This is a genomic window from Arthrobacter sp. StoSoilB22 (genome assembly GCF_019977315.1).
In the GTDB taxonomy this organism is placed as follows: Bacteria; Actinomycetota; Actinomycetes; order Actinomycetales; family Micrococcaceae; genus Arthrobacter.
In genome coordinates this window covers 2,804,449-3,035,134 of record NZ_AP024652.1, presented here as the reverse complement: position 1 = coordinate 3,035,134, position 230,686 = coordinate 2,804,449, and the positions used below count along the sequence as shown (strand labels likewise).

General features: G+C 61.4%; 199 protein-coding genes, 3 tRNA genes, 1 other RNA gene, 2 pseudogenes and 2 riboswitches (2 of these 207 running past the window's edge). Of the genes and pseudogenes, 132 read left to right on the top strand and 73 right to left on the bottom strand.

Features of this window, described 5'->3' with window-relative positions; translation table 11 throughout:
• From LDN70_RS14075 to LDN70_RS14060, 4 genes are all read right to left on the bottom strand, one after another.
• Positions 1–623 carry the 5' portion of a DNA-methyltransferase gene (locus tag LDN70_RS14075; RefSeq protein WP_223940576.1) on the bottom strand. Its footprint begins 292 nt before the window's first position, so the window shows 623 of its 915 coding nt (coding positions 1–623); the start codon lies at positions 621–623; its stop codon lies off the left edge, out of view.
• An 8-nt stretch (positions 624–631) separates the two neighbouring features.
• A complete protein-coding gene (locus LDN70_RS14070) occupies positions 632–2,344 on the bottom strand; it encodes a DEAD/DEAH box helicase (protein ID WP_142938493.1) in 1,713 nt (570 codons plus the stop codon).
• Positions 2,345–2,621: 277 nt separating this feature from the next.
• Positions 2,622–4,106 carry an RNB domain-containing ribonuclease gene (locus LDN70_RS14065; protein ID WP_142938494.1) on the bottom strand — a complete coding sequence of 495 codons (1,485 nt, stop codon included), beginning with the start codon at positions 4,104–4,106 and terminating at the stop codon, positions 2,622–2,624.
• Between the two features lie 115 nt (positions 4,107–4,221).
• Positions 4,222–5,181 carry a TM2 domain-containing protein gene (locus LDN70_RS14060; RefSeq protein ID WP_223940575.1) on the bottom strand — a complete coding sequence of 320 codons (960 nt, stop codon included), beginning with the start codon at positions 5,179–5,181 and terminating at the stop codon, positions 4,222–4,224.
• Between the two features lie 156 nt (positions 5,182–5,337).
• Here LDN70_RS14060 and LDN70_RS14055 point away from each other — a divergent pair, with 156 nt between their 5' ends.
• On the top strand, positions 5,338–6,006 hold the full coding sequence (locus tag LDN70_RS14055; RefSeq protein ID WP_223940574.1) for a ferritin-like fold-containing protein: 669 nt from the start codon (positions 5,338–5,340) through the stop codon (positions 6,004–6,006).
• 22 nt (positions 6,007–6,028) lie between these two features.
• Here LDN70_RS14055 and thiE read toward each other — a convergent pair whose 3' ends face one another.
• Positions 6,029–6,706, bottom strand: a complete 678-nt coding sequence (gene thiE / locus LDN70_RS14050; RefSeq protein WP_223940573.1) for a thiamine phosphate synthase — start codon at positions 6,704–6,706, stop codon at positions 6,029–6,031.
• 27 nt (positions 6,707–6,733) lie between these two features.
• Positions 6,734–6,852, top strand: a riboswitch (TPP riboswitch).
• Here thiE and thiO point away from each other — a divergent pair.
• The 3 genes from thiO to LDN70_RS14035 all read left to right on the top strand — a co-directional run bounded on the left by thiO (position 6,845) and on the right by LDN70_RS14035 (position 9,150).
• The gene (thiO, locus tag LDN70_RS14045; protein ID WP_223940572.1) at positions 6,845–8,113 is read left to right on the top strand and encodes a glycine oxidase ThiO; all 1,269 of its coding nucleotides are present in this window, start codon (positions 6,845–6,847) and stop codon (positions 8,111–8,113) included. It overlaps the preceding riboswitch by 8 nt.
• Positions 8,110–8,346: a sulfur carrier protein ThiS gene (gene thiS, locus LDN70_RS14040; RefSeq protein WP_011775416.1), complete on the top strand. Its 237-nt coding sequence runs from the start codon at positions 8,110–8,112 to the stop codon at positions 8,344–8,346. Before thiO ends, thiS begins: the two co-directional genes overlap by 4 nt.
• Positions 8,347–8,349: 3 nt before the next feature.
• Entirely contained in the window at positions 8,350–9,150 is an 801-nt protein-coding gene (locus LDN70_RS14035; protein WP_142938499.1) for a thiazole synthase, read from the top strand.
• Between the two features lie 153 nt (positions 9,151–9,303).
• Here LDN70_RS14035 and LDN70_RS14030 read toward each other — a convergent pair whose 3' ends face one another.
• From LDN70_RS14030 to LDN70_RS14020, 3 genes are read right to left on the bottom strand one after another with little or no spacing between them, the layout of a single operon-like run.
• Positions 9,304–9,606, bottom strand: a complete 303-nt coding sequence (locus LDN70_RS14030) for a hypothetical protein (RefSeq protein WP_011775413.1) — start codon at positions 9,604–9,606, stop codon at positions 9,304–9,306.
• A 37-nt stretch (positions 9,607–9,643) separates the two neighbouring features.
• Entirely contained in the window at positions 9,644–9,868 is a 225-nt protein-coding gene (locus LDN70_RS14025; RefSeq protein WP_142938500.1) for a DUF3107 domain-containing protein, read from the bottom strand.
• Positions 9,869–9,918: 50 nt separating this feature from the next.
• On the bottom strand, positions 9,919–10,653 hold the full coding sequence (locus tag LDN70_RS14020) for a TetR/AcrR family transcriptional regulator (protein WP_166840884.1): 735 nt from the start codon (positions 10,651–10,653) through the stop codon (positions 9,919–9,921).
• A gap of 6 nt (positions 10,654–10,659) precedes the next feature.
• Here LDN70_RS14020 and moeB point away from each other — a divergent pair, with 6 nt between their 5' ends.
• Together moeB and LDN70_RS14010 are read left to right on the top strand one after the other, a co-directional pair.
• A complete protein-coding gene (moeB, locus tag LDN70_RS14015; protein WP_223940571.1) occupies positions 10,660–11,862 on the top strand; it encodes a molybdopterin-synthase adenylyltransferase MoeB in 1,203 nt (400 codons plus the stop codon).
• Between the two features lie 38 nt (positions 11,863–11,900).
• Positions 11,901–12,890 carry an SDR family NAD(P)-dependent oxidoreductase gene (locus tag LDN70_RS14010; RefSeq protein ID WP_223940570.1) on the top strand — a complete coding sequence of 330 codons (990 nt, stop codon included), beginning with the start codon at positions 11,901–11,903 and terminating at the stop codon, positions 12,888–12,890.
• Positions 12,891–12,904: 14 nt separating this feature from the next.
• On the opposite strand, the gene LDN70_RS14005 is transcribed toward LDN70_RS14010, so the two are convergent.
• Entirely contained in the window at positions 12,905–14,224 is a 1,320-nt protein-coding gene (locus LDN70_RS14005; RefSeq protein ID WP_223940569.1) for a glutamyl-tRNA reductase, read from the bottom strand.
• A gap of 158 nt (positions 14,225–14,382) precedes the next feature.
• Between LDN70_RS14005 and hemE the strand changes: the two genes are divergently transcribed.
• From hemE to LDN70_RS13955, 10 genes are all read left to right on the top strand, one after another.
• Positions 14,383–15,498: a uroporphyrinogen decarboxylase gene (hemE, locus tag LDN70_RS14000; protein ID WP_223940568.1), complete on the top strand. Its 1,116-nt coding sequence runs from the start codon at positions 14,383–14,385 to the stop codon at positions 15,496–15,498.
• Between the two features lie 5 nt (positions 15,499–15,503).
• On the top strand, positions 15,504–16,991 hold the full coding sequence (hemG, locus tag LDN70_RS13995) for a protoporphyrinogen oxidase (RefSeq protein ID WP_223940567.1): 1,488 nt from the start codon (positions 15,504–15,506) through the stop codon (positions 16,989–16,991).
• 87 nt (positions 16,992–17,078) lie between these two features.
• A complete protein-coding gene (gene hemQ / locus LDN70_RS13990; protein ID WP_142938507.1) occupies positions 17,079–17,780 on the top strand; it encodes a hydrogen peroxide-dependent heme synthase in 702 nt (233 codons plus the stop codon).
• A complete protein-coding gene (locus LDN70_RS13985; RefSeq protein WP_142938508.1) occupies positions 17,777–19,000 on the top strand; it encodes a ferrochelatase in 1,224 nt (407 codons plus the stop codon). The genes hemQ and LDN70_RS13985 overlap by 4 nt, the downstream gene beginning before the upstream one ends.
• Positions 18,997–19,995 carry a hydroxymethylbilane synthase gene (gene hemC / locus LDN70_RS13980; RefSeq protein WP_142938509.1) on the top strand — a complete coding sequence of 333 codons (999 nt, stop codon included), beginning with the start codon at positions 18,997–18,999 and terminating at the stop codon, positions 19,993–19,995. Before LDN70_RS13985 ends, hemC begins: the two co-directional genes overlap by 4 nt.
• Positions 19,982–20,860: a uroporphyrinogen-III synthase gene (locus LDN70_RS13975; RefSeq protein WP_142938510.1), complete on the top strand. Its 879-nt coding sequence runs from the start codon at positions 19,982–19,984 to the stop codon at positions 20,858–20,860. The genes hemC and LDN70_RS13975 overlap by 14 nt, the downstream gene beginning before the upstream one ends.
• Positions 20,857–21,837, top strand: a complete 981-nt coding sequence (gene hemB / locus LDN70_RS13970) for a porphobilinogen synthase (RefSeq protein ID WP_223940566.1) — start codon at positions 20,857–20,859, stop codon at positions 21,835–21,837. The genes LDN70_RS13975 and hemB overlap by 4 nt, the downstream gene beginning before the upstream one ends.
• The gene (locus LDN70_RS13965) at positions 21,837–22,970 is read left to right on the top strand and encodes an LLM class flavin-dependent oxidoreductase (RefSeq protein ID WP_223940565.1); all 1,134 of its coding nucleotides are present in this window, start codon (positions 21,837–21,839) and stop codon (positions 22,968–22,970) included. The genes hemB and LDN70_RS13965 overlap by 1 nt, the downstream gene beginning before the upstream one ends.
• 43 nt (positions 22,971–23,013) lie before the next feature.
• Positions 23,014–24,333, top strand: a complete 1,320-nt coding sequence (gene hemL, locus LDN70_RS13960) for a glutamate-1-semialdehyde 2,1-aminomutase (RefSeq protein WP_223940564.1) — start codon at positions 23,014–23,016, stop codon at positions 24,331–24,333.
• Positions 24,334–24,446: 113 nt separating this feature from the next.
• Positions 24,447–25,733 (top strand): glycoside hydrolase family 3 N-terminal domain-containing protein, encoded by a 1,287-nt coding sequence (locus LDN70_RS13955; protein WP_223940563.1) that lies wholly within the window; start codon positions 24,447–24,449, stop codon positions 25,731–25,733.
• Positions 25,734–25,828: 95 nt separating this feature from the next.
• On the opposite strand, the gene LDN70_RS13950 is transcribed toward LDN70_RS13955, so the two are convergent.
• The 4 genes from LDN70_RS13950 to LDN70_RS13935 all read right to left on the bottom strand — a co-directional run bounded on the left by LDN70_RS13950 (position 25,829) and on the right by LDN70_RS13935 (position 29,356).
• On the bottom strand, positions 25,829–26,566 hold the full coding sequence (locus tag LDN70_RS13950; RefSeq protein WP_024817418.1) for an amino acid ABC transporter ATP-binding protein: 738 nt from the start codon (positions 26,564–26,566) through the stop codon (positions 25,829–25,831).
• Positions 26,563–27,327, bottom strand: a complete 765-nt coding sequence (locus tag LDN70_RS13945) for an amino acid ABC transporter permease (protein ID WP_223940562.1) — start codon at positions 27,325–27,327, stop codon at positions 26,563–26,565. Before LDN70_RS13945 ends, LDN70_RS13950 begins: the two co-directional genes overlap by 4 nt.
• 12 nt (positions 27,328–27,339) lie before the next feature.
• On the bottom strand, positions 27,340–28,290 hold the full coding sequence (locus LDN70_RS13940) for an ABC transporter substrate-binding protein (RefSeq protein WP_202979310.1): 951 nt from the start codon (positions 28,288–28,290) through the stop codon (positions 27,340–27,342).
• 355 nt (positions 28,291–28,645) lie between these two features.
• Positions 28,646–29,356: a 3'-5' exonuclease gene (locus LDN70_RS13935; protein WP_166840086.1), complete on the bottom strand. Its 711-nt coding sequence runs from the start codon at positions 29,354–29,356 to the stop codon at positions 28,646–28,648.
• A 66-nt stretch (positions 29,357–29,422) separates the two neighbouring features.
• Here LDN70_RS13935 and LDN70_RS13930 point away from each other — a divergent pair, with 66 nt between their 5' ends.
• Genes LDN70_RS13930 through LDN70_RS13920 form a run of 3 tightly spaced genes read left to right on the top strand, consistent with a single transcriptional unit; the run spans position 29,423 to position 36,677 of the window.
• A complete protein-coding gene (locus tag LDN70_RS13930; RefSeq protein ID WP_142938515.1) occupies positions 29,423–29,839 on the top strand; it encodes an MGMT family protein in 417 nt (138 codons plus the stop codon).
• Positions 29,836–33,177 carry an ATP-dependent helicase gene (locus tag LDN70_RS13925; protein WP_223940561.1) on the top strand — a complete coding sequence of 1,114 codons (3,342 nt, stop codon included), beginning with the start codon at positions 29,836–29,838 and terminating at the stop codon, positions 33,175–33,177. The genes LDN70_RS13930 and LDN70_RS13925 overlap by 4 nt, the downstream gene beginning before the upstream one ends.
• A complete protein-coding gene (locus LDN70_RS13920; RefSeq protein WP_223940560.1) occupies positions 33,174–36,677 on the top strand; it encodes an ATP-dependent helicase in 3,504 nt (1,167 codons plus the stop codon). The genes LDN70_RS13925 and LDN70_RS13920 overlap by 4 nt, the downstream gene beginning before the upstream one ends.
• Positions 36,678–36,695: 18 nt before the next feature.
• Here the strand turns inward: LDN70_RS13920 and LDN70_RS13915 are convergent, their stop codons facing one another.
• Positions 36,696–37,841: a macrolide 2'-phosphotransferase gene (locus LDN70_RS13915; protein ID WP_223940559.1), complete on the bottom strand. Its 1,146-nt coding sequence runs from the start codon at positions 37,839–37,841 to the stop codon at positions 36,696–36,698.
• Between the two features lie 193 nt (positions 37,842–38,034).
• On the opposite strand from LDN70_RS13915, the gene nudC reads away from it, so the two are divergent.
• Genes nudC through LDN70_RS13900 form a run of 3 tightly spaced genes read left to right on the top strand, consistent with a single transcriptional unit; the run spans position 38,035 to position 41,779 of the window.
• A complete protein-coding gene (gene nudC / locus LDN70_RS13910; RefSeq protein WP_142938519.1) occupies positions 38,035–39,024 on the top strand; it encodes an NAD(+) diphosphatase in 990 nt (329 codons plus the stop codon).
• A complete protein-coding gene (locus LDN70_RS13905; protein WP_166840092.1) occupies positions 39,021–41,153 on the top strand; it encodes an ATP-dependent DNA helicase UvrD2 in 2,133 nt (710 codons plus the stop codon). The genes nudC and LDN70_RS13905 overlap by 4 nt, the downstream gene beginning before the upstream one ends.
• Positions 41,153–41,779 (top strand): M48 metallopeptidase family protein, encoded by a 627-nt coding sequence (locus LDN70_RS13900; RefSeq protein ID WP_142938521.1) that lies wholly within the window; start codon positions 41,153–41,155, stop codon positions 41,777–41,779. Before LDN70_RS13905 ends, LDN70_RS13900 begins: the two co-directional genes overlap by 1 nt.
• A 99-nt stretch (positions 41,780–41,878) precedes the next feature.
• Here the strand turns inward: LDN70_RS13900 and LDN70_RS13895 are convergent, their stop codons facing one another.
• Positions 41,879–43,336, bottom strand: coding sequence for a zinc-dependent metalloprotease (locus LDN70_RS13895; protein ID WP_142938522.1), 1,458 nt, complete (start codon positions 43,334–43,336; stop codon positions 41,879–41,881).
• 210 nt (positions 43,337–43,546) lie between these two features.
• Between LDN70_RS13895 and LDN70_RS13890 the strand changes: the two genes are divergently transcribed.
• The 5 genes from LDN70_RS13890 to LDN70_RS13870 all read left to right on the top strand — a co-directional run bounded on the left by LDN70_RS13890 (position 43,547) and on the right by LDN70_RS13870 (position 49,298).
• Positions 43,547–44,683: a YlbL family protein gene (locus tag LDN70_RS13890; RefSeq protein WP_142938523.1), complete on the top strand. Its 1,137-nt coding sequence runs from the start codon at positions 43,547–43,549 to the stop codon at positions 44,681–44,683.
• Between the two features lie 125 nt (positions 44,684–44,808).
• Positions 44,809–47,805, top strand: a complete 2,997-nt coding sequence (locus tag LDN70_RS13885; protein WP_142938524.1) for a UPF0182 family membrane protein — start codon at positions 44,809–44,811, stop codon at positions 47,803–47,805.
• 133 nt (positions 47,806–47,938) lie between these two features.
• Positions 47,939–48,012 (top strand) — tRNA-Met (locus tag LDN70_RS13880).
• Positions 48,013–48,301: 289 nt separating this feature from the next.
• Positions 48,302–48,375: transfer RNA gene (locus LDN70_RS13875), tRNA-Met, on the top strand.
• Positions 48,376–48,482: 107 nt separating this feature from the next.
• Positions 48,483–49,298: a GntR family transcriptional regulator gene (locus LDN70_RS13870; protein ID WP_223940558.1), complete on the top strand. Its 816-nt coding sequence runs from the start codon at positions 48,483–48,485 to the stop codon at positions 49,296–49,298.
• 101 nt (positions 49,299–49,399) lie between these two features.
• Here the strand turns inward: LDN70_RS13870 and LDN70_RS13865 are convergent, their stop codons facing one another.
• Positions 49,400–50,188 carry a PspA/IM30 family protein gene (locus LDN70_RS13865; protein ID WP_142938525.1) on the bottom strand — a complete coding sequence of 263 codons (789 nt, stop codon included), beginning with the start codon at positions 50,186–50,188 and terminating at the stop codon, positions 49,400–49,402.
• Between the two features lie 99 nt (positions 50,189–50,287).
• Positions 50,288–52,339: a TPM domain-containing protein gene (locus LDN70_RS13860; protein WP_187697141.1), complete on the bottom strand. Its 2,052-nt coding sequence runs from the start codon at positions 52,337–52,339 to the stop codon at positions 50,288–50,290.
• Between the two features lie 321 nt (positions 52,340–52,660).
• On the opposite strand from LDN70_RS13860, the gene LDN70_RS13855 reads away from it, so the two are divergent.
• From LDN70_RS13855 to LDN70_RS13830, 6 genes are all read left to right on the top strand, one after another.
• Positions 52,661–54,283 (top strand): trypsin-like peptidase domain-containing protein, encoded by a 1,623-nt coding sequence (locus tag LDN70_RS13855; RefSeq protein ID WP_166840098.1) that lies wholly within the window; start codon positions 52,661–52,663, stop codon positions 54,281–54,283.
• 277 nt (positions 54,284–54,560) lie between these two features.
• The gene (locus LDN70_RS13850) at positions 54,561–55,364 is read left to right on the top strand and encodes an electron transfer flavoprotein subunit beta/FixA family protein (RefSeq protein WP_142938528.1); all 804 of its coding nucleotides are present in this window, start codon (positions 54,561–54,563) and stop codon (positions 55,362–55,364) included.
• 14 nt (positions 55,365–55,378) lie between these two features.
• The gene (locus LDN70_RS13845) at positions 55,379–56,332 is read left to right on the top strand and encodes an electron transfer flavoprotein subunit alpha/FixB family protein (RefSeq protein WP_142938529.1); all 954 of its coding nucleotides are present in this window, start codon (positions 55,379–55,381) and stop codon (positions 56,330–56,332) included.
• A 5-nt stretch (positions 56,333–56,337) separates the two neighbouring features.
• A complete protein-coding gene (locus LDN70_RS13840; RefSeq protein WP_223940557.1) occupies positions 56,338–57,117 on the top strand; it encodes a PIG-L deacetylase family protein in 780 nt (259 codons plus the stop codon).
• 74 nt (positions 57,118–57,191) lie between these two features.
• Entirely contained in the window at positions 57,192–57,737 is a 546-nt protein-coding gene (locus LDN70_RS13835) for a gluconokinase (RefSeq protein ID WP_142938531.1), read from the top strand.
• Positions 57,734–59,137: a GntT/GntP/DsdX family permease gene (locus tag LDN70_RS13830; RefSeq protein WP_223940556.1), complete on the top strand. Its 1,404-nt coding sequence runs from the start codon at positions 57,734–57,736 to the stop codon at positions 59,135–59,137. Before LDN70_RS13835 ends, LDN70_RS13830 begins: the two co-directional genes overlap by 4 nt.
• Positions 59,138–59,218: 81 nt before the next feature.
• Here LDN70_RS13830 and LDN70_RS13825 read toward each other — a convergent pair whose 3' ends face one another.
• The 4 genes from LDN70_RS13825 to LDN70_RS13810 form a co-directional block, all read right to left on the bottom strand.
• Entirely contained in the window at positions 59,219–60,052 is an 834-nt protein-coding gene (locus tag LDN70_RS13825) for an anti-sigma factor (protein WP_223940555.1), read from the bottom strand.
• A 1-nt stretch (position 60,053) separates the two neighbouring features.
• The gene (gene sigK / locus LDN70_RS13820; protein ID WP_165450183.1) at positions 60,054–60,659 is read right to left on the bottom strand and encodes an ECF RNA polymerase sigma factor SigK; all 606 of its coding nucleotides are present in this window, start codon (positions 60,657–60,659) and stop codon (positions 60,054–60,056) included.
• A 188-nt stretch (positions 60,660–60,847) separates the two neighbouring features.
• Positions 60,848–61,315 carry a tRNA (cytidine(34)-2'-O)-methyltransferase gene (locus tag LDN70_RS13815; RefSeq protein ID WP_223940554.1) on the bottom strand — a complete coding sequence of 156 codons (468 nt, stop codon included), beginning with the start codon at positions 61,313–61,315 and terminating at the stop codon, positions 60,848–60,850.
• A 59-nt stretch (positions 61,316–61,374) separates the two neighbouring features.
• Positions 61,375–62,319: a J domain-containing protein gene (locus LDN70_RS13810; RefSeq protein ID WP_223940553.1), complete on the bottom strand. Its 945-nt coding sequence runs from the start codon at positions 62,317–62,319 to the stop codon at positions 61,375–61,377.
• 123 nt (positions 62,320–62,442) lie between these two features.
• Between LDN70_RS13810 and LDN70_RS13805 the strand changes: the two genes are divergently transcribed.
• From LDN70_RS13805 to LDN70_RS13790, 4 genes are all read left to right on the top strand, one after another.
• Positions 62,443–63,369, top strand: coding sequence for a diacylglycerol/lipid kinase family protein (locus LDN70_RS13805; RefSeq protein WP_223940552.1), 927 nt, complete (start codon positions 62,443–62,445; stop codon positions 63,367–63,369).
• Between the two features lie 147 nt (positions 63,370–63,516).
• Positions 63,517–64,188: a hypothetical protein gene (locus LDN70_RS13800; RefSeq protein ID WP_223940551.1), complete on the top strand. Its 672-nt coding sequence runs from the start codon at positions 63,517–63,519 to the stop codon at positions 64,186–64,188.
• 63 nt (positions 64,189–64,251) lie between these two features.
• Entirely contained in the window at positions 64,252–64,935 is a 684-nt protein-coding gene (locus LDN70_RS13795) for a helix-turn-helix transcriptional regulator (RefSeq protein WP_223940550.1), read from the top strand.
• Positions 64,936–64,961: 26 nt separating this feature from the next.
• Positions 64,962–66,194 carry a cysteine desulfurase family protein gene (locus tag LDN70_RS13790; RefSeq protein ID WP_223940549.1) on the top strand — a complete coding sequence of 411 codons (1,233 nt, stop codon included), beginning with the start codon at positions 64,962–64,964 and terminating at the stop codon, positions 66,192–66,194.
• Positions 66,195–66,197: 3 nt separating this feature from the next.
• Here LDN70_RS13790 and LDN70_RS13785 read toward each other — a convergent pair whose 3' ends face one another.
• Entirely contained in the window at positions 66,198–67,439 is a 1,242-nt protein-coding gene (locus LDN70_RS13785; protein WP_142938539.1) for an NAD(P)/FAD-dependent oxidoreductase, read from the bottom strand.
• Between the two features lie 178 nt (positions 67,440–67,617).
• Here LDN70_RS13785 and mnmA point away from each other — a divergent pair, with 178 nt between their 5' ends.
• The 7 genes from mnmA (at position 67,618) to LDN70_RS13750 (ending at position 76,026) form a co-directional block, all read left to right on the top strand.
• Positions 67,618–68,739, top strand: coding sequence for a tRNA 2-thiouridine(34) synthase MnmA (gene mnmA, locus LDN70_RS13780; protein ID WP_243753114.1), 1,122 nt, complete (start codon positions 67,618–67,620; stop codon positions 68,737–68,739).
• A gap of 168 nt (positions 68,740–68,907) precedes the next feature.
• Positions 68,908–70,536: an ABC transporter substrate-binding protein gene (locus LDN70_RS13775; protein WP_166840115.1), complete on the top strand. Its 1,629-nt coding sequence runs from the start codon at positions 68,908–68,910 to the stop codon at positions 70,534–70,536.
• Between the two features lie 129 nt (positions 70,537–70,665).
• Entirely contained in the window at positions 70,666–71,757 is a 1,092-nt protein-coding gene (locus LDN70_RS13770; RefSeq protein WP_142938542.1) for an ABC transporter permease, read from the top strand.
• A gap of 2 nt (positions 71,758–71,759) precedes the next feature.
• Entirely contained in the window at positions 71,760–72,773 is a 1,014-nt protein-coding gene (locus LDN70_RS13765; protein WP_142938543.1) for an ABC transporter permease, read from the top strand.
• Positions 72,770–74,476, top strand: a complete 1,707-nt coding sequence (locus LDN70_RS13760; protein ID WP_142938544.1) for an ABC transporter ATP-binding protein — start codon at positions 72,770–72,772, stop codon at positions 74,474–74,476. The genes LDN70_RS13765 and LDN70_RS13760 overlap by 4 nt, the downstream gene beginning before the upstream one ends.
• 122 nt (positions 74,477–74,598) lie before the next feature.
• A complete protein-coding gene (locus tag LDN70_RS13755) occupies positions 74,599–74,988 on the top strand; it encodes a chorismate mutase (RefSeq protein WP_142938545.1) in 390 nt (129 codons plus the stop codon).
• A gap of 3 nt (positions 74,989–74,991) precedes the next feature.
• Positions 74,992–76,026, top strand: a complete 1,035-nt coding sequence (locus LDN70_RS13750) for a uroporphyrinogen decarboxylase/cobalamine-independent methonine synthase family protein (RefSeq protein ID WP_142938546.1) — start codon at positions 74,992–74,994, stop codon at positions 76,024–76,026.
• An 11-nt stretch (positions 76,027–76,037) separates the two neighbouring features.
• Here the strand turns inward: LDN70_RS13750 and LDN70_RS13745 are convergent, their stop codons facing one another.
• The 6 genes from LDN70_RS13745 to LDN70_RS13720 are packed head-to-tail and all read right to left on the bottom strand — an operon-like array spanning position 76,038 to position 82,390.
• Complete coding sequence (locus LDN70_RS13745; protein ID WP_142938547.1) at positions 76,038–76,751, bottom strand: DUF4166 domain-containing protein; 714 nt, start codon at positions 76,749–76,751, stop codon at positions 76,038–76,040.
• A gap of 54 nt (positions 76,752–76,805) precedes the next feature.
• Complete coding sequence (locus tag LDN70_RS13740; RefSeq protein ID WP_142938548.1) at positions 76,806–78,098, bottom strand: DUF58 domain-containing protein; 1,293 nt, start codon at positions 78,096–78,098, stop codon at positions 76,806–76,808.
• Between the two features lie 32 nt (positions 78,099–78,130).
• Positions 78,131–79,204: an AAA family ATPase gene (locus LDN70_RS13735; protein ID WP_223940548.1), complete on the bottom strand. Its 1,074-nt coding sequence runs from the start codon at positions 79,202–79,204 to the stop codon at positions 78,131–78,133.
• Positions 79,201–80,394, bottom strand: coding sequence for a DUF4350 domain-containing protein (locus LDN70_RS13730; protein ID WP_223940547.1), 1,194 nt, complete (start codon positions 80,392–80,394; stop codon positions 79,201–79,203). Before LDN70_RS13730 ends, LDN70_RS13735 begins: the two co-directional genes overlap by 4 nt.
• Complete coding sequence (locus LDN70_RS13725; RefSeq protein ID WP_142938550.1) at positions 80,391–81,080, bottom strand: DUF4129 domain-containing protein; 690 nt, start codon at positions 81,078–81,080, stop codon at positions 80,391–80,393. The genes LDN70_RS13730 and LDN70_RS13725 overlap by 4 nt, the downstream gene beginning before the upstream one ends.
• Positions 81,077–82,390, bottom strand: a complete 1,314-nt coding sequence (locus tag LDN70_RS13720; protein ID WP_223940546.1) for a DUF7847 domain-containing protein — start codon at positions 82,388–82,390, stop codon at positions 81,077–81,079. The genes LDN70_RS13725 and LDN70_RS13720 overlap by 4 nt, the downstream gene beginning before the upstream one ends.
• A gap of 223 nt (positions 82,391–82,613) precedes the next feature.
• Between LDN70_RS13720 and mtrA the strand changes: the two genes are divergently transcribed.
• The 3 genes from mtrA to LDN70_RS13705 are packed head-to-tail and all read left to right on the top strand — an operon-like array spanning position 82,614 to position 86,963.
• A complete protein-coding gene (gene mtrA, locus LDN70_RS13715; protein WP_090818324.1) occupies positions 82,614–83,288 on the top strand; it encodes an MtrAB system response regulator MtrA in 675 nt (224 codons plus the stop codon).
• Complete coding sequence (gene mtrB, locus LDN70_RS13710) at positions 83,260–85,248, top strand: MtrAB system histidine kinase MtrB (RefSeq protein WP_286198859.1); 1,989 nt, start codon at positions 83,260–83,262, stop codon at positions 85,246–85,248. Before mtrA ends, mtrB begins: the two co-directional genes overlap by 29 nt.
• Complete coding sequence (locus LDN70_RS13705) at positions 85,245–86,963, top strand: LpqB family beta-propeller domain-containing protein (protein WP_223940545.1); 1,719 nt, start codon at positions 85,245–85,247, stop codon at positions 86,961–86,963. The genes mtrB and LDN70_RS13705 overlap by 4 nt, the downstream gene beginning before the upstream one ends.
• Before the next feature lie 366 nt (positions 86,964–87,329).
• Here the strand turns inward: LDN70_RS13705 and LDN70_RS13700 are convergent, their stop codons facing one another.
• The gene (locus tag LDN70_RS13700) at positions 87,330–87,620 is read right to left on the bottom strand and encodes a hypothetical protein (RefSeq protein WP_223940544.1); all 291 of its coding nucleotides are present in this window, start codon (positions 87,618–87,620) and stop codon (positions 87,330–87,332) included.
• A gap of 186 nt (positions 87,621–87,806) precedes the next feature.
• Here LDN70_RS13700 and LDN70_RS13695 point away from each other — a divergent pair, with 186 nt between their 5' ends.
• The 4 genes from LDN70_RS13695 (at position 87,807) to secA (ending at position 93,029) form a co-directional block, all read left to right on the top strand.
• A complete protein-coding gene (locus tag LDN70_RS13695; protein WP_223940543.1) occupies positions 87,807–88,055 on the top strand; it encodes a phosphoribosyltransferase in 249 nt (82 codons plus the stop codon).
• Positions 88,056–88,197: 142 nt separating this feature from the next.
• Positions 88,198–88,926, top strand: a complete 729-nt coding sequence (gene hpf, locus LDN70_RS13690) for a ribosome hibernation-promoting factor, HPF/YfiA family (protein ID WP_142938555.1) — start codon at positions 88,198–88,200, stop codon at positions 88,924–88,926.
• Positions 88,927–88,955: 29 nt separating this feature from the next.
• Positions 88,956–90,245 (top strand): winged helix-turn-helix domain-containing protein, encoded by a 1,290-nt coding sequence (locus tag LDN70_RS13685; protein ID WP_223940542.1) that lies wholly within the window; start codon positions 88,956–88,958, stop codon positions 90,243–90,245.
• Between the two features lie 42 nt (positions 90,246–90,287).
• A complete protein-coding gene (secA, locus tag LDN70_RS13680; RefSeq protein WP_142938557.1) occupies positions 90,288–93,029 on the top strand; it encodes a preprotein translocase subunit SecA in 2,742 nt (913 codons plus the stop codon).
• Between the two features lie 96 nt (positions 93,030–93,125).
• Here the strand turns inward: secA and LDN70_RS13675 are convergent, their stop codons facing one another.
• Both LDN70_RS13675 and LDN70_RS13670 read right to left on the bottom strand, forming a co-directional pair.
• Complete coding sequence (locus LDN70_RS13675; RefSeq protein WP_223940541.1) at positions 93,126–93,548, bottom strand: Rv3235 family protein; 423 nt, start codon at positions 93,546–93,548, stop codon at positions 93,126–93,128.
• A 158-nt stretch (positions 93,549–93,706) separates the two neighbouring features.
• Complete coding sequence (locus tag LDN70_RS13670; protein WP_223940540.1) at positions 93,707–94,480, bottom strand: LysM peptidoglycan-binding domain-containing protein; 774 nt, start codon at positions 94,478–94,480, stop codon at positions 93,707–93,709.
• 149 nt (positions 94,481–94,629) lie between these two features.
• Here LDN70_RS13670 and LDN70_RS13665 point away from each other — a divergent pair, with 149 nt between their 5' ends.
• On the top strand, positions 94,630–95,217 hold the full coding sequence (locus LDN70_RS13665) for a hypothetical protein (protein WP_223940539.1): 588 nt from the start codon (positions 94,630–94,632) through the stop codon (positions 95,215–95,217).
• Here LDN70_RS13665 and LDN70_RS13660 read toward each other — a convergent pair.
• On the bottom strand, positions 95,214–95,435 hold the full coding sequence (locus tag LDN70_RS13660) for a helix-turn-helix domain-containing protein (RefSeq protein WP_142938660.1): 222 nt from the start codon (positions 95,433–95,435) through the stop codon (positions 95,214–95,216). The genes LDN70_RS13665 and LDN70_RS13660 overlap by 4 nt on opposite strands.
• A 155-nt stretch (positions 95,436–95,590) precedes the next feature.
• Between LDN70_RS13660 and LDN70_RS13655 the strand changes: the two genes are divergently transcribed.
• From LDN70_RS13655 to LDN70_RS13640, 4 genes are read left to right on the top strand one after another with little or no spacing between them, the layout of a single operon-like run.
• On the top strand, positions 95,591–96,232 hold the full coding sequence (locus LDN70_RS13655) for an SAF domain-containing protein (RefSeq protein ID WP_223940538.1): 642 nt from the start codon (positions 95,591–95,593) through the stop codon (positions 96,230–96,232).
• Positions 96,229–97,542 carry a CpaE/TadZ family protein gene (locus tag LDN70_RS13650; RefSeq protein ID WP_166840135.1) on the top strand — a complete coding sequence of 438 codons (1,314 nt, stop codon included), beginning with the start codon at positions 96,229–96,231 and terminating at the stop codon, positions 97,540–97,542. Before LDN70_RS13655 ends, LDN70_RS13650 begins: the two co-directional genes overlap by 4 nt.
• Before the next feature lie 57 nt (positions 97,543–97,599).
• A complete protein-coding gene (locus LDN70_RS13645; RefSeq protein WP_223940537.1) occupies positions 97,600–102,456 on the top strand; it encodes an NAD-glutamate dehydrogenase in 4,857 nt (1,618 codons plus the stop codon).
• Between the two features lie 31 nt (positions 102,457–102,487).
• On the top strand, positions 102,488–103,957 hold the full coding sequence (locus tag LDN70_RS13640) for a sensor histidine kinase (RefSeq protein WP_142938564.1): 1,470 nt from the start codon (positions 102,488–102,490) through the stop codon (positions 103,955–103,957).
• 110 nt (positions 103,958–104,067) lie between these two features.
• Here the strand turns inward: LDN70_RS13640 and LDN70_RS13635 are convergent, their stop codons facing one another.
• Complete coding sequence (locus LDN70_RS13635) at positions 104,068–104,316, bottom strand: WhiB family transcriptional regulator (RefSeq protein WP_003804966.1); 249 nt, start codon at positions 104,314–104,316, stop codon at positions 104,068–104,070.
• 352 nt (positions 104,317–104,668) lie between these two features.
• On the opposite strand from LDN70_RS13635, the gene LDN70_RS13630 reads away from it, so the two are divergent.
• The gene (locus LDN70_RS13630) at positions 104,669–105,055 is read left to right on the top strand and encodes a hypothetical protein (protein WP_208096048.1); all 387 of its coding nucleotides are present in this window, start codon (positions 104,669–104,671) and stop codon (positions 105,053–105,055) included.
• A gap of 38 nt (positions 105,056–105,093) precedes the next feature.
• Here the strand turns inward: LDN70_RS13630 and LDN70_RS13625 are convergent, their stop codons facing one another.
• Positions 105,094–109,230, bottom strand: coding sequence for a type VII secretion EssC family protein (locus tag LDN70_RS13625; RefSeq protein WP_223940536.1), 4,137 nt, complete (start codon positions 109,228–109,230; stop codon positions 105,094–105,096).
• 182 nt (positions 109,231–109,412) lie between these two features.
• Here LDN70_RS13625 and LDN70_RS13620 point away from each other — a divergent pair, with 182 nt between their 5' ends.
• The 7 genes from LDN70_RS13620 (at position 109,413) to LDN70_RS13590 (ending at position 117,069) form a co-directional block, all read left to right on the top strand.
• Positions 109,413–110,030 carry an acyltransferase gene (locus LDN70_RS13620; protein WP_014922230.1) on the top strand — a complete coding sequence of 206 codons (618 nt, stop codon included), beginning with the start codon at positions 109,413–109,415 and terminating at the stop codon, positions 110,028–110,030.
• Positions 110,027–111,118 carry a DegT/DnrJ/EryC1/StrS family aminotransferase gene (locus tag LDN70_RS13615; RefSeq protein WP_142938567.1) on the top strand — a complete coding sequence of 364 codons (1,092 nt, stop codon included), beginning with the start codon at positions 110,027–110,029 and terminating at the stop codon, positions 111,116–111,118. The genes LDN70_RS13620 and LDN70_RS13615 overlap by 4 nt, the downstream gene beginning before the upstream one ends.
• Positions 111,118–112,104 carry a Gfo/Idh/MocA family protein gene (locus tag LDN70_RS13610; RefSeq protein WP_142938568.1) on the top strand — a complete coding sequence of 329 codons (987 nt, stop codon included), beginning with the start codon at positions 111,118–111,120 and terminating at the stop codon, positions 112,102–112,104. The genes LDN70_RS13615 and LDN70_RS13610 overlap by 1 nt, the downstream gene beginning before the upstream one ends.
• Positions 112,105–112,289: 185 nt before the next feature.
• Positions 112,290–113,474 (top strand): UDP-galactopyranose mutase, encoded by a 1,185-nt coding sequence (gene glf, locus LDN70_RS13605; protein WP_142938569.1) that lies wholly within the window; start codon positions 112,290–112,292, stop codon positions 113,472–113,474.
• A complete protein-coding gene (locus tag LDN70_RS13600) occupies positions 113,471–115,477 on the top strand; it encodes a glycosyltransferase (RefSeq protein ID WP_142938570.1) in 2,007 nt (668 codons plus the stop codon). Before glf ends, LDN70_RS13600 begins: the two co-directional genes overlap by 4 nt.
• Positions 115,478–115,479: 2 nt before the next feature.
• The gene (locus LDN70_RS13595) at positions 115,480–116,337 is read left to right on the top strand and encodes an ABC transporter permease (protein ID WP_165450180.1); all 858 of its coding nucleotides are present in this window, start codon (positions 115,480–115,482) and stop codon (positions 116,335–116,337) included.
• Positions 116,338–117,069 carry an ABC transporter ATP-binding protein gene (locus LDN70_RS13590; RefSeq protein ID WP_142938572.1) on the top strand — a complete coding sequence of 244 codons (732 nt, stop codon included), beginning with the start codon at positions 116,338–116,340 and terminating at the stop codon, positions 117,067–117,069.
• Positions 117,070–117,306: 237 nt separating this feature from the next.
• Here LDN70_RS13590 and LDN70_RS13585 read toward each other — a convergent pair whose 3' ends face one another.
• From LDN70_RS13585 to LDN70_RS13550, 8 genes are all read right to left on the bottom strand, one after another.
• The gene (locus LDN70_RS13585; RefSeq protein WP_223940535.1) at positions 117,307–119,550 is read right to left on the bottom strand and encodes a glycosyltransferase family protein; all 2,244 of its coding nucleotides are present in this window, start codon (positions 119,548–119,550) and stop codon (positions 117,307–117,309) included.
• A gap of 65 nt (positions 119,551–119,615) precedes the next feature.
• Positions 119,616–120,644: a lysylphosphatidylglycerol synthase domain-containing protein gene (locus LDN70_RS13580; protein ID WP_142938574.1), complete on the bottom strand. Its 1,029-nt coding sequence runs from the start codon at positions 120,642–120,644 to the stop codon at positions 119,616–119,618.
• Entirely contained in the window at positions 120,641–121,396 is a 756-nt protein-coding gene (locus LDN70_RS13575) for a glycosyltransferase (protein ID WP_223940534.1), read from the bottom strand. The genes LDN70_RS13580 and LDN70_RS13575 overlap by 4 nt, the downstream gene beginning before the upstream one ends.
• Positions 121,397–121,609: 213 nt before the next feature.
• Positions 121,610–124,693 carry a chitobiase/beta-hexosaminidase C-terminal domain-containing protein gene (locus LDN70_RS13570; RefSeq protein ID WP_166840147.1) on the bottom strand — a complete coding sequence of 1,028 codons (3,084 nt, stop codon included), beginning with the start codon at positions 124,691–124,693 and terminating at the stop codon, positions 121,610–121,612.
• Positions 124,693–125,220 (bottom strand): hypothetical protein, encoded by a 528-nt coding sequence (locus LDN70_RS13565; RefSeq protein ID WP_142938662.1) that lies wholly within the window; start codon positions 125,218–125,220, stop codon positions 124,693–124,695. The genes LDN70_RS13570 and LDN70_RS13565 overlap by 1 nt, the downstream gene beginning before the upstream one ends.
• A gap of 84 nt (positions 125,221–125,304) precedes the next feature.
• Positions 125,305–126,096: a hypothetical protein gene (locus tag LDN70_RS13560; protein WP_223940533.1), complete on the bottom strand. Its 792-nt coding sequence runs from the start codon at positions 126,094–126,096 to the stop codon at positions 125,305–125,307.
• A 142-nt stretch (positions 126,097–126,238) separates the two neighbouring features.
• Positions 126,239–127,585, bottom strand: a complete 1,347-nt coding sequence (locus LDN70_RS13555; protein WP_142938577.1) for a hypothetical protein — start codon at positions 127,583–127,585, stop codon at positions 126,239–126,241.
• 286 nt (positions 127,586–127,871) lie between these two features.
• Positions 127,872–130,613, bottom strand: coding sequence for a GH25 family lysozyme (locus tag LDN70_RS13550; RefSeq protein ID WP_223940532.1), 2,742 nt, complete (start codon positions 130,611–130,613; stop codon positions 127,872–127,874).
• Positions 130,614–130,895: 282 nt separating this feature from the next.
• On the opposite strand from LDN70_RS13550, the gene LDN70_RS13545 reads away from it, so the two are divergent.
• From LDN70_RS13545 to LDN70_RS13480, 14 genes and pseudogenes are all read left to right on the top strand, one after another.
• Positions 130,896–132,119: a TadA family conjugal transfer-associated ATPase gene (locus LDN70_RS13545; protein ID WP_142938579.1), complete on the top strand. Its 1,224-nt coding sequence runs from the start codon at positions 130,896–130,898 to the stop codon at positions 132,117–132,119.
• Positions 132,119–132,973: a type II secretion system F family protein gene (locus LDN70_RS13540; RefSeq protein ID WP_142938580.1), complete on the top strand. Its 855-nt coding sequence runs from the start codon at positions 132,119–132,121 to the stop codon at positions 132,971–132,973. The genes LDN70_RS13545 and LDN70_RS13540 overlap by 1 nt, the downstream gene beginning before the upstream one ends.
• On the top strand, positions 132,970–133,911 hold the full coding sequence (locus LDN70_RS13535; RefSeq protein ID WP_223940531.1) for a type II secretion system F family protein: 942 nt from the start codon (positions 132,970–132,972) through the stop codon (positions 133,909–133,911). Before LDN70_RS13540 ends, LDN70_RS13535 begins: the two co-directional genes overlap by 4 nt.
• Positions 133,912–134,005: 94 nt before the next feature.
• Positions 134,006–134,245, top strand: coding sequence for a hypothetical protein (locus LDN70_RS13530; RefSeq protein WP_223940530.1), 240 nt, complete (start codon positions 134,006–134,008; stop codon positions 134,243–134,245).
• Between the two features lie 8 nt (positions 134,246–134,253).
• Entirely contained in the window at positions 134,254–134,679 is a 426-nt protein-coding gene (locus tag LDN70_RS13525) for a TadE family protein (protein ID WP_142938583.1), read from the top strand.
• 157 nt (positions 134,680–134,836) lie between these two features.
• Positions 134,837–135,226 (top strand): hypothetical protein, encoded by a 390-nt coding sequence (locus tag LDN70_RS13520; protein WP_308196338.1) that lies wholly within the window; start codon positions 134,837–134,839, stop codon positions 135,224–135,226.
• A gap of 2 nt (positions 135,227–135,228) precedes the next feature.
• Entirely contained in the window at positions 135,229–135,678 is a 450-nt protein-coding gene (locus tag LDN70_RS13515) for a pilus assembly protein TadG-related protein (RefSeq protein WP_353618807.1), read from the top strand.
• A gap of 92 nt (positions 135,679–135,770) precedes the next feature.
• On the top strand, positions 135,771–136,889 hold the full coding sequence (gene prfB, locus LDN70_RS13510) for a peptide chain release factor 2 (protein ID WP_142938586.1): 1,119 nt from the start codon (positions 135,771–135,773) through the stop codon (positions 136,887–136,889).
• Positions 136,890–137,086: 197 nt separating this feature from the next.
• A complete protein-coding gene (ftsE, locus tag LDN70_RS13505; RefSeq protein ID WP_017198501.1) occupies positions 137,087–137,851 on the top strand; it encodes a cell division ATP-binding protein FtsE in 765 nt (254 codons plus the stop codon).
• The gene (gene ftsX, locus LDN70_RS13500; RefSeq protein WP_142938587.1) at positions 137,848–138,762 is read left to right on the top strand and encodes a permease-like cell division protein FtsX; all 915 of its coding nucleotides are present in this window, start codon (positions 137,848–137,850) and stop codon (positions 138,760–138,762) included. The genes ftsE and ftsX overlap by 4 nt, the downstream gene beginning before the upstream one ends.
• Before the next feature lie 55 nt (positions 138,763–138,817).
• Entirely contained in the window at positions 138,818–140,233 is a 1,416-nt protein-coding gene (locus tag LDN70_RS13495; protein ID WP_223940529.1) for a M23 family metallopeptidase, read from the top strand.
• A gap of 76 nt (positions 140,234–140,309) precedes the next feature.
• Positions 140,310–140,780: an SsrA-binding protein SmpB gene (gene smpB, locus LDN70_RS13490; RefSeq protein ID WP_017198498.1), complete on the top strand. Its 471-nt coding sequence runs from the start codon at positions 140,310–140,312 to the stop codon at positions 140,778–140,780.
• Positions 140,781–140,878: 98 nt separating this feature from the next.
• Positions 140,879–141,247, top strand: a transfer-messenger RNA (tmRNA) gene (ssrA, locus tag LDN70_RS13485).
• Between the two features lie 285 nt (positions 141,248–141,532).
• Positions 141,533–142,177: pseudogene (locus tag LDN70_RS13480) on the top strand (S1C family serine protease); the annotation flags it as partial.
• A 23-nt stretch (positions 142,178–142,200) separates the two neighbouring features.
• Here the strand turns inward: LDN70_RS13480 and LDN70_RS13475 are convergent.
• The gene (locus tag LDN70_RS13475) at positions 142,201–142,575 is read right to left on the bottom strand and encodes a hypothetical protein (RefSeq protein WP_223940528.1); all 375 of its coding nucleotides are present in this window, start codon (positions 142,573–142,575) and stop codon (positions 142,201–142,203) included.
• Positions 142,576–142,606: 31 nt separating this feature from the next.
• Between LDN70_RS13475 and LDN70_RS13470 the strand changes: the two genes are divergently transcribed.
• Positions 142,607–144,061, top strand: coding sequence for an MFS transporter (locus LDN70_RS13470; protein ID WP_502773746.1), 1,455 nt, complete (start codon positions 142,607–142,609; stop codon positions 144,059–144,061).
• A 50-nt stretch (positions 144,062–144,111) separates the two neighbouring features.
• Here LDN70_RS13470 and LDN70_RS13465 read toward each other — a convergent pair whose 3' ends face one another.
• The 7 genes from LDN70_RS13465 to LDN70_RS13435 form a co-directional block, all read right to left on the bottom strand.
• On the bottom strand, positions 144,112–144,825 hold the full coding sequence (locus LDN70_RS13465) for a metal-dependent transcriptional regulator (RefSeq protein ID WP_223940526.1): 714 nt from the start codon (positions 144,823–144,825) through the stop codon (positions 144,112–144,114).
• Between the two features lie 9 nt (positions 144,826–144,834).
• Positions 144,835–145,659 (bottom strand): class I SAM-dependent methyltransferase, encoded by an 825-nt coding sequence (locus tag LDN70_RS13460; RefSeq protein ID WP_223942654.1) that lies wholly within the window; start codon positions 145,657–145,659, stop codon positions 144,835–144,837.
• Between the two features lie 120 nt (positions 145,660–145,779).
• A complete protein-coding gene (locus LDN70_RS13455; RefSeq protein ID WP_166840159.1) occupies positions 145,780–147,189 on the bottom strand; it encodes an aminotransferase class V-fold PLP-dependent enzyme in 1,410 nt (469 codons plus the stop codon).
• Between the two features lie 31 nt (positions 147,190–147,220).
• Positions 147,221–147,334: riboswitch (SAM riboswitch) on the bottom strand.
• Between the two features lie 170 nt (positions 147,335–147,504).
• Entirely contained in the window at positions 147,505–148,317 is an 813-nt protein-coding gene (gene hisN, locus LDN70_RS13450) for a histidinol-phosphatase (RefSeq protein WP_142938593.1), read from the bottom strand.
• Positions 148,318–148,372: 55 nt separating this feature from the next.
• A complete protein-coding gene (gene rsgA, locus LDN70_RS13445; RefSeq protein WP_142938594.1) occupies positions 148,373–149,488 on the bottom strand; it encodes a ribosome small subunit-dependent GTPase A in 1,116 nt (371 codons plus the stop codon).
• Positions 149,489–149,490: 2 nt separating this feature from the next.
• On the bottom strand, positions 149,491–150,873 hold the full coding sequence (gene aroA, locus LDN70_RS13440; RefSeq protein ID WP_142938595.1) for a 3-phosphoshikimate 1-carboxyvinyltransferase: 1,383 nt from the start codon (positions 150,871–150,873) through the stop codon (positions 149,491–149,493).
• Positions 150,874–150,879: 6 nt separating this feature from the next.
• Positions 150,880–151,395 carry a DoxX family membrane protein gene (locus LDN70_RS13435; RefSeq protein ID WP_142938596.1) on the bottom strand — a complete coding sequence of 172 codons (516 nt, stop codon included), beginning with the start codon at positions 151,393–151,395 and terminating at the stop codon, positions 150,880–150,882.
• A 180-nt stretch (positions 151,396–151,575) separates the two neighbouring features.
• Here LDN70_RS13435 and LDN70_RS13430 point away from each other — a divergent pair, with 180 nt between their 5' ends.
• Together LDN70_RS13430 and rsrA are read left to right on the top strand one after the other, a co-directional pair.
• Positions 151,576–152,373: a sigma-70 family RNA polymerase sigma factor gene (locus LDN70_RS13430; RefSeq protein WP_142938597.1), complete on the top strand. Its 798-nt coding sequence runs from the start codon at positions 151,576–151,578 to the stop codon at positions 152,371–152,373.
• A complete protein-coding gene (gene rsrA, locus LDN70_RS13425; protein WP_142938598.1) occupies positions 152,370–152,630 on the top strand; it encodes a mycothiol system anti-sigma-R factor in 261 nt (86 codons plus the stop codon). The genes LDN70_RS13430 and rsrA overlap by 4 nt, the downstream gene beginning before the upstream one ends.
• A 119-nt stretch (positions 152,631–152,749) precedes the next feature.
• Here rsrA and LDN70_RS21300 read toward each other — a convergent pair whose 3' ends face one another.
• From LDN70_RS21300 to LDN70_RS13400, 6 genes and pseudogenes are all read right to left on the bottom strand, one after another.
• Positions 152,750–152,824: a 50S ribosomal protein bL37 gene (locus LDN70_RS21300; RefSeq protein WP_369299106.1), complete on the bottom strand. Its 75-nt coding sequence runs from the start codon at positions 152,822–152,824 to the stop codon at positions 152,750–152,752.
• A gap of 113 nt (positions 152,825–152,937) precedes the next feature.
• Complete coding sequence (locus tag LDN70_RS13420) at positions 152,938–153,552, bottom strand: PadR family transcriptional regulator (RefSeq protein ID WP_142938599.1); 615 nt, start codon at positions 153,550–153,552, stop codon at positions 152,938–152,940.
• Positions 153,552–154,400: a DUF4097 family beta strand repeat-containing protein gene (locus LDN70_RS13415; protein WP_223942653.1), complete on the bottom strand. Its 849-nt coding sequence runs from the start codon at positions 154,398–154,400 to the stop codon at positions 153,552–153,554. The genes LDN70_RS13420 and LDN70_RS13415 overlap by 1 nt, the downstream gene beginning before the upstream one ends.
• Before the next feature lie 102 nt (positions 154,401–154,502).
• Positions 154,503–155,041 (bottom strand): annotated as a pseudogene (locus tag LDN70_RS13410) (serine hydrolase domain-containing protein).
• A 210-nt stretch (positions 155,042–155,251) separates the two neighbouring features.
• Entirely contained in the window at positions 155,252–155,851 is a 600-nt protein-coding gene (locus tag LDN70_RS13405) for a GDSL-type esterase/lipase family protein (RefSeq protein ID WP_141282482.1), read from the bottom strand.
• Positions 155,852–155,989: 138 nt separating this feature from the next.
• Positions 155,990–159,784 carry a multifunctional oxoglutarate decarboxylase/oxoglutarate dehydrogenase thiamine pyrophosphate-binding subunit/dihydrolipoyllysine-residue succinyltransferase subunit gene (locus LDN70_RS13400; RefSeq protein WP_142938600.1) on the bottom strand — a complete coding sequence of 1,265 codons (3,795 nt, stop codon included), beginning with the start codon at positions 159,782–159,784 and terminating at the stop codon, positions 155,990–155,992.
• A 486-nt stretch (positions 159,785–160,270) separates the two neighbouring features.
• Here LDN70_RS13400 and LDN70_RS13395 point away from each other — a divergent pair, with 486 nt between their 5' ends.
• The 5 genes from LDN70_RS13395 to LDN70_RS13375 all read left to right on the top strand — a co-directional run bounded on the left by LDN70_RS13395 (position 160,271) and on the right by LDN70_RS13375 (position 165,659).
• Positions 160,271–161,623 (top strand): hemolysin family protein, encoded by a 1,353-nt coding sequence (locus LDN70_RS13395; RefSeq protein ID WP_223940525.1) that lies wholly within the window; start codon positions 160,271–160,273, stop codon positions 161,621–161,623.
• The gene (locus LDN70_RS13390) at positions 161,620–162,690 is read left to right on the top strand and encodes a hemolysin family protein (RefSeq protein ID WP_166840169.1); all 1,071 of its coding nucleotides are present in this window, start codon (positions 161,620–161,622) and stop codon (positions 162,688–162,690) included. Before LDN70_RS13395 ends, LDN70_RS13390 begins: the two co-directional genes overlap by 4 nt.
• A gap of 107 nt (positions 162,691–162,797) precedes the next feature.
• Entirely contained in the window at positions 162,798–163,799 is a 1,002-nt protein-coding gene (locus LDN70_RS13385) for a metal ABC transporter solute-binding protein, Zn/Mn family (protein WP_166840171.1), read from the top strand.
• Positions 163,800–163,964: 165 nt separating this feature from the next.
• On the top strand, positions 163,965–164,768 hold the full coding sequence (locus tag LDN70_RS13380; protein ID WP_142938665.1) for a metal ABC transporter ATP-binding protein: 804 nt from the start codon (positions 163,965–163,967) through the stop codon (positions 164,766–164,768).
• On the top strand, positions 164,769–165,659 hold the full coding sequence (locus LDN70_RS13375; RefSeq protein WP_142938604.1) for a metal ABC transporter permease: 891 nt from the start codon (positions 164,769–164,771) through the stop codon (positions 165,657–165,659).
• On the opposite strand, the gene LDN70_RS13370 is transcribed toward LDN70_RS13375, so the two are convergent.
• Complete coding sequence (locus tag LDN70_RS13370; RefSeq protein ID WP_142938605.1) at positions 165,656–166,123, bottom strand: Fur family transcriptional regulator; 468 nt, start codon at positions 166,121–166,123, stop codon at positions 165,656–165,658. The two genes, LDN70_RS13375 and LDN70_RS13370, sit on opposite strands and share 4 nt — an antisense overlap.
• A 94-nt stretch (positions 166,124–166,217) precedes the next feature.
• Here LDN70_RS13370 and LDN70_RS13365 point away from each other — a divergent pair, with 94 nt between their 5' ends.
• Positions 166,218–166,871, top strand: a complete 654-nt coding sequence (locus tag LDN70_RS13365; RefSeq protein WP_223940524.1) for an MBL fold metallo-hydrolase — start codon at positions 166,218–166,220, stop codon at positions 166,869–166,871.
• On the opposite strand, the gene cds1 is transcribed toward LDN70_RS13365, so the two are convergent.
• Positions 166,868–167,950, bottom strand: coding sequence for an L-cysteine desulfhydrase Cds1 (gene cds1 / locus LDN70_RS13360; RefSeq protein ID WP_142938607.1), 1,083 nt, complete (start codon positions 167,948–167,950; stop codon positions 166,868–166,870). The genes LDN70_RS13365 and cds1 overlap by 4 nt on opposite strands.
• Before the next feature lie 71 nt (positions 167,951–168,021).
• Here cds1 and LDN70_RS13355 point away from each other — a divergent pair, with 71 nt between their 5' ends.
• The 3 genes from LDN70_RS13355 to LDN70_RS13345 are packed head-to-tail and all read left to right on the top strand — an operon-like array spanning position 168,022 to position 170,491.
• The gene (locus LDN70_RS13355) at positions 168,022–168,921 is read left to right on the top strand and encodes a sulfurtransferase (protein WP_142938608.1); all 900 of its coding nucleotides are present in this window, start codon (positions 168,022–168,024) and stop codon (positions 168,919–168,921) included.
• Entirely contained in the window at positions 168,918–170,066 is a 1,149-nt protein-coding gene (locus LDN70_RS13350; RefSeq protein ID WP_142938609.1) for an NAD(P)-dependent alcohol dehydrogenase, read from the top strand. The genes LDN70_RS13355 and LDN70_RS13350 overlap by 4 nt, the downstream gene beginning before the upstream one ends.
• Complete coding sequence (locus tag LDN70_RS13345) at positions 170,063–170,491, top strand: HIT family protein (protein ID WP_223940523.1); 429 nt, start codon at positions 170,063–170,065, stop codon at positions 170,489–170,491. Before LDN70_RS13350 ends, LDN70_RS13345 begins: the two co-directional genes overlap by 4 nt.
• 99 nt (positions 170,492–170,590) lie before the next feature.
• On the opposite strand, the gene hrpA is transcribed toward LDN70_RS13345, so the two are convergent.
• The 3 genes from hrpA to LDN70_RS13330 form a co-directional block, all read right to left on the bottom strand.
• Entirely contained in the window at positions 170,591–174,538 is a 3,948-nt protein-coding gene (gene hrpA / locus LDN70_RS13340) for an ATP-dependent RNA helicase HrpA (protein WP_223940522.1), read from the bottom strand.
• Positions 174,539–174,551: 13 nt separating this feature from the next.
• Positions 174,552–175,544, bottom strand: coding sequence for a helix-turn-helix transcriptional regulator (locus tag LDN70_RS13335; RefSeq protein WP_142938612.1), 993 nt, complete (start codon positions 175,542–175,544; stop codon positions 174,552–174,554).
• Positions 175,545–175,696: 152 nt separating this feature from the next.
• Positions 175,697–175,867: a hypothetical protein gene (locus LDN70_RS13330; protein WP_165450181.1), complete on the bottom strand. Its 171-nt coding sequence runs from the start codon at positions 175,865–175,867 to the stop codon at positions 175,697–175,699.
• An 81-nt stretch (positions 175,868–175,948) separates the two neighbouring features.
• Here LDN70_RS13330 and LDN70_RS13325 point away from each other — a divergent pair, with 81 nt between their 5' ends.
• Positions 175,949–176,917 (top strand): GlxA family transcriptional regulator, encoded by a 969-nt coding sequence (locus LDN70_RS13325; protein ID WP_223940521.1) that lies wholly within the window; start codon positions 175,949–175,951, stop codon positions 176,915–176,917.
• A 63-nt stretch (positions 176,918–176,980) separates the two neighbouring features.
• Here the strand turns inward: LDN70_RS13325 and LDN70_RS13320 are convergent, their stop codons facing one another.
• The 6 genes from LDN70_RS13320 to LDN70_RS13295 form a co-directional block, all read right to left on the bottom strand.
• Positions 176,981–177,283 carry a protealysin inhibitor emfourin gene (locus LDN70_RS13320; RefSeq protein ID WP_142938614.1) on the bottom strand — a complete coding sequence of 101 codons (303 nt, stop codon included), beginning with the start codon at positions 177,281–177,283 and terminating at the stop codon, positions 176,981–176,983.
• Between the two features lie 82 nt (positions 177,284–177,365).
• A complete protein-coding gene (locus tag LDN70_RS13315) occupies positions 177,366–178,409 on the bottom strand; it encodes a M4 family metallopeptidase (protein WP_223940520.1) in 1,044 nt (347 codons plus the stop codon).
• Between the two features lie 154 nt (positions 178,410–178,563).
• Positions 178,564–178,636: transfer RNA gene (locus tag LDN70_RS13310), tRNA-Arg, on the bottom strand.
• Positions 178,637–178,744: 108 nt separating this feature from the next.
• The gene (locus tag LDN70_RS13305) at positions 178,745–180,247 is read right to left on the bottom strand and encodes an FAD-dependent oxidoreductase (RefSeq protein WP_223940519.1); all 1,503 of its coding nucleotides are present in this window, start codon (positions 180,245–180,247) and stop codon (positions 178,745–178,747) included.
• The gene (locus LDN70_RS13300) at positions 180,244–181,116 is read right to left on the bottom strand and encodes an FAD:protein FMN transferase (protein WP_223940518.1); all 873 of its coding nucleotides are present in this window, start codon (positions 181,114–181,116) and stop codon (positions 180,244–180,246) included. Before LDN70_RS13300 ends, LDN70_RS13305 begins: the two co-directional genes overlap by 4 nt.
• A gap of 5 nt (positions 181,117–181,121) precedes the next feature.
• Entirely contained in the window at positions 181,122–181,616 is a 495-nt protein-coding gene (locus LDN70_RS13295; RefSeq protein ID WP_223940517.1) for an FMN-binding protein, read from the bottom strand.
• A 233-nt stretch (positions 181,617–181,849) separates the two neighbouring features.
• Here LDN70_RS13295 and argS point away from each other — a divergent pair, with 233 nt between their 5' ends.
• The 25 genes from argS to LDN70_RS13170 all read left to right on the top strand — a co-directional run bounded on the left by argS (position 181,850) and on the right by LDN70_RS13170 (position 209,387).
• Entirely contained in the window at positions 181,850–183,514 is a 1,665-nt protein-coding gene (gene argS, locus LDN70_RS13290; protein ID WP_166840188.1) for an arginine--tRNA ligase, read from the top strand.
• A gap of 4 nt (positions 183,515–183,518) precedes the next feature.
• Positions 183,519–184,991, top strand: coding sequence for a diaminopimelate decarboxylase (gene lysA, locus LDN70_RS13285; RefSeq protein ID WP_166840189.1), 1,473 nt, complete (start codon positions 183,519–183,521; stop codon positions 184,989–184,991).
• Positions 184,984–186,300, top strand: a complete 1,317-nt coding sequence (locus LDN70_RS13280; protein WP_142938620.1) for a homoserine dehydrogenase — start codon at positions 184,984–184,986, stop codon at positions 186,298–186,300. The genes lysA and LDN70_RS13280 overlap by 8 nt, the downstream gene beginning before the upstream one ends.
• Complete coding sequence (gene thrC / locus LDN70_RS13275) at positions 186,301–187,404, top strand: threonine synthase (RefSeq protein ID WP_223940516.1); 1,104 nt, start codon at positions 186,301–186,303, stop codon at positions 187,402–187,404.
• A gap of 2 nt (positions 187,405–187,406) precedes the next feature.
• On the top strand, positions 187,407–188,381 hold the full coding sequence (gene thrB / locus LDN70_RS13270) for a homoserine kinase (protein WP_166840193.1): 975 nt from the start codon (positions 187,407–187,409) through the stop codon (positions 188,379–188,381).
• Positions 188,382–188,685: 304 nt separating this feature from the next.
• Positions 188,686–190,824 carry a transcription termination factor Rho gene (gene rho / locus LDN70_RS13265; RefSeq protein WP_223940515.1) on the top strand — a complete coding sequence of 713 codons (2,139 nt, stop codon included), beginning with the start codon at positions 188,686–188,688 and terminating at the stop codon, positions 190,822–190,824.
• Between the two features lie 252 nt (positions 190,825–191,076).
• Positions 191,077–192,150: a peptide chain release factor 1 gene (prfA, locus tag LDN70_RS13260; RefSeq protein ID WP_166840197.1), complete on the top strand. Its 1,074-nt coding sequence runs from the start codon at positions 191,077–191,079 to the stop codon at positions 192,148–192,150.
• Between the two features lie 64 nt (positions 192,151–192,214).
• Complete coding sequence (gene prmC, locus LDN70_RS13255) at positions 192,215–193,087, top strand: peptide chain release factor N(5)-glutamine methyltransferase (protein ID WP_223940514.1); 873 nt, start codon at positions 192,215–192,217, stop codon at positions 193,085–193,087.
• Between the two features lie 12 nt (positions 193,088–193,099).
• Positions 193,100–193,951, top strand: a complete 852-nt coding sequence (locus LDN70_RS13250; protein WP_166840201.1) for an L-threonylcarbamoyladenylate synthase — start codon at positions 193,100–193,102, stop codon at positions 193,949–193,951.
• Positions 193,948–194,733 carry a WecB/TagA/CpsF family glycosyltransferase gene (locus LDN70_RS13245; protein WP_223940513.1) on the top strand — a complete coding sequence of 262 codons (786 nt, stop codon included), beginning with the start codon at positions 193,948–193,950 and terminating at the stop codon, positions 194,731–194,733. Before LDN70_RS13250 ends, LDN70_RS13245 begins: the two co-directional genes overlap by 4 nt.
• Entirely contained in the window at positions 194,734–195,690 is a 957-nt protein-coding gene (locus tag LDN70_RS13240) for a glycosyltransferase (RefSeq protein ID WP_223940512.1), read from the top strand.
• A 280-nt stretch (positions 195,691–195,970) separates the two neighbouring features.
• Entirely contained in the window at positions 195,971–197,083 is a 1,113-nt protein-coding gene (locus LDN70_RS13235; protein ID WP_142938667.1) for an MraY family glycosyltransferase, read from the top strand.
• 119 nt (positions 197,084–197,202) lie between these two features.
• The gene (locus tag LDN70_RS13230) at positions 197,203–197,694 is read left to right on the top strand and encodes a Cg1360 family ATP-synthase-associated protein (RefSeq protein WP_142938629.1); all 492 of its coding nucleotides are present in this window, start codon (positions 197,203–197,205) and stop codon (positions 197,692–197,694) included.
• Positions 197,681–198,016, top strand: a complete 336-nt coding sequence (locus LDN70_RS13225) for a hypothetical protein (protein ID WP_142938630.1) — start codon at positions 197,681–197,683, stop codon at positions 198,014–198,016. Before LDN70_RS13230 ends, LDN70_RS13225 begins: the two co-directional genes overlap by 14 nt.
• A gap of 81 nt (positions 198,017–198,097) precedes the next feature.
• Positions 198,098–198,898: a F0F1 ATP synthase subunit A gene (gene atpB / locus LDN70_RS13220; RefSeq protein WP_142938631.1), complete on the top strand. Its 801-nt coding sequence runs from the start codon at positions 198,098–198,100 to the stop codon at positions 198,896–198,898.
• A gap of 79 nt (positions 198,899–198,977) precedes the next feature.
• Entirely contained in the window at positions 198,978–199,196 is a 219-nt protein-coding gene (gene atpE, locus LDN70_RS13215) for an ATP synthase F0 subunit C (protein WP_011775261.1), read from the top strand.
• A gap of 50 nt (positions 199,197–199,246) precedes the next feature.
• On the top strand, positions 199,247–199,804 hold the full coding sequence (locus tag LDN70_RS13210) for a F0F1 ATP synthase subunit B (protein WP_011775260.1): 558 nt from the start codon (positions 199,247–199,249) through the stop codon (positions 199,802–199,804).
• On the top strand, positions 199,804–200,631 hold the full coding sequence (locus LDN70_RS13205) for a F0F1 ATP synthase subunit delta (RefSeq protein WP_142938632.1): 828 nt from the start codon (positions 199,804–199,806) through the stop codon (positions 200,629–200,631). Before LDN70_RS13210 ends, LDN70_RS13205 begins: the two co-directional genes overlap by 1 nt.
• 85 nt (positions 200,632–200,716) lie before the next feature.
• Positions 200,717–202,354 carry a F0F1 ATP synthase subunit alpha gene (atpA, locus tag LDN70_RS13200; RefSeq protein ID WP_011775259.1) on the top strand — a complete coding sequence of 546 codons (1,638 nt, stop codon included), beginning with the start codon at positions 200,717–200,719 and terminating at the stop codon, positions 202,352–202,354.
• 76 nt (positions 202,355–202,430) lie between these two features.
• Complete coding sequence (locus LDN70_RS13195) at positions 202,431–203,321, top strand: F0F1 ATP synthase subunit gamma (protein WP_011775258.1); 891 nt, start codon at positions 202,431–202,433, stop codon at positions 203,319–203,321.
• Between the two features lie 84 nt (positions 203,322–203,405).
• On the top strand, positions 203,406–204,857 hold the full coding sequence (atpD, locus tag LDN70_RS13190) for a F0F1 ATP synthase subunit beta (protein ID WP_091468394.1): 1,452 nt from the start codon (positions 203,406–203,408) through the stop codon (positions 204,855–204,857).
• Between the two features lies 1 nt (position 204,858).
• Positions 204,859–205,143: a F0F1 ATP synthase subunit epsilon gene (locus LDN70_RS13185; RefSeq protein WP_014922172.1), complete on the top strand. Its 285-nt coding sequence runs from the start codon at positions 204,859–204,861 to the stop codon at positions 205,141–205,143.
• 10 nt (positions 205,144–205,153) lie between these two features.
• Entirely contained in the window at positions 205,154–205,585 is a 432-nt protein-coding gene (locus LDN70_RS13180; RefSeq protein ID WP_142938633.1) for a DUF2550 domain-containing protein, read from the top strand.
• 5 nt (positions 205,586–205,590) lie between these two features.
• On the top strand, positions 205,591–206,889 hold the full coding sequence (locus LDN70_RS13175; protein ID WP_223940511.1) for an alpha/beta hydrolase: 1,299 nt from the start codon (positions 205,591–205,593) through the stop codon (positions 206,887–206,889).
• On the top strand, positions 206,871–209,387 hold the full coding sequence (locus LDN70_RS13170; RefSeq protein ID WP_223940510.1) for a DUF2156 domain-containing protein: 2,517 nt from the start codon (positions 206,871–206,873) through the stop codon (positions 209,385–209,387). The genes LDN70_RS13175 and LDN70_RS13170 overlap by 19 nt, the downstream gene beginning before the upstream one ends.
• Positions 209,388–209,566: 179 nt before the next feature.
• Here the strand turns inward: LDN70_RS13170 and LDN70_RS13165 are convergent, their stop codons facing one another.
• From LDN70_RS13165 to nucS, 3 genes are all read right to left on the bottom strand, one after another.
• Positions 209,567–209,770: a cold-shock protein gene (locus LDN70_RS13165; RefSeq protein WP_017199737.1), complete on the bottom strand. Its 204-nt coding sequence runs from the start codon at positions 209,768–209,770 to the stop codon at positions 209,567–209,569.
• Positions 209,771–210,076: 306 nt separating this feature from the next.
• On the bottom strand, positions 210,077–211,318 hold the full coding sequence (locus LDN70_RS13160) for an N-acetylglucosamine-6-phosphate deacetylase (RefSeq protein WP_223940509.1): 1,242 nt from the start codon (positions 211,316–211,318) through the stop codon (positions 210,077–210,079).
• A 47-nt stretch (positions 211,319–211,365) separates the two neighbouring features.
• Positions 211,366–212,061, bottom strand: coding sequence for an endonuclease NucS (gene nucS, locus LDN70_RS13155; RefSeq protein WP_014922168.1), 696 nt, complete (start codon positions 212,059–212,061; stop codon positions 211,366–211,368).
• 49 nt (positions 212,062–212,110) lie between these two features.
• Between nucS and LDN70_RS13150 the strand changes: the two genes are divergently transcribed.
• Complete coding sequence (locus tag LDN70_RS13150; protein WP_142938637.1) at positions 212,111–212,455, top strand: Rv1322 family protein; 345 nt, start codon at positions 212,111–212,113, stop codon at positions 212,453–212,455.
• A 19-nt stretch (positions 212,456–212,474) separates the two neighbouring features.
• Positions 212,475–213,269, top strand: a complete 795-nt coding sequence (locus LDN70_RS13145) for an alpha/beta hydrolase (RefSeq protein ID WP_223940508.1) — start codon at positions 212,475–212,477, stop codon at positions 213,267–213,269.
• An 86-nt stretch (positions 213,270–213,355) separates the two neighbouring features.
• Here LDN70_RS13145 and LDN70_RS13140 read toward each other — a convergent pair whose 3' ends face one another.
• On the bottom strand, positions 213,356–214,669 hold the full coding sequence (locus LDN70_RS13140; protein WP_223940507.1) for an AI-2E family transporter: 1,314 nt from the start codon (positions 214,667–214,669) through the stop codon (positions 213,356–213,358).
• Positions 214,670–214,871: 202 nt separating this feature from the next.
• Here LDN70_RS13140 and LDN70_RS13135 point away from each other — a divergent pair, with 202 nt between their 5' ends.
• From LDN70_RS13135 to LDN70_RS13100, 8 genes are all read left to right on the top strand, one after another.
• Positions 214,872–216,653, top strand: a complete 1,782-nt coding sequence (locus LDN70_RS13135) for a DUF8094 domain-containing protein (protein ID WP_223940506.1) — start codon at positions 214,872–214,874, stop codon at positions 216,651–216,653.
• A 38-nt stretch (positions 216,654–216,691) separates the two neighbouring features.
• Complete coding sequence (locus LDN70_RS13130) at positions 216,692–217,693, top strand: tetratricopeptide repeat protein (protein WP_166840214.1); 1,002 nt, start codon at positions 216,692–216,694, stop codon at positions 217,691–217,693.
• Positions 217,693–218,793 carry an NADH:flavin oxidoreductase/NADH oxidase gene (locus LDN70_RS13125; protein WP_166840216.1) on the top strand — a complete coding sequence of 367 codons (1,101 nt, stop codon included), beginning with the start codon at positions 217,693–217,695 and terminating at the stop codon, positions 218,791–218,793. Before LDN70_RS13130 ends, LDN70_RS13125 begins: the two co-directional genes overlap by 1 nt.
• 41 nt (positions 218,794–218,834) lie before the next feature.
• Positions 218,835–219,737: an ABC transporter ATP-binding protein gene (locus LDN70_RS13120; RefSeq protein WP_142938669.1), complete on the top strand. Its 903-nt coding sequence runs from the start codon at positions 218,835–218,837 to the stop codon at positions 219,735–219,737.
• Positions 219,719–221,290 carry a transporter gene (locus LDN70_RS13115; RefSeq protein ID WP_223940505.1) on the top strand — a complete coding sequence of 524 codons (1,572 nt, stop codon included), beginning with the start codon at positions 219,719–219,721 and terminating at the stop codon, positions 221,288–221,290. The genes LDN70_RS13120 and LDN70_RS13115 overlap by 19 nt, the downstream gene beginning before the upstream one ends.
• Positions 221,291–221,376: 86 nt before the next feature.
• Complete coding sequence (gene nagB, locus LDN70_RS13110) at positions 221,377–222,159, top strand: glucosamine-6-phosphate deaminase (protein WP_142938671.1); 783 nt, start codon at positions 221,377–221,379, stop codon at positions 222,157–222,159.
• 8 nt (positions 222,160–222,167) lie between these two features.
• A complete protein-coding gene (locus tag LDN70_RS13105) occupies positions 222,168–222,506 on the top strand; it encodes a DUF3039 domain-containing protein (protein ID WP_142938704.1) in 339 nt (112 codons plus the stop codon).
• Positions 222,507–222,615: 109 nt separating this feature from the next.
• Positions 222,616–224,391: a DEAD/DEAH box helicase gene (locus LDN70_RS13100; RefSeq protein WP_142938672.1), complete on the top strand. Its 1,776-nt coding sequence runs from the start codon at positions 222,616–222,618 to the stop codon at positions 224,389–224,391.
• 76 nt (positions 224,392–224,467) lie between these two features.
• Here the strand turns inward: LDN70_RS13100 and LDN70_RS13095 are convergent, their stop codons facing one another.
• Both LDN70_RS13095 and LDN70_RS13090 read right to left on the bottom strand, forming a co-directional pair.
• A complete protein-coding gene (locus LDN70_RS13095) occupies positions 224,468–225,094 on the bottom strand; it encodes an isochorismatase family protein (protein ID WP_223940504.1) in 627 nt (208 codons plus the stop codon).
• Entirely contained in the window at positions 225,094–226,383 is a 1,290-nt protein-coding gene (locus tag LDN70_RS13090; RefSeq protein WP_208096082.1) for a nicotinate phosphoribosyltransferase, read from the bottom strand. Before LDN70_RS13090 ends, LDN70_RS13095 begins: the two co-directional genes overlap by 1 nt.
• Positions 226,384–226,459: 76 nt before the next feature.
• Between LDN70_RS13090 and clpS the strand changes: the two genes are divergently transcribed.
• The 6 genes from clpS to rdgB all read left to right on the top strand — a co-directional run.
• Entirely contained in the window at positions 226,460–226,822 is a 363-nt protein-coding gene (clpS, locus tag LDN70_RS13085; RefSeq protein WP_024817261.1) for an ATP-dependent Clp protease adapter ClpS, read from the top strand.
• Complete coding sequence (locus LDN70_RS13080) at positions 226,815–227,381, top strand: DUF2017 domain-containing protein (protein ID WP_223940503.1); 567 nt, start codon at positions 226,815–226,817, stop codon at positions 227,379–227,381. The genes clpS and LDN70_RS13080 overlap by 8 nt, the downstream gene beginning before the upstream one ends.
• 64 nt (positions 227,382–227,445) lie before the next feature.
• A complete protein-coding gene (gene murI, locus LDN70_RS13075) occupies positions 227,446–228,516 on the top strand; it encodes a glutamate racemase (protein WP_223940502.1) in 1,071 nt (356 codons plus the stop codon).
• Positions 228,513–229,310 (top strand): MBL fold metallo-hydrolase, encoded by a 798-nt coding sequence (locus LDN70_RS13070; RefSeq protein ID WP_142938677.1) that lies wholly within the window; start codon positions 228,513–228,515, stop codon positions 229,308–229,310. Before murI ends, LDN70_RS13070 begins: the two co-directional genes overlap by 4 nt.
• Positions 229,311–229,375: 65 nt before the next feature.
• The gene (gene rph, locus LDN70_RS13065) at positions 229,376–230,134 is read left to right on the top strand and encodes a ribonuclease PH (RefSeq protein WP_011775233.1); all 759 of its coding nucleotides are present in this window, start codon (positions 229,376–229,378) and stop codon (positions 230,132–230,134) included.
• Positions 230,131–230,686, top strand: the 5' portion of a protein-coding gene (gene rdgB, locus LDN70_RS13060; protein WP_223940501.1) for an RdgB/HAM1 family non-canonical purine NTP pyrophosphatase. 107 nt of this gene lie beyond the right edge of the window; 556 of the gene's 663 nt are visible here — the first part of the coding sequence; it begins with the start codon at positions 230,131–230,133; the stop codon falls past the right edge of the window. Before rph ends, rdgB begins: the two co-directional genes overlap by 4 nt.

Sequence of the window (230,686 nt, the reverse complement as noted above, 5' to 3'; positions counted from 1 at the left end):
GAGACGATGGTGTGCCACCAGACATCCGTGGGCAGCTTGCCGAGCTCACGTTTGGCGGGGGTGACCAGGCCAGGTGCCATGTACGGTTCCCGGTCCACTTCGGCGTTGTCGAAGTGATACTTGGTGGGGTTCTTGACGTACACCAGAATGTTGTCGTGCTTGGTGGGCCAGCGGTTCTTGGCGCGGGCGCCGTAATCGTAGGCCCAGATGATCTCGTTAAGGAAGCATTCCCGGCCGAAGATGGAGTCCAGCATCACCTTGGCGTAGTGGACTTCCCGGTAATCCAAATGCAGATACAGGGTGCCGTCGTCGGCCAGCAGCCGCCAAGCCTCCACGAGCTTGGGCTCCAGGAAGGACCAGTAGTCGCTGAAGGCGTCGTCGTAGCTGTGCAGGGCGCCCTTGATGGTGTCGTAAGAGCGGCCTTTGAAGCCGACGCGGTCGCCGTCGCCGTCCGCGTTGCGGACCATGCGGGTTTCCTGGCGGCGTTGGACCCGGCCCGTGTTGAAGGGCGGGTCCACGTAGATGAGTGTGAAGGCGCCGTCCGGCAGCGTAGGGAGGAATTCCGCGTTGTCCGCGTGCACCACCAAGTTGCCGCCGTCCGGCGCCCAAACAGATTCAGTCATTGAGGTTTTTAGGCCTCGGTGCTACCGGACTGGGCAGCTGCGGTCTCACCGGAAACCACTTCGCCGTTGCGGCGGCGCGTGCGGGTCCGGCGCGTGCGGGCCGGCTTTTCTGCGTTGTCTGCGGTGGCAGTGCGGGTTTCCGATGCACCGGCAGCGGGGGCTGTCTCACCATCAGAGGTACGACGGCGGCGCGTACGGTTGCGGCCACCCTCGCCCTTGGATCCGCTGGACTCGGCGTCGCCGGACCTACCGGAGCGTCCACGACCGCCATCACGACCGCCGTCGCGCTTGCCGTCACGTCCGCCATCGCGGCCTGAGCCGCCGGAGCGTGCATTCTTCTTGCCGGTTTCGCCGAGGTCCTCGAGGACTTCGGCGTCAACGCCGGCGAGGACGCGCTTGTTGCGCGGCAGACGACCCTTGGTGCCCTCGGGAATGTCCAGATCCGTGTACAGGTGCGGCGATGAGGAGTAGGTTTCAACGGGCTCGGGGACACTGAGTCCCAGGGCTTTGTTGATCAGGCCCCAGCGAGGCATGTCGTCCCAGTCAACAAACGTGACGGCGGTGCCCTTGTTGCCGGCGCGGCCCGTACGTCCAACGCGGTGCAGGTAGATCTTTTCGTCCTCCACGCACTGGTAGTTGATGACGTGGGTAACGTCATCGACGTCGATGCCGCGGGCTGCGACGTCGGTGGCCACCAGGACGTCAACCTTGTTGTTGCGGAACGCGCGGAGGGCCTGTTCACGGGCGCCTTGGCCGAGGTCGCCGTGAATGGCTGCAGCCGCGAAGCCGCGGTCCACGAGTTCCTCGGCAACCTTTGCGGCGGTGCGCTTGGTCTTGGTGAAGATGATGGTTCGGCCACGTCCGCGGGCCTGCAGGATGCGGGCCACAACCTCGGTCTTGTCCATGCTGTGCGCGCGGTAGATGAGCTGGCGGATGTCGCGCTTGGTCAGGCCTTCATCATTGGGGTCGGCTGCCCGGATATGGGTGGGCTGCGTCATGTAACGGCGAGCCATCGCGATCACGGGGCCGGGCATGGTTGCCGAGAAGAGGAGGGTCTGGCGGACCGCGGGGGTGCCGGCAATCAGGGTTTCCACGTCCGGGAGGAAGCCAAGGTCCAGCATTTCGTCGGCCTCGTCAAGGATGACCATTTTGACGTTCTTGAGGCTGAGGTGCTTTTGCTTGTAAAGGTCGATCAACCGGCCGGGGGTGCCGACAACGATTTCCACGCCCTTCTGCAGGGCATCAATCTGGGGTTCGTAGGCACGGCCGCCGTAGATGGTGGCGATGCGGGCGTTGCGCTTGCGTGACGCGGCCTGGAGGTCGTTGGCTACCTGCACGGCAAGCTCACGCGTGGGGACGATGACCAGGGCCTGCGGTGCGCCCGGGACAGCGAGCTTGGCGTATCCTGCATCATCCCTCCCGGCGACGCGCTGGAGGGCGGGGATGCCGAAGCCCAGCGTTTTTCCGGTACCGGTTTTGGCTTGGCCGATGATGTCGTGGCCGCTCAAGGCGACCGGCAGGGTCATGGCCTGGATCGGGAACGGGTGTGTGATTCCGGCGTCGGCCAAAGACTCAACGATGTCGGCGCGGACGTTGAAATCAGCGAACGACTTCTCTTCGATCTCGTGGGGCGTCTCATCCGAGATGATCGTTTCCTCGGGTTCGATGGATTCGGTTCCGGTGGAGTCCGTCAGGACTTCGTGGGTATGCAATTCACTCACAGGGAGTTTCCTTATTCATTTAGGCATTGGCGCTGCATGCTCAACGGGGCGGTAGAGCCGTACCGGAGCACGAACGGGCGCGCAAGCAAATCCAGTGGAAGCCGATCGCGGGCTATCTAAGTACTGGCACTGGTGACCAGTTGGTACATCTCAAGATCGCGTAGGGGCGGGCTTGTTGAGTTCAAAAATTAACTGAATCAACGACCGGGCATCCATTACTACACGCCCAGTCTATCCTCTGAGGGCCGGAAAGCCCGGATCGCCGCATGAACGCCGGTCAGGGCAGCAGCTCGAACCTGATTTCCCGGCTGGCAATGTCGGCCTTGAGCAACCGCACCCGGACTGTGGTTCCGGACTCCATTTCTCCGTCACACCGGGCGGTAACCGCGGGGTCTGCTATCTGTATGACGCCGAAGGGCCCGTTGCCGTTGCTGCTGCCGTTGCCGTTCTTTGAGCTGGATCCGTTGGAGGGTTTGGATCCGGAAATGACGACGGCGTCGAATTCCTGGCCGATGTGATTGGCCACCAAGGCTGCTTCCACGGTGTCCAGTGCGGCGCGCTCAAGGCGTCCGGCCAATTGGTCTGAGGAGGCCATGATCTCCGGCAGCGAGGGGAGTGCTTCCCGGGCCCATTGCGGGATGTCGTGGTTGTTGCTGAGTGCTTCGCAGATCACCAAGACAAAGCGATCGATGAGCCGCCGCAGGGGTGCGGTGGTGTGCGCATACGGAGCCCCGATGGCTGCTTGGATGACCTCCGCGGGAACCTCACCGTCAAAGGGTGTGTAACCGGCGCCCCTGAACAACATGCCGGCAGAGTGCAGGATGGCCAACTGTTTGGGATCGGACGCGTCCAAGGTCCGCAAATATTCGCCATAGGATACTTGGCCGTCCCAGGGCTTTCCGAGTGCAGAAGTCTGGCGCTTGAAATGGAGCAGCGACCGATCGTCAGGTGCCGGCATGGTGCGCAGTATCCCCACTTTGCCATCAAGCATCATCTGAGCTGCGGCCATGCCGGTCATGAGGGATATCTGCGCGTTCCAGTCCTCAACCGGCAGCGACGGCGCAGCGACGATCCTGTACCCGCCGCCGTCGGTGGCTTGAACTATTTCCTGTTCCGGCATGTTCAGGCTTGCGCCCCCACGTTGCCGCTCCAGCTCAACGCGTTTGAGCCCTACTTCTTTGAGGAGCTGCAGAACGGGTGGGGCCGTACCGTCGTCGAGTTGCTGTTGAGCGCCCTTGTAGCTCAGTTTGGCCCTGCTGCGCACGGCAGCCCGGGCAACGGTGACCGTCTGAACTTCGGCTTTGGCATCCAAGTCAAAACGCCACACGAAAGCACTGCAATCCTGGTTGGCAAGCAGGCTGCCGGCGTTCTCGCTGATAACTTCCGGATGCAACGGGATCCGCCCGTCAGGAGCGTAGAAGGTTTGTCCGCGTTGACGCGTTTCTGCGTCCAACGCCCCACCCGGAGCCACGAAAGACGGAACATCGGCGATTGCGTAGAGGACCGTGTAACCGTTACCGGTGCGGTCGATGAACAGGGCCTGGTCCAAGTCGGTGGATGTCGCCGGATCGATAGTCACAAACGCTATGTCCCGCAGGTCCTGTTCCGGAAGCTCGAGGGCGTCTACGGCCTGCTGTGCTTCTTCCACAGCGTCTGCAGGGTATTCACCGGGGAGTTCCAGCTCTGTCCTGAGAGCGGCAAGGGCCGCGGCGAGCTGGTCCGATGAGTCGTCGACGTTGGGTGCTATCCGATGATGTGACACGAAAATCAGGTTAGCCCGAAATGGGCCGATAGTCTTGGACGCGCTAGCGAAGTAACCCGCCGTCCATGAGGGACGGCGGGTTCCTTCTTTGAGCGCGTAAGCCTGTCCGGGTGGGTTATTGACCGGCCGGAGGTGTCAGCGTGAAGGTTGCGGCCTCATCGCCATAGACATCAGTGACCACGATCTTGGTGGGGCCGTTCTTGATGTCGAACGCGATCACTCCCTGTTTGAACTCCCCCGTGGCGACGCTCCCCATCGGCAGGCTGCCCAGGTCCTCAGTAAGGAACAGCAACTCACCTTCTTTTCCGTCAGCGTCGAAGGCCTGGAAGTTCGTTGAGGAAGCGAAGCTTGTCCCCGTCAGTGTCTCCCAGGACACCTCCACCACGAGGAACCCCCCGTTGGCGGGTTTCATGTACGACATCGAGGGGATTTCGTTGGTGTAAAGAGAATCGACCACGCCCACCTTTACCTTGGTGCTGTCATCAACATCCACGGTGAAGGAGTTCGCCTCGTTGGCAGTGCCAGGCGAGGGCACCAGGGGCCCTTGACTGGCGGAAGGGAGCGGTGCAGCAGGTGTGGTTCGTCCCTGCTGTACTGCAGCGGCGAAGAGGGTGAAAGACAGCGCAGTGGACACAATTCCCACGATCACACCAGCGAACCAGACGACGACGGTGATGATCCACGCCTTCTTCTTGTTCTCCAGGTAGCCTGCCAGCGGCCTGCCCTCTTTGTCCCGGGCGTTTCCTGTCAAGGTGATGATGAGGTCCACAATGGACCAGATGCCGAAGCCGCCGCCAGTGAGCAGCTTCGCGATTCCGGTACCAATCTTGCCCAGATAGAAGCGGTCCACGCCCAAGCCACCCAGAAGCAGCGCCAAAATCCAGGTGGTCATGAAGGACTTGGCCGGAACCGCCCCGCCCGTAGTTCCATAAGGGCCTGAAGCCGGTCCGGGTTGGTAGCCAGGCTGTGCTCCACCTTGGAACTGGCCGCCGTAAGCATAAGGCGCGGCCGGGACCTGCGGAACTCCTGATCCGGCATCGTTTTGGGGCGCGGGCGGGTAACTCGGGTGACTCATGGAAATTCCTTCAGTGAAGTGGGTGCGAGGAGGAGGACGGGCGGTATGCAGGGCACATGGCAGTCAACTCACGTCGAGCCAGCCTAGTAGGAACGAGGCCGGAAGCAGAACGCAAACCCCGGGAATCTCATGCCCGGCCAGGGATAGGCTGGGTTCATGGGCATATCCCCGGACGCCGCAGCCTCTGCCAGGGAACTCTCAGCGGAGTTGCTTGGAGCCATGGCCTATGGCGAGCTGTCTGCTTTCGGACGGCTCTCGCTGGACTCCCGTTATGCTCCCACCCTTCATGACAGGTCAGTGCTGGCGAAGATCGCTGTGGGTGCCTACGGCAACTTCGCGCTCCTCAGCGATCGATTGGTGGAGATGGGGGTCGACCCCGAACATGCGATGCTGCCGTTCCAGCGTTCCTTCGACCATTTCCACGAGCGCACCAAACCGGGAGACTGGTTCGAATCCGTCATGAAGGCCTATGTGATCGACACTGTGTCGTCGGACTTCTACAGGGCTGTCGCGATGTTCCTTGACCCACAAACGCAGCATTTTGTTGAACGGGTGGCTTCCCCCGATCAAGCCACTGAAGTCCTTCGGGTTCTGCTGAGGAGGGCCCTGAGTGATGACCCACGCCTGGCATCGCGCCTTGCACTGTGGGGCCGCCGCCTGGTGGGAGAGGCCTTGACGCAGGTGCAACGCGTCGGCATGGAGCACCCGCGGCTGGGCCCAACGCTGAGAAGCGGAGGGGACTCGCGTGCTGAGGTGAAACGGCTGACGACGGAACTCGCCGGGAAGCATTCCCGCCGGATGACGGGCCTTGGCCTGACAGCGTAGACGCCGGCCAGCTCAGGACCGGCTAGGGCTCAACGGTGTCCAACGCCTGCAGCAGCGACTTCGCTGCCGCCGTCGGGTCTGTTGCCTCCGTGATGGCGCGCACGACGACGATGCGGCTGGCCCCCGCGGCGACCACCTGTTCAACGTTGCTGTGGTCGATGCCGCCAATGGCGAACCACGGAAGTGTCGTCACGTCGCCTGCACGTTTCTGTGCCTCTGCGGCATATGTGACCAAACCCGGACCCACAGCCGCGCGCCCGGGTTTGGTGGGCGTTGCCCAGACCGGACCCACACAGAAGTAGTCCAGTCCCAAGGGGCCTTGGGCGGTAGCAATTGCCGCGTCGATTTGTTCCGGTGTGTGGGTGGAAAGACCGATGCCGGTGACATTCGGCAGGAGTGTGCGGGCGGCCGTCAGAGGCAGGTCCTTCTGACCGATGTGGAACACGGGAGCCCCGGAAATACTGGCAACATCGGCCCGGTCGTTGACAGCCCACAGCCGTCCGTGCCGTTGTGCGACGCTCCGCAAAACGGCCAGCATTTCAAGCTCCTCGGCAGCTTCCAGCGTCTTGTCGCGGAGCTGGATGATGTCCACACCACCGGCGAAAGCGGCGTCCACAAAGTCTTCAAAATCGCCCTGCCGTTGACGGGCATCAGTGCACAAATAGAGGCGGGCAGAGGCGAGGGCGTCAGGCTGGGTCATGGAAACCAGAGTAGTTCCTCTAAACTGGGCACGTACTGCGGGAGCCGCGACATTCGTCATATGACTGTCCGGCTGAGAGGGCTTCAGCGCCGACCGCTTGACCTGATCCGGCTAGTACCGGCGTAGGGAAGGAAACCAATGGCAGATCCCCGCCATACCCCCATCCAGGCAGACGTGGCCGTCATTGGCGGCGGCATCATAGGCCTGGGCATCGCTCATGAAGCCCGGCGACTTGGCCGTTCAGTGGTGCTGATCGACCCCGCCCCGGCCTCGGGCGCAACGTTCGCCGCCGCCGGAATGCTTGCACCCGTCAGCGAACTGCATTACCAGGAGGAAGACCTTCTGGAATTGATGATTGAGTCTTCCCGGCTGTGGCCCTCCTTCGTGGACAGACTGCACTTGGGGGGAGCGGGCAGCGGATACCGCACGACGCCCACCCTCGCCGTGGGTGCCGACGCAGCCGACCGCAGGGCGCTCGCAGACCTCAGGAACGTACAGCTCGCAGCTGGCTTGGGAGTCGAACCTCTTGCCCTGCGGGACGCGAGGAACCGCGAGCCGCTCCTTAGCCCGCAGATTTCCTGCGCTTTCGACATTCCCGCCGACCACCAAGTGGATCCGCGAAAGCTCGCCGCCTGCATCCTGGCTGGATTGGCTAACCATTCGCCTGACGACGCCTCCTGGGTGCCCGGGGCCGATGACGGATTCGCCGTTCTTTCCCCGGCGCGCGGTGTGCTGCGGGATGGCGGGCGGGTCACCGGAGTGGAACTCGAATCCGGAGTCGTGGTCCTTGCCGCGGAGACTGTGGTGGCCAACGGGCTGGGGGCATCCCACGTGTCGGGGCTCCCTGAAGGACTGACCCTTCCAGTGCGGCCGGTCTATGGCGACATCCTCCGGCTTCGCGTCCCCGAAAAGCTCCGGCCCTTGGTGACGTCCACTGTTCGGGGGATGGTTCGAGGCGTTCCGGTTTACATCGTTCCCCGGGACGACGGAACCGTGGTGATCGGAGCGACGCAACGCGAAGACCGGTTGTCAGCGACTTCCAACGCAGTCTCGGCCGGCGGCGTCTATCAACTGCTGAGGGATGCCCAAACTCTGGTCCCCGCAGTGGCGGAACTGGAACTCCTTGAAGCAACTGCCCGCGCCCGCCCCGGCACTCCGGACAACGCCCCCCTGCTTGGACGGGTCAGCGGGCCCCACGGCGACGTTGACGGCTTGGTGATCGCTACAGGATTCTTCCGCCACGGTGTACTCCTGACTCCCGTAGCCGCCAGGATCGTGGGCGAACTCATCAACGGATCCAAGGACCCTCGATGGGCTCCGTTACTGCCTGATCGCTTCGCGGGCAACGCTTCAGTTCCCCAAGTACTCACACCAGCAGCACACGCTCCCACCAAGGAAACAGCATGAACATCAAACTCAACGGAACCGATCACGCAGTCTCCGATGACGCATCCGTCAGCACTCTCGTCACAGCGATCACGGGCCGCGCCTTGGACCCTCGCGGGCAAGCGGCCGACGGCGGCAAGCTGGGAGTCGCGGTCGCACGTAACTCCGAGGTGGTTCCCCGCAGCCAATGGGCCGTGACGGCGCTGGCCGACGGAGACGAACTCGAACTCGTAACAGCAGTCCAAGGAGGCTGAACCATGACAACAGCAAACATTGACGGTCGAACCACTGATGTGCTGGCGATCGACGGCGTGGAATTCGGTTCCCGACTCATCATGGGCACCGGAGGCGCGCCGAGCCTTGATGGCCTGGGATCAGCGCTCCTGGCTTCGGGGACCGAGCTCACCACCGTAGCCATGCGGCGCTACTCACCCGCCGAAACGGGATCGCTGTTCCAGCTCCTGGTGGACCACAACATCCGGGTACTTCCCAACACTGCGGGCTGCTTTACTGCCAAGGACGCCGTGATGACCGCTGAACTGGCCCGCGAAGCGCTGGAGACAGATTGGGTGAAGTTGGAAGTCATCGCCGACGAACACACGCTCCTGCCCGACGCCGTGGAACTGGTGGATGCAACGGAACAACTGGTGAACCGGGGCTTCAAGGTTTTCGCCTACACAAATGACGATCCCGTGCTCGCGCTCAGGCTCGAGAACCTGGGTGCCACCGCCGTCATGCCCTTGGGATCACCCATTGGGACCGGCCTCGGCATCCTGAACCCACACAACATTGAACTCATCGTGTCCCGGGCCTCCGTACCCGTGGTCCTCGACGCGGGAATCGGAACCGCCTCCGATGCCGCGTTGGCCATGGAGCTGGGCTGTGACGCCGTGCTGTTGGCCACCGCTGTAACCCGGGCCCAGAACCCGGTGCAGATGGGGGAGGCCTTCAAGCACGCTGTCATCGCCGGTAGGCTTGCGCGGCAGGCAGGCCGGATTCCCCGGCGGGAGCACGCGCTCGCGTCCTCGGCGATGGAAGGCCGGGCAGAGTTCCTCTGATCCGAACCCTCGGAATGTGGCAGCCGGGCTCGGCGACTCATTTCAGAACGACAACCTCGGCGCACACGCGGCGTCGTGCGGGGCTTAAGTCGTGCCGGGGCTTAAACAGTAGTGACCGCCACCATGGGGTGACGGTTACTACTGTCTAAGGTTCTAAAGCCGCAGCGCCTTGGTGAGGGCCGCAGTATCGTGCTGGGTCCTGGTCCGGCCGAGAAAGAGCACCACGGCAACCGCCGCGGCAGTGCCGAGCACAATAGGTAGGACCCACGGAATCCACGTTGCGCCAGGCTGGTAGCCCAATCCGGCGCTGATGAACGCGATCCAACTCAGCGTGCCCACAGCTGCTGAGACACCGGCCGGCAGCGCGATCCCGTACTTGCCGTGCCGCTTGTCGTTAGCCCACACAATGAAACCGGTGGCAATGGTGGCCAGAACCACCACGACGAGAGAAAGCATGAAAACTCCTTAGCGGACGACGAGACGTAGGAAGACCCTAGAGAGCGCCGAAGCCGACGCGCCGGGTTTCCTCGGCGCCGATTTCCACGTAGCCCAGCACGTTGCCGGGAACAATGACCTGTCGGCCCTTGTCATCAGTGAGGCGAAGCTCGGAGCCTTTGGTCACGGCCTCAGCCACAATCTTGGCGACGGCGTCGGCATCCAGGGAGGATTCGAGCACGATCTCACGGCCAACGTTCTGAATGCCGATCTTTACTTCCACAGCAAGGCCTCCAAGCCAATCAAGTGTTAAGTCAGTCCTCTATTTGTAGCCTAGGACTCTTTGGGGAATCGACTGATTCCGCGCCAAGCTAAACGATAGATCAGATCGCTGGCCACATCGAGGTCCAGGTTTCCGTCCGTTTCGAGCCAATATCTGGCGCTGACCTGAGCCATTCCGGCCAAACCACGGCCAAGAAGCTGCGCTTCCAGAGGGGGCAGTTTGGTGTCCTCGGCAATGACACGGGCCACGGCGTCCGCGAACGTTTTGTTGAAAGTCTCCAAACGCGAACTGACATCGGCATCATTGATCAGGTCCGATTCGAACACCAGGCGATGGGCTTGGTCGTCATCGGCAATGAACCTGTAGTAAGCGCGCATGACGGCCTTGACGCGTTCCTTGTTATCCGTGGTGGAGTTCAAGGCGTTGAGCATCAGCTGCGTCAGGGTTGCAAGGTGGCTGTCCAGGAGCGCCATGTAAAGCTCGCGCTTGGAGGGAAAGTGCTGATAGAGCACTGGTTTGCTCACGTGGGCGGCCTCCGCGATTTCGTCCATGGCTGCCCCGTGGAAGCCGTTGGCAACGAATACTTCCAGCGCCGCGTTCAGCAACTGTGCGCGGCGCTCGTCCCGCGGCAACCTTGGTGAACGCGTTGTACCTGCCCGTTCCTGCCTGGCCGGTGCCCCATCGTTTGCCCGTGTGCCGTCAGCCACAGTCTGCCGCCTTTCCTTCGCAGTTATGACTACTCTACCGGGGGGTAATATGACCGGGCGGCATCTGCAGGCATAGATTGGGGTATGGCCTCAATTGTTGCTGCCCACGCTACTGCGCCCGCTGTCCTCCCGCCCCTCGTTGAACCGGCCGCCGAACTTACGCCGGCCGAGGTGGAACGGTATTCCCGGCATCTCATCATTCCTGAAATTGGCGCCCTGGGCCAACGCAGGCTCAAGAATGCCAAAGTCCTGGTCATAGGCGCCGGTGGCCTTGGTTCCCCCGCACTGCTGTACCTGGCCGCTGCCGGAGTGGGCACCCTGGGCATACTGGACGACGACGCGGTGGACCTTAGCAACCTGCAGCGGCAGGTCATCCATGGTGTGAAGGACGTGGGTACGCCCAAGGTCGAATCCGCACGTAACGCCATCGCAGAACTCAACCCCTTGGTCAACGTTGTCCTGCACAATGTCCGCCTTGACGCTTCCAATGCGCTGGATCTGTTTGCGCAGTATGACCTCATCCTGGACGGCGCTGACAACTTTGCAACGCGGTATCTGGTGAACGACGCCGCTGCCATCCTCGGCAAGCCCTATGTCTGGGGATCCATCTTCCGCTTTGACGGCCAGGTGAGCGTCTTCTGGGCCGACCACGGGCCCACGTACAGGGATCTCTACCCGGAAGCGCCTCCCGCCGGCTCGGTGCCGTCCTGTGGCGAGGGTGGCGTGTTCGGCATGCTCTGCGCAGCGGTTGGATCGCTCATGGTCACCGAGGCCGTGAAGCTGATTACCGGCGTCGGGCGTTCATTGCTGGGCCGGGTGGCACTTTTTGATGCTTTGGGCGGAAACTGGCGCGAGATCAAGGTCTCAAAGGATCCGGAAGCCGAACCCATTACGGAATTGACCGACTACGAGGCCTTCTGTGGAGTAACGCCGCCGGCGGCCACGGACCAGGAGCACACTGTTTCCGCCAAAGACCTGGCCGCAATGCTTGCCGAACGGGAGTTGGGGGAGCGGGACTTCGAACTCGTGGATGTCCGCGAGTCGGGCGAGCACAGCATCGTGAGCATCGACGGCTCTATCCTGATTCCGCAGGGCCGCATACTCTCCGGCGAAGCGTGGGTGCAGCTGCCGCAGGACAGGGACATCGTGTTCCACTGCAAGGCCGGGACTCGATCGGCTGCTGTCCTTGAAGCGGCGCAAAAGGCCGGCTACACGCGCGTCAGCCATCTCGACGGCGGTATTCTCGCCTGGGTGCGCGATGTGGAACCGGAGAAGCCCATTTACTGATCGTTGCCCGGTCAGGCCTTTGTCTGTAAAGCTCAACCATGAGCGAAGATCTGGCAGAGACCCTGCAACACCCTCTTGGTTCCGGTTTTGGGCACGGTTCCACCGCCCGGGAGGTCATCGATGGAATCGACCTCGCCGGAAAGGCGGCTATCGTTACCGGCGGATACTCCGGGCTCGGCCTGGAGACAGTTCGGGCGCTGGTTTCAGCCGGCGCGGAAGTCACAGTCCCGGCTCGCAGGACCGAACACGCAAAGGAAGTGCTGGCTGGCGCCGGTCTCGGTGACACGGTCACGGTGGAAGAGATGGACCTGGCAGACCAGGACAGCGTTAAAGCATTCGCCCAGCGATACATGGCCGGGCACGGTTCGTTGGACATCCTCATCAACAACGCGGCCATCATGGCAAGCCCGGAAGAACGCGTGGGACCGGGCTGGGAAGCCCAGTTCGCCACCAACCACCTGGGGCACTTCACTCTGGTCAACGCTCTCTGGCCTGCCCTGTCGGCATCCGGCAACGCCCGCGTAGTTTCCTTATCCTCCACCGGCCACAAGCTGTCCCCGATCCGGTTCGAGGACATCAATTTCGCTACCGGCTACGACAAATGGCGGGCCTATGGTCAGGCCAAGACGGCCAATTCACTTTTTGCCGTGGAACTTGACCGGCGGGGACGGGAATTCGGCGTGCGGTCTTTCGCGGTGCATCCAGGGGGCATCATGACTGAGCTGCAACGGCATTTGCCCAAGGAAGAGATGGTGGCCGCAGGCTGGATGGACGGCGAGGGAAATCTCCGGGAAGGATTCAAGACGCCGGAACAGGGCGCAGCAACCTCGGTTTGGGCGGCGACGTCACCGGCTTTGGCGGGCAAAGGCGGGGTTTACTGCGAGGACTGCGACATCGCCAATCCCACCGACAAAGATTCACCCCTCGCCCGCTACCAAGGTGTGGACGCGCACGCTATCGACAAAGCAGAAGCAGGGAAACTGTGGGACCTGTCCGCCGAGCTGACAGGTATCAACGCTTTCGCGTAAGTGGCGAGGTGGCCTCAGGCGCTTTCGGAGCGGAGTTGCCCGTGATCCACCGGGCACTCCGCGGCCGGGGCGGCTTGGGGCTTCTCCACTTCGATGCCGTAGAGGGCTTCCAGAGCGGCAACATACTCTTCCTGTTGGCCGTTGGCTGCCAGTTCGCGTGCCCTGACCGTGGGAATGTGCAGGAGCTGCTTGACCATCCGGCGAAGGGCGAACTCAACCTCTTCGGCGGCGGCGGTGCAACCATGCCGTGCCCGGACTTTTTCCATTTCCGCGTCAAGGACGTTCATGGTGTGGCGGCGCAGCGCCACAATGGCAGTGTCCACGGAGCGGGCTTCGCGTTCGGACTCGAAAGAGGTGGCGGCGCCGTTGACTATTGCGCTGGCCTGGGAAAGTGACTCTGCCTGCTCCTGAGGCGCAGCCAGCCGTACGGATTCAAGCGTCAGGAGCTCAACGCCATCGAGTTCGCCCACTGCGGGGTCGAAGTCGTGGGTGAGGGCGAGGTCGATAGCGATCAAGGGTTTGCCCGAGTGGGCCCGGACGCGGGCAAGATCGGCGGCCTCCACTCTGTTGTCAGAGCCGCTGCAGCCAATCATGACGTCAGCTGCGGCAACAGCAGCGGGAAGAGTGTCGGCGTCGAGCGCTGTTCCGCCGCGGGTGGCTACAAAGCCTTCGGCGCGGCCGGAAGAAGAGTAAACGGAGACGTCTGTGCAGCCGCGCTCCCGCAGAAGCGACATGGTTGCGCCGGCGTAGGCCCCGGTTCCGAAGACCACAACCTTTTTGCGGGACCAATCGTCGTTTTCGGCGAGGTCGGTGGCAAGGTCCAATGCGACGGAAACGATCGAGAGCCCGCGCGAGCCGAGGGCTGTCTGCGCGCCGACATCCTTGGCCGTTTTGGAGGCCGCCTGGAACAAGCGCACAAGGCCGGAGCTGGCGGTGCCTTCCTGCTGTGCTGTGATCAGCGCCCGGCGAACCTGGCCTGCGATCTCGCGCTCACCTACCACGGCTGAATCCAGGCCGGCGCTCACAGCGAACAGGTGCCGTGTGACGTCCGGACCGGTGTTTGTGGCGAAGGAGCGTGAGACGAGTTGCTCGTTGAGGCCGCTGAGTTCGCTGATCTGGGAGACAAGGGCCGAACGAGCCGCCTCAAGGTCAGCTCCGTTGGCTGTTTCTCCGTAAATTTCGTAGCGGTTGCACGTGGCCAGGACAACGGCTCCGGAAACCAGGGAGGAGTCTGTCAGGGCTGCCGAGGCAAGCTCAGAGGAACCGTTGCTCAACTGAGCGACAGTTTCGAGGTCGATGTCGGCGTGTGTAGCCACCAATGAGAAAAGAACCACAGCACCCCAATCATAGCTTTTTCGTAGCCCGGTAGAACAATGCAGCACCGTGGTGATCCCCACGAAGGCCAGTGATCCCCGACACAACGGCCCGGGCCGGGCGCGACGTGACAGCTTGTCGTTATCTTTTGCCCCGGATTTTCGGCACAATCGAAGGCATGACTTCTAGCGCGGCAGCATCCAACAGTACGGCTTCCAACGCCCCGGCGGGAACCCTCGGCGCCAACCACCCGCTCAACGACGGCCGTACCTCGGACTCGCCGTTGATCACTGCCTACCGCGGTGGCACGCCGTCCCGCAGGCCTGTATGGTTCATGCGCCAGGCGGGTCGTTCCCTGCCTGAGTATCTGAAGGTCCGCCAAGGCGTTGCCATGCTGGACTCTTGCCTGCGGCCTGAACTGGCCGCCGAGATCACCCTGCAGCCGGTTCGCCGCCACGACGTTGACGCCGCCATCTTCTTCTCGGACATCGTTATTCCGTTGAAGCTCGCCGGCGTGGGAGTGGACATCGTCCCCGGCGTAGGACCCGTGTTGGACAAGCCGGTGCGAACGGCAGCTGATGTGGCCGCCCTTCCCACCCTGACGTGGGAAGCCCTCGAGCCGATCCGCGAAGCCGTCCGCCTGACGGTTGCCGAACTCGGAAAGACCCCGCTGATCGGCTTCGCCGGTGCGCCATTCACCCTGGCCGCCTACATGGTTGAAGGGAAGCCCTCCCGTGATCACCTCGGGCCCCGAACCATGATGCACGCCGATCCCGAGACGTGGGCGGCGCTGGCCAACTGGGCTGCCGATACCTCCGGAATGTTCCTTCAGGCCCAACTTGAGGCAGGCGCTTCGACGGCGCAGCTCTTCGATTCCTGGGCCGGATCCCTTGGCCTGGATGACTACACCAAGTACGTGGCGCCGGCATCCACCCGGGCGCTGGACCACGTCCGTGGACTCGGGGCGCCGTTGATCCACTTTGGAACCGGCACTTCCGAGCTTCTGGTTGCCATGCGCGACGTCGGCGTAGACGTCGTAGGTGTGGACTACCGGCTGCCCTTGGACGAAGCCAACCGACGCCTGGGTGGAACTGTGCCGCTTCAAGGCAACATCGACCCCGCTCTTCTGTCCGCCCCGTGGGAGGTCCTTGAAGCCCACGTCCGGGAGGTCATCGCTGCTGGTTCCCACGCCCCGGGCCATGTGCTGAACCTTGGTCATGGAGTTCCTCCCGAAACAGACCCCACCGTTCTGACGCGCGTGGTGGAGCTCATCCACTCCATCCCTGCGGAGTAGGCGCTATGCGCGCGGGGCATGCGACGTCCACGTCGGAGCCGATACCAGCAGCTGCACGGCCAACTGCCGTGGTAGTGGGCGGCGGCATCTCAGGCCTGATCGCTGCGCGGGAGCTTGCCGCGGCCGGGTCAACGGTTACTGTCCTCGAGGCGACCACCGCATGGGGAGGCTGCGTGGGAAGCCATGTTGTTGCCGGGCTGCGTCTGGACAGCGGGGCGGAGTCGTTTGCCACACGGTCCACGGCCGTCGCCGACCTCGCGCGTGAGTTGGGCCTGGCGGACCATATAGTTGCTCCCCACCCCGGAGGTGCCTGGGTGCAGCTTCCGGACGGCCCGCAGGAGCTTCCCAAAACCGGAGTACTCGGTATTCCCGCGAATCCCTGGGACCCTGAGGTTCGACGATCCCTGGGTCTCCTCGGAGCCATCAGAGCCTCGTTTGACCGCTGGCTCCCGGCATCTGTCGGTACGTCCGCGGAGGTCACCAGTGTTGCCGCTCTGGTTGGTACCCGTATGGGCAAAAGGGTTCTGGAGCGGCTTGTTTCGCCGGTGGTAGGCGGCGTTCATTCCGCTGACCCTGCCCTTTTGGACGTGGATATGGTGGCCCCGGGCCTGCGCGCCGGAATCCGCTCGCATGGCTCACTTGCTGCTGCTGTCGCAGCTCAACGCAAAGGGTCCAAGGACGCCCCGTCTTCATCCTCCGCGGCGTCGTCCGGAACGGCAAAAGCGGGTTCCGCCGTGGCCGGCCTGAAGGGTGGAATGAACACTCTGGTGGACGCCCTCGTCGCTGACCTGCAGGAGCGGGGGGTTCAGTTGCTCGCCGGTCGGCGTGCCGAGGACGTTGTGAAAACTGAAGAGGGTTGGCGGGTCACCGCTGAAAGTTCCACCTACGACGCCGGCCGCCTGGTGGTTGCGCTTGACGGCCCGGCCGCCGTCGGGTTGCTGGAGAAGTCCTTGCCTGTGCTGTCCGGCCTCCGTCCGGCTCCAGGACCCCTGGTAAGCCTGGTGACCTTGGTGGTGGACCTGCCGCAACTTGATGGCAGGCCCAGGGGGACCGGAATCCTGGTTGCACCCGAAACCCCGGGGATCAAGGCCAAGGCCCTCACCCATGCAACGGCGAAGTGGGATTGGTTGGCTGACGAAGCCGGTCCGGGCACCCACGTCCTGCGCCTGTCCTATGGTCGGCGTGAAGAGGCAGGCGGCGGCGCGGACGTTGTCATGGACGATGAGTCGCTCCTTACCGCCGCCGTGGCAGATGCTTCCGCGCTGCTGACGGTTCCGGTATCCAAGGCGGACATCGTGGATTGGGATGTGGTGCGCTGGGCTGGCGCCCTGCCGTTCGCCGCCGTCGGTCATAAACAGCGCGTGGCGGAGGTTCGTCAGGCGTGCGCGTCTGCCAACCGCCTTACCGTGGTGGGCGGCTGGTTGGCCGGGAACGGCCTTGCTGCAGTAGTGGCCGACACTCGTGCGCAAGTGGCCCGGGTGCATGCAGGCTGATCACCAGAATGGTGATTTGCGTCACTTCTACGCCTTGTAGAACTAATCCGTTTCGACTTAGCGGCTGGCACCGGGCAAACTTGAACCATGAGCCACACTTCTGCCGAATCTGTCACTAAAACTGCTGATACCGAAGAGCAGTTCTTCACGCTCTGGACTGTCTTCAAGCGCTCGGCCGATGTCCTGCGCAGCGGCGACGCAGCCCAGGAGTACGAGGCCCTGGTAGAGAAGCTTGCCGAAGGCGGAGTCACCGTTCGCGGCAGCTACGACGTCTCCGCTATGCGCTCCGACGCGGACATCATGGTGTGGCTCCATGGGGCCAAGCCCGAAGACCTGCAGTCCGCGGTCCGCTCCATCCGGCGCAGCAAACTCTTTGCCGGCACCGAGATCGTATGGTCCGCCATGGGCGTGCACCGCGAAGCGGAGTTCTCCAAGAGCCACATTCCGGCCTACGCTCGTGGCGTGGAGCCCAGCACCTGGCTGTGCGTGTACCCCTTCGTCCGCTCTTACGAGTGGTATATCCTCCCGGCCGAGGAACGCGGCGCCATGCTCCGCGAACACGGTCTGCTGGGCAGGGAATTCCCGCAGGTCATCTCCAACACCGTCTCCTCGTTCGCGTTGGGTGACTGGGAATGGATCCTCGGACTCGAGGCACCGGAACTGGTGGACCTTGTGGACCTGATGCGCCATCTGCGGGACAGCGAGGCCCGCAACCACGTCCGTGAAGAAATCCCGTTCTACACCGGCCGCCGCGTGTCCGCTGCCGAGATTGCCGAGGTCCTTGCATGAGCACTCCAGTCGTTTCCACGGCCGTCAACGAAGTCACCGAGCGCGGCCGCCAGGAACCCAAAAATTACGACGCCGTGCTGCTCGCGTCCTTCGGCGGGCCCGAAGGCCAGGACGACGTCATTCCCTTCCTCCGCAATGTCACCCGCGGTCGCGGCATTCCGGATGAACGTCTCGAAGAGGTCTCCCACCACTACCGCGCTTTTGGCGGCATTAGCCCCATCAACCAGCAGAACCGTGAACTGAAGGCTGCCATTGAGGCCGAGCTGGACCGCCGTGGCATCGAACTGCCGGTCCTCTGGGGTAACCGCAACTGGGACCCGTACATCGCCCCGGTACTTCAGGACGCTTACGACGCCGGACACCGCAGGCTCCTGATGCTCACCACCAGCATCTACTCCTGTTACTCAAGCTGCCGCCAGTACCGCGAGGACATCGGCGTTGCCCTGACGGAAACCGGGTTGGATGGCAAGCTCCAGGTGGACAAGATCCGCCAGTACTTCGACCACCCCGGCGTAGTCCAGCCCTTCCTGGAGGGTACATCTGCGGGCTTGGAGGAGATCCGCGGCAAGCTCGTCGCAGCCGGCGAGACTGACCCGGACTCAAAGATCCGCGTCCTGTTTGCTACGCACTCGATCCCCACCCGGGATGCCGAGGCCGCTGGAAGGTCCGAGGACGAGCCCCGCGAATTCGCGGAAGGCTCGGCTTATGCTGCCCAGCACTTGGCCAACGCCAAGGCCATCATGGATGTTGTGGCACCCAACGTTGCCTGGGACCTGGTGTACCAGTCCCGTTCCGGCGCCCCTCACATCCCGTGGCTTGAGCCGGACATCAACGACCACCTCGAGGAAATCGCCCCTGAAGGGGTCCGCGGCGTCGTCATTGTTCCCCTCGGCTTCGTCAGCGATCACATGGAAGTTGCCTGGGACCTGGACACCGAGGCTCTGGAAACCTGCAAGGACCTCGGCATCGAAGCAACCCGTGTCCCCACCCCGGGTACGCACGCAGCTTTCGTGTCCGGCCTGGTAGACCTGATCTGCGAACGCACGGTGGAGAACAACATCGCCGAGCGCCCCCACGTGACGGACCTGGGTGCTTGGTACGACGTCTGCCGTCCCAACTGCTGCGAAAACTTCCGCGGAGCGAAGCCCGTCATTTCGGAAGTTGGTACCACAGTGGGCATCGGGCACGACGCGTACCCCGCTCCGGAGGCTGCCAAGTGACCGTACGCATCGGCACCAGGGCGAGCAAGCTCGCCCTGACGCAGACGCAGCAAACTGCGGACCGGTTGGCTGCCGTTGGCGGCTTCCCTGTGGAACTCGTGCACATCAAGACCGAGGGCGACGTCAAAACCGGGTCCCTTTCCCAGATGGGCGGCACAGGCGTGTTCGTCGCGGCCCTTCGGGACGCACTTCTCGCTGAGACCTGTGACGTTGCCGTGCACTCCCTCAAGGACCTGCCCACGGGCGCCGCACTTGGCCTGAGCATCGCTGCAACACCCAAACGGGTGGATGTCCGCGACGTACTCTGTGCCCGCGATGGCATGACGCTCGCCGAACTGCCGGGCGGCGCCAAAGTCGGTACAGGCTCACCACGGCGGGCCGCGCAACTCCGGGCTGCACGTCCGGACATTGAGGTGCTCGACATCCGTGGGAACGTGGATACCCGCCTCGGCCGTGTCCCTGGTTTGCCGGGAAATGTGACCGATGTTGTTGTCCCCGGCAAGACCTGCGATCTTGACGCTGTGGTGTTGGCCGCAGCGGGCTTGGAACGCATGGATCGGTTGGACACCGTCAGCGAATTCTTCGAATCCGACGTCATGCTGCCGGCCCCCGGGCAGGGAGCGTTGGCCATCGAATGCCGGACGGATGACGCTCCGCCACTGGGCGGTTCCACCGAGGGATCAAACTCGGTGCTGGCCCAGGCCCTTGCCGCTTTGAACGACGACGACACACGCCTCGCCGTTACGGCCGAGCGTGCCGTTCTGGCCCGGCTCGAAGCCGGTTGTGCTGCCCCCGTGGGGGCTTACGCCTTCCGGAAGGGCAGCATGCTGCACCTTGAAGCAGTGGTCTGCGCCGTGGACGGCACCAAGACAGTCCGCGAAAAGAAAGCCACGGACGGTCTAACGGAAGTCGGAGCCACGTTGCTCGGCATCGAAGTGGCTGAGCTCTTGCTCGCTGCCGGCGCCGCGGAGATCGCGGACCTTGCCGCGTCCTGAGCCGTATGAAGTAAATGGGCTGACCGGCCGGCGTGTCCTGATCACCAGGAGCGCCGACCGTGCACGCCCTTTGGCGGCGCTGCTGAGTGAGTTGGGGGCCGAGCCCTTGGTGCTTCCGCTCATCGATTTTGAGAGGGCAGGGGACCAGGCTTCCCTTGATGCGGCCTTGGACAAGTTGGCGGCCGGTGACTTTGACTGGCTGGTGATCAGCAGTATCACCACCGTCCGGGTTCTCATGGAGAAGGCTGCCCAGCGCGGGATGGCACTCGCGGATCTTGTTCCATCGGGAACAAAGGTGGCCACCATTGGCTCTTCGTCCCATCAGGTTCTCGAATCCGTAGGCCTCGCCGTTGCTCTGGCGCCTGAGGATGTCCAATCGGCGGACGGCCTCCTTGCTGTGTGGGAAGCGTCCCGCGTACGCGTGTTCCTGCCCCAAGCCGATATTGCGGCGGCCAGCCTGCGCGACGGCCTGGCGGCAAGCGGTGCGGACGTGACGTCCGTGGTCGCCTACCGCACGGTTGACTACCCTGCCCGTGCCGAACTCCGCCTGACAGCGGTACTTCCCTCCGGCGTCGGGACGTCCTTCACTGACGATCCGGCAACACTTGTTCCGGAAGACGCGCGGGCAGCACTGGATGCCGGAACCGTGGACGCTGTGGTGGCTGCTTCTCCCAGCGCGACGCGCCGTATCGCTGCAACATTGATGCCCTTGGGCAGGTGCCGGCTGATCGCCATTGGACGGCCGACGGCGGCAGAGGCCTCCCGGATAGGCCTCACCGTGGCAGCCACCGCCAAAGAACCAACCCCGGACGGCATTGTGGCCGCCTTGGAATCTGTTTTCGCCAACGAAGGGAAATCGTCATGAGCTTTCCGAACCATCGTCCCCGCCGCTTGCGCACCACTCCCGCCATGCGCAGGCTCACCGCCGAAAACCGCCTGGCGCCCGCGGACCTGATCCTCCCGGCGTTCATCCGGGAAGGCCTCACCGAGCCGAGTCCCATCAGTTCCATGCCGGGAGTCGTCCAACACACCACAGAGTCCCTCAAACGGGCCGCAGCCGAAGCCGTGGAGTTGGGCGTAGGAGGCATCATGCTGTTCGGTGTGCCCGCCGAACGCGATGCGCAAGGCACCGCTGCACTGGACCCGGATGGCGTCTTGAACAAGGCCATCCGCGACGTCAAAGCCGAGGTGGGCGATGGCCTGGTGATCATGGGCGATGTTTGCCTCGACGAGTTCACCGACCACGGCCACTGCGGCGTCCTCGATTCCGAGGGCTACGTGGATAACGACGCCACGCTGGAGATCTACGGTCAGATGGCAGTTGCCCAGGCCGACGCGGGCGCCCACGTGCTGGGGCCCTCGGGAATGATGGACGGCCAGATCGCGGTCATCCGTCAAGCACTGGAGGAATCCGGACACAAAAACACAGCAGTCCTTGCCTACGCAGCTAAATACGCCTCAGCGTTCTACGGCCCGTTCCGTGAGGCCGTGGATTCCCAACTCAAGGGTGATCGCCGTACTTACCAGATGGACGCAGCCAACCGCCGGGAAGCCATCCTGGAGGTGGAACTCGACATCGAAGAAGGCGCCGACATGGTGATGGTCAAGCCCGCCATGAGCTACCTGGACATTCTCGCTGATGTGGCTGCAATGAGTCCGGTGCCTGTTTCGGCCTACCAAATCTCAGGCGAATACGCCATGATCGAAGCGGCCGCCGCCAACGGCTGGATCGACAGGCGGGGCGCCATTACTGAATCTGTCCTCGGCATCAAGCGTGCTGGAGCCGATACCGTATTGACCTACTGGGCCTCCGAACTGGCAGGCTGGTTGAAGGAGTCCTGATGTCTTCTCTCCCTGCAGAATCCGCTGTTCCCCTGGATCCCACGGCACCGTCCCGGACCGCCGTGCCTTCCGATCCCGCTGCACCAGTGGCGGCCAACCAGATCCTGCTCGGCCTGAACACCTTCGGCGACGCCGGTGTGGATGCTGACGGAAACCCCAAGGAGCATGCGCTTGTCCTGCGGGAGCTGCTGCAGGAAGCGAAACTGGCTGACGCCGTCGGAATCCATGCCTTTGGCGTGGGGGAGCACCACCGCCGCGATTTCGCTGTGTCCGCGCCTGAGGTTTTCCTTGCTGCGGCGGCCGCCGTGACATCACGGATCCGCTTGGGGTCCGCCGTTACCGTGCTCAGCTCAGATGATCCCATCCGCGTCTTCCAACGTTTCGCCACGGTTGATGCCTTGTCCAATGGCAGGGCCGAGGTCATGCTCGGCAGGGGTTCGTTCGTGGAGTCATTCCCGCTGTTTGGCTTGGAGTTGGCAGACTACGAAGTCCTCTTCGAAGAAAAACTGGAGCTGTTCGACAAAGTACGCGCCCAGAAACCCGTTCATTGGGCGGGGCGCACGCGGCCCAACGTCAATGGGTTGCAGGTATACCCCCAACTCCAGCATCACCTCCTGCCGGCCTGGATTGGTGTGGGTGGCACACCGGAGTCCGTGCTGCGCTGCGCCGAATACGGCTACCCCATCATTTTCGCCATTATTGGGGGAGAGCCCCGACGCTTCGCACCGCTGGTCAACCTGTACCGTGAGGCGATGGCAAAGTACGGCCATCCCATGCGCCAGATTGCCACGCACTCACCAGGATTCATCGCGGACACGGACGAGGCCGCCCGCGAGGAGCTGTTCCCGCATTGGCTGGAGCAGCGCAACAGGATCGGTGCCGAGCGTGGGTGGGGGCCAGGGAACCGTGGCGAGTTCGACGCCATGTGCGGCCCTGAGGGTGCCCTCTATGTTGGTTCCCCGGAAACCGTGGCGCAGAAAATCGCTCTTCTCAAGAGGAATCTCGGTGTGGACCGATTCGACCTCAAATACAGCAATGGAACGTTGCCGCATCAGTCAATGATGCGCTGCATTGAGCTCTACGGCACCGAGGTGGCCCCGCGGGTCACCGAGCTGCTGGCCGACGCCGCATAAGACTGCGCCCGGCCAAGCTGAAATCACTGAAAGAATAGGAACCATGACCTCAAATACCCCCGTGTCCGATCAACTTTACGACCGTGCCCGGTCCCTGATGCCCGGCGGCGTGAATTCGCCGGTGCGGGCCTTCGGTTCAGTGGGCGGTACCCCGAAGTTCATGGTCTCGGCCAAGGGCGCCTACCTGACGGACGCGGACGGCAAGGAATACGTGGACCTCGTCTGCTCCTGGGGGCCTGCGTTGTTGGGACACGCCCACCCCGCCGTGCTCGATGCCGTTCACGCAGCTGTGGATCGAGGCCTTTCTTTCGGAGCTTCCACACCGGACGAAGCCAACCTCGCTGAGATCGTCAAGGACCGGGTGTCCGCTGTTGAACGTCTGCGGATGGTATCCACTGGAACCGAAGCCACCATGACCGCCGTTCGTTTGGCCCGCGGTTTCACCGGCCGCAACTTGATCATCAAGTTTGCCGGGTGCTACCACGGCCACTTGGACGGGCTGTTGGCAGCGGCAGGATCCGGCGTGGCAACGTTGGCTTTGCCCGGCTCTGCCGGCGTTACGGAGGCCACTGCCGCTGAAACCCTGGTTCTGCCGTATAACGATCTCGCCGCCGTCGAGGCTGCCTTCGCTGCGCACGGCAAAAACATTGCTGCCGTCATCACCGAAGCGGCACCGGCCAACATGGGCGTCGTCACTCCGGGTGAGGGCTTCAACGCAGGCGTGTCCCGCATCACCAAGGAGCACGGTGCGCTCCTGATCGTGGACGAAGTCCTCACCGGCTTCCGTACCGGGTACGCCGGCTACTGGGGCTTGACCGGCCGCCAGGAAGGCTGGGCTCCGGACCTGCTCACCTTCGGTAAGGTCATTGGTGGTGGAATGCCGACGGCGGCACTCGGCGGCCGTGCCGACGTGATGGACTACCTTGCTCCCGTCGGTCCCGTGTACCAGGCCGGAACCCTGTCCGGAAACCCCGTGGCCATGGCTGCAGGAGTGGCAACTCTGACCCACGCAACTCCTGAGGTCTACGCCTACGTTGATGGCCGCTCGCTGGAACTCTCCGCAGCGCTTTCCTCTGCCCTTGATGCAGCAGGGGTGGACCACTCGATCCAGCGGGCGGGCAATCTGTTCTCCGTGGCGTTTGGGACCTCCGCCCATGGCGTACACAACTACGACGACGCGCAGCGGCAGGAAAGCTTCCGCTATGCCCCGTTCTTCCACTCCATGCTGGACTCAGGCGTCTACCTTCCGCCGTCGGTCTTCGAAGCCTGGTTCCTTTCCGCCGCTCACGACGACGCAGCGATGAACCGGATTATCGACGCCCTTCCGGCGGCGGCAAAGGCTGCAGCGGGCGCTACGGCTTAGCTTTTTTAGTGATGCCCCGGCCAGATGCTCGAAGCATGTGGCCGGGGCATCGTTGTTTGTCCCGGGGTAGGCTCGTAGGTGGAAACCCACCCCCAACGAATTCACGGTTTACCATGCGCAAGTTCCCGTCCATTGCATCGATTAGTGTCAGCATCGCCACCGCCGGTGTACTTCTGGTGACGGCCTCGGGTTGTTCCAGTGGCCCATCCAACTCCGGCCAAGCCACGGCGGAGGGGACGCCGTCTGTTTCTCCTTCCTCACCGACAACCACACCGGCACCCTCATCCCCGCCGGCGTCAACCACGCCGTCTGCTGTTACTTCCCCGCCTCCCTCCGCAGCGTCGGCCCCGGCACCTAGCGCCCCGTCAGCTGTAGAGAAACAACTCGCCGCGCTCAGCCTTGAGCAGCGCGTGGGACAACTGTTCATGGTGGCCTCTAAAGCCACCGGCGCCGAACCCGGAACCATGGAAGCACTGACCAAGTACCATGCCGGAAACGTTTATCTCAGCGGGCGCAGCAAGGCCGGAACTGCTCCGACGGCTGCCGTGGTGTCTTCCTTGACGGGCACTGTCTCTGCTGCCACAACGGGCGGGCTGCCTCTTTTTGTTGCTACCGACCAAGAAGGCGGATACGTTCAGGTGCTCTCCGGCCCGGGCTTCTCCACGATTCCTGCTGCCCTGGTCCAAGCATCTTCCGGGGCGGCCAAGCTCCGGGCGGATGCCGCAACGTGGGGAAAGGAACTTCGCAGAGTAGGGGTCAACGTGAACCTCGCACCGGTCCTGGATACAGTGACCAGCCCGGAATTTGCACCCTCAAATGCCCCCATCGGCCATTTCCAGCGGGAGTACGGCTATGACCCCGGCAACGTCTCGCTGCTGGGCAACGCTTTTGCCGACGGCATGAAAGACGCCGGGGTTGCTCCGGTGGTCAAACACTTCCCGGGCCTGGGCAGGGTGGTTCCCAATACGGACGTCAGCAAAAATGTCCGTGACACCACCACCACAAGGGACGATCCCGCGCTGGAGCCGTTCCACACCGCCATCGCATCGGGTACCAAGTGGGTCATGGTCTCCAACGCCTACTACGACAAGATCGACCCCGCAAACATCGCACCGTTCTCAGCGACGATCATGGACGCCATGCTGCGTGCTGACGCAGGTTTCACAGGGATTGTCCTTTCTGACGACCTCTGCAGTGCTGCGCAATTGGAAGCCTGGTCAGATGCTGATCGGGCCCTGAACTTTTTCGGCGCAGGCGGAACCATGTTGGTGTGTGCCGATCCCACCAGCATTCCGGCGATGCACCAAGCTGTAGTGCAAAAGGCCACGTCAGATCCGGCCTTCCGGGCCAAGGTGGACGCCGCCGCGCTTACTGTGTTGCAAGTCAAGGCCGGTCAATAGCGGCTCCACGTCAGGGATCAGGAACAAAGAACCCCGCCTTCCATGTGAAAGCGGGGTTCTTTGTACGTGGTGCGTGTCCTGTTGTGAACAGGTCCTTAGAGGACGTCCGAAAGGAAGCCCTGAAGGCGTTCCGTTTGCGGGTTGGTGAACAGCTGCTCCGGAGGGCCGGATTCAACCACCACACCGGCGTCCATGAAGGTCACCACGTCGGAGACATTGCGGGAGAAGCCCATTTCGTGGGTCACCACCACCATGGTCATGCCTCCTTGGGCCAGGTCCGTCATGAGGGCAAGGACGCCCTTGACGAGTTCCGGGTCCAGTGCGGAAGTGGCTTCGTCGAAGAACATCACCTCGGGCTTCATGGCCAAGGCGCGCGCTATGGCTACGCGCTGTTGCTGGCCACCGGAGAGGTTTGCCGGACGCGAGTCAGCCTTGTGCTTCAAACCCACCAGGTCCAATTGGGCCAGGGCTTCGTCGCGTGCCTGCTCCTTGGACATGCCACGGAGCTTACGCAGGGCCAGGGAGATGTTCTCTGCCACAGTCTTGTGGGGGAACAGGTTGAACTGCTGGAACACCATGCCAATACGGCGGCGCAATTCGTCCGGATTGTCCTTGAGGACCGAACGTCCGTCCAGGAGGATGTCGCCTTGGTCCGGTTCGATCAGCCGGTTCATGACGCGCAGGAGCGTGGACTTGCCCGAGCCGGACGGGCCGATCACCGAGGCCGTGGTGCCCTTCTCAACATGCAGGTCAATGCCGCGCAGTACGTGGTTGCTGCCAAAGGACAAATGGATGTTCTTGGCTGTCAGTGTGCCTGATGCAAATTCGCTCATGCCTGGGCTCCCTTTCCTACCACGGCTGCTGCCTCGTCCGGTTCTTTCTTCTCCGGCCGGCCGGAGCGCATGCGGGCGTCAATCCAGTTCACAAAGTGCGTGAGTGGAATGGTCAGCGCCAGATAGAAGATGGCAGCGGCCACGTAAGGGGACAGGTTGCCGCTGTTGGCGGCTGCGTCCTTGCCGATCTGGAAGATTTCACGCTCCGTGGCCAGAAGACCGAGCATGAACACCAGCGAGGATTCCTTGATCAGTGCGATGAACTGGTTCACCAGGGCGGGAAGAACCCGCCTTATTCCCTGGGGTACCACCACCAGGCGCATGGACGAGCCGTAGCTGAACCCGAGGGCCCGGGTTGCTTCGAGTTGTCCCTTGTCCACGCTCTGGATGCCTGAACGGAAGATCTCACCGATGTAAGCGCCCGACATCAAGGACAGTGCCGCGATGGCCATGGGGTACGGGCTGGTTGAACCCGTGAGTTCGCGAATGATGGGGCCGAAACCGAATCCGATCACGAGGATGGTCAGCACCGGTGGAAGCCCGCGGAGGATGTCGGTGTAGATGCGGGCTATCCACCGTGCCGCTGCGTTCCGGGAAATCCCCATCAGGGCGAGCAGCATCCCGAGAGCAGTCCCGATGATGCCCGAGACGACAGCCAGAACGATGGTGTTGGGCAGCCCGACGGCAAACATCTTAGGGAGAACTTCGCCTATTGCCTCCCAGTCAAAGAAGGACTCGGCTAGTTGATTGAGGATATCCATGGAACGCCCTGGTTACTTGGCGGGGAGCTGGACGGCCTTGCTGCCCGGCTTCCAGCCCTGGGGGGTCTGCTCGGCGGCAGTCGGACGGTCCTTGTACCACTCGGCCGTGAGCTTGGCCCAGGTGCCGTCAGCAATGACAGCATCCAAGCCGGAGTTCAAAGCGTCGATCAGCGGCTGGTTGTCCTTATTCACGGCGTATGCAGTGAAGTTCTGGGTGTTGACAACCTTCTCGGCGATCTTGGTGTTGTCGCCTTCCTTGACCTGGCCTTCGGCCTGCTGGGAAGGAGCAACCCACGCGTCGATCTGGCCGTTCTTCACGTTGCCGTAGACCGTGTTGTAGTCAGGGAAACGGACGGGCTCAATCTTGAGTGTGTTCGTCATGTAGTCGTCCTGGACGGTGCCCTGGACGACGCCGATGCGCAGGCCTTCCTTGACGTCGGCGAAGCCGGTGACCTTGGAGTCGTTCTTGGTCACGATAGCCATGTAGCCGAAGTCGTAGCCGTTGGTGAAGCCGACCGTCTTGCGGCGGGCGTCCGTGGTGGAGATGGAGGAGGATCCGACGTCGAACTGCTTGTTGCCCACCTGGGACAGGAGCGCCGAGAAGTCGGTGGATGCAAACTCCACCTTGAGGCCCAGCTTGTCGCCGATGGCCCGCAGGAGCTCATTGTCGTAGCCGGTGAACTTACCGGAAGGATCGATGAAGATGTTCGGCGGGGCGTCTGAGAGGGTGCCTACGCGCAGGGTGCCGTCGGTGATCAGGCCTAGCTTGGTCTTGTCGATCTTGTCCAGAGGCGTCACATCGGCGGTGGTGAAGGTATCGAGCGATTTCTGGTCGCTGCCAGCCAGCGCATCGGTGGGCGAGCCGCTGGGCTCGGAGGTTCCTCCACCGCATGCTGCCAGGGAAATCACCAGGGCTGCGGCCACGGGGGCAACAGACAGCCACTTAGGGGCTTTGAATTTCATGAAGAAATCACTTTCATCGGGTAACGGAGACGTTTCGCGGTGGGCGGGGAATGCGGCAGCAGAAAAGCAGCAGAACAAAGGTTGGCTGCCCTAGCAGACTTCAACCCGCCAAACTTAATTATGTCACCAGCCCACTAGCCCGCGGTGAATCGAAGAAGTGAATGCCAGCAATCGAATTAACCGAACAAAGTTCCCATCAGGTGCCCGATGGACTCTGGACTATTCCGGGTTCGAGGCCACGCCTGGAATCTCCGCGCGGCCAGTCCCACCTTTTGGGTTCCCGAATTCGCTGTGACATGCGTCGCAAAAAGTAATGCCTGGCGTGCTTCCTGTTCTACCTGCCGTGCTTCCTGTTCTAGAAGCCGCCCCGGCTGGCGTCCTCAGGCGGCAGCACCGGCCACTCACCCTCGATCACGGCGGTGGGCTTGCTCCGCCGCAAGTATTGCTGGAAATCAGCAGCCTGGGACGCCGCCCAGTCTACTTGCAGCTGATGCAGTGTGGACGCCGGCATCTGCAGCTTGGGAAACTTGCCGGCCATGGCATCCAAAACGCGGAGGGTAGCCAGCGCATCCGCCGCGGAGGTATGGGCGTTTGTCAGGTCCACGCCGTATTCCTCGCACAAAGCGGTGAGGGTGCGCTTTCCCTTGCGGTAGCGGTCCACTTGCTTGTTCATGACATACGGATCCAGCACGGGGAAACGGCTCAGTTGGGGAACGCCGTAGCGGGCAGACTCTGCCGCCAACACGGTGAAATCGTAACTGGCGTTGAAAGCAATGACGGGAGTGCCGTCGTCGAACAGTCCTTGGAGTACCCCTGCGACTTCGCGTGTGACTTCTGCTGCCGGGCGGCCTTCGGCGCGGGCCTTCTCCGTGGATATTCCGTGCACCTCACTTGCTTCGAGCGGGATCTCCACCCCTGGATCTGCCAACCACTCGTGCTCTGCGATGAGCTCCCCGTGAGCATCCACTACTGTGATGGAAGCGGTGACGATCCGCGCTGACCGCGAGTTTTTCCCGGTGGTCTCGAGGTCGAATGCGGCACGGGAGAGGGTATTCCAGGAACTCATGCCTTCAAGCTACCGGCTGGGTCCGACACTCTTTGGGCACGACACTCCTGCCGTTACGCTGAACACATGCGGATGGAGTATGTGACGGCGGTTCTGGCCGTTGTAGACCTTGTTCCGTCAGGCTCGGCGGTCTCCTATGGTGACGTCGCGGAGCTCCTGGGTGCTGGCGGACCGCGGCAGGTGGGCGCAGTCATGAGCCATTACGGTAGCTCTGTGGCCTGGTGGCGCGTGCTCAGGGCCAGCGGGGAGGCGCCTCCCGGTCACGAGGTTGACGCGTTGAAACATTACCTGCAGGAATCGACCCCGCTTCATGGCGCGTACGAGGCATTCCTGAGGACGGGGGAAGGCCGTTGGAGGGTCGACCTGACAGCAGCACGCTGGGCGCCTTCGGATGGCGACTTCGATCAACTTGATGTGATCTCTGACCAGTTGGAGCGTCAACTCCATAAATTGTCGGTGCCCGATGATGAAATGACTGTGTGACCGCCACTCCTGCCAAAACCCGCCAAGCACCGGCAGCCCTCCGCCTGCTCCCGCCGCGTGAGACCCACTACGCGGCACCCGTTTTGTCCCCGGATCAACGTGCAGTCGTTTCCCTCCCGCAGGGGAGCGGCCCCGTCCTGGTGCCCGGCGGGCCTGGGACGGGCAAGTCAACGGTGCTGGTGGAATCGGCAGTCCGCCGTGTTCGTGAAGACGGCCTGGACCCGGAACAGATTCTCGTTCTCGCTCCCGGGCGCCACGCCGCCGCTGCCTTGCGCGACACCTTCACAGGGCGCCTGGACCGCAGCCTTAGTACGACGCCGGCACGCACCTGGGCGTCGTACGCTTTCGACGTCATCCGGCGGGCAAAGGCTGAAGGCATCCTGCCGCTGTCGCGGCCACCGAAGCTTCTGTCAGGCCCTGAACAGGACCTCATCATCAAGGAACTGCTGGAGGGCCACTCCCGTCCCGGCTTCCATCTGCCTTGGCCGGAGGACCTCGCAGCAGCACTTCCTACCCGCGGTTTCCGTCACGAGATCAGGCAGCTATTCGACCGCATCATCGAATCGGGGCGCACCGCGGAGGACTTGGTGGGGCTTGCCTACGAGTGCGGACGCCCTGATTGGATGGCGGCGGCCCAGCTGTACAGCGAGTACCGGGACGTCCTGGACCTCCGCATGCCGGAGGCGTTTGACCCCGCCGGGATCATCACCACGGCACGGCAAATTTTCCAAGACTCGCCGGAGTTCCTCGCCGCCGAGAGGCAACGCCTCCAACTCATCCTCGTGGACGACGCCCAGGAATCAAATCCGGCAGTATTCGAACTCCTTGCCGACATTGGAGAAGGCAAGGATGTGGTGGTCACCTACTCACCGGACACGGTAGTGCAAGGTTTCCGCGGCGCACGCCCGGACTTGGTTTCAGAGTTGCCATCGCTGCTGGGCGGCACCCAGCAATCCGTCCTGGAACGACCCTTATCGGCGACCCACCGGCATACGCCGGAAGTAGCCGAGGCGTGGATGCGGGTAGCGGCCCGCATCTCGCAGCGTTCCGGTGGTCAGCTGGCCAGACAGATGGAACAACCTCAACATCCGGAAAGCCCACGTGAGGCGACCGTCGGCGATGGTCGCGTAGAAGGGCACGTGCTGCCGTCCGCAGTCCACGAGCTCCGGTACGTCGCGCAGCGCATCCTTGAAGCGCAACTGCGGGAATCGCGGGAGTTCAGCGACATCGCAGTGATCGTGCGGAACGGCGGACAGATCTCTCAGTTGCAGCGGTATCTGAGCGGCCAAGGAATCCCGGTGCGCGTTCCCGTAGCGGACTCAGCTGTCCGTGACGAAGTCGCTGTCCGCCCGCTGCTGGAGGCTTTTGCCGTTGTTCTGGACCCGGCAAAACTCACACCGGAAACTGCAGTATCCCTCCTGACATCGCGGATCGGAGGCGCCACTGCCATCGAATTGCGGAGGCTGCGGCAATCCCTACGCCGCGAGGAGCTTTTAGGAGGCGGCGGCCGCTCCAGCGACGCTCTGTTGGTCGAAGCCTTGCTCCAACCGGGGGCACTGGCATCGCTGGGAATTGAAGGCAGCTCTGCCCGCAGGCTCGCCCGTATGATCGCGGCCGGTACCACTGCTGCCGCCGAGCCGGGCGCCAACGCGGAATCTGTTCTGTGGGCCTTATGGCACGCAACGGGGTTGTCATCGCGTTGGTCGGAGATGGCACTTGAAGGGGGCAACGCGGGGGCGCGCGCAGATCGGGACCTCGACGCCATGATGGCTCTGTTCCACACAGCCGAGCGCTTTGTCGACCAGCTGCCCGGTTCCGGTCCAGAGCAATTCCTCGACTACCTGCTGAACCAGGAACTGCCCATGGACACCCTTGCCGCACGGGCACAGCTGGAGGCATGCGTGGAGATCATGACTCCGGCGAGTGCGGCGGGCCGGGAATGGCCGGTGGTAATCGTTGCAGGCCTCCAGGAAGGAGTGTGGCCCAACACGCGCCTCCGTGGAGAGCTGCTGGGCAGCACCGTCTACGCCGATGCCGTGGAGCATGGAGTGGACTACGCCCTCCGGCGTGGACCCCTCAGCAGGCTCCGGGATATCCGCTACGACGAACTCAGGAGCTTCTCAACAGCCGTGTCGCGAGCCCGTGAAGTGTTGATTTGCACTGCAGTGTCTTCCGAGGACGAACAGCCTTCTGCCTTCCTGGACTACGTGGCCCCGCTCGCATCCGGTGAGTACAAACGCGGTTATACAGCTGTTGACCGTCCCATGACCTTAAGGGCACTCGTTGCGGAACTGAGGCAGCATGCCCAGGCAGAAGACGAAGCACCCGGGGAATCCCGTTCCGCGCACGAGGCGGCACGGATACTGGCCAGGCTCGCCACTACGGACCCGCCGGTTCCGGGGGCGCACCCGGACACGTGGTGGGGTTTGGCGCCACTGAGTTCCCAGGCAGCCGTAGTGCCGGCTGGCGGTACCGTCTCCGTCTCGCCGTCCAAAGTGGAAGCTGTCCACAAATCCCCGTTGGACTGGTTTGTCCAAGCAGCCGGCGGGGAAGCGGCCACCGACTTCGCACGCAGTCTGGGCACGTTGGTCCACGCCATTGCGCAGGAGCTTCCCGAGGCCTCGGGAGCCGAGTACGTCGCCGAACTCGTCCGCCGCTGGCCAAGCTTGGGCATGAAGGATAACTGGGAGGGGAAACTTGATTTCCAGCGGGCGGAACTCATGGTCCGGAAGTTGGCCCAGTATGTGCTCATCATGCGCAACGACGGACGAAGCTTGCTGGCAGTAGAGCACGACTTTGAAGTTCAGCTTCCTGATGTCACGGTTGATGCCGTTGGCGTCAGTGGTCCTGAAGCTCTTGAAGAGGTGGCCGTACGTCATGCGGTATTACGCGGCCAGGTGGATCGCCTCGAAATAGATTCGGAGGGCAGGCTTGTGATTGTGGACCTTAAGACCGGCAAACGGCAACCCGGCAAGGCCGAGGTTGCCCGGCACCCGCAGCTGGGTGCCTACCAGGCTGCGGTCCTCAAAGGTGCTTTCCAGGACGCTGCAACGGGACAGGGGCTCACTGCTTCCGGGGCAGGAACAGGCTTCGCTCCCGGTGGCGCAGTGTTGGCCCACCTTGGGACCAAAACAAAGAGCCCCGGAGTGCAGCAGCAGGATCCATTGGATCCGGCAGAGAACTGGGCAGAGAGCCTGGTGAACGAGGCGGCCACGCTCATGGCAGGGTCAACGTTCGATGCACGGCACGACCCCGGCAAGTCAGGGCATGGCGGCCATGGATGCCGTCTGCCCGACATTTGCCCGTTGTGCGCCCGAGGAAAGCAGGTCACCGAATGACAACCGAGCTCCTGGACGGCTTCGCCTCCAGCCCCCTGGGTGTAGAGGGAGTCCCCGCGCCCAGATTTTCGCCTTCCGAACTGGCCGGTATCCTTGGCGAGAAGAACCACCCGACGCACGAGCAAGCGGCGATTATTGCCTCGCCCCTCTCACCCCGCCTGGTGATCGCAGGAGCAGGTTCCGGCAAGACGGCCACCATGGCCGACCGTGTGGTGTGGCTGGTGGCCAACGGCTGGGTGCGTCCGGAAGAGGTTCTGGGGGTAACGTTCACCCGGAAAGCTGCTGGCGAGCTGGCGAGCCGGATTCGGTCCAAGCTGGCCACACTCCAACGGATCGCGGCGGAGGACGACGGCAGCATTGGCTTCCCGGAGGGGCTCGTCGGTGCTGACGAGCTCGAACCCAAAGTGTCCACTTACCATTCCTACGCAAGCGGCATTGTGTCGGACTACGGCCTGCGGTTGGGCATCGAACGGGACGTCGTCTTGCTTGGCGGTGCACAGTCCTGGCAATTGGCCAGCGAAGTGGTGGAGGCGTACGACGGCGACTACGAACACTTCACCGCCGCAAAGTCCACCCTCGTAAATGCGGTCATCCAGCTGGCCGGAGAGTGCGCGGAGCACCTTCAGGACCCCGGGGAGGTGCGCGAGTGGGTTCTGGAACGCGTTGAGACCTTTGAGCAGCTTCCTTATGTAGCCGGGGCCAAGAAGAATCCCAGCCAGGCCGCGGGAGACCTCGCGGCTATGCTCCGGACCCGAGCCAGCGTTGCCGACATGGTGGTTCGCTATCAGGAGGCCAAACGTCAACGCGGGGTCCTCGATTTCGGCGACCTCGTGGCGCTGGCAGCGCGTATCGCCAGTGACATTCCGCTCGCTGCAACCACTGAACGTGCCCGCTACAAGGTGGTGCTCCTGGACGAGTTCCAGGACACCTCCCACGCACAGCTTGTCCTCTTTTCACGCCTTTTCGGCAAGGGTCACGCAGTTACCGCGGTGGGAGACCCCAACCAGTCGATCTATGGGTTCCGCGGCGCTTCTGCAGGGCAGCTCTTCCACTTTGTGCAGGAGTTTCCCGTGCAGCGCTTGGACCCCTCCGGAAGCGATGGTTCCTTCTCCATTGCACCCACCTCTTATCTGACCACTGCCTGGCGGAACGGCAGAAACATCCTCGAAGCCGCCAACACCATCGCAGCGCCCTTGAACAGGGCGGCAGCATCGGAGGGTCCGGCAGGGGACAGGAAGAAAGCCGGTAATGTCTCAGTCCCCGCGTTGGTACCCAGCCCTGCAGCGGTGGATGGGAGTGTAGTGATCGGTCGCTTCGGCACGGATGAGGACGAGGCCGCCGTCATAGCCCGCGATGTCCGTCGCTATCAAAGAACTGTTTTCGAGGAGGAGAAGGACGGCACCCCCGTCAAGCCCACCATGGCGGTCCTGTGTCGCCGGCGGGCGCAGATGGAGTGCCTCCGCCGGGAGTTCGAACTCCAGGGCATTCCCTACGAGATCGTTGGACTTGGCGGCTTGCTGGACACACCGGAGATCGTGGACCTGGTGGCGACGTTGCGGGTCCTCGCCGATCCGGGACGTTCCGATGCTCTGATGAGGTTGTTGGCCGGGGCACGATGGCGGATTGGTCCGGCAGATTTGATGGCGTTCAGCGACTGGTCCCGCTTCCTGGCCCGTCGCCGGTCGACCCCGGAAGCCCGCCATGACACTTTCGAAGACAACGAAGAACCCGCAGCAGTCGTGGTTGAAAGCGATATCACCGATGCCGCAAGCCTCGTGGAGGCCCTTGATTTCCTCCCCCGGCCGGACTGGACTTCAGGGCATGGGCGGAGCCTGAGCCCTGCCGCCCTGGATCGACTGACCAGCCTTGCCTCGGAGCTCCGCTCGCTCAGGAGCTACATCGGAGACGACCTCACCACACTCCTTGGAGAGGTGGAACGTGCCATGCTGCTGGACATTGAGGTTGCCGCCAAACCAGGAATCAGTATTCACCAAGCACGCCGCAACCTGGATGCATTCCAGGATGCAGCAGCAGGGTTCCTGCAGACTTCACAGCGTATTGATCTGCTGGCGTTCTTGTCGTGGCTTGAAGCCGCGGCCTCAGAGGAAGGCGGCTTGGATGTGGCCCCCGCTGAGACCAACCGGGAGGCGGTGCAATTGTTGACTGTCCATGCCTCCAAGGGCCTGGAATGGGACGTGGTTTTTGTCCCTGGACTCAATGCTGGTTCTTTTCCCAGCAGCAGGGATTCGAGGTGGAGCACCGGCGCCGCGGCCTTGCCGTGGCCATTGCGGGGCGATCGTGCTGACCTTCCCCAATGGGACCTGGAGCAGCCTGACCAAAAAGGATGGTTGGACGCCGAGAAGGACTTCAAATCCGAGGTCCAGCATCACGGCGAGGCAGAGGAGAGGAGGCTCGCGTATGTTGCCTACACCCGTGCCAAATTTGTCTTGTGGGCCTCCAGTGCTGCTTGGAACGGCTCTCGATCGGGAATGACCGGAATGTCCTCCTTCCTTTCCGAACTCGCACCGCTTGCCGGAATGGCTGCAACGGCAGAGGGCGCCAGTGTCACTCATTCGCAGGGCAGTGCTGTGGTCCATCCCCAATCGGTAGCCGAGGAGGCCTTGCCCGAGGAAAGCCCCTTGACCGCAGTGCTCGAGGTAGCCCAATTTCCCTATGACCCCTTGGAGGGGCCTTCGGACCCACGGACCGGTGCCCGCCTGAGGCTTACCCCAGGCAGAAGGCTGGCCATGGATCAGGCTGCGGCCATGGTTCGTCGATACATGGAGGAACCCGGCAAGGATCCTTCAGGCGACCTAACCGGTGCGGCCGGGAAGTGGGCACAGGAGGCAGAACTCCTGCTGGATCGCCAGCGCCAGCTGAAAACCGTTCAGGATGTCCACTTGCCCAGCCATATCTCCGCTTCACTTTTCGTAGATTTGGGGGCTGACCCGGCGGCCGTCTTGCACCAGCTTCGCAGGCCGGTGCCCCGTGAACCGGGCATTTCGGCCCGCAAAGGTACGGCCTTTCATGCCTGGGTGGAGGAGTACTTCGGGACAACGGGCATGTTGGACCTTGATGAAGCGCCGGGTTCGGACTCCCATATTGATCAGGCCTACGGGCTGGATGACATGGTGGCGGCGTTCAAGAAGTCCGAGTGGGCCCAAAGGGCTCCCGCTTTCGTCGAAGTACCTGTGGAAACCCGGATTGGCGACGTCGTAGTACGCGGGCGCATCGATGCCGTGTTCCGTGATGCCGACGGCCGTTGGCAGCTCATTGACTGGAAGACCGGACGACGCCCGGCAGGTATACAACTGGCAACCCGCGCGGTGCAGCTGGCTGTTTACCGGCTCGCATGGGCTCGACTCAAGGACGTTCCCCTGGAGGACGTCAGCGCTGCCTTCTACTACGTTGCGGATGACGCCGTCGTACGCCCACACGATCTTGGCAGTGCCGAGGAGTTGGAGCTGATAGTCGCGAGGGCGTTGAAGAGCGGCAGCTGAATGACCGAAGCCCGGAATTCAGGAACGTTCGGCCGCGCGAAGCGGCGTTACGCTGACCACGCTGATCGCGGCAGTCGAGGTCTCGTCATACTTTGGGGTAGTGCCGCTGTCTCCGTTCTGGGAGCTTTCCGACTCGCCTGCATCCGGAATCGCCGCGACACTGACAGCGGGAACGCCCGCCGGGGAATCTGAAGCCCTCAGCATGGCGGCTTCATTCTCAGCGGCTAGCGCAGCTTCTTCATCGCGGCGCATCTGCTCATCAATGTCGTCGGCGAGTGTCTGCAGCATGGATTCTGCCTCGGCCGTCATGCTCTGGTGCCCAGCCGCCATGGCCTTGACTAAATACTGGGCGAGGGCAAACTCGGCCAGCAGCGCCGCCCGGCGGAGAAGGTGGGCGTCAGGGACGTCCCGTCGGGCCTGGGTGTAGTCGTTCAGGACCGCCTCAACAAATGATGCTTCGTTGGACGCCACCAGCCAGGCGAAATCATCCGCGGGATCACCGATCCGCAGGTCTGTCCACCCCGTCAGCGCTGTCACGGTGTCGTCCTGCACCATGAGGTTGTCCTCGTGAAGGTCCCCATGGACTACTGAGGGATTGAATCGCCAAAGGGCGACGTCTTCAAGGGCATGCTCCCACCGACGCAACAGTGTGGCCGGTATCTTGCCGGTGGTTGCTGCCTGGTCCAGCTCATTGAGTTTTCGTTGCCGGAACTCATTTGCCGAGTAGCTGGGAAGATCCGCGTTGATGACCAAAGTCAATGGAAGGTCGTGAATAGCCGCCAGAGCTGTGCCCACTTCCCGTGCCAGGGCGGGGCTGCCGGCTGAAAGTTCTTCGATCGAGAGCATTGAGCCTTGCAAGTGCGTGTAAACGAACGTCGTCAGGGCACCTTGCCGGACTGTGCCGGCAATGGTGGGCACGTGAAAGGGAAGTTCGGCACGGATTGCCGGCGCGAAGGCGCGCAGCACCATGAACTCGGTTTCAAGCCGCGTGCTTGCCTCCGGATGGCGCGGTGAACGAACCCGCCAGCGTTTACCCTCCGCATCGAGCAGCAACGCTGAGTCGAAGTCAGCGTCATCGTCGGGGGAGTATGCTGCGGCCGTCGGCGCCAGGCCGGGCACCGCCGCGGTTGCTATGGCGGCCAGTTCGAGCGGTGTTCTTCTCACGTTCTCCACGGTAGATTGAGTGCGGCCTGTGGCCATGATGTGGTGCGGCGAGTCTTCAGATCCGCAGGAAATGCGCAGGAAATACGAAGCAAATCCCGGTATTGACACCCCATCGGGCAACATCACAGACAGGTGTCCACAGCGGGGGGCCTTCCAAATGTTTTTTGTCGGTGTGAGTCAGTACGGTAGATACATGAGTTATACGGAGTCGCCGGCGCTTGCCAACCACCTGATGGAGACTGTCCTTCCCATCCGCCCCGCCATGGTGGATCGCGGCTCGGGCATCCGTATGAAACCGGGAATGGTTGAGGAGCTTGTTGCCTCCGGCTCGGCGAAGGCCATGGTCATTTCGCAGCGCAAAGCTTTGGTGTCTGGTGACGGTCTCTGGTTCGGGGACGCCGCGCCGCTCTATAACGCTCTCACCGCCTCGGGCGGCGGTGCTGTTTCTGCCATCTACCTGGGCACCACCTTGACGTCGTCCTCATTGCCCGAAGGCACGTCGGTTGTGCTGTTCACTGTTGCGGAACCGCCAGCGCCGGGAACCGTTACGGTCCCGCTGGGTACGGAATGGGCAGGCTTCCGGGATGTCGCGGCGCGTCTGGACGCGAACGACACCGCTCTGTTCATTGAGGCCAGTGCAATCTCCAACTGGCATGCAACCCACACGCATTGCCCGCAGTGCGGGACGCCCACGGAAATCGAGGCAGGCGGCTGGGTTCGGCGGTGTCCCAAGGACAACTCAGAGCACTATCCGCGGACTGATCCGGCCATCATTGTCACGGTGGTGGGCCCCGATGGCCGGCTCCTTCTCGGTGGAGGCGGGCCCCTTGACGCCAGGAATTACTCAACGCTCGCTGGATTCGTTGAGCCCGGCGAGTCGCTTGAGCAAGCCGTCGTGAGAGAGATAGGGGAAGAAGTCGGCGTCCGTGTGACCGCCTGCCAGTACCTCGGTTCTCAGTCCTGGCCTTTCCCTGCCTCCCTTATGTTGGGGTTCACGGCCACGACGGACGACACCGTGGCGCGGCCCGATGGCGTCGAGGTCACCCGTGCCCGGTGGTTCAGCCGCGAGGAATTGCAGGAGGCCGTGCTGAGCGGTGAAATCACCATCTCAACGCGCTTGTCCATAGCACGTTCACTGATTGAGCATTGGTATGGCGGCGTCATCGAAGACCTCCAGCCGTGACTGAAGGAATCTTTGACGGCGGTGTCTCACTTGAGGATCGCATCCTCGGCGGCTTGGACGACGAGCAGCGCGAAGTAGCCAGTACGCTGACGGGACCCATGTGCGTCCTGGCAGGAGCAGGCACGGGTAAAACTCGCGCCATTACCCATCGAATTGCCTACGGGGTTCACTCCGGTGTGTACAGTCCGCAGAGGCTTTTGGCCGTCACATTTACTGCCAGGGCCGCGGCCGAGATGCGCAGCAGGCTCCGCGATCTCGGCGTTGCAAACGTGCAAGCCCGCACCTTCCACGCCGCCGCGCTGAGGCAGTTGCAGTTCTTTTGGCCGCAGGCAATCGGTGGCACTTTGCCCAGCCTGCTGGACCACAAAGCCAACATGATTGCCGAAGCTTCCCGCAGGCTGCGCCTGAGCACTGATCGGGCATCCATCAGGGATCTGGCGGCCGAGATCGAGTGGGCCAAAGTGTCCATGCTTACCCCGGCCAACTATCTGGAGAATGCCCAAGGACGTGGAACTCCGGGAGGCTTCGATCTCACCGCGGTCTCCAGGGTTTTCCAAGCTTATGAGGACATCAAAACCGATCGAAACGTCATCGACTTCGAAGACGTCCTGCTCATCACCGTGGGGATCCTTCAGGAGGACCCCAAAGTGGCGGCAACAGTCCGGGAACAATACCGCCACTTCGTAGTGGACGAGTACCAGGACGTTTCGCCGCTGCAACAGCGGCTCCTGGATTTGTGGCTCGGTGGTCGGAACGAGTTGTGTGTGGTGGGCGATGCCAGCCAGACCATCTATTCCTTTACCGGAGCTTCCCCCAAGCACCTTCTGGGTTTCAAATCGCAGTTCCCCGAGGCAACGGTCGTGAAGCTCATTCGCGATTATCGCTCGACCCCGCAAGTGGTGAAGTTGGCCAACGATCTCCTGGGATCCCGCCGTAGCGGCGGACCCGTTGCCGATGCCGCGTGGGCCTCGCCCCTCAAGCTCGTCGCCCAACGGCCGTCCGGTCCGGAGCCACGCTTCATGGAGTGCCCGGATGACGAGGCAGAGGCCGCGGTAGTCGCAGGCAGAATCCAGGAACTGCTCAGCACCGGGGTCAAGGCCAGCGAGATTGCCATTCTGTTCCGCACCAACGGCCAGTCCGAAGCGTACGAGCAAGCACTTGCCTCGGCTGGTATCGGCTACCAGCTCCGGGGAGGGGAACGGTTCTTTGCGCGGAAGGAAGTCCGTGATGCGATCCTCCAGTTGCGGGCGGCAACCCGTGCCGTGGCAGAAGGGCCCCAGGAAGCACTAGGCCAAATCGTTCGTGACATCGTCGCGTCACTCGGGTATACAGAGGCCGCTCCACACAACGGGGGAGCACTGCGCGAAAGGTGGGAATCCCTGGCAGCTTTGGTCGCATTGGCTGATGAGCTAGCTGTTAGCCGCGGAGAGTCCTTCACCTTGGGTGAGTTCGTGAACGAACTCCAGGAGCGATCGGTCGCGCAACACGCCCCGACCGTTCAAGGTGTAACTCTGGCTTCCCTTCACGCCGCCAAGGGCCTGGAATGGGATGCAGTGTTCCTGGTGGGCCTCAGCGAAGGCCTCATGCCTATTTCCTTTGCCGACGCCCCCGAGGATGTGGACGAAGAGCGAAGGTTGCTCTATGTCGGCATAACCCGGGCGCGAGAGCACCTGAATCTCTCATGGTCCACGGCCCGAACACCGGGCGGTCGGGCCAACCGCAAGCCGTCCCGTTTCCTCGACGGACTTCGCCCCAATTCCGTGGCTTCCGCAAACGCGCGCAGCAAAACAGGTCCCACCCGACGGAAAGCTGCCGCACCGGCGTCATGCAAGGTATGCGGAAGCATGCTGGCAAGTGGAGCCGAACGCAAGGTGGGTCGATGTAACCAGTGCCCGCCCACATATGAGGAACAAACGTTCGATGCGCTGAGGCAGTGGCGCAGGGACGAAGCCCAGACGGCCGACGTTCCGGCATATGTTGTTTTCACGGACGCCACACTCACGGCCATCGCGGAGGCCAAGCCTTCATCGTTGGAGGAACTGGCTGGCCTGGCTGGAATTGGCCCATCCAAGCTTGAACGCTACGGCGAAGCTGTTCTGGCCGTACTTGCTGAGAGTTCGGAACTCTGATGACGCGTCCACCCGCCCCCGGTGCCGGTGTTTCGCGCACCACGGACGACGGCGCTCCGGTGGTCGTGCGTCGATCAGCCAGACGCCGTCGAACTGTTGCTGCCTTTTGGGAAGACGGCAACGCCGTGATCGCAATCCCAGCCAGCTTCACCAAGTCCCAGGAACATGAGTGGGTCCAGCGTATGCTGGCCAAGCTAAAGAAGCAGGGAGAACGGCAAACAGGTGCTGGCAGGCGCCGTCCCGCCACGGATCAAGCCCTCGCCAATCATGCGGGGCACCTTTCTCGGACGTACCTCGGCGGGCGTGCGGTTCCTACGTCGGTTCGCTGGGTCTCCAATCAGAACTCCCGTTGGGGTTCGGCTACTCCTGCGGACGGCACTATCAGGTTGTCGAACAAGCTCCAGCGAATGCCGCAATGGGTCATCGACTACGTCCTGGTCCATGAGCTCGCGCACTTGCTGGTGGCGGGCCACAACGCCGAGTTTTGGAGACTAGTCGAGGCATACCCTGAGACTCATCGGGCAAAGGCCTTCCTGGAAGGCGTTGCCTTTGCTACATCCCGGGGACTCCCGGAAGAGCCAGGCTCTGGAAACTCCGACGAACCAGCTGGGGACGTGACTGACTAAGCGCCGTGTGACTGAATTTACCCGATGACGGTGCCTTAACCGAGCAACGGCCGCCATGGATATGGCGGCCGTTGCACTTTTTGTTTCCAAGAGTGGAGCCTACTTGGTGGGTGCCTCGGGGTCGGAGTCATCCGATTCCGGCTCTTGGCCGGACCCGGTCTCCGTGGCAGTGCCCTTTGAGTCTGAAGCTTCAGCTTGATCGGCGTCGGAGGTTTCGTAGCCGCCGCTCAAAAGCTTCTGCAGAGCGTCATCAACTTCGCTGTCACTTGCCTCGGCAAGGCGCCTACGTTCGGAGAACCCCTTCGGGTCGTCGAGGTCCTCGCCGGTGGGCAGGAGATCCGGGTGGTGCCAGATCGCGTCACGGCCGGCGATGCCTCGCTCTTCCTTCAAGGTCGCCCACAGCGTTGCCGCTTCACGGAGCCTGCGGGGCCGAAGTTCCAAACCGACGAGGGACGAGAACGCGTGCTCGGCCGGTCCGCCGGTGGCGCGGCGGCGCCGCACCGTTTCGCGCAGTGCAGTAGCGGACGGCAGTACCTTGTCAGTGGCTTCCGCTGTGAGCTCGTCCACCCAGCCTTCCACCAGGGCAAGCGCTGTTTCCAGCTTCTCCAGTGCGGCCGTTTGGACCGGCGTGCGTTCAGGTGTGAAGACTCCCTGGGACAGAGCTTCCTGAATTCCTTCGGGGTTGCTCGGGTCAAGGTCCCGGGCGAGGTCTTCGATGCGGGACATATCTATGTGAATACCGCGGGCGTAGGCCTCGATGGCTCCAAGCAAGTGACCTCGCAACCAAGGAACCTGGACGAACAAGCGTGCGTGGGCGGCCTCGCGTACGGCAAGGAAAAGTCGGACGTCGTTCTCCGGAAGGCTCAGTCCTTCCCCGAATTTTGCGACGTTGGCAGGCAACAGGGCCATTTCGAGGTCTGCCAAGGGGACCCCAATGTCAGTGGAACTGACAACTTCCGCTGAAAGTGCGCCGATTGCTTGTCCAAGTTGCATGCCGAAAATGGCTCCGCCCATGTTCTGCAGCATGGATGAGGCACCGCCCATCATGGACTTCATCTCTTCGGGCATTTGTTGAGTGAGTGCACTGGAAAGGGCGTTGGCGATGCTGTTGGCCACCGGCTCTGTCAGGCGCTTCCATGTGCCCAGGGTCGCTTCAACCCATTCGGCCCTTGACCAGGCCCGCCCGATCAGGCCGGTTGCCGAGAGATCAGTAACGGGGTCCAGCCAAAGCTCTGCAAGCCTGAGGGCTTCGTCAATCTCTCTGGCCTGTTGGGAATTGACCGAGGGATCGCTACCGGCGGCGGCCACGCGGCGTGCATTTTCGTGGGCGAGTTGCCAGTTCACGGGGCCATCGGAGGTGGAGCTCATCATTGCCTGGACCTGGGCGAACATCTGCTGTAGGAGGTGGGGATCGTTGGGCAAGCCAGCGGCCTTAGCCAGCTCAGCGGGATCGATGTTGCCCATGCCCTGGCCACCCATCAGGTTCTGGAGCATTTCTGCCAGCGGATCCTTGGGGGTTTCGTCGTCGTTGGACGGATTATTGGGGTTGGAAGTCATGGTGCCGCCGATCGTCGAACTGGCTGGTGATCTCTTTCACCGTACCGCGCGGCCGGAAGGCTGTCTGCCCGGAGGAGGTCCCGTTCGCTGTAGGCAAAGCAGCCCTGCAACGTCAGACCGCGTAGTGTTGATGTTTGGTATGTGCCGCCGCCGCCCTTGGCGGCAGGAACCATGGATCCGGTCACGCAATGCCGGCATAGAGAGGCCTCAATGCTTACTTCGCCCAGCCCCGAGGGCTCATTGGACCCGCGTCAGACGCCCGACGCCGATTCCACCTCCGTGCCTACGTCGCCTCCCCGGGATGGCCGGTACATGATCATGGTGATCTCCGGGCTTGTCGCGCTGGGGCTTGGCATCGGTGCGGCAGCGTTGCCTGTCCCGTATGTCATTGAGTCAGCCGGTCCCACTTTCAATACTCTGGGCAAGGACGGCGACAAACCTGTGATCAGTATTTCCGGTCGCGAGTCCTTTCCGGCGAATGGCAACCTTGACCTGACCACTGTTGTCATGACGGGTGGTCCGAAAACCCCGGCAACCATCTTCGATGTCTTCCGGGCCTGGGTGGATCCCTCCAAAGCCATATATCCGGAGGAACTCATCTATCCCAAGGGCACCACGGCCGAACAGACGGTGCAGCAAGGCGAAATTGCGATGGAAACATCGCAGGAGAACGCAGTGGCCGCAGCATTGCGTGAACTCGAAATCCCGTTTGAGCAACGGCTCAACGTCGCGGGACTGTCTGATCCTTCGCCGTCAGCTGGAAAGATCCAGGAAGGTGATCGGCTTGTTTCCATCAATGGCAAAGCGATCACGTCCATGAGCGTGGTCCAAGCAGAACTGGCCGCAGGTGCAGGATCGCCGGTCGTTGTAGGCCTGGACCGGAAGGGTATGGCAGTTTCGGAAACCATAACTCCTACCAGGAACCAGGCTGACCGTTACGTTCTGGGTGTGCTGCTCGCCAGCGACTTCACCTTCCCGTTCGATGTCAGCATTTCCCTGGACAACGTCGGCGGACCCAGCGCAGGTTTGATGTTTGCTCTGGGAATAGTGGACAACCTCACGCCGGGGGATCTCACGGGCGGCAAACACGTCGCTGGCACGGGAACCATCACAGCCGATGGTGCGGTGGGACCTATCGGTGGCATTGCCCAGAAGATGATCGGTGCCCGCCAAAAGGGTGCAACCATGTTCCTGGCGCCGGCGTCCAATTGCGCCGATGTGGTTGGCCACGTGCCGGACGGGCTTCAGGTAGTGAAAGTGGAAACCCTTGCGGACGCTACCTCCGCCGTGGAGCGCCTCGGAGCCGGCCAGGACACGGGGAGCCTCCCCACCTGCACAAACAACTAGACTGACGGTGGAACTTAGCTCCACTGCCACTCGTGGCATAGATGACGGCCTCTGCCACCTCCCAGCGGTAGAGATTGTCAGCACGCGCACACCGACTGTTCACTGACACCAATGAGGTACAGAGTTTGTCCCGTCCCGCCAGCTCCAACCCGCCCGGAAGATCACCGCTGAGACGAGGTGCCCTGACGCCGACGCTCATTGTCGTGGCCGTGGCCGTCGTCGGGTTCATTTTCTTCGCCAATGTGTGGACTGACGTCCTCTGGTACCAGCAGCTTGGCTTCTTCGAAGTTTATCTCCGCGAAAACCTCGCCAGGATCATCACATTCATCATTGGCTTCGCCATGATGTTTGCCGCTGTTTTCTTTGCCATCAGGATCGCCTACCGTTCCAGGCCCGTCTATGCTCCGGATGCTGAGGCCCGGGACAACCTCAACCGCTACCAGGCGCAGCTCGAGCCTGTTCGCCGGGTTGTCATGATCGGCCTCCCTATCCTGTTCGGGCTCTTTGCCGGCAGTGCGGCCGCTAGCCAATGGCAGAAGGCCCTGTTGTTCTTCAACCAGGAACCTTTCGGTCAGAACGACCCGTTGTTCAACATGGACATCAGCTTCTACCTGATGACGCTGCCGTTCCTCGGTTTTGTCACAGGATTCCTGATCAGCATCGCGGTTGTCGCCGGCATCGCAGGCATCCTGACCCATTACCTTTACGGCAGCATCCGCCTCATGGAACGCGGTATCTTCACCAGCCGTGCAGCGCAGATTCACATCGCCGTCACGGGCGCTCTCTTCCTTGTCCTGCTTGGTATCAACTTCTGGCTTGACAGGTACACGACTGTCCAGAGCAACTCAGGCCGCTGGGCCGGGGCCCTCTACACGGATGTTAATGCTGTTGTACCTACCAAGGCGATCCTTGCCGTGGCCGCGGGCCTCGTTGCCATCCTGTTCATCATTGCTGCAATCATTGGTCGCTGGCGCCTGCCAGTCATCGGTACTGCGATGTTGGTTATCACGGCCATACTGGCCGGTGGCGTTTACCCGTGGGTTATCCAGCAGTTCCAGGTACGTCCGTCGGAGAACACCTTGGAAAAGGAGTTCATTGATCGAAATATCAAGATGACGCGCGCTGCTTATGGTCTGGACAAGATCGATGTCTCCGCCTATAACGCCACTACCACCGCCACCACCGGTGCCTTGGCCGCGGATGCCCAAACCACTGCCAACATCCGTCTCCTTGACCCGAACCTGATTTCCTCCGCATTCGCTCAGCTGGAGCAGTATCGTCCGTACTACCAGTTCCCGCAGACCCTGAATGTCGACCGATACATGGTTGACGGTAAGGTCCAGGACACCGTTATTGCGGTTCGTGAACTGAACCCGGACGGCCTCAGCGCCAACCAGCAGACGTGGGTCAACAGGCACATCGTCTACACCCACGGCTACGGTGTGGTGGCAGCCAAGGGCAACAAGTTCACCGCCGATGGCAAGCCGGAGTTCCTGCAGTCGGGGATTCCGTCCACTGGCGTTCTCGGTAACGATACTTCTTACGAGCCCCGCATCTACTTCGGTGAGAACTCACCTGAATACTCCATTGTGGGAGCGCCGGATGGTGCCCCCAACCGCGAGCAGGACCGGCCGGCGGGCCGCGAAGGCGGCGGGGAGACCCAGTACACCTTCAGCGGTAACGGTGGACCGAACGTAGGCAACTGGCTGAACAGGATTCTCTACTCCATCAAGTTCCAATCTTCCGACCTCCTGCTCTCGGACGGCGTGAACGCGGAATCCCAGATCCTCTACGAACGCAATCCGCGCGAACGCGTTGAGAAGCTCGCCCCGTACCTGACCGTGGACGGCAACGCCTACCCGGCGGTGGTGGACGGCCGCGTCAAGTGGATTGTGGATGGTTACACCACCAGCCAGTACTTCCCGTACTCACAGCCCCAACAATTGCAGAACGCCACGGCCGATTCCCAAACCAGCGCAGGGCGCACAGTAGCCTTGCCGAACAGCTCGGTGAACTACATCCGGAACTCGGTCAAGGCCACCGTGGATGCGTACGACGGTTCGGTGAACCTCTATGCGTGGGATGATCAGGACCCCATCCTGAAGGCTTGGCAGAAGGTCTTTCCCACAGTCATTAAGCCGTACTCGGAAATGTCCGGCGACCTCATGAGCCACGTTCGCTACCCCGAAGATCTCTTCAAGGTTCAGCGTGAACTTCTGGGCCGCTACCACGTGACGGATCCGGACAGCTTCTATCAGAACAACGATGCTTGGAGCGTGCCGAACGATCCCACCGTTTCCGAGGCCGTCAAGCAGCCGCCGTTCTACATGTCCCTGCAGATGCCTGACCAGGAGAAGCCGGCCTTCCAGCTGACGTCATCGTTCATTCCGCAGACTGTCAACGGCAGTGCGAGGAACATCTTGTATGGATTCCTTGCAGCTGACTCTGATGCCGGAAACGAGAAGGGAGTCAAAGCCGATAGCTACGGAAAGCTAAGGCTCCTCGAGTTGCCAACCGACACCCAGGTGCCCGGTCCCGGCCAGGCCCAGAACAAGTTCAACTCCGATCCCACGGTGTCCCAGGCGTTGAACCTCCTGCGGCAGGGTGCATCGGATGTACTTAACGGCAACCTGTTGACCCTTCCCGTGGGTGGCGGTTTGCTCTACGTACAACCCGTCTACCTGAAGTCCACCGGCGAGACGTCCTACCCCACATTGCAGCGTGTGCTGGTTGCCTTCGGTGACAAGATCGGCTTCGCGCCCACCCTTGACGAAGCACTGAACCAATTGTTTGGCGGAGACTCCGGCGCTTCTGCCGGGGATGTCGCCAACAATGGCCAGACACCGACAGCGCCGCCCGGCACTACGACGCCGCCGGCTGGTCCCACCGATGCCAAGGCAGAACTCAAGGCGGCCCTGGACGAGGCCAACAAGGCCATCCAGGACGGCCAGGCAGCATTGGCTAAGGGAGACTTCGCCGGCTACGGTGCTCAGCAGACCAAATTGTCTGACGCGCTAAAGAAGGCGATTGACGCTCAGGCCCGTTTGGACGCCACTCCAGCTCCAACGGCGACGCCGGGGGCTACTCCCAGCGCGACGCCCGCACCTACGCCGAGCAGCTAGTCCTGTAGGCAGCTGAAAGGCCGGTGCCTGTTCCCTTCGGGGGCGGGTGCCGGCCTTTCGCGTAGGGGGAGATGCAGATCACGTCGCCAGGATTTGGTCTCTCATTCACCGGCCGGTAATGTTGTTCTTGCGACGCGGGGTGGAGCAGTTCGGTAGCTCGCTGGGCTCATAACCCAGAGGTCACAGGTTCAAATCCTGTCCCCGCAACTGGAGAAAAGGTCCGGATCAGTAATTACTGATCCGGACCTTTTGTTGTGCCCTCACCCCCGCGATGGGCGCCCCCTCAGGCCCATCGCTCTCTCACATCCCGACGGGTTGGGCTGGATCCCCTCTCACATCCCGACGGGTTGGGCTGGATCCCCTCTCACATCCCTCTGGCCGGGGTGCTGCGGCAGCTATTGTGTGGGGCTTTAGGGTGCGGGGGAGTGATCTGCGGCACCTTAGGGGCCATATGGTCAGAAGCACCTTGAGGGGTGCGGTAGAGTTGTTCTTGCGACGCGGGGTGGAGCAGTTCGGTAGCTCGCTGGGCTCATAACCCAGAGGTCACAGGTTCAAATCCTGTCCCCGCAACTGGAGAAAAGATCCGGATCAGTTATTACTGATCCGGATCTTTTGTTTAACTGTTCGTCGGGATGCGAGTGCTAGCATCAAACCGGATTCGCTGAGGTATGAAATAGATGGGACGCTCAATGGTCAACGACGACTATGGATTTGGCCTTCAGCGGGAAGTTCTTCAGAGGGATGGCCCGGTGGCCGTGTATCAGCAGGTGGCTGACGTTTTGACGGATCACGTCAGCCGGCTGGAGCCAGGATCACGGATCCCCACGGAAGAGACTCTGATGGACGCCTACGGCATTAGCCGGACCACGGTCCGGAAAGCGCTGGAAACCCTGGTTGTGAAGGGTTTGTTGGTTCGAAGGCAGGGCAAGGGAACGTTCGTGATGGCCCAGCGTCCCGTCAAGATGCTGAACCGCCTGGCGCCGTTCATGGAGACGTTCACGGCGGCCGGCATGAAGACGGTCAAGGGACTCATCGAGTATAAGTGGATGGAGAAGGACCAATCAGTGCCAGCCAAGCTGGTGTCTGACGACAATCTGGTTTTGGTGATCCGGCGTTCCTACTCAAGCGCTGGGTGGCCTTATGCCATTGCGGAGATTTTCATTCCCTCCCACATCGGGCGCCATATCAGCTTGGCGGACGCCGAACGGAACTCCATTTATCAGGTCATTCAGGACAGAACGTTGAAGCCCCTCCACCGGGCTGAAATTACCGTTACCATGCATGCCCCGCCTGAGCATTTGGCAGACGCTTTGAACGTCCGTGGGTTCCCTATGGTCCCGCGCTTGGAACGAACGACGTTGGGCGCGCATGGGGAGGTCCTCGAGTGTACGGTGACCTACTTTCATCCCAAGGGATTCGAAATCCGCGCCGAGGTGGCAACCGACGTCAGCCCCGGCCAAGACACGCTAGGTCCCTTGACGGACCAGATGTAGTGCATGAAAAAACCGGACCGGATCCACTTCAGGATCCGGCCCGGTTCTGGTTTCAGTCTCTGGGCAGCTTGACCGATCGGTAGCTGGAGCCCAACTTCTTCTTAGAGTTTGTCGAAGTCGGCTTCGTCCACAGTTGCTCCGGTTGATGCGGGGGCGCCTGCGCCAATGGCGGGCTTGGCACCGCCCGATTTCAGGGCCGCAAGGCGGGCTTCGATCTCAGTCTGCTCTCCGAGGTCTTCGAGCTGGTTGAACTGGGCGTCAAGGCTGGAGCTGGCGAGTTCCTGCTGGCCCAGGACCTTGGCCTCTTCGCGACGGATCTTCTCTTCGAAGCGACCTACCTCGCTGGTGGGATCCATGATGTCGATGCTCTTGAGTGCGTCGTGCACTTGGGATTGTGCGGCGGCGGTCTTAGAGCGTGCCACGAGTTCGTTGCGCTTGGCGGTGAGCTGGTTCAGCTTGTTCTTCATCTGGTCAAGCCCGGTTTTGAGCTTGTCCACTACTTCGGTCTGGGAGGCGATGCTCGGCTCAGCTGCCTTTGCCTCGGACTCGGCAGTCATCTGGCGCTGGATTGCCACCTTGGCAAGGTTGTCAAACTTCTGTGCGTCTACGGGATCACCGGCGGCACGGTACTCGTCGGCCTTGCGGGACGCTGCTAGAGCCTTATTGCCCCAGTCCTGTGCGTTCTTGACGTCTTCGTTGTAGTCCGCCTGCAGCATCCGGAGATTGCCGATGGTCTGGGCCACGGCTGATTCGGCCTCGGCAATGTTGTTCGTGTAGTCGCGGACCATCTGGTCCAGCATCTTCTGCGGGTCCTCAGCCTGGTCCAGCAAGGCGTTGATGTTCGCCTTGGCGAGCTGTGAGATCCGACCGAAAATGGACTGCTTAACCATGGTGTTGCCTTTCGTCCTGCTCAGTGGTGCCACTGGAAATCAGTGATCAGTTGTTGTACCGCTTCTATACGGGGCGTTGACCCCGCCTAGTTTGTCTGGCTAGAAGCTGCCGGAGTCTCCGCCGCCAAAGTCGCCGCCGCCGCCGAAGTCGCCTCCGCCGCCGGAGTCGCCGCCGAAGAATCCGCCGCCGCCTCCGCCGTCGTTGCCGCCTCCCCAGCCGCCTCCGCCGCCGTTCAGGATGGAGTTGATGAGGATACCGCCAAGGATGGCACCGCCAAGGCCGCCGCCTCCGCCGCCTCCGCCGAACATCCCACCGCGGCCGTAGCCCTGATCGGCGTAACCGAACTGATCGACGTCGGACTGGGCGAGTTGTGCAGCCTGCGCCGCGAGCGAGTGTGCCTGCTGGGCGTAGGTAAGTGCGGTGACTGGATCATTGCGTGAGATGGAGAGTGCATAGTCAAGGTTGCGCTGGGCCTCGGCCAACCTTGTCCGGGCCTCTGTGCCCACGCCCCCGCGACGTGCAGTGATGTAGTCGGACGTAGCGCTGATCTGTGCCTGCGCCGCCATGATGGTTTGCTGAAGCGAGGCCTGGGCCCGGCGGGCTTGCTCCTGCTGATCGCGGACGCCGGACAAGGACTGATCGAGCGCCTGATGAGCAGACTCCAAACGGCTAAGCGTTGCGATGGGGTCGATCTTTCCGCCCTGAATTTCGGTTTTTACCTGTGCCAAGGCCGCTTCCACCCCGGCCACTGGACCGGCCAGTTCAGGGTGTGCACCGGACTGGATCATTGCCCGCGCCTGTGCGAGGTCCTGGCTGGTTTCTGCCACAGCGCCTTCCAGGGAAGCCCGGGCCTCATCCAGGCTGCCGGCCGTCTTGGAGATGGCATCGATCAACACGTTGGTTTGGTGCAGGCTCTCTTCTGCGGCGCGTACCGCAACAGCAGCGAGGCTGTTTTCGCCGCTTGCCAGCTTCTCCTGGGCAGCAGTTGCAGCGTTCTGTACGAACGCGAGCCGCTCCTTGGCCTGCAAGATGTTGTCGGAGACCTGGGTCAAAGCAGATTCGGCATATTTGGCGCGCAAACCTTCAAGCGACTGTTCCGCGCTGGCGATCTTGGCGTCGGCTTCCCTGGCTCCGGCCGTTACCGCTGCCAAGGCTTGAGGAGCGTTCTTTTCAAGCTCGCGCAGAGAGTCGAAGTCAGCCTTCTGATCTCGCAGCGAAGCCAATGCGGCTTCTGAGCGGCGAATGATCTCGCCGAGCCAACTACGCTGCTGCTCTTCAGTGTCAGGAATGTGGTCATCCAGCTGCTGCTGCAGCTTGAACGACTCCGTCATGTGGCCCTTCGCTTCTTCCAGGGCTTTGGTGAAGTTACCAATTGCGGAATCACCATACTGAGCCTGGGCGAAGCCCAGTTCCTGCTCGCTGGACTTGATGGCGTCGTCCGCCTCGATCAACAGTGAGCCGCTCTTCTGGCGCAGTTCCGGAATGGTCAGGCCCGCCAAGGGGTCAAGCTGTTCACCTTGTGGTCCATAGCTGGCGCTGACCGCCTTGGTGCTGCCCTTCTTGCGTCGGTTACGGAGGTACAGATACGTGCCTGCACCGCCGGCCGCTACGACGCCTACGCCGACAAGGACACCGACACCTGCGTTTCCGCTCGGAACGGTACCGCTACCGCCGCCGGCAGCGTCCCCGATGGCAGCCGCTGTGTCGATGGCCGCCTGTGCGAAGTCTTTCTTGCCGCCTGCCAGATTGGCTGTCACGGCATTTTGCGTAATGGCGGACTGCTTGGAGCGGATGGAACTTCCGGAATTCAGTACGAAGGTGTACTGGCCGGAAGCGGCAATTGCCAGGATCGCGTCTGCCTTACCCATGCCCTTGTTCTTGGCTACGGCCTCCGCCCAGGCGGGGGGTTCGGAGGGATTCGTGAAGGAGTCCACAGTGACCACATACAAGTTGTATTTGTGGTCCTTGAGCGTCTTTTGGATCGCTTCCTGAACTTCGCCCTTACGGCTACCCAGAAGATTGGCGTCATCCACAATGTTCTGGCCGGACGGAATGGTCACCGGATCTGCAGCCCAAGCGGAAGTGGCCGGTAGGGCCAACATTCCAGCCAGGCCGATTACGGCGAGTACGCGTTTAACTATTGACCGCATGTGCAACCCTTCAGCACGTCTGCGACTGGAACAAGGCGTACCAATCGTCACAGAATGCTCAGCGCCCCCACGCATGGTGTAAAGCCGCAGGTCGCTGTGGCAATTCCTCTTGATTCTATGGTGCACCCCCGAACCCGTCCACAGGGTTGAATATGCCACCAGCGAAATATAGGAGAGAGCTGGATTGGTGAGCCGTTGAGGGTCTTCTTGAGGGGGCGGCTACCAGCGACGACTTCCTTTCAGCAAGCTCCCAGCGAACGTCCGCTTTTGTTCCAGTTATTGGGTACATAGTGGTTGAAGACGAGGATGAAAGGAAGACCCATGACGGAGAACCCAGCGCAGGGCACTGCACCAGAGAACCGCGAGCCGTCGGAGCCGCGGGACAGCACGGGGGAGCAGGGCGATGCCGGCACCACTCCGCAGCAGCCCGCGTGGACTTCCCGGCAGGAGGCGGGGACCGAAAACCCGGCGCAGCCCACTACTCCGCTGCCTGCCTTCCAGCCTCCCGCCGCTCCGCAGCAGCCGCAGTACTACGGCGCTCCGCAGCCGCACAATCAGTCTTACCAGCAGCATGACCCGTCTCATCGCCCAAGCTACCCGCAGCACCAGCCGTTCTACGGGGGCTCGAATCCGGGACACAATGCCGCTTCCCAGTTCCACAACCAGCAAGGTTTCCAGGAACAGCAGGGGCACAACAGTCCAGGGATGCAGCACACCCCAGGGCACTCTTCCGTCAGCACCAAGCGCAAGCCGGCTTTCGGCGTCGGCACCCTTGTAGCTAGCATGCTGGCAGCGGGTCTGATCGGTGGCGGCGTGGTGGCGGGCAGTAACGCTCTGTGGGATAACCCCGCCCCGGCTGCTTCAACCGGCGGACAATCCAGCACCGTTATCGTGAATAACAAAGATGACGTCAACGTCATTACCGCTGCGGCCGCCAAGGCTTCGCCCAGCGTGGTGACCATCAAGGCGACCAGCGGAAATGAGGGCGGTACTGGTTCCGGCATCATTTTGGATGACCAGGGCCACATCCTCACCAACACCCACGTCGTCACGCTCGATGGCGCCACCGCAAACGCCGCAATTGAGGTCCGCACCAGCGATGGCAAGGTCCTCAAGGCCACTGTGGTTGGCACTGACCCTTTGTCCGACCTTGCAGTCATCAAGGTAAGCGATGCCTCTGGCCTCGTCCCGGCAACGCTTGGTGACTCTTCCAAGATCAATGTGGGGGACACCGCCGTCGCCATCGGTTCACCGTTGGGTCTTACCGGCACGGTGACCGATGGCATCGTGTCCACGCTCAACCGAACCATCAGCGTGGCGTCCTCTGCTGTGCCGGAAGGCACGCCGGATGAGAGCCAGGGCGGAGACGAAGGCTTCCAGTTCGCGCCGCCAAATGGTGGCCAGAGCCAGAGCACAGCCAACGAGGGCTCGATTGCCATCAACGTCATCCAGACTGATGCTGCCATCAACCCCGGCAACTCCGGGGGCGCGCTCGTGAACAGCAAGGGTGAAGTAATCGGCGTCAACGTGGCCATCGCTTCGGCGGGCAGTGGAACGTCCGAATCGTCCAGCGGTAACATCGGCGTCGGTTTCAGTGTTCCCATCAACCACGCCAAGCGCGTGGCGCAGGAGATCATCGAAACCGGTAAAGCCAGCCACGGGCAGTTCGGTGTGTCAGTTCGTTCGAAGTCGTCCTCGGGCAGCGATTCAGGCTTCTCGGTGGGTGCTGAGGTTGCGTCGGTGACCTCGGGTTCTGCTGCTGCGAAGGCAGGACTCAAGGTTGGCGATGTGGTGACCAAGTTCGGCGACTACGCCGTGAGCGATCCCAACCAGCTGACTGCGGCGGTTCGGGAGCAACCTGCCGGTGCCAAGGTCAAGGTAACCATTCAGCGCGGGGGACAGACACAAGAGGTTGAGGTCACCCTCGACGCCGCTCAGCAGTAGCGCTCAGCAGTAGGCGGCCCAGCGGGAGGCAGGAGCAACCCACGACGGCGGACGGCACCTTGGCAGTGCCGCCCGCCGTTTGTGGGTGTCCCGGCACCGCACGCTGCAGCACAAGAGCATCGCGCGTAGCTGAAACAGGGCTTAACGCTGGGAGTGGTTTTCTGCGGGCAATATGCTTAGCTAGGACGAGCCCACGCGCTGGGTTATTCACGGCCACGCTGCTGCGTTTGGCCGTCCACAAGCATGGAAGGCTGCTTCGAAGACAGTGGAAGAGACATTGAAGATTGTCGTTCTGGTCAAGCACGTCCCGGACGCCCAGTTTGACCGGCACATCACCGGACCTGGCAACACGACCGACCGTGATGAGAGCATCTTGTCTGAATTGGACGAGTACGCCCTCGAGGCAGCGCTCCAATTGGCGGAGGAACGCGGCGGACCGAAGGCCGGGAATGAGGTCATTGCTTTGAGCATGGGCCCGTCCGGTGCGGTCAATGCTGTGAAGAAGTCCCTACAGATTGGCGCGTATTCCGGCGTGCACCTCAGCGACGACGCTTTGGCTGGTTCGGATGCGGCTGCCACTTCGCTGGCGCTTGCCGCTGCTATTCGCCACATCTCGGCCGATGGCCGCCCGGTGGACCTGGTCCTGACGGGCATGGCTTCCACCGATGGCGAGACTTCGCTCATCCCGGCCCAACTTGCCGAGCGCTTGCAGTTCCCGCAGGTCACGTTCGCTTCCAGCCTTGAGGTTACGGGTGGCCGGGTCAGCGCCCGCCGTGACGCCGGCGCCTTCTCGGAAACCGTTGAGGCGGAGCTCCCGGCCGTTGTTTCCGTCACGGACCAGATCAACGAGCCCCGTTACCCCAACTTCAAGGGCATCCTGGCGGCCAAGAAGAAGAAGATCGCCTCCCTGTCACTTGCTGACATTGGCGTGGACGCTTCACAGGTGGGCTCGGCTGGCTCCTGGACAGTGGTGGAGTCCGCAGAGGCCCGCCCGCCGCGGACAGCAGGAACCATCATTACCGACGACGGCGACGCCGGCATCAAGCTGGTGGACTTCCTAGCCGCACAGAAGCTGCTCTAAAGGGGACTCGAACCATGGCAAATGCACTTGTTTTCATTGACAACCCGGGATCAGCTCTCAAGAAGAGCAGCCTGGAGCTCCTGACCATCGCCCGCTCGCTGGGGGAGACCGCCGTCGCGTTCACCGGGGAGTTGAACGACGACGTCGCCGCCACTTTGGGTGCCTACGGTGCCACGACGGTTTACCAGCCGTCGGTGGACGACCTCGACAACTACTTGGTGGGCCCGAAGGCCGCCTACCTTGCCGCTGCAGTAGCAGCATCCGGCGCCACAGCAGTCCTCGTGGACAACTCGCCTGAGGGCAAGGAGATTGCGGGCAGGCTGGGCATTAAGCTCAGTGCCGGCGTCATTACCGACGTCGTGGGTGTTGACGCTGACGGCACTGCGCACAAGTCCGTCTTGGCGGGCTCTTACAACACCACGGCGAAAGCTACTACTCCTGTGACCGTCCTTTCGGTCAAGGCCAACAACGTGGAACCTGTTCCTGCCGGTGCCGCCGCTGCACCGGCAACTGCCACTGTTGAGGTTCCCGCTCATGGCTTGGCGAACTCCGCACGCATCGCAGCCCGCACCGAGAAGCCCGTCAGCGGGCGGCCTGATCTGAGCGAAGCGAGGATCGTGGTTGCCGGCGGCCGTGGCGTAGATGGTGACTTCGGCCCGCTCGAAGAGCTTGCCGACGCCCTTGGCGCTGCTGTAGGTGCTTCCCGCGCCGCTACTGATGCGGGATGGATTGGCCATGATGCGCAGGTTGGCCAGACCGGTGTCACGGTGTCTCCGCAGCTGTACATTTCAGCCGGTATTTCAGGTGCAATCCAGCAGAAAGCTGGAATGCAGACTTCCAAGGTCATTGTGGCCATCAACAAGGACGCGGAATCGCCGGTGTTTGAGATTGCCGATTACGGCATCATCGGTGACCTCTTCAAGGTCCTTCCGCAGGCCACCGCAGAGATCAAGAAGCGGAAAGGCTGATCCCTTTGACCACTGACATCACGTCAGCAAAGAGCCCGTTCGATGCCTCCACGGAGCGCGTTGAGCGGGTGCTTTGTTTTACTGCCCATCCCGACGATATCGATTTTGGCGCGGCCGGGACCATCGCGGCCTGGACGGCTGCCGGCGTCGAGGTCAGCTATTGCATCATGACCGACGGCGATGCCGGAGGATTCGATCCCGTGGACCGCGAACGGATCATCGAACTGCGGGCTGAGGAGCAGAAGCGTGCTGCTGCTCTGGTGGGCGTTACGGATATCCACTATCTTCACGAACGGGACGGGTATCTGGAGCCGACACATGACGTCATCAAGCGCGTGGTGAAGCTGATCCGGGAAGTCCGGCCGGACATCGTGTTGACCATGCACCCCGAAAGGAACTGGGACCGGCTCCAGAAGAGCCACCCGGACCACCTTGCAGCGGGGGAAGCCGTGACCCGGGCAGTCTATCCGGCAGTGGAGAATCCGTTCGCTTACCCGGAACTGGATGCGGCCGGACTAAAGGCCTACAAGCTACCGTGGCTGTGGTTCATCTCCAGCCCGGAGGCCAGGGAGAACCACTCTGTGGATGTTTCGGATCATGTCGACGCCAAGCTTGACGCCATCAGGATTCATGCGAGCCAGCACCCCGATATCGAGGGCATGGAGCGTGTGGTGAGGTCCATGATGCTCGGCAATGGCGAGCGGGCCGGGCTGCCCGAAGGAGCCAGCGCAGAGTATTTCCACGTTGTCCCAGTCAACGGTTCCACTACGATCGCCGGCTTCTGACGTTGCTGTGGTGTAACCCGTGTCATATGCTTGATCTCGGTTAAATCATATTTATTCGAGGAAGGCAGACTTTGATGGCGAAGACTGCGCAACAACCCGTACTGGTGATTATGGGAGTCTCCGGTTCCGGCAAGTCGACGGTGGCCGGCGTTCTCGCCGGGAAGCTTGGATGGGATCTTGCCGAAGGCGACGACCTGCACCCGGAGGCCAACGTGGCCAAGATGCAGTCGGGGCTGGCTCTGAGCGATGAGGACCGGTGGCCCTGGCTGAGCATCATCTCGGACTGGATCCGTGAGCGCGCGGATGCCGGAACACCGGCAATCATTACGTGCTCGGCACTCAAAAAGAAGTACCGCGACGTGCTCCGCGGCGACAACGTTGTTTTCGTCTTCCTGCAGGGGAGCAAGGACAAGATCTCCGACCGCCTGGCCTCCAGGCATGGCCACTTCATGCCGCCGTCGCTCTTGGAATCGCAGTTCGACGCACTTGAGGAACCCACCCGGGACGAGAACTACATTTCCTTGTGTGTTTCCGCGTCCCCCGCAGAGGAAGCCGACGAAGTTATTGAACGGCTCGGTCTCCGGCCTGTAGGTGCCGGTACCGAAGCGACCGCCTCGTGAAAGTCCTCGATACAGCGACGCAGATACAGGAATGGACGGCCCACGACACGCAACTCCTTGTGGTGGCTGCACTGGGCATTGCACTGATTGTGGTGCTGATCGCAAAGCTCAAACTTCACCCGTTCCTGGCGCTGGTTCTGGGCTCGGCCTTTGTGGGCCTGGCGTCCGGCGTCGAGCTTGGCAAGGTCATCTCCAACTTCGAGGACGGTGTGGGGGGTGTCCTTAAGGAAGTCGGCTTACTCATTGCGCTCGGGGCAATGCTTGGTAAATTGCTGGCCGATTCCGGTGGCGCAAACCGGGTGGTGGATACCCTGTTGGCCAAGGCCAGCGGGAACAAGCTCGTCTGGATGATGACCTTGGTGGCCGTGATCATCGGCCTGCCCATGTTCTTCGAAATTGGGCTCGTCCTGCTCCTTCCGGTGATCGTCCTGGTAACGCAGCGCTCCAAGATGAAGCTGATGCGCATCGCGATCCCGGCGCTGGCCGGCCTGTCCGTGCTTCACGGGCTGGTGCCGCCGCACCCGGGGCCATTGATTGCGATCAGCGCAGTCAAAGCCGAACTTGGCACAACGTTGGCACTTGGCATTCTTGTGGCCATTCCCACGGTGATTATCTGCGGCCCGCTGTTCTCCAGGCTTGCTGCCCGCTGGGTACCCGTCGACGCGCCCGCCGTGGCCGGCGGGATCGACACGCAGCATGCAGTGGACCTCAGCGCGGTCAAACGCCAGCCCTCGTTCCTGGTGACTTTGCTGACCATCATTTTCCCTGTGGTCCTCATGCTGTTGAAGGCCGTGGGTGGAATTATCTGGCCGGACCCGGAGACGGCACCAGCCCTCCGGACCTTCTTCGACTTCGTGGGTCAGCCCTTGGTGGCCATGACGTTGGCTGTGCTTCTGGCCATGGTGACGTTCGGATACGCTGTTGGGTTCACCGGCAGCAAGATCACAGCCAAGCTGGGTGAAAGCCTTGGACCCATTGCGGGGATCCTCCTCATTGTTGGCGCGGGCGGCGGTTTCAAGCAGACCCTGATCGGTGCCGGGGTAGGTGACTCCGTCAAGAAGTGGGCCGAGGGCACCAACATGTCAGTTCTGGTGCTGGGCTTCATCGTGGCTGTGGCGCTCCGGCTGGCCACGGGCTCGGCAACGGTGGCCACCGTAACGGCCGCCGGCATCGTGGCACCCCTTGCCAGCAGCCTGAGCCTCACACACGCGGCTTTGTTGGCCCTGGCCATCGGTGCGGGTTCCTTGTTCCTGTCCCACGTCAACGACGCTGGATTCTGGTTGGTCAAGGAGTTGTTCGGACTTACCGTGGGGCAGACCTTCAAGACATGGTCTGTCATGGAGACGCTGATCTCCGTGGTGGCCTTCGGGTTCGTCATGCTTTTATCGCTCGTGTTGTAGCTGCGGAAGCAACTGCTAAATGCCCGACGGCGGCCGTCCCCTGGGTGGGGCGGCCGCCGTCGGGCGTTGGAACGTCAAGAGTCAGGCGCTGAGCCCGACCACCAGCACCGGATCCGTGGTGGGGGCGCTGGAGCCGCCCGTGGGTTCCACCGTGATGGCTACGGACGACGCTGAGGACAAGCCCTTCACTACCGCCGGTTTGGAGAGTGTCTCAGCATCCATGGTGCCCTGCGGTACAGGGGCAGAGCCGTCCTTGGGGAGGGTCCATAACTGGTAGACCTTGCCCTCCGGTGCGGGCGAAACGCCATCCATAAGCACCACAAAGGAATCCTTGGCCGACGATGCGGAGATGGTGGCTGTACCGCCGCCGGGAACCGGTGCAGACTTCTTCTGGACGTCCTGGGCCTGGAGTACTTGGTTCACCGGGTCATTTTGTGCAGAGACGTAGGCGCCCACCCCGATGCCACCGAGTGCGATGACGGCTGCGGCGGCGGCGCCCACGATCCACCGGCGTGCGCCACCAACGCGCGTACGCTCCTCACGCCTCATCCTGGCGGCAGCGAGGTCATCGACGGCGGGGCTTTCCACTGAGGGAGCCACCGGCTGTGCGAAGGGCTGGGCGGCGGCATCCTTGGTGATGCGCTCCAGGATATCGTCGAAGAGACCTGCAGGCGGTTCTTCCTCCGGGGCAAAACTCACGGCAAGGGTCTCGCGGGCTTCGCGTACCCGCTCCAGGAATTCAGGACGTTCGGGGGCGTCCTTGATGTAATGGTCAATCATGGCCCGTTCGTCGTCACTCACGGCGTCCAGGGCGTAGAGTTCGGCGAGTTCGAGGACACGACCCTCGGCGAGGTCTGTAGCGATGTCGTTGGCAAACATTCTGCGGATAAAGCCTCCACTGGTGTTTTCACTCATTTCAACCCACCCCCAGGCACGTCTTCAGGCGCAGTAGTCCATCACGGATGCGGGACTTGATGGTGGGGACTGCGGCACCGAGATGCTCGGCGACTTCCCGATACGTCAGCCCGCCGTAGTACGCGAGCCTGACGGATTCTCGCTGCGTGTCCGTCAGGGTACCGAGGCATCGGCTGACAGCTTCAGCTTCCAAGTTGGTGTCGGCTTCCTCGGTTACCAGGTCCCGGTCCGGGTCCTGGCTCGCTGCGCCGTACTTGGCTTCCCGGTCAGTTGCCGCTTGCACGGCGCGGACACGGTCAATGGCGCGCCGATGTGCGATAGTCATGAGCCAGGCCAGCGGTGTCCCTGCAGCGCGGTCAAATTTTGCAGCTCCCTGCCAGACCTGGAGATAAACCTCCTGGGTTGCGTCCTCGCTGAGGTCAGGGTCTATCAGGACGCGCCTGGCCATGCCGAAGACACGCCTGGAGGTGAGGCGATAGAGCTCGGCGAATGCCTGCTGGTCGCCTGCTGCCACGAGTTCGAGCAAGAGGGCAAGCTGCGAATTCAGATCAGTCGAAGAGCCTGTAGCTTCGAAGACCGGGGGGCCGGGATTGTTGGGGATGTCCATCACGGTCCAGCATATGTCGTCCCGTTTGAAAGCGGCAGCATCATGGGGTCGCGTCGGCGGCGCGGCGGTGCTCTGACTTGCCGTCATCACCCTGGTCTGCAACGCGCTCACGTAGGCTCCCTCAACGAATGTCCAAGGCAGGAATTGTCCTGCACAAGGTATTCGGTGCCGGGACGCCGTTGGATGGGCTACATCTTGGCGCCGGCAAATCCGTTCTGCCGCCAGGCTTCAAACACGGCGATTGAAGCAGCGTTGGCCAGGTTGAGCGAACGCAGAGAAGGCTTCATGGGAAGGCGGACACGAGCGGTTACGTGTGGATCCTGCTTGAGCCAGTCCGGCAAGCCCACGGATTCGGGCCCGAACATCAGGACGTCACCTTCGCGGTAGCTGATGTCCGTATAGGAGGTCTCGCCGTCGGAGGTGTAAGCGAAAACCCGTTCCGGGGTGAGAGCAGCCCAGGCGGCGTCGATGTCTTTGTGGACAGTAACTACGGCCAGATCGTGGTAATCGAGACCGGCACGACGCAACTTGGCGTCGGAAAAATCAAAGCCGAGTGGCTCCACCAGGTGAAGCTCGGCCCCCGTAATGGCGGCCAAACGGATGGCGTTGCCCGTATTGCCCGGGATTTCTGGAGTATGGAAGAGGATGCGGAACACCGTCCCATCTTAGTCAGCCCGTGCGGCTAGGGCCGCGTCCAGAGACGGCACCGCTGTGACTAGTGCATTCCGCGAATCAGCCTGGCCAGGACCGGCACGACTACGGTGTTCGGCGCCGGCCCGGAGCTGAGGAACTGCTTCAGCCCCCTTACCAGCCCCGCCGCGTTGGCTACCTCCACAGCTGTGTTGCTCGATTGTCCCTTGCCATATTGGTCAATGACAGGTTCGTGAAGATTTCCGTCAGGACTGTGAAGGACCACCCATCCGGTGACATTGAGCTCCGGAAAGAGGTCCTGCATATGCCGGACGATATGGCCGAGCTGTGGAGGAGCCACCGAACGACCACCATGGCGCAGCGAATGGCCGTCCCAGGCGTATGCCCCTTTGGGCAGCAGCATGGAACCTATCAGTGCCAATCTGTAGCCGGACAGGACGGCGTGGTCGATGTGGTTGTTGTCCGACGGCGAGCGCAACCCATTGATGAGCCTGGCTGCGGGTATGGCGGGCAGGACTTGCCGGCTGATGAGCTGGACCGTGCGCATTTCGCGTTGGATGCGGGCTTCGGCGCCAAAGATGCCTCGTTTGCGGGGGAGGCCGTGAACCTGTTGGGCCGCTTCCGCCGCTGGGATGAGCGGAACCTCGTTGGGATCATCAAAGGGGGGAACATAGACTGCAGGATCGCCGGCAGTGTTGCGCTGGGCCTGGGGTCGTTTGAGGTTTGCAGTCGCGAAGGGCCCCGGTGCCGCAGCGCCTGTGTAGTCGCCCGCCCGAGGCTGGCTCACATCGGAGGCACCGCGGCCGTACCTTCGGTCGTAGTCGGCCCTGCGTTGGGGATCTATGAGAGTTTCGTATGCGAGGGTCACCCGCCGGAACATCTCCGCTTCTCCGCCGTGATCGGGGTGGGCTTTCCGGGCAGCCTTGCGGTAGGCCACTTTGATCTCCTTGTCCGTAGCGGTGACGGAAATGCGGAGAACCTGATAGTGCGAACTGCTGCCCTCGGCCAAGCACGGGCCCTTCTCTATGATGGTGGTCGCGCCTCTGGAGAGGTGCGGTACTGGCAAGTTTATCCAGCCACTCTGTGAACGTCGGTAACGTGGCGTGTGGTTCCCGCTGGCATAATTCAGGCTGTGAATCCTCCGGCAGCGAAGAACCCATCCATCGCGCCGATGAAGATCGCTGTTGCCATTAATCCTGAGGCATCTTTTGGTCGTCGGCGCAGTGCCGGGCACCAAGCCGCAGAGTACATCCGCGCCGCCGGATGGGACGTCGTCGTACTTGAAGCGGAGAACTATGACGCTTTGCGCAGATCGGTGGACCGGACGCTGGAAACCGGGGTGGAGGCGTTGGTAGTGGTGGGCGGCGATGGCATGGTCCACCTTGGCGTCAACGCGCTCGTGGGGCTGGACTTCCCTCTCGGCATCGTTCCCGCCGGGACAGGCAATGATGTGGCGCGGCTGTTGGCTTTACCGTTGAACGACACCGCGGCCGCGTGCCGTCGGCTACTGCTTGCGTTGGAGACCGGCGGACGGAGGATCGACGCCGGAAGGGTCACCGCTGGTGGTGAGACCACCTACTTCGCAGGCGTCCTGTCCGCCGGATTCGATGCAGCCGTCAACGAGCGCGCCAATTCGTGGAGCTGGCCACGCGGCAGGAGCCGCTACAACCTTGCTATGCTCCGGGAGCTGGGCTCTTTTCGCCGGATCACCTACACCGTGACTGCCGATGGCGTGTTGTGGAGCCAGCCTGCCCTGCTCATTTCAGTGGCCAACGGACAGTTCATTGGCGGGGGCATGAAGATCACCCCTGAGGCGGTGCCCGATGACGGGTGGTTGGACATGTTTGTGGTCAAGCCCCTGTCCAGGCTCCGTTTCCTGGGCGTGTTTCCCAAGGTTTTCGCCGGAAAGCACACCAACCATCCTGCCGTGGAGATCATGCGCGTCCGGAAAGTGCGCTTGGAGGCTGACGGGGTGGTGGCATATGCGGACGGGGAACGAATCGGCCCATTGCCGGTGGAGGTGGAGGTGGTTCCTGCTGGTTTGCGGGTTCTCGCCTAGTGCGTCCGTCTATGAGTGAGTCCTCAAGCGCGCTTCCGTACTGACGCAGCCTCGCTGCGACGGGCAGCTAGACTCGATCGCGGTGGCAGGCGGGTCGATCGGCGCGGTCCCCACACCATATTTGAGAGCGCACGGCAAGGAGACATAGTGGCGAGCAACGTTCGACGACGACTGGCCGGCTTGGCTGCCCTCGGAACCGCCGGTGTCCTGCTGGCAGGCTGCAGCGTCAACGTCCCTGACCCTACTGCGCCTAAGTCGTCGCCGTCGGTCTCCACGCTGGCGACGCCCACCATCACTCCAGGACACGACGCGGCCGCGGTGGCTGCGAAGGACTTGCCGCTTGCGGCAGGGAGCACGTTGGCTGCGGGGGAGCCCGTGACAGTTTCCACACGGTTGGAGGAGGTTCCCGGTTGGTCGGTGGTGCACTCCGGCCTGCAGGGCGAAAGCAGATACAAGAAGGCTGACGGTTGCACCCTCGCAGTCCGCGTGAGCGTGAATCAGGGCCCGCTGGTGGTGGCCGCTGACGACGTCGCCTCAACCAAGGAATTGTTCACCTACCTCAACGTTGGTGCGCTGGACGGCCTGAAGCCGGCGACTTTGCGTTGGGGAGAAGGATCCGATAAACCACAGCGTAGCGTGGAGTTCCTGAGCCTGGAGTCTTCGGCCGCATCCGGCGGTAAGCCTGCCTTGGTCCTGGCCAGGTTGTTCAGCGCCCCCGCGTCCTCCGTCTATGTTTCCCTGTCGTGCCCGGACGACGCAACGTTGAGCGCCGCCCGTGCGGAAACTGTGGCCCAGCTCGTTGTGGTACCGCCGTCCTGACCCTGCCTTTCTTGGCTATTCCGCTAAAGCAACGATTCTTATTTTTAGATATATCTTTGGTGTATGGGCACGTCCGAACTCCCGTGGATCCGGAAAATCACTGCTGTTGCTGCCTTGGGCGATGAAAACCGCCGCAGGCTATATGAGTACGTTCTGAGTGCAGGGGAGGCCGTCAGCCGGGATGGGGCGGCCTTGGCACTCGAGCTGCCCCGCAGTTCGGCTTCCTTCCATTTGGACCGTTTGGTCCGCGAAGGGCTCTTGCGGGTTGAGTTCAGGAAATCCCCTGAGAAGACAGGGCCTGGGTCGGGGCGGCCATCAAAGCTCTACAGGCCCGTCATGGACGAGGTGGGCGTCTCTGTTCCTGAGCGGCACTACGACCTCGCCGGTCACCTCATGGCCGCGGCGATCACGCGCTCTCAGGCCGACGGTGTGCCGGCGCTGGAAGCGATGCGCGATGTCGCTGCAGCTGCAGGGCGCGAGGTTGGACGCCCTGGCCATTTCCTGGGTGCACTCTCGGAACTCGGATACGACCCCTCGCCGGACGCTGCCGGGGGATACCGCCTGCTCAACTGTCCGTTCCATCGCTTGTCGCGGGACCACGCGGAAGTGGTGTGCGCAATGAACGGCGCGTTCCTCAGCGGTGCTGCTGCGGCCTCCGGACTCAGTGCCGGCATCATCGTGCCGGATCCGGACCATGGTCCGGGACGCTGCTGTGCGCGCATCAATGCCCTTGGTAAGGAATCCTGAACGCCAGGCGTCGGTAGAATAACAAGGTGCCTGTATACCTTGACCACGCCGCAACCACGCCCCTGTCGGCCGAAGCGCTCGCTGTGATGACGCGCGAGCTGGCGCGGACCGGTAATCCTTCGTCGCTTCACGGTGCGGGCCGCCGCGCGAGGCGAGCGGTGGAGGATGCCAGGGAGGCGCTGGCGGCGGCTGCCGGGGCACACCCATCCGAGGTCATTTTCACCTCAGGCGGGACGGAAGCGGACAACCTGGCGGTGAAGGGTCTGTTCTGGGCCAGGCGGGACGAGAATCCGCGCCGTACACGCATCCTTTGCTCCGCCGTCGAGCACCATGCGGTCATGGATACCGTCGAATGGCTTGTAAGGCATGAAGGTGCTGACGTTGTGTGGATTCCGGTAGACAGCGACGGCGCTGTTCGGCTGGAGGTCGTCCGGCAGGAAATCGAACGCGATCCCGAATCAATTGCCTTGGTCACAGTGATGTGGGCCAACAATGAAGTAGGTACCATCCAGCCGGTGACGGAGATTGTGGAGCTGGCAAAACCGCATGGAGTCCCGGTTCACTCCGATGCCGTCCAGGCTTTCGGATCGATTCCCGTGGACTTTCGTGGCTCGGGACTCTCTGCAATGTCCGTTTCGGGGCACAAGCTTGGTGGTCCGGTGGGGGTCGGCGCACTTTTCCTGGGAAGGGCCGTGAAGCTGACGCCGGTGCAGCACGGCGGCGGGCAGGAACGCGATGTGCGCTCGGGAACACTGGACACTCCCGCAATCGCCGCTTTTGCCGCAGCCGCGGAGGCTGTCACTGCAAACCTGCCCGTTGAAAAAGAACGTCTCAGTTTGTTGCGCGACCGCCTTATCAACGGAGTACACGATTCCGTGCCGGGCGCGGTGCTGAGGGGTGCTCCCGGGGACGGGCGGCTGCCGGGGAACGCCCACTTCACCTTCCCTGGTTGTGAAGGCGACTCATTGCTCTTTCTCCTGGACCTGGCAGGCGTTGAATCCTCCACGGGTTCGGCGTGCACGGCAGGGGTGCCACGGCCTTCGCACGTCCTCCTGGCAATGGGCCTGGATGAAGATACTGCACGCGGCGCCCAGCGCTTTACGCTGGGGCACAGTTCCACCGATGCGGATGTGGACGCGCTCTTGAAAGCCCTGCCCGAGGCGTGCTTAAGGGCCCGGCAGGCCGGAATGGCCGGTCATGAATCCAGCATTCAAACAGCAGCGACGGTGGCTCGGCAGGCCTCGTCGGAACCTTTCTAGCTCTTACGGCTCATCGGGCAGCAGTTCGTCCAGTGGCACCCCGAGATCCGTCAGTTTGTTGACGTTCACAGGGGTGCGGGTTGAAATCAAGGCCTTGATGGGCTTCTGAACCCGGCGCTGGTTGACGCTCATTCCGGCAACTACCACCCCCTCCCTCAACCAAAAAGCGATGAAGCTGCCGTCATCAAGCGAGCCGCGGATCATCGGTGTGATTCCGGAGGTCAAGGAGGGAAACCCCGAGTACTCCATGCTGACGGTGAACTGGTCCGTATAGAAGTACGGCACCACGTCCAGTTGGGCATCCCGGCCCATCATGGACTTTGCAGCCACCTTGCCGCCGTTGAGCGCGTTGGCCCAATGTTCGCTGCGATGGTGCTCGGCGGTAAATGGGTGGAGTGCGTTGGCTACATCTCCTGCAGCCAGCACATCCGGTGCACTGGACCTCAGCCCGGTATCCACCAGTATTCCATTGCGGATGGCAAGCCCTGCGGCTTCGCCGAGTGCGGTGTCAGGTACCACGCCGACGGCAACGATCACCACATCGGCGGGCAGCGTTTCGCCGGTATTGGTGCGGACCGCCGTCGCCCTGCCGTCCTGTCCTTCAATTCCGGCAGCGCTTGCCGGAAGGCGGAACGTCACGCCCTGATCTTCGTGGAGCCGATGAAAGAATCCACCAAGTTCAGGTCCGATGGCGGCACTCAGCGGTATGTCTTCCAGCCCCAGCAGTGTGACGTCGTTGCCATATGTGCGGGCTGCTGCCGCCAGTTCCATGCCGATCCACCCGGAGCCGATCATGACCACCTTCTTGCCTCCGTCCTTAAGGAGGTTCTGAAGCTGCACACTGTCATCGAAGGTTCGGAAGGTCATTACCCCGTCAAGGTCCGCACCTGGAAGCGGAATGGTTCGAGGCCGGGCGCCCGTGGCGAGGAGCAGCTTGGAGTAGTGAAGGCTTCGGCCGTCGGCCAGTGCCACAGCGTGCCCCCGGGGGTCGATCCGGCTGGCGAGGCTTTCGAGAAGAAGCTCGACGCCGTTTTCCCCGTACCATTTATCCGGCACCACCAGAGCAGCATCTGCCTCAGCTTTGCCAAGGAGGAATTCCTTGGAAAGGGGAGGGCGTATATAAGGTGGTCGGTTCTCTGCGGCCACCAAGGTTACGGGCCCTTCATAGCCTTCGGCGCGGAGGGTTTTGGCTGCGGTGGCGCCGGCAAGCCCGCCGCCGACGATAACTATGTGTTCGTGTGCCATGTCAGCTCGATTCTAAAACCAATTATTTTGACTTTAGAAGCACGGGTGGGGTCAGTCAAGGGTTTTAGGGTAGGCGTGGCACGGCAGGCTAGAATAGATGGGCACGCCGGCTGTTCCCAGCCGGATCAGTTGCTCCAACTCCCACAGACAGAAAGCCAGCATGCGAGTACTTGCAGCAATGAGCGGCGGAGTTGACTCCGCTGTGGCCGCAGCCCGGGCAGTCGAGGCCGGACACGACGTCGTCGGGGTCCACCTTGCGTTGTCGCGGATGCCCGGCACCCTGCGCACAGGAAGCCGGGGTTGTTGCACCATCGAGGATTCCCGCGATGCCTGGCGTGCTTGCGATGTCCTTGGAATTCCCTACTACGTGTGGGACTTCTCGGAGCGCTTCAAGGAAGACGTTGTCCAGGACTTCATTGACGAGTACGCCGCTGGCAGGACACCGAACCCGTGTATGCGGTGCAACGAGCGGATCAAGTTCGCAGCACTTCTGGAGAAGGCCATCGCCCTTGGCTTCGATGCTGTGTGCACCGGACATTACGCCAAGGTCATCGAAGACGCTGACGGTAACCGGGAACTCCACCGCGCCGCCGATTGGGCCAAGGACCAGAGCTATGTTCTGGGCGTCCTGACCCACGAGCAACTGAAGCACTCCATGTTCCCGCTGGCGGACACTCCCTCCAAGGCCGAGGTACGTGCCGAGGCAGAACGCCGGGGCTTGTCCGTGGCCAACAAGCCCGACAGCCACGACATCTGCTTTATCTCCGACGGCGACACCCGCGGCTGGCTGGCCGAGAAAATTGACATGACCACCGGGGACATCGTTGACGAAACCGGTGCCAAGGTTGGTGAACATCCAGGTGCCAACGCCTTCACGGTGGGGCAGCGACGAGGCCTGAAGCTGGGTACGCCCGCGGCAGATGGCAAGCCTCGGTTCGTCCTGGAGATCCGTCCCAAGGAAAACAAGGTGGTTGTGGGGCCGGAAGCCCTGCTGGCGATCGACGAGATTCGCGGCATCAAGGTTTCGTGGGCCGGGTTGCCCATTTCCGAGGTAGCAAGCGGCGCCGAGTTCGATTGCCATGCCCAAGTGAGGGCTCATGGCGATCCCGTTCCGGCGAGAGCCCGGGTGGAAGCCGTCGCTGATGATTCAGGCGTTGAGCGCGCCCAGCTGGTTGTTACGTTGACGGATCCGTTGCGCGGCGTTGCCCCGGGGCAGACCGTCGTTCTTTATCAGGGTAGTCGTGTCCTGGGACAGGCAACCATAGATGCCGCCCGTTCCCTTCAGCGGGAAGTCCTATAGTCCGGGCGTTCAGAGCAAAAGCTACTGGAAAGTAAATTTTGTGTCTCAAATCACAAAATGAGGGGTTCGCGGCCTGCGAAGTCTGGTTGAATCGTGGAATCAAGAGTGCGCGCCGTCACAAATATCTGACGGCGGCGCGCCGAATCCATCGAACAGAAGGTTCACCAGATGGCACTGAACAAGAAGGCCCTGCACGGCGCTATCGCGCTGGCGGGCATCTCCGCGCTCGCCCTGACGGCATGCACGGGACCCTCCGGCGGCGGCTCATCTTCCGCTCCGGCCGCCGCAGGCCCCATCGCCTACGGCACCACTGACAAAGTCACGTCTTTGGACCCCGCAGGATCCTATGACAACGGTTCATTTATGGTGATGAACCAGGTCTACTCATTCCTGCTCAATTCCAAGCCCGGCGGCGCGGAACCCGTTCCGGACCTCGCCGAATCGTCGTCTTTCACGGCGCCGTCGGAATACACCGTGAAGCTCAAGTCCGGGCTCAAATGGGCCAACGGGCACACTCTGGATTCCAAGGACGTAAAGCACTCCTTCGATCGGCAGGTGGCCATCAATGACCCCGCCGGACCAGCCTCGCTCCTGACCAATATCGACAGCGTGAGCACGCCAGACGCCACCACGGTGGTGTTCAAATTGAAGAACGCCAACGACCAGACATTCAGCCAGATCCTCAGCAGCCCGGCCGCGCCGATCGTGGACGATGAAGTCTTCCCGGCCGACAAGATCCTTTCCGACGACGAGATCATCAAGGCGAACGCGTTCTACGGCCAGTACACGATTGACAGCTACAAGAAAAACGAATTGGTCAGCTTCAAATCGTTCGCGGACTACAACGGTGTTCTTGGCAAGCCGGCCAACGACGCTGCCACCATCAAGTACTACGCCAGCCCCACCAACCTGAAGCTGGAAATCCAACAGGGCGCCATTGACGTTGCCTTCCGCAGCCTCAGCGCGACTGACATCGACGATCTCCGCAAGGACTCCAAGGTCAAGGTCCTCACTGGCCCGGGCGGCGAAATCCGCTACATCACGTTCAACTTCGACACTATGCCGTACGGAACCAAAGCGACCGGGGCGGACCCCGCCAAGGCCCTGGCCGTACGCCAGGCGATCGCCAACCTGGTGGACCGGCAGGCAATTGCAGACCAGGTGTACAAGGGCACCTACCTGCCGCTGTACTCCAACGTCCCCAGCGGATTCCTCGGCGCCAACGAATCCTTCAAGGACGCCTATGGCGATGACGGAAAGCCAAGCCTGGATAAGGCCAAGAAAGTCCTGACGGACGCCGGCATCAACGAACCCGTTGCCCTGAACCTGCAGTACAACCCGGACCACTACGGTGGATCCTCCGGAGACGAATACGCCATGGTCAAGGAGCAGCTGGAAAAGTCCGGGCTCTTCACTGTGAACCTGCAGTCCACCGAATGGGTCACCTACAGCAAGGCCAGCCGTGCTGACGAATACCCGTTGTTCCAGTTTGGTTGGTTCCCGGACTTCAGCGATGCCGATAACTACCTCACCCCGTTCTTCCCCGAGGGCGGCTTCCTGAAGAACCACTACAACAACGCCACGGTCAACGAACTCATCGGCAAGCAGCTCACCGAAGCGGACAAGACCAAGCGTGAGGCAGCCATCAAGGAAGTCCAGAACGCCCTCGCCAAGGACATCTCCACACTGCCCCTGCTTCAGGGTGCGCAGGTGGCGGTCGTCGGAAGCGGCGTCAACGGAGTCGACAAGACCCTGGATCCGTCCTTCAAGTTCCGTCTGGGCGTAATTTCCAAGTAACCGCACCTTTGTGAAGAGAAGGGAGGCGGGACACTGATCCGGTGTTCCGCCTCCTTTGCTGACCACCAACGTGGCCGGCACGCATCAGACAGTCCCGCGTAATCCACGGGCAAGAAATGCAGGTAGCACATGACAACACTTATTGAGGTTCCCGAGGCTGAACCCGGCATCGTCGCTCCCAAGAGCAAGTCCAAAGCCGGGGGAGGGCTGGGCAGATACATCGTGATCAGGTTCTTCCTGATCATTCCCACCGTTTTCATCCTGGTAACACTGGTCTTCTTCCTGATGCGGGTCATCGGCGATCCCATCACCGCATCACAAGGCGGACGGCTTCCCCCGGACGTCCTGGCCCAACGCATCCATGATGCCGGGTACGACCGTCCGGTCCTGGTTCAGTACTTCGAGTACCTTGGCCAGCTGATCACCGGGAACTTCGGAACCACCATCACTGACCGGCGTCCTGTAGTTGAGGTGATGACCACCTTCGGCGCAGCCACCCTTGAACTCTCCATCAACGCGCTGATCGTGGCGCTCGCAGTCGGTATCCCTTTCGGGCTGATTGCCGCCCAACACCGGGACAAGACTCCCGATGCCCTGCTGAGGTTCTTCGCCATCCTTTGCTACGCCACTCCGGTCTTCTTCTCAGGGCTGCTCCTCAAGCTGACGTTTTCCGTATGGCTCGGATGGTTCCCGGTAGCAGGCCGCGCCTCCACTCGTACGGAACTAACCATGAGCGCTTTGGCTGCTCCATCCGGTATCTACTGGCTCGACGCGCTGCGAAGCGGAAACTTCACCGCCCTCGGTGACATAGCGTCCCACGCAGTTCTTCCGGCAGTCGCCCTTGGCCTACTCACCGCAGGTGTGTTCCTTCGCCTGGTCCGCACCAACGTCATCGGAACATTGGGAAAGGACTACATTGAGGCAGGGCGCTCCAGAGGCGTCAGCGAGTTCCGCCTGGTGACCAAGCACGCCTACAAACCCGCGCTGATTCCCATCATTACCGTCATGGGCCTGCAAATTGCCCTGATGCTGGGCGGCGCGATCCTCACCGAAACCACCTTTGAGTGGAAAGGCCTTGGCTACCAGCTGGTGCAGTACTTGAATGCCCGCGACTTCGTGGCCGTCCAAGGGATCGTGGTGCTGCTGGCCATCATCGTGGCCGTCACCAACTTCATCGTGGACATCATTGCCGCGCTCATCGACCCCCGAGTGAGGTACTGACCATGAGCACCCCTCAATTGACCCGGGCCAAGCAGCCCTTGTTCTCACGGCTTCCCGTGATCAGCCACCTGAAGAAGAGCGTAGGCCTCCAGCGAGGCATGCTGGTGGTGGGTGTTGTCCTCAGCGGAGTATTCCTTCTCACCAGCATCTTCGCCCCGCTCCTTGCTCCCTATGGCTACTCCCAACTCAGCGATGCCTCCGGCTCGTTTCCCACCCAGGAAGCCCCTGGCGGCAAACACCTGCTGGGAACGACCGTTGGTGGCTACGACGTCCTGTCTCGAGTGATTTGGGGTTCCCAAACGGCAGTGACAGTCATCATTGTGTCCGTGGCAATGTCCTTGTTCCTCGGCGTGGTGCTGGGGCTTCTCAGCGGCTACTTCGGCGGATGGCTGGACAGAATTTTGGTCGTCGTTGCGGACGCCATCTACGCATTCCCAACACTGCTCCTGGCGATTGTGATCTCAATTGTGATCAGCCGCGGCCAGTCCAGCTTCTGGGGCGGCATCTTCTCCTGTGCTTTCTCCATCACTGTGGTCTTTGTGCCGCAGTACTTCCGGGTGATCCGTGCAGAGACCATCCGGCTCAAGGCCGAGCCTTTCGTGGAGTCGGCCAAGGTCCTCGGGGCGTCCAGTGTGCGAATCATCGGGCGGCACATCTTCAAGAACGCCACCCGAACCTTGCCGCTCATGTTCACCCTCAACGCCTCCGAAGCGATCCTGACACTGGCCGGTTTGGGATTCCTTGGCTTCGGGATCGAACCCACGTCCGCGGCCGAATGGGGTTTCGACCTCAACAAAGCCTTGGCTGACACCTCCTCCGGTATTTGGTGGACAGGCGTCTTCCCCGGCATCGCGATCGTCCTCACCGTCCTGGGGCTGACCCTGGTGGGCGAGAGCATCAACGACCTCAACGACCCCAGGATCCGTGGCCGCAAACGCGCGGGCCGAACACCAGTACCCGGTACACCGGCAGGACCGGAATCGTCGGTAAACCCGGCAGAGGCAGGAAAGTCATGACCACCAACCTTGGAAACCTCTCAGACGGGACAGGCACGGAACAGCCGGTACTTACCATTGATCGGCTCCAAGTCACCTTCGCCACTGACGGCGGCGACGTTCATGCCGTCAAAGACGTAAGCCTGAACGTTGGAGCCGGAGAAGTAGTTGCCATTGTGGGCGAATCGGGTTCCGGTAAAACCGTGACGGCCAAGACCATCCTCGGCCTGCTTCCGGAAACAGCCATCAGCTCAGGCGCCGTGGTGATCAACGGCAACAACGTCATCAGCGTCAGCAAATCCACCCTCCGCACAATCCGCGGCCGCGATGTGGCCATGGTGTTCCAGGAGCCCTCCACAGCCCTCAACCCGGTCTTCACCGTGGGCTGGCAGATTGCCGAAGGCATCAGGGCGCATTCCACTGACGGACGGCGCATCTCCGCCAAGGAAGCCAAGGAACGGGCAACCGAAGCACTTCGCAAGGTTGGCATCCCGGACCCCGAAACGCGGGTCAACTACTATCCTCACCAGTTCTCCGGCGGACAGAAACAACGCGTGGTCATAGCCGCGGCGTTGGCACTCAATCCCGGACTGATCGTGGCCGATGAGCCCACCACGGCCCTGGATGTGACAGTCCAGGCCGAAATCCTCCAGCTCCTGCGCGATTTGAGGGACAACTACGGCACCTCGATCGTGCTCATTACCCATAACATGGGCGTCGTGGCAGATCTGGCCGACCGTGTAGTGGTGATGTACCAGGGCGACGTTGTGGAGGAGGCCCCGGCCAAGGTCCTGTTTGCTGAACCCCGGCAGGAGTACACCAGGAAACTGCTGGCCGCTGTGCCGCACCTCGGACGGAACTCCGCCTCCGAGGGTGCCCGAGGCCGGCTCCACCAAGATGGCAAAATCCTGGTGGAGGCAAAGAACCTCACCATCGAATACCCCGGCCGTTTCGGCAGGCACGGATTCAAGGCCGTGAACGATGTCAGCTTTACGGTGTCCGAAAACGAGGTCTTCGGGTTGGTGGGTGAATCCGGTTCCGGAAAGTCAACCATTGGACGAGCGATAGCCGGCCTGACCCGGACCACAGGGGGAAGCCTGAAGGTCCTCGGGTACGAGATGTTGGACTTCAAGGAGCGTTCGTTCCGACCCCTCCGCAAGGAAATCGGCTTCGTGTTCCAGGATCCGGCGGCGTCCTTCAACCCGCACCTCACCATTGGCGAATGCGTCGCCGAACCGCTGCTGATCCACACCCGGCCGGGCGCCGCTGAGGCGAGGAAAAAGGTAGGTGAGCTGCTCGAATCAGTCCAGTTGCCGGCGTCGTACGCCGAACGCTACCCGCACGAGCTCTCGGGCGGGCAGCGGCAGCGCGCATCCCTGGCGAGATCCCTGGCGCTTAATCCGCGCCTGTTGATCGCCGACGAACCCACATCCGCCCTTGACGTCTCGGTGCAGGCCAAAGTCCTGGACCTGTTCAAAGACATCCAAGAGCAGTACGGTTTCGCGGCTCTCTTCATCAGCCACGACCTCGCAGTGGTGGACATGCTGTCCCACTGGGTTGGCGTGTTGTATAAGGGCCGGCTGGTGGAGCAGGGGATCGGCAACCAAGTGATGGGCTCACCGCAACACGACTACACCAAGCGGCTCATCGCGTCCCTGCCGGTACCGGACCCGGATGAACAAGCACGACGGCGGGATGCCCACCGATCGCTGCTGGGTGGCTAAAGCGTTCGAAAGGACGTTGGTAAGAAGCGAAGGCACGCCCCCTCATCTGCGGAGGGCGTGCCTTCGCCATCACGTCAGGTAACACCCACGGCGGTACAACCTCACACCATAGACTGGGGTGCATGACCGAGCAGAACAACGCCCTTCCCCATGACGCCGATTCCTTCAACCCGGCAGCGAGCTCCTTGGCCGGCCACGTGGACCGTGCCGTCATGGATGAGCTGCTGTCCATCCGGTCCAGCATCGACAACATTGACGCAACACTTGTTTTCCTGCTCGCTGAACGCTTCAAGGCCACCCAAAAAGTTGGCATCCTGAAGGCCACACACAAGCTTCCCGCCGGAGATCCGGGCCGCGAATCCGCCCAGATCGCCCGCTTGCGCAGGCTCGCCGAGGATGCGCACCTCGATCCAGCCTTCGCAGAGAAATTCCTCAACTTCATCATCAGTGAAGTGATCCGCCATCACGAGGCCATCGCCGAGGATCACCAGATCTCCAGCCAGCAGGCCTAACCCGTGACAGAAGTGGAAAGCGTACGCGCCAGCGCCACCGCACTAGGGCCGTGGCCCGGCACCGATCCCGCGGAAGCCAACCGGATCATCAGGGGCGAGTTGGGAGACCCCCATCTTCCGTTCCTGCCCGAACTGCCGGAGCGAGGGGTGGGATCGGACGCCGTTGGGCGGACAGGTTCCCTGCTGATTGACCTCGCACTCGACGTCCAACCCCACGGCTGGCGTTTGGTGGACAGGCCCGGTAAAGATGCCCGTCGCGCCAGCTCGGCACTATTGACCGACATCAACATTTTGGCCGACGTCGCCGGCGCCGAGGATGTTTCAGCAACGGAGTTCAAGATCCAGGTGCTGGGACCCATGAGTCTCGCGGCCAATCTTCACCTGCACAGTGGCGAACGGGCACTCTTGGACTACGGCGCTCGGAGGGACATTGCTGAATCCTTGGCCGCAGGCGTGGGAGAGCACCTCAGCCGCATTGCCGCCGGTGTCCCGGGCGCCCGGTTGGTGGTCCAGATAGACGAACCGGACATTGCCTCCGTCATGGCAGGGACCATTCCAACAGCCAGTGGCTACCGCACGTTGAGGTCCATCTCCGGTGAGGAAGTCACAGGTGCCTGGAAGCTGGTGATCGACGCCCTGAAATCTGCTGGCGTCATGGAGACAGTGGTCTCCATACCGGAAATTGAAGCGCCCATCGACAGGGTACTCGCCGCCGGTGCTGATGGCGTCGCAGTTCCCCTGAAGGCCCTGACGTCACGCCAGTGGGAACAGCTGGCCGCAGCCGTGGAGGACGGTAAGCGTGTGTGGGCAGGGGCGCTTTCCACCAGCGATCCCCGGGCGCAACTACCGCGTACGGCCGAGGTAGTTGAAAGCATCTGGAAACCGTGGCGCCAGCTGGGCCTTCCTGCATCCGGCTTGGCGGGACTGCGCGTCACACCCTCCACTGGACTGGCAGACTTCACTCCTTCAACGGCCAAAGACGTTCTGACGAAACTGACACAAGTGGCTGACGGACTGGACCAGCTGGCTCAGGGCTGACCTCAGGGAAGTCAGATTCTCTTTTCCCAGCGGTCTGGTTCGGCATAGCGGGGGAGGGAGTTACCGGGGGCCATTCCTGGCAAGTACGGTGCCAGGCGGTAGTCGAAGCGTCCTGCATAGACAAGAACCAGACCGATCTGTGGCTGGATGACCTTGACCTGAATGCGGTGCTTGCCCTCGTCGTTGTCCCACCATTGTTCGGCATACGCTCGTGCGTCGAGGGCTGCCGGCAGCGGAATGCGCAGGGGGCCCAGGAAGAGCCTGCTCGCCTGGGACACACCACGGAGGCGGCCTTGGGAGGTGACGCTGACATCCAGGTCCGTGACCAGTCGGCGGTAACGGCCTACATGGTCCACCAAGCGGGCGTTTCGATCCCCATGGCCAGGCAGGATGGCGCTGGTCGTATCGTGGAAGAGCCGTGTTCCGGACGGGAAGTAGATCTCCCGGCGCGCTGTTAGTGCCGGGCGTCCGAAAGGATCCACATGGGCGTGGTTTTCGATCCGGAACGGAATTCCCTCGCCGTACTCTGGAAAGAAGGCTTCCTCGCCTCCTGTCAATGCGAGGAGCGGCCGCAACCATTTCTGCCGGCACCCCACCACGTCAAAGACGCCTTCGCCTATTCCATAGAAACCCGATCCGGCCGCCAACGAGAAATACTTTTGGAGTTCCGGGGTGAGCCGGGCGAAATCCTCGCCCAGCGCCAGCTGGTAGATGGGGCTATTCATGGCAGTCCTTCCTTGAACACAACATCGGAGCCGTACTTAGGCTGGAGCTTTGCTTTAGAGCCGGCCGGCTGCTTTGAGGCGAATATACGTATCAGCGAGCAGTGGAGGAACATCGTGGGGTTCGGCATCCACCACCTCGGCTCCAAGCTGCCGGAGCTGAGCCATCACCGCTGAGCGTTCCAAGAGCGCGCGTTCGGCCGCCGCTGCCCGGAAAACCTGACTCGCCGTAGTCCTCTCTTTCTTCATGGCAGAAAGCAAGGGATCCCGGACGGATGCCACCACCACAACGTGCTGGCGTGCCAGTTGGGCAACGGTAGGCAGGAGGCCCTCTTCCGGGGCGCCGCCGTCAAGCGCCGTCAACAGCACCACCATGGAGCGATGCGCCGAGACGGCACGCACTTGAGCAGGAACCTGCTGCCAATCGAGCTCGATCAGTTCAGCCTCCAAGGGAGCCATGGCTTGAACGAGCTGACCCAGCAAATTTCCTTTCGACGCCGACTCAACCCGTGCGCGGAGCCTCCGGTCGTAGGCGAGGAAATCCACACGGTCGCCTCCGCGCTCGGCCAGCACGGCGAGCAGCAGAGCGGCCTCAATTCCAGTATCGAGCCGCGGTTCATCTTCGATTCTTGCTGCCGCCGTCCGGGAAGTATCAAGAACAATCACCACGCGCCTGTCGCGCTCGGGGCGCCACGTCCGCACCACCACCGATGTGCGGCGTGCGGTAGCGCGCCAGTCGATGGACCGGACGTCGTCACCGCGGACGTAGTCACGCAACGAGTCGAATTCGGTACCTGCCCCGCGGATCTGCACGGCGGCCCTGCCGTCCAGTTCCCGGAGCTTCCGGAGTTTGGATGGGAGATGACGTTTCGAGTGGAACGGCGGGAGGACCCGCAACTGGCCAGGCAGGACGCGTGTGCGCTGCCTCGCCGCCATTCCCAGGGGACCCATGGAGCGGATGGTCACATGGGGGCTTGTAAGGTCGCCGCGTCGCCGAGGGACCAAGGTCACTGTCATGCGCCGGCGCTCACCAGCCGGGACCACAAGGGATTGCGCAGAGTTCACGGCCCCCGCTGAGGGCTGCCAGGTATCTCTGACTTCCGCCCGCAATGTGCGCCGGGTGGGGTTGGTGATGGTCACTACAGAGTCAGCTTTGCCCTCGAGCGTCACGTTTCCAGGGAGGACGCGTTCCAGGGCAAGCTGAGCGGGCGACGCCGCCAGCACCAGATCCAACACCAGCACAAGAACCAGCCCCGCGCCAACCAACAGGACAGTGCTCCACGCGGGAAAAGCCACCAACGGCACCAGACCCAGCAGAGAAAGCAACACAAAACGACCCGTTATGGCCACTCAAGCCCCCTCGGCCAACGTCGCCCCGGCGATCATCGCGGTACCGGGACGGAGGCGAGAATACTGCCCAAGACATCGTCCACCACAATGCCGTCCATCTGGGCTTCCGGCCGCAGACCTACCCTGTGCCTCAGGCACGGCAAGGACAACGCTTTGACGTCGTCCGGGGTGACGAAGGACCTGCCGGACAACCACGCCCACGCTTTTGAGGTTTTGAGCAGCGCGGTTGCCCCGCGCGGCGAAACGCCGAGTTGGAATGAGGGCGCAGACCTTGTGGCGCGAACAACGTCAACGATGTACGCGAGGATCTCCGGAGCCACAGCCACGTGCGCAACGGCTGCTTGGGCGTTGGAAAGCTCGACGGCGCCAGCCACCGGGCGCACGCCGGCTGCGGAAAGGTTGCGGGGATCAAACCCGCTGGCATGGCGGCGGATGACTTCAATCTCCTCAGCCCGGCCGGGCAGCGGCATGGTCAACTTGAGGAGGAAACGGTCCAGCTGCGCCTCCGGCAGGGGATAGGTTCCCTCGTACTCCACAGGGTTCTGGGTGGCCGCAACAATGAACGGACTTGGCAGTGGACGCGATACGCCGTCCACGGAAACCTGGCGCTCTTCCATTGCCTCCAGGAGTGAAGCCTGGGTCTTCGGCGGGGTTCGGTTGATCTCGTCGGCCAGCATGATGTTGGTGAACACCGGGCCTTCACGGAAAGTGAACTCGGACGTGTGGGAGTCATAGACCAAAGAGCCCGTGACGTCACCGGGCATGAGGTCCGGAGTGAACTGAACACGCTTGGTGTCCAAGCTCAGAGCGGTGGACAAAGCCCTGACCAAAAGGGTCTTGGCCACGCCGGGAACACCCTCGAGGAGGACATGTCCGTCACATAGCAGGGCGATCAGCATGCCGGTAACCGTGGAGTCCTGACCGACTACAGCTTTGCCCACTTCGGCTCTGACATTGAGCAACGACTGCCGTGCCGGATCCTCAAGGGGGTGCCTCTGCCCGTTTTCTGAAGGTGGCGCCTCGTGCTGCGACGCCTCGTTCTGCAGGGCTTCCTGCTGGGACGTCGTCTCCGCGTAGTGGCTGTTGCTGTCCGTGTGGCTGCTCATCTGGCGATCGCTTCCTGTTCGATTCGTTCAATCTGTTGTGCCCACTGCACCAGCTGTCCTTCACTTTCGGGCATGAAGTCGATCAGGACGGACCGCACTTCCGTGGCCGGCAGCTTCACATGGCGGGCTGTTGTATCCAGAATTGCTTCGGTGGTGGCGTCGGCTCCAAGGTTGAAGTGCCGGGCCAGCCGTGACAGGGTTCCGGCCCTCAAATTCCGGGCGGCCCGCTCCACGGCGCGTGAGTCCTGGTACAGGCGAGCACGCCCTTCTGCTGTTTCGGCGGCCTTGACCACCACGGGCAGTGGCTCGAAAACCAAAGGGCCCATGCGTCGGCCCCGCCATACGATGGCCAGCAGGGCTACGAAGCCCAGCCAGGGGCCCGCGAAGGCAAGCCATCGCGGCGCGAGCTCGTTGAGCGTGGGGCTTGAATTTGACGCCGGGATATCTCCGACCCCGGGGAGGTACCACACGAGGTTCGCGTTGTTGCCCAGCGTTCGGAGGGCGAGGGCCGCATTTCCCTCCAGTGCAACGTGTTGATTGTCCAAGAGCTCCCTGCTGCCCAAAACAATGACCCTGCCATCGGCTGATTCCGCGTACAACCCGGGTCCGCTCCCACGCGGGGCGTAGCAAACTACGGGTCCTGAAAAGACGGATCCTTGCGCCGATACGCGGCCCGCTGCCAAGGCATCGTCCTGCTCGCAACCCGGTTCAATGACCTGTATCGCTTCCGGAACCACGCCGCCAGGGCGGATACCTTCAGCCAGGCCATTGAGCGTCCTGAGGCGTGGAGTCACCACCACTACACGGTCTGCTGCGGCTGTGATCTCCTCAAGCTGGGACCGGTCAAGGAAGCCCTGTGCGTCAAAGAGGAATACCGTGGCGTCATCTTTGTTTGATAGCGCCTCCAACGTGTCCTCGAACGTCTCGGTCGGAGTGACGGACACGCCGTGGCGCCCCAGGATCTCGGCTACCGCCATTCCGCCGTCCGGTGCCGGGTTCCGCGCTGACAAGCGCCGGGAGTCGGTGGCGCCTGCAACGCTGTCAATAGCCAGGAAAATTACCAAACCAGCAAGCAAGGCCCCCAAGGCAATCCACACGAGGTGTTTTTGGAACCAGGCTTTGAACCTCCCGCCGGCCGGGAAACCTGGGGTAGTGATTTCCTCCTGGCCCACATGTTCGTTCGTGGTCATCGGGGAACCGCGAATCCAGCGTTGGCCTGTCCTGCGAAGTCAGGCTTCAGCGCAAGAAGTTCAGCATCCAGCTGGCGGACTGACTCGTAGTCCGCGCGTGTTGCCGGGTGGTCGCCATACCGCACGGCATCGAAAACACCGGCAGCGGCGATCAGCTTGGCTTGTGCCGCACCAAAAACCCCGCCCAATTGAGCGGCGGCTTCGTCTGCGGTCCTGCCGGCTCGAGCATCAATGATGTCCCGTTCTTCCGCGGAGCGGACAAGAGCACGGAACTGATCGACGACGGCGGCCGGCCAGTTGCCGCCGTCGGCTGCTGTCGCCGCCCGTGCACGGTAGCCCTCTGCGTCGACTGTGCGGTCGTTTCCATAGAGGTCTTCCGCCTCTTTAGCCCTCCGGGCGTTCAACCTCGGCCTCACGAAGAAGATGGCGGCGATGATGAGCACCAAAGCCAGAACCACCATCAACGGAACAGCGATGTTGGGCCCGGCACCGGATCCACCATCCAAGGATGAAAGCCAATCCATGAAATCCCGCCACATCTGTTCAAGCCAGCCGGGCGTCGCGTCCGGGTACCGGGGGTTAGATAGCTCCTCAACGGCCCAGCGTCGCGCTTCGTCCCGGTCCGGGATCACAGGCGGTTCCATCAATGCCCATGACGAAAATACATCGATCGCGGCTGCCCTCATGCCTGAGGTTGCTGCCCTGGGGGAGCGGACGGAAACTGTCCCTCGCTCGGTGGCCAGGCGGTGTTAGCGGGCGCATTGGATGGTCCGCCGGGGATCCCTTCAGGATCGGAACCCGTTTCCATCAGCCGCATCAATTCAACATCCAGACCGTCCCGCCGCATGCGTAGGTCCATGTAGATCAGGCTGGAAACGGACGCTTGAAAGGCGAACGTTACAGACCCCACCAGTGCCCCGATCGCCGTGGAAATCACGGTCGTCAGAACCAGCGTGGAGGTCATCGACTCCGCGTCGGGGTGGGGGGCCACTACTCCACCGATGGCGGCGGAGACCAAGGACACGGGAATTTGGACAATTTGGGCGATGATTCCCACCATGATGGCTACCACCAGCGTGATGCCGAAAATGCGCCACCAGTTGTTCCTGGTCAACTTCCACGACCTGAGAAGTCCGTCGTAAACTCCGGTCCGCTCCACCACTATCACTGCAGGGGCCAGCATCAACTTCAGGCCGATCCACACAAAGGCCACCACTGCACCCAGCCCCAGAGGCAGGACAATCAGCAGCGCGGCAGGTCCCATGGCGGTGAACAGCAAGATCGCAATCCCGATCACCGCGGCAACGGCGAGAAGGCCGCCCAGCGTCAGCAGCGCAGCAACGCCCAGCAGAGGAATTATCCGGGGGCCCGCCAGTTTCCACATCTGCTTGAATCCTGTCCGCCGGTTGAGCACCGAACGGGAGACGGGCACCACCAGGACACCTTGGAGGACGGATCCCAGGAACCCAATCAGCACCGAAACCCCTAGGGTGCCGGCCATGAACGCGAAGAACGGACCCATCGCGTCGGCAAAATCCGCTTCCGAACTGACGGATTCAAAGGTCGTGGACAACTGGACCATGCCCACCGTGACAATGCCGATCAGGACTGCCCCGAGGACTTGCACGATCAGCGCGGAGCCAAACATGGAAGCGGCATTGCGGCGGATCGTCTGGAACGAGCCATCAAGGATCTCGCCGAATTGCAGCGGACGCAGGGGGATGATTCCGGGCTTGGGAGGCGCGACATAAAAGGGTTGCCCGTAGGGTGGACCTGGAGGCCAGCCGCCAGGAGGTTGACCTGGACGATATTGCCCGCCAGCCTGCGGCGCAGCCCAAGCCTGGGGGCCGCCCCACTGTGGTTGGCCGCCCCACTGCGGCTGATTGCCGCCTTGTGGTTGGCTGCCCCACGGTGGCTGATTGCCGCCTTGTGGTTGGTTACCCCACGCGGGCTGACCACCCGGCGGTGGATTCTGGCCGTGCTCTGGCTGTGACACGATTTCCTCCCCATAAGATCCGGCCCGCCGACTCCCGACGTCCCCCACACGGACCTTCGCACCCAGCCTATAGTCCCGCCGTCGTCCCTCATAGCCTGCCGCCCGCGCGGCCATCACGGAGCGTGGTGAACAACAGTGCAGTACGGTGGAAGTGCCCCGGGGGCGCCATGCCGTGCGCTGCGCCCAACGGGACAAAGACTTGGCGATAAGGGAATATATAACTATGAAGGCACGCATTCTGGTAGTTGACGACGACGAAGCACTCGCAGAGATGATTGGCATCGTCCTGCGCAATGATGGCTTCGAGCCGGTGTTCTGCGCAGACGGCGGCCAGGCCTTGGAGATCTTCCGCTCCTCGAAGCCGGACCTGGTGCTCCTGGACCTGATGCTCCCGGGCTCGGACGGGATCGAGGTATGCCGCCAAATCCGCGGCGAGTCGGACGTTCCCATCGTCATGCTCACCGCAAAATCTGATACTTCGGATGTGGTTCGTGGCCTTGAATCCGGCGCCGATGACTACGTGCCCAAGCCCTTCAAGCCCGCTGAGCTTGTAGCGCGGGTTCGTGCGCGGTTGCGGCCCGGGGACCAGAAGGCCCCCGAAACCCTGCGCATTGCCGATGTCACTATTGACGTTGCAGGTCACTTGGTGACCCGGGGCGGAGAGCGGATCTCGCTGACTCCCCTAGAATTTGATCTCCTGGTTGCGTTGGCCCGCAAGCCGTGGCAGGTGTTCACACGTGAACTTCTGCTTGAGCAGGTGTGGGGATACCGCCACGCCGCCGACACGCGGCTGGTCAATGTCCACGTCCAACGGCTGCGCTCCAAGATTGAACGTGATCCCGAAGCGCCCGAGGTCGTTTTGACGGTGCGTGGTGTCGGATATAAAGCAGGTTCCTGAGTCGCCGGTCGGAGAGACCGGCGCGGAGGGCGAGAACCCGGGGGCCAAGGATCCCGGCGCGGCCGGAGTCGAGCAGGTGACCCCGGCACAGTCAGAGTCCCCGGAAACTTCCCCTGAGCCAGTGGGCGCCACCCACGAGCGGCCCGCCAGGAACACCAAGAGTCTTTCCTGGCTCCTGTCCCGGGCACGGATCTGGACACGCCGCGGCCTGATTCTCGTCCTTCGGATTACGCGCCTTGTGTCTCTTGGCATGAGGCAAATCCGGCCAGGACTGCGCTTCGTCTGGCGTTCACTGTTGCGGCGTTGGCGCCGGTCCTTGGAGTTCCGCACGGTCCTCACCACATTGCTTCTGGCAGTGACATCATTCGCCATTGTGGGCGCATACCTGTCCAACCAAATCGCCAACAACCTGTTCCAGGAACGGCTGGCCCAGGCGGAATCCGAGTCACGGTTCAACGTCAAACAAGTACAGGACACGTTCGACGGCGCGCAGGTCACCGACCAGTCAAGCGTGATCACCCTGGTCTATGACACGTTGACTGCCGTGGAAGGCCGCGGCTCGGTTATACAGCGTAGATACGTTTTTGAAGCCGCCCCGGAACAAACAAAACCCCGTAACCGGTGGGTCGAGTCACGTGCTTCGGACCAACTAACGGTCCGCGTCATTCCCCCCGAGCTGCGCAAGGCCGTGCAAAGCGGTGGCAAGCAGCAATTTTGGGCCTCCACACAGTTCCCGGTGGGAAACGAGGACAGACCCGGTATTGCCGTGGGGAACCTTGTCACATTCAACGGAACAGCCTACGAGCTATATCTGATCTACGACCTCAACACAGCCCAACAGACACTGGACGAGATCCAGAACGTCCTGTGGGCGGGTGGTGCGGCACTTGTCCTCATGATTGGTGCCATCGCCTGGTACGTGACCCGTAACGTCGTCAGCCCGGTAAGCCATGCTGCCGTGGTGTCGGAAAAGCTTGCTGCCGGCCAGTTGCAGGAACGCATGGTGGTCAAGGGGGAAGACGAGGTCGCGAGATTGGGCGCGTCCTTCAATCACATGGCCGCAAGCCTCCAGGAACAAATCACCCAATTGGCCACCCTGTCGCAGATGCAACAGCGCTTTGTGTCCGATGTATCCCATGAACTGCGTACCCCACTGACCACCGTGCGCATGGCGGCCGAGGTTCTGTTCGATGCCCGCGAAGATTTTGATCCCATGAACAAGAGGTCGGCAGAGTTGCTCTACCACCAGGTTGAGCGCTTTCAGTCCTTGCTGTCGGATCTGCTGGAGATTTCGCGGTTTGACGCTGGAGCCGCCGTCCTTGATGCAGAACCGCAGGACATCTTCCAAGTGATCTCGCACGTCATGGAGGGTGCGGCACCGGTTGCTGCGGAGTACGGCTCCGAAGTGCGACTGAACGCCCGCCAGAAGAGCATCATCGTGGAGATGGATTCGCGCAGGATCGACCGGATTCTCCGTAACTTGTTGCTCAACGCCCTGGAACACGGCGAGGGAAAGCCAATCCACATCTCCGTTGCGGCCAACCATGATGCTGTAGCGGTGTCAGTAAGGGACCACGGTATTGGGATGACCCAGGCTGAGGCTGCCAGGGTTTTCGACCGGTTCTGGCGGGCAGATCCTGCACGGGCCCGGACCACCGGTGGAAGCGGACTGGGCCTCTCCATCGCTGCCGAGGACACCAAGCTCCATAACGGCTGGCTCCAGGCATGGGGGCGAAAGGGCGCCGGTTCCAACTTCCGGTTGACACTTCCGTTGCGGCAAGGCGGCACCATTGTGAAGTCTCCCCTTCAGTTGGAGCCTGCGGACATTAAATTTCCCGGGTCGCCAAGCGAACGGCAGATGCTTGTACTGGCCCCGGAATCCGGCAACACTCCGGCGCAACCCCAAGCCGCCGGGGGAGATCCCGGTCCCGGCGAGGGCAGAACAGGGGAGATCTCATGAGTGCGGGAAGGTCACAACGCGGCAGGGCAGTGGTCGCATTGTTTGCCGTGCTGATGATTCTGCTGGCTTCCTGCGCCCAAATTCCCCGCTCCGGGCCTGTTGGCAAGAGTAAGGACGAGGGCGCCGGCAATCCCAACGCCCCGGTCTTTTTCCCTGCCGCTCCGCGTGCAGGTTCCAGCCCGGAGACCGTGATCGAGGATTTCTACATGGCAGGTAGCGGTTATGAGGATGACTACCCCGTGGCACGCCAGTTCCTGACGCAGGCGCAGTCGGTGACGTGGAAACCGGACAAACGCGCCTTGGTGTTTCGCGAGCAACGGGTAGTCAAGGCAGCGGGGGAGAACGAATACCTTTACGAGCTCGACGTTGCCTATTCAGTGGATGCTGACGGCGTTGCAACGCAGTTCCCTCCCGGAACCAAGGAAACCATCCCCTTGACGCTCGAGCAGGTGGAGGGCGAATGGCGTATTTCCAAGGTGCCCGATGGCACCGCCATCCCCGAAGAGACGTTCAAAGTGATTTACGGGGCCAACCCCATCTACTTCTATGACCCGACGTTTACCTACGCGGTGCCGGACTATCGATGGTTCATCAAGAAGAACACCGTGAAGTCCATGACCAGCGCGTTGCTTGCCGGGCCGGCCCCTTACCTGCGAGGGGCCGTGGTCAGCGCCTTCCCATCGGGGATGAAGCTCGCACGGGAATCTGTGCCGGTTGTTTCCGGCGCAGCTCAGGTGGACCTCTCAGCCAAGGAACTCTTTGACGCCTCCGCCGAGGACCGGCAGAGGATGCAAAATCAGTTGGCACTGACGTTCCGTAGTCAGCCCGATGTCATTAACGTTCAGCTCCGTGCCGACCAGGACCTGGTGCGTGTTGAAGACAACGGGACAGTTCTGCCCCCGGTGCTGGACAAGAGTGTTCCTGCCCGCCAGATCGCAGTGAACAATGGCGATCTGGTGCGCTACGAGAACAACAGGGTCACTCCGCTGCCGGACATACAGTCGGTTGCCGGGCTTGGTCCCCACTCGCCCGCTGAGTCGCCGGTCTCCCAGACCGCTGCTTTCCTCAACGGCGACAAAACGACGCTTTACTCCATCGAACCAGGGCAGGCAGCGCGACAGCTAACCACCAGAAGCACTCTTACCGGACCCTCCTTCAGTCCGAACGATTGGGTCTGGACAGCGGGGCCCGGTGCAACCGGTGCCGCCGAAGTTGTGGCTTACAAACCCACAGGGATAGCTCCAGGTGCCGCGATTCCCAGTGTCACCATGACGCCGGCCTGGCTCACGGGACGAACAGTCAAGGATTTCAGGGTTTCCCGCGAGGGAACCAGGGCCTTGGTCATTTCCGAGGCAAACGGTAAATCCGCCGTGCAGATCACGGGCATCGTCCGCAACCCGGACGGTGTTCCCAAGGACCTCACGCTTCCCATCACACTGCTCAGTAGTAGTGCTGCCGATCAAGGCGCCTGGGTCAACGGCTCCACGGTGGCGGTGATGTCCGGCTCGGCTACTTCAACAGTGGTTCCGGAACTCCTGTCGCTGGCATCCGGTGAACCGCAGCAGTTGGCCCCTTGGGATGGATTGACCAGCCTCAGCGTCGGAAACGGCGCCGAGCAAATTTACGGACAGTCGGCTGCAGGGATCTTCCAACGCGTCGGAAATGGCTGGGAGCTCCAGCTCAAGGGACCTACCGAACCAGCCTTCCCGGGGTGAGCGCCCGGCGCCTGTTTCCCTCCTTTATCCACATAGCTCCCCTCGTGCCCTCCTCAAGGCGAACATCACGTTCAAACTGCCAGAATGACGTTCTCCTCCCTTGGTCCATGGTTCCGTAACCGGCTCCGCCGCCGTATCGATCCCGACCTCGGTTTTCCTGAACCTGCCGGGGCGCGGCGTCGTGGCCCTTTTCGAGGAAGAACGGGCCGGATCATCGCCGCCCTGCATGGCACTGTGGTTGACCTGCTGGCAGTGCTCATTCCTGTGGACTGCGTCTGCTGTGAGATGGAAGATGCGGTGCTTTGCAGCAGTTGCGCAAGAAGAATCCGTCAGCTGTGCCGGCACCCATTTCGGGCCGAACTTGAGTCACCCGCTTTGATTGACATCAATGGAACAGCGAAGATCGGGGTGGTGGCGGCGGGGCCGTATCGGGATGAGCTCGCCCGGTGCCTCCTCTCGTTCAAGAGCCACGGCCAATGGCGCCTTGCCTCTGTTCTGGCTCCCTGCTTGGGCAAAGCCGTGGATGCTGCCATCGGCGGCCGCTCCGGCTACTGCCTTGTGCCCGTTCCCAGTAGCGGTAAGGCGTTCCGGAGGCGAGGATTCAGCCCGGTACACCTTCTGCTCTTTTTCCTCCGAATCCGCCGAATGCTGCTCCATTGCCCCATTCTTGACGTGCTGGAGAAGTCGGGGGAGTGGAGGATATTTGTGGCGGGCCCCGACGCTGTCCGGCAGAGAGCGGCCCGGCTTGGTGACGAAGTTCCGGGACGTGCTTCCGTTCGATATAGAGGCGGAGGTCAAAAGGGGCTTGGAAGAGGTGAGCGCGCCCGCCGGGTCCGAGGATCCATGAGAGTACGGCGGGGACAAGCGGACAAGCTCAAAGGCCGCAAATGCATACTTGTTGACGATGTCCTGACCACTGGTGCCACACTCGCTGAGGCGGCAAGGGCGGTCACGGCTGCCGGTGGCCTGGTATCAGGCGCAGTTGTACTCGCAGCCACGAGGCCACCAGCCTACGCTTCCGCAGCGGCCATGGACCACCCCGGTTCGGTCCTTAAGACTCAATCAAAAAATAAGTGGCTAAAGGATGAATAACCGGTGGCGATGAACTAACGTCGGTTGTGGGTACCAAGAAAAGATGTACCTGTCGATAGCGGCTCGGAAAGGGGCTCGACTGTCCGTCAGACAAGCCCCCAACAGCGCCGTTGTCGTGTCACCTGAGTTATTGGAGGGCACCATGGAGTTCATGATCAGCGGACGAAATCTGACAGTTTCTGACCGCTTTCGCGAATATGCCGGCGAAAAAATCTCAAAGATTGAATCGCTGGGGGATAAGGTCCAGCGGGTTGACGCAAAGGTTTCCAAGGAAACCAACCCCAGGCAGACGCCTGGCGAGCTCACCGTAGAAGTCACCGTCCTGGGCCGGGGCCCCGTTATCCGTGCCGAGGCCACAGCCGCCGACAAGTTCGCTGCCTTCGACCTGGCGTACAACAAGCTGCTTGAGCGGCTTCGTCGTGCGAAGGACCGTAAGAAGGTGCACCACGGCCGCCACACACCCAAGGCTGTGCGCGAAGCCACGGCCACACTTGAACCAGCCAGTACGAGTGAGCCGCTTTACGTCGAGGCAAGCAATCATCATGAGTCCGCACCGGCGGTAGATGAGCGGTCTCCTTACGACATCGAGAACGACATTCCGGCAGGCGACTCACCTGTCCTGATCCGCCGGAAAGTATTTCCCGCAGCATCGCTGACCCTCGATGATGCTGTGGACAACATGGAGCTTGTTGGACACAACTTCTACTTGTTCCTGGACAAGGAAACGAACGCGCCGTCGGTTGTGTATCGGCGCAGTGGCTGGACCTATGGCGTGATCACCCTCGACTCCAACTGCGAGCCCGGCGAGGAAGCCGTGGAAGAGAAGATCCACGCCTACCGCTCCGATGATCAGGCCGCCACAGCCAAGTAAAGCCTCATCTTAGGTACGAAGGGACTTCAATGACCGTTTCGCTGAGCCTTTCACAGGCACGGCGGATCGCATTGGCAGCTCAAGGATTAGCGAAGGTCCGGCCCACCGGCCCCGTGACTTCACGGGCGGTGGGCCGGACCTTTGCCCGGATCCAGCTAGTCCAAATCGATTCAGTCAACGTTGTGGCGCGAAGCCACTACCTTCCATTCTTTTCCCGGCTTGGCAACTACGATCCCCTCATCCTCCAATCGATGGCCAGCCGCAAGCCACGCAAAATGATGGAGTACTGGGCACACGAGGCGAGCTTTATCCGGCCGGAGCATTTCCAGGACCTGCTCGTATGGCAAAAGCGGGCGTGGGTGGGCGCACACCGTCTTGATCCGGCCGTACGGCAGGACATGGAAGACCGCATTCTGATTGCGCTCACTTCAGGGCCTCCCATGACTGCATCCGAGTTGACTGCAGAACTCGGTCACGACGAGGACCCGGACCGTGATAACTGGGGCTGGAACTGGAATATCGTCAAACGGGTGCTGGAGCACCTCTTCGAGGAAGGCCGGATTTCCGCCGCTTCCAGGACAGCGCAGTTCGAGCGAAAATACACCCTCACTTCCCGGGTTGTTCCAGACGCCCAACCGCCCGAAGGCGATGCTGAAGCGTCCCTTGACCGGCTCATGGATGCAGCCGCGCGAGCCCACGGAATTGGCACGGTAAGGTGCTTCTCCGACTACTTTCGGACGCCCTTGAAGGCGGGCGCGGGTTCGGTGCAACGCCTGGTCCGCGCGGGCCGTCTTGAACGCGTTAGTGTTCGGGGATGGGACAGGGAAACCTTCCAACACGTCGATGCCACCTTGCCGCGAAAAGCAGCAGGCAGGGCCCTCCTGAGCCCATTCGATTCCCTGGTCTTCGAAAGACGGAGGCTGGAGGAGTTATTCGGATTCCATTACAGGATTGAGATCTACACCCCTGCCGCCAAGAGACGTTTCGGCTATTACGTCTTGCCGTTCCTGCTCAGGGAAGCCATCGTTGCCAGAGTGGACTTGAAAGCCGATCGGATATCCCGTCAGCTTCTGGTGCGCTCCGCCTTTGGTGAGATGGACGCGCCAGCGGATACCGCCGTCGAACTTGCCGCGGAACTCAGGCTCATGGCAACGTGGCTCGGCCTCCAGGAGGTGGTCGTCTGGCCAGTGGGGGACCTCGCCGGAGCGTTGTCCGAAGCCTTGGCGAACGATGGTCCTGCCCCGGGAGAATACGTCCAGCCGGGCAGTCCGCTCAGAGGTGAACCCGGCAACGTGGCGCTGGTCTCTCCCGTAGACTGAAACAGCCAGAATTCGGCAGCATGAGACTGGGAGCAATTTCACGTGGCATCACTAATCGAAAAACTTCTCCGCACGGGTGACAAAAAGACACTCAAGACACTGCGGAACTATGCCGATTCCATCAATGCCCTGGAAGACACTTTCAAGTCCTTCACGGACGCTGAAATCCGCGAGGAAACGGACCGGCTAAGGTCGCGCCACCAGGACGGCGAAACCTTGGAAGCACTCCTCCCGGAAGCCTTTGCCGCTGTCCGTGAGGCCTCCTCCAGAACGCTGGGAATGAGGCACTTCGATGTCCAGCTCATGGGTGGCGCAGCCCTCCACCTGGGCAATATCGCGGAAATGAAAACGGGTGAAGGCAAGACCCTCGTTGCCACAGCTCCCGCATACCTCAATGCGCTGTCCGGCAAGGGTGTCCACGTTGTCACGGTGAACGACTACCTCGCCGAATACCAGTCCGAACTCATGGGCAGGGTCTACCGTTTCCTTGGCCTTACCAGTGGCTGCATCCTGTCCAACCAGGACCCCACGGTACGCCGCGAGCAGTACAACGCTGACATCACTTACGGAACCAACAACGAATTCGGCTTCGATTACCTGCGCGACAACATGGCCTGGGATGCCAGCGAACTGGTCCAGCGCGGGCACAACTTTGCGATCGTGGACGAGGTGGACTCCATTCTGATTGACGAAGCACGTACACCGTTGATCATTTCGGGTCCTGCGCAAGGCGACACCAACCGGTGGTACAGCGAATTTGCCAAAGTTGTCCTCCGCTTGCAGCCTGACGTCGACTACGAGGTGGACGAGAAGAAGCGAACCGTGGGCGTGCTGGAAGCCGGGATTGAGAAGGTAGAGGACTACCTCGGCATCCAGAACCTCTACGAATCTGCCAACACGCCGTTGATCGGCTTCCTCAACAATGCGATCAAGGCAAAGGAACTGTTCAAGCGGGACAAGGACTACGTCATCCTCGACGGCGAGGTGCTGATCGTTGACGAGCATACCGGCCGTATCCTGGCCGGTCGTCGCTACAACGAAGGCATGCATCAGGCCATCGAGGCCAAGGAAAACGTAGAGATCAAGGCAGAGAACCAGACGCTCGCTACGGTGACGCTGCAGAACTACTTCCGCATGTACTCCAAGCTCGCTGGCATGACCGGTACGGCTGAGACCGAAGCCGCAGAATTCATGAGCACCTACAAGCTCGGCGTCGTTCCCATCCCCACAAACCGCGACATGCAGCGCATCGACCAACCGGACCTCGTCTACAAGAACGAGGTAGTTAAGTTTGATGCTGTCGTTCAGGACATCGCTGAACGGCATGAAAACGGCCAGCCTGTACTGGTGGGTACCACCAGCGTTGAAAAGAGTGAGTACCTCTCGAAGCTCTTGGCCAAAGAAGGCATCCGGCATGAGGTGTTGAACGCCAAGAACCACGCGAGGGAAGCGTCCATCGTTGCCCAGGCCGGACGAAAAGGCGCAGTTACGGTAGCAACCAACATGGCGGGCCGAGGCACTGACATCATGCTCGGCGGCAACGCCGAGTTCACTGCCATCGCCGAACTCGCCAAACGTGGGTTGGATCCCGAGGAAAACTCGGAAGAGTACGAGGCCGCATGGCCCGAGGCCCTGGCTGCAGCCAAGCAGGCCGTCAAGGACGAGCACGAAGAAGTTCTGGACCTCGGCGGACTGTACGTGCTTGGCACCGAGCGCCACGAATCCCGCCGGATCGACAACCAGTTGCGCGGACGTTCCGGACGTCAGGGTGACCCTGGCGAATCCCGTTTCTACCTCTCCCTCACGGACGACCTCATGCGGTTGTTCAACTCAGGTGCGGCCGAACGGCTGATGAACAGCTCCGTTCCCGACGACGTAGCGCTGGAGTCGAAGCTCGTATCCCGCGCCATCGCGTCGGCGCAAGGCCAAGTAGAGGGTCGCAACGCCGAGCAGCGCAAGAACGTCCTCAAGTACGATGACGTCCTCAACCGCCAGCGTGAAGCGATCTACGGCGACCGTCGTCGCATCCTCGAAGGCGATGACCTGCACGAAAAAGTGCAGTTCTTCTTGGAAGACACCATCAACTCACTCATTGATGCCGCTACGGCCGAGGGGTCAGGTGACGACTGGGACTACAACCAGCTGTGGGCAAACCTGAAGACCCTGTACCCGGCAACGGTTACCGCCGAGGAAATCATTGACGAAGCCGGCGGTAAGTCCAGGGTCACGGCAGAATTCCTGAGGGAGGAAATCCTCTCTGACGCCCGGCTTGTCTACCAGGCGCGGGAAGAATCCATCGGCGCCGAGAGCATGCGTGAGCTTGAGCGGCGGGTTGTGCTTTCGGTCCTTGGGCGTAAATGGCAGGAACACCTCTACGAGATGGATTACCTCAAAGAGGGAATCGGACTTCGTGCCATGGCCCAGCGTGATCCCCTGGTGGAATACCAGCGCGAAGGGTTTGTCATGTTCCAGAGCATGATGGAAGCCATTCGTGAGGAAAGTATCGGATTCCTCTACAACCTGGAAGTCGAAGTAACACCAGCCGAAGACGTAGTGGTGGCAGACGATTCGGCTTCCGGCGCACACACAGAGCACCACGATCCTCAGATCCGTGCGGCGGGCCTTCAGGCGCCGGAGAAGCCCGCGCAGCTGCAGTACACCGCGCCCGGAGAAGACGGAGCGACCCAGACGCGCATTGAGGGTAGGGCATCGGGCCGGTCCGGAAATCCTGCTAAAGCAGCAAGTCAGGATCAGCGGAAACAGGCAAAGAAGAAGCGTCGCTAAGCGGTTTCCGTAACGCGGTCACAGCAAAGGGTGAAGCCCGGACGGAACGTCCAGGCTTCACCTTTTTGCTTTCTCTCAAAGCACGATCGGTTGGGCCTACCCTATTTCCAGGGCGGTAACCTGCCAAACACCGTCCAGCCGCTCCAGCCTCATGGCGACGGCACGGCAACGCTGCTCCTCAGCGACGACGATGCTTGCTTCACAGATTGATTCGGAAATGGAACAGACCCGAACCGAACGCACCATGGGACTACGGTGCGGTTGGGCAGTACCTCGGCTCCTGGCTGAGTGTTTTCGGGTCAATGCTGCCCGATGCTGGAGCGACAGATAACACTCGGCGTCCAGCGAGCGTGAGAGCTGCTGGACGGGACGGGTTCCCGCCAGTACTTCCAAGGTTGCCTGCGCGATGCTTCGGGCAACAAGCCGGACGTCGATGTCCGAGCCGCTTTGGCCGGATGCTGGTGCCGTATGTTGCGTGCTCCGAGGGCCTGCTGGCCGGGTTTTCGTTGCAAGGGTCATGGTCATACCTCTGGCATTCACTACATGAGTTGCAGCGTGGGGACGCTTTACTCATTGGCTTCTGCTGGGATGACACTACGGATTGGCTTTGAGATGTGAAGGTTGTCCCTGAGCGGACGGTCCTTATGGAGGAAGCGGGCACTGAAGTCCCGGCCTTACTAGCTTGGTGCCGGGGGCTGAAGAACCTGCCCCGGGAGTAGCACGGTGGGGTCCCCTCCGATGACTGCCCTGTTGGCGGCATACCACTTGGGCCACGTCAACGCGACGTCCACGTCGGTTGCAAAGGGTCCGAGCCGGGAGGCCGCAATCGACCATAGCGAGTCGCCATCCTCAACAACAACGGCGGCTTCTCCCGCTAGGGTGGTTGAACGTGTGGACTGGCGGCTTAGCAACCCCGGGTCAACCACGGGGGGCCGGGGTTGCCAGCGCGGGTCATGAGGCCGGGATGCTGAAGCATGGGCATCGTCTACAGATCGCGGGATGGAACTCGCGCGGTCCAAGGAAGCCGGAGTCCACGCCGCTTTTCCCGGCGCCCTATGAGGAGAGGCGCTTTGCCAGCCAGGTTCCGGTGGTGCGGCATCTGCTTGGGCTATTCCCGCGCCCATGAGATTCAGGCTCACGACGGCCACCGCGAGCCGCAACATAAAGGCGGGGCTGAACCGTGAAAGGAGATGGGCGCTCTTCTTGTGCCCAACCCGATGCAACAACGATGCCAGGAAAGCGATGAAGAACGTCAGTGCCCACCAGATGACAACAGAAAGTCCCACTGCGTTGGCTGAGAAGCCGAGAAGATGTTCGAAGGTAAGGGTCTGACCATGCCGCTCCGCTGCCTGCCACTGCGTAAGCAGCACATTTCCCGTAAGTACCAAGGACAGTCCCAGCCCAAGAACAAACGCTGCCAGGGCAGAGTCACTACGCAATACTTTTGCCACTAAAAGCCCCCATGCTCCCTTTGATGCAATTTGATGCGGTTTGATCTATTTGACTCATTCTGAACATGTTTGCAGTGCCTTGTCCAGTTGCAACCCTGATGTACCTCTCCGATTCGTCGCACATCCTTCATGCAGCCTAGTCTGACCACATGAGATGGGACTCTCTCTTTAGCGATCTGGAAGCACAATTCTCGGCGGGGCGCGCCTTGGAAGCCGAACTCGAGATCACAGAGCGGGCAAGGGTTGAGCTGGCGGGCATCGAATTGGCTGACCGTCTGCGTGGGGCCTTCGGAGCGGACATCAAGGTCGTTCTGATTGACGGCAGGGTCCTACGAGGACGGTTGAGCCACGTGGGCGGCGAATGGCTGGTCTTGACGGAGCGAGCGCGGGAGTGGTTACTGCCCTATCCCTCCGTTGTGACATACGAAGGACTCGGCAGGGTAGCGCTGAAACCTGCGTCCCGGATACAGCAGTCGCTGGGCATCGCCTCAGCACTGAGGGCACTGGCACGCGATCGTGCCGAGCTGGTGGTTCATCTGAAAGTAGCGGCACGTGATGGATATGAGCTGCAAGGAGTAATAGACAGGGTCGGCCGGGACTACCTTGACCTTGCGGTGGTTCAGAACGGTGAATCGCGCCGGCCCGGCAGGGTGGCTGCGGTAATGACCATTCCCTTCAGTTCGTTGGCAGCGCTTTGCTCGGCGGGTAACCAGGACTTCAGGAGCGGCGGGGACTAAGACCGGTTGGTTTTGGCCTTGGCCTCTTCGATCATGCGGCCAGCTTCTGCATAGCGGTCTTCGATATATTGCTCCAACATCTTCTCTTCGATACGCCACTGTCCTCGGCCACCCACTTGAATGGCCTTCAGCTCGCCACTCCTAACCAGCGCGTAGGCCTGTGGCGAGTTGATTTGTAGTTGTTCTGCGACGTCCGCAAGAGTCAGGAATCGGGGCATGGCTTCATTTTGCCACCGTTGCTGATGTTTGGTGTAGTTATCCACAGTTTCGGCCCATTTGAGGCCGGTGGCCTTGGCTCCGCGAAAATGCGCCGGTAAGAATGAGGAGGCAGGTGCTTCCACCATGCCGTAACTCAAAGCGGGGAAGCAGGAAAATGGGAGAAAGTATCGGCGTGGCCGCGAGGCTAAGGAAACCATCATGGAAAGATCCGCGGCTTCTTATCGGTCTTTTGCTGGTCCTGGGGTCCGTCGCAGGCGTCATTGCCTTGGTGGGCACCGCAGACAGGACAACCCAGGTCTTCGCCGCCCGGGAAGACATCGCGATAGGTCAGGTGGTCACGGAGGCGGACCTCTCCATTGTCAAAGTTCGTTTGGATGACGTTGAGGCCGGCTACATCACTGTGGAACAAGGGCTTGCGGAGAGCAGCGTGGCACTGCAGCGGATGGCAAAGAACCAGTTGATCCCTCGGGCAAGCCTGGGAGTCGCCGATGCGTTGGACCGCAAACCTGTAGCGATTGCCTTGGAGGAAGAACTCCCCCCGCAGGCCGTTCCAGGCGCCAGGGTGGACGTGTGGGTCTCCATGCCGGGTGCAAGCAGCGCTTTTGACGCGCCGGAGATGCTCCTGCCGAGCGCAGAAATTGCCGCGGTGACTCCTGGGAGTACTACGTTGGGCTCGGCCAGAACAACTGTGGTGATGGTGCTGGTGACGGATGAACAAATGCCGAAATTGTTGGGCGCCCAGGCGAACAGGGCCAAGGTCTCCGTCGTGTGGAACCCCACGGGCGTTGTTCGATGAGCATTCCTGTAGTGACCGTCGGCTCCGCTCAGGAAGCTGTAGTGGGCGGGTTGGAGCGCCTCCGCGGTCCCGTAACGGTTGTGCGCCGTTGTTCGGAGCTTGCTGAGCTTATTGCTGCTTGCCAAAGCGGCCTCGCGGTTGCCGCCGTCGTAGCGGAGGGCTGCGAGGAACTCACCACCACGCTGGTTGATCGTCTTGGGGCGGTGGGTGTCTCAATCATCGCCCTGACGGACGATCCAGCCGAGGCCAAACGTCTGCACTCCATAGGTGCCTTACCGGCTATGACGGGCATCGAAGCCGGTGACTTGGCGGCCAAAATATCTGAGGCCGTTGGCAGGGGGAGCCGGCAAAGCCTGCCTGCCTCCGCCCGAGACACCGGATTTGCCGATCCTGGGGCAGAGCTGCGCTCGATGCCGGAATCGGACCGCAGGGATGAAGAGACTCCGCAGGGAGGCGGCCGGATCATTGCCGTGTGGGGGCCGATCGGCGCCCCCGGAAGGACGTTCCTTGCTGCCAACATCGCGGCGGAGTTGGCCGCGGAAGGCAAATCAGTCCTTCTGGTGGATGCGGACAGCTACGGCGCAAGCATGTCGGCGGTGCTCGGCCTTCTGGAGGAGTCGGCTGGTTTTGCCCAGGCTTGCCGACTGGCGGACCAGGGACTGCTGGATGGTCAAGCCCTCAGGGCGGTGGCGATTCCTGTCTTCACCAAGGGAGGAACTTTTAGGGTGCTGACGGGTACAACCAGAGCGGATCGATGGACCGAACTCAGGGCGGGAGCCGTCGCGATGGTTCTGGATGCGGCGCGGCAACTAGCGGATCATGTTGTGGTGGACACAGGTTTCTGCCTTGAATCAGACGAAGAGCTTAGCTTCGACACTATGGCTCCGCGTCGGAATGCCGCCACCCTGCGGAGCTTGGAAATGGCTGATGTTGTGTTTGCCGTTGGTTCCGCCGACGCGATTGGAGTGCCACGTTTGGTACGGGGACTGGCGGAGCTTGAGGCTGCGGTCCCGGAGGTATCTCCCCGGGTCGTGTTGAACAAGGTGAAGCGCTCGGCAGTTGGCCATTCGCCCCGGCAACAACTGAACGATGCGTGGGACCGATACGGCCCCGGAGTGGGCGTGGACGCCTACCTTCCCGCTGACCCCGTGGCATGTGACGCGGCTTTACTCACGGGTTCAGTATTACTGGAAGTAGCACCCGACTCGCCCCTGCGAAAGGCCATAGTAGGGCTGGTCTGTGCACCTGTCCAGCAAAAACAGGATTCCTTTGGCCGAACTATCAGAGCTTTGCGTCTGCCAAAGCGCTAGGCTCGCCATGTGGGCTGCAGAGTCGCAGCAATCAACATGTGATGGAGGCGTTTGTCGATGTCGTCAGGATCCAGCGTGGAGGATCGGTCCGATGCAGCAGTTGTCCGTGAAGGGTTCTTCGGTGACTACTATGAACACCTTGCAGAGGAGGATTCACGTGCGTATTCGCCCGAACTCTTGATTGCGCGGGCTACAAAGCACAGGGACATCGCCCAGTCCCGTCTACCTGGGAATGCAGTCGTCAAAATCGCCGGTGAGCCCGAGCGAAGTGTCGTTTACATCGTCACTGACGATATGCCGTTTCTGGTCGACTCCGTCAATGCAGAGCTTGTTCGCCAGAACTGCGCCATCCGGCTGGTCATGCACCCTCTGTTCGTGGTCACCCGTGATCGCAAATCCGGCGAGCTCACCAGTATCTCCAGGGTCCCCTCCAATGTCGGCATTTCCAGTGGCGACACCGCAGCACTCCCCAGCGTGGCCCATCTGCTGGGCGATGGCGATAACGCTTCCCACATGGAGTCATGGATCGCGGTTGAAATTGACCGGATAGGTGACGACGCGCGGGAAGAATTGATCGCAGGGCTCCAACGTGTCCTCGGCGACGTCAGGGCGGCAGTGGAGGACTGGCCCAAGATGCGCAGCAAGGCGCTCGAGCTGGCCGAGGCATTGGGTGGCGTGACGCACCCCGAGCAAGTGGCTGAGCTCAGGCAGGCACAAGACCTTTTGCGTTGGCTGGACAACGGAAACTTCACGTTCCTGGGCTACCGCGAATACGACCTTGTGGATGAAAACGGTGAGGACGTTCTTCAGCTCCGGGAAGACAGCGGCCTGGGCCTCCTGCGTGCCGGAGACACCACGCGTCAAGTCCAGCACCTCACGGATGCGGGCCGGAAGCGTGCAAGGGAAAAGCGTGCTTTGGTGATCACCAAGGCCAATTCGCGCTCCACTGTGCACCGACCCGCCTATCTCGACTACATCGGCGTCAAGAGCTTTGATGCGTTGGGCAACGTCAACGGGGAACGCCGCTTCATCGGCCTCTTCGCCACGAGTGCATACACCGGATCCGTGCGCAGCATCCCGATTGTTCGGGACAAGGTGGACGCTGTTCTTCGTAACGCCGGCTTCCCCATTGACTCCCACTCCGGCAAGGACCTTCTGGGAATCCTCGAAACGTATCCCCGCGACGAACTCTTCCAGATCGAGATTCCGGACCTTGCCTCCACGGCCACCGGAATTCAACGGCTCCAGGAACGCCGGCGGACCAAGCTGTTCTTGCGCCCGGACATTTACGGCCGCTTCATGTCCGCAGTGGTCTACCTGCCTCGTGACCGTTACACCACCAGTGTTCGTCTCCGAATCGAGCAGGAGCTTCGCGAAACGTTCCATGCCGAGAGCATCGACTACGAGGCCCGGATCACTGAATCTGCCTTGGCCCGTGTTTTCTTCAGGATCAGGTTGCCCCGCACAGCTGAACTGGCGGAAGTGGACGTAAAAGAGTTGGAACAACGTCTGATGCGCGCCTCCAGATCGTGGAGTGAAGGTATCTCAGAGGTTCTCCGCGAGCACAGGTCTTCGGCGGATGCCGACGTTTTGTCAGCACTCTGGGCCGAGGCATTCCCTGCAGGCTACCGTGTTGACTACGAAGTGGAAGACGCTCTTGAGGACATTGAGCGCTTCGAGAAATATGGAGCGGAGGCAGAGCGGGCAGGCCGGGTAACCAAGCAGATCAGGCCTGGCGTCCATGTGTATCTCCCTGAGGGCGCCGGTGAGGCCTTGGAAGAGGATGCCCGCGTCAAGCTCTACTTGATGGAGCCCAAGAGCCTCAGCCAGATCCTTCCCTACTTCCACAATCTCGGCCTTGAGGTCCTGGATGAGCGGCCCTTCGAGATTGAGACCTCGGATCACCGCGACTTCTTCCTGTACGATCTCGGACTCAAGTACCCCGTGGGTGTAGACCCGTTGGCCACGGGAGATCTCCTGAGCGATTCCTTCGGCGCAGCCATCACCGGCGCTGTCGAGTCGGACAACTTCGATCGGCTGGTACTCCGCGAAGGAATCCACTGGCGTCAAGTGGTGGTGCTCCGCGCCTACGCCAAATACATGCGGCAGATGGGCAACACCAACTCCTTTGGGTTCATCGCCGATACGCTGCTTGGCAATCCTGATGTTGCGCGGGGGCTCAACGAACTCTTCTCCGCGCGGTTCGATCCCACAGTTGCTGAAGAGCAGCGGCCCGAGCGCCAAGCTGCAGCCCGGGCAGCCCTTGCGGAGTCGATTGAGCAGGTGGCCACGTTGGATGCCGATCGCGTCCTGCGAACTTTCGTGAACCTTATTGAGGCGACTCTGCGGACCAATTACTACCAGAACAAGGAATACCTCAGCTTTAAGCTGGACCCCACATCGATCGATGGTCTTCCTTTCCCGCGCCCGATGTACGAGATCTGGGTCTACTCACCGAGAGTTGAAGGCGTGCACCTGCGGTTTGGAAAGGTAGCCCGCGGTGGCCTTCGCTGGTCCGACCGTCGGGAGGACTTCCGGACGGAGATTCTGGGACTCGTCAAGGCTCAGACCGTCAAGAATGCCGTCATCGTCCCCACAGGTGCCAAGGGTGGCTTCTTCGCCAAGAAGCTTCCCAACCCGGCCGCGGACAGGGCAGCTTGGATGGCCGAGGGAATCGAGAGCTACAAGACTTTCATTCGAGGCCTGTTGGACATTACGGACAACCTCGTTACATCAGCAGACGGCGAAAGGCTCGTGCCGCCGTCGGACGTTGTCCGGCACGACGGCGACGATTCCTACCTCGTGGTGGCAGCAGACAAGGGCACGGCAACGTTCTCCGACACCGCTAACGGATTGGCGGCCGAATACGGATTCTGGCTTGGTGACGCGTTTGCCTCGGGCGGGTCGGTGGGCTACGACCACAAGGCTATGGGCATCACCGCGCGCGGGGCGTGGGAATCAGTCAAGAGGCATTTCAGCGAGCTTGACCTCGACACCCAGACCGAGGAATTCACAGTAGTTGGCGTCGGCGACATGTCCGGTGACGTCTTCGGCAATGGCATGCTGCTTTCCCGCCATATCCGGCTGCTCGCCGCCTTTGACCACCGCCACATTTTCCTTGATCCCGCACCTGATGCGTCCTCATCGTTTGACGAGCGCCAAAGGCTCTTCGAACTGCCCCGGTCTTCCTGGGACGACTATGACCGGTCGCTGATCAGCGAAGGCGGCGGCGTTTACCCCCGTCAGGCCAAGACCATCCCGGTCTCGGAGCAGGTACGCAAGGCGTTGGGTCTGCCCGAAGGAACGACGCAGCTAAGCCCGCCGGAGCTTCTCCGCGCGATTTTGCTGGCGCCGGCTGACCTTCTCTACAACGGTGGTATCGGCACTTACGTCAAGGCCAGCACTGAAACGCATGCTGCCGTGGGCGACAAAGCAAATGACGCTATCCGCGTGGACGGCCGGGATCTGAGGGTCAAGGTTGTTGGCGAAGGTGGAAACCTGGGCCTGACGCAAAGGGGCCGCATCGAAGCCGCATTGCAAGGCGTCATCCTGAATACTGACGCAATCGATAACTCTGCCGGCGTGGACTGCTCCGACCATGAGGTCAATATCAAGATCTTCGTTGACCGGATGGTAGCGGCCGGCAAGCTTGACGCGGCGGAAAGGGCCGGCTTCCTGGCCGATATGACCGATGAGGTGGGACGGCTTGTCCTGCAAGACAACATTGACCAGAACATTTTGCTTCTGAACGACCGCACACGGGTCGCGGACTGGAGCCCAAGCTACGAGCGGCTCATGGACTGGCTGGAGAAGTCCGCCGATCTCAAGCGCGATCTGGAAGCACTTCCCACCACAGAGACTCTCCGGTCCAGGCTGGAACAGGGGCAGGGTCTTACGTCTCCCGAACTTGCGGTCCTGGCCGCATACGCAAAGATCGAACTGGCTGCAGCGTTGCGGGATAGCAACCTTGCCGATGATCCGTGGTTTGCGGACACTATTCGTAACTATTTCCCGAAACAGCTGCGGGAGAAATTCGACGCTGAGCTGGATACGCACCCGCTGCGGCGCGAGATCATCGCCACAGTAGTTGCCAACGACATCATCAACCTGGGCGGCATCACATTCGCTTTCCGGGCCATTGAGGAAACCTCGGCCAACGAGGTAGCCGTTGCCAAAGCCTTCGTTGCGCTGCGTGAAATCTACGATCTTGATCCGATGGTGGCCGAGCTGAATGCGCTTCCCGCATCATTCCCGACTGAACACTGGAGTGAAGTCCATTTGGACATCCGGCGGTTGCTGGACCGGGCAGTGCGTTGGGTGCTGGGGCAAGGGATGGCGTCGCAGCCTATTTCGGACGTAGTGGAATCCTTCAAGCCCTTGTTGGCCCCACTGAGGGCCAAGCTTCTGGACTACCTTCGGGGTGAGGACAAGGTCCGCATTTCGGGCTGGTTGGACAAAGCCCGTGGCTGGGAACTTCCGGACCACCTCGCGAAAAGGTGGGCGGAGTTGTTCGAAAGTTACGCGCTTTTGGACATCGCGCGAATCGCCGAGACCGGAAGCGAAGGCGTCGAGGATGTAGCGCACGTTTACTACACGGTGTTCAACCGCTTCCACGTGGATTCACTTCTGGAACGCATCAGTTCCCTGCCCCGCGATGACCGCTGGCAGGCCCTGGCACGGGCAGCCCTTCGCGACGACTTGTACTCCACAGTGGCTGACATGACGACGTCGGTCCTTGAGTCGACGGAGTCCGGCACCGTGGCTGAAGAACGCCTTAAGGCCTGGGAAGGGCAAAATGCTGAGCAGCTGGCACGCGCCAAGACCATGTTTGACGAGGTCAACGCGCTGGAAGCCGACGACATGGCCTCACTGTCGGTAGCATTAAGGCTCTTGAGGTCAATCGTTCGACGCTAGGGTCAGTCCCGGCGTCGCAAATGGAGGTGCAGTGGCAATCTTTACAGACCCCATCAGGGAACACGCTGATTTCGGGCCTGGGGATGCCGAATGGCTGCACCTCCTCGTCGGCGACTGGCAAATGGTCGCTGACTTGGCTTTCGCGGACCTCGCTTTGTGGTTTCCGCACCCGGAATTTGGCTACATCGCCCTCGCCCACGTCCGTCCGTCGACATCGCATACGGTGTTCCACGCGGACTTCGTGGGTGAGGGCATACGCTCGGATCTGCGCCCCCTAGTGGATAAGGCGTGGAACAGCCGGTCGATTGAACGTTCCAGCGAAACGAGTTGGAGCAGCGAGATGGCACTCCGGGTAGAGGCTGTGCCGATGGTGCGCAACGGCCGGACTCTGGCGGTTGTGACATCGCATATGGACTTGTCCAGTTCACGCATGCCATCGAGGCTGGAACTCACCTATCGCCAGTGCGCCTATGACCTCCTGCGGATGGGTACGTTGGGACTATGGCCCGACTTTGCCTCCCCAACGGGCTCGCGTCGCGGAGCACCTCGAGTCGGCGACGGCCTCATCCGACTCGACGCCGAAGGCATCGTCCAATACGCCAGCCCCAATGGCGTTTCCGCTTTCCGTCGACTCGGCGAAGTTGAGTCCTTGGAAGGCCGTTCTTTGGCGGAGGTGACGGCCGGCCTTCTGAAGGATCGGCGCATGGTGGATGAAACGCTGCCCTTGGTGGTCACGGGGCGCATGCCTTGGCGCAGCGAAATTGAGTCCAGGGGTGTCAGCCTTTCACTCCGAGCCATCCCTTTGCGCGATGAGCAGCACCGCTTCGGAGCCCTTGTCCTGTGCCGCGACGTCTCTGAATTGCGTCGCAGGGAAATGGAACTTGTTACCAAGGACGCCACGATCCGGGAAATCCATCACAGGGTCAAGAACAATCTTCAGACGGTGGCAGCCCTTCTGCGAATGCAATCACGGCGAATGGTCAGCGACGAAGCCAAGCAGGGCCTCGAGCAAGCGATGAGGCGCGTAGCCACCATTGCCCTCGTTCATGAAACTCTTTCTCAGGGGCTGACGCAGAGCGTCGACTTCGACGAACTGATCGGGCGCCAGTTCCGGCTTTCTGCGGAAGTAGCCTCCCCGTCCCAACAGGTGCGGACGGAACGCTCAGGAATGTTCGGCGAATTGCCCAGCGATTTCGCCACTCCGCTGGCTTTGGTCATCAACGAACTGGTCACCAACGCTGTTGAGCACGGACTCGAGGGGCGGACAGGAACCGTATGGCTCCTGGCCGACAGGGCAGAAGGGGACGGAGACGACGAATTCCTGACTGTGACTATTGCAGACGACGGCGTTGGACTGCCTGACGGCCAATACACCGAGGGTCTGGGCTTGCAGATTGTTCGCACACTCGTGACAAGCGAACTTGGAGGGTCCATCCAGTGGATCCCGCGCGAAGGGGGCGGAACCGCCGTCGAAATCGTCCTCAACCTTGCCAGGGCTTAGCCCCCGGGGGCAGGAGACTGACTCCCGGGGGCGGGAGTCAACGAGAAGCGCGAATAAGCCAACGAAAAGGCCGCGGACCAAACGGTCCGCGGCCTTTTTCGGTCCGTGGGTTAGGAAGCGCGACGTGCGCGTGCAGCGCGGCGCTTGAGCGCGCGTCGTTCGTCTTCACTCATGCCGCCCCAAACACCGGCGTCCTGTCCGGACTCCAAGGCCCACTGAAGGCAAGTGTCCACAACGGGGCAGCGGCGGCAGACGCTCTTGGCTTCCTCGATCTGCAGAAGTGCTGGTCCCGTGTTGCCGACTGGGAAGAAGAGCTCCGGGTCCTTGTCGAGGCAGGCTGCGCGATTACGCCAATCCATGCTGATCAGTCACTCCATTCGTGAGAACTAGAAGGGCCTTTTGTGAAAACATTCACGAGAGGCTCCAAAGGAAAGGGGCCCGCATGGGCCCCCTTGGTCGTCTGAGTCAAGCGTTTCATGTTAACGCCTTGTAAACAAGGGGTGTTAGTGGTCGAAATGCTCGGAATCCGTGAGCGATGCATCACATCAGCCGCCAGTGCCCTCACTGCTAGATGACTATGTCCGGTAGTGTGCCAGTGTGTCAAGACCTCCCGAAAGCCCAGCCCAGCCCGTGTCCGGCCCGGACGGTAGCGATGATTCCGGCGCGACCGGGAACAACGCTTCAAGCTCATCTGGCGTAGCTCGACCGCCGTTGGGAATTGTGATCATTTCAGTGGTTGTACTGCTCGAAGCACTAGCTCTCCTCGGTGCCGCCGCATGGTACGCATATGAACTGCTGCGTGGTGCTCCTGTACTGACTTTTTGGGGGGCAGTTTTCACTCTAGGGCTTTTGCTGGCCTTCTCCGTCTGGTTATTCGCCGTAGGCCACTTCCTCTACCGTGGCTATAGGTGGACGCGGGCGGCTGCGCTCGTGGCCCAGTTGTTTGTCCTCACCATCGGCTTTCCCACCATGACCGGCGGGCTGGTGTGGCAGGGACTGGCAATGTTGCTCCCGGCACTGGCTGCGATCGTCTTCCTATTTCAGAAGGATGTTGTGGCTTATGCCTCACGGACCGGGGGAGCGTCCGCGGCACTGTGATGACCGGCGGTCCCTTCCGGTGCGGCGTGCTTACGGCTTCAATGGATTTTGCCAGACGGCGGAAAACCTGAAGTGAAGACGCCCTGAAAGGGGATTATCTGCTGCCCGTTGACCAGAAACCCGCGCCCTGGACGCCCGGCGCGATCGGCCTCAAGCCGGACGCCAAGGAGATCTCCGTCGTGGGGTGTCCCGGGCGCCAACACCAATCCCATGCTGGAAGCCTGCGCTTCCTTAGCGAACGGCAGATGTAAAAGCAGGGACGGCCCAGGTGTCGCTGTCATGATGATGCCGTGGACTTTTCCGACCAAGCCAGCCAAAGCCTGGCGCCCTTGGGCATCCAGTGTCTCCGCGTCGTCCACCAGCAGAATGCTGTTGGCGGAAAAGCTACCCGCTGCAGCCTTGCGCGCGACCGAAAGCCAAAAAGTCCCAGCCGTCGACGCGTCCGGCGGGTATACCCACGGAAACGAAGGGTTGAGAGCAAGCAGTGACGCCAAGGTGGAGCTCTTTCCAGATCGTGGCGTGCCAAGGATAGTGCTGACCCCATTTTCGCGGAGAGGCATGGACACAGGGTCGGCTTCATTTCCGCCGACGCCGATCCATAGCGGGCCCTGCAAATGACCGTAGGCGGCTTGTGCGCTCTCCGGGCGGGCTATAGCCGCGACGCCGAATCCGCCCGGCACTTCCCGTGCGCGTAAGGCGGCCACTAGGGCCTGAAGGTCCCTGACGTGAAGAAGGTCGGGGAGTGGTCGCACCCTAAAAGGCGGTTCGGAAGGCTCGAGATCATCGAACGGCCAGCGCCCGTTGGACGGAGCCCCGCGAAACTGAGCCACGGTTCCGTCTTCTTTGGCAAACTTTCCCATGACGACGGCCCTCCCGGGATGTGATTGCACATCCGGGAGCCGCGGCCAGTGGAACCGCGACTCTTCGGTGGATCCCAAAGGGAAATACGCGCGGTTCTGTATTGCAGCAAAAAAGCGCGAGCTGACAAGTTCCCTTTCCCCTGAAATGAGAACAGTGACGCCAAGGGAACCACCGTCCCTGACGATGTCCTGCAGGATTCCTTCTGCGTATCCGAAGGGCCCGCTCCGGATTGCTGCAGCCCACGAGCACCAACCGGCCACGATCAAGACCAAGGGTGAATTGCCTGCCTCGAAGACACCAGCGCTTCGTCGACGTTCCATTTCTTCGGCCAGGCGTTTCAAGACCCGCGTGGCCAAGGGCAATTGGTGCAGGCCCACCACGGCGCCAATCCGGCCCTCAGCACCAAGGTGCCCAAGCGCGCCCGTCGCATCAAGGATATAGACGTAGGGTTGGGGTCTCCGGGTAGCAAGCATCGCGGACGCAGCGATGAAAGACTCCCGCATGCCACTGGAGTCGCTGCCTATCATTGCCAGATGTCCGTCTTCGGAAGGCGACCACACCAGCGGTTCCACAACTTGGTGCAGTGGCCTATCGATCATCGCCAAGGGGCCGACTGTCCAACGGTCCTGCTCATCGGACCCATCTCCTTCATCAACAAGAAGCTGTTCGTGCCACGGAATTGATGTGGTCAGTGGCGCCGCAATCGGACGCCGGGGGAAGGGTTCGCCTAGTACCCGCCAAGCCTCGCGGACTATTGAGACGACCCCATCGGGACCGGTATTCGGGGGAGAGCCTTGCTCATTGGCCGCATACCGCACGTCGGAATGCTGTAAGGCCCGCGAAGCCGATTGCACGGCCTGCTGCGAACCATTAGGTCCTGCGCCGGATGCTTCACCGTCGGGGGAGAACGCGAGAGAGGCTGTCTGGAATTCTTCGGGGCTACTCGAAGCTTTGGCAAGGTATGCCCGCCCCGGAGTCTCTACCCGTATGGAGGCGGCGGCCTTCGTATTGATGATGTCCATGGACTCTGCTTCCGTTTGCACTCGCATGGCTATGCTGGACGTCACATTTGCCCGGATATCTGCGGTGAGTGCTCCCTGCGGCCTCTGCGTAGCCATCACTAAGTGAATGCCCAGTGACCGCCCGATAGTCGCGATACGCATTAACTCACGGAGTGTGTTTGGGGTCTCGTCCACCAGGACCCGGAATTCATCAATCACGAGGACCAGATACGGGATATTTGGGTCGGTGACGGAGCCCGCTTGCCGATACTGGGCAAGATCAGACACGTTGGCGGCAGCGAACAGCTCCTCGCGGTACCGGATCTCTCCGCGCAGTGAAACAAGAGCGCGATCCACATGGTGCCTGCTGAGGTCTGTCAGGAGCCCGACGCAGTGCGGAAGCCGAGCAAGTGGTTGCAGTCCCGACCCGCCCTTGAAATCCAGGAACAGGAAAGTTGTGTGATCCGGAGAATGGCTCAACGCGATGGAAGACACCAGCGTCCTCAGGAGCTCGGATTTACCTGCGCCGGTGGTTCCGGCAACCAGAAGGTGGGGGCCGTCGAGCCTGAAGTCAAAGGTCACTGGGCCGCTGTTACCTTTACCCAGCGTCGCGATTGGCCCGTTTCGCCCGGACGTCTCGGTCCATTTACGAAGTACCCTGCGTTGCCCGTGGGGAAGCAACTCAGCCAATGAACACTCCTCCGGAATCACTGCGCCCTGCCCCGGGTCTTCAGCGAGGGACGTGGCGGAGGACTTACGGCAGAACCTGTCGAAAACTTGCGCTGACACCAGGTCCGGTACAAACGATCGGCGCTCGCCATCCGTCTCCACATAGCCGGCACTTCCCGAGGGTGAAATTTCAACCACCACCGCCGAACGTTGTAACGAAACGCAGCAATGTAGCACCTGCCACCCGGAGGATCGTGCGGCTTTCAGGAGGGATGACCATAATTCCGCGTCATCAGGTAGAAAATCATCGACCACGAAGAGCCTGCCGCCCATCTTCCCGCTTCCGCGGTGCAGGGCGGCAAGGACGGTTTCCGGGCTGATTGCCAGCGTAACGCGGGGGAGAAACCGGGCACTCAGTGGCAACCTTCCCGCTCGTCCAAAAACAACGACAGGCGTTTCCGCGGCAGCGGGGAAACTGGCTAGCTGCATCAATAGGAAACGAAGCAAGCCATCTGTATGGTCCGGCTGTCCGCACAGCGCCACTTCGGGATACCTGGGGTCCAACGTTATCGCCGCCGCCCCAATGGTGGGCTGCCGAAAGTCTGGATCATCAGGAGTCAGTCGAATGTTTGCCACTGTTTGAGTGACTCCGATACGAAGCCATACATCAGGCCCATGTGCGTGGGATTCTGCCGCCGAAGCCGCAGGCCGGGTGACGGCTGGATCTCTTGTGGCAGGTTCCATTGCCAGTTGTTCCACAGGGGAGGGGTGATGAACTGCCAAAACCAACTCGGCGGCCGATGGCGAGCATCGGTGTCGGCGTTCAATGTCGTCCTGGACGGCGCGCGATATGGCCAGTTTGCCGGCCAGCCGCCCTTTCCGCCCTGCGATCAACGGGACGAGAATGCTCATTGCTGAAATGGCGGTGAACCCCAAATACATCCACATCCCCGTAGCCAGGGAGAGGCCGATTCCCGCTACCAAGGGCAGGCCGGCAGCCAAGGCCATGGCCCGGCGATTTCCTTGGCGGCGGGTATGGCGTACTTCCAGCGGTTCTTCAATCGACAGCCCTGCGTCGACGGATATAGGTGGGTAAGAACCGCCGTCCATGGCGACTGTGAAGGTGGAGTTGCCACATCGCACCGTTGATGAGGAAGAGAGCAAAGTGCGATTGGTGGACCGATCGTCCACGAACACCGGATTCGCACCGCTTACCGCCCTCACCGCGAGAGCTGTACTGGATACTTCCAAAATGGCGTGTTCCCTGGACATCGCGGGATCAGACACAGGAATGTCCGGCGACGCCCTTCCGATTCGGTATCGGCCACGGTGAATCCGGAAGATGGAACCCGCTCCGGGGCCTGTGTGGGTAAGCAGCATCAGGGACCTAAACAGGATCCTCCCTCCTCGATGAGGCGGAGCATCATCCACAAGGACGGCCCCTGTGATGAGAGGCGGTTGTCCCACCGTCAGAGAGCTAAGGAGGCGTCCGCCGACGGACAGGACGCCTGTCCCACGCGCGTCGGTGAGAAGTTGCTGCACCCGCGTACCGGATGCGCCCACCGGGACGGCGATGCTTAGTTCTTCAGGCTCCGCCGTTTCAGCAGCACCAGGGGCGCGTACCAAGGTGCACTCCAAGGCCATGGCTCTCCCTCTACGTCGTGGCGGTGATCAAGTGTGGGGTTGATACGAATCACGCTACGGCCCCGCGAACTCAAGCGCGGGGGCTGTTGTGGCCTATGTGGACAACTTTTGCAAAGCCCGTCGACGCGCATCCTTGACACCGCGGCTTGGTGTCTCAGCTAAGATGAATCTCGTTGTCGCGTGTGCTCAATGAGGAAGGACCTTCACCGGTGATAGTGGTTGCGGAGAGCGCCGATGTTTCAGACAAGGCGGTAATTGGTGATGGATCAAAGATTTGGCATCTGGCCCAAGTCCGCGAGCAGGCCGAATTGGGCGTCAATTGCATCGTAGGACGCGGAGCTTATATTGGCACCGGGGTCAAGATGGGGGACAACTGCAAAGTTCAGAATTATGCACTTGTCTACGAGCCCGCGGTACTGGAGGCCGGCGTCTTTATCGGCCCGGCCGTGGTACTCACAAACGATACTTACCCCCGGGCGGTTAGCCCGGATGGCGGCTTGAAGAGCGCTCACGACTGGGAGCCCGTTGGCGTCACCATTCGTGAAGGAGCATCAATCGGTGCCCGCGCCGTCTGCGTCGCACCAGTGACCATTGGTCGATGGGCAACAGTGGCTGCTGGTGCTGTTGTCGCCAAAGACGTCCCTGATTTTGCCCTGATGGTCGGAGTCCCGGCCAAACGCCATGGTTGGGTCGGTAAAGCTGGTTTCCCGCTGCAGCGCAGTGGTGAGAACTGGGTATGCCCGGAGACCGGCGCCACATATGTTGAACAGAACGAGACCCTTCGAGAGGTAGAGGCATGAGCCCCGAATTCATTCCCCCCGCTAAGCCCATCATCGGTGATGACGAGCGCAAGGCAGTAGAGGCCGTCCTGGCCTCCGGCCAACTCGCACAGGGTACGGAGGTTGCGTCCTTTGAGCAGGAGTTCTCGCAGGTCCTCCTCGATGGCAGGGCTGCCGTGGCGGTCAACTCCGGCACTTCCGGTCTGCACCTCGGCCTGTTGGCTGCAGGCATCGGCCCCGGCGACGAAGTAATTGTTCCGTCGTTCACTTTTGCTGCTACCGCCAACTCCGTGGCTTTGACCGGTGCGACTCCTGTCTTCGCTGACGTGGACCTGGATCACTACACCCTTGATCCCGCCTCCGTTGAATCTAAAATCACGGACCGCACGGCTGCCATCATGCCCGTTCACCTCTACGGCCACCCCTTTGACGTAGACGGAATCGGCGCGGTCGCTTCCAAGCACGGCGTGAAGGTATTCGAAGACGCAGCCCAGGCACACGGTGCGGCAGTCAACGGCCGGAAGGTGGGTACCTTCGGTGACTTCGCTATGTTCAGCCTGTACCCCACCAAGAACATGACCTCCGGCGAAGGTGGCATGGTCAGCACCGGCCTGCCCGACGTCGAGCGTCGACTCCGGCTGCTTCGCAACCAGGGCATGGAGCGCCAGTACGAAAATGAGCTTGTTGGCTTCAACGCGCGAATGACCAACATCCACGCTGCAATCGGTCGAGTGCAGCTGACCAAAATCAATGCCTGGACCAAGACCCGTCAGGAGAACGCTGCCTTCTTCGACGCCAACATCGAGGGTGTTGTCACTCCCAAGGTGTCTGAGGGCTACGAGCACGTGTACCACCAGTACACCATTCGCATTGCTGAGGACCGTGATGGATTCGCCAAGGCACTGCGTGAGGAATACAACGTTGGCTGTGGCGTGTACTACCCCATCCCCAACCACCGCCTCGCACCTTTCCAGACTTCAGATGACCTGCCCGTCACTGAGGAAGCCGCGGCCAGTGTGTTGTCGCTCCCGGTGCATCCTTCGTTGAGCCAGGACGACCTTGACCGCATCGTTTCCGCGGTCAACGCCATTGCGAAGGCAGGCAGCTAGTGGCAAATCTGCGCGCAGGCCTCATCGGGCTGGGGATGATGGGCCGCCACCACGCCCGCGTTATTCGCGAGCTTGAAGGCGTGGACCTCGTCGCCGTCGCTGATTCCTTCGGTGATCCTCACAACGTAGCCAGTGGGCTTGAGGTTTGCAGCTCGGTTGAACAGCTCATCGAGCAGGGTATCGACATGGCTGTAGCCGCGGTGCCTACTGTGCTGCACGAAGAAGTGGCGCTGCAATTGGCGGAAGCCGGAGTGCACTGCTTGGTGGAGAAGCCCATAGCCAACGACTCCGAGTCAGGCCGACGAATTGCCGAGGCTTTCGACTCACGGGGATTGATCGGCGCGGTAGGTCACATTGAGCGGTTCAACCCGTCTTTGCAAAGCCTCCGCGAACGGCTCGGCAACGGTGACCTCGGCGAGGTCTACCAAATTTCGACCCGTCGTCAGGGGCCGTTCCCGTCCCGCATCGCCGATGTCGGTGTGGTCAAGGACCTCGCAACTCACGACATCGACCTCACGGCTTGGCTTGCGCAAAGCAATTTCGTGAACGTCGTGGCACACACTACGTCCAGGAGCGGGCGCGAGCACGAGGACATGGTCACCGCTATTGGCCACCTCAAGAGCGGTGTAGTCACCAACCACATCGTCAACTGGTTGTCGCCCATGAAGGAGCGCACAACTGTGGTTTTGGGTGAGCGGGGTGCTTACATCGCGGATACCATCTCGGCTGACCTGACCTTCATCGAGAACGGCACTTTCCAGACCGATTGGGACTCCGTCGCGGCATTCCGTGGTGTTTCCGAGGGCTCGTCAACGCGTTTTGCCCTGGCAAAGCGCGAACCGCTCAAGATGGAGCACGAGGCATTCCGTGACGCTGTGCTCGGGAAGTCCATGAACATTGTCACAATGGCCGAAGGGCTTGAGACACTTCGAGTTGCTGAGGCCGTACTGGAGTCTGCAAATACGGGCTCCGTGATCTCGCTCTAGCGTTGTTCTTTTTGCAGTATTGAACGGGAGGCTGCCTGAGGGCCGAGCCTCCCGTTCGTTTTTTCCGGACAATTGCTGCCTTGCTGCCACGTACCGCCGAATCGGGGAACGATCGTAACGTCGGGTAGCCTTGACAAGTAGACGTGGGCATTTCTGTGCCCGCACGCCAATACACAGGAGAGTTTGTGAACGCTGATCTCGTCGTCGTCGGCTCGGGTTTCTTTGGCCTGACCATTGCAGAACGCGCCGCTACCGAGTTGGGGCTGAAGGTTGCGGTGCTCGATCGCCGCCACCATATTGGTGGAAACGCCTACAGCGAGAATGAGGCGCAGACCGGAATCGAGGTTCACCGCTACGGTGCACACCTCTTCCACACCTCGAATGAACGTGTATGGGAGTACGTGAACAGGTTCACCAAGTTCACGAGCTACCAGCACAAGGTTTACACCAGCCACAAGGGCGAGGTGTACCCCATGCCCATTAACCTGGGCACCATCAACCAGTTCTTCCGTTCGGCCATGAGCCCCACGGAAGCGAAGGCTCTCATCGCCGAGCAGGCTGGCGAACTGGCGGGCACCGATCCCCAGAACCTCAATGACAAGGGCATCCAACTCATTGGCCGTCCCCTGTACGAGGCTTTCATCAAGCACTACACGGGCAAGCAGTGGCAGACTGACCCGAAAGACCTGCCGGCAGAGATCATCTCGCGGCTTCCCGTGCGTTACAACTATGACAACCGGTACTTCAACGACACCTACGAAGGTCTCCCGGTAGACGGCTACACCGCTTGGATTGAGCGCATGGCAGATCACCCGAACATTGAGGTTGTCCTGAACACGGACTTCTTCGACGACGGCGAGTACGGTCGGTCATCTGTCCTCGGTCAGGTGCCGGTCATCTACACGGGTCCGGTGGACAGGTACTTCGACTACACCGAAGGTGATCTCTCGTGGCGCACCATCGATCTCGAAGAAGAGGTACTGCCGATCGAGGACTTCCAAGGCTGTTCAGTCATGAACTACCCGGACGCTGACGCCGCGTTCACGCGCATCCACGAGTTCCGTCACTTCCACCCTGAGCGCGACTACACCAAGGACGCCACCGTCATCATGCGTGAGTTCTCGCGCTTTGCTGAGAAGGGCGACGAGCCTTACTACCCCGTAAACACCTCTGATGACCGTCAGAAGCTCCTGGCGTACCGTGACCTCGCCAAGGGCGAGAAATCGGTTCTGTTTGGTGGCCGTCTTGGAACGTACAAGTACCTCGACATGCACATGGCCATCGGTTCGGCTTTGTCCATGTACGACAACAAGATCAAGCCGCACTTTACCGGCGGCGCCAAGCTTGAAAGCGGGGGAGTGGACGCATGACCGCTACAACAAACGAAAGCCAGGAGATCTCCATGACGGGCACTACTGCCGCTGAAACCCCGGCACCGACGGAAGAGAACCTGCGGATTGTCCAGCGCGTAATTTTCCCCGCCAACCGTGACCTCGACACTCTGCCGCTGTACGTGGATCCTGACACCAACAAGGTCCAGAGGAGCGGCGGGAACACCGATGTACAGGCCATCGGCATGGCACGGAAGCTCCACCCCGAAGACATCCTGGGCCGCGGCTCCGTCCAGGTCCGTCGTGGGGAGCGCCTTTCATTCGGGTCCTACTTCAACGCTTTCCCTGCCAGCTACTGGCGTAAGTGGACTATTGCTACCAAGACCGTTCTTCACATTGAAACCGAGGGCGAAGGAACGGTCATCGTGTACCGTTCCAACGCTCGTGGTGCGGCCCAGCGTGTTGATTCGATTTTGGTGGAGGGCTCGTCCACTAATGATTTCGAGCTGACATTGGCTCCCTTCGGCGACGGCGGCTGGTACTGGTTTGATCTCATTGCCGGCGGCGACGGCATGACGCTCAAGAGTGCTCATTGGGCCGTCCCTGATGAGGGTCGCGCACAAGGCCGCGTCACGCTCGGCGTCACAACGTTTAATCGCGCCGATTACTGCCTCGAGACCATCAAGTCCATCGATGCCGACGCGGGTCTCCGGGAAATCCTTGCCGAGCTCATCATCGTGGATCAGGGCAACAAGAAGGTAGCTGACGAAGCTGGCTTCGACACCGTTGCAGAGTCCATGGGTGATCAACTCCGGATCATCAACCAGGGTAACCTGGGCGGCTCTGGCGGCTTTGCCCGGAACATGTACGAAATGGTTGTTTCTGACAAGAGCGACTACGTCATGCTGCTGGACGACGACATCGAGCTGGAAACAGAGGGAGTCATGCGTGCGGTGGCGTTTGCCGACCTCTGCCGCAAGCCGACCATTGTTGGCGGCCACATGTTCGACATGTACAACAAGTCGGTCCTGCACGCCTACTCAGAGGTCGTCAACTTCTACCGGTTCCTCTGGGGTCCGGTGGAAGGGCTCGGTAATCACGACTTCTCCAATGCAGGTCTGCGTTCCACGCCTCAGCTTCACCGTCGCTGGGATGCAGACTACAACGGCTGGTGGATGTGCCTTATCCCCAAGACGGTTGTGGAGACCATTGGCCTGTCCCTCCCGGTGTTCATTAAGTGGGACGACGCGGAGTATTCCCTCCGCGGCCGCGCAGCCGGCTTCCCAACAGTCACCCTTCCCGGGGCTGCAGTTTGGCATGTCTCTTGGGCCGATAAGGACGACTCCGTAGACTGGCAGGCCTACTACCACGAACGCAATCGTCTCATCGCGACGCTCTTGCATTCGCCGTTCCCCAAGGGCGGACGCATCTTGCGGGAGAGCCTGAACACGGATGTCAAGCACCTGGTGTCAATGCAGTATTACCCCGAGCAGGCCCGCGTTATGGCGCTCCGGGATGTACTTGCCGGACCGGGCAATCTGCACGAGCAACTGCCCACCACCATGCCTCAGCTCCGTGCCATGCGGGAGGAATTCCAGGACTCCCAGGTCAAGACGGACCCCGCTGCGTTCCCGGAAGTTTTCCGCAAGCGTCCTCCGAAGAAGCCGCAATCCTACAAGCAGCCCGGGGCGCTGGGCCTGCTTCCCTGGGCCGTGAAGACTGTCCTTAAGCAGACGCTTGCGCCTGTCCGTGATACCGCGAAGGCCAACCCTGAAGCGCATGTAGCTCATCAGGATGGCAAATGGTGGAGCTTGGCGCACTTGGACAGTGCCGTTGTGTCGAACGCGGACGGCACAGGGGCTTCCTGGCATTTGCGGGATCCCAAGATGGCCCGGCAGCTGCTGGTCGAATCCGCCAGGCTCCATGCGCAGCTCTTCTCCAACTGGGAGACCCTTCGGGCCCAGTACCAGGAGGCGCTTCCTGAGATTACTTCCATGGAATCGTGGCGGAAAACCTTCGAAGCCTCGGAGCCCAGCAAGTAGCGATGACGACTTCCACTGATACCTATGCTGTTCCCGGGGTAGGAGCGGGGCTGCTGGATGTTTACCGGCGCCGCTATCTCCTGAAATTGATCGTGCGTAAGGAACTCCGTGTGAGGTACCGGGGTTCTGTCCTGGGCCTTGCCTGGTCCTACGTCAAACCTCTGGTTCAGTACGTTGTGCTGTTCTTCGCTTTGGGGATTGTGCTTCGCGTAGGGGATCAGATTCCCAATTACGCGCTGTACATGTTCTCCGGCGTCATCGTCATCAATTTCTTCTCGGAAGCGTTCTCGAATGCCACGAGATCAATCGTGTCGAATGCCGCGCTGGTCAAAAAGATCTATCTGCCAAGGGAGCTGTTCCCGGTAGCCTCTGTCTGGGTGGCAGCGGTTCATTTCCTTCCCCAACTGGTGGTCTTGTTGGCAGCTGCGCTGCTCAGCGGGTGGAAACCGGACATTATGCAGCTCATTGGAGCTGCTCTGGGCTTCGTCATTGTGGCAGTAACGGCGACCGGCCTGGGCCTCTTGGCCGGAGCCGTCAATGTCTTCTTCCGCGATGCTGAGAACATCGTCGACATGTTGATGATGATCGTCACGTGGACATCGCCCGTGCTTTATGACTGGACCATGATCCGCCGGCTGGCACCGCCTTGGGTGTTGTTCATCTACCAGCTCAACCCGATCACAGTGGCTGTCGAGTTGTTCCACTGGGCCTTCTGGTATCCCACTGTTGACCGTCCAGTCGAACTGCCTCCACATCTGATGTGGACGGGATTGATTGGTTTGGGCATGGCTGCCTTGTTCCTTATCATCGGCCAACTCGTCTTCCGACGACTTGAGGGCCACTTTGCGCAGGAGGTCTAGATGAGCGCCGCAATAATCGTCAAGGGCCTTAAGAAGACCTTCAATCTCCGCCATTCGCACTCCCTCAAGGAGACCCTGGTATGGCTGGTGAAGGGCCGGAAAAGCGACCTCAGCAAGAAGTTCGATGCACTCCATGACGTGAGCTTCGAGATTCAGCCAGGGGAGACCGTGGCTTTGTTGGGTTTCAACGGCTCGGGTAAATCCACGCTGTTGAAACTCATCTCCGGCGTTATCCTGCCGGACAAAGGCACAGTCCGCACGAAGGGTCGCGTTGCCGGGTTGATCGAAGTTGGCGCAGGTTTTCACCCGGACTTGTCCGGTCGCGAGAATGTCTTCCTCAATGCCGCTATCCTCGGAATGACCGAGCAGGAAATCAACGAGAAGTTCGACGAAATCGTTGCGTTCTCCGAGATAGAGCAGTTCATCGACACCGAAGTGAAGTTCTATTCCTCCGGTATGTTCCTGAGGCTTGCTTTCGCAGTAGCAGTCCACACTCAGCCCGATATCTTCTTGGTGGATGAGATTTTGGCGGTGGGCGACGAACCCTTCCAGAAGAAGTGTCTGGCTAAAATCAAGCAGCTTTCGGATGAGGGACGGACGCTGGTTGTGGTCAGCCACGACCTCGACATGATCTCGCGCATCTGCGACAGGGGAGTTGTGCTTGCCTCCGGCACGGTGCAGTTTGAAGGCCCCGCTGACCAGGCTGTGGCATGGCTTCGCGATAGCAACTAGCAGGTACTGGCTGTTTGAACCCTACGGTGGACAGTAATATGGCCACCGCACATCATCTCTGTATGATGCGCGGTGGCCTTTGTCGTATGTGAGTAGCAATAGGCGGGAACGGGGCCCCGCCCGCACTACTTAATGGCTGCTGAAGGCACCTGCCAGGGGTCCACAAAGAAGAGCGTCCGCCCCCTTTGGGGCGGACGCTCTTCTGACTTATGGGTGGCTCTACTGCCTTTCAGCCGCTTAGACAGCGACCTTCTCAGCTGAAACCGGTAAAACGTCTGCCTCTGACCGCGTGCGGCGATGCCGACGAACATAGTGGAATACCGTGAACAACAGAATGCCGAACCATGCAGCGCCCTGAGCGGCGAGACCCATGGTGAGGCCCGGCGTCGTGAACGTTACGTCCACGGATGTGGCGCCGGCCGGGACATCCACCAGTATTACTCCTGCCGGACCCTGCGTGAGCTTCTGCGGTTCGCCATCAACCGTGACGGTGTAGCCGGGCCATGCGAGACGGGCAAGCGTCAGCTTTCCCGCAGTGCCGTCTCCGGACAAGGTGATGTGTTCGTCATTGCCGTTCCTGACGGAATCCTTGACGGAGATGCCATCTGAAGCCCAGGAAACGGTGCCTGGATAGGGCAACGGGTTATCCCGCTGAAGGATGGTCCTGGTCTCATCCGAGGCCACAATTGACCAGCCCGGGGCAACGGTGAGTTGGTCAGGGGCGATCAGCGTCTTTTGGACGGACACCGTCTCGACCTGAAGAACGTCAGCCAACGTTACGTCGATTTCCCCGGAGGCCTGCTTGAACAGCTCAGTGTAGGCCAGAGGGCAGGTCTCGCCCCGGTAGTTCATGCACAAGGCATTGACGTATGTTGTGAAGCTGATTCCGCTATAGCGGCCCATGCTGTTGTTGACGTCTGCATTGAGGATCTGATTGCCGTAAAGGAGGCGGCCCTCAGTGAATTCCTGGCCAGTGATCTTCATAGTGTTGAAGATCTGGATTGTGTTGCCTTTGTAGCTACTGGTGGCGTCACGGAGCGTGTCCGCATCCACGGGGGAGCCGATGCCGGCAACAGCATTGTTAGGGATGAACTGCCTGGACTGCATGCCCAGCGTCGCGATCGTTCCCACCACCATCACTGCCGCCAGCCCCCGGTAGCCGAACCGTTTCCATCCAAGTACAGCCAAAGCCACCAGAACAAGCGTCACGAACAGTGTGAAAATCTGCCATTTGCCGCCGCCGGGCACCATGGACCAGGCCCGGTAGGTCCCAAAGCCGAGGATGGCGACGGTGATGAACAACCGTTTCTTCCAGGATGAGGTCTTCAAACCGGCTGAGGCCACCACCGCGACGAGGACGATGACGCCGAGGTAGACGTATTCGATGAGTCGGATGGGCCAGCGGAAGACGAGCACCTGGGAGGGGGCAAAGGTCAGCAGGAAGTAAATGCCAGTGATGATGTAGATGCTGAATATTTGGCGCGAGCGGTTACGGAAGCTGCGGAAATCCAGCCACGGAAGCAAAGGCAGGACGAACCACGCCAAGTAACTTGAGGGAACGTTGTCTATGGGGGCCCAGAAGTTGTTGATCCGAGGCATCATCGAGGATGTACTCATCGTTAGCAGCGATGACATGTCCGGAGCGAGAAAGAGGTCATTCAGGATTTCGTTCTGCTGGCGAACGGTCACCGCGGAGCTGAGTGGCAGGGGGAAATAGACCAGGACAGCGGTCAGACCCACCAAGGCGCCGACGATGACGATTGGAATGAGCCGACGCCAGTGCCTCATCAGCATCAGTTCGACGGCGACTGCTGCCAGGACCAGGATGACGCCAATGGCTCCGTAGGGATTCCCGGCCGTCATGGTAAGGAAGCCCAACAGGAACGGCAGGAACGGGGAGGTGTTGCGACGTGCGTAGCGTCGGACCGACCACCAGAAAACGGTAATCCAAGCGAAGGCCATGAGGCCTCCCGGCCAGCGGGCTGCTTCGTAGAAGAGCGTGAAGCCGCTGAAGGGGATGGCTACGCCGGCGGCCAAGGCAAGCGGCCGGTTGGAACCGTAATCGCGGGCCAGCATGAACGTACCAAATGCGAGCAACGCGATGAACTGGACGATGATGAAATAGCTCGCCAGAGACAGGTTCTCGAAGTTCGAAACAATAACAGAGTTGACGATGTTGACCGGGTTGAAGATACCGTAGCCCACCTCGGCCACAATGTTCCCGCCAACCCAGCCGCCTGGCTCCATGAGCGGGAATCGGCCGGACCGTATTTCCTCGCCCATGTGCCGCCACAGAGGGAGGAAGGACTGCATCATGTCGTCCCAGTAATAGAACGTGGGGTTGAAGAGTCGGGGGATGATGGAGGCGACGGCTGCTATGGCGGCAGTGACTATGCCCCAATGCCAGTCGTGCTGCAAGAAGTAGCGCCGCCGGGCAACCGGCGGGCGCTGGGCAGTAGCCCCGGATGTTCCTGCTGTCATGGTCTTGGCTTGCTCCTTAGCGCGCGGCATAAGTCTGAATATTGGCCCGGGGCATCCGGAACCCGCTACTTGGCCTCGGCGGTGGAGTCAGCGGGGGTCTTGGAGACGGACTGCTGCCGCCACCGGAAGTGAACAAAAGCGATACCGACGCACAGCAGGTCCGCAATGGTGAACATGATTCGTGACAGGGCTGCGATTGCTGTTGCAGCGCCGGCGCTCATCATTCCGGCCAGGGCAAGGATGAGGATGGCTTCCCGGGCACCAACGCCGGCAGGAAGCAGGAATGCGAGTACACCCAAGGTCATGCCAAGCGCCAATGCGCCGGTCAGGACCAGGAACGTCGCGAGGTCCAGGGTGGCCTCGTGGCCGACCAGGATCCACAAGTGCAGGCCAAAGCACAGGTACATCAGAACGCCAAGGATGAAGGCCTTCACCATGGTGTTGGCCTGAATACGCTCGGGAAGCGGCGGACGGCGGAAGACCCGCAGGACGATATTGACCAGGAACGTCACAACGTTCGGGTTCATCGCCAGGATCACTACAGGGAGTATGACGTACAGCCACTGCAGATTTGGCTGACGCTGGACCAGTATCGGAAGAGCCGAAGCTCCAACTACCAATGCCGCTCCGATGGTGATCCCCGTACTCACCAGGGATGCAACGAACACCTGCGCACGCGCGATGCCGTTCTTACGTCCAAGCTCCATCTGCAGCACGAACGCCCACACGGAACCGGGCAGGTATTTGCCGATTTGGCCGACGAGGTAGATCTGGTTGAGCACCAAGCCCTGGGGTTCGATGTCTACTGACCGTAGGAGGCTTGCCATGACGACGCGCCACATAAACATCCCGAGGAGAACACCAGGGATGAGTGCCAAGAGGGACAGCAGGACCTGCCACCACTGCAGGGCGAAAACTGTGGCCTGCACCTGCGGCCATTGGACTGCAATGAAGTACACTGCGGCGGCGAAAACGATGACCACCAGCGCGCGCCGTGCGAAGTCAACCAGCTTGGCTTTCGTGGTCTTTGCAGGCGGCTGTTCCTGGTTCAGATCGTTGTCGTTTGACGGAGTCTCTGCGATTGAATCCGTCATGAGGCGTGCGTTCCCGCGCTGGGAGCCGCGGCGAACTCCCGCCGGCGGCGACGCATGGCCACCAGTCCTTTGAACATCTTCACGACGTCGGCAGTCCGGATGGTTGTTTCGCCCGGTTCGTCGTCGGGTGCCAGAGTGACGGGCACTTCGACGATCTGGAAGCCTTGCTTTTCAGCGGCATAGACGACTTGGGTGCTGAAGAGGAACCCGGGATCGTCGAAGCGGTCAACCATGCTTCGAAGCCACTCGCCGTCAACAATCAGGGTTCCCTGGGAGTCGCCGATCTTGGATCCAAGGATGACCTGACGCAGGGTCTTAAAGCCGAAGGTGGTGATTCCACGGATTGCACTTCGCTCAGTGACCGAGTCCTTGTGGGCCTTCGAACCGATGACAACGTGTGGTTTGGTGGCTAGTTTCTTGTCTTCGTCCAGATCATCCGTGCCGAAGGGGAGATCGTCGGCCGTAAGGAGTACCCGGCGGCCGGAGCTGGCTTCGATGCCCCTGCGGTAGGCATTTCCCATGCCCTTTTGGCTCTGGAGAACCTGGAACGTCACGTGGGGAGTGTCCACCGCGTGCTTGTGGGCGACCTCGAGTGTTTTGTCGGAAGAACCATTCTCCACGATGATGATCTCGGAGGTGCCACTGGTCAAGTAGCCGGAAAGACGGGCCATTGTTGCCGCCAAAATCCGTTCTCCGTTATAGACCGGGATCACAACGGAGAGATCCGGTTGGCCTGCCTGGTCGAAAGTCAAGACTCTCCTCGGTAGTTCGTGCCGACGAATTCTTGAACGCCAGCCGCAGCCCGCAACGCTGGTGTCACGAGTTCCTTGCAAACCCTCAGTCTAGTTCATTGTTGGATGCCTTCTGTGGAAGGGCAGCAGCTTCGCCGCCCATGGCAGACAAAAGGGGTGCACCGGATATTCTCCGATGCACCCCTGGAAACAGCAAGCTACGTCCGGCCCCTATCAGGGGAGCGAAGTGAATCCTTGCCATCCGTTGCCGACCTGGCCCCAGGCCAGCCAGCCGCCGGAACCGTTGCCGGGATAGAGCCACAGATTGCCGTTGGCATCCCGGGCGAGGACATCAGCTTTGCCGTTGCCGTTGAAATCGCCAGGTCCGAGCAGCGCCGTCATGCCACTCCATCCGCTGCCGATCTGCGTGCGCGTTCCCCAGCCGCTGCTGCCGTTGCCTGGGTAGAGCCACAAGCCGCCGCCCGTATCCCGGGCAATGACATCGGTCTTCGAATCACCGTTGAAGTCGCCGGTGCTGAAGATGGCATTCATGACGTTCCACCCTGCTCCGACCTGGGTCCGGCCGGCGCTGAACTTACCTAGTCCGTCACCCTTGTAGAGCCACAGCACTCCGGAGGCATCCCTGGCCAGGACATCGGATTTGCCGTCTCCGCTGAAGTCGCCCGGTGCCAACACGGCCGTGAAGCCGCTCCAGCCGGCACCTACAGCTTCCGCAGGTTGCCACCCACCTGCGCCGTTGCCCCTGAAGAGCCAGATCTGGCCCGACGCATCCCTCGCCAGCACATCGCTTCGTCCATCGCCGCTGAAGTCCCGCGTGGGGATGATCAGGTTGTAGTTGTTCCACGATGTACCGGTGTTGACCTTGCCCAACCAACCGCCGGTGCCATTGCCCGGATAGAGCCACAACGTACCAGCAGCGTCCCTGGCGAGGACGTCATTCTTGGCGTCGGAGTTGTAGTCCTTCCAAGTGTTTGCCGGCGCCGCTGGAAGTGTGTACGTCTGCGAGGCCACCGCGGATTGGTTCCCGGCAGCATCAACCGCGAAGTACTTCACCGTGGTAGTGGACGCCGGAGTAACTGTCACCGTCGTGGTCCCGGAGGGGCTTGAAACGGTTGGAGTGGAGTTGTCCGTGGTGTAGTAGATCTTCGCCCCGGACTCCGTAGTCAACGTGACCTTTTGACCAAGGGTGAGCTTTCCGCCCAAGGGGCTTGCAGTCACCGTTGGGGCGACGTTGTCCAGTACGTACACCTGGGATTGAGGTGCGGAGGCATTGTTGGCTGCGTCCACGGCAATGTACTGGATGGTCTTGTTTCCCATGGTGATGGGACCGGTGTAGAGCGTGCTGGCAGCGGTGGGAGTGGTGCCATTGTCCGTGTAGTAGATCTTGGCATCGGGCTCATTCGCGGTCAGCGTGACCTTGGTTGCAGGTCCGTACGTTCCGCCTACGGGACTGGCTGTCACCGTCGGTGGAGTCGTGTCAGCTACGAAGACCGTGAAGTTGACGCCCGCAACAGTGGTGTTGCCTGCCCCGTCCCTGGCCTCTACCTCGAACCTCTTTGGTCCGTTCGCGATGTCCGCGTAGACCTTCGGCGAGGTGCATGCGGTAAAGGCATCGGTTCCCAAGCGACAGCGGAATCCCGCCACGTCCGGGGAGCTGGAGCCAAATTGGAACTGGTAGCCAGCACCTACGGTAGCTCCGCTGGCCGGAGCTGTGATGGCCACCTGGGGGGCGGTCAGATCAGCTGTCACTGTTTGTGCAGCAACGGGGCTGACGTTGCCGGCCCGGTCTGTACTGCGGATCCTCAAAGTGTGCGCACCTTCTGTGGTGAGCGTGAAAGTGTCTCCGGGTACACAAGCCTGGAAAGCGGCGTCGGCCGTCGAGTCGACTGAACAGGTGAGCGCTGTTCCCGGCTCGAACGTGGCACCCAGGACAGGTTTACCGTTGACTACCTGTCCACTGTTTGGAGCGGTGAAGACAGGCGCAGCAGGTGCGACCGTGTCCACAGTGAAGCTCCTGGACACCGGGACTCCACCCGGGGCAGGCCTTACGGAGAAGGTCTGGGGTCCGTTGAGCAGTGCAGCTGACGTATACGTTCCGCCTGTGCAGTTCACCCACGTGCCGCCCATTGAACATTCCAAGGCACTGCCGGCCGGTTCAGCTGTCACAACGAACGTTGGTGTGGTGTCATTGGTGAATTCGGGGTTGGGGGCCAGTGCACCGTTGGCCAGCGTGGGTCCTGAGGTAATTTTGGCCACCGCGCCGCCAAGGATGCTGATACTGCCCCGGCCGGTACCCGGGGTTGAGCCCAGTTGTCCCGGATCGTCCAGGACCAGAAGTTGACCCCCACGCATGCCCAGGCCGCTGATTTTGCTGAATCCCAAGGCCCATTGGTTGTCGACTGCGCCGGTGCTGAGGTTTAGCCGCGATACCTTGTCTGCGCCCGCCGTGGTGCCGCTGCTCGTCCCTGTGTATATAACGTGGGCGTCGTAGTCGTAGAAGATCGCTGAAGCGACGCCTACGTTGTAGGAGGTCAACGGTACGTAATCTGTCATTTCACCGTTGCCCGGAGCGGAGAATGCCCGGAGGCCACTGGTTTCGAGTACATAGACACTGACGTGTCCGTTGCTGTCCCAGCCTGCTGCAACAAGGCCCAGCGCCCGAGTGGTGACCGATGCGATGGATTCGATGCTCGGATGCATGATGGTCGGATCAACGATCTTGATGATGGAGCGGGCATTTGCGAAAGACAGGTAAATGTTGCCGTCAGGGCCGTCGGAAACTGCATTGGGACGAACGTCGCCATCGAGGACCGTCAGCGTACTGCTGTATTCGAAGAGGTCCAGCGGCGGATTCCACACTGCCCGGACAAGATGTGAACTCCCCACAGCGGAGTCGGGGATGAATGCTGTCTCATCACCGTTGCCTATGGATCCAGGCGTCGGATCAAGGACGATGGAGACTCCTGGAACCTTGGGTCCTGGCCCGGCATCGGGTGAGGTTCCGCCCAGGCACGTGTCCTGTTCAATGGTGCCTGCATTTCCGTTCACTGGTTCGGACATCCGGCAGAAACCGGCCACGCTGTCTGAAACCCACATCCGCCCAATCGGGTCCAGCACCGTCCCCGCCGGCTTGGTAAGCCCGATCCCAATGATTTGTTTCTGTTGGTCTGCATGGGCTGGGGTGCTTGAGACCACCGCCGACATACCTGCCACCGTCAGAAGAACCGCAGCCAATGCTGTGATGATCTTGTGTCCCCGAAGCCGCCAACCGGCGTCGTTCCTTTTTTGCTGTTCCATCACGCCACTTCCTTCAGCCACTTGGTCAGGACTGCGGCCTGAGGTGCCATGGGGGCCAGCGTGAGCGCTCCCTTAACAATGGGAACTCCACCAAGCCCATAGAGTGCGGTACTGATGGTTGGCGGATTGTTTCTGGTGCAGGCTTTGATAATCGCAAGACAAATGTCAGTGCGCGCGCCGGTGGCTCCGGCTTCTACAGCGACATTAACCGCGGCATTTTCTTCCGCTTCCAATACTTGGGGCTGAGGGCCCACATAAGTCACTACGACGTCGGAGAATTTTTTGTATTGGGTGTTTGCCCAAACCTCTTGAAGGCTCGACAAGATGATGAGCGGATTCCCGTTGGGTCCGCGACACTCGAATTGATAGCGCTTTACTGGTTCAGGTCTTTCGACGCGTGGTTTGTCGGCATCGCCGGCATTCGTCACGCCCAGTTTGAATGGCTCAACATTTTCAACGACCTTGACCGAGCAGCCTGTAAGAACGAGACCGGCTAGGCCAAGCTGGACGACAACGCGTCTTGGCATGTCCACCGAGGGATCCCCACTTCATTCGGATGCTCCCCAGCTCCGCATGCAGTTGGATTTTCGCCCCAGCCGTTACCGGCTGCATTACTCCATCTTCTCCCAAATTCCGCATTTGTCACTAGTTAGGACGTCTTTTTCTTCAAGGATTATTCCGGATTGACCTTCTGCTGCCCCGCCCGAGGCCTTTTTGCTGCCATCAGAGGCCGAGACCGACCAGGTGCAGGCCTCGGGCGGGGTCTTCCGGAGCTGGAACTTCCCCGGAACCAGGCCGCCGTCGGCTACTGCATACTCGCCGTCTGCAGCCCGTTCGCCTGATGCCCAGAGCCCTATGATTCTTCCTTGTGGTGCCCTCGGGCAAAGCTCACTGGCGGCCTGCAGCATCTGCCGGCTGCTTCGTCCGAAAAGCTCTGACGCAGCGTCATCGCTGACCCGCGTGCATAGTGCCAGTGCCGTCAGGTAGGTGTCGAGACCTTCTGAGGGAGTAATGCCGGGCTTTGCCAGGGAGATGATCCTTGCTTCATCCTCAGTGGGTTCGAAGGGAAGGGGGCCTTCAAAGCTCGCGGTGCATGAAGACAGCCGCACATATTCTGTCGAAGCCCACACCTCGGCAAGGCTTGAGTACGTAACATCCGGAACAGCCTCGTTGAGGTTCGAGCACGTATAGAGAAACCGGCCCGAATCATCAGGGGCACCGGCACCCTGGCCGCTGCCACTAGCTGCTGTGGTGGGTTCGGGATCCGACGCTGGCGATGAAGGAGTTGAGCTCGGAGGTGCCGACGCGGAGGAAGGGGCGGTAGGGGCGGGCGGTGCTGTTGGCCCGGAGCATCCGGCAATCAGCAGTATCAGCGCCGCAGCGGCCGGGTACAAGGTTCTCATGATGACCTCCACCTCCATGGTTGTCGTACCGCGAGTGCCGGTCAATGAATTTGCCCCGGAATCGGGTATCGATACTGCTACAAAATGGTGCAACCGTCGAAGGCCCTGCTCCTTGGACCAGGGCCTTCCGCAGTGATGGTTTTCAGGCGAACATCGAGTTCAGGGTGTTGATGACCGTTGCTTCAACGCCTGTTGTTCCACCCCGGAAGTGGCCGATGTGTCCGTAAACGGTCATGGAGCCTCCCGCAATGCCCGGATGGTCAGGATCCCAGCCGCCCTCGTAGCTGCCCCCGGATGAATAGGGTGGCAGGAACTGCGCACTGGGGACGTAGTAGCAGGACTCGTTTCCGTAACCACCAACAATCACTCCGTTGGCGCCTCCGAATCTTCCACGGAAGTATGCGGCATAGCCGCTGACCAGCTCTCCACCGACGATTCCGATCCTCAGCTGAGGGCTGCCCCCGAACTTCCACACTTGGAACGGGCAGACAACCGACGTCTCATAGCTGCCGCTATCGATTCGACCGATCATGACTTGGGCATGGCGGCCGTACCACGCCGGGTTTCCGTCCAGATTGGGCAGACGGGAAGCGTAAGCGGCGCGTACCGCTGCCATGTTCCCGGCCGTGGGCGTGATGTCCAGCGGGATCTGCACTTCCTGATAGCTGGTCTGGAGGGGGCTGCCAATGGACCTTCCCGGTGTTTGCATGGCCCGGTCAACAGCAGCGCCGAGGGTGGTGGCATACTCATCCCTCAGCTCCCAGCTGGGCACTCCCATGGGGTTCTGGTCTCCAGCCGCTCCCTGGAGGAACAAGGCAAAGCACTCGGGGTTGGTGTTTTCGATGTAGTTGCATGCTCCGGCGGGATAATCGCCGTCGAAAAGCGTGCGCATACCAGCGGCCACAGGGTGGCAAGCGTAGTTGAAAATAACCGCAGCGGCGTTGCCGTTTGGCTTGCGCGCGACGATGACCGGAACAGTGTTCTCAAGATAGGGCAATCCCACCCTGTTGTACGCGATGCTGGCAGTGGTGACTTTGTAGTCCAAGGTGACCGGCGTCTGGGCTGCGTTCAGCGCTTCACTGGCAGCCTGTACGAGATCGTTCTCCAAATGCTGGCTGTACGTCTCCACCATGGACAGATCCGACAACCCATAGCACATGAACGGATGCAGGGTGTCCACCACGGCCGGTCCGTTGTGGGTGTGCGTGGACTGGATCAGGATGTCGCCGTTGGACCAGCCCGCCAGCGCCAGGATCCGTTGCCGGGCCCGTTGGTGGATAGACCTGGGGAGGGCAAGAATGTCCACGCTCATGATCAGGTTGGGGGAGCCGTTTTCCCACAGTACGATCGCACGAACCCACAATGATTCGTAGGGTGCACTGCTGGTGGCCTCCCGGCCGCCGTCGAGAGTCCCGTACCCCGCCATGTAGGGATTGACGTCAAGCGGCGGCGAAATGCTGACCTTGGCCGTTGAAACGGTAAACGCCATGAAAGATCACTCCTTGATTGTGCGCATTGGTGACCTTCGTTTGCCCCCAAACAAAGCCCGTTTCCCGAATGCGCTGAACAGCCAATACGTGAGACCACCTTCATTAGATCACGCAACCCCGTGATTTAGACCCCGTCCTTCGACCGAAACATTATTTGTTTCCTTTAGAGAGTTTTTCCAAATGCGAAAGGACCTGCACGCTCAATTATGGAGCGTGCAGGTCCTTCTCAAATTCCGGGACCTCAGCTGAGCTGGGCCGATCCGGGGGGGCTTAACCGGCGGGGGCCTAACCGGCGGGGGTGAAAATTTTCAGAGCGCCCCAATCGGTGCCCACCCTGGTGGGCGTGCCCCAGCTTCCCTTCTGTCCCAGAGGGTAGTAACGCAGATCGCCGCCAGTTGTCCGTGCCAGGATTCCGGTGGACCCGGCTCCGGCGAATCCACGGATGGCTCCATAGCTGTTGATCACGTTCCAGCCGACCCCCACGGTGTTGGCCGGTTCCTGCACGAATGATCCACTGCCATTTGATCTGTAGAGCACCAACTCGCCGGCAGTATTCTTGGCCAGCAGATCCATATTCGAGTCTTTGTCGAAGTCCACCTGGATGATGCTCAAGCCGGACCAACCCGTACCAATCTGCACGCGCGCTCCCAATCCTGCGCCGGACGGGTTGCTGATATGGAATAAACGACCTGAGGGGTCGTATCCTACGATGCTGGGCCTGGCATCGGACTTCTTCCACGAACCCACTGTGAGGGTCCAGTCCTTCCAGCCGGTGCCGAGGCTGATCGGGGCCCCGTAGCCACGACCCTTGAACCCCGGGTAGACGCTGAGCCGCCCGTCATTCCATTGCGCAAGGATGTCCAAGGCGCCGTCTTTGTTCCAGTCTGTCAGGAAACCTGCCTTTAGGCCGGTCCACTGTACGCCGATAAGTTCGGCAGGCAGTAAGGAAGTGGAACCTGATCCCGGGTATCGGTACAGGTTGCCGTCCTGGCGGGCAGCGACGACGTCTTGCGTGTCGACTCCCAGAGTTGCCTCGACGTTGACAGGCGCTCCACTGATGACGTTTGCGTCATTCCAGCCCACGCCGATGAGGAAGCGGTTACCCCAGGACTCGGAGACCGCAGGATAGTAGTAAAGGTCGCCGTTGGCGGTTCGGGCTTGAAGTCCCTGCGAACCGGCGCCGTTGAAACCGGCTGCGGAGCTCACCGATGTCATGGCAGACCAGCCGTTTCCAATCACCCGGCTCGGTTCGGCAAAGAACGAACCTACGCCGTTTGAACGGTAGAGGCGCATAGTGCCATCGTTGGTTCGGGAGACGATGTCCTGGTTGCCGTCACCGTCGAAGTCCAATTGGTTGAACTGGTGCCCACCGAATCCGGTCCCGATCAGCACGCCGCCGCTGAGGGCGCCCGCGCCGGCATTCGTATAGCGGTAGAGGTTTCCTTTGCCATCCTGCCCAATAACACCGGGATATGCGTCCTTGGAGTTCCACCATCCCACGGTCAGCGACATCTCCTGCCACCCTGTTCCCACGAGTATCGGAGTGAGGAAACCGCCGCCCGACGTTCCTCTGAAGACTTGGAGCGAGCCATCCGACCATTGAGCGAGGATGTCCTGGACGCCGTCCTGGTTCCAGTCAACGACGTGGACGGATTGCGCGGTTCCCCAACCGGACCCTATGGCTACCGGCCCTGTGATGCGGCCCTGTCCGTCCGCCGGGAAATTGTCCAGGCGCCCGGAGGGCATGACGGCGAGTAGGTCGGCCCCGGATCGGATCGAAGGGCTGGAAGGGCGGGAGGCGCCTCGCGCGAAGGTTCGAAGCTGGTCATAGGTGCCATTGAAGATGTTTGAATCACCTTCGAAGGGACCGGTGCTGCTGTACTGCCACATGGTGTAGTTGTCCCAACTGACGGGCATGTTCCCGGGCGAGTTGGTGGGGTTGTTCCAATAGGAGGCGAGCCACAGCGGATAGTTTCCGAAGGTCGGGTTCCCTACGCAGGTGTTCCACCAATCGGTGGTGCTGTAAATGACAGGGAAGCGGCCGGTGAGGGCCTTGACGGTGTTACCAAAATCAGCCGCCCATTGTCCGAGCTGGGCTTTAGACATGTCGTAGCAAGTGTTGCCGAAGTAGAAGCCGTTGATGGTGCGTCCGGCGTAGGGGTTGTATTCGATGTCCAGGACGGGCGGGAGGGTGTAACCGTCGGCAGTCCAACCGCCACCGTTTGCCACGAAGTACCTGGCCTGGTCCGCGCCCGATGACCAGTTGGGGATAGCGAAGTGGTAGGCGCCCCTGACCATGCCTACGTCACGGGAGCCGTTGTACTGCTGTGTGTAGTTTTCATTGAGGTAGTAGTTGCCTTCGGACGCCTTGACGTAGGCCCATCGGGAACCTTGGTTCCATTGGCTTTGCCAGTTGACGTTGCCTTGGTGGGCGCTGACATCCTGCCCGGCGATGCCGATGGTTGGGCGCCAGTGACCCGGGTCGGCCGCCATGGGAACCACCGAATTCACTGCTCCGCCTATTGAACGTGCTCCCGAAGGCGGTGCACTTGCGCTCTGTTGCTTTGACGACAACACCCTTGGCGATCGCTGGCCCATTTCAGCGCCACCGGCCGGAATTGCTGCCCGCATGGCCGCTTTCATGGCATCGGCATTGGGTGCGGTGCCAGGCGTTGCCTGGGGCGTCGGCCGTTGGGCTTCACCCTGCCCCAAGGCCTTCGAGGCTTGCGGCGGTGCAACAGCTGGTGAAGGTTCGACGGCGGGCAGCGGCTCTTGCTGCTTGGGTACCAACGTATTACCCGGCAACTCGCTGCCGGGGGTCGCTGATCCGGAACCGTTTCCGGCCGGGCGGGGACCCTGCGATGGCGAAGTGTCCTGGGCTTCCGACTGCGGAGCCGGTTGCGGTCCGGGGGTCTGGGCCCCTGCAGGCGCCCCAAGGCAACTTCCCCCCACCAAGGCGAGAGTGAGCGCCAGGGCTGCACGTGCCAGCGGGATGCGGCGGACCGGGTCCATCGACTTAATGTTCATTTTCACATCCGGCCCTGTACCGCGGCTCAGCGGCGCATGGGGTGGCTTGCGGACAAGCTCCAGGGCGGGCGCTTGCGCATGAGACCAAAGGCCAGCTCCTAACGGGCTTACCCTAACATTCCGAAACTGGAGTGACTAGTGGGATTGACGATGCTGAGGTGACAGTTGGTGACAGTTATCCACATGCGCTTCACGGCAACTTGAGGCCCCGAATCCGCTCGCCTAGCGTGAGAACTCGAGATGCGCCTCTCGTTTACGTGCTCGCGATCATCGGGGAAAGATGTGGATGCTGTAGAAATCGTCGAAGGAGAAGTCCGGGAGCTCATACGACGCCGCGGCTTGGATCCATTGGAACAAGCCAAGGACGTGCGGCTCCTAGTGGACGCCGCAGTCAACGATTACGACGAACGGGCATTACTGGGCCCGCTGCCTTCGCTCGGACAGCTCGAGGCCGCCCGACAACAAATCTTTGATGCGGTGGCCGGATTTGGCCCCCTGCAGCCACTTCTGGATGATCCCGGAATTGAAGAGGTATGGATCAACGCGCCGCACGAAATCTACGTGGCCCGCAATGGGGAGTCCGAGCTGACGGCCATCAGTCTTAGTGAGCAGCAAGTGCACGATCTTGTTGAAAGGATGCTCAAGAGTTCCGGGCGCCGTGTGGATCTTTCGTCCCCTTTTGTGGACGCGGCCCTTCCGGACGGTTCCAGATTGCATGTAGCGATCCCGGACATCACCCGAAAGCACTGGGCTGTTAACATCAGGAAGTTCATCGCAAGGGCAAGCCGGCTCGAACATCTGGTTGAGCTCGGCAGCCTGACACCCCAGGCTGCCAGATTCCTGGGAGCGTCGGTAGCCAGCGGATTGAACATTCTGGTGTCGGGGGCAACCCAAGCGGGGAAGACCACCATGTTGAACTGCCTGGCTTCAAGCATCGGTTCCCGTGAACGCGTCATCACTGTTGAGGAAATCTTTGAGCTACAGCTGCCTCTGCGCGACGTGGTGGGTTTGCAATGCCGCCAACCCAACCTTGAGGGTGAGGGCGAAATTCCTCTGCGGCGGCTTGTCAAGGAAGCGCTCCGAATGCGTCCTGATCGCTTGATAGTAGGAGAGGTTCGCGAAGCGGAAAGCCTGGACATGCTCATTGCACTGAACTCAGGCTTACCCGGGATGTGTACTGTGCACGCCAATTCCGCCCATGACGCTGTCACCAAGATCTGCACCCTCCCGCTCTTGGCCGGGGCTAATATTTCAAGCGCCTTCGTGGTGCCGACTGTCGCATCATGCATTGACCTCGTAGTGCACTGCGGTCGTCATTCAACCGGGCGCAGGCAGGTGACAGAGATCCTGTCCCTGGGACGGAGGGTGGAGAACGGGATCATCGAGTCCTCCGGAGTTTTCGGGATGGTTGCGGGGCGGCTGCAGCCCCGGGCCAACTCCATGCCTGCAGCGGAAAAGTTTGCGCGTGCAGGCTTTGACGTGGCTGCCCTGCTGGAGTCGAACTGATGGCGCCTCTCCTGGGGATCATCGCCGGCTTGGGAGTCTTTCTCGTGTGGTGGTCCACGTGGGTCCAGCCACCCTCTGAACCTAAAAGACACAGACCCCGACGCCTGGACCTCCTCCTGATGTCAGCAGGAATCGAGAAAGTTTCCGGTGGCGGACTCCTGCTAACCTGCGCCGGATTTGGCCTCTTTGCACTGCTTGCGTTTTATGTGCTGACAGGATCCCCGCCAATTGCACTGTGTTTCGCAATTTTCGGCTCCTGGGTTCCTTTTGCCATTGTGCGTTGGCGGGCGGGGAAGCGCAGGAACGCACTGCGGCAGCTATGGCCGGACGTAGTGGACCACTTGCGCTCAGCGATCCGTGCCGGTCTCGCACTACCGGAGGCTTTGATACAGCTGGGACACAACGGGCCCGAAGAACTGCGGGAATTGTTCCTGGATTTCGGGTCCGACTACAGAGCCACCGGCAATTTTGAGGCTGCGGTGAACAAACTCAAAGAGCGCCTCGCTGATCCCGTGGCCGATCGCATCATCGAGGCCTTGCGAATGACCCGCGAAGTGGGCGGCTCCGACCTCGGGCGGATGTTGGGGACTTTGTCGGGCTTCCTTCGTGATAGCGCACGGACGCGTAGCGAGCTTGAAGCCCGTCAATCATGGACCATCAATGCAGCCAGACTCGCCGTAGCCGCGCCCTGGATAGTTTTGGTGGTCATGACAAGCAGGCCTGAAGCCATGCTTGCGTTCAACTCCGGCATCGGCGCCATGGTGTTGCTTGGAGGCCTTGTGGTCTCTGCTTTCTGCTACTCCGTGATGCTTCGGGTCGGCGCCTTGCCAGAGGACGAGCGGGTTTTCGGATGAACACGTCAACCGCTTTAGCCTTGCTGTGCGGCCTGCTTCTGGGTGCCGGATGCTGGTTAATCCTGGCGAGGCTCCCGTTCATGCGGGGAACGAGATTCTCCGAGCGCATCGAACCGCAGTTGAAGTCGCAGAATCTCGAATCACGCCTTCTCCGCAGGCCCACGCACAATCTCACTCCGTTTGGACCCCTGGAACGAATACTCCGGCCTATCATCCGCGATGCGGTCTCCTCCATGTCCCGCTTCAACGTAGGCTCCACCGCCCTTGCAAAGCGCCTTGCCCGTGCCGGTTCAACTAAATCAACGCTGGACTTGCGGGCCGAGCAGCTTCTTTGGGCCGGAGTCGCTTTTGTGCTTGCTGTCATCGTGGTTGTTGCCGGCGCCAGTGCCGGCCGGTTCAGCCCGGTGGTGTCCTGCATCTCGGTCATCGGAAGCGCACTGGGCGGTTACCTGTTGCGCGACTATCTGTTGGGGCAGACGATCAAACGACGCGAATCAAGGATGTTGTCTGAGTTTCCCAGCCTCGCGGAGTTGATGGCGCTCGCCGTCGCTGCGGGGGAGAGCGCAATGGGCGCGATGGACAGGGTAAGTCGGAGCTCCAACGGTGAGCTCTCCGGGGAGTTCGCCACAATCCTGGCGGATACACGATCCGGTAAGCCCCTGACTGAGGCGCTCCAGGCTTTCTCGTCAAGGGCGGAACTGCCACCTTTGGTCAGGTTCATCGACGGACTGGTGGTGGCTGTGGAACGCGGGACGCCCTTGGCAGACGTTCTCCGGGCGCAGGCGGCGGACGTCCGCGATGCCGCACAGCGGGAACTCATGGAGTCCGCGGGGCGAAAAGAAATTGCCATGATGGTGCCGCTCGTCTTCGGAGTGCTGCCCCTGACCGTAGTATTCGCCGCTTTCCCTGCTATCGCTGCATTGGAAATGAGCCTTTGACGTCCAGCCATCAAGCCACCTAGGTAGTCGCTTAACGCGCCACGCACTAAGACGCCACAACACGTCAACACTTCTCGAAACCTTAAGGAAAATCATGAAACAAAGTGCACGCAAACTGTCCGTACTATCACTCCTGCTGTTCGGCTCCTCTTGGTTGTTCGGGCTGATCACACGCAGAGCGTTGCCGCTGCGGAGTGACCGCCAACGTGGTGACGTACCGGGCTGGGTGATGATCACCCTCATGTCCGCGATCCTCGTGGCAGGACTTCTTGCCATCGCCACGCCGGCGCTGAGCGACCTCTTCAATCAGGCAATGAGCAAGGTAGGCAAGTAGCGCGCGTGATGGAACGTGCTACATGGATCACCCACGACCGTGTTTCCGTAGGGCCAGCCGGAGCCGCAAAGGAGCGCGGATCCGCGGTGGTTGACTTCGTGTTGGTTGGTGCATTGCTGACTATGTTTTTTATGTCGATTGTTCAACTCATGCTGGTCCTGCATGTGCGGAACACACTCATTGATGCAGCGGCGTCGGGTGCGCGTTACGGGGCGTTGTCGGACCGCACTTTCATGGATGCCCGGGCCAGGACCGCTGAGTTGATCGGTGGCGCCTTGAACCACGATTTTGCCCGTGACGTCACGTCGACTGAAGTCAGTATTGATGGGATACGAACCTTGGAAGTTACGGTGAAGGCACCCTTGCCTGTTGTTGGCCTGATCGGTCCTGGTGGGATGTTGGAGGTCAAGGGACATGCGGATCTCCCGGGTTGACGCGCCAAAGGCTGTGCTGGCCGCTTGCCGGCAAAGGGTGCGCCAGGCCTTGTGCTCGCCGGCCAGATCGCCTGGCGGCGCGTCTGATGGCTCTGCGACTCCTGAACTTCAGAATCCTGGACTTCAGAATCCTGAACGTCAACGGGGAAGCGCCGTCGTGGAATTTACGTTCCTCGCGTTGTTGCTCATGGTTCCTGTGGTCTATTTCGTAGTAACCGTAGGTCAAGTCCAAGGCGGATCCTTTGCGGTGGTGGGTGCTGCGGATCAAGCAGCAAAAGTCTTCGTGACTCAATCGGACCCGGCCATGGCGAGGATTGCGGCGGAGCGTAGTGTGCTCCTTGCCCTCAAGGACTACGGTTATTCGCCCGAACTAGCGAGCGTGGCGATCGAGTGTGATCGTGCGGTTTGTTCGTCGGCGGGTACAACGGTGACTGTGACGGTAAGCCTGGACGTTTCGCTGCCTCTAATGCCGTTCGGGGACTCGCTGCAGTTGAAGGCAAGCCGACTCAGCGCATCAGCGTCGCAGGTTGTGGGGCGTTACCGGTGAGAGTGGTCTCGTCGAGGAGCGGGGCCTCGGAAGAAGGCCAAATAACGGTTCTCATTGTTGGCTTCGTCCTCTTGTCCCTTCTCCTCGCCTCGGTGGTGATGGCTGCTTCCACGGTCTATTTGGAACACAAGAAGCTGCTGTCCCTGGCTGACGGTGCCGCGCTCACGGCAGCGGATTCCTTCGTGGCGGGAGACGTCGGTGGAGCTAGTTTCCCCTCCCCCTCCTTGGTCGAAGCGAGAGTGCTGGCCGCAACGGAGTCGTACCTGAGAGCTGGTAATGCCGGATCCCGGCATGAAAACCTGGCTGTCGCGGAAGGTACCGGAAGTGAGCCTGGCGGGACTGCCGTAGTGGTCCTCACCGCCGTCGTGCGCCCTCCCGTGGTCAGTTTTCTTCTACCGGATGGGATTCTCATCGAGGCGAAAGCGACGGCCCGATCCCGACTGACCCAGTAATAATCCGCCGGGCGGGGAGCTATGGGTGCCCGCGGGCACGGGGTTAGGGGAGCCATCGGGGAGTGCAATGGATAGCGTACGCTGGGATGATCATGGCTGAAATTGATTTTCCCGCGGAAATCCGCGCACTTCGAGCAACGTACAGCTCCATTGAAAACGTCACCGATGTCGATGCCCTCAAGGCTGAGATCGCTGAGCTGAGCGAGCAGGCAGGGGCTCCGGACCTTTGGGACGATCCTGCTTCCGCCCAGGTCATCACCTCGCGTTTGTCGCACAGGCAGTCTGAAGTTGAGCGCCTGTCCAAGCTTGCGTCCCGTATTGACGACCTCGAAGTCCTTGTGGAACTCGGCCAGGACGAGGGCGACGAGGACTCCATGTCCGAAGCGGCCAAGGAACTTTCCTCCATCCGCAAAGCGCTGGCTGAGCTTGAAATTACTACGCTGCTGTCCGGAGAGTATGACGAACGCGAAGCCGTCGTCACCATCAGGGCCGGAGCCGGTGGCGTTGATGCAGCCGATTTCGCCGAGATGTTGATGAGGATGTACCTGCGTTGGGCTGAACGCCACGGCTATCCGACCACCGTCATGGATACGTCCTACGCTGAAGAAGCGGGCTTGAAATCCGCCACCTTCGAAGTGAAGGCCCCCTACGCCTTCGGCACCTTGAGCGTCGAGGCCGGTACGCACCGGTTGGTTCGCATCAGTCCCTTTGATAATCAGGGACGCCGTCAGACATCCTTCGCTGCGGTAGAAGTCATTCCCTTGATCGAGCAGACGGACTCGATCGAGATCCCGGATAACGAGATCCGTGTTGACGTCTTCCGCTCGTCGGGTCCGGGTGGGCAGTCCGTGAACACCACTGACTCCGCCGTGCGGCTGACACACATCCCTACGGGCATTGTGGTCTCTATGCAGAATGAGAAATCGCAGCTTCAAAACCGTGCGGCCGCCATGCGTGTGCTCCAGTCGCGATTGCTGCTGGTTAAGAAGGAACAACAGGACGCCGAAAAGAAAGCCCTGGCTGGAGACGTCAAGGCGTCCTGGGGCGATCAAATGCGCTCCTACGTCCTGAATCCCTACCAAATGGTCAAGGACCTGCGGACGGAACACGAAGTGGGCAACACCTCGGCCGTACTTGACGGCGACATTGATGACTTCATCGACGCCGGCATCCGCTGGCGTACCGGAAACCGAAACGCGGCAGCCAACTAGGAGTTGGGCTGCCTCATGTGAGCCACATGAACCACATGAGTCTTCGGATTCCGCGACACGCCTTTGAAAGCTGCGGAATTACAGTTGCCCCGTGCGTATAGTCGAGTGGCCGGTGCTCTCACTTCCCCCATCGAAAGCCCGCGCTCCGGCTGTTGGACTGGGCGGCTACGTCATGTCCGGCGGGGTTCTAAAGGGCCATGATCAGATTTGAGAATGTCACCAAGGTCTATGAGCAGAATGCCCGACCGGCGCTCGACTCTGTGAGCCTTGAGATCAACCGCGGCGAATTCACCTTCCTGGTGGGCGCTTCAGGCTCTGGCAAGTCCACCTTCCTTCGGCTGATCCTGAAGGAGGACAAAGCCTCGTCCGGCTCGGTGTATGTCGCGGGCCAGAACGTTGCCAACATTTCGAGTTGGCGTGTTCCAAAGCTTCGGCGCGGAATCGGTGTTGTCTTCCAGGACTTCAGGTTGCTCCCGCAGAAGAATGTGTTCGCGAATGTAGCTTTTGCGATGCAGGTGATAGGTAAGAGTCGCTCCATTATTCGGGAGACCGTGCCGGAGGTCTTGAAGACCGTTGGCCTGGAGGGCAAAGAACGCCGTATGCCCCATGAACTCTCCGGTGGCGAGCAGCAGCGCGTGGCGATTGCCCGCGCCGTCGTCAACCGTCCGGGCATTTTGCTGGCCGACGAACCGACCGGAAACCTCGACCCCATTACCTCAATGGGAATCATGGGCGTCCTGGACAAAATCAACCAGAACGGGACCACTGTGGTCATGGCAACCCACGACGACGACATCGTCAATGAAATGCGCCGCCGCGTGGTGGAACTTAAGAACGGCAAGGTTATTCGCGACGAAGCGAAGGCACTGTACACCTCGATGATTCCGGTGGTTGGCGAGTCGCGCCGGCTCAGGGATGCCAGCGGCGAGGAACTTAACCGTGCGCAGGGGGCACAGCTGTGAGGCTTTTGTTTATCCTGGGGGAAATCGGCAGTGGCCTGCGCCGGAATCTCTCCATGGTCATTTCCGTGGTCCTGGTGACTTTTGTGTCCCTGACGTTCGTCGGTGCGGCAGGAATGCTGCAGATGCAGATCAACCAGATGAAGGGCTTTTGGTACGACAAAGTCCAGGTTGCGGTGTTCCTCTGCAACGATGGCTCGACGGCGGTCGGTTGCGCTTCGGGTTCGGCCACCAAGGAGCAGCAGGCTAACCTGCAGGCGATGCTAGAATCCCCGGCAATAAAGCCGTATATCAACGATTTCCAGTTTGAGTCCCAAGCTGAGGCGTACAAGCATTTCAAGGAGCAGTTCTCCAATTCGCCCATTGTGGACTCCGTCTCTGAAGACCAGTTGCCGGCCTCCTTCCGCATCAACATGAAGAACCCTGAAAAGTACCAAATCATCAGCGAGACGTTTTCTTCGCAGCCCGGTGTTGAGACGGTCAGCGACCAACGGCAGGTGCTGGAACGCATCTTTTCCTGGATGAACGGGGCATCAGTTGCAGCCATCGGCGTGGCGGCGGTGATGATCTTCTGCGCGGTCCTGCTGATCACCACCACCATCCGGCTCTCGGCCTTCAGCCGACGGCGGGAGACGGGAATCATGCGGCTCGTGGGAGCATCAAAGATGGTGATCCAATTGCCGTTCATCCTTGAGGGTGTCATAGCGGCCGTGGTGGGGGCACTGCTGGCCTCCGTCACTCTCTGGCTGATGGCACATTTCTGGCTCAATGGTGATTTGTCGCGTCAGTTCCTGAATACTCCGTTCATCTCCTCCACCCAGGTCCTGGTGATCGCACCGGTCCTGATTGCACTTGGCGCCGGTTTGGCGGGTATATCTTCGCTGTTGACCCTTCGGCGTTACCTGAAGGTGTAACCGTGGATACCCGGAATGAAATAACTGCCATGCTGACAAGCGAAAAGGACTTCTGATGACCACGTTGGACCCGAACCCCCTGCGCCGGCGCTTTGCGCCAGGCCATGCTCGGTTTTTGGGGGCCGTCCTCGCTGTGGGCTTGGCAGTCAGTCTGCTATCGGGCGCGCCAACCGCAACAGCTGACAGCCTGGAAGACCAGCAAGCTGCCTTGGAAGCAGAATCTGCGCGGGTTCAAGCATCATTGGAGTTTGTTGATGCGAACATTGCAAAGGCTGCCGGTGATCTGGTGATCTACCAGGGCCGCCTTCCCGGAGCGCAGCAGGCGCTGCTGGAGGCGCAGGGCAGGGTGGCCAGTGCGGTCAAGGAAGTCGAAGCTCTTGCCGCCAGGGTTGAACTTGCCCAGCAGAACAAGGCCAAGATTACTGAGCAGCTGGAGAGTGACAAGCAGAAAATCACCGACACCAAGAAGCTGATCGGTCAGATCGCCTCACAGGCGTACAAATCCGGTGGTGTCCCCACCAATATTGCACTGCTGTTCGGATCCAGTGAATCCGGCAGCCTGACAGAGTCCATGGACTTGGCTGATCAGGCCATGCGTAGCCAAAACGCGGCGATGACCAAACTCACCCAGCAGAACGCCACCAATGTGAACTCGCAGGCGAGACTTGTTGCTGTTGAGGAAGAAATCCAAGACCTGAAGAGCAAGGCGGACGCCGCGCTGGAGCGCGAAAAGTCGGCAAGGGATGAAGCTGCGAGCAAAAAAGCTGAAGTCGACAAGCTGATTGAGGACACCACCCGCCTCAATGGGCAACTTCAGGCCGCGAAACCCGGCATTGAAGCCAACCTGGCCCGGGTAAAGGCAGAACAGAATACGATCGCCGCCGAAATCGTGGAGCGCGACCGGAAGCTGAGGGAAGCATGGGAAGCAGAACAACGGCGGATCGCGGAAGCAGCTGCTGCTGCCGCCGCTGCTGCGGCAGCAGCCCAAGGACGGCCTGCACCTCCTGAGCCGCCGTATTCTCCTCCGCCTGCCGGTTCGCCGTCGGCGTTTGGTCTCCGGCACCCGTTCGCCAGCGCTGTTCCCATTACCTCTGGTTTTGGCTGGCGGGCGACACCACCGGGCACCATTGATTTCTATGGCACCGGTGGTTACATGCACACAGGGATCGACTTCGGAGCGGCATGCGGCACGCCCGTCTACGCAGCCGCTGCGGGCGAGGTCTTCAATTCTGGTTGGAACTCTGCCGATGGCGGCGGATGGCGCGTGAAGATCTCCCATGGTGTGGTGCAAGGCAACTCTTTGACCACCATCTACTACCACAACAGCAGCATTGTGGTGGCGAATGGTCAGCAGGTTTCGGCGGGGCAACTCATTGCCTATTCGGGCAGCACGGGTAACTCGACGGGTTGCCACGCGCACTTCGAAACCTGGCTCAACGGTGCCGCAGTGGATCCCATGACTCTTCTCTAACGTGCGCCTGGCGCGCGGAGGCACCGCCGCGCTGGCGTACACTAGTTGAAATCCGCATCTAACAAGGAGTTCTACCGTGCCCAAGGAAAGTGGCCGTAAGGTAGTGGCCACCAATCGAAAGGCCCGGCACAACTACCATGTCCTGGATACCTATGAGGCAGGTATTGCCCTCATGGGAACAGAGGTGAAGTCCCTCCGTGAGGGCCATGCCTCCATGGTTGATGGCTTTTGCACCTTCTACAATGACGAATTGTGGATGGAGGGTATCCATATCCCGGAGTATCACCAGGGGAGCTGGACCAACCATGCCGCCCGCCGGCGTCGTAAGCTTTTGCTGCACCGCGATGAACTGGACAAGATTTCGCAGAAGATTCGTGAGTCCGGATTCACTGTTGTGCCTCTCCAGCTCTACTTCCTGGACGGCCGGGCCAAGGTGGAGATCGCGATTGCCCGCGGTAAGAAGGACTATGACAAGCGTCAGACCCTTCGCGAGCAGCAGGACAAGCGAGAATCTCTGCGTGAGTTGCGCGAGCGCAACCGCCGCTAAGTGGCATGTGTCCGGGGAATGATCCACTGCATGAATGCGTTATGATAAGTAGTCCGACGAGAGTTCAAAGACTCTTGGCGGGTTTGGTAACAAAATACGGGGATGATCGGTTTCGACGATGTTAGTCGCGACAGGTGAAGCGGGCCGAGGATGCAGAATTATCTCGTAAACGCTGTCTGCAAACCAATAAGTGCCGAATCTAAGCGCACTGACTTCGCTCTCGCTGCCTAAGCAGTAAGACAGTCCGTCAGCCCGGGGTTGCTATCGCCCCGGTTCCTGGCGTCATTTAGATAGCCACTGCTGTTTGCCTTCGTCATTGAGGTAAACGGGACTCTTAGATGACTGGGCCCGGATCAGCCACCTGTTCGCAGGATGGCTGGGGCCGAGAAAATCCGACGCGAACTGCGCCCGGAGAAGCCCTGACAAAACGACATCGGACGGGGGTTCAATTCCCCCCATCTCCACCCCTGAAAGCCCTCGGATCCTCGTGATCCGGGGGCTTTCTTTTTGCCGTCTGCAGGGTGCGTTCACCTACGGCGTAGCGCGTTCAGGACTACCGGCACCTGCTTGGCCGTTGTACTGGTTGGGCGCTTCGCCGAAGGATCGCGGTTAAGCGTGGCAGGGCGTTGGCAGGAGGCACATGATGAGCACAAATCCAGCATTTGAAGAGCAAGCCGCGGACGACCATGAAGCCTTGGACGCGTACTCCCGGATCGCCATAAGCGTTGCTGAATCTGTGACACCCCACGTTGCCGGCATTGCTGGGCAATGCCGACACGTTGCAGGTAGGCCAATTAGTGATTGCCGTGGGCAATCCGCTGGGCCTGGCCGGTTCGGTGACCGCTGGCGTAGTGAGCGGCTTGGGGCGGTCCATTCCCGTGAGGGCAGGCGAGCATAGGCGGGTGATCGAGGATGTCATCCAAACTGGCGCCGCCCTGAATCCGGGAAACTCCGGAGGTGCACTGGCCGACACAAGGGGGCGAATCGTGGGCATCAACACCGCCGTTGCCGGCCTTGGGCTCGGGCTGGCAGTACCAATCAACACCACGACGCAACGGATCATCGCGTCGCTGCTGAGGGACGGCCGCGTTCGCCGCGCATACCTGGGCCTGGTCAGCACGCCCATACCCCTCGATGCGAGTGCGGTGGTTAGGACCGGCCAGAAGGAGGGTCTGCGGGTGGTGGAGGTCATTCCGGGCTCGCCCGCGGAGTTGTCCGGACTCCAAGCAGGGGATGTGGTGTTGCGCGCGCAGGACCGAGCGGTTTCCAGCGCTGAAAGCCTGCAGAAATTGCTGTTTGCCGAGGCTATCGGCGAAACTTTCCCGTTGACGGTGCTCCGCGATGGCAAGGCCCTCCAGCTCACTGCCGTGCCATCCGAAATGAGTCAGCCGGCCTAGGAGTTCCCGGCTAGGCTCCCTGTTTAGCCTTGGTCCTTGCGGACGTCCACTACACCGACGAATCGGCTTCCGACGCCTTCATATTCGCTGCGTACGTCACCGAGGAAGAGTTCGGGCAGTTCGCTGTTCCGGTGGGTGCCACAGAAGACGAAGGAGAAATCGGGCCACCATTTCTTGGGGCGAACGGCCTCGGTGTAGCCGCACACAGCGCAGGTCAGATGGACCCACACGGGTCGCTTACCGGTTCGGTTGGCTCGGGACTGTACCAACCACGCTGGGGGGTTGTCCTGCATGTCCCTGAGGTCGGCCTCAGAGAGGCGGGACGGAATACCGTGGCGTTGGGCCATTTCCATCGAAATATCAAGGGCCAAGGCGGCATCACGTCTGCTAATCACCATTCAACGATACGGGACTTCCCCGGCGTAGGCTGTGCACATGACTGACGCAGCGGCCCTCCTGCCGAGAACTCCGCTCCAAAAGCGCGTACTTGTGGTGGCAATTGTGGCTTCGTTCATCGCCATCCTTGATGGATTTGTGGTGAATCTCGCACTCCCGGCCATCGGGCGTGAACTGGGTGGTGGGCTGGTCATCCAGCAATGGGTGGTGGACGCTTACCTGCTCACCCTGGGCGCGTTGATCCTGGTTGCCGGCTCACTGTCCGACCATTTCGGCAGGGCAAGGATTCTCGAATGGGGCCTCGCTGGTTTCGCGGTCACCTCTGTGATGTGTGGTCTGGCATGGACCGGTGAAGTGCTGGTGGTGTCCCGTGCGTTGCAGGGGATCGCCGGCGCACTCCTGGTTCCGAGTTCGCTTGCCATGATCATCTCGTCGTTCTCCGGCCCGGCGCAGTCGAAGGCCATTGGGCAGTGGTCCGGGTGGACCAGTGCCGCGGCCATTGTGGGTCCGCTGATCGGCGGAATGGCCGTGGACCTTTTGTCCTGGCGGGTCATCTTCTTCATCAATGTCATCCCGGCCGTTGCCATCTGGCCTTTGCTTGCGGGTTTGCGCGCCTCCGACGCCGCAAGGGACAAGAGCAAGAGCATCGACTACTTGGGAGCATTCCTGGCCATGGTCGGCTTGGGTGGGCCGGTGTATGCGTTCATCGAACAGGGGAGGATGGGGTGGGGGAGCCCGCAAGTGTGGATTCCGCTTATGGTGGGAATTGCGGCAATGGTTCTGTTTCTCCTCCACGAGGCCCGGACTGCTCAGCCCATGTTGCCGCTGAGGCTCTTCACTATCGGCAACTTTGCCTGGGGTAACCTCGCTACCTTGGCCATTTACGCCGCGATCTCCCTGGGTTTCTTTGTGCTGGGCATTTACCTGCAGCAGGTGGGTGGGATGGGAGCCACTGTGGCGGGCTTGGCGCTGCTACCAGGGACGGTCATCCTGATGCTGGGTGCGTCCTACTTTGGTGGGCTTGCCGGTAAGTACGGCCCACGATGGTTCATGACGATCGGACCGATTCTGTGTGGTGGGGGTTTCCTGATGTCGTTGACTATTCAGGACCCCCTCAACTACTGGACGCAGGTGCTGCCGGGCCAGGTGGTCTTTGGTCTCGGGCTGGCTACCTTGGTGGCGCCGCTGACGGCTGCAATCCTTGGCGCCGTCCCGTCTGAGGAGGCTGGGATTGGTTCGGCGGTGAACAACGCCGTGGCGCGTATTGCGGGTCTGATCTCCATCGCTTTCGCCGGGGTCATTGTGGGTCCGGCCTTTACCCGGGAAGGCCTGTATAACGCTTTGCTGGTGACGGCGGGCCTGTTCCTGTTCGGGGCGGTGGTTTCCGCCGTCGGAATCCGGAACCCTGTCCAGGACGCCACAACTGCCGCTGTCAGCGAACCTGGTACAGCGTCCGACGACGGTGGGCCGGGCGGGCAGGTCAACTGACCTCGGGCGCGCACGGGCTCAGACGCGAACGGGATCAGGCGCGAACGGACTCAGCGGGCGGGAAGAACGCAGCCTTCGTGCGTCTCGGAGCTCTGGACCCACAGAGCTGACGTGATTTCATCCGCGAGATCGAATTCCCGGCCACGGGAGCCGCTGCCGATGCGCACTACCAAAGCTCCGCCAAAGGGTTTACGCCCCACCACTTCCACCGGTGCGTCCAGGGAGATCTCCTCCGAGGCAAGGTAGCGCAGGAGGTCCGGATTTTCGTCGCTGATTCGTGTGATGCGACCCGAGTGGCCCTGATCCAACTCGATCATTCGGTAGGCGTGCGGCAGCTCAACCGATCCATCGGCCGAAGGTATCGGGTCCCCGTGCGGGTCCCGGATAGGATGGCCAAGCTTGGCGGACATGCGTTCGATGAAGGTATCGGACACCGCATGTTCCAACATCTCGGCTTCGTCGTGGACTTCGTCCCAGCTGTATCCGAGTTCCTCAACAAGGTACGTCTCAATGAGCCGGTGCCGGCGCACCATGGAGAGGGCGAGCCGCATGCCTTCAGGGGTCAGTCTGATGGCGCTATAGGGCTGGTGATCAACCAAACCCTGGTCCTTGAGTTTGCGCACCATCTCCGACACTGAGGAATTTGCCACCCCGAGGCGCAGGGCGAGCTGGGATGACGTAATCGGCTTGTCCTGCCACTCCGTGTAGGAGTAGATGACCTTGACGTAGTCCTCAATCGAGGAGGAGGGCGTACTGGTCTTCACACCCCAAGCCTACCGTGGCGCCGGACCCTGAATCTTGAACGCCCGCCAGGTTTGCGTCATGTAGGGCAACCCGATGGTTTCACCTGGGGCATGACCGAGGTGGTCATGGAGGTACCACTCCAGGTTGTGCATGACCTTAGCCCGGGTGGCGTCGTTGGCTCGGAGATAGTAGCTGCGGGATTTGGTGAGTTCCATGATGTCCTCAGGAGTCAGGGCATCCTCCCACTGGGTCAGGTGGCTTTCCAAACCGCCAAACTCCGGGCCAATGACTGGCCGGAAGCCGGGCTTGTGGACATCGCCTGCATGCATGATGCGGGAAAGGCGGTGTACCCAGGGAATGGACGTGTCCAACTGATTCCAGATCAGCCCCAGGACTCCGTGGGGACGCAGGATCCGGGAGATCTCGGTGCTCGCTGCCATGGGCTCACACCAGTGCCAGGCTTGGGCAACGCTGACGACGTCGAATGCTGAGTCCGTCAGTCCAGTTGCCTCTGCCGTTCCCTCCAGCGCGTTGACGAGGGGGTAGCTTTTTCGCAGTTGCTCCAGCATGTCCGTGGAAGGATCGACGGCGGTGACCGCCAGTCCGCGCTGGATAAGGAGTGCCGTGAATTTTCCTGTGCCTGCGCCGAGGTCGGCCGCCGACCTTGCCCCGGGAGGAACGAGCCAATCCAGGGAGTCCCGTGGGTAGCCAGGACGCACACGGTCATAGTGTTCTCCGCCGTCCTGAAAGCTCTGGCCGAGTTCGCGCCGACGGGCAGCGTGGAGCTTGGGACCTCGCGGTCCAGCGGGTCCGGGAATGCCGGCCGCATTGTTTGCGGCGCCCGGGGAACGCAGGGACACGCAGAACTCCTTCACAGGATGGCCAGTGGGTACCCTACGAATTTACCTCAGCGGCCGTTACGCCTGGTCCACAGTGTGCCTGGTCCACAGTGTTTCTAGTCGACTGTGTGTTTTCTAGTCGACTGTGCAGGGAGCTGCTCCCGCAGTGCCCGGAGTGTTGGGCGCCCATTCGGGGTAGGTGCGGTGGTCATTGGCGGGAACCCATCGGCCCTCGTCCACCACGTAGTCCCAACCCAATCCGTCGCGCTTGAGCCCTTGGATGCCTGCGAGCAGCCTGGAAGCGTCCTCCAACCGGGAGCCGACGCCGAAGCTGGCACGCAGAGAGCCTGAGGGGAGCCCCAGGCGCTTGAGGAGCGGGTGGGCGCAGAAGCGGCCATCCCGCAGGCCCACTCCGTGCTCTGCTGCCAGGTAGGCGGCCACCAATCCGGCGTCGAATCCTTCGACGGAGAAATTGACCACACCGATGGTGTCCAAGGAGTCTGTAAAGATCTTGTGCACGGTCACGCCGTCGATGGCTTCCAGGCCTTCCACCAAGTAGGAGCGGATGGCGGTTTCATGGGCGTGCCACTCGTCCTGGTCCAACCCGGCCAGCACCTGGGTGGCACGGGCGAGGGTTGCGGCACCCAGAACATTGGGCGAGCCGCCCTCGTGCCGCGCAGGGCCTGCCGCCCAGCTAACGGAGTCCAATCGGGCTTCACGGACCGCGCCGCCACCGGCCAGGTGCGGAGTGCCGGCGTCGAGCCAGTCGGGACGGCCCACCACAACGCCGGCGCCGAAGGGGGCGTAGAGCTTGTGTCCGGAGAAGACCACGTAGTCCACGTCTGCCTCGGTGATGTTGATCCGACGGTGCGGTGCGAGTTGGGCGGCATCCACCACAATCCGTGCACCGTACTGGTGGGCCAGGGAAGCAAGCTCTGCGATGGGTAGGATCTCACCGGTGACGTTGGAGGCTCCGGTCACCGCAAGCAGGCTGACACCGCCTTGGGCCAGCTCCCCGCGGAGTTTGTCCAGGGTCTCGGCCAAGGTTGGTGCCGCTACGACGCTGCGGTGCGGGACACCCTGCCACGGAAGCAGGTTGGCGTGGTGTTCGATATCCAGGTACAGGACCTCACCTGCGGGCTTGCCGTCAATCAGCGGAAGGCAGCCGGCCAGCAGGTTCAAGGAGTCCGTGGTGTTCCGGGTGAAGATGACAGAATCATCTGCCCGCCCGCCAACGAATTCGCGGACGATGTTCCGTGAATTTTCGTACACCGAGGTGCTGATCTGGGAGGCGTAGCCCGCACCGCGGTGGACACTCGCATAGTAGGGAAGGACTTCGTTGAGGTAGGCCGAGACGATGGTCAACGCCGGAGCCGATGCCCCGTAGTCGAGGTTTGCGTAGCGAACGTGTCCGCCCTGAATCAGGGGCGCTTGCAACTCGGCGCCGGTAACAGCGGCCAGCGGCCGTGCAGCGGCAGCTGTCTCTGCTGTGGTTTCTGCGGCGAAGGACGGAATGATGTTTGAGTCGAACGTGACAGTGCTCATAGGACCTCACTCAAGAGGGACCCCCATAGGGAATCCGCGCTTGCCGCATCCGTTCCGGACCGGCCGGGTCGTCACCCGGGGCACCCCACCGCGAATGGAGGGTTGCCGGCCAGCTAACCGGGGTTTAGCGCTGGCACTCGTGACCTGTAAAAAGGCTAAAGCACGTCCGGGGGCCCTTCCAAAGCCGCTGCCGATTGTTAAGCCCTTTGTTACGTCGGAGCCAAAATGCCCGCTTCGTCGAATAAAAAACGGCGGAGACCCCCAAAAGGGGGCTGCCGCCGTCGAATATTCCGTTCCTGCTGGTTTGCAGGAGGACTAGAGAAGATCGTCCAAGCCGGGGTTGAGCCGCTTGAGGACCTCGGAGTGAAGGATCGAGTTGGTGGCCAGCGCATTGCCGCCGAAGGGACCGTCTTCGCCTTCCAGGGAGGTGAAACGGCCACCGGCCTCAGTGACGATGGGGACGAGTGCTGCCATGTCATAAAGGTTCAGCTCAGGCTCGCAGGCGATGTCCACTGCGCCCTCGGCCACGAGACAGTACGACCAGAAGTCACCATAGGCGCGCGTGCGCCAAACATCTTCGGTGAGGTCCAGGAACTCGTCAAGATTGCCGCGTTCCTTCCAGCCCGAGAGGCTGGAGTAGGACATGGAGGCGTCAGCCAAACTGGAGACGTTGGAAACTTTGAGGCGCGTGGCCGAGGCGAGGGACCGGCCCATGTAGGCGCCCATGTCCTTGGCGGCCCACCAGCGTTTCCCTAATGCCGGGGCGCTCACAACGCCCACCACAGGTTCGCCGTCGTCCACGAGGGCAATCAACGTTGCCCACACCGGAACACCCCGGACGAAGTTCTTGGTTCCGTCGATGGGGTCGATGATCCAACGGCGCGAGCCGTGGCCGCTGCTGCCGAACTCCTCGCCCAGGACCGCATCACGTGGGCGCGAGCGGGACAGCTGGCCGCGGATAGCTTCCTCAGCGGCCTTGTCAGCGTCAGTGACCGGCGTGAGGTCGGGCTTGGTTTCGATCTTGAGGTCCAGTGCCTTGAAGCGATCCATGGTCTGGGCATCGACTGAATCAGCGAGGACGTGGGCCAGGCGCAGGTCATCGTTGTACGTGGAAACGGGATGGGTCATGCCACCAAACTATCCTGAATCGTTCGCCTCATTGGGGACGTGAAGCCGGTAACGATCAGTTGACGGTGCCCAGTTCCTTGGTCTCTTTCGCCTCGAGTCTTGGGTCTGCACCCAACAGGCGGCGCAGGGAGGCCAACCGTGCTACTCCTGATGGTCCTGCGTGGCCATCGTTCACCCATGCATCCAGCCCGCAATTGGTGGCGGTTGCACTGTGCTTGCAGCCGCGGTCGCAGGTTTCCGTGCCGGGCTCAAGGTCCGGGAACGAATGGAGGATCCGGTCCGGGTCCACATGCGCCAGGCCGAAGGAACGGATGCCGGGCGTATCGATAATCCAGCTGCCGGACGGGGCGTCGTCCAGCTTCAGCGCCAAGGCCGAGGATGAGGTGTGCCGGCCACGGCCCGTCACCGCATTGACTCCGCCCGTGGCGCGCTCCGCCCCCGTCAGTGCGTTAACCATGGTGGATTTGCCGACACCCGAGTGGCCCAGCATGACGGTGACTTTGCCACCTAGATGTGAGCGGAGCTGGGATACGGCGTCCTTGTCCAGCCGGGCTGAGAGTCCATCATCCGAGCGGGCATCAATGCCGCCGGCCTCGGAGTCAGCCGTACGGCTGATAATCACGGGAAAGTCCAAGCTCAGGTAATTGGCAAGGAGCTCCGCCGGATCCTTGACGTCCGCCTTGGTGATCAGCAGCAACGGCTCGATGCCGGCGTCGTATGCCGCAACCAGGGCACGATCAATAAACCCGGTGCGTGGTTCCGGGTTGGCCGCCGCAACAACCACAACAAGCTGATCGGCGTTGGCTACAACTACCCGTTCTATGGGGTCGGTATCGTCAGCGCTGCGGCGAAGAAGCGTCTTCCGCTCTTCCACCCGGACAAGCCGCGCCAAAGTGTCGGGGGACCCGGAGACGTCACCTACCAGCGCGACGAAGTCCCCTGGGACAACGGGATTTCGCCGCAGCTCACGGGCGCGGGCTGCAATCACGATCCGCTCGTTGGCGGAATCTTCGCCAACAATTGCCCGGTAGCGCCCGCGGTCCACAGTGATGATTCTGCCTATCACGGCGTCATCGTGGCTGGGGCGGTCCTTGGTGCGGGGCCTGGATCCTTTTTTGCTGGGACGGATCCGGACGTCGGATTCGTCCCAGGAACGTGCGTCACGGCCCATGGTCAGTTACTGGCCTCATCAAGATCGTCGCTATCATCTGTTTGCTGCAACATGGCCGCCCACATCTGTGGGAATTCCGGCATGGTTTTTGACGTCGTGGCGATGTCTTCGACTTGTACGCCTTCGACGGCCAGACCAAGGATCGCGCCGGCAGTAGCCATGCGGTGGTCGGCGTAGCTGTGGACGACGCCTCCATGAAGGGCAGCCGGGCGGATCACCAAGCCATCGGCGGTTTCCTCAGCATCGCCTCCGAGGCCATTGATCTCGGCAACCAGCGCGGCAAGCCGGTCGGTTTCGTGTCCCCGGAGGTGGGCGATGCCGGTCAACCGTGAGGGCCCGTTGGCCAGGGCGCACAATGCGGCGACCGTAGGCGCCAGTTCGCTGGTTTCGTCGAAGTCGGCACCTTTGATCTCGGCCGCGCCGGTCACTGTCAGCGTTCCGTCGTCAAACGTTACTTCTGCACCCATGGCAGCCAGGATGCTCCGCCATTGATCGCCTACCTGCGTGGTGCCGGCAGGCCAATTGGGAATGCGGACGGTGCCACGTGTGGCCAGCGCCGCGGCGAGGAAGGGTCCGGCGTTGGAGAGGTCCTGTTCAATCCGTTGGTCAAAGGCCCGGATGGGGCCGGGCGAGACACGCCAGTGGTTGGGTACGGAATCGTCCACCGTGACACCCACGCTGCGGAGGACCTCCACCGTCATGGTGATGTGGTCCAAGCTGGGAACGGGTTTGCCCACGTGTTCCAGATGCAGGCCCTCAACGAACCGGGCACCCACCAGCAACAACGCGGAAACGAACTGCGAGGAAGCGCTGGCATCAATCACCAGGTGGCCGCCCCGAACTTCGCCGGTACCGTCCACAGCGAAGGGAAGGGACGACGGCGTCCTGCCGCCATCTGCTGCCACCGGGACTCCGAGGGCGATCAGGGCTTCGATGATGGTCCCCATGGGCCGCTTGCGGGCGTGGGGGTCGCCGTCGAAGACTGTGACGCCGTGACGCAGCGCAGCCAACGGGGGAACGAACCGCATAACGGTTCCTGCGAGCCCGCAGTCGATTGCCGTCTCAGCTCCGGGTGCAGCCGGATCCAACGGAGTAATTTCCAGGTCCGGACCGAAGTGGCCGTCGCCGGGTACCTCCTTGACGGTGGCACCCAGATGCTGGAGAGCTTGGATCATCAGTGCGGAGTCGCGCGAGTGAAGGGGAGCCCTCAACCGTGAGGGACCATCCGCCAAAGCCGCCAACACCAGGAACCGATTTGTTAGCGACTTTGAACCTGGGACCGTCACCGTTGCGTCCACTGGCCCCTTGGCGTGAGGCGCCGGCCACAAGGGCAGCGTGGTGGCGGCTTTTGCTGATTCGGTGTTAGCGGAGGTGGTGCCGGTCATGCTTCCTTATGCTCCAACTGCGTTGTCTACGGCCTTGCGAACTGCTTTGTCTGCGCGCTTGATTTGCTTGCCTGTCACTTTTTTTGCATCGGCCGCCAAGTGTTCTGCCCGCCAGGCAATGCTCGGACGGCCGTCGGTATCAACTGCGGCAAGAAGCACGCCGCCCGTGAGGGAAATGTTCTTCAGCAACTGCGCCTTGCGGGCGCTCCGGCCTTCCTTGGTGCTGATGTCGGCCGAACGCCACTCGACATAGGAGTTCAGTGCCGAAGTGATAGCGAGAACCGTGGCGGCAAAGCGTGATAGTTTCCCGAGCCCGAGCAAAGCGCCGGCGCCCAACTGTGCACCGCCGAGGACGCGCGCGAGTGTCTTTTCGTCAGCTTTGAAGGGCAGCGATTCGGAGGCGCGACGAAGGACGGGAGAGAGTTGCTTCGCAGTGTCGTCCGCGTTCCTGAGCTTGTCCAGCCCTGCGACGACGAAGCTGGACGCGAGCATGGGACGTGCGAGAAAACGGATAACAGACATGTCTTGCCTCCTGATGGCTTGCCACATTAGTTCGGTGAATGTTGTGTTCAAGGGGTGCAGTCTGATCTAGTCTTGCACTTTTGCGGAATATTTACCCGGCGGCCACCGTTGTGAACCACAGGTGCGGCGGAGACCGGACTGCGGCATGGTGTGTGCCGCCTGTTGAACGGAGTGGGTTTTTTGACTTTGGTTAAGGACCGGGTGGTGCTGCCGGAGCCTGGATATGGAATGCAGCCGGAATCGCGGCAGCTGACAGTAGACTTGGCAACGATGAGCACCACTGAACCGGCCGCAGCGGCCAAGTACCAGGCAGCCGGCGCGGATGATGACGCGACGGCGGCAAACGACGTCGATCCTGCTTCGGAAACCCCGGAACAGCGGCGGGCACGCTTTGAGCGTGACGCCATGCAGTACGTGGACCAGTTGTATTCGGCAGCCATGCGTATGGCGCGCAACCCCTCCGATGCCGAAGATCTGGTCCAAGAGGCCTACACCAAGGCGTTTTCGGCGTTCCATCAGTACAAGCCGGGAACTAATCTCAAAGCCTGGCTGTACCGGATCCTCACCAACACTTACATCAACCTTTATCGGAAGCGTCAGCGTGAGCCGCTGCAGTCCAACTCGGACACGATCGAGGATTGGCAGTTGGCCAAGGCGGAGTCGCACACTTCGGCAGGCTTACGGTCGGCAGAGACCGAAGCACTGGATCACCTCCCTGACTCCGACGTGAAGAACGCTTTGCAGTCGATTCCTGAGGAATTCCGCCTTGCGGTCTACTTCGCGGACGTTGAGGGCTACGCATACAAACAAATTTCAGAGATTATGAATACCCCGATCGGCACGGTCATGTCACGGTTGCACCGCGGCAGGAAGATGCTGCGGGATATGTTGGCGGACTATGCCGCCGAACGGGGCTTCAGGGCCCAAACCGAAGATCAGGCCGCGGCCGGAAGCAACAATCAGGAGAAAGAGAAATGAGCGACTGCCAGGGATTGGGCGATTGCGACGATACGCGAATGCAACGGATCTACGAGTACCTCGACGGCGCATTGACCCGCGAGGATCTCACTGAGATCAAGCAGCACTTGGATACCTGCGAGGAGTGCGCCGAGCAGTATGACCTTGAGTGCCTCATCCGCACCATGGTTAAGCGGTCATGCACTGAATCCGCCCCGGAGAACCTGAAAAACTCCATACTGGACCGCATCCACGCCATCAAGCCAGTGGACGCCTGATCCCGGCCGGATGCTGAAGAGCCTGATTCTTTACAGGATTGACCTTAACGTCGAAGGCCCCGGAAACCGCATGGTTTCCGGGGCCTTCGCTTTTAAGCCTGTGACGCTAAGCCGGTGGCTTAGGTGTTGGGACGCTTGCCGTGGTTCGCGCCGCCGCGCTTACGGTCACGACGCTTACGTGCACGCTTGCTCATAGCTGGCCTCCTTCAAGGATTGATACTCAATAAAGCTGCCCTCCAGTTTCGCACATCCGGGTGCTGCGCCGCGAACCGGCAGGTTTCGTGCTGCTTGGTGGCCGCCGGCGTCGTCAATGATGCAGCGTGTTCCTGATCGATATGCGGGCCTGGTCCAATACGGTGCGCACGGTTTCGAGCGTCAGGGGAGTCAGGGACTGCGAGGCGCCGTGTTGGCGTAACTCGACGCGGATGTCATCCCTGAAGGACTGAACCAGTAATTCCGCTTCCTTGAGGATGCGTTGACTTTCGGGAGTATGCCCCATCGTCCTGCTCCGCAAATGGGCCGAAGAAGCGCTGGTTCGTGCAGCTTCAGCAGTGGCCGCAAGATCTGCCCGCAGGCCGCGCATATTGGTGCGGATGTCCTCCCGCAGGTTGTCGGCAAGTCGCCTGACGGACGCGGAGATGGTGTCTTCGACATTGGCCAGCTCATCCCGGCGAGTATCGAGCTCAGCGCGGCCGGCGTCCGTAATGAGGTACTTGGTGCGGCGGCCTTCGGTCTCCGTGGCAACCAGGCCTTCCTCCTCCAGCTTGCCCAAGCGCGGGTAAATAGTACCGGCGCTAGGGGAGTAGGTGCCCCCAAACCGTTCGCCCAACGCCTTGATGAGCTCGTAGCCGTGCTTGGGACCGGCCTCCAGCAAGGCGAGCAGGTACAGCCGCAGGGCGCCGTGAGCGAAAACCGGAGGCATCAGAGGCCCGCTTCCCCGGGGATGGGGTGGCCGCTTTCCGGTGTGGGAGCCGATCCATGCATGATGTAGGTCTTGCCGGAAACGGTGTTGGTCCTCACCAGCATCAGCCTTTCGTCGGGACCGACAATAGTGTGAACAGTGCTGCCTGCTTGGGCGTACATTTGGTCATCGATCACCACGGTTCCGCTGGCCGACTTCGCCACGATGTCCAGGCCGACGTCGTGTGGTAGCCGGATGGTCAGGTCTCCGGAGACGGAGTTGGCCCCGAGGTCGTTGGTGTAGTCCTGCAGGTCAAAGCTGAGGTCGCCGCTCACTGTGCTCGCGCGGACGTTCTTGAACTTGCCCGAAGCGGTGACTTCGCCTGAGACGCTCTTGGCGGTCAGGACGCCGTCGTGGTTTCTGGCGATGACCTCGCCACTGACTGTATTGACGTGCAGTTCGCCGCTGGTGCCGTCCGCCAGGACAGAACCGGACACCGTATTGAGCCGGGTGCGTCCACTGATGCCCGAGACCATTCCGTCACCGCTCACGGTACCCGCCTCAACGTCGACGCCGGATGGCAGCGCAATGCCGACGATCACCGAGTTGCTGCTGGTGTTATTGACGGTGCTCATCAAGTTGCGGAACCAGCCCTGCGGTCCATGCAGTTGGTGGCGTACTTCCAACCTTCCGTCAACAAGAGTGACCGTCAGCGGGTCGCCCGTGATCTCACTGACTTCGATGCGGACAAAAGGTTCCTGGTGCGTCACGACGTCAAAGCGGCCTTTGACAATGCCGAGTTTGAGTGAGCGCACATTCTCCACGTCAATGGTTTGGGGGTCCGTCACGGTCCATAGTTCGTCAGACATCATTCCTCCACGTTGCGATATATCGCGTTTACATAAACACGATATATCGCATCTGCTGTGGAGACAATGGTTCTGCGTATGCTAATCAACGGCAGGGTGGGCCTAGGACCGGTACATCTTTCCGATGAGCGTGACGTCGTTGGGCGCGAGCGTGCCGGCGATGGCTTCCTGCTGCATGGCCTCCGGCAGCGCGGGATTAGTCATGGTCAGGACGTTGTCCCCGAAGAAGTAGCCCTGGGGGTGGGGTGCGGGAATGCTGTTGGACGAAATGTCCGGGAAGACTGTTCCTGTCATGCCCAGCGGCTCGAAGATGCGGTCCCTGAACAGTTGCCCCAAGGGTTTCCCGTCGACTTTTTCGGCGATGAGGCCTAGCAGACCGTACTGGTATTGGAGTAATGAAAACCCTGGCCGGGCGCAAAGTACGGTGGGTGCCTGTACGCCAGGGCAAGTAGTTCGTCCGGTTGCCAGGCCCTTTGCGGGTCTGTGTCCATGGCCGAATTGAGGTCAAGGGTTTCCGTGTAGTTGTACAGCCCGCTCCGCATGGTCAGCAGTTGGTCGATGGTGATGTTGTCGCCGTTGGGAACGTCGGGGCGGTGCCGGGACACCGGATCATCCAAGGAAAGCCTGCCCTCCTGGACCATCTGCAAAATGGCAGTTGTGGTCCAGGTCTTGGTGACGGAGCCCACCCGGATATGGTCCCGATGGATACTTCGCGCTGGGCGTCGCGGACACCAGTGCCGTACGAAGCCGTGAGGGCGGACCGGAACTGCAGGAAACTGTAGCGACCACTGCGGCAACAACGGCCGCGGTGAATGGTGCTCTGACAGAAACCTACACGATCCGCGTCATGGCTACTCCGGTTGGGCGATATTAAGCCACTGGAACCAGCCGCGGTGCAGGACAAGCCACGCAATCAATCCGTAGCCGGCCTGGCCCGGTGTTCCCCCATTGGCTGCGAGGTCCGTCCTCCACTGCTCATGATTGAGCAAGGGAGAGAACGTGTCAACGTAATGGTGGTTCCGCCTGGTGGTGACGTCGGCAAACGCCGTGTTCAGCTCGGCCAGACGTTTGTTGCGTGCGGGGTCCAAGGTAGGCGGCGGGCCCACCACAAAGACCTCCACGCTGCTGTGCGAAGCCCCGTCAAGGATGTTCGCAAGGTTCAGCCGGCTGCGTGCCGTGGACAGTCCAAACTCAAGGTCGCGACCCGAAAGGCCGATCACCAGTCGATTCTCATGCTGATCACTGAAGCGCCTTCCGGCTTCATCCTGCCAGCGTGCGGCGAGGCCCTCGGTGCCTTCCATGGGGCAGGGGAGCGGGAAACTTTCCACCACGACGGAATCCTGGGGTGTGCGGGCCAGGACTCTACCGAGCCAGCCCAAGGCGCGGGGATCCCCCAGGCCCGCGAGCAGTTCATCTCCTACAGCTGCGATGCGCAGCTTCCTGTCTTCCACGGCTACCTCTTCACACTCGTTACGGTCCTTGCACGGTTTGGCCGATCATCGGCCGGTTTGGGAACCGGGTCCTGTCCCATTAAACAGAACTGCCCGGCCTAAGGCGCGCACATCGCTCCTCAGGCCGGGCAGTTTCGCTTACTTGCGTTCGAACGCCTGCTTAATCAGGGTGTCCTGTTCAGCGGCGTGGCGCTTCATGGATCCGGCAGCGGTGGATGCCGAAGCCGGACGCGACACGAGGCGGAGCTTGCGGTCAAGCTCCGGTGCCAGGTTAAGGCCCATGAACGGCCAGGGACCCTGGTTGGCGGGCTCGTCTTGTGCCCACACGATGTCAGCGTTCGGGTACTTGGCGAGCTCGGCATCAATCTCTGCCTTCGGCAGCGGGTATAGCTGCTCCACGCGGATGATCGCCGTCGAGGTATCGCCGGACTTTTGACGGTTGGACAGGAGGTCGTAGTACAAACGCCCGGAGACCAGAATGACGCGGTCCACGTTGGCCGGCTGCACGTCCGGATCACCGATAACCGGCTTGAAGCCTCCGGTGGTGAAGTCCTCAACAGCCGAAGCCGCGCCCTTGAGGCGAAGCAGCTGCTTGGGGGTGAAGATGATCAACGGCTTCCGTGGGCGGCTGTAGGCCTGGCGGCGCAACAGGTGGAAGTGTGAGGCAGCAGTGGTGGGGTTGGCCACGATCATGTTGTCCTCGGCGCACATCTGCAGGAAGCGCTCAATGCGTGCCGACGAGTGGTCCGGTCCCTGGCCTTCGTAACCGTGCGGGAGCATGAGCACCAGCGAGGAGCGCTGGCCCCACTTCTGTTCCGCCGAGGAAATGAACTCGTCAATGATGGTCTGGGCGCCATTGACGAAGTCACCGAACTGGGCTTCCCAGAGGACCAGAGCATCCGGACGCTCCACAGAGTAGCCGTATTCGAAGCCCATGGCAGCGTATTCGGACAACAGGGAGTCGTAGATCCACAGCTTGGCCTGGTCGTCGGAGAGGTTGCCCAAAGGCAGCCACTCGTTGCCGTTGGCGCGGTCGTGGAACACTGCGTGACGCTGGACGAACGTGCCGCGGCGGGAGTCCTGGCCGGCCAGGCGTACGGGTACGCCTTCCATGATCAGTGAGCCAAAGGCTGCGATCTCGCCAAAGCCCCAGTCGATGCCGCCCTCACGGGACATCTGCTCACGCTTCTCCAGGAGCTGCTTGAGCTTGGAGTGAACGGTGAAGCCATCCGGAATTTCCAGGTGCGCCTTGCCGATGCGGGCAAGGGTTTCGGCGGAAATCGCTGTGGACGTGGGGGAGTTCGTCCCGAAGTCAGACTGCTGCGCAATGGGACGCTCGATGTCCGAGACAGCAGCGGAGTCCGCCGTGATGATCGGGATCGGGGAAGTCTGTGCGGCATGCGTTTCAGCGAAGACGCGCTCAAGGCGCTCCTGGTAGTCGCGGAGCAGCTGCTCAGCTTCTTCCTCGGTAATGTCTCCGCGGCCGATGAGCGACTCGGTGTACAACTTGCGAACGGAGCGCTTGGCTTCGATCAGGTTGTACATGAGCGGCTGGGTCATCGAGGGGTCGTCGCCCTCGTTGTGGCCGCGACGGCGGTAGCACACCATGTCGATGACGACGTCCTTGTGGAACCGCTGACGGAACTCGTAGGCGAGCTGCGCAACGCGCACCACGGCTTCGGGGTCGTCGCCGTTCACGTGGAACACCGGTGCCTGAATCATCTTGGCAACGTCGGTGGAGTACGTTGACGAACGCGATGACGACGGTGCGGTGGTGAAGCCAACCTGGTTGTTGACGATCACGTGAATGGTACCGCCGGTGCGGTAGCCGCGCAGTTGCGAGAGGTTGAGGGTTTCAGCCACAACACCCTGGCCCGCGAAGGCTGCGTCGCCGTGGACCATGATGGGCAGGACAGGGAAGGACTCACCCTGGTCCAGGCGGTCTTGCTTAGCGCGGACAATGCCTTCGAGGACGGAGTCAACAGCTTCCAAGTGGGACGGGTTGGCGGCGAGGTAGACCTTGGTCTGCTTGCCGTTGTCCGAGGTGAAAGTACCCTCAGTGCCGAGGTGGTACTTGACGTCACCGGAGCCCTGGACCGAGCGGGGGTCCTGGGTGCCTTCGAATTCGCGGAAGACCTGTGCGTAGGTCTTTCCTGCGATGTTGGTCAGCACGTTGAGGCGGCCACGGTGGGCCATGCCGATGGCAACTTCGTCCAGTCCGTCGTCGGCCGCGTCAGAGATGACGGCGTCGAGCAGCGGAATCAGCGACTCGCCGCCCTCGAGGGAGAAGCGCTTCTGGCCAACGAACTTGGTCTGCAGGAAGGTCTCGAAAGCCTCTGCGGCGTTGAGCTTGGAAACGATGCGCAGCTGCTCTTCGCGGCTCGGCTTGGAGTACGGGTGCTCCAGCTGATCCTGGAACCATTTGCGTTCCGCCGGCTCCTGGATGTGCATGTATTCGATGCCCGTGGTGCGGCAGTACGCGTCGCGGAGGACGCCAAGGATGTCGCGGAACTTGAGTTGTGGTTTGCCACCAAACCCGCCGGTAGGCCACTCGCGGTCCAGATCCCAGAGGGTCAGCCCGTAGGTCAGGACGTCAAGGTCCGGGTGCTTGCGCTGGACATACTCCAGGGGATCGGTGTCAGCCATCAGGTGGCCGCGCACGCGGTAGGAGTGGATCAGCTGCTGGATACGGGCAACCTTGTTGATCTCGTCTGCAGGATCAACCTGGAGGTCCGGGCTCCAACGCACGGGCTCGTACGGGATGCGCAGGGCTTCGAAGATCTCATCATAGAAGTTTTGCGCGCCAAGGAGGAGCTGGTGGACGAGCTTCAGGAACTCTCCGCTGCCTGCGCCCTGAATAACACGGTGGTCATAGGTGGAGGTCAGGGTGAGAATCTTGCTGATGGCGTTCTGGGCGATGATCTTCTCGCTGGCACCCTGGAACTCGGCCGGGTAATCAAGCGCGCCGACGCCGATGATGGCAGCCTGGCCCTTGGAAAGGCGCGGCACCGAGTGGACGGTGCCGATCCCACCGGGGTTGGTGAGGGACACCGTGGTGCCCGCGTGGTCGTCAGCAGTGAGCTTGCCGTTGCGGGCGCGCTTGATGAGGTCCTCGTAGGTGTGCCAGAACTCCGCGAAGTCCATGGTCTCGGCCTTCTTGATGTTCGGAACCATCAGGAGGCGGGTGCCATCGGGCTTGGGCATGTCAATGGCGATGCCGAAGTTGACGTGAGCCGGCTGGACGGCGCTCGGCTTGCCGTCGATTTCGTCGTAGTAGACGTTCATCGAGGGGAACTGGGAGAGCGCGCGGACAACGGCGTAACCGATGAGGTGCGTGAAGGACACCTTGCCACCGCGGGCGCGGGCAAGGTTGGAGTTGATGACAACCCGGTTGTCAATGAGCAGTTTGGCAGGAACTGCCCGGACGCTCGTGGCGGTGGGTACTTCCAGGCTGGTCACCATGTTGGTGGCGATGGCCTTGGCCGGGCCGCGGAGGACGGAAACGACGTCTTCCTCGGGTGCCGTGGGAGCTTTGGTGCTCTTGGGAAGCTGTGCCGGAATCGGCTGGGCCGTGGCACCGGCGACGGGCTTCTTTGCTCCGTCCCGGGCAACCGTGGCGGGTGCCTTCTTCGCCGGGGCGGGTGCCGCCGGTGCAGGCTCGGGGGCAGCTGCGGGAGCGGCCGGCGTCGGTGCCGGTGCCGCTGCGGGCGGAGCTACCACGGGAAGTGCTTGGGTAGGGGGATTGACAGCCGAAGCGGCTGCGGAGGATCCGTTGGAAGAAGTGCCGTCACCGGAAGCAAAGGACTCGAAGAGCGGCCACCACTTGGCGTCGACCGAATTCTTGTCCTGTTGGTACCGCTCGTACAGTTCGTCAACGAGCCACTCGTTTCCGCCAAATTCCTCTGGTAGACGGTGGCTGGGCTGCTCTGGCACTTGAAATACGCCTCTTCCATGAGTGTTGTTTTCCCGCTGGCCACAGATGCTCTCCACAATGACGGGCCAGGGTCCGGGTCCCGCGAACTCAGACCCATGTCAGTCTAGTTAGCATCGTTGGTTAACTGCCAATAGTGGTGACCTAAATCATGTTGTGGCTGACTTAATGGACATGTGCCTCTTCTTTGAAGGGTACGTGACGCCGGCAGGGCATCACTGCCCGGCTGACTGTAGACTGAAAGTCTTATGGACAGTAAATCTAGGTGCCGGCCTGGGAACTGTCGGGGGAGCCGCTCAGGCAACCCCGCACAGCGTGCCCGTCGAGCCGGCAACACCCGTTCACATGCCCATCACTCGCCGGCGCTCACTGCCGGTGGTTCTGCGGACCGTCCGTCTGCGGGACCCGACCAGCCTCCGCCCGGGCGAATCCCGGCGCAGCAGGCATTATCTCCACTGCACGCGCCCACTCTTGGAGTGATGCGCTAAGTGGAATGGATTCTCCTCCTAGCCGGTTTTGCTCTGATTCTTGGCACCGGCTTTTTCGTAGCAGTTGAGTTTTCCCTTGTTGCTTTGGACCAAGCCAGCGTTCAGCGCGCGGTGGATAATGGCGACCACGCCGCCGCCCCGCTGTTGAAGTGCCTCAAGTCCCTCTCCACCCAGCTTTCCAGCTGCCAGTTGGGCATTACGCTCACCACCTTGCTGACAGGTTTCGTGATGGAACCGTCGCTGGGGCAGCTTCTCCTGGGACCATTGGGTGCGGTGGGCATCCCTGCCGAGGTCACCCATTCCGTGGCGTTGATCCTTGCCATGGTGATCGCAACCCTGTTGTCCATGCTGATTGGCGAACTGGTCCCCAAGAACATGGCCATTGCTCTCGCTTTTCCGTTAGGTAAGCGCCTGGCGCGCCCCCAATTGATGTTCACAGCTGTCTTCAAGCCCGCAATCGTGGTGCTGAATGGATTCTCGAACAAGGTGTTGAACCTGTTCGGTCTTGAAGCCAAGGAAGAGATCTCAGGGGCAAGGACACCTGCAGAACTCGCTTCCTTGGTACGGCGCTCCGCCGAGTTGGGGACATTGGATGCCGGCACGGCCAACTTTGTTGCCCGCACCTTGAACTTTTCCGGTCGCACTGCGGCGGACGTCATGACGCCACGCATCCGCATGGAAACGATCGACGCCGACCAGCCGGTATCCGATGTCCTGGATGCTGCGCGACGGACCGGATACTCCCGATTCCCTGTCATTGGTGATTCCACCGATGACATCCGCGGCGTGGTCCACGTCAAGAAGGCGGTAGCCGTGCCCGCTGAGCGCCGGGCCAAGCTCGAGGCCGGTGCCATCATGACGGATGTCCTGCAGGTCCCGGAGACGATCCACTTGGACGCGCTCCTGTCCGAGTTGCGGGAAGGCAACCTCCAACTGGCGGTTGTACTCGATGAATACGGCGGAACCGCAGGAATTACCACGCTGGAGGACCTTGTGGAAGAAATCGTCGGGGAAGTTGCTGACGAACACGACAAAGTCCGGCCGGGAGTGCTGCAGAGTGCATCCGGCGATTGGTACTTTCCGGGCTTGCTGAGGCCGGACGAGGTATCCGAGCAGATACCCAACCTCACTGTCCCCGACGAATCTGCCTACGAGACCGTGGGCGGGTACGTCATGAGCCAACTGGGGCGCATCGCAAGGACTGGCGACGTCGTCGAAACCGTCGGCGGGACGCTGACTGTGACCAGGATGGACGGCCGAAGGATCGACAGGATCTGTTTCCATCACGTGGAGACAGACATGTCGGATGCTGCGGATGCCGAAATTCCGCGCCGTGAAGCAGGTGCCCTATGAATGACTGGGTAGGAATCGTCTGGCTTGTGGTGCTTCTGATTGGCAACGCCTTCTTTGTTGGCGCTGAATTCGCGGTCATGTCCGCGCGTCGAAGCCAGATTGAGCCGTTGGCACAAGCCGGGTCCAAGCGCGCGCAAACAACACTGCGTGCAATGGAAAACGTCTCGCTGATGCTCGCCTGTGCGCAACTTGGCATTACCGTCTGCTCGCTCCTGATCCTTCAGGTTGCGGAGCCGGCCATCCACCATCTGTTGGCGGAGCCCCTTGAGCTGGTTGGTGTTCCGGTTGAATTGGCAGACATCATCGCGTTTGCCATCGCTTTGCTGTTCGTCACGTTCCTGCACGTTACCTTTGGCGAAATGGTGCCCAAGAACATCTCGGTTTCCGTTGCAGACAAGGCGGCTCTCTTGTTGGCGCCGCCGCTGATGTTCATAGCCCGGGTGGTGAACCCGGTGATCTGGTCATTGAACTGGCTCGCCAACCACATCCTGCGGCTGATGAAAATTGAACCCAAGGATGAAGTGTCCTCTTCCTTTACGCTTGAGGAAGTCCAGTCGATCGTCCAGGAGTCCACGCGCCATGGGTTGGTGGACGATGAAGCGGGTCTTTTGAGCGGTGCTCTGGAATTTTCCGAACACACTGCTTCGCACATCATGGTTCCCTTGGACAAGCTGGTGGTCCTGAAGACAGCATCCACTCCCGTGGATTTGGAGAAGGCGGTCAGCCGCACCGGTTTCTCACGGTTCCCGATGGTTGACGACGACGGCGAACTCGCCGGGTACCTCCACGTGAAGGACATCCTGTCCATTCCGGACGAGGGCAGGAAACACCCGATTGCCGAGGGCAGGATACGGTCATTGGCCAACCTGGCTCCGGACGACGAGATCGAGCAGGCATTGTCCGTCATGCAGCGAACGGGTTCGCACTTGGCCCGTGTAGTGGGTTCGGGCGGGGAGACCCAGGGCGTGTTGTTCTTGGAGGACGTCATTGAGCAGTTAGTGGGTGAGATCCGCGATGCTACACAGGCAACCGGCATTCGCCGTTATGGCGGTCAGCAGGTGCAGTAGGAAGCGGTAGATCCCTCTGGCGTCGCCTGGTTCCAGGTGACGCCAGAGCCTTCTAAATAGGAATCATTCCCATTTGGGGCTACACTGAAATCTCCCAGTAATTGTGTTTGATTCTCATTTTGAGTAGATCCGAGGTCTTCGTGCGTCGTTCCGCCACCCGCCTGTCCGTGGCCGCTTCTGCAGCTCTGTCCGCCCTACTGCTGTCGTCCTGTGCCGGGACCGCCGGAGCGAACAATGATCCCACAACAGGCGCCATTGAAGTCGTCACCTCTACCAATGTCTACGGGGATGTCGTGAAGGCTGTCGGCGGGGACAAAGTCAACGTGAACGCCATCATCACCAAGACCAGCCAGGACCCGCACTCATACGAGGCAAGCGCCCAGGACAAGCTGGTGATTTCCAAAGCCAAGCTCGTAGTGGAGAACGGCGGTGGCTATGACGAGTTCCTCCACAAGATTGCTGATGAGACGAAAGTCGGCCACGAGAACATGATCAGCGCCGTCGAGATTTCAGGCCTTGCTCCGGAAGAGGAGGGCCACAGCGAAGAAGCGCACAGCGAAGAGGGCCACACCCACAACCACGGAGACTTTAACGAGCACGTTTGGTACAGCCTGGACACCATGGGCAAGGTTGCCGACGCGGTGGCCGCCAAGCTGGGCAGCCTTGACGCGGGATCGGCCTCGACCTTCACGGCTAATGCGGAGACATTCAAGGCAAAGCTCTCAGAATTGACGGGCAAGCTTGACGAGATCAAGGCCGGCAATGAGCACGCCCCCGTGGCCGTCACTGAACCCGTTCCGCTGTACCTCCTCGAAGCTGCAGGCTTGGAAAACAAGACGCCGGAAGCCTACAGCGCGGCAATCGAAGAAGAGACCGATGTCCCGGCTGCGGTACTGAAGGAAACCACAGATCTGGTCAGTGCCAAATCGGTCCGGTTCCTGGCGTACAACGAGCAGACGGAGGGGCCGCAGACCGAGTCGGTCAAGCGGGCTGCGGAAGCGGCCGGGGTACCTGTTGTGAACTTCACTGAAACGCTGCCGGACGGGAAAGACTACCTCCAGTGGATGACGGACAACGTGGAATCAGTCACCGCCGCACTCAAGAAGTAGCGTTCCCTGCACCCGTTATGGGGTGAAGGGCCCCGCTGGCGTCCTAAGATATTCAGGATGGCTGCGGGGCCTTTTGCTTGCCACCAGCCTGGTGGCCAATACCAGCGGCACAACAACTGCGTTCCACGGAATGCATGGATATGAGGATAACTTTTGACACCGGTAGTGAGCCTCCGCGGAGCCAGCCTGCAGTTCGGCAAGCGGACACTCTGGCGGGACCTGGACCTGGACATCAACCCGGGTGAGTTCTTCGCTGTCCTTGGTCCAAATGGCAGCGGCAAGACCAGCTTCCTGAAAGTTCTGCTCGGATTGCAGGAACTGCATTCCGGAACCGTGTCCCTGGGTGGGCACCCGGTGGAGCGGGGAAGTAAAAAAATCGGCTATATACCCCAGCAAAAATCGTTTGCCCCGGACACCCCGCTTCGCGCCCGTGACCTGGTGGGGCTGGGGATCGATGGGCACCGCTGGGGAATGCGGTTTGCATCCGGCAAAGTCAACGAGCGGATCGACCAGCTGCTGGAGCAGGTGGGCGCATCGGACTACGCCAGGGTGCCGGTTGGACAGTTATCCGGCGGCGAGCAGCAACGTCTCAGGGTGGCGCAGGCCTTGGCGACCGAGCCGCAGGTTCTCCTCTGCGATGAGCCACTGCTTTCCCTGGACCTGCATCATCAACAGGGCGTCAGTTCACTCATCAACAAGCAATGCCATGAGCGGAACAGCGCCGTGGTCTTCGTGACCCACGAAATCAACCCTGTGATCGACTACGTGGATCGTGTGCTCTACCTGGCCGGTGGAAAGTTCCGTGTCGGAACTCCGCAGGAGGTCATGACCACGGAAGTACTCTCCGAACTGTACGACAGCCACGTGGAAGTCATTCACGCCAATGGAAGGATCGTGGTGGTGGGTCTTCCCGACGCAACCACCCACTTCCATGACGAAGCCCACGCAACCACCGGGGAGGAGTTCTAGATGGACGTCGAGAGCATCCTGCAGACCATTTTCAATTTTGAGAATTATGGTGAATTGCTGGTTCTCGTCCAGAATTCCATCTGGGCGGGTGCCGTACTGGGGCTTCTGGGCGGGTTGGTGGGTACGTTCGTGATGAAACGGGACCTGGCTTTCGCGGTCCACGGCATCTCCGAACTGTCCTTCGCCGGTGCTGCCTTCGCCCTGCTGATCGGAGCCGACATCATTTTCGGCTCCCTGATTGGCTCTGTGGCCGCGGCTGTACTCCTGGGCTTCATGGGAGTAAGGGCACGCGACAAGAACTCGATTATTGGTGTGATTATGCCGTTCGGGCTGGGCCTGGGCATTTTGTTCCTGGCGCTCTATGAGGGTCGCGCGGCAAATAAGTTCGGTCTGCTGACAGGTCAGATCGTGTCCGTTGATACGGTGCAACTGCAGGTGCTTGCCGGCACGGCTGTGGTGGTGATGATTGCTTTGGCGGCAATCTGGCGTCCACTGAGCTTCGCCAGCGTGGACCCTGAAATGGCAGAAGCGAGGGGTGTGCCGGTTCGTGGCCTTGCCATCGCTTTCATGGTGCTGCTGGGTGTCAGTGTGGCGTTGTCCATCCAGATCGTGGGCGCGCTCTTGGTCCTCGCCTTGCTGATCACCCCTGCAGCTGCCGCGCTGAGGGTGACTACATCACCCCGTTTGGTAGTGCTGCTGAGTGTGCTTTTCGCGATGACGGCCACAGTGGGTGGAATTCTTTTGGCTTTGGGCAGCCGCCTCCCCATCAGCCCGTATGTCACCACGCTGTCCTTCCTGATTTACGTGGTGTGCCGGATCATCGGCAGGGTCCGCGCTAACAGGGGCCTTAATGGCCGCGTATCACGGGACCAGCCGGCGGGAGCGCTCTAAAGCTTGCCGGCTGCCTTTTTGGCTGTGCATTCGGGGCACAACCCGAAGATTTCCACTGTGTGGGCAACCTCGGTGAAGCCGTGTTCAGTTGCCGTCCGGGCAGCCCAGGTCTCGACGGCGGGTGCCTCCACTTCTTCTGCCTTACCGCAGTTGCGGCAGAGCAGGTGGTGGTGGTGTCCGGTGACCGCGCAGCGCCGGTAGACGGCTTCACCGTCGCCGTTTCGAAGGACATCAATGAGGCCGTCGTCGGCCAGGGACTGCAGAATCCGGTAGGCCGTGGCAAGCGACACGGAGATGCCTTTGTTCTGCAGCAGCCGGTAAAGCTCTTGAGTGCTCACGAAGTCATCCAATTCGTCCAGGGCGGCGCTGACGGCCAAGCGCTGCTTGGTGACGCGCTGCTCCCTGACACCGCTGGTGGCCGGCGCTGCGTTGCCGGTCGTGGCCGAATTGGTGCCCTGTGGCATTGAAAGACTCACTTCCCTGGGGATGTTGGCAAAGCCCAATTTTACCAGTAGGGGAGGCTTGGAAACTGTCAGTGGGCGCCCATAGGCTGTCTCCATGAAGCTCACCAAGTACACCCACGCTTGTGTCCGGTTGGAGAAGGAAGGAAAGGTCCTGGTGATTGATCCCGGGACTTTCTCCGAGTCTGAGGAAGCCCTGCGCGGAGCCCACGCCGTACTTGTCACCCACGAACACAATGACCACATCGACCAAGCGGCAGTGACAGCAGCCCTGCGCAGCAACACTGCGCTGGAGGTCCATGCGCCGGCCGGGGTGGCTGCTGCTTTGAAGGAAAGCGGGGATGTGGCCGATCGCGTGTATGCCGTGGAGGCCGGTTCTGGCTTCGAAGCGGCAGGGTTCAGCATCCGGACTTTTGGTGGCCAGCACGCTGTCATCCACGCTCAGATCCCGGTGGTGGCGAATATTGGCTATCTGGTGGATGACAACGTCTTTCACCCCGGCGATTCGTTCGTAGTCCCCGATGGAATCAATGTCCAGACCCTTTTGGTTCCCCTCCATGCTCCGTGGTCCAAAGTGGGCGAGGTAGTGGACTTCGTCATCTCCGTCCGTGCTCCCCAGGCTTTTCCGGTCCACGACGCCCTGCTCAACGAACTGGGCCGGGGGATCGTAGAGGGCCATGTCACCCGGATCGGCGCCCGCTACGGAACCACCTACAGGCGTCTTGCCCCGAAGGAGTCGGTGGAGGTCTAGGCGGGCCACACCCCGGTGTCGTGAAAGCGTTCCAGAACTGCTTCATGCGGTGCGGGGTCCAGGCCGTGCGCGGCCAGCCACCCGGCGTCGTTGTAACTACCCGCGTAACGGTCGCCGGCGTCGCACATGAGAGACACGATGCTGCCTTGCCGGCCCTCGGCCACCATCGCGGCCACCAACTGCCAGACGCCCCAAAGATTTGTCCCTGTGGATGGTCCTGCGTGCAGGCCGGTGAGTTTCCGTAAGTGCCGCATGGCGGCTACCGAGGCAGCATCAGGCACTTGGATCATGTGGTCGATGACTGCCGGGACGAAGCTGGGCTCTGACCGCGGCCGGCCGATGCCCTCGATCCTGGACGGAAGGCCTGTTGCCGCGGCCGCGTTTCCGTCGCGCCAGGCCGGGAAGAAAGCCGAGTTTTCGGGGTCCACGACGGCCAGCCGGGTGTCATAGCGGTTGTATCGGAGGTAGCGGCCAATGGTGGCGCTGGTACCGCCGGTGCCTGCACCCACCACAATCCATTCCGGAATCGGGTGTTCTTCCAAGGAGAGCTGTTCAAAAATCGATTCCGCGATGTTGTTGTTGCCGCGCCAATCCGTTGCCCGTTCGGCGTAGGTGAATTGATCCATGTAGTAACCACCCGAGGTCTTTGCGGTCTCTTCCGCAACGGCGTAGACCTCCGAAGCATGGTCAACCAGCAGGCATGCGCCGCCGAAATCCTCGATCAGGGCGATCTTCTCCGGGCTGGTGGTCTTGGTCATGACCGCGATGAACGGTAGCCCGATGAGCCGGGCAAAGTATGCCTCGGACACCGCGGTGCTCCCGCTTGAGGCTTCGACGATGGTAGTGCCTTCGGTGATCCAGCCGTTGACCAGGCCGTATAGGAAAAGTGACCTGGCCAAGCGGTGCTTGAGGCTGCCCGATCTGTGGGTCGACTCGTCCTTAAGGTACAGGTTGACTCCCCAGTGGTCCGGGAGTGGGACGGCATAAAGGTGGGTGTCGGCCGAGCGGTTGTTCTCAGCCTCGATTTTACGGATGGCCTCGTTGGCCCATGCCCTGTCCTGAATACACGAATTGCTCACCGGATAAGCCTAGGCTGGAATCCGGGCGCCGGAAGCAAAGGGGTCCATGCCGCAGGAACGAAGGAGAACTTATGGCCACGCTGATCAGCGCGTCGGAACTGCACGCGCGCCTCGAGTCCGGGAAACGCACTGCACTTCTGGACGTCCGCTGGGTCCTGGGCCGTACTGATGGACACGACGAATACACGGCCGGTCATCTTCCTGGCGCGGTGTTCGTGGATCTCCCCACAGAGCTGGCCGATCACGCACAGCCCCGGCAAGGCCGCCATCCTCTGCCAACCCGTGAGCGCTTTCAGGAATCCGCGCGCTCGTGGGGCATCAGCGACGGCGACACCGTGGTGGCGTATGACAACAGTGGCAGCATGGCCGCGGCACGCGTTTGGTGGATGTTGCGGAATGCGGGCTTTGACTCTGTGTACCTGCTCGACGGCGGCCTGGCCGCCTGGCGCGCGGCAGGGCACCCGGTGGAATTCGGTGAGGTGCGACCCGCCGTCGGAAATGTCACTTTGGGTGAGGGCCGCATGCCGGCGATCACTGAGCATGACGCGGGGCAGTGGCACCGCAACGGTGTTTTGCTGGACGCCCGGTCAGGGGAGCGGTACCGCGGTGAGGTGGAACCCATCGATCCCAAGGCCGGGCACATTCCGGGCGCCGTGAGCGCGCCCACCACGGGGAATGTCGCCGCTGATGGCACGTTCCTTCCGGCAGAGGAGCTACGCCGGCGCTTTGAGGAGCTGGGTCTGGAGCCGTCGTCCAAGGTGGCTGTCTATTGCGGGTCCGGGGTCACGGCCTCCCACGAGGTGGCTGCCTTGGAAATCGCTGGATACCGGGCTGCGCTGTATCCGGGCTCGTTTTCGCAATGGTCCAACAATCCTGCCCATGACGTTGCCGTGGGCAGTGCGCCGTTTGAACAGCACGCCGCCGGACCAAGTGGCACAAGCAGGGCTGCCGGGAGTAGCGTCGAAGCATGACTCCCGGACGCCCTGTGCCCCCGCCCCTTGCCAAGCCGATCACCATGGACACCAGTGAAGATCGCCCCGGAACGCTGGCTGCAGCGTACGGTGCCACATCCCCGGATAGTGGGTTGGTACCCCTGACGGTGGCCCGCCGCGTACCTACAGAGGATGACGTGGAGATTGCCATTGAGTTCTGCGGGCTGTGCCACTCGGATGTGCACGCAACGCGCGGTGAGTGGAGGGTTCCGCCCTACCCGTTGATCCCGGGTCACGAAATCGTGGGCCGCGTAACCCGTGTTGGGGCGGCCGTTCAGGACTTCGCCCCAGGTGACCGCGTGGGCGTTGGCTGCATGGTGGATTCCTGCCGCGAATGCGAGAGCTGCCTCGAAGGACTGGAACAGTACTGCGAGCGGGGCAATGTAGGCACCTACGGGGCTGCAGATCCGCGGCACGGTGACGAGATCACCCAAGGTGGATACTCAACCTCGGTGGTGGTGGACAGGCGTTTCGTGTTGCGGGTCCCGGATGCGCTGGATCCGGCTGCGGCGGCTCCGCTGCTGTGTGCCGGTATCACCACGTACTCGCCGCTGCGGTATTTCGAGGTAGAGGAAGGCGACTCCGTGGGTGTTGTTGGCCTGGGTGGACTGGGACACATGGCCGTCAAGATCGCCAAGGCCATGGGTGCTGAAGTAACGGTATTCACCACCTCCGAATCCAAGTTCGAGGCCGCACGGGAGCTGGGCGCGGACCATGTGGTCCTGTCCAAGGACGCCGATGCCATGGAGGCAGCCAACCGGAGCATTGACGTGATCATCGACACCGTTGCAGCCCCGCACGATCTCAACCCGTACTTCCGGACCCTTCGCCTGGACGGGGCCCTCTTCCAGCTGGGCCTTCCCGCCGATGACATGCCACCGGTCAGCCCCGGGTTGCTCATCCGCCGGAGGCTCGCCTACGCAGGTTCGTTGATTGGTGGCATTGAGGAGACGCAGGAAATGCTGGACTTCTGTGCCGAACACGGCGTAGTGAGCGACATCGAAGTGGTGGCGGCCGGGCAACTCAACGAAGCTTATGACCGCATGGTGGCCGGAGACGTGAAGTACCGTTTCGTTCTGGACACAGCAACACTTCAGGAACCATCGGAAAGGGCAGACGCATGAGCACGCTGTTTACCAAGATCATCAACGGTGAGATCCCGGGCCGCTTTGTCTGGAAGGACCAGGACGTGGTGGCGTTCCTGACCATCTCGCCCATCACCCAAGGACACACCTTGGTGGTGCCGCGTGAAGAGGTGGATTCGTGGACGCAAGCCAGCCCGGAATTGCTGGCCAAGGTCATGGACGTGGCCCAGCGCATCGGCAAGGTGCAGGAGTCCCTGTTCGACGCCAAGCGTGTTGGCGTGTTGATGGAGGGTTTCGAGGTGGATCATCTGCACGTCCACGTGTGGCCGGCGTATTCCACGGCGGATTTTGAACTTCACAACGTGGACCACAACCCGGACCCCGCCATCATGGATGCCACTGCCGTGAAGCTGCGCGCGGCTTTACGTGACGCGGGCCACAGCGAAGCTGTCCCCGAGGGGTGACTTTGCAAGTGGTGGCGGTCTTTGCCTGGGGCTGATTCCTGCATGATTTAACCCGGCGGTGCTTGTGAAGCGCCGCCGGGTTTTCTCATGCCTGCCCGGCTATACCGGCGCGAGTGCTTGGTTCAGTGCCGTGCGGATTCGCTTCTCCGACACGGAGTAGGCCGTGCCAAGTTCAACCGCGAAGAGGCTCACCCGCAGTTCTTCGATCATCCAGCGCACACGTGTTAACTCCGGGCCGGCGCCGCGCCCTGGAAGCAGAGCCGATACGGCGTCGTCGTAGTCATCCTCCAACGCCTGTACCACTGCCGTGTTCAGGCCGTCACGCTGGACGTTGCCCGGGAGCTTTTCCAGCCGCTTCTCGATTGCCTGAAGGTACCGCGGGAGTTGGCTGAGCTGCGCATAGCCCGTCTGTGCCACAAAGCCCGGGAACACCAGCTGCTCCAGTTGGCTCTTCATGTCATTGAGGGCGCTGATCAGATGCAGGCTGGTGTTGGACTTCAGCTGCTTCTGGATGCGGCGGGTACTGGCCAGGACACGTTCGACGACGGCCGTCACCGTGAACACGGTATCGATCAGTTCTGCACGGACTACCTCGTACAACGCATCGAACGATTTCTTGTCCCACGGCAGATCCTGCGGAACCAGTTTGTCGATGGCCGCCAGTGCGCAGTCCGCGATGAGTGCGCTCACGGATCCATGCGGGTTCTGGCTAAACGTCAGCTTCTCCGTATTACTGAGGTGCTCCAGCACGTAACGGTCCGGTGGCGGGATCCGCAAGGCAAGCAATCGGATGACGCCGCCACGCATGGCGGCTTCCTGCTCCGGCCGGGTCTGAAATACCCGCAGTGCCACGGATTTTCCTTCGTCCACTATCGCCGGGAAGCCGGTGACGGCATGGCCCTTGACCGTCCGTGTAACCTGGCGCTCCACCGTGCCGAACTCCCACATGGTGATGCCGCCGCGTTCGGCAATAATTCCATCGCCTGCCGGCGTTGCGCCCGGGGCTGGCGTTCGACCGTTGGGTGCGCCCGACGTGCCGGTTCCCTTGCCGCCTTTGGCGCGTGACGTCGTCGCGGGTGTGGCGCCGAGCGATTCGGCGATGGCGCGGCGCGTTGCCGGCGCCAGCTTCTCCTGGAGTTCAGCAAGGTTCTTTCCTTCGTCAAGCACCTTGCCCTTGCTGTCCACCACCTTGAAGCTAACCCGTAGGTGCGGCGGTACGGCATCCCAGTTCCACGAACCTGGAGGAATGACGTGTCCGCGGAGCCGGCGAAGAACAAGTTCCAAGGATGGCTCAAGTTCGTCGGTGGCGGGATCAAAGTCGGCTTCCAGCGCTGCGGTTGCCTGCCGTGCAACGTCCGGGGCAGGCACAAAGTTCTTCCGTACCTGTTTGGGTAGTGACTTGATCAGCGCCGTGACCAGTTCCACCCGTTGCCCGGGAATTTGCCAGCGGAACGGGGCGTCGTCCAGTTGGTTCAGGAACAGCACCGGGACTTCAGCCGTGACACCGTCAGATGGGTTGGGGGCCGAGCCTGGCGCCACGGGATGGAACTCGTAGCTCAACGGCAGGTCGAAGCCCTTGTGCAGCCAGCTCTTCGGATACGCGGAGTCGTCCAGTGCTTCGGCGTCTTCGCTCATGAGTAAGGATTGGTCGAAGTCCAGGAGATCGGGATCTGACTGCCGGGCATCCTTCCACCACTTATCAAAGTGCCTCTCGGAAACTACGTCCTTGCCGACGCGGGCGTCATAAAACTCGAAGAGTGTCTGGTCGTCCACCAGAATGTCCCGGCGCCGCATGCGGGTTTCGAGTTCTTCGATCTCCTGGAGCAGGGCCCGGTTCCGGTGGAAGAACTTATGGTGTGTCTTCCACTCGCCCTCCACCAGGGCATGGCGGATGAACAATTCGCGCGACAACTCGGGATCGACGCGCCCGTAGTTGATGCGACGGTTGGGAATGATGGGTACGCCGTACAGCGTCACTTTCTCGTGAGCCATGACAGCGCCCTGCCGTGATGACCAATGCGGTTCGCTGTAGGACCGCTTCACCAGATCCGGGGCTACCTGTTCAGCCCACAGGGGATCGAACTTGGCGGCGACGCGCGCCCAGAGGCGGCTTGTCTCCACCAGCTCAGCGGCCATCACGAAGGTGGGTGATTTCTTGAACAGCGCTGAGCCGGGGAAGATCGCAAAACGGCTTCCGCGGGCACCGGCGTATTCACGCTTGCGCTCATCAAGGAGGCCGATGTGGCTCAGCAACCCGGAGAGCAGGCTGATGTGGATGCCCTCGTAGTTGCCCACGGGATCTGCTTCGCGCTTATTGTCCAGCGCGATGCCGAGGGGTTTGGCCATTTGCCGGAGCTGGGTAAAGAGGTCCTGCCACTCCCGGACGCGCAGGTAGTTGATGAACTCGTTGCGGCACAGTTTGCGGAACTGGGTGGAGGAGAGCTCGCGCTGCTTTTCCTGGATGTAGTTCCACAAATTGAGGAAGCCGGTGAAGTCCGAGAGCTCGTCACGGAAACGAGCATGCTTCTCCGCAGCCAGCTGTTGCTTGTCCGTCGGCCGTTCCCGGGGGTCCTGGATGGTCAGGGCAGCCGCCAGGATCATCACCTCGCGCACACAACACCGCTTGCCCGCCTCCACGATCATCCGGCCCAGCCGTGGATCCACCGGCAGTTGGGCCAATTTCTGCCCGACGGCGGTCAGTCCACTGCCGCTGCGACCGTTGCCGGGCGCGTTACCGGACTTGGGCGAGGTCAAGGCGCCGAGTTCGCGCAGGAGAGTGACGCCGTCGTTGATGGCCCGCGAGTCCGGTGGTTCCACAAACGGGAAGTTTTCAACGTCCTTGGGACCGCGGGCAACTCCCATGGCGGTCATCTGCAGGATGACGGCCGCGAGGTTGGTCCGGAGGATCTCCGGGTCCGTAAACAAAGGACGCGACTCGAAGTCCTCTTCGGAGTACAAACGGATGGCAATGCCCTCCGAGACGCGGCCACAGCGGCCCGAGCGCTGATTGGCAGAAGCCTGGGAAACACGCTCGATGGGGAGCCTTTGTACTTTGGTCCGGTGTGAATAGCGCGAGATGCGGGCGGTTCCGGTATCTATCACGTACTTGATGCCGGGAACGGTCAGGGACGTCTCGGCCACGTTGGTAGCCAGGATGATGCGACGTTTTCCGCCGGGATTGAACACCCGGTGCTGCTCCTGCAGGCTCAAACGGGCAAAGAGCGGCAGGACTTCCGTCCCGGCAAGTCGCCTGTTTGTTTGGATACGGCCGTTGATCGCCTCAGCGGCGTCCCGGATTTCGCGCTCGCCGGAGAAGAAGATGAGGATGTCCCCGGGCGCTTCCTTAGCGAGCTCGTCCACAGCGTCGCACACAGCGTCCAAGGGATCGCGGTCCTCTTCGAGTTCGTCGTCCGAGGTATCTTCTTCTCCACCGGCCGGCTGGGACAAAGGCCGGTACCGGATCTCCACCGGATAAGTTCGTCCGGAGACTTCGATGACCGGCGCTGGATCATCCTCACTGCCGAAGTGCCTGGCGAACCTTTGGGGATCAATGGTTGCCGAGGTGATGATGACCTTGAGGTCCGGGCGCTGGGGGAGGATGCGCTTGAGGTAGCCCAGGATGAAGTCGATGTTGAGGCTGCGCTCGTGGGCTTCGTCAATGATGATGGTGCTGTATTTCCGGAGCAGTTTGTCCCGCTGAATCTCGGCGAGGAGGATGCCATCAGTCATCAGCTTGATCTTGGTGGATGAGCTGACCTCACCGGTGAACCTGACCTGGAAGCCCACCTCCTGGCCAATCTCTACGTCCAGTTCAGAGGCGATGCGCTCGGCCACCGTCCGGGCTGCGAGTCGGCGTGGCTGGGTATGCCCGATCAGGCCTTTGTCTCCAAGGCCCAGTTCGAGGCACATTTTGGGGATCTGTGTGGTCTTGCCCGAACCGGTCTCACCGGCAATGATGGTCACCTGGTTTGCGGAGATGGCCGCCATCAGATCCTCGCGGCGCTCGGATACGGGCAGCTCTGCGGGGTAGGAAATATGAAGTGTCATGGCTGCTGCCAGTCTACTGTGGCTGGGCTCCCGCGTCCGCTGTGTCCGTCACAGTCCCGGCTGCAGCACTGAGACGGTGCGAAAGTTCCATGGCGTAGGACTTGAATTCAGCAGGCTCGAGGATCTCGAAGTCAACATCGAGTGCTGCAAGATACGCCGCCGGGGCTGCGAGGTTGTCCCATCCGGACCGCAGGATGGTGGCTTTGGGTCCGTCGGACGCCAGTGTTGCGTACTGGGAATTTACGACGGCGGCAATCTCGGCCAGGGGCGCGCGGAGCCGCACCACGACGTCGAACCTGTACGGCGAACGGGTGATGGACTGCTGCACGTAGGCGGCGAGGTCCTCCGCGGGCAGCGGACGTGGAGTGTATTTCTTGCGTTCCGATGGCAGCGAAGCAAGACGGTCCGCCCGGAAGGTTCTCCAGTCCTCCCGTTCGACGTCCCACGCCACCAGATACCATCGCCGGCCGGTGTCCACCAACCTGTAGGGCTCCACCAGCCTTCGTGCGGATTCGCCGCCGGACGTGACGTACTCAAAGGAGATTTGCCGTCTGTCCGATATTGCGGCGGAGACGACGGTCAGTTGTTGAGGATCAACAGTTCCTGCATTGCTGGGAAGGGTAGTGACGGCGGCCTTCAGCATGGCGAACTTGGGACGCAGCCTGGACGGCAGGACCTGTTCCAGCTTCGCCAACGCGCGGACGGAGGCCTCACCAATGCCGGCTACGGGGCCAGCAGCCACAGAGTTCAATCCCAAGGCCACCGCCAGGGCTTCATTGTCATCCAGGAGCAGAGGCGGGAGCTGCGCACCTGCACCAAGTTGATAGCCACCCGCGATTCCCGGGGATGCGTGAATGGGATACCCGAGATTGCGCAGTTTGTCGATATCGCGGCGGACGGTCCGTTCGGTCACGCCCATCCGATCAGCGAGTGCCGGGCCCGTCCATTCCCGACGCACCTGCAACAGTGACAGCAGCTGGAGGAGCCGGGCAGAGGTTTGGATCATGCAAGTGAATCTAGCTCATGTCCGCGTAAAACCTTGGTGGGATTGGGACCGCGTAGGGACGCCCGTCGATCGAAGAATCCTGCAGAATTCCGTGGACGGACGGGCGTCGGTTTGAGTGGCTTTGGTGGACCTTGCAGTCGCTTGGCATGCCCCTAGTAGATGCGGGGGTTCCAGTACGGGCTGCTCGGAGAGTCGAAGGCGCTCCAGGGTTCCTTTGAGTTGATGGGCGGGTTGTGCCCGAGTCCATCCTTTAGCAGGGCTGAAACGGTAGCTGCTACGGCGGTGATGAGGACGATGAAGAGGATGATTCCGAAGATTTCCATGCCTCAAGCCTGCTCCTGAGGATGGACAAGAAACAGTGGCAGAAATGCCCCAAATAGATAAATTTCTGCCACACTGGAGATATGTTGAAATCAGTGGCTGTGATGGTGGTACCCAACTTCTCGGTCTTCGAATTCGGTACGGCCTTCGAGGTCTTCGGCATCGACCGATCTGACCGTGGGGCCGGGGTGCCGGCCTTCGATTTCCGGGTGGTGACACCGGAACCGGGTGACGTCCGTATGAAGTCCGGCCTGTCCCTTCATGTGAACCTCGGCCTCGAAGCAGCGGCCGATGCAGACCTCGTCATCATGGCGCCGTTTGGCCGGGACCAGGACGTCCCCGAGTCCGTCATGGAGGCGTTGCGGGCAGCACATGCCAGGGGCGCGTGGGTGATGTCCATTTGTTCGGGCGCCTACGCGCTTGCCCGTGCCGGTTTGTTGGACGGGCGCCGGTGCACCACTCACTGGCATTATTCTCAGGATCTGGCCAGCCGGTACCCGTCTGCGATCGTGGATGAGAATGTCCTCTATGTGCAGGACGGGACCATCATCACCAGCGCCGGGACGGCCGCCGGAATCGACGCCTGCCTCCATCTTGTCCGCGAGGAGCTGGGAGCCAATGTGGCCGCCGCAATTGCACGCGACATGGTGGTACCGCCACACCGCGACGGCGGCCAGGCCCAGTTCATCGACAGGCCCATGCCCCGTTGCGGTTCCGCGCCCATGGAGGAGCTGCTTCGCTGGATGGTTGAACACCTCGACCAAGAGCACAGTGTGAACGAACTGGCGGCCCGACTCCACATGTCTCCCAGGACGTTCGCCCGCCGTTTCCGGGCGGAAACCGGAGCGACCCCGGCAGCGTGGCTGAACTCGCAACGCGTGCTGCGTGCGCAGGAACTGTTGGAAACCACTGAATTGAACATCGACGAAATCGCCAGGGAAGCAGGGTTCGGACATTCAGTGCTGCTCCGCCACCACTTCACAAAGGTGCTGGACACAAGTCCGCAAAGTTATCGTCGTGCATTCCGTGGGCAGTTGGCAGAAGCCATCTGAGTCAGCTGGGCAGATGTTCGCAGCTTTGCCGGGTGGACGCCCGCTCCAGCGGGGGCAGCGGCTTTAACGACGGCTACCTAAACGACCCCGTGACTCTGATCCTTCAGCCTTGGCGCATTCGACCAATTCCTGCCAAGGGCCGGTAACAGCACGTTCCGGGAGGGTGGCACGGCGTTGGCCTGCCCTGATGGAGTACATGAAGCGGTCCGGCTCGTTGGCCGCTTGCGCCTGGCTTTTGGCCTCATCCCATGGGCAAGCCTCCACGATCGGGACCCATCGATTCTTGTCATCAGGGGAGACTGCGTCCACGCTCCAGATGCGGGTCAGCGCTGCGATTCCCCCACTGCGTTGGACGGTGATCTTCATGACCGGCTGCTTCTCGTTCGGTTGATCCTTAGTTAGCCGACCGGCAGGGACCGAAGGAAAGACATCCGGTCCCGCCACCTGACTAAACCTTGACCTTCACAGTCTCCCACGCCTTCAGGACGGCGTCATGCTCCGCTGAACCGGAGCCGAAGAGTTCCTCTGCCGTGGCCACAGTGGTCTTGGCAAACTTTCCGAACGTGCACGTCGCTGGAAGGCTTCCGCTGGTCAGCGTGCCGTACCAGATCTGGCCCGGCGCTTCCCACGCATTGCCACCAATTTCAGAGGCCACCACATAGAAAGCCTTGTTGGGGATGCCGGAGTTGATATGGACTCCGCCATTGTCAGCACTGGTCCGTACGTATGTATCCATGGAGTCCGGCTGGGGATCCTTGCCGAGAACGTCGTCGTTGTAAGCAGTGCCCGGTGCTTTCAGGGAACGCAGGGCATCGCCTTGAACCTGGTCCGTGAAGAGGCCCTCCCCGATGAGCCAACTAGCCTGCTCTACCGACTCCTTCTTCAGGTATTGCTCCACGAGGACGCCGAAGACATCAGACATGGACTCGTTGAGTGCGCCAGCCTGATTCCGGTAGGCCAGATTGGCCGTGTATTGGGTAACTCCGTGCGCGAGTTCGTGGCCGATGACGCTAAGGGACTTGGTGAAGCGCTGAAAGATCTGCCCATCGCCGTCGCCAAACACCATTTGGGAGCCATCCCAGAAGGCGTTGTCATAGAGCTTCCCGTAATGGACGGTGGCGTCCAGGGCCAGCCCGGCATCATCAATGGAGTCCCTGCCGAAAATCTCGCCATACAAGCGATGCGTGCTCCCCAGGCCGTCGTAGGCCTCGTCGGCTGCCACGTCCCCGACAGGTGCCGCACCTTCCTTCCGGACTACGCGTCCGGGCAAAGTTTCCAAAGACTCAGCATCGTAAATGGTCCGTTTGGCAGGGCCGGGCTTGGCTTGGCGTGCGCTGGGGGGAGCGGCGGGGATGGGGGCTGTGCGGATGGCCTGCAAGTCTTTGATGTGAAGCAGGGACTCTTTTGCTGCCCTGGCCACGGCGCGCAGCCGTGGCTCGTTCTGGGCGGCTAACTTGCGAAGCATGTACGGAGGGACGATGGAGCACATCATGGCTAACCCCTTTGGCTATCGGTATGACCAACTGAATTCAGCCTAGGAGTAGGGGCAGACATTATTGCGGCACAGGACCGGCAAGCCCCGAACTGATAGTGAGTATCCGGCACACGAAAATACCCCGCCAGCTTTGCTGGCGGGGTATTCGTTGTGCCCTCGATAGGATTCGAACCTACGGCCTTCTGCTCCGGAGGCAGACGCTCTATCCCCTGAGCTACGAGGGCATCCAGGGTTCCCTCCGTTGCCGGTGGGACGTCCTAGAGCTTAGCAGCCACTGAGCCGCAAATGAAAACCCGGCGCCAAGCCGGCGAGCCCGGCCGGAACCTTGCCCATCAGTAGCCTGCGAACGAGTCCACGTGGACCCGCCGGGCTCCTGCACCACGTGCCGCAGCGCGCAGGGAATCCACGCTCGCCGGAGACCCGGATACAAACACTTCCCGTTCCCCAATGTCCGGAACCAGCTCCTTAAGGCGCGGGGCGTCGATCCTGGAGGCGCCGGCGTCGACCATGAACTCCGGGGGAGTGGACCCGTCCGCAAGCCGGGCTATTACCTTGGCGCCCGATGCTTCCAGTTGTTCCACGCTGGCCAGCTCATGGCGCCCCTTCGCGAGATACAGCACCACGGTGTCGCGCGCGGCGTCCTTGGCCGCCAGCTGCGACAGGAAAGGGGTAATGCCGATTCCCGCAGCGATGAGCAACACCGGCTTCCCGGCGTCGTTCGGCAGAACAAAGTCCCCACCCACGGCCGTTGCGGAGATACGGTCCCCGGGCCGAAGCGCAAACAGTGCCTTCTTCGCCGTAGAAAGGGGCTCCGCCGTGCCCACGCCAAACGTTATTTCGGTGGCGCCGGGCGGGCTGGTGATGCTGAAGACGCGACGACGCCCCTTACCATCAGAGCCTGCATGCGGGAGGTTGAGCTCCATGAACTGCCCTGCGGCAAAGCGCACCGGCCTGTGCGCCTCGAACCTGAATTCAGTACTTGCCGGGGTGAGGGGGCGCGAACCTTTGAACGTCAGTTGGATGCCACCTCGTTGTCCCAGGAAGAACGCCATGAGGTTGCCCACCAACAGTGCCAGTTCCGGGGAGTTGGCAATGAAACCAAAGTTATAAGGCACCGCAAAAACAACACCCACGACGGCGGCCAACGCCAGCTGCTGCCAACGACGGGGAGGCAGGGTGAGGGGCTCCGAGAGCATGAAGCCCACAAAAAACAGCAAGGGCCGTTGCGCCAGGGACTGCCACAGGGCCTGGCCCAACGTCATATTGCGGCCGAGCAGTTCCACCGTGATGATGCTTGTGGCAGCCACCAGGAAAACGGTGGCCATGAGCAATTTTCGTGTGCGGTACAGGACAAGCAGGACCCCGGGTACCAGGAGCCAGAGCATGGCCGGCGTCGCGGCCCACCATGTGGCGATGTTCAGCCCGGTCAGACCCGTGATGAACGCACCCACCGCGGCCGGGTTGAAGATGTGCCGGCCACGGAACGCCAGGGCATACTTGGAGACGCTGGCCAGCACGCAAGCCAAAGCAACCCCCGCCATGTCCATCACCCCAAAAGCGGGCCAAAACAGGAAGTACAGCAGCAGCCCGGTGATCAGCGAGGACTCCGTGTGCGGTTTGACCCCGAAGAGCAAGGCAAGCAGCCGGCTGGACGCGTAGGTCACACCCAGGCAAAGCACAAGGTGTACCGCCATCTCCGGAAGCCCGAAGGTCAACCATCCCAGGATGTTCAGGACCATGCTGTAAACAACCAGTACGCCCAGCACCCAGAGAATCAGGCGGTACATGGTGAAGTGGCCCAACCAGGTGTCCAGGCGCGACTTAGCGGCAATCATGTGAACAGTCTCCCCTCAAAACCGTGCGAAAACGCGGCAGCACCATTCGATGACACCGAAAGCCATGAGAAATCAAATTCGACCTCCAGCCGAGGCGGTTCAAGCATGAACAATGCCGTAGCAAGTCCGTCCGCAACCAGGGCGCTTTCAGCCATGGTCCATGTAGCCACAGTGGTGTGTATGGGCTCGCCCGTACTTCCATCCAGGACATGGTGGAGACCGTCACCCCACGTGCGCCGGTTGGAGGCGGAGGCGCACAGCGCGGAATTGTGCAGCTCCACCGTTCCTATGGCCTGCCGGGGGTTATAGGGATGTTCCAAAGCAACGGTGACCGGATGGTCACCGGAGTGCAGCATGTCGCCGCTTCCATCCACCAGGAAATCGCTCTGTCCCTGTGCTCGCAGGGCTGCGCCCAGCAGGTCAACGAGCTGGCCCTTCCCGGCTGCTCCGACGTCCAAAACCACCGGTTCTTTCGCGGCCAGGTCCGTGCCTGTCCAATCGAGGACGTCTTCCCACCGCGGCGGAGCGAGGGGGAGTCCTGACGGAACAAGCGCATAACCGGCGTCGTAACCCAGTCGCTCCAAGCTGCTCCCGATAAGTGGCGTCATGGCACCATCGCTGAGGCGGTACAGCACGGAATAGAGCTTCTGGAGGGCTACTGCATGATCCGGCAGCGTGATGATGCCCGGGCCATGGGACAGGATGGACACCAATGAATCCGGCCTGAACCGGGACCACGCCTTGTCGTACTCCGCAACAATCTCCAGCAGTTCGCTGCGGATCGCGGGTGCCAAACGGTCCGGCGTCGAGATTTCCCACTGCGTACCGATCCCTTCGAAGCGGAAAGTGCTCCAGCCAGGGTGCGGCATGGCCCCTACTTGGCCTGGGACTTGATCTGTTCCACGGCCTCGTTGAAGCCGCCGGACGTCAGAGAAGAGCCAGCGACCTTGGAGACATTGAGGTCGTCGATGTCCTTGCCCACGATCTGCGCGGCGATTCCGCTGGCAAATTCGCCTTGGAACTTCTTGGTATTCGGGTTGGACGGGTGGACCGTGATGTTGACCGCAGAAACCTTATCCGAGGCAAGCGTCAGTTCAACACCCACCTTTTCCTGACCATTGGGCGAGGTGTACGTGCCGTCGGAGGTGTAGGTTCCGTCCTTATAGGTGGATCCCCCGGTGGAGGCTACAGCCGTTGATGACGACGTACCTGCAGGTGTTGGGCTGCCTGTCGCGGCCTGACCGCCATCCTGTGTGGCCGGTGTACTGCTGGTGGGGGCTTCGGTTGTGGGGGCGCATGCCGCGGCCGTTCCGATGATGGAGAGGCCGGCGAAACCAACGTAGAGGCTCTTGCGGAGTGGCGTAGTCATGGGTCTGCTCGTTTCAACTGGACAAGAATTCGTCAATGGTCATTTTCGTCAGAGGTGCTTCTACTACGGTGATGGCCAACAAGGCCACCTCCTACGTGTTCACAACGTCGGATTCAGCGTAATGGTTCACCCTGTGCTGCCAGATAGCCATTCCTGTGAACGGGCTTTGTCCCACTATCCACATACGGCAGCCTCAATTCCGTGACTCTGCGGGCCCCCGGTAGGCTAGAAGCGTGACTCCCGAAGAACTCTCTGCTGCCATATCCGCCTGCCTTAAGGACGCCGTCGCTACCGGCGAAATCGCCTTGACGGAATCTGCCGTGCCCGACGCCGTGCGAGTGGAGCGACCCAAGAACCGGGAGCACGGAGACTGGGCCACCAACATCGCCCTGCAACTCTCCAAGCAGGCCGGTATGAACCCCCGTGAATTCGCAGCAGTCCTCAGCAACCATTTGCAGGGCATTCCCGGTGTTACGGGAGTGGAGATTGCCGGTCCGGGCTTCCTGAACATCACCGTAGACGCTGCCACAGCCGGTGCACTCGCCAAGGCCATTGTTGAAGCCGGGGCCAGCTACGGCACCAACAAGGCGCTCGCCGGCAGGGTGGTCAATATGGAGTTCGTTTCTGCGAATCCCACCGGCCCGCTCCACATCGGACACACGCGCTGGGCGGCTCTTGGCGACGCCATTGCCCGCGTCCTGCGCGCCTCCGGTGCCGACGTCACCGCCGAGTACTACATCAACGACGCCGGTTCGCAGATGAACGTGTTCGCGAACTCGGTCCTTTCCCGCCTTCATGGCCGTGGCGTACCGGAGGGTGGCTACCCCGGCGAGTACATCCGCGAACTGGGCGACGAAGTACTGAAAGCCCACCCAGGCATCCGCGAACTGACGGACGAGGCGGCACTGCCCGTCATCCGCGCCGCAGCCTACGAGGCCCAGATGGCTGACATTAAGGCCACGCTGGCTGAATTCGGTGTTGCGTTCGACGTCTTCTTCTCGGAGAAGGAACTGCACGACGCCGGTGCGATCGAATCTGCCGTCGCCCGGCTTCGCGAACAGGGCCACGTATTCGACGACGGCGGGGCCGTATGGTTGCGCACCACCGATTTCGGCGACGACAAAGACCGCGTGATGATCCGTGCCAACGGCGAACCCACCTACTTTGCAGCGGACGCCGCGTACTACCTCTCCAAGAAGGACCGCGGGTTTACGGAGAAGATTTACCTTCTCGGCGCGGACCACCACGGTTACATCAACCGTCTGAAGGCGATTGCAGCCTGCGCGGGCGATGATCCCGAGGTGAACATCGAGGTCCTCATCGGCCAGCTTGTGTCCGTGAATGGTGCCAAACTGTCCAAGCGCGCCGGTAACATCATCGAGCTCAAGGACCTCATCTCATGGCTCGGGAAGGACGCTGTCCGCTACTCGCTCGCTCGTTTCCCGGCTGACTCGCCCCTGACGTTGGATCCCGAACTGTTGAAGAAGCACAGCAACGAGAACCCCGTGTTCTACGTGCAGTACGCCCACGCCCGGTCGCGTGGTACGGCCCGCAATGCTGCCGAGGCCGGGGTGGAACGCCAGGTTGACGGAGTGGACGCCTTTGACGCATCACTTCTGGACCACGCCACCGAAAACGAGTTGCTCTCCTATCTGGGCAGCTACCCGTCCATCGTGGCGAAGGCCGCCGAACTGCGTGAACCGCACCGTGTGGCGCGCCACCTTGAGGTCATTGCCGGCGCTTATCACCGCTGGTACGACGCTTGCCGCGTCTCGCCGCAGGGTGAGGAACCCGTGCTCGACGTCAACCGCACACGTCTGTGGTTGAACGACGCCACCAGCCAGGTCCTCGCCAACGGACTCGAACTGCTGGGCGTTTCTGCGCCGGAACGGATGTAGGGAAATGAACACAGACACTGCACATGCTTCTCCGCTCGCGCCCGGGTGGTTGGCTGTTCCCGAAGACCTCAACGCCTTGCAAGCACCTATGTGGGCGGCTGGGGTTGGGAAGAACGACGCCGGCGAGGTCACCATTGACGGCGTGTCCGTTAGCGAACTCAAGGAACAGTACGGAACCCCGCTGTTCGTCATGAGTGAATCGGACTTCCGCTCCCGTGCACGTGCGTTCAAGGACGCCTTTGATGCCGCCTTCGCGGACATTTGCGGGGGAGTGGACGTCTACTACGCGGGGAAGTCGTTCCTGTGCACTGCAGTGGCCCGCTGGGTGGCTGAAGAAGGCCTTCGCCTGGACACTTGTTCGGGCGGCGAGTTGGCTGTGGCGGCACGTGCTGGTATTGAAGGTCCCAACCTTGGCCTGCACGGCAACAACAAGTCCGACGCCGAGATCAACCGTGCCCTGGATATGAAGCTTGGCCGGATCGTGGTGGACAGCCTCGATGAACTTGAGCGCGTTGCCAAGATCGCTTCCAGCCGCGGCGAGACTGCCAAGGTCATGCTGCGGCTTACCCCCGGCGTGCACGCCCACACCCACGAGTTCATTGCCACGGCCCACGAAGACCAGAAGTTCGGCCTTTCCATGGCCGAGGATTCCACCGAGGAAGCCGGCCTGTCCGCAGCCGAAGAGGCAGTAGCCGCAGCAACCTCATACGCCAGCATCGAGCTGCTTGGCCTGCACTGCCACATCGGTTCGCAGATCTTCGAGCCCGATGGCTTTGCTGTTGCAGCGGAGAAGCTTTTGGGCTTCCTTGCCGCGATGCAGGCCAAGTACTCCATCGTCATGCCCGAACTGGATCTCGGCGGTGGCTACGGGATCGCTTACACCCCCGTGGACACGCCCCGCCCGGCAGCGGAAATCGCGCAGGCAATGGCCGACGTCGTCCGCGCCAAGTGCGCCGAGCTGGACATCACGCCACCGCGTATCTCCATAGAACCCGGACGTGCCATTGTGGGCAGCACAACCTTCACGCTCTATGAAGTCGGCACGCTCAAAACGGTCCGGGTTGACGCCCCTGAGGGCGAAGAAGGGCAAGAGAACGTTACGTATCCGCGCCGCTATGTGTCGGTGGACGGCGGAATGAGCGACAACGCCCGTCCGGTGCTGTACGACGCGGATTATTCGGCAATTCTGGCCTCCCGGAACTCTTCGGCGGCTCCGCAACTGTCCCGCGTAGTGGGCAAACATTGCGAGAGCGGCGACATAGTTGTTAGAGATGTATATCTGCCCGCGGATGTGGCAGCCGGTGATTTGCTCGCAGTACCGGGTACCGGCGCCTACTGCTGGGCCCTCTCCAGCAACTACAACTACCTGGCCCGGCCTGGCGTTGTCGCTGTACGCGACGGAGCCGCCCGGCTGATTGTCCGCGGGGAAACCGAAGAAGATCTCTTGAACCGCGACATGGGAGTGGCGAATGTCTGAAATGCGAACCTTGAAGGTGGCCCTGCTGGGCTGTGGCAACGTTGGGGCCCAGGTTGCGCGGATTCTGATTGATGACGCCGAGGCCCTCGCCGCACGCAGCGGCGCCCGCCTGGAACTCTCCGGCATCGCCGTCCGCAATGTCGACGCGCCGCGTGAGGTCGAACTGCCGCGTGAACTGTTCACCACCGACGCCGATACCTTGGTCAAGGACGCTGACCTGGTCATCGAACTCATGGGCGGCATAGAGCCTGCACGCTCTCTGATCCTGACGGCCATCCAGAACGGCGCATGCGTCGTTACCGGCAACAAGGCCTTGCTCGCCCAGGATGGCCCCACTCTTTACGAAGAGGCTGATAAGGCCGGAGTCCAGCTGTCCTACGAGGCCGCCGTAGCGGGAGCGATTCCCATTCTGCGCCCTATCCGTGACTCCTTGTCCGGAGACCGCATTACCCGCGTCCTCGGAATCGTCAACGGCACCACCAACTTCATCCTTGACCAGATGGACAGCACCGGCGCACAGTTCGCCGATGCCCTCGCCGAAGCACAGCGTCTTGGCTACGCGGAAGCGGACCCCACTGCCGACGTCGAAGGCCACGACGCTGCAGCGAAGGCGGCGATTCTTGCGTCGTTGTCGTTCCACACCCGCTTCTCCTTGGACGATGTGTACTGCGAAGGCATCACCAAGGTCAGCGCTGCCGACATCGCATCGGCCAAGGAAGCCGGCTTTGTGATCAAACTGCTCGCCATTGCCGAGAAGATCGATTCATCGGATAACGGCAGCGGGATTTCCGTGCGGGTTCACCCCACCCTCCTGCCGCGTGAACACCCGCTGGCAGCTGTCCGTGGTGCGTTCAACGCTGTGTTCATCGAGGCCGAGAACGCAGGCGAACTGATGTTCTATGGCCAGGGCGCCGGTGGGACTCCCACTGCATCTGCCGTGCTGGGGGACCTCGTGTCCGCTGCACGTCGTCTGGTCCTGGGCGGCCCCGGGCGCACTGAGACCACCACGGGCCACGTTCCGGCGTTGGCCATCGATGCCTCCACCACGAGTTACTACATCGGCCTGGATGTCGCTGACCAGGCCGGCGTGCTGGCCCGGATTGCCCACATCTTTGCCGAGAACGGCGTTTCCATCGAAACCATGCGCCAAACGATCCACCGCGACTCTGCCTCGAACGTTGAGTCAGCCGAGCTGAAAATCGTGACGCACCGTGCGTCCGAAGCTGCACTAGCGGCAACCGTCGAGGCCGTCAAAGGCCTGGACGTCATCAATTCTGTAACATCCGTACTTCGGGTAGAAGGGGTCTAAGTGGCTCACCAATGGCGCGGAGTAATCCGCGAATACGCTGATCGTTTGCCTGTAACGGAAGCCACCAAGGTCATCACCCTCGGCGAGGGCGGCACGCCGCTTGTCCACGCGCAGAAGCTTTCCGAGCTGACCGGCTCAGAGGTGTACCTGAAGGTCGAAGGAATGAACCCTACGGGTTCCTTCAAGGACCGCGGCATGACCATGGCCATGACCGCTGCCGTCGAAGCCGGTGCAAAGGCTGTAGTTTGCGCTTCCACCGGCAACACGTCCGCCTCGGCTGCGGCCTACGCCACTGCGGCAGGCCTCAAATGCGCTGTGCTGGTACCCGAAGGCAAGATCTCCATGGGCAAGCTGAGCCAGGCCATCGCCCACGGTGCCACGCTGCTCCAGGTGGACGGCAACTTCGATAACTGCCTGGATATCGCTAGAAAACTCGGCGAGTCCTACCCCGTATTCTTGGTGAACTCCGTCAACCCAGCGCGTATCCAGGGCCAGAAGACCGGCGCCTTCGAGGTAGTGGACAGCTTGGGCGACGCCCCTGACATCCACGTGCTCCCCGTGGGCAACGCCGGCAACATCACGGCCTACTGGAAGGGCTATAAGGAATACTCCGCGCCCTTCGAGACCGCCAATGGAACACTTCCGGCTGTTTCCTCCAAGACGCCAGTCATGTGGGGCTTCCAAGCCGCAGGTGCCGCGCCGTTCGTTGCAGGCCACCCCATTACCGAGCCCGACACGATCGCCACCGCCATCCGCATCGGCAACCCGGCCTCGTGGGAAACCGCCGTTGCGGCCCGTGACGAATCCGGTGGACTGATCGAGGCCGTCACCGATGACGAGATCCTGGCGGCTCACCGCTGGCTTTCGGCAAAGGAAGGCGTTTTCGTTGAACCCGGCTCCGCTGCCGGTGTCGCGGGCTTGATCAAGAAGCATGCCGCAGGCGAGGTTCCGTCGGGCAAAACCATCGTCATCACGGTTACCGGACACGGACTCAAGGACCCGCAGTGGGCCCTCCGCACCGAAGACGGCAGCGATGTGCAGCCCGTCAAGGTGCCGAACGACGTCGTCACCGTTGCCACAGAACTGGGACTGGAAGAAAACTAAGAGTGGAATCAATGCAGCCCACCGCGACCGATCGTGCACTCGTCGCGGCAGGCCAGCGGCTGACCGTCAAGGTCCCTGGTACGAGTGCCAACCTGGGCCCCGGTTACGACAGCCTCGGTTTGGCCCTGTCCATCTACGACACCTTGACGGTGGAAACCCTCAGCACCGGGGAGCTTGAGTTTGAGCTCTCCGGTGAGGGCGCTGAGACTCTCCCACGTGATGCAAGTCACTTGGTTGTGCGCGCTATTGACCTTGCCTTGGATCGCCTTGGCTACCAGCGATCGGGCCTGAAGATCATTGCGGATAACGTCAACCCTCATGGCAGGGGGCTGGGATCTTCAGCCTCGGCTGTAGTAGCCGCGGTTACTGCCGCCAATGCGCTGGTCCCTTCGGAATCCCGGCAGGACCGTGACTGGATCCTGCAGCTGACAAGCGAGATGGAAGGGCATCCGGACAACGTCGCACCCGCGATTTTCGGCGGACTGGCGCTGTCATGGCAGGACAGCGAGCAGTACAGCAGCACGCGCGCTGACGTCGCGTCGTCGGTTATTCCTGTAGTGGCAGTCCCGGACTACGAGCTCGCTACTGAAACTGCGCGCGGTCTACTCCCCGCATCGGTTGGTCACCACGCGGCGGCCATGAATTCCGGGCGGGCGGCCTTGCTGATCCATGCGCTCACTGCGGATCCCGCTTTGCTGCTCCCGGGAACGGAGGACTACCTCCACCAGAGCTACCGGGCACAGGCCATGCGGCCCAGCGCCGACCTCCTTGCAGCCCTCCGTGGTGCGGGCCATGCGGCCGTTGTTTCCGGCGCTGGTCCCACAGTGATGGTGCTGGCTAATGGTGCTGACCAAGCCGCTGCGGTTGTTGAATTCATTGAAGCGTTCACGGCGGTCAACACACCCGACGTCAGTTGGCGCGTGATGACGCTGGCTGTGGACGTTCAAGGTGCTAGAGTGGAAGTGCACCGCCGGTAAAGCCGCGGGCAGTTCCCTGATTTTGGATCTCGGTGTTTTGCCGTACCTTTCGTCAACTGTGCCAACGTCGGTGGTGTCGTCTCTTTCCGGCCTGTCTCAGGTGCCGCAGAAATCTCTCTGTTCCCTGAACGCACGCCGGCTGTCCGGGCAACTGGATCCAGTGATGACGATCAGTATCCGGCCCTGTTGGCCATAATCCATCAGGCACGGCCCAAGTCACCGGCTGCAGATCTGAACTGCAGCCCAGAACAAATCATCGCGTCCAGCTCTCGCTCTGGACGCCGTCGAGGGGGAAGGATCCTTCGTGACAGAAACCACTGAGCTGGCTTCAGCTGTGGACACAACATCTTCTGCTGCTGATTCGTCAACTGCAGCAACCACCAAGAGCAGCGGCCTTGCAGGCCTTAAGCTCGCCCAGCTTCAGGCTCTTGCGAGCCAACTGGGCATTTCCGGGGGATCCCGCATGCGCAAGGGGGACTTGGTCACGGCCATTTCTGCACATCGTGCCGGAACGTCCACCACCAAGGCGCCCGCCAAGGCCACGGCCAAGGCAACTGCGGCCAAGGAAACACCGGCTGCAGAGCCAAAAGCTTCCAAGGAAACCAGCGCGCCTGCCGCGGTGGCTGAGGAAGCCCCTGCCCAGGAAGCACCGCGGGGCCGCGGTCGTGGCCGCAGCCGCCGTGCCACCAGCGACGGAGTCGTAGCAGCTGCTGAGGCCGCTGCTGCCCCGGTCGAGGCAACAGCCGCACCCGAAGCTGACGCTCCGGTGGTCGTCGAGACCGCTGAGGCCGCTACGGAGCGCCGTCAGCCACGCACCCGTAACCGGCGCCGCGGCGAAGCTGCCGCCGCGCCTGCCGAAGCAGCAGAAGCACCCGCAGCCGAGCAGCGTGCCGATCGTTCGGAGCAGCGTGAGCAGCGTGCCGATCGTTCGGAGCAGCGTGAGCAGCGTGCCGATCGTTCGGAGCAGCGTGAGCAGCGCGCCGACCGTTCGGAGCAGCGCGAACAGTCCGATTCGGGCGACCAGCGCGGCGAGCGTCGCGACAACACCCGCGGTCGCCGTGACGACAACAACGACGGCGACGATACCGGCAACCGCCGTAACCGTCGCAACCGTCGTGACCGCAACGAGCAGAACGACCGGAGCGACCGTAGCGATCGTCGTGGGGGTCAGGACAGCCGTGACGGCAATACCCGCAGCGACCGTTTCCGTGACCGCAATGAACGCCGCCGTGGTCGCGCGCAGGGACCGGACGTCGACGACGTCGAAGTAACCGAAGACGACGTCCTGCTGCCTGTCGCCGGCATCCTGGACGTACTGGAGAACTACGCGTTCATCCGTACATCCGGCTACCTGCCCGGTGCAAACGACGTCTACGTATCCTTGGCTCAGGTCAAGAAGTACAACCTTCGCAAGGGCGACGCCGTCGTCGGTGCCATCCGCGCACCGCGTGACGGTGAGGACCGCAGTCAGCAGTCCGCCCGCCAGAAGTTCAATGCGCTGGTTCGCGTCACTTCCGTCAATGGCAAGACGCCCGAAGAGCTCAAGGATCGCGTCGAGTTCGCCAAGCTTGTGCCGCTGTACCCGTCCGAGCGTCTGCGTCTCGAAACCGACCCCAAGAAGATTGGCCCGCGAGTCATCGACCTCGTGGCACCGATCGGCAAGGGCCAGCGTGGCTTGATCGTCTCCCCGCCGAAGGCCGGCAAGACGCTCATCCTTCAGTCCATCGCAAATGCAATCACCACCAACAACCCTGAGGTTCACCTCATGATGGTTCTGGTTGACGAGCGACCCGAAGAAGTCACGGACATGCAGCGGACCGTCAAGGGCGAGGTCATTGCCTCCACTTTCGATCGTCCCGCCGACGACCACACCACCGTTGCCGAGCTCTCCATTGAACGTGCCAAGCGTCTCGTGGAAATGGGCATGGACGTGGTGGTTCTGCTGGACTCCATGACCCGCCTGGGCCGTGCCTACAACCTGGCAGCACCGGCCTCCGGCCGCATCCTGTCCGGCGGTGTCGATTCTGCAGCACTGTACCCGCCGAAGCGCTTCTTCGGTGCAGCCCGCAACATCGAAAACGGTGGCTCGCTCACCATCCTTGCAACCGCACTCGTCGAGACCGGTTCCAAGATGGACGAGGTCATCTTCGAAGAGTTCAAGGGCACCGGCAACATGGAGCTCCGCCTTTCCCGCCAGTTGGCAGACAAGCGCATCTTCCCGGCCGTGGACGTCAATGCGTCCGGTACTCGCCGTGAAGAGAACCTGCTCTCCCCTGAAGAGGTCAAGATCATGTGGAAGCTGCGCCGCGTCCTTTCGGGCCTGGAGCAGCAGCAGAGCCTTGAGCTGCTGACCAACAAGATCCGGGAGACGCAGAGCAACGTCGAGTTCCTCATGCAGGTTCAGAAGACGACGCTCGGAGCGAAGTCGGACAACGACAAATAGCGTTATCTGGGGTGGGGCCGTCGAGTAATTTTGCCGGCCCCGCCCCTTCGCGTTGCTGCTGACATACTGCGTACGTCAGCAGCAACGCTACGACAGGCCCGATGCCACTCCGGGCCGGCAAAATTACTCGACGGCGGTCAGGTCACCTTGAGCGTTGCCGTCACCTTCGCTGGCCGGCTTATTTGAGCGGTTGGTCGTTAAGTCACCAATCGTCGCAACTAGACTTGTCTGCGAGTCGAAAGAGGTTTGAAAATGTTTGAGTCCGTACAGGGATTGCTTGATGAGCATGCTGCTATTCAGGCGCAGTTGAGTGATCCTGCTGTTTATGCCGATCAGTCTGCTGCCAGGAAGTTGGGGCGGCGGTCAGCTCAGCTTCAGGGCATTGTGGAGGCGTACAACAAGTGGCGCGGGCTCAACGATGACCTGGAAGCTGCCAAAGAGATGGCTGACGAGGATCCCGAATTCGCTGCCGAAGTGGAGCAGCTGGAGGAACAGATCCCCGCCGCACAAGAGCGGCTGCGTCGTCTGCTGATCCCGCGTGATCCGGACGACGCCCGCAACGTCATCCTTGAAGTGAAGGGTGGCGAAGGCGGCGACGAAGCTGCATTGTTCGCCGGCGACCTTCTGCGCATGTACATGCGTTATGCGGAGTCGCGCGGCTGGAAGACCGAAATGATTTCCGCCACTGAATCCGATCTGGGTGGCTATAAGGACGTTGCAGTTGCCATCAAGGGCAACTCCAACGATCCTGCGCAGGGCGTTTTTGCCCGTTTGAAGTTTGAAGGCGGCGTCCACCGAGTGCAGCGCGTACCCGTCACGGAGTCGCAGGGCCGCATTCACACTTCGGCCGCCGGCGTGCTGGTGCTTCCCGAAGTTGATGAGCCCGAAGAACTCGAGATCAGCCAGAACGACCTCAAGATTGACGTTTACCGTTCATCCGGGCCCGGTGGCCAGTCCGTGAACACCACCGACTCCGCTGTACGCATTACTCACTTGCCTACGGGCATCGTTGTAGCAATGCAGAACGAAAAGTCGCAGCTGCAGAACCGCGAAGCCGGCATGCGCGTTCTCCGCGCCCGCCTCCTGGCCCACCAGCAGGAACAGATTGACGCCGCCAACTCGGAACAGCGCAAGTCGCAGATCCGCACCATGGACCGTTCCGAGCGCATCCGTACGTACAACTTCCCGGAAAACCGTATTGCTGACCACCGAACCGGCTACAAGGCCTACAACCTTGATGCCGTCATGAACGGTGATCTTGAACCAGTGATCCAGTCAGCCATTGAAGCTGACGAGCAGGCACGCCTGGACGCAATCGGCGAGTAACGACCTGCCGATCAGAGCAGCGCCGAACAACCACAGCGCCGAACAACCACAGCAGAGTACATCCATGACGTTTCACCAAGGCCAAAGCCTCGCGGACGCTGTCCGCGAGGCTACTGCTGTCCTGTCCGACGCCGGCGTACCCAGCCCGCGTGTGGATGCCGAGTTGCTTGCCGATCACCTACTGGGCGTCGGCCTTGGTCGTCTCCGTGCCCTGTTGCTCGGCGACACTCCCGCTCCCGAAGGTTACCGGGAACTGGTGGAGGAACGCGCGGGACGCGTCCCCCTCCAGCACATCACCGGCGTCGCATATTTCCGGCACCTGGCGTTGCGGGTGGGTCCGGGCGTTTTCATTCCGCGTCCCGAAACGGAGTCAGTTGTTCAGTTGGTCATCGACCACCTCTCAGGACTGCAAAGTCCCAAGGTGGTGGATCTTGGCACAGGATCAGGTGCGATCGCCGGCTCCATCGCCTACGAAATCCCAGGCGCTGAAGTGCATGCGGTGGAATTCAGCACGCTCGCGCAAGCCTGGGCTGCCAGAAACCTCGAACCGCTGGGCGTGGTACTTATTGAAGGCGACTTACGGGATGCCCTTCCCGAGCACAACGGAACCTTCGACGTCGTCGTATCCAATCCGCCGTACATTCCGGCCGAAGCGATCCCCACAGAGCCTGAAGTTGCACTGCACGATCCACCAGAGGCGCTTTACGGCGGGGGAGCGGACGGCATGGTACTTCCGACCGCGGCAGCTGCCTCAGCGGCCCGTCTCCTCAGGCCCGGTGGCTATTTTGTGATGGAGCACGCGGAAGTCCAGGCTGCATGGATCTGCCGGATGCTGCAAAGAACCGGACGTTGGAACAACGTCACCACGCACTACGACCTGAACGGCAAGGAACGTGCCACCAGCGCGATCCTGGCAAGCCTGTCTCCTGATGAGTGAAAGAATGGCGCTGTGACCACAACCTATAACTGCACTTCCGATGACCAGCGTTCTGAAGGGCTTCAGCATGCCCAGCGCGCCATCAGCGAGAAGAAGTGCGTCGTGCTGCCAACAGACACCGTCTACGGTATTGCCGCAGATGCTTTCTCGCCGTTGGCCGTGACCATGTTGTTGGCCTCCAAAGGGCGCAGCCGTCAAATGCCTCCTCCGGTCCTGATTCCACGGGTCAACGCCCTGGACGGACTGGCCACCGACGTACCAGCCGATGCCCGGGCGCTGGCCCAAGCCTTCTGGCCCGGTGGGTTGACGCTGATCCTTCATGCCCAGCCGTCCTTGGACTGGGACCTCGGCGAGACCAAGGGCACCGTTGCCCTGAGGATGCCCGACGACCAGATCGCCCTGGAACTCCTGGGGCTCACGGGCCCCTTGGCTGTTTCCTCCGCCAACCGGACGGGCCAGGAAGCGGCACAGACAGCCTCGGAAGCGCGACTCCAACTGGCGGAGTCCGTTGAGGTCTACCTCGAAGGCGGCTTCCGTCCGGTCAAGGGAACTGCTGCCTTGCCCTCGACGATTGTGGACGCCACGTCCACTCCGTTCCGGGTGGTGCGCCAAGGAGCGATTGAGCTGGAACGGCTTCGCGAGATCGTTCCGTCCATCCTGGGTGTTGGTGAAACCATTCCTGCTGCGCCGCCGGCTTCTGATGACACGGCAACCGAAGAACCTGTAGTTGAAGCGACCCCAGGTGAAGAGACCGCAGTTGAAGAGACCCCAGTTGAAGAAACTGCAGCCGACGCCGTCGTCGTCGAGGAGTCAACCCATGAGACTGCAAAGCCGGAGGCCTCCAACGAAGCCAAGTCCGAATGATTCCGGAGCGTCAACGCGTCCCCGTCCTTGACGTCGACGCCACGCCGATGCGCGTCAATGAGGTTATAGACGCAATGGGCAGTCTCATTTCAGCCGGATCAACCGCTACCGTTCTTGGCCACAATCTGCACAGCATCACGTTGCTTCATTCGCGCCCGGATGTCCGTTCTTTGTATGAGGGCAGCTCGATCGTCCTCTTGGATGGTGCTCCCGTCGCGATGCTCTGGGGGCTAGCCCACAAGCGTCAACTCCAGCCCTTGGGTGAGGGAACCATGGCATACCGGCTGGGTTCCATGGATTGGATCCCGGAGCTTGGAAAGGTCAAGGGGCTGGAGCGCGTGGCCGTAGTAGGCGCGGGACGCGCGGCCAATACGACGGCGGTCGCCCGGCTGCGCGCTATCGTCCCCGGTGCAACAGTGGACGGAATGCCCGGTGAGGGGTGGGACAGCACCCTGGAAGATGCGGTGGTGGACTGGCTGACGGACTTCCGTCCGCAGTTGGTCCTGTTGGGACTCGGGATGCCCCTTCAGGAGGCTGTCCTTCACCGCAGGCTCGCCCATCTGCCGGCTGCCGTTTATTGCGCCGTCGGCGGCGCCATTGAGCAGGTTGCGGGCATCCAGAAACTGGCGCCGCGGTGGCTTGGTCGCCTAGGACTCGAGTGGGCCTGGCGGCTGGTCCTTCACCCGGGCCGCGTGGCTTACAGAGTTTTTGTTGAACCTTGGAAGCTGGCTGGCCTGCTGATCGGGCGCCGTTTCCGACCATCCAAGACCAAAGGCAAGTAAATGACGTCCCACCCTGTCGTGGTCGCTGTTGTAGTGACCTATAACCGGCGTGAACTTCTCCAGACCACCTTGGACGGCATTGCTGCAGGTACACAGGTACCGGACGCCGTCGTGATCGTGGACAACGCCTCCACGGATGAAACCGCTGAGTTCCTCCAGCAGTACCACGGCGCATTGACCACTGATGTGGTCACCTTGAACACCAACGTGGGCGGTGCCGGGGGTTTCGTCGTCGGCATGGAACGGGCTGTACTCGACCACGGGGCGGATCACGTGTGGATCATGGACGACGACACCGAACCTCAGCCGAACGCCCTGCGCGAGGCGTTGGACCTCTCCGAGTCCTACCTTCGGGAAACCGGAGAGGCACCGGCGTTCATCGCCAGCCGTGTGGTGTGGACTGATGGCCGCGACCACCCGATGAACCGCATGCGGCCGCGTATGGGGGCAAGCGAGAACGCGCGCACCGCTGCTGCCAGGCTGGGTGCCACCCAAATCCGCAGTGCTTCCTTCGTGTCGGTGCTGATTCGTGCTGAGGAAATCAGACAGCACGGCCTGCCCATCGCGGACTACTTCATCTGGAATGACGATCTGGAGTACACCGCCAGGATTTCTCGTAGAGGGACCGCGCTGACTACCAACGCATCAGTGGCCAATCACCATACGAAGGTCTTTGGCGACGCCGGAGCGGATCCTGGCGCGCGCTTCTACTATGAAGTGCGAAACAAGCTCTGGGTTTACACTCGATCGAACGCCTTGGCACCGTGGGAAAAGGTTCTTTTTACGGGTGCTTCATTGCGCAACTGGACCCGCACGATTGCCGCCTCGCCGAATCGTAAGGTGCTGTTGGCCGGGCTTCTCAAGGGCCTGCGCCACAGCCTGAAAGTCCCGCGATCCAATGCTCAGGTACTGAACGGGATCTACGCGCTGCGTAACGTCCAAGAGCCTGTCAGGTAGCTGTTACGCGGCTTGAATCCCAGCCAAACACGCTGGGACATGGCGGCTGCGTCACAGGGTGGTCACGGCCATTGGCATTAGTATCGTGACTAGAGTCCACAGAAATCCCGCAACATTCGGCACAGCCGGTGCAGGCATGGCGACGGAGTAGTTCCATTTATCCAAAGACAGATTTCCACACCTTGAGCTGCCCACAACCCGACGGCATTCGATCCCGCCGGCTGCATTCGGTGGTCCTATCCAACCGTTTGGTGTGCAGGCTGCTTTCCGGGGCCGCGTCATGATCATGTACATGCTGATGGCCCTGACGGCGGCCGTTGTAGCGTACGCCGGGACGTGGGGTGCCCGCGTGCTGGGAAACAAGCTGCGGTTGTATCAGCCCATCCGTAGCCGTGACATGCACTCGGCGCTGATCTCAAAACTCGGTGGACTGGGCATCTTTGTCGGATTCTTCGTCGCCCTGGTGGTGGCGAGCAATTCCTTCTTCGTTAAGGACATCTTCAGACACAACGATGCACCTTGGGGGATCCTGGCGGGTGCCGTGGTGATCGTCGCTGTGGGGGTGGCGGATGACATCCTTGACATCCGTTGGTGGATCAAACTGCTGGGCCAGGCTGCAGCTGCGTTGATCGTGGCCATCTGGGGCGTGCGGATGTCTGTGGTTCCCTTCATCCCGGAACCGATTGTCCTTGAGTCCGAGGTAGTTCAGATTGCGCTGACCGCAGGGCTAATTGTTACCACCATGAATGCAGTCAATTTCATTGATGGACTGGACGGATTGGCCGCCGGCGTCGCCATCATCGGTGGCGGAGCCTTCTTCCTTACCGCCTACTGGGTTCACCGTAACAATCCGTCCACGGACAACTCGGACCTCGCGACACTCCTGATGGCCATCCTGGTTGGCAGCTGCATCGGATTCCTGCCGCACAATTGGTTCCCCGCCAAAATCTTCATGGGAGATTCCGGGGCGATGCTCATTGGCTTGCTCATGGCTTCGGCCGGCGTCGTGGCCACCGGGCAGATCAGCTCCGGTCTCTACGACCGCGCCAACGGTATCCCCACAATTGTTCCCATCTTGCTGCCCTTTGCCGTGCTTTCCCTGCCCCTTCTTGATTTGGGGATGGCCGTTGTCCGAAGAACAGCCAGAGGCCAGTCACCGTGGTCCGCTGACCGCGGGCACCTTCATCACAAGTTGGTGGACCTTGGGTACTCGCACCGCAGCGCCGTCGTCATGCTTTATGTTTGGACGAGCATTCTTGCCTTTGGCGGCGTCGCCTTTGCGGTGTTCCCATGGCAGATCGTGCTCATTGTCCTCGTAGCGGCAGCGCTGGTCATGGCTGCCGTGACGGCGTGGCCCTACTTCACCCGGAACTCGACGCGTCCGGGGGAGTAGTTGTGAGAGTCGGTTATGGTCACAGTTCTATCTCATGTAGAATTCTTACTGCGGACAGTCACTCGCCCGTAACCCCACTTTGAGAATATGGCACCCGTGCCACGAGGATTGGTATCCCCATGACATCCAACGCCGAAACCGGACACCCGTCCGGTAAACGTGGTGTTGGGGCCGTTGGCAAGCCGTCCTCGTTGTGGCTCCGGTTGCTTCTTCTTAGTTCCGTAGCAGCTCTGGCAGCCACTGCTGTCACGTGCGTGATTGCGGCCTTCATGAACGGCGGACAAGGCGCGCTATCAGCCGCGTTCGGTGCCGTGCTGGTCATGCTCTTCTTTGGAATCAGCCTTTTGATCGGTCACTTTGTTGGCCGTAACAACCCCTCCGGCGCAGTAGGCCTCTTTGTTGCAACATATTTCATCAAGGTGGTCGGCTTTGCTGTAGTGCTTTTTGTGCTGGGTGCTCCGGACTGGCTCCATGGCCGATGGTTCCTCATCGGTGCCGTTGTGACAGTCGTGTTCTGGCAAGCCGCCGAAATCTACGGCTTCAGCAAGGCCCGTCTCCAGATCTACAACGATCCAGAGGAGCAGAAGGGTGGCCCGGATGTCTCCGCGTAAGCGCTATACACGCCCCGGGGCCACTACTCAGCAGCCCGTCAAACATGGTGAATCAGCAGAAGCCGGAAACGATGGCGGATACAACGCCGGCATAGCCGTCTTCAGCTACATCATTGGCGGGATCATTGTCTGGAGTTTGATAGGCTGGGGTCTGGATAATCTGTGGGGGACCCGCTGGATTGTGCTCCTTGGCGCTCTGCTGGGAGCCGCAGGAGGGTTCTATCTTTCCCATATGCATGGCCTCACCAGACAAAGCTCCTCATCTGGCGAGAGCAAAGCAGACAGCGGTCCGTCCACGGACGGGGACAGTAATGCCAAATAATTTCACATGGATTACAGATGCGTCCAACGCGTCCGGATTCCAACCAATGCCCAATGATGGACACAGCAGAGAGGAAACGCGTTGATCGCGCTTGCGCTCCCCGCCCAGGATTCGGGGTCATTCACCCCACCCGGAATCGACGAAATGCACCTGCCGGCAATCCTGCCTTGGGGTGCGCACGATGGCTTCTCCAAGCAGATGTTGCTGGTGATCCTTTCGGTCGTCATTATCGCTACATTCTTCATCCTCGCTGCACGTAAGCAGCAGCTGGTACCCGGCAAGCTGCAGTTCGCAGGCGAGATGGCGTACGGCTTCGTGCGCAACAGCATCGCCAAGGACATCATCGGCGGCAAGGACTTCATCAAGTACGTCCCGCTGCTGTTCAGCTTGTTCTTCTTCATCCTGGTGAACAACATCTATGGCGCCATCCCGCTGATCCAGCTCCCGAGCTTCTCGCATGTAGGCGGCGCCTACGTCATGGCCGGCATCGTATATGTCACCTGGATCGCCATCGGCATCAAGAAGAACGGCCTGAAGTACTTCAAGCTCGCCACCGTTCCCTCCGGTGTTCCGTGGTACATCCTTCCGATCGTCGTACCGATCGAAATCATCTCCAACTTCCTGGTCCGCCCGGTCACGCACAGCCTCCGTCTGTTTGCGACCATGCTGGCAGGCCACTTGATCGTCATGCTCGCCGGTTCCGGCATCGAGTTCCTTGTTATGCAGGAGAACGTCCTGCTCAAGGGCGCATCGGTACTGGTGCTGGTAGGCGCCGTGGCCATGTACATGCTCGAAGCACTGATCATGGCCCTGCAGGCTTACGTGTTCACACTGTTGACCGCGATCTACATCGAAGGCGCCCTGCACGCCGACAGCCACTAGGCTCCCAAAACTTCCCCTCGCGGGGATGAAGCAACCCAAACAACCTGCCGCACGGGCGGCATCTTGAAAGGAAGAAAAAATGGAAGGCACCATCAACGGCTCCCTCAACCTCATCGGCTACGGTCTCTCGGCCATCGGCGGTGGTATCGGTGTGGGTCTCGTGTTCGCCGCTTACATCAACGGTGTTGCACGTCAGCCGGAAGCTCAGCGTGTGCTGCAGCCGATCGCGTTCCTTGGTCTGGCTCTGACTGAAGCTCTCGCCATCCTCGGCCTGGTCTTCGCTTTCGTTCTTTCCTAGTCCTGGAACCCAAGCGAATCCCAAGCACGAGTAGATAGGACGGGTGAAATATGAATCAGCTGATCATCTCAGCCGCCACTGAAGGCGCTGCGGAGGCTAATCCGCTCGTTCCCAACGTCTGGGAAATGGGCGTAGTCCTCGTGGGCTTTGCGGTCCTCATGTACATCGTGGTCAAGTTTGTTGTCCCGATGTTCGAGAAGACTTTCGCAGAGCGCGCTGAAGCAATCGAAGGTGGCATTGCAAAGGCCGAAGCGGCCCAGGCGGAAGCTTCTGCAGCTCTTGAAGAGTACAAGCAGCAGCTCACCGACGCCCGTGCCGAAGCCAACCGCATCCGCGAAGAAGCACGCGCCGAAGGCGCCCAGATCCTCGCGGACCTGAAGGCAAAGGCTGCGGCAGAATCTGCACGCATCACTGAGCAGGCACATGCTGCCATCGAGTCGGAGCGCCAGGCAGCTGTTGTCTCGCTTCGTTCGGAGGTTGGCACATTGGCCACCACGCTGGCCGGCCGCATCGTTGGGGAAGCACTCACCGACGATCAGCGTGCCGCGCGCGTTGTGGACCGCTTCCTGGCAGATCTGGAGACCCAGAGCGCAGGTGCAGCTAAGTAATGGCAGGTATATCGAGCGAATCGCTGACCACAGCGCTGGCGCAGCTGGAAGCCAAGCTTCCCTTCGCCTCGCTGCAGTTGGCTAAGGACCTCTTCGGAATCCTGGGAACGGTGGACAGCTCGGCTGGCTTGCGCCGCGCCCTGACTGACCCGTCCCGTTCCGGTGACGAGAAGTCGGCGCTGGTCAAGCAGCTGGTTGGCGGAAAAGTCTCCGCTGATGCTGCTGAGATTGCAGGCGGATTGGCCAGCTCGCGCTGGGCATCGGCACGCGATATCGGCGATGCACTCGAGACGCTTGCCGCCACGGTTGTCATTGCCGTAGCTGAAAACAAGTCGGCCGTTTCTGCCTCCGGTATCACGGGGCTGGAAGAGCTGGAAAACGACCTGTTTGCCTTCAACCAGGCCGTCGCCTCCAGCCACGAAGTACAACGTGCTCTGTCTGAGCCGCAGGCATCACCAGCGGCGAAGATTGCATTGGCCGAGAAACTTGTTCCTGGCAGCAGCGAGGAAGCAAAAGTTCTCATCAGCCAGGCAGTTACGCAGCCGCGTGGTGTCAAGCCGAGCAAGCTCGTCGAGTCATTCGCCAAGCTTGCAGCCAAACGTCAGCAGCGCTGGATTGCAACTGTCAGCGTTACCCGTCCGTTGACGGAAACGCAGGCCAGCCGTCTGCAGGCCGGGCTGGATGCCCTGTACGGCCGCGAACTGAAGGTCAACGTCAATGTTGATCCCGCACTGATCGGTGGAATCCGCGTGCAGGTGGGTGACGAAGTGCTCGACGCTTCGGTTATCGCCCGCCTGACCGAACTCCGCCGCCAGCTCGCTGGCTAGCGAAGACAAAGCACAACTTAACTGATATAAAACCCGGTCATCGTGAGCAACGATGATCACGAAAACAGGAGAGCAGGGACTGCAGATGGCCGAATTGACCATCAACGCCGACGACGTCCGTAATGCGTTGAACGAGTTCGCGGCGTCCTACGAACCCGGAAACGCAGAGCGCGTAGAGGTTGGTCGTGTGACCACCGCAAGTGACGGCATCGCCCGTGTTGAGGGTCTTCCCTCGGTCATGGCGAACGAGCTGCTTCGCTTCGAAGATGGCACGCTGGGCCTGGCCCAGAACCTTGACGTCCGCGAGATCGGTGTCATTATCCTCGGTGACTTCACCGGTATTGAAGAAGGCCAGGAAGTTCACCGTACCGGTGAGATCCTGTCCGTTCCCGTTGGCGACGCCTTCCTGGGTCGCGTTGTCGACCCCCTGGGCCAGCCCATCGATGACCTCGGCGAGATCAAGGCCGAGGCCACCCGTGCACTGGAACTTCAGGCTCCGGGCGTTACCGAACGCAAGTCGGTTCACGAACCGATGCAGACCGGCCTCAAGGCTATCGATGCCATGATCCCGATCGGCCGTGGCCAGCGTCAGCTGATCATCGGTGACCGCCAGACCGGCAAGACCGCCATCGCCGTGGACACCATCATCAACCAGAAGGCCAACTGGGCTTCGGGAGATGTCACCAAGCAGGTACGTTGCGTCTATGTTGGTGTTGGCCAGAAGGCTTCCACCATCGCAGCCGTTCGTCAGACCCTCGAGGATCACGGCGCACTGGAGTACACCACCATCGTGGCGTCCCCGGCATCTGACCCCGCCGGCTTCAAGTACTTGGCACCGTATGCAGGTTCGGCCATCGGCCAGCACTGGATGTACGGCGGCAAGCACGTTCTGGTGATCTTCGATGACCTGTCCAAGCAGGCCGAAGCCTACCGCGCCGTATCCCTGCTGCTGCGTCGTCCGCCGGGACGCGAAGCATACCCGGGTGACGTTTTCTACTTGCACTCCCGTCTGCTGGAGCGTTGTGCCAAGCTCTCCGACGAGCTCGGTGCAGGTTCCATGACCGGTCTGCCGATCGTCGAGACCAAGGCAAATGACGTTTCTGCCTACATCCCGACCAACGTGATCTCCATTACCGATGGCCAGATCTTCCTCCAGTCGGACCTCTTCAACGCCAACCAGCGTCCCGCTGTTGACGTTGGTGTGTCCGTCTCCCGCGTTGGTGGCGCTGCACAGGTCAAGTCCATGAAGAAGGTCTCCGGTACCTTGAAGCTGGACCTGGCTCAGTACCGCGACATGCAGGCATTCGCTATGTTCGCCTCTGACCTGGATGCTGCTTCCCGTCAGCAGCTGACCCGTGGTGCACGCCTGATGGAACTGCTGAAGCAGGGCCAGTACTCACCGTTCCCGGTTGAGAACCAGGTTGTGTCCATCTGGGCCGGTACCAACGGTTACCTGGACGACGTTCCGGTTGAGGACATCAGCCGCTTCGAGTCCGAGTTCCTGGAGCACCTCACGCACAAGTCCTCCATCCTGACCACGCTGGCTCAGACCAACGTCCTGGATGACGACACCGCTGCAGCCTTGAAGGAAGCCATTGTTTCCTTCAAGAAGGGCTTCTTCGGCGAAGGCGACAACCACCTGGTTGGCGCTGGCCACGAAGAGCACGCAGCGATCTCCGGCGGCGACGTCGACCAGGAAAAGATCGTCAAGCAGAAGCGCTAGTTTCGATAACCTGCTCTGCCGGGGTCCGTAAGGGCCCCGGCAGGGCAGCACATCGGGAACTTAGGAAAGGATAAGTATGGGAGCCCAGATTCGGGTCTACCGTCAGAAGATCAGCTCGACGACGTCGATGCGCAAGATCTTCAAGGCGATGGAACTGATCGCTACCTCGCGCATCGGTAAGGCCCGCGCCCGCGTAGCAGCTTCACTGCCTTACGCGAACGCGATTACCCGCGCCGTTTCTGCTGTCGCAACTCAGAGCGAAATCGACCACCCGCTGACCACCGAGCCGGAGCAGATCCGCCGCGCCGCAGTCCTGATCATTACATCGGACCGCGGTCTTGCAGGATCCTACTCCGCAAGTGTGCTCAAGCAGGCTGAAGGTCTCACCGAGCTTCTTCACGCAGAAGGCAAGGAAGTCAAGGCGTACCTGGTTGGCCGCAAGGCGCAGGCGTACTTCGATTTCCGCAACCGGTCCTACGCCCGCGTATGGACCGGTGGCACGGACGCACCGGAATTCGAAACCGCGCAGGAAGTCGGAGCTGCACTTCTTGAAGACTTCTCCACCGACTTCGAAGAGGGCGGCGTGGACGAGATCCACGTTGTGTACACCCGCTTCAAGTCCATGGTGACGCAGGAGCCGACGGTCATCCGTTTGCTTCCGCTGGAGGTCGTAGAGGAGGAAGCAGCCTCGGAATCCGAGCTGTTGCCGTTGTACGAGTTTGAACCGGAAACAGAGCAGGTGCTTGACGCACTGCTTCCGCGTTACATCGAGTCCCGCATTTTCGCAGCCATGCTGCAGGCCGCAGCTTCCGAGCTCGCAGCCCGCCAGCGCGCTATGAAGTCGGCCGGTGACAACGCTACGGATTTGATCAAGAAGTACACGCGCCTTCGCAACACGGCCCGCCAGGCCGAGATTACGCAGGAGCTTTCCGAAATCGTGGCCGGCGCAGACGCCCTCGCGTCCTAGCCAGCAACGGATTCGGCTCAAAGCCGCACCTGCACCAAACAGATAAACTTAACCCCACGCCATCTACTGAGTGAAGTGAGAGAGATGACTGCCACTGCTACCGAACACGTAGCTACGGCCGGTGCCACCGGCCGCATTGCCCGTGTTATTGGTCCGGTTGTCGACGTCGAATTCCCGGCTGACGCAATCCCCTCGATTTACAACGCTCTGACCACTGAGATCACTCTCAACGGCCAGACGAAAACCATCACGTTCGAGACCTCCCAGCACTTGGGTGACAACCTCGTTCGCGCCATCTCCCTGCAGGCAACCGACGGCCTGGTCCGCGGTACCACCGTGCGGGACTCCGGCTCTCCCATCTCCGTGCCCGTCGGCGACGGCGTCAAGGGCCACATCTTCAACGTTCTCGGCAAGCCGCTGGACGTCGAAGAGTCCGAGATCAAGGCAGACGCCTACTGGCCGATCCACCGCAAGGCTCCGTCCTTCGCGTCCCTCGAGGGCTCCACGGAGATGCTCGAGACCGGCATCAAGGTCATCGACCTTCTCACCCCGTACATCAAGGGTGGAAAGATCGGCCTGTTCGGCGGCGCCGGCGTTGGCAAGACCGTTCTGATCCAGGAAATGATCACCCGTGTTGCCCGCAACTTCGGTGGTACCTCGGTATTCGCCGGTGTTGGTGAGCGTACCCGTGAAGGAAACGACCTCTGGGTTGAAATGGAAGAGGCAGGCGTTCTTAAGGACACCGCCCTTGTTTTCGGCCAGATGGATGAGCCGCCGGGAACGCGCCTTCGCGTGGCTCTGTCTGCTCTGACCATGGCGGAGTACTTCCGCGATGTTCAGAACCAGGACGTGTTGCTCTTCATCGACAACATCTTCCGCTTCACGCAGGCAGGTTCGGAAGTCTCCACGCTGCTCGGCCGTATGCCGTCCGCTGTGGGCTACCAGCCCAACCTTGCTGACGAGATGGGTCTGCTCCAGGAGCGCATTACCTCCACCAAGGGTCACTCCATCACGTCGATGCAGGCCATTTACGTGCCGGCTGACGACTACACCGACCCGGCTCCGGCAACGACCTTCGCACACCTGGACGCGACCACGGAACTTTCCCGTGAAATCGCCTCCCGTGGTTTGTACCCGGCCGTTGATCCGCTGACGTCCACCTCCCGTATTCTGGATCCCCAGTACATCGGCAAGGATCACTACAACACGGCTGTCCGTGTAAAGCAGATCCTGCAGAAGAACAAGGAACTTCAGGACATCATCGCCATCCTCGGTGTTGATGAACTGTCTGAAGAGGACAAGATCGTCGTGTCCCGTGCACGTCGTATCCAGCAGTTCCTCTCCCAGAACACCTACACCGCCAAGCAGTTCACCGGCGTCGAAGGCTCCACCGTGTCCATCAAGGACACCGTGGAAGGCTTCACGGCTATCTGCGACGGCGAGCTTGACCACATCGCAGAGCAGGCGTTCTTCAACGTCGGCGGCCTGGATGACGTCGAGCGTCAGTGGGCCAAGATCCAGGAACAGACCAAGTAGTATGGCTGAGCTCGAGGTTGAGATTGTCGCAGCGGACCACTTCGTGTGGTCCGGTGCGGCCAAGATGGTGAAGGCCCGCACCAGCGATGGTGAAATCGGAATCCTGCCGGGCCACTCGCCCCTTTTGGCCATCATGGCCGCGGGCGAGCTGGCAATCCAGCCGGTTTCCGGTGATCGCATTGCAGTAGTCGTTGACGGCGGATTCTTTTCCGTCGACAACGATCGCGTGGTGATTGTTGCTGACAACGCCAAATTGGGCGAAGCGGCTACAGCGGGGATCCGATAGCACGACCTTGATGGACGATTCCCTTATTCCGTTCATCGCCCTGGCAACAGCGTTTACGTTGCTGATCATTTCACTGTGCCTTTTCGGGGTGCGTCGCTTCAATCTGCGGCGCGCCCTGGGCACGGTCGACGCCTCCATTTGCATGGCTGGAAACAGCTGGCAGATGGGGGTTTGTCGTTATCAGGACAACGAGCTCGAGTGGTTCCGCCTGATGTCCCTGAGCGTTATCCCCAAACATAAATTCACGCGCAGCTCCCTTGAATTGTTGGGACGCCGTCAGCCCACGGAAGACGAGCTCGTCCGGATTCAGCCCGGCGTCGTGGTGGTTGAACTGCAGTATGAAGGTCAGAAGTTCATGCTCGCCATGAATTTCGATGCCTATGCTGGTTTGTCGTCCTGGCTCGAAGCGGGGCCGGTCATCGGCGTCGGAACCTGGCGTTAGGCGTTATGGATCTTCTTTCGGACGTCAGCTTGGTGGATGGGCCTTTCCTTTGGTTCAGTATCGCCTGCGGCGGAGTTGGCGGGGCCTACCTCCTATGGCGGCGACGACGATCCTGGCTGCTGCTGGTACCGGCCAGCCTGCTTGTGGCGATCGGGGTAGTGGCCCTTATTCACTGGATCCTTGTGGATCTGTTGGCCTCATTCTCGGAGAACCTGCCGTTTCAGACCGTGGCTTGGGCGGTACCAGCTGTCGCTGCAGTGCTCCTGTGCGTTGCGCGGTTTCCCCGAAATTCCTGGCGCGGCCGTTCGTTCAGCGTGGCGGCGATGTTCGGCGTTCTTCTTTTATGCGTTGTCCAGATAAACCTCTATTTCGGACTGAACAACACGGTCTCGGACCTGCTGGGTACCGCGGTGGCACGCATACAGCCACTTGAAGCGAGCCTCAAACGCAGTCCGGATGCAAAGCCAGGCCCTGCCCTGTCCGCATGGAAAGCCCCCGATTCCATGCCCCGAAACGGCGTCCTGCGCAAAGCCGCCATTCCTGGAACCGCTTCAGGTTTCAACGCACGGGATGCTTATATTTACTTGCCGCCCGCCTACCAGACTGCAGAACGTCCAACCTTGCCTGTGCTTGTCCTCTTCGCTGGTCAACCAGGCGGTCCTGCGGACTGGCTTACCGGTGGCCAGCTCCGGTCCCTCCTGGACCAGTACGCTGAAGCCCATAAGGGAATCGCCCCTGTCACCGTGGTGGTGGACCCCAACGGATCAGCCAATGCCAACACCATGTGTATGGATAGCAAAATCGCTTCCGTGGATACGTATCTTTCGCAGGATGTACCCACGTGGATCACTGAAACGCTGGATGTCTCCAGGGATCACAAGCTGTGGGCTGTAGGCGGTTTTTCCTTTGGCGGCACGTGTGCCATGCAGATGGGAACCTCCCACCCGGACCTTTTCGCGTCCATTCTTCCCTTCGCCGCCGAGCGGGAACCTGCACTCGCTAAAGACAGAAGCAAGACAATCTCGGACTCGTTCGACGGTGATGTTGAATCGTTCGAGTCCAGGACACCTTTGGTGTTGATGCAGCAACGCGATTTCTCCGGAAGCGGTGTGTACCTGGTTTCAGGTGAGGCTGACCATGAGTTCACCAGCTACATGCATGAGCTTGCGGACGCTGCAAGAAACGCCGGTTTTGCAACTGAAGAACATTCAATTCCACAGGCCGGGCACTCATGGGACGCCGTGATACGTGGCATGCCCGGTGGCCTCGACTTCCTTGCCTCCCGATGGGGGTTGCGGCGGTGAGCCTGGCCGTCAAAGGCGTGATCAGACCTGCGTTGGGCCAAGCAGGACGGCATCTGCGATCAACGCCGTTCACAATGATGGTTCTCGCCCTCTTTGTTGGCCTGTCTTTGGTGTCTGCGAGCTTCCTGACGGGCCCGGCGGAGCCTTGGCTTTCCGTTGCCAGTGTTTCGCTGGAGGGTCTGCGGTCCGGAGAATGGTGGTCTATTTGGACGTCGTTGTTCTTCGCCACCAATCCAGTGGCCTATGTCACGGCTGTCCTGATGATTCTGTTTTTCCTTGGCTTGGCAGAGCGGCACCTGGGATCCCTCAGGACGGCCGGAGTGCTCTTTGGTGGCCAGTTCGCCTGCGTATCCGCCTTCCTCCTTGTAACCCAGGTTGCCCAATACCTCGGCGACGGCTGGCTATCAGGAATGGCCGGCATCCGCCTGATCGGCCCCTACGGCGCCGTCCTCACCACCGTTTTGGCAGCCAGTGCGATCCTGCCCACCTTGTGGCAACGGCGCCTGAGGACCGTGGTGCTCGCGATTTCCCTGCTATTGGTTCTGTACGTAGGGCATGCGGAGACCGTGGTGGGCTTCCTGGGTGCGCTCATAGGTCTACTGACCGGGTGGTGGATGCAAAGCAGCCAGGGCCATCTCCACCTGCACAGGTCAACCAGCCGGGAAATCCGCAACCTTCTTTCATTGACCATGGCAATTTTCGCCGTGGGTCCCATCGTGACCGCTGCGGCAAAAAGCCCGTCCGGACCCTTGGCTTTGCTCAGGGATGTCATCCTCAACCCGCTGCCCACGCTAAGTCAGCTGGAGAGCAACTGCGGGGGAACCATCGACGTCACCTGCCTCGACATAACCCGCCAAGGCTACACAGGGCCGTTCGGATTGGCACTGGCGGTGGTTCCCGTTGTATTGCTACTCATTTGCGCCGACGGCATGAGGCGTGGGCGGCGGTTGGCCTTGGGAATCGCAATCGGGGTGCAGTTGGTGGTGGTGGCCTTGTCCACGATCTACCTTGCTCTCTTTGCCGGCATCCCGCGGCCCCCAGGTCGACCACATGCGGGGATGCTCAATACGGCAGTGGTTCATATCATTCCGCTGGTGCTGGTTCCCTTGGCGTTGGCGTTGCTCCTGTTTGTCTACAGGGGCCATTTCCGGGTGGAGACTTCTGATCGTCTCCGCCGGAAGGTGTTTTTGCTGGTCGGACTGACTGGGGGAGGCCTGGCGCTGGCCTACACGGTGGTGTGGTTGGCCTCCGGGGGGTTGGTTCGCGACGGCGGTCTGCTGGGTTTGGCGGCTGAACTTGCCAGGCAGTACCTCCCCGTTCCGCTTCCCGGCGTTTACCGTAAAGTCTTCGCCGAGCGCGATGTGCTGGAAGTCTTCCTCTTTTCCTATTCGGGCACACTGTTTTGGCTCGTAGCGCTACTTGGTGTGTGGGTGCTGCTAATCCGGGGACATCACGCCGGAGGACTTGACCGCCAGGCGCGGCAGGCGGCCCGTGCCCTGGTGAAGAGGGGAGGAGATTCGCTCTCATGGATGGCACTGTGGGAACCGAACAAATATTGGTTCACTCCAGATGGAACCGGGGGAGTGGCCTACCAACAGCACAGTCACGTGGCATTGACGCTGGCCGGTCCCTTCGGAGCGCGTCAGCACCATGCGGTGACCGCCCAAGGGTTCCTGGATTTCTGCTCCCAGCGTGCGTTGACTCCGTGCCTCTACTCCTGCACAGACGAGCTGTGGCCCATGCTGCAATCACGCGGTTTCCGCCGTGTGTCTGTCGCCCAGGAAACCCGCCTACGAATTAGGGGCCTGGAATTCAGGGGCAAGGAGTGGCAGAACGTCAGGACCTCACTAAACCGCGCCTCGAAGATGGGGATCACGGCAAACTGGGGTCGTTACTCCGAACTGCCGCTCGGGGTACGCGCCCAAGTGAGTGAAGTCTCGGAAGAGTGGGCAGCCCAAAAGAAGATCCCGGAAATGGGTTTCACTATGGGCGGTCTGGACGAGTTGGATGATGAAGACGTCCTGTGTTGCGTTGCGGTTGATGGCACGGGCTTCGTCTATGGCGTCACCAGTTGGCTTCCCGTGTATGAAGACGGCGTTGTTGTCAGTTGGACGTTGGACTTCATGCGGCGGCGCGGCGACGCTTTTCCCGGGGTCATGGAGTTTCTCATCGCATCGGCAGTATTGCATTTGCGGGACTCCGTGGAACTTATTTCCTTGTCCGGGTCGCCCTTGGCCCGGGAAGAGGGGGAGATCGAGCAGAGGGCCAAAGGTTTGGCCGGAATACTTGAGGTGGTGGGACAGGCCTTGGAGCCCGTTTACGGATTCAGGTCCCTGGCCTCATTTAAGTCGAGATTCCAACCCGAGTACAGAACGTTGTACATGTATTATCAAGACCCACTGCATCTTCCTGCAATAGGTCGCGCGCTCAGCAGGGCGTACCTTCCTGGATTATCAGTCCGGCATTCCGCACGGCTGCTCCGGAGCTTGGTTGGTTGAATTGTCAACGCCTATTCGAAGGGCGCGTTTGGTATTTCTTCATGGTTAGTAACAGTCGTTGTTGAGAACCCGCAGAGGGTGGCCGGGGTTTCCTCGATTAAGACACGTTGACCCCGGCTGGAAAGCCAGGGTCAACGAGTTGTGTTGTCTCCGCAATATGCAGGGATCAACAGGTACGACTAGACGACCGTAACGCCGGTTGCCTGGGGGCCCTTGGCTCCCTGACCGATCTCGAACTGAACGCGCTGGTTCTCGTCGAGGGTCTTGAAGCCACCGGTCTGGATCTCGGAGTAGTGGACAAAAACGTCCCCATCCGCGTCATCCGGGGTGATGAAGCCGAAGCCCTTTTCGGCGTTGAACCACTTGACGGTTCCCAGTGCCATGTATATCTCCTCATTGTGGAACATCAGTCCGATACACCTCGTACCGGATTTGTTACTCCGCGAGAAGACCCGAATACCAACCAAGCCTGGGCCTGATTGATTCGCAGGAGCTTCACGCTCGCAACTGGTCTTGCGAGCATGAAAAACACCTACACAAAGACTGCTATAACACTTTCATGTGCTCTGCCGGAGGTCAACGGTCTTTTGGGCAATTCAGGAAAATTTTCGGTAAAAAGAAGGTAACGCCGGGTCCGACAATTCAACGGCCTTTTCTAAGGAGGGTGTAGGAACCCGGACACCGGGAATCTAGGACAACCACTGCCCATTGCGCATTACGCCCGTCAGTTGCAGATCCTGGTTTGTTACCACCACATCGGCGCGAAGTCCTCTTCGGAGCCCTCCTATTTCATCGGAAAGTCCAAGGACCGCGGCCGGGACCGCTGTTGCCGAGCAAATCGCGTCGGGAAGTCCGACGCCGGCTGCCACCGTTTTGCTGACAACTTCCAAGAGGGTGGAGGTGCCTCCGGCGATGGATCCCGTGGCATCGAGTGTGGCCACGCCGTCGCTGACGGTGACCGGGGACGGGCCGAGCATGTAGCTGCCATCGGACAATCCTGCGGCAGCCATTGAATCCGTGACCAGGACGATGTTTCCGGCGCCCACTAACTGGAAGACAGTTGCCACGGTGCTCGGGGCCAGGTGCGTTCCGTCTGCAATGAGTTCAACAACGGCCTTTCCCTCCTGCGCCATGCGCAGGCACGCCGCAACGGGACCCGGGGCGCGATGGTGCATGGGCGGCATCCCGTTGAAGAGGTGCGTCACGGTGGGAAGCGAGCTGACGCCGTCGAACCCTGCCGACTCAAGTCCCTCCCGTGCCGCAGCGAGCGACGCCGCGGCCGTGGCGTCGTCGCAGTCGGTGTGGCCCAAGGAGGGAGTAACGCCATGGGAAGTCATCAGGTCCACCAGGGCAGCTGCGCCTGGAAGTTCGGGGGCGTAGGTCATGGTGGACAGCTTGCCGGCCGCGGCACCCACCAGCTCGTCCATGAGCTCCAGATCCGGTTCCAACAAGTAGTCGGGATTCTGGGCCCCGCATCGGGCATGGGAGAGGAACGGCCCTTCAAGGTGAATGCCGGCCACCAGTCCCTCATCCACGAGCTTCACATAGAGCTCGATACCCCGGAGGAGGTCTTCCCGGGGAGCAGTGACCATGCTGGCAAGGAATGTGGTGGTACCTGATCTATGAAGGAAGTCCACGGCCTTGCGCGCGGAAGATTCTTCACCGCCAGGGAAGTCGCCGCCATTGCCGCCGTGGCAGTGCACGTCAACGAGGCCGGGGAAGAGGTAGCTACCGCTGGGGATGCCTAAGTGGATCGCGTTGCGAAAACCGTCGAATTCTTCCGGATCGAAGGCGCTGGCCGGGCCTGCATAGGCAATCCTGTCGCCGTCGACGGCAACCAATCCGTCTTCCACCACCTCGCCGTCGCTGACAAGCGTTCCTTTAATGATCTGATGGCTTGGAGCGGACGATGGGGAGGATGCAACAGTCATGGTCTTGATTCTAGTGGCCTGCGGCACACCCTCCCGAAGACGGGAACCTAGAAAAGCCGTGACTCGCTGTCATCCACGCCGCGCATGGCGTCATAATCCAGGGTGACGCAATCTATTCCGCGGTCGTTGGCCAGGACCTTCGCTTGGGGTTTGATCTGTTGTGCGGCAAAAATTCCCCGTACCGGTGCCAGCAGGGGGTCGCGGTTGAGCAGCTCGAGGTAACGCGTGAGTTGTTCAACGCCGTCGATGTCTCCACGGCGTTTTAGTTCGATGGCAACAGTGGCCCCGGCCGCGTCCCTGGCCAAAATGTCCACAGGACCGATAGCTGTGAAGTACTCGCGCCGAATCAGGGAGTAACCGGACCCCAAAAGTTCGATTTGCTCGGCCAGCAACCTCTGAAGATCCGCTTCGACGCCGTCCTTGATCAGGCCGGGATCGGTGCCGAGCTCGTGCGAGGTGTCGTGCAGTTGCTCGTAGATATTGATGATGAGGCGGTCATCCGTTTTGGCGGACTGAACAGTCCACTGTTCCACCACCCCTTCCTCCACTTCGGTCTCCTCCGGTGAGGTCACCCGAAGGGTCGCGGGGGGACTCATCCAGTTCAGCGGCTTATAGGAGCCGCCGTCGGAGTGCACCAACACCGAACCATCCGCTTTGACCAGCAGGAGCCGGGTGGCGAGCGGGAGATGGGCCTTGAGGCGGCCAACGTAATCAACAGAACAACGGGCTATGACGAGTCGCACCCGCCCCACATTACCGTCTGCAACGGTATGGCTGGGGCAGAATGGAAGTATGCCCCGCTCCAACCGTCCCCGTCGCAACGCGTCCAGCACACGCTCCGGCAACTCCGGTGGAAAGTGGACTGAACCGGCGCAGGAGCTGGACCTTGAGCGGGCCCGTGCCGGAATCGCCAGGAGGGAAAGCGCCCCGGATGGTGACTGGATGGTGCGAACCATGACGGCCAGGAAAGCGGAGAAGCAGTACATCTGCCCTGGCTGCTCCACTGCCATCGTCCCGGGTATCGCCCACTTGGTGGTGTGGTCCGACAGCCATCTGTTTGGACAGGCCGCAGGGCTGGCCGAACGCAGGCACTGGCACACCAACTGCTGGACGGGCCGGACGTACCGTTACCGCTGATTCGCTTAGGCTTGGAACCATGACTTTCGACCCCGCCTCGTTCGTGTTCACCCAGCAGAATGCGCCCTCGGAAATCCGTGCTTCCACGGTCCTTCCCGCTGTGCGCGAGAACGTGGAGTTCACCACAGAGGACGGCAAGGTCCTGCTGGGCGAACTCGCGCTCCCGGCGTCAGGGGAAATTACTGCCACCTTGATCACCCTCCACCCGTTGCCCACTCACGGTGGATTCATGGATTCGCACGTGTACCGCAAGGCCTCGTACAGGCTTCCGGCGCTGGCCGGCGTCGCCGTGCTGAGGTTCAATACGCGGGGCACGGCATCGCCGCGCGGAACCAGCGATGGTCAGTTCGAAGAGGGCATTGGTGAGCGGTACGACGTCGAGGCCGCCGTCCGTTTCGCCGTTGAACGCGGCTTGCCGCACCGCTGGCTGGTGGGGTGGTCTTTCGGAACTGAACTGGCCCTGATGTACGGGGCGGTGGAGCCGGTTGCCTCGGAGATCGAAGGTGCCGTGTTGTTGTCGCCACCGTTGCACCGGGCCACGGACGTGCACCTCAAGGAGTGGGCCGAGTCCGGTAAGCCGCTCACAGTGCTGGTGCCGGAGCACGATGACTACTTGCAGCCTGCTGAAGCAGCCCAGCGGTTCGCTGTGGTGCCTCAAGCCCGGATTGTCGGCGTCGACGGCGCCAAGCACCTCTGGGTTGGCGAAAAGTACGCAGCGCGAGTCTTGAATGAAATCGCCGACGACGTCACTCCGGCGGGTGCCGGAGCCGACGGTCTACCTCGGGAGTGGGCGGGGCCGGTCGCAAGCGCCTAGCTGGGCCCCGCGTCCGGTTTTTGTACAGATAATGCCCCTAAACACGATGCTTAGGGGCATTATCTGTACAAAAACCGAGAGAAGGCTCAGTGCCTGTCTTGCCGGACGATGAAGACTTCCTTGATGAGCAGCATGATCGCTGCTGCTGTGGGAATGGCAATCAACGCGCCAAGGACGCCAAGCAGGCTGCCACCGGCTATCACCGAGATCACGGCCACGGCTCCCGGAACCGCCACAGCGCGCTGCATGATGCGCGGTGAGATGAAGTACGCCTCGAACTGCAGGTAGGCGAAGTAGGCGATCGCGTAAACCACCGCTGTCTGCCAGCCGGCGGTCAGTGCCACCAGGATAACCACTACTGCAGCGATCATGCCGCCCACCAAGGGGATGAACGCCAGCAGGGCAACGACGAACGCCAGCAGGACGCTGAATGGTATGCCCAGGATGGTCATCAGGATGAACGCAAAAATAGCATTCAGGAGGGCTACGCAGACCTGGCCAATGACGTAATTACCCACGGAATCGGTGATCGCTTCGGAAAGCGCCTCAACACGCGGACGGCGGGACCGGGGAGCCAGGCGGTAAGCCCATTTCTTCATGGACGGCAGGGCTGCCAGGAAATACAGGCTCAGGACCAGGACGATCAGCGAACCAAACAGGCCGTTGGCCACAGTGGAACCGAAACCCACCACGCCGCCGAAGATGCCACCCATCGCCTCGGGGTCTTTGACGAACTTGTCCAGCTCAGTAGTGATACGGTCACGCACGCCGAATTGGCTGTCTGCGCTGCGGAAGAAGTCCGAGTCGAGGAAACCGCGGATCCACTCAGGGGCTTGGCGGACGATTTCCGATACCTGTTCGACGATGGTGGGTATCAGTGTTGCGAAGAAGCCTGCCACTGCAAGGACAAGCGCTGAGACGGAAATGAGGATGCCCGCGGGGCGGGGGACTTTGCGGCCTTCAAGCCAACGAACCACGGGATCAAGTCCAAGTGCGATGAACAGCGCGGCCACGATCCACAAAATGAGTTGGGTGGTGTTGCTGGCAATGTAGAACACGGCCAGGGCGATGCCGACGCCGGCGGTACCCATGAATCCGACATATACAGGATGCTGTGATGACATTCGCGGGCCGGGGGCGCCGAATCCGTGGTCGTCCTCGGGGCGGGAGCTTTCGCTGCCTTCATCGGATTCAGTTTCCGGGGGCATCTCGAATCGCACCCGGTTGCGGGCTCCGGGAATGGGCTGCCGAAGTCGCCGGCTGATGGCAGCCAGGCGTCCGGTGCGGACCGGAACCGTTGCAGCAGGGCCCTCGGAAGTAGCGGTGCCACCCCCGGAAGGGGAATCCACCGCACCTGACCCTGACTCTTCGACGGGACGGGGCTCCATGTGGTCTTTCACGCGGTTTAGCTGCCTTTTCAGTGGTGGTACAAGGTGGACTTAGGCGTTGGGAGGCCCGTATATCATGATCATCGCCACACTATCAGGACCGCGTAATGGCGCCGGAGCGGCGCGGTGGCGGGCTTTTCGGGGTGTCGGGGAGATCACCTCGATCTGACTCTCTGATAACAAAACGGTTACCCTTGAAGTTCAACGACCGCTGATGATAGGTGATCCTGTGCGTTTGAAGACTGCAGCCTTGCTGGTGCTGCTGGGCCTGCTGACGATGCTGGCCGGTATAGGCCAGCTGACTTTTTGGGCCCCCGCTGAGACCGTGACGGCTTCGGTTCCGAGCGATACCAAAGCTGCCCCGCTGACCGTGATTGACCAAAAGTTGATCGCTCTCCATGACGGGCCGGTGAAGATCAAAATCCAGGGTGAAGGCAACTTCATGGTAGCCACCGGACGACCGGACGATGTGGAAGCGTGGGTCGGTGAGACCGCCCACAACACGCTGACCGGTGTCTCTGCTGACCAGAAGTCGCTGGAGGTGTCCTCCGCAGATGGCGAGGCCACGGCGCCGTCCCCGGCTGGATCCGATTTGTGGGTCAGCACTGAGGATGCCAGCGGAGATCTTGACTACACCTGGAACCCTCCCGCTGACGGCGAGTGGTCCCTTTTGGTAGCCGGAGACGGTACCAAGCCCGCGCCGTCGTCAATTTCCATGACGTTCCCCAACAACGCCACCACCCCCTGGGCAGTGCCGCTGATTGTTGTGGGCATCATCATCATCTTGGTGGGAGCGGCGTTGCCGTTCATCGCCAAGGCAATGAGCAATCGACGCAAGGACCGTGATGACGATGAGCCGCGCGATGGTGGGGAAACCACCACGCTGCCGGTTCAACCCTCAGCCAAACAGTCAACTGAAGTCCAGTCGCCCACGGGTGACGAAGGCCGCCGTCGTGGCGCGGGCACCGAAGGTCCGGCACTCCGGATCACTGCCCTTGCCGCCACAATGGCAGCAGTCATGGTGGGAGGGACAGCCATTGCTGCCCAAGCCACCACGACACCCGAGGCCACGTCCACATCCTCGGCCGCAGCTGCTGCCGACGGTGGAACGCCGGTCATGCTGGAATCCCAGTTGCAGCGGATTCTTGAGCAGGTCGCCAGCACTGTGGATGCAGCCGATGCGGCCAAGGATGCGGCCAAGCTGGCTCCGCGCGTAGACAAAATGGAACTCCAGATCCGGACGCAGAACTACAAGATCCGGTCCGCGGTTTCCGCCTATGAGCCGCGCATGCCGGTCCGTGCCACCAAGCTTCAGAGCAGTGTGATCAGCACCAAGCGTGACTGGCCCCGCACGGTCTTTGCCCTCACTCAGGGTGAAGGCAACGTTGTGCCGCAGGTTCTGACTCTGGTGCAGCTTTCACCCCGCGAAAACTACAAGTTGTGGGGCAGTGCGCCGCTTCAACCCGGGACCAATTTCCCCTCTTTCCCGATTCCGCGCAAGGGTACCGAACCTGTACCGGCTAGCGATAGCACCGGACTGGCTTACAGCGGTAACGAGGCTCTGGAAATTTTGAGTGAAATGCTCACCAACCCGGAGTCTCCCAACCGCAGCAAGCTGGCTGACGGGCAGTCTTCCCCGTACATCGCAGGGGCACTGGCGTACCAGGCGGACACCGTGAAGAACGGAACAAGCGCCAACTTCAAGTTCACCCACACTCCGGTCACCAATCAGACCGTGGTGCTCCGGACTGCCGACGGCGGTGCCGTGGTTGTGGGACGTTTGGACTTCGCTTTCGAAGGCACGCCCAAGGCGGCAGGAGACAAGCTTCTCCTTGAGGACGATTCCGCTGTCTTCGCCGGTGGAAAGGAAACCACCACGGGCATGGTCCTGAACTTCGCCGAGTCCGTGGCGGTGTACATTCCGCCAGCTGGTTCTGCAGACCCCATGAAGCTCGTGGCAGCTACCCGCGGACTGGTCGGAGCCAGCTTCAAGTAGGGCTTACCCATGGCAGGGCAGCGGCTAGAGTGGACGGTATGAGTTCGCCCGGATACCGACCCACTCCAGCCGCTGCCAGCCAGCTCAATCTTCGCGGTGCCGTCGACCTATCGTCGCTGCGCCGCCCGGCCGCCCCGCCGGCGTCTTCCCCCTCCGCTTCGGCGGGCGGCGGATCGCCCGCGGCCGGCGCGCCCCAAGGGGGCGAAAACGGCAAAGCACCACTCCGAGTGGATGCCACCGAAACAAATTTCCAGGATCTGGTGCAATTGTCTGCGCAGATCCCCGTGCTTTTCCTTCTTTGGTCGCGCTACGCACCGGAGTCCCCGGCCGTTCTCGAAGCAGCCGAACGCGTTGTGGAAACCTACGGTGGCCGGCTGGTGCTTGCCGCTGCCGATGTTGATACTTTCCCCCAGCTGGCGCAGGCCTTCCAGGTTCAGGCCGTTCCCACAGCTGTTGCTGTGGTCAAAGGACAGCCTGTACCGCTTTTCCAGGGACCTGCCGATGATGAACAGATCCGCAACCTGGTGGAGGAACTTCTAAAGGTCGCTGCAGCCAACGGAGTCACCGGCAGCATAGGTGAGGCTGATGAGTCAGGTGAGGACCCGGAGCCCGCACCGCTCCCGCCGCTGCACCAGGCAGCCATTGATGCGATCGAGGCCGGCGACTATGCGGGGGCCATAGCGGCCTACAAGCAGGCGCTTCTCGAACAACCCGCAGACACCGACGCCAAAGCGGGTCTGGTGCAGGTGGAGCTGATGGCAAGGCTGGAAAAGCTCTCCGCGCCTGAGGCTGAAAGCCTCCGCCACCTCGCCGCAACAGAACCCGACAACATTCAGGCTCAGTTGACGGTTGCTGACCTCGACATTTCCGGCGGCCACATCGATGACGCCTTCAATCGCATCATCAGCTTTATCGGCAGGAATTTCGGTCCGGAGCGCGAGACGGCCCGGGTACGCCTCCTGGAGCTATTCGAGGTGGTAGGGACACAGGACGAGCGCGTGGCTAAGGCCCGCCAAGGACTCGCGAGGGTCCTCTTCTAGTGCCGTCCGCGCTGTTCACGCCGCTGCAGCTGCGTGCACTCACCGTTGCACACCGCGGCTGGGTATCGCCCATGTGCCAGTACAGTTGCCACCCGGAGACCGGAGAAGGTGTCCCGCACGACTGGCACTTGATGCACCTGGGTTCTTTTGCAGCCGGTGGTGCCGCATTAATCCTTACCGAGGCAGCTGCAGTGAACGCGGCGGGCAGGATCAGCCCGCTGGACGCCGGTTTGTATTCCGATAACCAGGCCGCGGGGTGGGAACGGATTGTGGACTTTGTCCACCGGCATGGCGCCGTCGATGCCAAGATCGGTGTCCAGCTGGCCCATGCCGGGCGCAAGGCGTCCACCTACTGGCCGTTTTCCGAACGCTCCGGCTCTGTTCCGGAAAGCGACGGCGGTTGGCTCACGGTAGGGCCCGGCAGCGCTCCTTTTGACGGCTATGCTTCGCCCAGAATGATGAGCGAAGAGGATATCCAAGCCGTGGTGACCGACTACGCCGCTGCTGCCAAGCGCGCGGTGGCCGTGGGTTTTGACACCGTGGAGATCCATGGTGCCCACGGGTACCTCCTTCACCAGTTCCAAAGCCCGCTCATCAACACCCGGACAGACGCTTGGGGCGGCAGCGAGGAACGGCGCAACCGGCTGATGCTCGCGGTGGTGGACGCGGTCAGGGAAGTCATCCCGGATTCGATGCCGCTGCTGCTCCGTATCTCGGCGTCGGACTGGGCCGAGGGCGGGGTTGATGTGGAGGCCTCAGTGCGTTTGGCTCGCGCCGCTGCTGAACGTGGCGTTGACTTGGTGGACGTCTCCAGTGGCGGCGCGGTTGCGCATCAACAGATCAGGGCCGTGCCAGGTTACCAGGCAGGGTTCGCCCAGCAGTTAAAGAACGACGCCGGGGTCCTCACCGGTGCGGTTGGTTTGTTGACGAGTCCTACGCAGGCGGAGGACATTGTGGCCAACGGGAGGGCTGATGCGGTGTTCATGGCCCGTGCCGCGTTGCGTGATCCGCACTGGTGGCTGAGGGCCGCCTACGAATTAGGCCATGACATTGCGTGGGTCCCGCAGTACCAGCGGGCCGTTCCCCGCCACGGCTTCTAGGACCTCCTCCAGGTTTCCGCCTGCAAGGTTAGGCTGGGTTCATGACGGAACCACGCCATGAACCCATGCCCACATTCGAGCCGCCACGAGCTGCCGCGCCGCCACAAGCTGCCGAGCCGCCACAAGCTGCCGAGCCACCGCAGGTGGCCGCTCACCCGATGCCCTCGGAGGACTCGCCCGGGAGCGAGCCACTGGCTGCGCTGTCCATTCGGGGCCTGGCCAAACGATTCGGCGAGAAAATCGCCGTCGACGGCGTGAGCCTGGAAGTCCCTGCCGGATCCTTCTACGGGATGGTCGGGCCTAACGGTGCAGGAAAGACCACCACGTTGTCCATGGCCACCGGACTGCTGCGGCCGGACTTTGGCACAGCCTTGATCCACGGGGTTGACGTCTGGTCGCGGCCGCTGGAGGCCAAGAAGCTCATGGGCGTCCTGCCTGATGGCGTGCGCCTGTTTGATCGGCTGACCGGCGAACAGCTGGTGACGTACTCGGGTCTGCTCCGCGGTATGGACCGTGAAGTGGTGGGCTCCCGGGTGCCTGAATTGCTGGCTGCCCTGGATCTCCAAGCGGACGCCGGCAAATTGGTTGTGGACTACTCGGCAGGTATGACCAAGAAAATTGCCTTGGCCTCAGCGCTGATCCATGCTCCGCGTCTGCTTGTCCTTGACGAGCCCTTTGAGTCGGTGGATCCTGTGTCGGCCGCCAATATCAGGGGCATCCTTGAGGGGTATGTTGCTTCCGGCGGTACGGTCATCGTTTCGAGCCACGTCATGGATCTTGTGCAGCGCATGTGCAGCCACGTAGCAGTTGTGGCTGGTGGGCGTGTTTTGGCCGCGGGCTCCGTGGACGAGGTCCGCGATGGTTCCACGTTGGAGGAACGCTTCGTCCAGTTGGTGGGCGGCGGACACCGGACGGAGGGCTTGGAATGGTTGCGCACCTTCTAAACCTCAAGTGGCGCCTGCTCCTGAACGGGTTCAAGCGCAGCCCGTGGCAGCTGGTAGGCATGGCGTTGGGGCTCGTTTATGCATTGGGATTGCTGGTCCTCCTGGTTGGAGGCCTCATAGCGCTGCGGTGGGCTGATCCGGAGATCGCCCACACTGTAGTGGTATTGGGTGGAGCGGCCGCTGTCCTGGGTTGGGCCATCATTCCGCTTATTGCTTCGGCCGCGGACATGACCTTGGACCCTGCCCGGTTCACCACCTTTGCCATACCGCCTAGACAACTCTTGACCGGCCTTGCCCTCGCGGGCTTCATCGGTATTCCCGGTCTGGCCACTTTGCTGGCTGCGCTCGGGACGGTAGGGACCTGGTGGCGTAGTTTTCCAGCGGTGGCAGGTGCCTTGTTGGGTGCGGTTCTGGGTGCCATAACGTGCATCGTCCTGTCCAAAGTAGTCACGACGGCGACTGCCGGCCTTGCGGCGTCGCGGCGTTTCAAAGATGCCAGCAGCATTATTGTGTTCATTCCGCTGGTGTTGCTGGGCCCCATCATGATGGGAATTATTGACGGCGTTCGCGGAAGTGCTGATTACCTCCCCGTGTTGGCCAGGGCTGTTTCCTGGACGCCGCTGGGTGCAGCGTGGTCTCTGGGCGGAGACCTCGAATCAGGCAATGTGGCCGCCGCGGGGCTCAAGTTGCTCATTGCGGCAGCAACCATCGTCGCCCTGCTCCTGTGCTGGCATGTTCTGCTGCAGCGGGCGTTGGTGACGCCTCCGTACTCCGGAGGGTCAGCAAAGAAGGGTGGAAAACTTGGACTGTTCGGTCTTCTTCCCGCAACACCGGCAGGTGCAGTTGCTGCCCGGGCTCTGGTCTATTGGATGAAGGATCCGCGGTACGCGGCATCCCTGGTTATTGTTCCCCTGTTTCCTGTCATCTTTTTCTTCAGCGGCTCACAGAGCGGCAGTTACGGCATGCTCATGATCCTGGGGCCGCTGACGGCCTTTGTGATGGCCTGGTCGATTTGCGCTGATGTCTCGTACGACAACACAGCTTTTGCGCTTCACCTCGCAGCAGGTGTCCGTGGCATCGATGACCGCCTGGGCCGGGCGTTGGCTTGCCTGGCACTTTCCCTTCCGGTGGTGCTGGTGTTCACCGTAGGGCCGCTTTTTGTCACCGGTGACTGGCAATGGCTGCCCAATCTCTTGGGCTTGTCGTTGGGCACGCTCTTGACCGGGCTGGGGCTTTCATCCGTGATTTCAGCGCGTTACAACATCGCCGTGCCCTTGCCGGGGGACAGCCCGTTCAAGAAACCCCCGGGAAATGTCGCCCAGACCCTCGCAGTTCAGGCAGTTGGTATGGGTCTTTTGGCCCTTCTATTGGTTCCGGAGCTTGCGCTGGTGGCTGTTCAGGCGTTCACTGGAGGTTCGGAAGCTGGATGGATCAACTTGGCAGTAGGTCCGGTACTGGGCGTTATCCTGTTCGTGGTGGGCGTCCGCCTTGGTGGAAAGTGGTTGGACGCCAGAGGGCCGGAGATGTTCGCCCAGCTCAGCGCAAACCGATAACCACGTAACAACCGTGCCCGTAGGTGGGACATGGGATAACGTCTTTGTCAGATAGCTCGACGACCACAAGTAGAAAGGCCGTGACGATGGAAGTTGTCATTCTCCCTGGCACTAAACAGATCGGTGCACTTGCAGCCGATGCCATCGAAGCGCTGGTCCGCCGTAAGCCCAACGCTGTACTGGGTCTGGCAACGGGTTCGTCCCCTCTGCCCATTTACGACGAGTTGGCCAGCCGTTACGAGGCCGGGGGATTGGACTTCAGCCAGGCGCATGGATTCGCGCTGGACGAATACGTGGGGCTTGAAGCGGGACATCCCGAGTCCTACCGCGAGGTAATCCGGCGCGAGTTCACCAACCGCGTGAATATCAAGCCGGAAAACGTCCATGGACCCGACGGCGCAGCCGGGGACCTTGAGGCAGCATGCCAGGCCTATGAGGATGCCATCAAAGCCGTGGGCGGAGTGGATCTCCAGATCCTGGGTGTGGGGACAGACGGGCACATTGGCTTCAACGAGCCTGGGTCCTCCCTGGCATCCCGGACGCGCATCAAGACGCTGATCGAGCAGACCCGGAAGGACAACGCCCGCTTCTTCGACAGCATCGACGACGTGCCCCACCACGTAGTCACCCAGGGACTGGGAACCATCATGGACGCCCGGCATGTGGTGTTGGTCGCAACAGGGGCGCAGAAAGCCCAGGCTGTGCGTGATTTCGTGGAGGGACCTGTAGCTGCAATTTGTGCAGCATCAATCCTTCAGATGCACCCGCACGCCACGATTTTGGTGGATGAGGCAGCCGCGTCATCGCTGAAACTGGCTGATTATTATCGGCACACTTACGACAACAAGCCGGAGTGGCAGGGACTGTAGACGGTAAGATGTTTGGCATGACTACGCTTCCTCCGGATCCATTCGAAAACGACCCCATGCGAGAGCTTTCCGGAGCCGGAACGTCCACTGCCACCATTGAGCGCGAGGAAACGCGCCAGGAAGTGGAACCCGGCGACCGCGAGCGGTTTTCGCACTACGTCCGCAAGGAAAAGATCATGGAGTCGGCCCTGAGCGGTGAGCCAGTCATTGCCCTCTGCGGCAAAGTCTGGACACCGGGGCGCGATCCCAAAAAGTTCCCGGTCTGCCCGGAGTGCAAGGAGATTTACGACGGCCTCCGACCCGGCAACGACGGTGGAAACAACGGCGGCCCGGGCAACTCCAAGTAGTGGGTGGGAAGAGAACACCGGCCCTATCTGATCATCTCCTGCCCGTCAGCTTTGGCGTGCCCGGAAATCCGGAAATGATCATCGCTGCCATCAGCCCGGGGGAGCCAGCATGACAGAAACACTATTTGGTGGACCGTCCCTGCCTCCGGCGTACCCGGAACGTGCTGCGTGGGGTACAGCGCCCAAGCTCCGTGCGTGGCAGCAGGAGGCACTTGACCTCTACATGAACCGCAATCCCAAGGACTTCCTCGCCGTGGCAACCCCCGGCGCCGGTAAGACCACCTTTGCCCTTCGCATCGCCACCACGCTGCTGGATAGTGGGGTGGTCAACAGGATCACCATCGTGGCACCTACGGACCACTTGAAACGTCAGTGGGCGGATGCCGCAGCCAAAGTGGGAATCGCCATTGATCCAAACTTCAAGAATTCCGATGGCCAGCATGGTCGTGGCTTCGTGGGCGTTGCCGTCACGTACGCACAGGTAGCCAGCAAGCCCATGCTGCATCGGGCGAAAACTGAAGCGGCACGCACTTTGGTGATCCTGGACGAAATCCACCACGGCGGCGAAGCTTTATCGTGGGGCGATGGCCTGCGCGAGGCCTTTGATCCGGCCGCCAGGCGCCTGTCACTGACAGGTACTCCGTTCCGCTCGGATACCTCGCCGATTCCCTTTGTTGACTACGCTGAGGACCGGGACGGCATCCGGCGTTCCAAAGCCGATTACACGTACGGCTATGGCAATGCGCTGCGGGACCACGTAGTGCGCCCCGTACTTTTCATGGCGTATTCGGGCCAGATGCGGTGGCGTACCAGTGCAGGTGACGAGATGGCTGCCTCGCTGGGTGAAGCTGCTGTCACCAAGGACATCACCTCCCAGGCCTGGCGCACGGCGTTGAACCCCACCGGCGAGTGGATTCCTGCCGTCCTGGCTGCGGCGGATAAGCGCCTCAGCGAGGTCCGGAGGACGGTGCCGGACGCCGGTGGCCTGGTCATTGCCACAGACCACGAGGACGCCCGGGCCTACGCGGGCCAGCTCAGGAAGATCACGGGCCAGTCGCCCACGGTGATCCTTTCGGACGACTCCAAGGCTTCGAGCAAGATCGAGGAATTCTCCGCGGGTGAACAGCGCTGGATGGTTGCTGTCCGCATGGTGTCCGAAGGCGTTGACGTGCCGCGGCTGTCGGTGGGCGTCTATGCCACCTCCACCTCCACACCTCTGTTCTTCGCTCAGGCCGTGGGGCGTTTTGTGCGTGCCCGCAAGAGGGGCGAGACGGCGTCGGTCTTCCTGCCCTCCGTGCCGCCGCTGATGATTCTCGCCAACACCATGGAGGCAGAGCGGGACCACGCGTTGGACCGCCCGGAGAAGGACGAGGACGGCCTCTTCAATCCCGAAGAGAACCTCATGGCAGAGGCCAATCGGGAAGACAAAGCGTCGGACGAGCTCACCAAAGGCAAGTTCGAGGCTCTGGATTCCCAAGCGTCATTTGACCGCGTCCTTTTTGACGGTGGTGAGTTTGGCACGGGAGCGGACATCGGTTCCGATGATGAATTGGACTTCCTTGGCATTCCCGGGCTCCTGGACGCAGAGCAAGTGGGCACACTGCTGCGCCAACGCCAGCACGATCAGCAGTCCCGCAAGAAACGCCAGTCACCGCTGGCGGCTGCGGCCGCGCCGGCTGTGCCTGACCACCGGATGCTCATGGACCTGCGCAACGAGCTGGCCAAAAACGTGGCTGCCTGGGCTGCCCGTACCGGCACGCCCCATGGTGTGGTTCACACCAAACTGCGTGAAGTGTGTGGTGGCCCGGCTGTCGCCCAAGCGAACGAGGAGCAGCTGCAGGCCCGCCTGCGCAAGCTTCAGGACTGGTTCATCGGCAGGAAGTAGCTGGAACCACTAGCAGCTGAAACAGGGAAGGGCGCCGCGGTTGCGGCGCCCTTCCCTGTTTCCAGGAATTCACGAATCAGTCGCGTTCGACTTCCACTCCGGCGGCTTCCATTTCGTCATAGGCATCGCTGAGGTCATCGGCGATTCCTGCCGTGAGCCCGGCAATCACCGTGGTGGTGTATCCGGCCTGGACCGCATCCAGCGCCGTAGCCTTCACGCAGTAGTCCGTGGCAAGTCCTACCACCACCACTTCCTCGACGTCGTGGCTTTGGAGCCAATCGTCGAGTCCGATCGCGTCTTCGTCGAGGACCTCCACCGTGGCTGCTCCGGCTTTGAGGTCGCCGGTGGGGACGTCGTCTTCGGGAGCCAGGACGCCCTCGAAGCCGGAGTAGGCCGCGGTGAATTGACCTTTCCGGAAGTAGGCATGGATGTACTCGGGATCCAGGTCTTTGTGTAGCTCGGCACCTTTACTCCTGGCCCTGCAATGCGGAGGCCAGGAATCCACCATGTCCGGGTTATCTGAGAAGTGGTCGCCGGGCTCGACGTGCCAATCCTGAGTGGCCACGATGTGATCGAAATGCTGTTGGTTGGCGTCCATGTATTCGGTGATGGCACTTGCAACGGCGGCGCCACCTTCAACAGCAAGCGTTCCGCCCTCGCAGAAGTCATTTTGAACATCGACGATAATCAGGGCCCTGGACATCAGTTCTCCTCGTAGATGGTGGGAATGGCAGCTTCGCCTCGCTGGAGTCGGTTCACGACGGCGGGCAGCTCGGCCATGGTGGCAGCGTGCCGTTCCCGGGCGCGGATGACACCTTCGGGTCCGGTCCACCCGGGCAACACCTCACCGTTCTTGACGAACTGGTGAAGCAGTTCGCGGTCGTTGCCGTCATCTTCGGGGCGGTGGCCGATCCCCACGACTTCCTGGGTGGCCCGCCCGCGCTCGTTGAGCTTCCGCAGGGCGTATTTGCGACCTCCGACGCTTGCCTTGTTCTTGGCGGCCTTGGCTACCGAGATGAACTCGCCGGCATCGTTGGTGCGGCTGACGAGTTTGTAGACCATGCTGGCCGTCGGAGCACCGGATCCGGTGACCAACGACGTTCCAACACCGTAGGAGTCCACCGGGGCGGACTGCAGGGCGGCGATGGCGAATTCGTCGAGGTCGGAGGTGACCACAATGCGGGTGTTGACGTTGCCGAGGTCATCAAGAAGTTGCCGGACCCACTGTGCTTGCGCAATGAGGTCGCCGGAGTCCAGGCGGACGGCGCCGAGTTTATCGCCGGCCAGCTCGACGGCGGTACGCACCGCGGTCTCGACGTCGTAAGTGTCTACCAAGAGGGATGTACCGGGGCCGAACGCTGCGATCTGTGCCTCGAATGCTTCACGCTCGGTGTCATGAAGGAGCGTAAAGGAGTGCGCTGCCGTGCCGACGGTCCTGATACCGTACCGCCGTCCGGCTTCGAGGTTGGACGTGCTGGCGAAGCCGGCAATCACGGCGGCGCGGGCTGCCGCCGTCGCCGATTCCTCCTGGGTGCGCCGGGAACCCATCTCGATGCAAGGGCGTGTGCCGGCTGCCGAGGTCATCCTCGAGGCCGCCGAAGCAATGGCGCTGTCGTGATTGAGGACCGACAGGATGAAGGTTTCCAGGATGCAGGCTTCGGCGAACGTGGATTCGACAATGAGGATGGGGGAGTTGGGGAAGTAGGCGTCACCTTCGGCGTAGCCCCAGATGTCGCCGCTGAACTTGTAGTCGGCCAGGTAGTCCAGGGTCTCCTGGTTGACCACTTTGTTTTGCTCAAGGAATGCGAGCTCGGCGTCGCCGAACCGGAAGTCCGCTATGCCCTCCAAAAGGCGTCCCGTGCCGCCTACCACGCCATACCGGCGGCCATCCGGCAGTCGCCGGGCGAATGCTTCGAACACCGAGCGGCGGTGCGCGGCGCCCGAGTGCAAGGCTGCCTGAAGCATGGTCAGTTCGTAGTGGTCTGTGTACAAGGAAGTTGCGGGGTGGTCCCACGACGAGGCTCTACTCACGAATTCACTCTAGTGCGAGCCGCCCTAGAATGGACAGATGAGCCCTAGCGTTGCGTACGGCACGGACATCGATGAGCGGACCAAAGCTGCAGAGCAGTCCTCCACCGATGTCCTGACAGCCCCTGATATCCCGTGGAACCTTGTGATCTGGAACGATCCCGTGAATCTGATGAGCTACGTGAGCTTTGTGTTCCAGAGTTACTTCGGCTACTCCGAATCCAAAGCCCACAAGCTCATGATGGAGGTCCATAAGAAGGGCCGGTCCATTGTTGCCCATGGCAGCAAGGAACAAGTGGAGCAGCATGCCGTAGCCATGCACGGCTTTGGCTTGTGGGCCACGGTTGAAAAGGCCGCGAGCGGCAACGAGACACCCGGGAAGGGCGGCCGCCAGCGTGGCTAAGGCATTCAAGTACGGACTCAAGGGCATCAGCGGATACCTGGAGCCCGCGGAGCGTGACCTCCTGCGGGGATTGCTGGACGACGTCATTTCCATGCTGGAGTCGGACGCCCGGGAGAACGAGGATCCGCTGGCTGCGCTGATCGGCCTGGATATGGACGTCCAGCAGCCCAGCGACCGCGCCCTGCTGCGTCTCTTACCGAACGTCATGAAGGACGACGACGACGGCTCGCTGGAATTCCGCCAACTCACCGAACGCTCTGTCCGGGAAAACAAAATCGGTGCCCTGAGGGCTGCGGCTTTGGGCCTGGACAAGAACGACCTCGTTTTGACCCCCGAGGACGCGACCCGCTGGTCCATGGCGCTGAACGATGTCCGGCTCGTGCTGGCCGAACGCCTGGATATTCGCGATGAAGCCGATGCCGAGCACATCCACAGCATGCAGGACTGGAGCCAGGCAGAGGACGTGGAGAGCTACCTGGCCCTCGTCTACAACTTCACCACCTGGCTTCAGGAGTCTTTGGTGCAGGCGATGATGGCTGCACGACAGGCGAAATCCTGATCCGGGTGGCGGGATGCTCCTCACACCGTGTGACACATCAGACACGAGGCGGAGAGCACAGGTAATGGCCGCACACCACGGGAAGCCTTATTCTCGAATAATTATGACTTCAGATTCGGGCTCACCCATCGGCGCGTTGGGCAGTAATGCCCCCATTGGCAATGGGGAACTCCTAGGGACACGGCCGATCGGCATCTTTGATTCAGGCGTGGGCGGGCTGACTGTTGCACGGTCCATCATTGACCAGCTCCCCAACGAATCAATCCTTTACGTGGGCGATACCGCTAACGGCCCCTACGGTCCGCTGCCTATTGCCGAAGTTCGCGCGAACGCGCTGGGCGTCATGGACGAACTCGTGGATTCGGGCGTTAAGTTGCTGACCATTGCGTGCAACTCGGCCTCCGCCGCGGTGCTCCGCGATGCCAGGGAACGCTATACCGCCCGCTATGGCATCCCGGTGATCGAAGTGATCCAGCCGGCAGTCCGGCGCGCTGTCTCGGCCACCCGTTCCGGCAAGATTGGTGTTATTGGAACCTCGGCCACCGTGGGTTCGAGAGCCTATGAGGACACTTTTGCTGCCGCCCCGGACCTTAGCATCACGTCCGTGGCCTGCCCGGCATTCGTGGAGTTCGTGGAAGCCGGAATCACCACGGGCCCCGAGCTCCTGGCTGCTGCCAATGAGTACCTCGAGCCCCTCAGAGTCGCCGGAGTGGACACTGTTGTCCTTGGCTGCACCCACTACCCGCTGCTGACTGGTGTCATTTCATTCGTCATGGGGGAGGACGTCACGCTGGTTTCCAGTGCCGAGGAGACGGCCAAAGACGTCTACCGCGCGTTGGCCAACCACGGCATTCAGCGGACAGAGACGCGGGCACCGAGCCACGAATTCATAGCTACCGGTGATGCTACCCAATTCGAGACTCTGGCCCGCCGCTTCCTGGGGCCGGAAGTCCTCTCCGTAAAGCATGTGGACCACGTCGCGGCCCAGTACCCCACAGGCAGCCTGGCTCGAATAACTCCCGAGATGCTCGAAGCAGCACGGTCCGGATCCGGGCTCTCCCGCCGCTCGTACTTCGTCCAGCCCGAAGAGACGCTCAGTCGCGGCACCGGAACAACCATGGGACGTGACCTGTGAAGCTGACCATCGTGGGCTGCACGGGCTCGTTCCCCGGCCCTGGCTCGCCGGCGTCGTGCTATCTGGTGACAGCGCACGACGGTGAGCGCGAGTGGAAGATCGTGATGGACCTGGGCAGCGGAGCTTTGGGTGCCATCCAGCGCTATACGGATCTGGAAGACATCGACGCGATCTTCCTCACGCACTTGCATCCTGATCACTGCATGGACCTCTGCGGCCTTCACGTAGCGGTTCGTTGGAAGCCGGGCGGCTGGGGCAGGGATCGCCTGCCGGTGTGGGGACCTGCAGCCACTGCGGACAGGATGGCCACCGCCTACGGGCTGGATCTCGATCCCGGCATGCACGAGGAATTCGACTTTACCAACTGGACCGAGCTCAAGCCGGTGACGGTGGGTCCCTTCACCGTGACCCCTTTCGCCGTCAACCACCCCGTTGAAGAGGCCTATGCCTTGCGCGTCACCGCTACGGAACCGGGCAAGGACGGCCTTCCCGTCACCAAGGTCCTGACCTATTCGGGGGATACGGATTCCTGCCAGGGACTCGAGGACGCCGCGAGGGGCTCGGACTTGTTCCTGTGCGAGGCGGCATTCGAGGAAGGCAGGGATGACGGCATCAAGGACGTCCACCTCACGGGCAAGCGTGCAGGTGAGGCTGCCATGAATGCCGGTGCCAAGCGACTCCTCCTCACGCACATCCCTGTATGGACCTCGCAGACCAAAGTGTTGTCCGAAGCTAAACCGGTCTTCACCGGTGACGTGGCAGTGGCGGTTGCCGGAGTCCACTACACGATCTAGCCTCACGCCATCTTCAGCCCTACCCGGCGTCGGGGTGGTGCCGTCAGCTTGGCTAAGCTTGAACCATGACTTCTGAAGCTACAGCCACTCCCGTCATCCGCGCCGATGGCCGGACCCCCGATCAACTGCGACCCATCAGCATCACCCGCGGCTGGTCGAAGCAGGCCGAGGGCTCGGCACTGATCGAATTCGGCAACACCCGGGTTCTGTGCACCGCTTCCCTGACTGAAGGTGTGCCCCGTTGGCTCAAGGGCGAAGGCCGCGGATGGGTCACGGCCGAGTACGCCATGCTGCCGCGCGCCACAAACACCCGTTCGGACCGTGAATCCGTCAAGGGCAAGATCGGTGGGCGCACGCATGAGATCTCGCGCCTCATTGGCCGCTCGCTGCGCTCCATCATCGACACCAAGGCACTGGGCGAAAACACGATCGTTCTGGACTGTGATGTCCTGCAGGCCGACGGTGGCACACGCACCGCCGCGATCACCGGCGCATACGTGGCGCTGGCGGAAGCTATCCGCTTTGCCCGGGAGAACAAGCTCATTGCCCGCAACGCGGAGCCCCTGGTGGACACCATTGCGGCAGTGTCCGTGGGCATCATCGACGGCGTTCCCATGCTGGATCTGCCGTATGTGGAAGACGTTCGCGCGGAGACGGACATGAATGTTGTGGTGACCGGTTCGGGGAAGTTCGTGGAAGTTCAGGGCACTGCGGAAGGCGCTCCGTTCGATCGCGACGAGCTCAACGCCCTGTTGGACCTCGCACTGCTGGGCACCACCCAGTTGTCCGCCATCCAGCGCGAGACGCTGGCCGAAGCCCCGTGAGCAGCGCACAGGCCTCTGGTGCTCCACGCCTCGTCCTGGCAACACACAACAAGGGCAAGCTGAAGGAACTCCGGGAACTGTTGCGGGGCCAGGTGCCGGGTCTCGACGTCGACACCCAAGTGGTGGACGCCGCTGCGGCAGGTGCCCCGGATGTTGCCGAAACCGGTGTCACCTTTGCTGAGAATTCCCTCCTCAAGGCCAGAGCGGTGGCGGAGGCGACCGGCCTGGTGGCCATCGCCGACGATTCGGGATTGGCCGTTGATGTCCTGGGCGGGGCTCCGGGTATTTTCTCGGCGCGATGGTCCGGCACGCATGGTGATGACATCGGCAACCTGAACTTGTTGCTGGCACAGCTCTCCGATGTTCCGGACGCTTTCCGCTCAGCTGCGTTTGTATGCGCAGCTGCATTGGCGGTGCCGGGTCCGGACGGAATTGCCCAGGAGACGGTGGAGTACGGCCAGTTGGAAGGGACGTTGCTGCGTGAACCCCGTGGCGAAGGTGGCTTCGGCTATGACCCCATACTGCAGCCGGCCGGGATGAACCGCAGCTGTG

Coding starts and splice junctions, on each gene's coding strand:
- LDN70_RS13590 (WP_142938572.1), top strand. CDS start 116,338: ATGAGCGCCGCAATAATCGTCAAGGGCCTTAAGAAGACCTTCAATCTC.
- hemL (WP_223940564.1), top strand. CDS start 23,014: ATGACCTCAAATACCCCCGTGTCCGATCAACTTTACGACCGTGCCCGG.
- LDN70_RS13095 (WP_223940504.1), bottom strand. CDS start 225,094: ATGTCCAGGGCCCTGATTATCGTCGATGTTCAAAATGACTTCTGCGAG.
- LDN70_RS13785 (WP_142938539.1), bottom strand. CDS start 67,439: ATGGCACACGAACACATAGTTATCGTCGGCGGCGGGCTTGCCGGCGCC.
- LDN70_RS13580 (WP_142938574.1), bottom strand. CDS start 120,644: ATGACGGATTCAATCGCAGAGACTCCGTCAAACGACAACGATCTGAAC.
- LDN70_RS13530 (WP_223940530.1), top strand. CDS start 134,006: ATGAAACAAAGTGCACGCAAACTGTCCGTACTATCACTCCTGCTGTTC.
- LDN70_RS13985 (WP_142938508.1), top strand. CDS start 17,777: ATGAGCACTCCAGTCGTTTCCACGGCCGTCAACGAAGTCACCGAGCGC.
- LDN70_RS13365 (WP_223940524.1), top strand. CDS start 166,218: ATGAAGCTCACCAAGTACACCCACGCTTGTGTCCGGTTGGAGAAGGAA.
- aroA (WP_142938595.1), bottom strand. CDS start 150,873: ATGACCGGCACCACCTCCGCTAACACCGAATCAGCAAAAGCCGCCACC.
- LDN70_RS13655 (WP_223940538.1), top strand. CDS start 95,591: ATGGGAGAAAGTATCGGCGTGGCCGCGAGGCTAAGGAAACCATCATGG.
- hemE (WP_223940568.1), top strand. CDS start 14,383: ATGACTTCTAGCGCGGCAGCATCCAACAGTACGGCTTCCAACGCCCCG.
- LDN70_RS13890 (WP_142938523.1), top strand. CDS start 43,547: ATGCTTACTTCGCCCAGCCCCGAGGGCTCATTGGACCCGCGTCAGACG.
- LDN70_RS13350 (WP_142938609.1), top strand. CDS start 168,918: ATGACTCCCGGACGCCCTGTGCCCCCGCCCCTTGCCAAGCCGATCACC.
- LDN70_RS13145 (WP_223940508.1), top strand. CDS start 212,475: ATGACTTTCGACCCCGCCTCGTTCGTGTTCACCCAGCAGAATGCGCCC.
- LDN70_RS13930 (WP_142938515.1), top strand. CDS start 29,423: ATGCGGATGGAGTATGTGACGGCGGTTCTGGCCGTTGTAGACCTTGTT.
- LDN70_RS13895 (WP_142938522.1), bottom strand. CDS start 43,336: ATGACTTCCAACCCCAATAATCCGTCCAACGACGACGAAACCCCCAAG.
- thiE (WP_223940573.1), bottom strand. CDS start 6,706: ATGACCCAGCCTGACGCCCTCGCCTCTGCCCGCCTCTATTTGTGCACT.
- LDN70_RS13570 (WP_166840147.1), bottom strand. CDS start 124,693: ATGGAACAGCAAAAAAGGAACGACGCCGGTTGGCGGCTTCGGGGACAC.
- LDN70_RS13950 (WP_024817418.1), bottom strand. CDS start 26,566: ATGAGCGAATTTGCATCAGGCACACTGACAGCCAAGAACATCCATTTG.
- LDN70_RS13320 (WP_142938614.1), bottom strand. CDS start 177,283: ATGAAGATCACCGTCCAACGCAGTGGGGGAATCGCAGCGCTGACCCGC.
- LDN70_RS13315 (WP_223940520.1), bottom strand. CDS start 178,409: ATGATGTGCTCCATCGTCCCTCCGTACATGCTTCGCAAGTTAGCCGCC.
- LDN70_RS13665 (WP_223940539.1), top strand. CDS start 94,630: ATGAGATGGGACTCTCTCTTTAGCGATCTGGAAGCACAATTCTCGGCG.
- LDN70_RS13435 (WP_142938596.1), bottom strand. CDS start 151,395: ATGTCTGTTATCCGTTTTCTCGCACGTCCCATGCTCGCGTCCAGCTTC.
- LDN70_RS13305 (WP_223940519.1), bottom strand. CDS start 180,247: ATGATTGCCGCTAAGTCGCGCCTGGACACCTGGTTGGGCCACTTCACC.
- LDN70_RS13765 (WP_142938543.1), top strand. CDS start 71,760: ATGAGCACCCCTCAATTGACCCGGGCCAAGCAGCCCTTGTTCTCACGG.
- LDN70_RS13210 (WP_011775260.1), top strand. CDS start 199,247: ATGAATCAGCTGATCATCTCAGCCGCCACTGAAGGCGCTGCGGAGGCT.
- LDN70_RS13115 (WP_223940505.1), top strand. CDS start 219,719: ATGGTTGCGCACCTTCTAAACCTCAAGTGGCGCCTGCTCCTGAACGGG.
- hemG (WP_223940567.1), top strand. CDS start 15,504: ATGCGCGCGGGGCATGCGACGTCCACGTCGGAGCCGATACCAGCAGCT.
- LDN70_RS13615 (WP_142938567.1), top strand. CDS start 110,027: ATGAGCCCCGAATTCATTCCCCCCGCTAAGCCCATCATCGGTGATGAC.
- nudC (WP_142938519.1), top strand. CDS start 38,035: ATGAGTTATACGGAGTCGCCGGCGCTTGCCAACCACCTGATGGAGACT.
- nagB (WP_142938671.1), top strand. CDS start 221,377: ATGGAAGTTGTCATTCTCCCTGGCACTAAACAGATCGGTGCACTTGCA.
- LDN70_RS13475 (WP_223940528.1), bottom strand. CDS start 142,575: ATGGTGATTAGCAGACGTGATGCCGCCTTGGCCCTTGATATTTCGATG.
- LDN70_RS13945 (WP_223940562.1), bottom strand. CDS start 27,327: ATGGATATCCTCAATCAACTAGCCGAGTCCTTCTTTGACTGGGAGGCA.
- LDN70_RS13120 (WP_142938669.1), top strand. CDS start 218,835: ATGACGGAACCACGCCATGAACCCATGCCCACATTCGAGCCGCCACGA.
- LDN70_RS13170 (WP_223940510.1), top strand. CDS start 206,871: ATGGGGGTTGCGGCGGTGAGCCTGGCCGTCAAAGGCGTGATCAGACCT.
- hemB (WP_223940566.1), top strand. CDS start 20,857: ATGAGCTTTCCGAACCATCGTCCCCGCCGCTTGCGCACCACTCCCGCC.
- LDN70_RS13650 (WP_166840135.1), top strand. CDS start 96,229: ATGAGCATTCCTGTAGTGACCGTCGGCTCCGCTCAGGAAGCTGTAGTG.
- LDN70_RS13525 (WP_142938583.1), top strand. CDS start 134,254: ATGGAACGTGCTACATGGATCACCCACGACCGTGTTTCCGTAGGGCCA.
- LDN70_RS13775 (WP_166840115.1), top strand. CDS start 68,908: ATGGCACTGAACAAGAAGGCCCTGCACGGCGCTATCGCGCTGGCGGGC.
- rsgA (WP_142938594.1), bottom strand. CDS start 149,488: ATGGGCCGTGACGCACGTTCCTGGGACGAATCCGACGTCCGGATCCGT.
- LDN70_RS13185 (WP_014922172.1), top strand. CDS start 204,859: ATGGCTGAGCTCGAGGTTGAGATTGTCGCAGCGGACCACTTCGTGTGG.
- LDN70_RS13135 (WP_223940506.1), top strand. CDS start 214,872: ATGATAGGTGATCCTGTGCGTTTGAAGACTGCAGCCTTGCTGGTGCTG.
- LDN70_RS13755 (WP_142938545.1), top strand. CDS start 74,599: ATGACCGAGCAGAACAACGCCCTTCCCCATGACGCCGATTCCTTCAAC.
- LDN70_RS14055 (WP_223940574.1), top strand. CDS start 5,338: ATGGGCATATCCCCGGACGCCGCAGCCTCTGCCAGGGAACTCTCAGCG.
- mnmA (WP_243753114.1), top strand. CDS start 67,618: ATGAGCGGCGGAGTTGACTCCGCTGTGGCCGCAGCCCGGGCAGTCGAG.
- LDN70_RS13105 (WP_142938704.1), top strand. CDS start 222,168: ATGTTTGGCATGACTACGCTTCCTCCGGATCCATTCGAAAACGACCCC.
- mtrA (WP_090818324.1), top strand. CDS start 82,614: ATGAAGGCACGCATTCTGGTAGTTGACGACGACGAAGCACTCGCAGAG.
- LDN70_RS14060 (WP_223940575.1), bottom strand. CDS start 5,181: ATGAGTCACCCGAGTTACCCGCCCGCGCCCCAAAACGATGCCGGATCA.
- LDN70_RS13240 (WP_223940512.1), top strand. CDS start 194,734: ATGACGTCCCACCCTGTCGTGGTCGCTGTTGTAGTGACCTATAACCGG.
- LDN70_RS13230 (WP_142938629.1), top strand. CDS start 197,203: ATGACATCCAACGCCGAAACCGGACACCCGTCCGGTAAACGTGGTGTT.
- LDN70_RS13835 (WP_142938531.1), top strand. CDS start 57,192: ATGGCGAAGACTGCGCAACAACCCGTACTGGTGATTATGGGAGTCTCC.
- LDN70_RS13760 (WP_142938544.1), top strand. CDS start 72,770: ATGACCACCAACCTTGGAAACCTCTCAGACGGGACAGGCACGGAACAG.
- LDN70_RS13150 (WP_142938637.1), top strand. CDS start 212,111: ATGCCCCGCTCCAACCGTCCCCGTCGCAACGCGTCCAGCACACGCTCC.
- LDN70_RS13245 (WP_223940513.1), top strand. CDS start 193,948: ATGATTCCGGAGCGTCAACGCGTCCCCGTCCTTGACGTCGACGCCACG.
- LDN70_RS13370 (WP_142938605.1), bottom strand. CDS start 166,123: ATGCCACAGGGCACCAATTCGGCCACGACCGGCAACGCAGCGCCGGCC.
- LDN70_RS13565 (WP_142938662.1), bottom strand. CDS start 125,220: ATGCCAAGACGCGTTGTCGTCCAGCTTGGCCTAGCCGGTCTCGTTCTT.
- LDN70_RS13860 (WP_187697141.1), bottom strand. CDS start 52,339: ATGCGGTCAATAGTTAAACGCGTACTCGCCGTAATCGGCCTGGCTGGA.
- LDN70_RS13675 (WP_223940541.1), bottom strand. CDS start 93,548: ATGACCCTTGCAACGAAAACCCGGCCAGCAGGCCCTCGGAGCACGCAA.
- LDN70_RS13335 (WP_142938612.1), bottom strand. CDS start 175,544: ATGATCCAAACCTCTGCCCGGCTCCTCCAGCTGCTGTCACTGTTGCAG.
- LDN70_RS13535 (WP_223940531.1), top strand. CDS start 132,970: ATGAACACGTCAACCGCTTTAGCCTTGCTGTGCGGCCTGCTTCTGGGT.
- LDN70_RS13700 (WP_223940544.1), bottom strand. CDS start 87,620: ATGGAGCAGCATTCGGCGGATTCGGAGGAAAAAGAGCAGAAGGTGTAC.
- LDN70_RS14030 (WP_011775413.1), bottom strand. CDS start 9,606: ATGCTTTCTCTCGTCGTGGTGGTTCTGGCCACCATTGCCACCGGTTTC.
- LDN70_RS13920 (WP_223940560.1), top strand. CDS start 33,174: ATGACAACCGAGCTCCTGGACGGCTTCGCCTCCAGCCCCCTGGGTGTA.
- LDN70_RS13660 (WP_142938660.1), bottom strand. CDS start 95,435: ATGCCCCGATTCCTGACTCTTGCGGACGTCGCAGAACAACTACAAATC.
- LDN70_RS13865 (WP_142938525.1), bottom strand. CDS start 50,188: ATGGTTAAGCAGTCCATTTTCGGTCGGATCTCACAGCTCGCCAAGGCG.
- LDN70_RS13625 (WP_223940536.1), bottom strand. CDS start 109,230: ATGGCCTTGGAGTGCACCTTGGTACGCGCCCCTGGTGCTGCTGAAACG.
- LDN70_RS13495 (WP_223940529.1), top strand. CDS start 138,818: ATGACCACGTTGGACCCGAACCCCCTGCGCCGGCGCTTTGCGCCAGGC.
- LDN70_RS13560 (WP_223940533.1), bottom strand. CDS start 126,096: ATGAGAACCTTGTACCCGGCCGCTGCGGCGCTGATACTGCTGATTGCC.
- LDN70_RS13550 (WP_223940532.1), bottom strand. CDS start 130,613: ATGAACATTAAGTCGATGGACCCGGTCCGCCGCATCCCGCTGGCACGT.
- LDN70_RS13870 (WP_223940558.1), top strand. CDS start 48,483: ATGGGACGCTCAATGGTCAACGACGACTATGGATTTGGCCTTCAGCGG.
- LDN70_RS13635 (WP_003804966.1), bottom strand. CDS start 104,316: ATGGATTGGCGTAATCGCGCAGCCTGCCTCGACAAGGACCCGGAGCTC.
- LDN70_RS13705 (WP_223940545.1), top strand. CDS start 85,245: ATGAGTGCGGGAAGGTCACAACGCGGCAGGGCAGTGGTCGCATTGTTT.
- LDN70_RS13165 (WP_017199737.1), bottom strand. CDS start 209,770: ATGGCACTGGGAACCGTCAAGTGGTTCAACGCCGAAAAGGGCTTCGGC.
- LDN70_RS13695 (WP_223940543.1), top strand. CDS start 87,807: ATGAGAGTACGGCGGGGACAAGCGGACAAGCTCAAAGGCCGCAAATGC.
- LDN70_RS13375 (WP_142938604.1), top strand. CDS start 164,769: ATGGACGTCGAGAGCATCCTGCAGACCATTTTCAATTTTGAGAATTAT.
- lysA (WP_166840189.1), top strand. CDS start 183,519: ATGAACACAGACACTGCACATGCTTCTCCGCTCGCGCCCGGGTGGTTG.
- sigK (WP_165450183.1), bottom strand. CDS start 60,659: ATGGACATCCCCAACAATCCCGGCCCCCCGGTCTTCGAAGCTACAGGC.
- hrpA (WP_223940522.1), bottom strand. CDS start 174,538: ATGACACTTCATATTTCCTACCCCGCAGAGCTGCCCGTATCCGAGCGC.
- LDN70_RS13725 (WP_142938550.1), bottom strand. CDS start 81,080: ATGAGGGCAGCCGCGATCGATGTATTTTCGTCATGGGCATTGATGGAA.
- LDN70_RS13130 (WP_166840214.1), top strand. CDS start 216,692: ATGAGTTCGCCCGGATACCGACCCACTCCAGCCGCTGCCAGCCAGCTC.
- prfB (WP_142938586.1), top strand. CDS start 135,771: ATGGCTGAAATTGATTTTCCCGCGGAAATCCGCGCACTTCGAGCAACG.
- LDN70_RS13940 (WP_202979310.1), bottom strand. CDS start 28,290: ATGAAATTCAAAGCCCCTAAGTGGCTGTCTGTTGCCCCCGTGGCCGCA.
- thiS (WP_011775416.1), top strand. CDS start 8,110: ATGAACATCAAACTCAACGGAACCGATCACGCAGTCTCCGATGACGCA.
- LDN70_RS13955 (WP_223940563.1), top strand. CDS start 24,447: ATGCGCAAGTTCCCGTCCATTGCATCGATTAGTGTCAGCATCGCCACC.
- hemQ (WP_142938507.1), top strand. CDS start 17,079: ATGAGCCACACTTCTGCCGAATCTGTCACTAAAACTGCTGATACCGAA.
- prmC (WP_223940514.1), top strand. CDS start 192,215: ATGACGTTTCACCAAGGCCAAAGCCTCGCGGACGCTGTCCGCGAGGCT.
- LDN70_RS13585 (WP_223940535.1), bottom strand. CDS start 119,550: ATGACAGCAGGAACATCCGGGGCTACTGCCCAGCGCCCGCCGGTTGCC.
- LDN70_RS13390 (WP_166840169.1), top strand. CDS start 161,620: ATGAATGACTGGGTAGGAATCGTCTGGCTTGTGGTGCTTCTGATTGGC.
- ftsE (WP_017198501.1), top strand. CDS start 137,087: ATGATCAGATTTGAGAATGTCACCAAGGTCTATGAGCAGAATGCCCGA.
- hpf (WP_142938555.1), top strand. CDS start 88,198: ATGGAGTTCATGATCAGCGGACGAAATCTGACAGTTTCTGACCGCTTT.
- LDN70_RS13420 (WP_142938599.1), bottom strand. CDS start 153,552: ATGCCTCCGGTTTTCGCTCACGGCGCCCTGCGGCTGTACCTGCTCGCC.
- LDN70_RS13455 (WP_166840159.1), bottom strand. CDS start 147,189: ATGAGCACTGTCACGTTCGACTCAAACATCATTCCGTCCTTCGCCGCA.
- LDN70_RS13730 (WP_223940547.1), bottom strand. CDS start 80,394: ATGACCACGAACGAACATGTGGGCCAGGAGGAAATCACTACCCCAGGT.
- LDN70_RS14010 (WP_223940570.1), top strand. CDS start 11,901: ATGAGCGAAGATCTGGCAGAGACCCTGCAACACCCTCTTGGTTCCGGT.
- LDN70_RS13355 (WP_142938608.1), top strand. CDS start 168,022: ATGGCCACGCTGATCAGCGCGTCGGAACTGCACGCGCGCCTCGAGTCC.
- LDN70_RS13745 (WP_142938547.1), bottom strand. CDS start 76,751: ATGAATAGCCCCATCTACCAGCTGGCGCTGGGCGAGGATTTCGCCCGG.
- LDN70_RS13855 (WP_166840098.1), top strand. CDS start 52,661: ATGACGGAGAACCCAGCGCAGGGCACTGCACCAGAGAACCGCGAGCCG.
- LDN70_RS13205 (WP_142938632.1), top strand. CDS start 199,804: ATGGCAGGTATATCGAGCGAATCGCTGACCACAGCGCTGGCGCAGCTG.
- LDN70_RS14035 (WP_142938499.1), top strand. CDS start 8,350: ATGACAACAGCAAACATTGACGGTCGAACCACTGATGTGCTGGCGATC.
- LDN70_RS13225 (WP_142938630.1), top strand. CDS start 197,681: ATGTCTCCGCGTAAGCGCTATACACGCCCCGGGGCCACTACTCAGCAG.
- LDN70_RS13295 (WP_223940517.1), bottom strand. CDS start 181,616: ATGACTACGCCACTCCGCAAGAGCCTCTACGTTGGTTTCGCCGGCCTC.
- LDN70_RS13235 (WP_142938667.1), top strand. CDS start 195,971: ATGATCATGTACATGCTGATGGCCCTGACGGCGGCCGTTGTAGCGTAC.
- LDN70_RS13555 (WP_142938577.1), bottom strand. CDS start 127,585: ATGGCGTTTACCGTTTCAACGGCCAAGGTCAGCATTTCGCCGCCGCTT.
- LDN70_RS13195 (WP_011775258.1), top strand. CDS start 202,431: ATGGGAGCCCAGATTCGGGTCTACCGTCAGAAGATCAGCTCGACGACG.
- LDN70_RS13160 (WP_223940509.1), bottom strand. CDS start 211,318: ATGACTGTTGCATCCTCCCCATCGTCCGCTCCAAGCCATCAGATCATT.
- LDN70_RS13345 (WP_223940523.1), top strand. CDS start 170,063: ATGAGCACGCTGTTTACCAAGATCATCAACGGTGAGATCCCGGGCCGC.
- LDN70_RS13300 (WP_223940518.1), bottom strand. CDS start 181,116: ATGCCGCACCCTGGCTGGAGCACTTTCCGCTTCGAAGGGATCGGTACG.
- rph (WP_011775233.1), top strand. CDS start 229,376: ATGACTTCTGAAGCTACAGCCACTCCCGTCATCCGCGCCGATGGCCGG.
- moeB (WP_223940571.1), top strand. CDS start 10,660: ATGGCCTCAATTGTTGCTGCCCACGCTACTGCGCCCGCTGTCCTCCCG.
- LDN70_RS13540 (WP_142938580.1), top strand. CDS start 132,119: ATGGCGCCTCTCCTGGGGATCATCGCCGGCTTGGGAGTCTTTCTCGTG.
- prfA (WP_166840197.1), top strand. CDS start 191,077: ATGTTTGAGTCCGTACAGGGATTGCTTGATGAGCATGCTGCTATTCAG.
- LDN70_RS13900 (WP_142938521.1), top strand. CDS start 41,153: ATGACGCGTCCACCCGCCCCCGGTGCCGGTGTTTCGCGCACCACGGAC.
- atpA (WP_011775259.1), top strand. CDS start 200,717: ATGGCCGAATTGACCATCAACGCCGACGACGTCCGTAATGCGTTGAAC.
- thiO (WP_223940572.1), top strand. CDS start 6,845: ATGGCAGATCCCCGCCATACCCCCATCCAGGCAGACGTGGCCGTCATT.
- rsrA (WP_142938598.1), top strand. CDS start 152,370: ATGAGCGACTGCCAGGGATTGGGCGATTGCGACGATACGCGAATGCAA.
- LDN70_RS13795 (WP_223940550.1), top strand. CDS start 64,252: ATGGGCACGTCCGAACTCCCGTGGATCCGGAAAATCACTGCTGTTGCT.
- LDN70_RS13330 (WP_165450181.1), bottom strand. CDS start 175,867: ATGGAAATCTTCGGAATCATCCTCTTCATCGTCCTCATCACCGCCGTA.
- LDN70_RS13100 (WP_142938672.1), top strand. CDS start 222,616: ATGACAGAAACACTATTTGGTGGACCGTCCCTGCCTCCGGCGTACCCG.
- LDN70_RS13770 (WP_142938542.1), top strand. CDS start 70,666: ATGACAACACTTATTGAGGTTCCCGAGGCTGAACCCGGCATCGTCGCT.
- murI (WP_223940502.1), top strand. CDS start 227,446: ATGGCCGCACACCACGGGAAGCCTTATTCTCGAATAATTATGACTTCA.
- LDN70_RS13685 (WP_223940542.1), top strand. CDS start 88,956: ATGACCGTTTCGCTGAGCCTTTCACAGGCACGGCGGATCGCATTGGCA.
- atpE (WP_011775261.1), top strand. CDS start 198,978: ATGGAAGGCACCATCAACGGCTCCCTCAACCTCATCGGCTACGGTCTC.
- clpS (WP_024817261.1), top strand. CDS start 226,460: ATGAGCCCTAGCGTTGCGTACGGCACGGACATCGATGAGCGGACCAAA.
- LDN70_RS13825 (WP_223940555.1), bottom strand. CDS start 60,052: ATGAGTGAAAACACCAGTGGAGGCTTTATCCGCAGAATGTTTGCCAAC.
- LDN70_RS13595 (WP_165450180.1), top strand. CDS start 115,480: ATGACGACTTCCACTGATACCTATGCTGTTCCCGGGGTAGGAGCGGGG.
- LDN70_RS13175 (WP_223940511.1), top strand. CDS start 205,591: ATGGATCTTCTTTCGGACGTCAGCTTGGTGGATGGGCCTTTCCTTTGG.
- LDN70_RS13415 (WP_223942653.1), bottom strand. CDS start 154,400: ATGTCTGACGAACTATGGACCGTGACGGACCCCCAAACCATTGACGTG.
- LDN70_RS13645 (WP_223940537.1), top strand. CDS start 97,600: ATGTCGTCAGGATCCAGCGTGGAGGATCGGTCCGATGCAGCAGTTGTC.
- LDN70_RS13280 (WP_142938620.1), top strand. CDS start 184,984: ATGTCTGAAATGCGAACCTTGAAGGTGGCCCTGCTGGGCTGTGGCAAC.
- LDN70_RS13180 (WP_142938633.1), top strand. CDS start 205,154: ATGGACGATTCCCTTATTCCGTTCATCGCCCTGGCAACAGCGTTTACG.
- atpD (WP_091468394.1), top strand. CDS start 203,406: ATGACTGCCACTGCTACCGAACACGTAGCTACGGCCGGTGCCACCGGC.
- LDN70_RS13965 (WP_223940565.1), top strand. CDS start 21,837: ATGTCTTCTCTCCCTGCAGAATCCGCTGTTCCCCTGGATCCCACGGCA.
- hisN (WP_142938593.1), bottom strand. CDS start 148,317: ATGACCCATCCCGTTTCCACGTACAACGATGACCTGCGCCTGGCCCAC.
- LDN70_RS13600 (WP_142938570.1), top strand. CDS start 113,471: ATGACCGCTACAACAAACGAAAGCCAGGAGATCTCCATGACGGGCACT.
- LDN70_RS13735 (WP_223940548.1), bottom strand. CDS start 79,204: ATGAGCAGCCACACGGACAGCAACAGCCACTACGCGGAGACGACGTCC.
- LDN70_RS13935 (WP_166840086.1), bottom strand. CDS start 29,356: ATGAGTTCCTGGAATACCCTCTCCCGTGCCGCATTCGACCTCGAGACC.
- LDN70_RS13325 (WP_223940521.1), top strand. CDS start 175,949: ATGTTGAAATCAGTGGCTGTGATGGTGGTACCCAACTTCTCGGTCTTC.
- LDN70_RS13845 (WP_142938529.1), top strand. CDS start 55,379: ATGGCAAATGCACTTGTTTTCATTGACAACCCGGGATCAGCTCTCAAG.